Annotated in this window: 215 protein-coding genes, 8 tRNA genes and 2 pseudogenes (2 of these 225 cut by a window edge); 102 read left to right on the top strand and 123 right to left on the bottom strand. The window is 65.0% G+C overall.

Annotated features, from left to right (window positions below):
• Positions 1-1,541, bottom strand: partial view of an aconitate hydratase gene (locus E2481_RS08495; protein ID WP_136716704.1) — the 5' portion only. Its footprint begins 430 nt before the window's first position; 1,541 of the gene's 1,971 nt are visible here — the first part of the coding sequence; it begins with the start codon at positions 1,539-1,541; its stop codon lies off the left edge, out of view.
• A 232-nt stretch (positions 1,542-1,773) separates the two neighbouring features.
• Here E2481_RS08495 and E2481_RS08490 point away from each other — a divergent pair, with 232 nt between their 5' ends.
• Positions 1,774-2,238, top strand: coding sequence for a deoxyuridine 5'-triphosphate nucleotidohydrolase (locus tag E2481_RS08490; protein WP_136716703.1), 465 nt, complete (start codon positions 1,774-1,776; stop codon positions 2,236-2,238).
• A gap of 64 nt (positions 2,239-2,302) precedes the next feature.
• Positions 2,303-4,654: a PAS domain S-box protein gene (locus E2481_RS08485; protein WP_136716702.1), complete on the top strand. Its 2,352-nt coding sequence runs from the start codon at positions 2,303-2,305 to the stop codon at positions 4,652-4,654.
• Between the two features lie 232 nt (positions 4,655-4,886).
• Here the strand turns inward: E2481_RS08485 and E2481_RS08480 are convergent, their stop codons facing one another.
• On the bottom strand, positions 4,887-7,316 hold the full coding sequence (locus E2481_RS08480; RefSeq protein WP_169302404.1) for a bacterio-opsin activator domain-containing protein: 2,430 nt from the start codon (positions 7,314-7,316) through the stop codon (positions 4,887-4,889).
• Between the two features lie 142 nt (positions 7,317-7,458).
• Between E2481_RS08480 and E2481_RS08475 the strand changes: the two genes are divergently transcribed.
• The 6 genes from E2481_RS08475 to E2481_RS08450 all read left to right on the top strand — a co-directional run bounded on the left by E2481_RS08475 (position 7,459) and on the right by E2481_RS08450 (position 15,093).
• The gene (locus E2481_RS08475; protein WP_136716700.1) at positions 7,459-7,830 is read left to right on the top strand and encodes a methylglyoxal synthase; all 372 of its coding nucleotides are present in this window, start codon (positions 7,459-7,461) and stop codon (positions 7,828-7,830) included.
• A gap of 131 nt (positions 7,831-7,961) precedes the next feature.
• Positions 7,962-9,707 (top strand): urocanate hydratase, encoded by a 1,746-nt coding sequence (gene hutU / locus E2481_RS08470; protein WP_136716699.1) that lies wholly within the window; start codon positions 7,962-7,964, stop codon positions 9,705-9,707.
• Entirely contained in the window at positions 9,704-10,675 is a 972-nt protein-coding gene (gene hutG, locus E2481_RS08465; RefSeq protein ID WP_136716698.1) for a formimidoylglutamase, read from the top strand. The genes hutU and hutG overlap by 4 nt, the downstream gene beginning before the upstream one ends.
• Positions 10,668-11,903 (top strand): imidazolonepropionase, encoded by a 1,236-nt coding sequence (gene hutI / locus E2481_RS08460; protein ID WP_136716697.1) that lies wholly within the window; start codon positions 10,668-10,670, stop codon positions 11,901-11,903. Before hutG ends, hutI begins: the two co-directional genes overlap by 8 nt.
• On the top strand, positions 11,900-13,519 hold the full coding sequence (gene hutH, locus E2481_RS08455; RefSeq protein ID WP_136716696.1) for a histidine ammonia-lyase: 1,620 nt from the start codon (positions 11,900-11,902) through the stop codon (positions 13,517-13,519). The genes hutI and hutH overlap by 4 nt, the downstream gene beginning before the upstream one ends.
• A 71-nt stretch (positions 13,520-13,590) precedes the next feature.
• Complete coding sequence (locus tag E2481_RS08450) at positions 13,591-15,093, top strand: DUF7282 domain-containing protein (protein WP_136716695.1); 1,503 nt, start codon at positions 13,591-13,593, stop codon at positions 15,091-15,093.
• A 5-nt stretch (positions 15,094-15,098) separates the two neighbouring features.
• Here the strand turns inward: E2481_RS08450 and msrA are convergent, their stop codons facing one another.
• The 5 genes from msrA to E2481_RS08425 all read right to left on the bottom strand — a co-directional run bounded on the left by msrA (position 15,099) and on the right by E2481_RS08425 (position 18,068).
• The gene (gene msrA / locus E2481_RS08445; RefSeq protein WP_136716694.1) at positions 15,099-15,647 is read right to left on the bottom strand and encodes a peptide-methionine (S)-S-oxide reductase MsrA; all 549 of its coding nucleotides are present in this window, start codon (positions 15,645-15,647) and stop codon (positions 15,099-15,101) included.
• A 45-nt stretch (positions 15,648-15,692) separates the two neighbouring features.
• Positions 15,693-16,199, bottom strand: a complete 507-nt coding sequence (locus E2481_RS08440; RefSeq protein ID WP_136716693.1) for a macro domain-containing protein — start codon at positions 16,197-16,199, stop codon at positions 15,693-15,695.
• 76 nt (positions 16,200-16,275) lie between these two features.
• On the bottom strand, positions 16,276-16,680 hold the full coding sequence (locus E2481_RS08435; protein ID WP_136716692.1) for a hypothetical protein: 405 nt from the start codon (positions 16,678-16,680) through the stop codon (positions 16,276-16,278).
• Between the two features lie 57 nt (positions 16,681-16,737).
• Positions 16,738-17,610 carry a TIGR01548 family HAD-type hydrolase gene (locus E2481_RS08430; protein ID WP_136716691.1) on the bottom strand — a complete coding sequence of 291 codons (873 nt, stop codon included), beginning with the start codon at positions 17,608-17,610 and terminating at the stop codon, positions 16,738-16,740.
• A gap of 56 nt (positions 17,611-17,666) precedes the next feature.
• Positions 17,667-18,068: a UPF0146 family protein gene (locus E2481_RS08425; protein WP_136716690.1), complete on the bottom strand. Its 402-nt coding sequence runs from the start codon at positions 18,066-18,068 to the stop codon at positions 17,667-17,669.
• A 39-nt stretch (positions 18,069-18,107) separates the two neighbouring features.
• On the opposite strand from E2481_RS08425, the gene E2481_RS08420 reads away from it, so the two are divergent.
• Positions 18,108-18,629 carry an archaemetzincin family Zn-dependent metalloprotease gene (locus tag E2481_RS08420; protein WP_136716689.1) on the top strand — a complete coding sequence of 174 codons (522 nt, stop codon included), beginning with the start codon at positions 18,108-18,110 and terminating at the stop codon, positions 18,627-18,629.
• 72 nt (positions 18,630-18,701) lie between these two features.
• Here the strand turns inward: E2481_RS08420 and E2481_RS08415 are convergent, their stop codons facing one another.
• Positions 18,702-18,968 (bottom strand): thioredoxin family protein, encoded by a 267-nt coding sequence (locus E2481_RS08415; protein WP_136716688.1) that lies wholly within the window; start codon positions 18,966-18,968, stop codon positions 18,702-18,704.
• Positions 18,969-19,086: 118 nt separating this feature from the next.
• Here E2481_RS08415 and E2481_RS08410 point away from each other — a divergent pair, with 118 nt between their 5' ends.
• The 3 genes from E2481_RS08410 to E2481_RS08400 are packed head-to-tail and all read left to right on the top strand — an operon-like array spanning position 19,087 to position 21,111.
• Positions 19,087-19,245: a preprotein translocase subunit Sec61beta gene (locus E2481_RS08410; protein ID WP_136716687.1), complete on the top strand. Its 159-nt coding sequence runs from the start codon at positions 19,087-19,089 to the stop codon at positions 19,243-19,245.
• 49 nt (positions 19,246-19,294) lie between these two features.
• Positions 19,295-19,669, top strand: a complete 375-nt coding sequence (locus E2481_RS08405) for a DUF7532 family protein (protein ID WP_136716686.1) — start codon at positions 19,295-19,297, stop codon at positions 19,667-19,669.
• On the top strand, positions 19,666-21,111 hold the full coding sequence (locus tag E2481_RS08400) for a DUF402 domain-containing protein (RefSeq protein ID WP_136716685.1): 1,446 nt from the start codon (positions 19,666-19,668) through the stop codon (positions 21,109-21,111). The genes E2481_RS08405 and E2481_RS08400 overlap by 4 nt, the downstream gene beginning before the upstream one ends.
• Before the next feature lie 103 nt (positions 21,112-21,214).
• On the opposite strand, the gene E2481_RS08395 is transcribed toward E2481_RS08400, so the two are convergent.
• Together E2481_RS08395 and E2481_RS08390 are read right to left on the bottom strand one after the other, a co-directional pair.
• Positions 21,215-21,928 carry a DUF502 domain-containing protein gene (locus E2481_RS08395; protein ID WP_169302403.1) on the bottom strand — a complete coding sequence of 238 codons (714 nt, stop codon included), beginning with the start codon at positions 21,926-21,928 and terminating at the stop codon, positions 21,215-21,217.
• 102 nt (positions 21,929-22,030) lie between these two features.
• Positions 22,031-23,512: an LVIVD repeat-containing protein gene (locus E2481_RS08390; protein ID WP_136716683.1), complete on the bottom strand. Its 1,482-nt coding sequence runs from the start codon at positions 23,510-23,512 to the stop codon at positions 22,031-22,033.
• Positions 23,513-23,625: 113 nt separating this feature from the next.
• Between E2481_RS08390 and E2481_RS08385 the strand changes: the two genes are divergently transcribed.
• Positions 23,626-24,024 carry a hypothetical protein gene (locus tag E2481_RS08385; protein WP_136716682.1) on the top strand — a complete coding sequence of 133 codons (399 nt, stop codon included), beginning with the start codon at positions 23,626-23,628 and terminating at the stop codon, positions 24,022-24,024.
• On the opposite strand, the gene E2481_RS08380 is transcribed toward E2481_RS08385, so the two are convergent.
• Positions 24,021-24,635: a TetR/AcrR family transcriptional regulator gene (locus tag E2481_RS08380; protein ID WP_250137764.1), complete on the bottom strand. Its 615-nt coding sequence runs from the start codon at positions 24,633-24,635 to the stop codon at positions 24,021-24,023. The two genes, E2481_RS08385 and E2481_RS08380, sit on opposite strands and share 4 nt — an antisense overlap.
• A gap of 132 nt (positions 24,636-24,767) precedes the next feature.
• Here E2481_RS08380 and E2481_RS08375 point away from each other — a divergent pair, with 132 nt between their 5' ends.
• The 5 genes from E2481_RS08375 (at position 24,768) to E2481_RS08355 (ending at position 33,853) form a co-directional block, all read left to right on the top strand.
• A complete protein-coding gene (locus E2481_RS08375) occupies positions 24,768-26,696 on the top strand; it encodes a COG1361 S-layer family protein (RefSeq protein WP_136716681.1) in 1,929 nt (642 codons plus the stop codon).
• Between the two features lie 18 nt (positions 26,697-26,714).
• On the top strand, positions 26,715-29,264 hold the full coding sequence (locus tag E2481_RS08370) for an efflux RND transporter permease subunit (RefSeq protein WP_136716680.1): 2,550 nt from the start codon (positions 26,715-26,717) through the stop codon (positions 29,262-29,264).
• A gap of 229 nt (positions 29,265-29,493) precedes the next feature.
• Positions 29,494-32,208 carry an aconitate hydratase AcnA gene (gene acnA / locus E2481_RS08365; protein ID WP_136716679.1) on the top strand — a complete coding sequence of 905 codons (2,715 nt, stop codon included), beginning with the start codon at positions 29,494-29,496 and terminating at the stop codon, positions 32,206-32,208.
• Between the two features lie 214 nt (positions 32,209-32,422).
• Positions 32,423-33,160, top strand: a complete 738-nt coding sequence (locus tag E2481_RS08360) for an SDR family NAD(P)-dependent oxidoreductase (protein ID WP_136716678.1) — start codon at positions 32,423-32,425, stop codon at positions 33,158-33,160.
• A 54-nt stretch (positions 33,161-33,214) separates the two neighbouring features.
• Positions 33,215-33,853: a hypothetical protein gene (locus E2481_RS08355; protein ID WP_136716677.1), complete on the top strand. Its 639-nt coding sequence runs from the start codon at positions 33,215-33,217 to the stop codon at positions 33,851-33,853.
• An 82-nt stretch (positions 33,854-33,935) separates the two neighbouring features.
• Here the strand turns inward: E2481_RS08355 and E2481_RS08350 are convergent, their stop codons facing one another.
• A complete protein-coding gene (locus E2481_RS08350; protein ID WP_136716676.1) occupies positions 33,936-34,934 on the bottom strand; it encodes an AAA family ATPase in 999 nt (332 codons plus the stop codon).
• Between the two features lie 322 nt (positions 34,935-35,256).
• Between E2481_RS08350 and uvrA the strand changes: the two genes are divergently transcribed.
• Positions 35,257-38,253, top strand: coding sequence for an excinuclease ABC subunit UvrA (gene uvrA / locus E2481_RS08345; RefSeq protein WP_136716675.1), 2,997 nt, complete (start codon positions 35,257-35,259; stop codon positions 38,251-38,253).
• Positions 38,254-38,269: 16 nt separating this feature from the next.
• Here uvrA and E2481_RS08340 read toward each other — a convergent pair whose 3' ends face one another.
• A complete protein-coding gene (locus E2481_RS08340) occupies positions 38,270-38,851 on the bottom strand; it encodes a DUF3368 domain-containing protein (RefSeq protein WP_136716674.1) in 582 nt (193 codons plus the stop codon).
• On the bottom strand, positions 38,848-39,144 hold the full coding sequence (locus E2481_RS08335; protein WP_136716673.1) for a UPF0175 family protein: 297 nt from the start codon (positions 39,142-39,144) through the stop codon (positions 38,848-38,850). The genes E2481_RS08340 and E2481_RS08335 overlap by 4 nt, the downstream gene beginning before the upstream one ends.
• 333 nt (positions 39,145-39,477) lie before the next feature.
• On the opposite strand from E2481_RS08335, the gene E2481_RS08330 reads away from it, so the two are divergent.
• On the top strand, positions 39,478-40,563 hold the full coding sequence (locus tag E2481_RS08330; protein WP_136716672.1) for a geranylgeranyl reductase family protein: 1,086 nt from the start codon (positions 39,478-39,480) through the stop codon (positions 40,561-40,563).
• Between the two features lie 42 nt (positions 40,564-40,605).
• Here E2481_RS08330 and E2481_RS08325 read toward each other — a convergent pair whose 3' ends face one another.
• From E2481_RS08325 to E2481_RS08315, 3 genes are all read right to left on the bottom strand, one after another.
• Positions 40,606-40,998 (bottom strand): PAS domain S-box protein, encoded by a 393-nt coding sequence (locus E2481_RS08325; protein WP_136716671.1) that lies wholly within the window; start codon positions 40,996-40,998, stop codon positions 40,606-40,608.
• Between the two features lie 83 nt (positions 40,999-41,081).
• Entirely contained in the window at positions 41,082-42,176 is a 1,095-nt protein-coding gene (gene ygfZ, locus E2481_RS08320) for a CAF17-like 4Fe-4S cluster assembly/insertion protein YgfZ (RefSeq protein ID WP_136716670.1), read from the bottom strand.
• A 52-nt stretch (positions 42,177-42,228) separates the two neighbouring features.
• On the bottom strand, positions 42,229-42,522 hold the full coding sequence (locus E2481_RS08315) for a DUF6432 family protein (RefSeq protein ID WP_136716669.1): 294 nt from the start codon (positions 42,520-42,522) through the stop codon (positions 42,229-42,231).
• A gap of 234 nt (positions 42,523-42,756) precedes the next feature.
• On the opposite strand from E2481_RS08315, the gene E2481_RS08310 reads away from it, so the two are divergent.
• Both E2481_RS08310 and E2481_RS08305 read left to right on the top strand, forming a co-directional pair.
• Entirely contained in the window at positions 42,757-43,680 is a 924-nt protein-coding gene (locus E2481_RS08310) for a DUF7093 family protein (protein ID WP_136716668.1), read from the top strand.
• Between the two features lie 26 nt (positions 43,681-43,706).
• Complete coding sequence (locus tag E2481_RS08305; RefSeq protein ID WP_136716862.1) at positions 43,707-44,099, top strand: DUF5611 family protein; 393 nt, start codon at positions 43,707-43,709, stop codon at positions 44,097-44,099.
• A gap of 344 nt (positions 44,100-44,443) precedes the next feature.
• Here the strand turns inward: E2481_RS08305 and E2481_RS08300 are convergent, their stop codons facing one another.
• From E2481_RS08300 to E2481_RS08285, 4 genes are all read right to left on the bottom strand, one after another.
• Positions 44,444-45,298, bottom strand: coding sequence for a methyltransferase domain-containing protein (locus E2481_RS08300; RefSeq protein WP_136716667.1), 855 nt, complete (start codon positions 45,296-45,298; stop codon positions 44,444-44,446).
• 294 nt (positions 45,299-45,592) lie between these two features.
• Positions 45,593-46,894 (bottom strand): RNB domain-containing ribonuclease, encoded by a 1,302-nt coding sequence (locus E2481_RS08295; RefSeq protein ID WP_136716666.1) that lies wholly within the window; start codon positions 46,892-46,894, stop codon positions 45,593-45,595.
• 50 nt (positions 46,895-46,944) lie between these two features.
• A complete protein-coding gene (locus E2481_RS08290; RefSeq protein WP_136716665.1) occupies positions 46,945-47,241 on the bottom strand; it encodes a DUF7562 family protein in 297 nt (98 codons plus the stop codon).
• A gap of 69 nt (positions 47,242-47,310) precedes the next feature.
• The gene (locus E2481_RS08285) at positions 47,311-47,511 is read right to left on the bottom strand and encodes a hypothetical protein (RefSeq protein WP_136716664.1); all 201 of its coding nucleotides are present in this window, start codon (positions 47,509-47,511) and stop codon (positions 47,311-47,313) included.
• Positions 47,512-47,737: 226 nt separating this feature from the next.
• Between E2481_RS08285 and E2481_RS08280 the strand changes: the two genes are divergently transcribed.
• Complete coding sequence (locus tag E2481_RS08280) at positions 47,738-48,217, top strand: RNA-binding protein (protein WP_136716663.1); 480 nt, start codon at positions 47,738-47,740, stop codon at positions 48,215-48,217.
• Between the two features lie 124 nt (positions 48,218-48,341).
• Entirely contained in the window at positions 48,342-48,695 is a 354-nt protein-coding gene (locus E2481_RS08275; protein ID WP_136716662.1) for a cell division protein SepF, read from the top strand.
• A gap of 41 nt (positions 48,696-48,736) precedes the next feature.
• On the opposite strand, the gene E2481_RS08270 is transcribed toward E2481_RS08275, so the two are convergent.
• The 3 genes from E2481_RS08270 to E2481_RS08260 are packed head-to-tail and all read right to left on the bottom strand — an operon-like array spanning position 48,737 to position 51,127.
• The gene (locus tag E2481_RS08270) at positions 48,737-49,153 is read right to left on the bottom strand and encodes a DUF6114 domain-containing protein (protein ID WP_136716661.1); all 417 of its coding nucleotides are present in this window, start codon (positions 49,151-49,153) and stop codon (positions 48,737-48,739) included.
• Between the two features lie 44 nt (positions 49,154-49,197).
• Entirely contained in the window at positions 49,198-50,469 is a 1,272-nt protein-coding gene (locus E2481_RS08265) for a hypothetical protein (protein ID WP_136716660.1), read from the bottom strand.
• A complete protein-coding gene (locus E2481_RS08260; RefSeq protein WP_136716659.1) occupies positions 50,459-51,127 on the bottom strand; it encodes a hypothetical protein in 669 nt (222 codons plus the stop codon). Before E2481_RS08260 ends, E2481_RS08265 begins: the two co-directional genes overlap by 11 nt.
• 374 nt (positions 51,128-51,501) lie before the next feature.
• Between E2481_RS08260 and E2481_RS08255 the strand changes: the two genes are divergently transcribed.
• The 3 genes from E2481_RS08255 (at position 51,502) to E2481_RS08245 (ending at position 53,943) form a co-directional block, all read left to right on the top strand.
• Positions 51,502-52,434, top strand: coding sequence for an ABC transporter ATP-binding protein (locus E2481_RS08255; protein WP_136716658.1), 933 nt, complete (start codon positions 51,502-51,504; stop codon positions 52,432-52,434).
• Positions 52,435-52,520: 86 nt separating this feature from the next.
• Positions 52,521-53,282 (top strand): ABC transporter permease, encoded by a 762-nt coding sequence (locus E2481_RS08250; protein ID WP_136716861.1) that lies wholly within the window; start codon positions 52,521-52,523, stop codon positions 53,280-53,282.
• Positions 53,283-53,631: 349 nt separating this feature from the next.
• Complete coding sequence (locus E2481_RS08245; RefSeq protein ID WP_136716657.1) at positions 53,632-53,943, top strand: ASCH domain-containing protein; 312 nt, start codon at positions 53,632-53,634, stop codon at positions 53,941-53,943.
• A gap of 4 nt (positions 53,944-53,947) precedes the next feature.
• On the opposite strand, the gene E2481_RS08240 is transcribed toward E2481_RS08245, so the two are convergent.
• The 11 genes from E2481_RS08240 to E2481_RS08190 form a co-directional block, all read right to left on the bottom strand.
• On the bottom strand, positions 53,948-55,393 hold the full coding sequence (locus tag E2481_RS08240; RefSeq protein ID WP_136716656.1) for a cytochrome P450: 1,446 nt from the start codon (positions 55,391-55,393) through the stop codon (positions 53,948-53,950).
• A 72-nt stretch (positions 55,394-55,465) separates the two neighbouring features.
• The gene (locus tag E2481_RS08235; RefSeq protein WP_136716655.1) at positions 55,466-56,332 is read right to left on the bottom strand and encodes a hypothetical protein; all 867 of its coding nucleotides are present in this window, start codon (positions 56,330-56,332) and stop codon (positions 55,466-55,468) included.
• Between the two features lie 559 nt (positions 56,333-56,891).
• Positions 56,892-56,963, bottom strand: a tRNA-Ala gene (locus E2481_RS08230).
• Between the two features lie 132 nt (positions 56,964-57,095).
• A complete protein-coding gene (rpsJ, locus tag E2481_RS08225; protein WP_136716654.1) occupies positions 57,096-57,404 on the bottom strand; it encodes a 30S ribosomal protein S10 in 309 nt (102 codons plus the stop codon).
• A gap of 3 nt (positions 57,405-57,407) precedes the next feature.
• Entirely contained in the window at positions 57,408-58,676 is a 1,269-nt protein-coding gene (gene tuf / locus E2481_RS08220; RefSeq protein ID WP_136716653.1) for a translation elongation factor EF-1 subunit alpha, read from the bottom strand.
• Positions 58,677-58,859: 183 nt separating this feature from the next.
• Positions 58,860-59,813: a homoserine dehydrogenase gene (locus E2481_RS08215; protein WP_136716652.1), complete on the bottom strand. Its 954-nt coding sequence runs from the start codon at positions 59,811-59,813 to the stop codon at positions 58,860-58,862.
• Positions 59,810-60,343 (bottom strand): amino acid-binding protein, encoded by a 534-nt coding sequence (locus tag E2481_RS08210; protein WP_136716651.1) that lies wholly within the window; start codon positions 60,341-60,343, stop codon positions 59,810-59,812. The genes E2481_RS08215 and E2481_RS08210 overlap by 4 nt, the downstream gene beginning before the upstream one ends.
• 166 nt (positions 60,344-60,509) lie before the next feature.
• The gene (locus E2481_RS08205) at positions 60,510-60,737 is read right to left on the bottom strand and encodes a hypothetical protein (RefSeq protein WP_136716650.1); all 228 of its coding nucleotides are present in this window, start codon (positions 60,735-60,737) and stop codon (positions 60,510-60,512) included.
• Positions 60,738-60,777: 40 nt separating this feature from the next.
• On the bottom strand, positions 60,778-61,254 hold the full coding sequence (locus E2481_RS08200; RefSeq protein WP_136716649.1) for a cupin domain-containing protein: 477 nt from the start codon (positions 61,252-61,254) through the stop codon (positions 60,778-60,780).
• A 247-nt stretch (positions 61,255-61,501) separates the two neighbouring features.
• Positions 61,502-63,688 (bottom strand): elongation factor EF-2, encoded by a 2,187-nt coding sequence (locus E2481_RS08195; protein WP_136716648.1) that lies wholly within the window; start codon positions 63,686-63,688, stop codon positions 61,502-61,504.
• 176 nt (positions 63,689-63,864) lie between these two features.
• Positions 63,865-64,443: a hypothetical protein gene (locus E2481_RS08190; protein ID WP_136716647.1), complete on the bottom strand. Its 579-nt coding sequence runs from the start codon at positions 64,441-64,443 to the stop codon at positions 63,865-63,867.
• A 239-nt stretch (positions 64,444-64,682) separates the two neighbouring features.
• Between E2481_RS08190 and E2481_RS08185 the strand changes: the two genes are divergently transcribed.
• Positions 64,683-65,432: a DUF5781 family protein gene (locus E2481_RS08185; protein ID WP_136716646.1), complete on the top strand. Its 750-nt coding sequence runs from the start codon at positions 64,683-64,685 to the stop codon at positions 65,430-65,432.
• A gap of 2 nt (positions 65,433-65,434) precedes the next feature.
• On the opposite strand, the gene E2481_RS08180 is transcribed toward E2481_RS08185, so the two are convergent.
• The 15 genes from E2481_RS08180 to E2481_RS08110 all read right to left on the bottom strand — a co-directional run bounded on the left by E2481_RS08180 (position 65,435) and on the right by E2481_RS08110 (position 82,576).
• Complete coding sequence (locus E2481_RS08180; protein WP_136716645.1) at positions 65,435-65,866, bottom strand: DUF6114 domain-containing protein; 432 nt, start codon at positions 65,864-65,866, stop codon at positions 65,435-65,437.
• Positions 65,863-66,468 (bottom strand): DUF6114 domain-containing protein, encoded by a 606-nt coding sequence (locus E2481_RS08175; RefSeq protein WP_256867888.1) that lies wholly within the window; start codon positions 66,466-66,468, stop codon positions 65,863-65,865. The genes E2481_RS08180 and E2481_RS08175 overlap by 4 nt, the downstream gene beginning before the upstream one ends.
• Before the next feature lie 76 nt (positions 66,469-66,544).
• Positions 66,545-68,497: a PKD domain-containing protein gene (locus E2481_RS08170; RefSeq protein ID WP_136716643.1), complete on the bottom strand. Its 1,953-nt coding sequence runs from the start codon at positions 68,495-68,497 to the stop codon at positions 66,545-66,547.
• 325 nt (positions 68,498-68,822) lie between these two features.
• Complete coding sequence (locus E2481_RS08165; protein ID WP_169302402.1) at positions 68,823-70,562, bottom strand: PKD domain-containing protein; 1,740 nt, start codon at positions 70,560-70,562, stop codon at positions 68,823-68,825.
• A 259-nt stretch (positions 70,563-70,821) separates the two neighbouring features.
• On the bottom strand, positions 70,822-71,313 hold the full coding sequence (locus E2481_RS08160; protein ID WP_136716641.1) for a DUF6114 domain-containing protein: 492 nt from the start codon (positions 71,311-71,313) through the stop codon (positions 70,822-70,824).
• Between the two features lie 57 nt (positions 71,314-71,370).
• Positions 71,371-72,042: a DUF6230 family protein gene (locus E2481_RS08155; RefSeq protein WP_136716640.1), complete on the bottom strand. Its 672-nt coding sequence runs from the start codon at positions 72,040-72,042 to the stop codon at positions 71,371-71,373.
• Positions 72,043-72,475: 433 nt separating this feature from the next.
• Complete coding sequence (locus E2481_RS08150) at positions 72,476-73,087, bottom strand: 30S ribosomal protein S7 (RefSeq protein WP_136716639.1); 612 nt, start codon at positions 73,085-73,087, stop codon at positions 72,476-72,478.
• Positions 73,088-73,089: 2 nt separating this feature from the next.
• Positions 73,090-73,518 (bottom strand): 30S ribosomal protein S12, encoded by a 429-nt coding sequence (locus E2481_RS08145; RefSeq protein ID WP_136716638.1) that lies wholly within the window; start codon positions 73,516-73,518, stop codon positions 73,090-73,092.
• Positions 73,519-73,652: 134 nt separating this feature from the next.
• Positions 73,653-74,102 carry a pyridoxamine 5'-phosphate oxidase family protein gene (locus E2481_RS08140; protein WP_136716637.1) on the bottom strand — a complete coding sequence of 150 codons (450 nt, stop codon included), beginning with the start codon at positions 74,100-74,102 and terminating at the stop codon, positions 73,653-73,655.
• Positions 74,103-74,368: 266 nt separating this feature from the next.
• The gene (locus E2481_RS08135; protein ID WP_136716636.1) at positions 74,369-74,794 is read right to left on the bottom strand and encodes a NusA-like transcription termination signal-binding factor; all 426 of its coding nucleotides are present in this window, start codon (positions 74,792-74,794) and stop codon (positions 74,369-74,371) included.
• A 6-nt stretch (positions 74,795-74,800) separates the two neighbouring features.
• Positions 74,801-76,024, bottom strand: a complete 1,224-nt coding sequence (rpoA2, locus tag E2481_RS08130; protein ID WP_136716635.1) for a DNA-directed RNA polymerase subunit A'' — start codon at positions 76,022-76,024, stop codon at positions 74,801-74,803.
• Positions 76,025-76,027: 3 nt separating this feature from the next.
• Positions 76,028-78,946, bottom strand: coding sequence for a DNA-directed RNA polymerase subunit A' (locus E2481_RS08125; protein ID WP_136716634.1), 2,919 nt, complete (start codon positions 78,944-78,946; stop codon positions 76,028-76,030).
• Entirely contained in the window at positions 78,947-80,779 is a 1,833-nt protein-coding gene (gene rpoB, locus E2481_RS08120; RefSeq protein ID WP_136716633.1) for a DNA-directed RNA polymerase subunit B, read from the bottom strand.
• A gap of 3 nt (positions 80,780-80,782) precedes the next feature.
• Complete coding sequence (locus E2481_RS08115) at positions 80,783-82,348, bottom strand: DNA-directed RNA polymerase subunit B'' (RefSeq protein ID WP_136716632.1); 1,566 nt, start codon at positions 82,346-82,348, stop codon at positions 80,783-80,785.
• On the bottom strand, positions 82,349-82,576 hold the full coding sequence (locus E2481_RS08110; protein ID WP_136716631.1) for a DNA-directed RNA polymerase subunit H: 228 nt from the start codon (positions 82,574-82,576) through the stop codon (positions 82,349-82,351).
• 356 nt (positions 82,577-82,932) lie between these two features.
• On the opposite strand from E2481_RS08110, the gene E2481_RS08105 reads away from it, so the two are divergent.
• The 5 genes from E2481_RS08105 (at position 82,933) to E2481_RS08085 (ending at position 85,852) form a co-directional block, all read left to right on the top strand.
• Positions 82,933-83,005 (top strand) — tRNA-Asp (locus E2481_RS08105).
• A 251-nt stretch (positions 83,006-83,256) separates the two neighbouring features.
• On the top strand, positions 83,257-83,682 hold the full coding sequence (locus E2481_RS08100; RefSeq protein WP_370628397.1) for a group I intron-associated PD-(D/E)XK endonuclease: 426 nt from the start codon (positions 83,257-83,259) through the stop codon (positions 83,680-83,682).
• 87 nt (positions 83,683-83,769) lie between these two features.
• Positions 83,770-84,426, top strand: coding sequence for a hypothetical protein (locus E2481_RS08095; protein ID WP_136716630.1), 657 nt, complete (start codon positions 83,770-83,772; stop codon positions 84,424-84,426).
• Positions 84,427-84,510: 84 nt separating this feature from the next.
• Positions 84,511-84,810 (top strand): winged helix-turn-helix transcriptional regulator, encoded by a 300-nt coding sequence (locus E2481_RS08090; RefSeq protein WP_136716629.1) that lies wholly within the window; start codon positions 84,511-84,513, stop codon positions 84,808-84,810.
• Between the two features lie 88 nt (positions 84,811-84,898).
• Positions 84,899-85,852: an AAA family ATPase gene (locus E2481_RS08085; protein WP_136716628.1), complete on the top strand. Its 954-nt coding sequence runs from the start codon at positions 84,899-84,901 to the stop codon at positions 85,850-85,852.
• A 6-nt stretch (positions 85,853-85,858) separates the two neighbouring features.
• Here E2481_RS08085 and E2481_RS08080 read toward each other — a convergent pair whose 3' ends face one another.
• The 9 genes from E2481_RS08080 to E2481_RS08040 all read right to left on the bottom strand — a co-directional run bounded on the left by E2481_RS08080 (position 85,859) and on the right by E2481_RS08040 (position 96,898).
• Complete coding sequence (locus tag E2481_RS08080) at positions 85,859-87,568, bottom strand: DUF7519 family protein (RefSeq protein ID WP_136716627.1); 1,710 nt, start codon at positions 87,566-87,568, stop codon at positions 85,859-85,861.
• Entirely contained in the window at positions 87,565-88,911 is a 1,347-nt protein-coding gene (locus E2481_RS08075) for a DUF58 domain-containing protein (RefSeq protein WP_136716626.1), read from the bottom strand. Before E2481_RS08075 ends, E2481_RS08080 begins: the two co-directional genes overlap by 4 nt.
• Positions 88,911-89,618 carry a DUF7269 family protein gene (locus E2481_RS08070; RefSeq protein WP_136716625.1) on the bottom strand — a complete coding sequence of 236 codons (708 nt, stop codon included), beginning with the start codon at positions 89,616-89,618 and terminating at the stop codon, positions 88,911-88,913. Before E2481_RS08070 ends, E2481_RS08075 begins: the two co-directional genes overlap by 1 nt.
• On the bottom strand, positions 89,615-92,722 hold the full coding sequence (locus E2481_RS08065) for a transglutaminase domain-containing protein (protein WP_136716624.1): 3,108 nt from the start codon (positions 92,720-92,722) through the stop codon (positions 89,615-89,617). The genes E2481_RS08070 and E2481_RS08065 overlap by 4 nt, the downstream gene beginning before the upstream one ends.
• Before the next feature lie 126 nt (positions 92,723-92,848).
• Positions 92,849-93,952, bottom strand: coding sequence for an aminotransferase class V-fold PLP-dependent enzyme (locus tag E2481_RS08060; protein ID WP_136716623.1), 1,104 nt, complete (start codon positions 93,950-93,952; stop codon positions 92,849-92,851).
• A 66-nt stretch (positions 93,953-94,018) separates the two neighbouring features.
• A complete protein-coding gene (locus tag E2481_RS08055) occupies positions 94,019-94,996 on the bottom strand; it encodes a fumarylacetoacetate hydrolase family protein (protein WP_136716622.1) in 978 nt (325 codons plus the stop codon).
• 42 nt (positions 94,997-95,038) lie between these two features.
• Positions 95,039-95,389 (bottom strand): fluoride efflux transporter CrcB, encoded by a 351-nt coding sequence (crcB, locus tag E2481_RS08050; protein WP_136716621.1) that lies wholly within the window; start codon positions 95,387-95,389, stop codon positions 95,039-95,041.
• Positions 95,389-95,802 (bottom strand): fluoride efflux transporter FluC, encoded by a 414-nt coding sequence (locus E2481_RS08045; RefSeq protein ID WP_136716620.1) that lies wholly within the window; start codon positions 95,800-95,802, stop codon positions 95,389-95,391. The genes crcB and E2481_RS08045 overlap by 1 nt, the downstream gene beginning before the upstream one ends.
• Before the next feature lie 58 nt (positions 95,803-95,860).
• Positions 95,861-96,898: an ATP-binding protein gene (locus E2481_RS08040; RefSeq protein ID WP_136716619.1), complete on the bottom strand. Its 1,038-nt coding sequence runs from the start codon at positions 96,896-96,898 to the stop codon at positions 95,861-95,863.
• 76 nt (positions 96,899-96,974) lie between these two features.
• On the opposite strand from E2481_RS08040, the gene E2481_RS08035 reads away from it, so the two are divergent.
• On the top strand, positions 96,975-97,418 hold the full coding sequence (locus E2481_RS08035) for a DUF7382 domain-containing protein (protein ID WP_136716618.1): 444 nt from the start codon (positions 96,975-96,977) through the stop codon (positions 97,416-97,418).
• On the opposite strand, the gene E2481_RS08030 is transcribed toward E2481_RS08035, so the two are convergent.
• The 5 genes from E2481_RS08030 to E2481_RS08010 form a co-directional block, all read right to left on the bottom strand.
• Positions 97,415-98,155, bottom strand: coding sequence for a protein-L-isoaspartate O-methyltransferase family protein (locus E2481_RS08030; protein ID WP_136716617.1), 741 nt, complete (start codon positions 98,153-98,155; stop codon positions 97,415-97,417). The genes E2481_RS08035 and E2481_RS08030 overlap by 4 nt on opposite strands.
• 71 nt (positions 98,156-98,226) lie before the next feature.
• Positions 98,227-98,853: a protein-L-isoaspartate(D-aspartate) O-methyltransferase gene (locus tag E2481_RS08025; RefSeq protein ID WP_136716616.1), complete on the bottom strand. Its 627-nt coding sequence runs from the start codon at positions 98,851-98,853 to the stop codon at positions 98,227-98,229.
• Positions 98,854-98,855: 2 nt separating this feature from the next.
• Positions 98,856-99,527 (bottom strand): HVO_0476 family zinc finger protein, encoded by a 672-nt coding sequence (locus E2481_RS08020; RefSeq protein ID WP_136716615.1) that lies wholly within the window; start codon positions 99,525-99,527, stop codon positions 98,856-98,858.
• A gap of 131 nt (positions 99,528-99,658) precedes the next feature.
• Positions 99,659-100,519, bottom strand: coding sequence for a sensor histidine kinase (locus E2481_RS08015; protein ID WP_136716614.1), 861 nt, complete (start codon positions 100,517-100,519; stop codon positions 99,659-99,661).
• A 183-nt stretch (positions 100,520-100,702) separates the two neighbouring features.
• Complete coding sequence (locus E2481_RS08010) at positions 100,703-101,659, bottom strand: aminopeptidase (RefSeq protein ID WP_136716613.1); 957 nt, start codon at positions 101,657-101,659, stop codon at positions 100,703-100,705.
• 92 nt (positions 101,660-101,751) lie between these two features.
• On the opposite strand from E2481_RS08010, the gene E2481_RS08005 reads away from it, so the two are divergent.
• Both E2481_RS08005 and E2481_RS08000 read left to right on the top strand, forming a co-directional pair.
• The gene (locus E2481_RS08005) at positions 101,752-102,771 is read left to right on the top strand and encodes a type II glyceraldehyde-3-phosphate dehydrogenase (RefSeq protein ID WP_136716612.1); all 1,020 of its coding nucleotides are present in this window, start codon (positions 101,752-101,754) and stop codon (positions 102,769-102,771) included.
• A gap of 102 nt (positions 102,772-102,873) precedes the next feature.
• Positions 102,874-103,260: an Hsp20/alpha crystallin family protein gene (locus E2481_RS08000; RefSeq protein ID WP_136716611.1), complete on the top strand. Its 387-nt coding sequence runs from the start codon at positions 102,874-102,876 to the stop codon at positions 103,258-103,260.
• Positions 103,261-103,402: 142 nt separating this feature from the next.
• On the opposite strand, the gene E2481_RS07995 is transcribed toward E2481_RS08000, so the two are convergent.
• Both E2481_RS07995 and E2481_RS07990 read right to left on the bottom strand, forming a co-directional pair.
• A complete protein-coding gene (locus E2481_RS07995) occupies positions 103,403-103,771 on the bottom strand; it encodes a hypothetical protein (RefSeq protein WP_136716610.1) in 369 nt (122 codons plus the stop codon).
• A gap of 343 nt (positions 103,772-104,114) precedes the next feature.
• Positions 104,115-104,978, bottom strand: a complete 864-nt coding sequence (locus E2481_RS07990) for an ATP-grasp domain-containing protein (protein ID WP_136716609.1) — start codon at positions 104,976-104,978, stop codon at positions 104,115-104,117.
• Between the two features lie 188 nt (positions 104,979-105,166).
• Here E2481_RS07990 and E2481_RS07985 point away from each other — a divergent pair, with 188 nt between their 5' ends.
• Positions 105,167-105,598, top strand: a complete 432-nt coding sequence (locus E2481_RS07985; protein WP_136716608.1) for a universal stress protein — start codon at positions 105,167-105,169, stop codon at positions 105,596-105,598.
• A gap of 167 nt (positions 105,599-105,765) precedes the next feature.
• Here the strand turns inward: E2481_RS07985 and E2481_RS07980 are convergent, their stop codons facing one another.
• Positions 105,766-106,296, bottom strand: a complete 531-nt coding sequence (locus tag E2481_RS07980) for a 50S ribosomal protein L16 (protein ID WP_136716607.1) — start codon at positions 106,294-106,296, stop codon at positions 105,766-105,768.
• A gap of 215 nt (positions 106,297-106,511) precedes the next feature.
• Here E2481_RS07980 and E2481_RS07975 point away from each other — a divergent pair, with 215 nt between their 5' ends.
• Positions 106,512-107,510 (top strand): glutathione S-transferase family protein, encoded by a 999-nt coding sequence (locus E2481_RS07975; RefSeq protein WP_136716606.1) that lies wholly within the window; start codon positions 106,512-106,514, stop codon positions 107,508-107,510.
• Here E2481_RS07975 and E2481_RS07970 read toward each other — a convergent pair.
• Complete coding sequence (locus tag E2481_RS07970; RefSeq protein WP_136716605.1) at positions 107,507-109,567, bottom strand: Eco57I restriction-modification methylase domain-containing protein; 2,061 nt, start codon at positions 109,565-109,567, stop codon at positions 107,507-107,509. The two genes, E2481_RS07975 and E2481_RS07970, sit on opposite strands and share 4 nt — an antisense overlap.
• Before the next feature lie 163 nt (positions 109,568-109,730).
• On the opposite strand from E2481_RS07970, the gene E2481_RS07965 reads away from it, so the two are divergent.
• The 5 genes from E2481_RS07965 to E2481_RS18655 all read left to right on the top strand — a co-directional run bounded on the left by E2481_RS07965 (position 109,731) and on the right by E2481_RS18655 (position 112,239).
• A complete protein-coding gene (locus tag E2481_RS07965) occupies positions 109,731-110,240 on the top strand; it encodes a hypothetical protein (RefSeq protein ID WP_136716604.1) in 510 nt (169 codons plus the stop codon).
• A 70-nt stretch (positions 110,241-110,310) separates the two neighbouring features.
• Complete coding sequence (locus E2481_RS18660; protein WP_169302401.1) at positions 110,311-110,487, top strand: hypothetical protein; 177 nt, start codon at positions 110,311-110,313, stop codon at positions 110,485-110,487.
• A 50-nt stretch (positions 110,488-110,537) separates the two neighbouring features.
• Complete coding sequence (locus tag E2481_RS07960) at positions 110,538-111,095, top strand: hypothetical protein (protein ID WP_136716603.1); 558 nt, start codon at positions 110,538-110,540, stop codon at positions 111,093-111,095.
• A gap of 62 nt (positions 111,096-111,157) precedes the next feature.
• The gene (locus E2481_RS07955; protein WP_136716602.1) at positions 111,158-112,000 is read left to right on the top strand and encodes an aldo/keto reductase; all 843 of its coding nucleotides are present in this window, start codon (positions 111,158-111,160) and stop codon (positions 111,998-112,000) included.
• Positions 112,001-112,065: 65 nt separating this feature from the next.
• Positions 112,066-112,239: a hypothetical protein gene (locus tag E2481_RS18655; protein WP_169302400.1), complete on the top strand. Its 174-nt coding sequence runs from the start codon at positions 112,066-112,068 to the stop codon at positions 112,237-112,239.
• Positions 112,240-112,321: 82 nt separating this feature from the next.
• On the opposite strand, the gene E2481_RS07950 is transcribed toward E2481_RS18655, so the two are convergent.
• Positions 112,322-112,675 (bottom strand): cupin domain-containing protein, encoded by a 354-nt coding sequence (locus E2481_RS07950; protein WP_136716601.1) that lies wholly within the window; start codon positions 112,673-112,675, stop codon positions 112,322-112,324.
• A gap of 114 nt (positions 112,676-112,789) precedes the next feature.
• Between E2481_RS07950 and E2481_RS07945 the strand changes: the two genes are divergently transcribed.
• Complete coding sequence (locus tag E2481_RS07945; RefSeq protein WP_136716600.1) at positions 112,790-113,536, top strand: DUF429 domain-containing protein; 747 nt, start codon at positions 112,790-112,792, stop codon at positions 113,534-113,536.
• Between the two features lie 97 nt (positions 113,537-113,633).
• On the opposite strand, the gene E2481_RS07940 is transcribed toward E2481_RS07945, so the two are convergent.
• The 3 genes from E2481_RS07940 to E2481_RS07930 all read right to left on the bottom strand — a co-directional run bounded on the left by E2481_RS07940 (position 113,634) and on the right by E2481_RS07930 (position 114,925).
• Complete coding sequence (locus E2481_RS07940) at positions 113,634-113,828, bottom strand: cold-shock protein (RefSeq protein WP_136716599.1); 195 nt, start codon at positions 113,826-113,828, stop codon at positions 113,634-113,636.
• Between the two features lie 5 nt (positions 113,829-113,833).
• The gene (locus E2481_RS07935; RefSeq protein WP_136716598.1) at positions 113,834-114,028 is read right to left on the bottom strand and encodes a cold-shock protein; all 195 of its coding nucleotides are present in this window, start codon (positions 114,026-114,028) and stop codon (positions 113,834-113,836) included.
• 228 nt (positions 114,029-114,256) lie between these two features.
• Complete coding sequence (locus E2481_RS07930) at positions 114,257-114,925, bottom strand: hypothetical protein (RefSeq protein WP_136716597.1); 669 nt, start codon at positions 114,923-114,925, stop codon at positions 114,257-114,259.
• Positions 114,926-115,058: 133 nt separating this feature from the next.
• On the opposite strand from E2481_RS07930, the gene E2481_RS07925 reads away from it, so the two are divergent.
• Positions 115,059-115,778, top strand: a complete 720-nt coding sequence (locus E2481_RS07925) for an MBL fold metallo-hydrolase (protein ID WP_136716596.1) — start codon at positions 115,059-115,061, stop codon at positions 115,776-115,778.
• A 170-nt stretch (positions 115,779-115,948) separates the two neighbouring features.
• Here E2481_RS07925 and E2481_RS07920 read toward each other — a convergent pair.
• Positions 115,949-116,022 (bottom strand) — tRNA-Phe (locus E2481_RS07920).
• A gap of 183 nt (positions 116,023-116,205) precedes the next feature.
• Here E2481_RS07920 and E2481_RS07915 point away from each other — a divergent pair.
• Positions 116,206-116,520 (top strand): hypothetical protein, encoded by a 315-nt coding sequence (locus tag E2481_RS07915; RefSeq protein WP_136716595.1) that lies wholly within the window; start codon positions 116,206-116,208, stop codon positions 116,518-116,520.
• Positions 116,521-116,604: 84 nt separating this feature from the next.
• Here the strand turns inward: E2481_RS07915 and E2481_RS07910 are convergent, their stop codons facing one another.
• Both E2481_RS07910 and E2481_RS07905 read right to left on the bottom strand, forming a co-directional pair.
• Positions 116,605-116,955, bottom strand: a complete 351-nt coding sequence (locus tag E2481_RS07910; protein WP_136716594.1) for a DUF7344 domain-containing protein — start codon at positions 116,953-116,955, stop codon at positions 116,605-116,607.
• A 345-nt stretch (positions 116,956-117,300) separates the two neighbouring features.
• Positions 117,301-117,374, bottom strand: a tRNA-Val gene (locus tag E2481_RS07905).
• An 84-nt stretch (positions 117,375-117,458) separates the two neighbouring features.
• On the opposite strand from E2481_RS07905, the gene E2481_RS18965 reads away from it, so the two are divergent.
• Genes E2481_RS18965 through E2481_RS07895 form a run of 3 tightly spaced genes read left to right on the top strand, consistent with a single transcriptional unit; the run spans position 117,459 to position 120,533 of the window.
• The gene (locus tag E2481_RS18965; protein ID WP_250137762.1) at positions 117,459-117,962 is read left to right on the top strand and encodes a DUF192 domain-containing protein; all 504 of its coding nucleotides are present in this window, start codon (positions 117,459-117,461) and stop codon (positions 117,960-117,962) included.
• A 42-nt stretch (positions 117,963-118,004) separates the two neighbouring features.
• Positions 118,005-118,535: a DUF192 domain-containing protein gene (locus E2481_RS18960; protein ID WP_250137761.1), complete on the top strand. Its 531-nt coding sequence runs from the start codon at positions 118,005-118,007 to the stop codon at positions 118,533-118,535.
• Positions 118,536-118,595: 60 nt separating this feature from the next.
• Entirely contained in the window at positions 118,596-120,533 is a 1,938-nt protein-coding gene (locus E2481_RS07895) for an ABC transporter ATP-binding protein (protein ID WP_136716593.1), read from the top strand.
• Here E2481_RS07895 and E2481_RS07890 read toward each other — a convergent pair whose 3' ends face one another.
• Positions 120,534-120,740, bottom strand: coding sequence for a DUF7511 domain-containing protein (locus E2481_RS07890; RefSeq protein WP_136716592.1), 207 nt, complete (start codon positions 120,738-120,740; stop codon positions 120,534-120,536).
• Positions 120,741-120,907: 167 nt separating this feature from the next.
• Between E2481_RS07890 and E2481_RS07885 the strand changes: the two genes are divergently transcribed.
• Positions 120,908-121,657, top strand: coding sequence for a creatininase family protein (locus tag E2481_RS07885; RefSeq protein ID WP_136716591.1), 750 nt, complete (start codon positions 120,908-120,910; stop codon positions 121,655-121,657).
• Here the strand turns inward: E2481_RS07885 and E2481_RS07880 are convergent.
• The 3 genes from E2481_RS07880 to E2481_RS07870 form a co-directional block, all read right to left on the bottom strand.
• On the bottom strand, positions 121,654-122,112 hold the full coding sequence (locus E2481_RS07880; RefSeq protein ID WP_136716590.1) for a DUF5790 family protein: 459 nt from the start codon (positions 122,110-122,112) through the stop codon (positions 121,654-121,656). The two genes, E2481_RS07885 and E2481_RS07880, sit on opposite strands and share 4 nt — an antisense overlap.
• Before the next feature lie 121 nt (positions 122,113-122,233).
• Positions 122,234-123,274: a DUF7544 domain-containing protein gene (locus E2481_RS07875; RefSeq protein ID WP_136716589.1), complete on the bottom strand. Its 1,041-nt coding sequence runs from the start codon at positions 123,272-123,274 to the stop codon at positions 122,234-122,236.
• 67 nt (positions 123,275-123,341) lie between these two features.
• Positions 123,342-123,689, bottom strand: a complete 348-nt coding sequence (locus E2481_RS07870) for a dihydroneopterin aldolase family protein (RefSeq protein WP_136716588.1) — start codon at positions 123,687-123,689, stop codon at positions 123,342-123,344.
• 560 nt (positions 123,690-124,249) lie between these two features.
• Here E2481_RS07870 and E2481_RS07865 point away from each other — a divergent pair.
• From E2481_RS07865 to E2481_RS07850, 4 genes and pseudogenes are all read left to right on the top strand, one after another.
• Positions 124,250-125,742 (top strand): annotated as a pseudogene (locus E2481_RS07865) (RNA-guided endonuclease InsQ/TnpB family protein).
• Between the two features lie 93 nt (positions 125,743-125,835).
• Positions 125,836-126,453 carry a translation initiation factor IF-2 subunit beta gene (locus E2481_RS07860; protein ID WP_136716587.1) on the top strand — a complete coding sequence of 206 codons (618 nt, stop codon included), beginning with the start codon at positions 125,836-125,838 and terminating at the stop codon, positions 126,451-126,453.
• 66 nt (positions 126,454-126,519) lie between these two features.
• Positions 126,520-127,284 (top strand): NAD-dependent glucose-6-phosphate dehydrogenase Azf, encoded by a 765-nt coding sequence (gene azf, locus E2481_RS07855; RefSeq protein WP_136716586.1) that lies wholly within the window; start codon positions 126,520-126,522, stop codon positions 127,282-127,284.
• Positions 127,285-127,477: 193 nt separating this feature from the next.
• Entirely contained in the window at positions 127,478-128,338 is an 861-nt protein-coding gene (locus E2481_RS07850; RefSeq protein ID WP_136716585.1) for a DUF726 domain-containing protein, read from the top strand.
• Here E2481_RS07850 and E2481_RS07845 read toward each other — a convergent pair.
• From E2481_RS07845 to E2481_RS07835, 3 genes are all read right to left on the bottom strand, one after another.
• The gene (locus tag E2481_RS07845; protein ID WP_136716584.1) at positions 128,335-128,952 is read right to left on the bottom strand and encodes a DUF309 domain-containing protein; all 618 of its coding nucleotides are present in this window, start codon (positions 128,950-128,952) and stop codon (positions 128,335-128,337) included. The two genes, E2481_RS07850 and E2481_RS07845, sit on opposite strands and share 4 nt — an antisense overlap.
• A gap of 74 nt (positions 128,953-129,026) precedes the next feature.
• Positions 129,027-129,686: a hypothetical protein gene (locus E2481_RS07840; protein ID WP_136716583.1), complete on the bottom strand. Its 660-nt coding sequence runs from the start codon at positions 129,684-129,686 to the stop codon at positions 129,027-129,029.
• 86 nt (positions 129,687-129,772) lie between these two features.
• Positions 129,773-130,414, bottom strand: a complete 642-nt coding sequence (locus tag E2481_RS07835; protein ID WP_136716582.1) for a DUF7504 family protein — start codon at positions 130,412-130,414, stop codon at positions 129,773-129,775.
• 150 nt (positions 130,415-130,564) lie between these two features.
• On the opposite strand from E2481_RS07835, the gene E2481_RS07830 reads away from it, so the two are divergent.
• The 4 genes from E2481_RS07830 (at position 130,565) to E2481_RS07815 (ending at position 134,069) form a co-directional block, all read left to right on the top strand.
• Positions 130,565-130,637, top strand: a tRNA-Arg gene (locus E2481_RS07830).
• 464 nt (positions 130,638-131,101) lie between these two features.
• On the top strand, positions 131,102-132,559 hold the full coding sequence (locus tag E2481_RS07825) for a single-stranded DNA binding protein (protein WP_136716859.1): 1,458 nt from the start codon (positions 131,102-131,104) through the stop codon (positions 132,557-132,559).
• Between the two features lie 62 nt (positions 132,560-132,621).
• Entirely contained in the window at positions 132,622-133,062 is a 441-nt protein-coding gene (locus E2481_RS19130) for a histone family protein (protein WP_136716581.1), read from the top strand.
• Positions 133,059-134,069, top strand: a complete 1,011-nt coding sequence (locus E2481_RS07815) for a histone deacetylase family protein (protein ID WP_136716580.1) — start codon at positions 133,059-133,061, stop codon at positions 134,067-134,069. The genes E2481_RS19130 and E2481_RS07815 overlap by 4 nt, the downstream gene beginning before the upstream one ends.
• Here E2481_RS07815 and cca read toward each other — a convergent pair.
• Complete coding sequence (cca, locus tag E2481_RS07810; protein WP_136716579.1) at positions 134,048-135,412, bottom strand: CCA tRNA nucleotidyltransferase; 1,365 nt, start codon at positions 135,410-135,412, stop codon at positions 134,048-134,050. The genes E2481_RS07815 and cca overlap by 22 nt on opposite strands.
• 100 nt (positions 135,413-135,512) lie before the next feature.
• Here cca and E2481_RS07805 point away from each other — a divergent pair.
• The 3 genes from E2481_RS07805 (at position 135,513) to E2481_RS07795 (ending at position 136,698) form a co-directional block, all read left to right on the top strand.
• Positions 135,513-135,617: transfer RNA gene (locus tag E2481_RS07805), tRNA-Asn, on the top strand.
• A 163-nt stretch (positions 135,618-135,780) separates the two neighbouring features.
• On the top strand, positions 135,781-136,248 hold the full coding sequence (locus tag E2481_RS07800; protein ID WP_136716578.1) for a homing endonuclease associated repeat-containing protein: 468 nt from the start codon (positions 135,781-135,783) through the stop codon (positions 136,246-136,248).
• Positions 136,249-136,591: 343 nt separating this feature from the next.
• Positions 136,592-136,698, top strand: a tRNA-Ile gene (locus E2481_RS07795).
• A 252-nt stretch (positions 136,699-136,950) separates the two neighbouring features.
• Here the strand turns inward: E2481_RS07795 and E2481_RS07790 are convergent.
• The 3 genes from E2481_RS07790 to E2481_RS07780 all read right to left on the bottom strand — a co-directional run bounded on the left by E2481_RS07790 (position 136,951) and on the right by E2481_RS07780 (position 138,085).
• A complete protein-coding gene (locus E2481_RS07790) occupies positions 136,951-137,175 on the bottom strand; it encodes a type II toxin-antitoxin system RelE family toxin (RefSeq protein WP_136716577.1) in 225 nt (74 codons plus the stop codon).
• Complete coding sequence (locus E2481_RS07785) at positions 137,168-137,440, bottom strand: ribbon-helix-helix domain-containing protein (protein WP_136716576.1); 273 nt, start codon at positions 137,438-137,440, stop codon at positions 137,168-137,170. Before E2481_RS07785 ends, E2481_RS07790 begins: the two co-directional genes overlap by 8 nt.
• A gap of 315 nt (positions 137,441-137,755) precedes the next feature.
• On the bottom strand, positions 137,756-138,085 hold the full coding sequence (locus E2481_RS07780; RefSeq protein ID WP_136716575.1) for a hypothetical protein: 330 nt from the start codon (positions 138,083-138,085) through the stop codon (positions 137,756-137,758).
• Positions 138,086-139,330: 1,245 nt separating this feature from the next.
• On the opposite strand from E2481_RS07780, the gene E2481_RS07775 reads away from it, so the two are divergent.
• Entirely contained in the window at positions 139,331-140,089 is a 759-nt protein-coding gene (locus tag E2481_RS07775; protein ID WP_136716574.1) for an IclR family transcriptional regulator, read from the top strand.
• On the opposite strand, the gene E2481_RS07770 is transcribed toward E2481_RS07775, so the two are convergent.
• Genes E2481_RS07770 through E2481_RS07755 form a run of 4 tightly spaced genes read right to left on the bottom strand, consistent with a single transcriptional unit; the run spans position 140,080 to position 143,338 of the window.
• Complete coding sequence (locus tag E2481_RS07770; RefSeq protein WP_136716573.1) at positions 140,080-140,541, bottom strand: nuclear transport factor 2 family protein; 462 nt, start codon at positions 140,539-140,541, stop codon at positions 140,080-140,082. The genes E2481_RS07775 and E2481_RS07770 overlap by 10 nt on opposite strands.
• A complete protein-coding gene (locus E2481_RS07765; protein ID WP_136716572.1) occupies positions 140,538-141,515 on the bottom strand; it encodes an alpha-ketoacid dehydrogenase subunit beta in 978 nt (325 codons plus the stop codon). Before E2481_RS07765 ends, E2481_RS07770 begins: the two co-directional genes overlap by 4 nt.
• Positions 141,516-141,517: 2 nt before the next feature.
• Positions 141,518-142,498: a thiamine pyrophosphate-dependent dehydrogenase E1 component subunit alpha gene (locus tag E2481_RS07760; RefSeq protein WP_136716571.1), complete on the bottom strand. Its 981-nt coding sequence runs from the start codon at positions 142,496-142,498 to the stop codon at positions 141,518-141,520.
• A 60-nt stretch (positions 142,499-142,558) separates the two neighbouring features.
• Positions 142,559-143,338, bottom strand: a complete 780-nt coding sequence (locus tag E2481_RS07755; RefSeq protein WP_136716570.1) for an enoyl-CoA hydratase/isomerase family protein — start codon at positions 143,336-143,338, stop codon at positions 142,559-142,561.
• Positions 143,339-143,495: 157 nt separating this feature from the next.
• On the opposite strand from E2481_RS07755, the gene E2481_RS07750 reads away from it, so the two are divergent.
• Entirely contained in the window at positions 143,496-143,762 is a 267-nt protein-coding gene (locus E2481_RS07750) for a HalOD1 output domain-containing protein (protein ID WP_169302398.1), read from the top strand.
• A gap of 64 nt (positions 143,763-143,826) precedes the next feature.
• Here the strand turns inward: E2481_RS07750 and E2481_RS07745 are convergent, their stop codons facing one another.
• The 3 genes from E2481_RS07745 to E2481_RS07735 all read right to left on the bottom strand — a co-directional run bounded on the left by E2481_RS07745 (position 143,827) and on the right by E2481_RS07735 (position 147,939).
• Positions 143,827-144,837, bottom strand: a complete 1,011-nt coding sequence (locus tag E2481_RS07745) for an alcohol dehydrogenase catalytic domain-containing protein (RefSeq protein ID WP_136716569.1) — start codon at positions 144,835-144,837, stop codon at positions 143,827-143,829.
• 165 nt (positions 144,838-145,002) lie between these two features.
• On the bottom strand, positions 145,003-146,166 hold the full coding sequence (locus E2481_RS07740) for an acyl-CoA dehydrogenase family protein (protein WP_136716568.1): 1,164 nt from the start codon (positions 146,164-146,166) through the stop codon (positions 145,003-145,005).
• A 69-nt stretch (positions 146,167-146,235) separates the two neighbouring features.
• Positions 146,236-147,939 (bottom strand): 2-oxo acid dehydrogenase subunit E2, encoded by a 1,704-nt coding sequence (locus tag E2481_RS07735; protein WP_136716567.1) that lies wholly within the window; start codon positions 147,937-147,939, stop codon positions 146,236-146,238.
• A gap of 87 nt (positions 147,940-148,026) precedes the next feature.
• On the opposite strand from E2481_RS07735, the gene E2481_RS07730 reads away from it, so the two are divergent.
• Together E2481_RS07730 and E2481_RS07725 are read left to right on the top strand one after the other, a co-directional pair.
• The gene (locus tag E2481_RS07730) at positions 148,027-148,491 is read left to right on the top strand and encodes a VOC family protein (RefSeq protein WP_256867887.1); all 465 of its coding nucleotides are present in this window, start codon (positions 148,027-148,029) and stop codon (positions 148,489-148,491) included.
• A 49-nt stretch (positions 148,492-148,540) separates the two neighbouring features.
• The gene (locus tag E2481_RS07725; protein ID WP_136716565.1) at positions 148,541-150,076 is read left to right on the top strand and encodes an acyl-CoA synthetase; all 1,536 of its coding nucleotides are present in this window, start codon (positions 148,541-148,543) and stop codon (positions 150,074-150,076) included.
• Positions 150,077-150,085: 9 nt separating this feature from the next.
• Here E2481_RS07725 and E2481_RS07720 read toward each other — a convergent pair whose 3' ends face one another.
• The gene (locus E2481_RS07720) at positions 150,086-151,057 is read right to left on the bottom strand and encodes an aldo/keto reductase (RefSeq protein ID WP_136716564.1); all 972 of its coding nucleotides are present in this window, start codon (positions 151,055-151,057) and stop codon (positions 150,086-150,088) included.
• Positions 151,058-151,212: 155 nt separating this feature from the next.
• On the opposite strand from E2481_RS07720, the gene E2481_RS07715 reads away from it, so the two are divergent.
• The 3 genes from E2481_RS07715 to E2481_RS07705 are packed head-to-tail and all read left to right on the top strand — an operon-like array spanning position 151,213 to position 154,433.
• Positions 151,213-152,475 (top strand): ABC transporter substrate-binding protein, encoded by a 1,263-nt coding sequence (locus E2481_RS07715; RefSeq protein WP_136716563.1) that lies wholly within the window; start codon positions 151,213-151,215, stop codon positions 152,473-152,475.
• Between the two features lie 9 nt (positions 152,476-152,484).
• Positions 152,485-153,423, top strand: a complete 939-nt coding sequence (locus E2481_RS07710) for a branched-chain amino acid ABC transporter permease (protein WP_136716562.1) — start codon at positions 152,485-152,487, stop codon at positions 153,421-153,423.
• On the top strand, positions 153,420-154,433 hold the full coding sequence (locus E2481_RS07705; protein ID WP_136716561.1) for a branched-chain amino acid ABC transporter permease: 1,014 nt from the start codon (positions 153,420-153,422) through the stop codon (positions 154,431-154,433). The genes E2481_RS07710 and E2481_RS07705 overlap by 4 nt, the downstream gene beginning before the upstream one ends.
• 124 nt (positions 154,434-154,557) lie before the next feature.
• Here the strand turns inward: E2481_RS07705 and E2481_RS07700 are convergent, their stop codons facing one another.
• Positions 154,558-155,274 (bottom strand): ABC transporter ATP-binding protein, encoded by a 717-nt coding sequence (locus tag E2481_RS07700; protein ID WP_136716560.1) that lies wholly within the window; start codon positions 155,272-155,274, stop codon positions 154,558-154,560.
• The gene (locus tag E2481_RS07695; RefSeq protein WP_250137759.1) at positions 155,271-155,990 is read right to left on the bottom strand and encodes an ABC transporter ATP-binding protein; all 720 of its coding nucleotides are present in this window, start codon (positions 155,988-155,990) and stop codon (positions 155,271-155,273) included. Before E2481_RS07695 ends, E2481_RS07700 begins: the two co-directional genes overlap by 4 nt.
• Positions 155,991-156,213: 223 nt before the next feature.
• Between E2481_RS07695 and E2481_RS07690 the strand changes: the two genes are divergently transcribed.
• Positions 156,214-157,836: an acyl-CoA synthetase gene (locus tag E2481_RS07690; protein ID WP_169302397.1), complete on the top strand. Its 1,623-nt coding sequence runs from the start codon at positions 156,214-156,216 to the stop codon at positions 157,834-157,836.
• A gap of 18 nt (positions 157,837-157,854) precedes the next feature.
• Here the strand turns inward: E2481_RS07690 and E2481_RS07685 are convergent, their stop codons facing one another.
• Both E2481_RS07685 and lpdA read right to left on the bottom strand, forming a co-directional pair.
• Positions 157,855-158,295 (bottom strand): MaoC/PaaZ C-terminal domain-containing protein, encoded by a 441-nt coding sequence (locus E2481_RS07685; RefSeq protein ID WP_136716557.1) that lies wholly within the window; start codon positions 158,293-158,295, stop codon positions 157,855-157,857.
• 65 nt (positions 158,296-158,360) lie between these two features.
• The gene (lpdA, locus tag E2481_RS07680; protein WP_370628395.1) at positions 158,361-159,779 is read right to left on the bottom strand and encodes a dihydrolipoyl dehydrogenase; all 1,419 of its coding nucleotides are present in this window, start codon (positions 159,777-159,779) and stop codon (positions 158,361-158,363) included.
• A 238-nt stretch (positions 159,780-160,017) separates the two neighbouring features.
• Between lpdA and E2481_RS07675 the strand changes: the two genes are divergently transcribed.
• On the top strand, positions 160,018-160,785 hold the full coding sequence (locus E2481_RS07675) for an SDR family NAD(P)-dependent oxidoreductase (RefSeq protein WP_136716555.1): 768 nt from the start codon (positions 160,018-160,020) through the stop codon (positions 160,783-160,785).
• Positions 160,786-161,043: 258 nt separating this feature from the next.
• On the top strand, positions 161,044-162,234 hold the full coding sequence (locus tag E2481_RS07670; RefSeq protein ID WP_169302396.1) for an MFS transporter: 1,191 nt from the start codon (positions 161,044-161,046) through the stop codon (positions 162,232-162,234).
• Positions 162,235-162,240: 6 nt separating this feature from the next.
• Here E2481_RS07670 and E2481_RS07665 read toward each other — a convergent pair whose 3' ends face one another.
• Positions 162,241-162,702: a MaoC/PaaZ C-terminal domain-containing protein gene (locus E2481_RS07665; protein WP_136716553.1), complete on the bottom strand. Its 462-nt coding sequence runs from the start codon at positions 162,700-162,702 to the stop codon at positions 162,241-162,243.
• Positions 162,703-162,746: 44 nt separating this feature from the next.
• Complete coding sequence (locus E2481_RS07660; protein WP_136716552.1) at positions 162,747-163,949, bottom strand: iron-containing alcohol dehydrogenase family protein; 1,203 nt, start codon at positions 163,947-163,949, stop codon at positions 162,747-162,749.
• A 146-nt stretch (positions 163,950-164,095) separates the two neighbouring features.
• On the opposite strand from E2481_RS07660, the gene E2481_RS07655 reads away from it, so the two are divergent.
• Positions 164,096-164,491, top strand: coding sequence for a universal stress protein (locus tag E2481_RS07655; protein ID WP_250137757.1), 396 nt, complete (start codon positions 164,096-164,098; stop codon positions 164,489-164,491).
• A gap of 452 nt (positions 164,492-164,943) precedes the next feature.
• Positions 164,944-165,369, top strand: coding sequence for a DUF7548 family protein (locus E2481_RS07650; RefSeq protein ID WP_136716551.1), 426 nt, complete (start codon positions 164,944-164,946; stop codon positions 165,367-165,369).
• A gap of 8 nt (positions 165,370-165,377) precedes the next feature.
• On the opposite strand, the gene E2481_RS07645 is transcribed toward E2481_RS07650, so the two are convergent.
• Positions 165,378-166,220, bottom strand: coding sequence for a winged helix-turn-helix domain-containing protein (locus E2481_RS07645; RefSeq protein WP_136716550.1), 843 nt, complete (start codon positions 166,218-166,220; stop codon positions 165,378-165,380).
• 161 nt (positions 166,221-166,381) lie between these two features.
• Between E2481_RS07645 and E2481_RS07640 the strand changes: the two genes are divergently transcribed.
• From E2481_RS07640 to E2481_RS07620, 5 genes are all read left to right on the top strand, one after another.
• Positions 166,382-167,323 (top strand): ABC transporter ATP-binding protein, encoded by a 942-nt coding sequence (locus E2481_RS07640; protein WP_136716549.1) that lies wholly within the window; start codon positions 166,382-166,384, stop codon positions 167,321-167,323.
• Positions 167,320-168,156 (top strand): ABC transporter permease subunit, encoded by an 837-nt coding sequence (locus E2481_RS07635; protein ID WP_136716548.1) that lies wholly within the window; start codon positions 167,320-167,322, stop codon positions 168,154-168,156. Before E2481_RS07640 ends, E2481_RS07635 begins: the two co-directional genes overlap by 4 nt.
• Positions 168,157-168,227: 71 nt before the next feature.
• Positions 168,228-169,718 (top strand): carotenoid oxygenase family protein, encoded by a 1,491-nt coding sequence (locus tag E2481_RS07630; RefSeq protein ID WP_136716547.1) that lies wholly within the window; start codon positions 168,228-168,230, stop codon positions 169,716-169,718.
• A gap of 121 nt (positions 169,719-169,839) precedes the next feature.
• Positions 169,840-170,568, top strand: a complete 729-nt coding sequence (locus E2481_RS07625; protein ID WP_136716546.1) for a cupin domain-containing protein — start codon at positions 169,840-169,842, stop codon at positions 170,566-170,568.
• A gap of 163 nt (positions 170,569-170,731) precedes the next feature.
• Positions 170,732-171,994 (top strand): saccharopine dehydrogenase family protein, encoded by a 1,263-nt coding sequence (locus tag E2481_RS07620; protein ID WP_136716545.1) that lies wholly within the window; start codon positions 170,732-170,734, stop codon positions 171,992-171,994.
• Positions 171,995-172,025: 31 nt separating this feature from the next.
• Here E2481_RS07620 and E2481_RS07615 read toward each other — a convergent pair whose 3' ends face one another.
• The 3 genes from E2481_RS07615 to E2481_RS07605 all read right to left on the bottom strand — a co-directional run bounded on the left by E2481_RS07615 (position 172,026) and on the right by E2481_RS07605 (position 174,614).
• Positions 172,026-173,243: a PQQ-dependent sugar dehydrogenase gene (locus E2481_RS07615; protein ID WP_136716544.1), complete on the bottom strand. Its 1,218-nt coding sequence runs from the start codon at positions 173,241-173,243 to the stop codon at positions 172,026-172,028.
• A 415-nt stretch (positions 173,244-173,658) separates the two neighbouring features.
• Entirely contained in the window at positions 173,659-174,090 is a 432-nt protein-coding gene (locus E2481_RS07610; protein ID WP_250137756.1) for a hypothetical protein, read from the bottom strand.
• A gap of 2 nt (positions 174,091-174,092) precedes the next feature.
• Positions 174,093-174,614, bottom strand: a complete 522-nt coding sequence (locus tag E2481_RS07605; protein ID WP_136716543.1) for a DUF7342 family protein — start codon at positions 174,612-174,614, stop codon at positions 174,093-174,095.
• 183 nt (positions 174,615-174,797) lie between these two features.
• On the opposite strand from E2481_RS07605, the gene E2481_RS07600 reads away from it, so the two are divergent.
• A complete protein-coding gene (locus tag E2481_RS07600) occupies positions 174,798-176,162 on the top strand; it encodes a CapA family protein (RefSeq protein WP_136716542.1) in 1,365 nt (454 codons plus the stop codon).
• A gap of 145 nt (positions 176,163-176,307) precedes the next feature.
• Here E2481_RS07600 and E2481_RS07595 read toward each other — a convergent pair whose 3' ends face one another.
• Positions 176,308-176,994, bottom strand: coding sequence for a helix-turn-helix domain-containing protein (locus tag E2481_RS07595; protein WP_136716541.1), 687 nt, complete (start codon positions 176,992-176,994; stop codon positions 176,308-176,310).
• Positions 176,995-177,224: 230 nt separating this feature from the next.
• On the opposite strand from E2481_RS07595, the gene E2481_RS07590 reads away from it, so the two are divergent.
• A complete protein-coding gene (locus E2481_RS07590; RefSeq protein WP_136716540.1) occupies positions 177,225-178,016 on the top strand; it encodes an alpha/beta fold hydrolase in 792 nt (263 codons plus the stop codon).
• A gap of 338 nt (positions 178,017-178,354) precedes the next feature.
• Entirely contained in the window at positions 178,355-179,488 is a 1,134-nt protein-coding gene (locus E2481_RS07585; protein WP_136716539.1) for a hypothetical protein, read from the top strand.
• Positions 179,489-179,752: 264 nt separating this feature from the next.
• Here E2481_RS07585 and E2481_RS07580 read toward each other — a convergent pair whose 3' ends face one another.
• Positions 179,753-180,691 (bottom strand): hypothetical protein, encoded by a 939-nt coding sequence (locus E2481_RS07580; RefSeq protein ID WP_256867886.1) that lies wholly within the window; start codon positions 180,689-180,691, stop codon positions 179,753-179,755.
• A gap of 278 nt (positions 180,692-180,969) precedes the next feature.
• Between E2481_RS07580 and E2481_RS07575 the strand changes: the two genes are divergently transcribed.
• Positions 180,970-182,256, top strand: coding sequence for an RNA-guided endonuclease InsQ/TnpB family protein (locus E2481_RS07575; protein WP_136716537.1), 1,287 nt, complete (start codon positions 180,970-180,972; stop codon positions 182,254-182,256).
• A gap of 292 nt (positions 182,257-182,548) precedes the next feature.
• On the opposite strand, the gene E2481_RS07570 is transcribed toward E2481_RS07575, so the two are convergent.
• Positions 182,549-182,983 (bottom strand): pyridoxamine 5'-phosphate oxidase family protein, encoded by a 435-nt coding sequence (locus E2481_RS07570; protein ID WP_250137755.1) that lies wholly within the window; start codon positions 182,981-182,983, stop codon positions 182,549-182,551.
• A gap of 216 nt (positions 182,984-183,199) precedes the next feature.
• Between E2481_RS07570 and E2481_RS19195 the strand changes: the two are divergent.
• Both E2481_RS19195 and E2481_RS07560 read left to right on the top strand, forming a co-directional pair.
• A pseudogene (locus E2481_RS19195) lies at positions 183,200-183,328 on the top strand (universal stress protein); the annotation flags it as partial.
• 86 nt (positions 183,329-183,414) lie between these two features.
• On the top strand, positions 183,415-186,153 hold the full coding sequence (locus tag E2481_RS07560) for a cation-translocating P-type ATPase (RefSeq protein ID WP_136716535.1): 2,739 nt from the start codon (positions 183,415-183,417) through the stop codon (positions 186,151-186,153).
• A 352-nt stretch (positions 186,154-186,505) separates the two neighbouring features.
• Here E2481_RS07560 and E2481_RS07555 read toward each other — a convergent pair whose 3' ends face one another.
• The 4 genes from E2481_RS07555 to E2481_RS07540 all read right to left on the bottom strand — a co-directional run bounded on the left by E2481_RS07555 (position 186,506) and on the right by E2481_RS07540 (position 191,455).
• Positions 186,506-187,774: a hypothetical protein gene (locus E2481_RS07555; protein WP_136716534.1), complete on the bottom strand. Its 1,269-nt coding sequence runs from the start codon at positions 187,772-187,774 to the stop codon at positions 186,506-186,508.
• Between the two features lie 84 nt (positions 187,775-187,858).
• Positions 187,859-187,932 (bottom strand) — tRNA-Gln (locus E2481_RS07550).
• 179 nt (positions 187,933-188,111) lie between these two features.
• The gene (locus tag E2481_RS07545; RefSeq protein ID WP_136716533.1) at positions 188,112-190,145 is read right to left on the bottom strand and encodes a vWA domain-containing protein; all 2,034 of its coding nucleotides are present in this window, start codon (positions 190,143-190,145) and stop codon (positions 188,112-188,114) included.
• A gap of 2 nt (positions 190,146-190,147) precedes the next feature.
• A complete protein-coding gene (locus E2481_RS07540) occupies positions 190,148-191,455 on the bottom strand; it encodes an AAA family ATPase (protein WP_136716532.1) in 1,308 nt (435 codons plus the stop codon).
• A gap of 282 nt (positions 191,456-191,737) precedes the next feature.
• Here E2481_RS07540 and E2481_RS07535 point away from each other — a divergent pair, with 282 nt between their 5' ends.
• The 6 genes from E2481_RS07535 to E2481_RS07510 all read left to right on the top strand — a co-directional run bounded on the left by E2481_RS07535 (position 191,738) and on the right by E2481_RS07510 (position 197,214).
• Complete coding sequence (locus E2481_RS07535) at positions 191,738-193,102, top strand: restriction endonuclease (RefSeq protein WP_136716531.1); 1,365 nt, start codon at positions 191,738-191,740, stop codon at positions 193,100-193,102.
• A 92-nt stretch (positions 193,103-193,194) separates the two neighbouring features.
• Positions 193,195-193,674 (top strand): hypothetical protein, encoded by a 480-nt coding sequence (locus tag E2481_RS07530; protein WP_136716530.1) that lies wholly within the window; start codon positions 193,195-193,197, stop codon positions 193,672-193,674.
• 236 nt (positions 193,675-193,910) lie between these two features.
• Positions 193,911-195,290 (top strand): dihydroorotase, encoded by a 1,380-nt coding sequence (locus E2481_RS07525; protein WP_136716529.1) that lies wholly within the window; start codon positions 193,911-193,913, stop codon positions 195,288-195,290.
• A 101-nt stretch (positions 195,291-195,391) separates the two neighbouring features.
• The gene (gene npdG / locus E2481_RS07520; protein WP_136716528.1) at positions 195,392-196,060 is read left to right on the top strand and encodes an NADPH-dependent F420 reductase; all 669 of its coding nucleotides are present in this window, start codon (positions 195,392-195,394) and stop codon (positions 196,058-196,060) included.
• Between the two features lie 150 nt (positions 196,061-196,210).
• A complete protein-coding gene (locus E2481_RS07515) occupies positions 196,211-196,750 on the top strand; it encodes a hypothetical protein (protein WP_136716527.1) in 540 nt (179 codons plus the stop codon).
• Positions 196,751-196,815: 65 nt separating this feature from the next.
• Positions 196,816-197,214, top strand: coding sequence for a transcriptional regulator (locus E2481_RS07510; protein WP_136716526.1), 399 nt, complete (start codon positions 196,816-196,818; stop codon positions 197,212-197,214).
• A 13-nt stretch (positions 197,215-197,227) separates the two neighbouring features.
• Here E2481_RS07510 and E2481_RS07505 read toward each other — a convergent pair whose 3' ends face one another.
• A complete protein-coding gene (locus E2481_RS07505; protein ID WP_136716525.1) occupies positions 197,228-198,001 on the bottom strand; it encodes a PHP domain-containing protein in 774 nt (257 codons plus the stop codon).
• Between the two features lie 134 nt (positions 198,002-198,135).
• On the opposite strand from E2481_RS07505, the gene E2481_RS07500 reads away from it, so the two are divergent.
• Both E2481_RS07500 and E2481_RS07495 read left to right on the top strand, forming a co-directional pair.
• Positions 198,136-199,200, top strand: coding sequence for a CNNM domain-containing protein (locus E2481_RS07500; RefSeq protein WP_136716524.1), 1,065 nt, complete (start codon positions 198,136-198,138; stop codon positions 199,198-199,200).
• A 207-nt stretch (positions 199,201-199,407) separates the two neighbouring features.
• Positions 199,408-200,229, top strand: coding sequence for a creatininase family protein (locus E2481_RS07495; protein WP_136716523.1), 822 nt, complete (start codon positions 199,408-199,410; stop codon positions 200,227-200,229).
• 36 nt (positions 200,230-200,265) lie between these two features.
• Here E2481_RS07495 and E2481_RS07490 read toward each other — a convergent pair whose 3' ends face one another.
• Positions 200,266-202,095, bottom strand: a complete 1,830-nt coding sequence (locus E2481_RS07490) for a ribosome biogenesis/translation initiation ATPase RLI (RefSeq protein ID WP_136716522.1) — start codon at positions 202,093-202,095, stop codon at positions 200,266-200,268.
• A 1-nt stretch (position 202,096) separates the two neighbouring features.
• On the bottom strand, positions 202,097-202,405 hold the full coding sequence (locus E2481_RS07485; protein WP_136716521.1) for an EMC6-like membrane protein: 309 nt from the start codon (positions 202,403-202,405) through the stop codon (positions 202,097-202,099).
• A 335-nt stretch (positions 202,406-202,740) separates the two neighbouring features.
• Between E2481_RS07485 and E2481_RS07480 the strand changes: the two genes are divergently transcribed.
• On the top strand, positions 202,741-203,016 hold the full coding sequence (locus E2481_RS07480; RefSeq protein WP_136716520.1) for a MarR family transcriptional regulator: 276 nt from the start codon (positions 202,741-202,743) through the stop codon (positions 203,014-203,016).
• Positions 203,017-203,093: 77 nt separating this feature from the next.
• Here the strand turns inward: E2481_RS07480 and E2481_RS07475 are convergent, their stop codons facing one another.
• Positions 203,094-203,315: a hypothetical protein gene (locus E2481_RS07475; protein WP_136716519.1), complete on the bottom strand. Its 222-nt coding sequence runs from the start codon at positions 203,313-203,315 to the stop codon at positions 203,094-203,096.
• Positions 203,316-203,479: 164 nt separating this feature from the next.
• Positions 203,480-205,360 (bottom strand): PINc/VapC family ATPase, encoded by a 1,881-nt coding sequence (locus tag E2481_RS07470; RefSeq protein ID WP_136716518.1) that lies wholly within the window; start codon positions 205,358-205,360, stop codon positions 203,480-203,482.
• A gap of 89 nt (positions 205,361-205,449) precedes the next feature.
• On the opposite strand from E2481_RS07470, the gene E2481_RS07465 reads away from it, so the two are divergent.
• On the top strand, positions 205,450-205,773 hold the full coding sequence (locus tag E2481_RS07465; RefSeq protein WP_250137754.1) for a hypothetical protein: 324 nt from the start codon (positions 205,450-205,452) through the stop codon (positions 205,771-205,773).
• Between the two features lie 144 nt (positions 205,774-205,917).
• Here E2481_RS07465 and E2481_RS07460 read toward each other — a convergent pair whose 3' ends face one another.
• The 5 genes from E2481_RS07460 to E2481_RS07440 are packed head-to-tail and all read right to left on the bottom strand — an operon-like array spanning position 205,918 to position 213,980.
• On the bottom strand, positions 205,918-207,000 hold the full coding sequence (locus tag E2481_RS07460) for a hybrid sensor histidine kinase/response regulator (protein ID WP_136716517.1): 1,083 nt from the start codon (positions 206,998-207,000) through the stop codon (positions 205,918-205,920).
• Positions 206,993-207,448 (bottom strand): response regulator, encoded by a 456-nt coding sequence (locus E2481_RS07455; protein ID WP_136716516.1) that lies wholly within the window; start codon positions 207,446-207,448, stop codon positions 206,993-206,995. Before E2481_RS07455 ends, E2481_RS07460 begins: the two co-directional genes overlap by 8 nt.
• The gene (locus E2481_RS07450) at positions 207,441-212,612 is read right to left on the bottom strand and encodes a PAS domain S-box protein (protein ID WP_136716515.1); all 5,172 of its coding nucleotides are present in this window, start codon (positions 212,610-212,612) and stop codon (positions 207,441-207,443) included. Before E2481_RS07450 ends, E2481_RS07455 begins: the two co-directional genes overlap by 8 nt.
• Positions 212,609-213,502: a winged helix-turn-helix transcriptional regulator gene (locus E2481_RS07445; RefSeq protein ID WP_136716514.1), complete on the bottom strand. Its 894-nt coding sequence runs from the start codon at positions 213,500-213,502 to the stop codon at positions 212,609-212,611. The genes E2481_RS07450 and E2481_RS07445 overlap by 4 nt, the downstream gene beginning before the upstream one ends.
• Positions 213,495-213,980 carry a response regulator gene (locus E2481_RS07440; protein ID WP_136716513.1) on the bottom strand — a complete coding sequence of 162 codons (486 nt, stop codon included), beginning with the start codon at positions 213,978-213,980 and terminating at the stop codon, positions 213,495-213,497. Before E2481_RS07440 ends, E2481_RS07445 begins: the two co-directional genes overlap by 8 nt.
• Positions 213,981-214,210: 230 nt before the next feature.
• On the opposite strand from E2481_RS07440, the gene E2481_RS07435 reads away from it, so the two are divergent.
• The 6 genes from E2481_RS07435 (at position 214,211) to E2481_RS07410 (ending at position 220,097) form a co-directional block, all read left to right on the top strand.
• Positions 214,211-214,822, top strand: a complete 612-nt coding sequence (locus E2481_RS07435) for a hypothetical protein (RefSeq protein WP_136716512.1) — start codon at positions 214,211-214,213, stop codon at positions 214,820-214,822.
• 67 nt (positions 214,823-214,889) lie between these two features.
• Positions 214,890-215,960, top strand: a complete 1,071-nt coding sequence (locus tag E2481_RS07430) for a signal peptidase I (RefSeq protein WP_136716511.1) — start codon at positions 214,890-214,892, stop codon at positions 215,958-215,960.
• On the top strand, positions 215,957-216,919 hold the full coding sequence (locus E2481_RS07425) for a hypothetical protein (protein WP_136716510.1): 963 nt from the start codon (positions 215,957-215,959) through the stop codon (positions 216,917-216,919). Before E2481_RS07430 ends, E2481_RS07425 begins: the two co-directional genes overlap by 4 nt.
• A gap of 127 nt (positions 216,920-217,046) precedes the next feature.
• Positions 217,047-218,216 carry a DUF5305 family protein gene (locus E2481_RS07420; protein WP_136716509.1) on the top strand — a complete coding sequence of 390 codons (1,170 nt, stop codon included), beginning with the start codon at positions 217,047-217,049 and terminating at the stop codon, positions 218,214-218,216.
• A gap of 203 nt (positions 218,217-218,419) precedes the next feature.
• The gene (locus tag E2481_RS07415; RefSeq protein WP_136716508.1) at positions 218,420-219,520 is read left to right on the top strand and encodes a M20 family metallopeptidase; all 1,101 of its coding nucleotides are present in this window, start codon (positions 218,420-218,422) and stop codon (positions 219,518-219,520) included.
• Between the two features lie 37 nt (positions 219,521-219,557).
• The gene (locus tag E2481_RS07410; RefSeq protein ID WP_136716507.1) at positions 219,558-220,097 is read left to right on the top strand and encodes a hypothetical protein; all 540 of its coding nucleotides are present in this window, start codon (positions 219,558-219,560) and stop codon (positions 220,095-220,097) included.
• 36 nt (positions 220,098-220,133) lie between these two features.
• Here E2481_RS07410 and E2481_RS18650 read toward each other — a convergent pair whose 3' ends face one another.
• Complete coding sequence (locus E2481_RS18650) at positions 220,134-221,660, bottom strand: chemotaxis protein CheC (protein WP_169302395.1); 1,527 nt, start codon at positions 221,658-221,660, stop codon at positions 220,134-220,136.
• 276 nt (positions 221,661-221,936) lie between these two features.
• Here E2481_RS18650 and E2481_RS07400 point away from each other — a divergent pair, with 276 nt between their 5' ends.
• Together E2481_RS07400 and ubaA are read left to right on the top strand one after the other, a co-directional pair.
• The gene (locus E2481_RS07400) at positions 221,937-223,442 is read left to right on the top strand and encodes a carboxypeptidase M32 (protein WP_136716506.1); all 1,506 of its coding nucleotides are present in this window, start codon (positions 221,937-221,939) and stop codon (positions 223,440-223,442) included.
• A gap of 60 nt (positions 223,443-223,502) precedes the next feature.
• Complete coding sequence (ubaA, locus tag E2481_RS07395; RefSeq protein ID WP_136716505.1) at positions 223,503-224,345, top strand: SAMP-activating enzyme E1; 843 nt, start codon at positions 223,503-223,505, stop codon at positions 224,343-224,345.
• Between the two features lie 4 nt (positions 224,346-224,349).
• On the opposite strand, the gene E2481_RS07390 is transcribed toward ubaA, so the two are convergent.
• Positions 224,350-224,797: the final stretch of a spermidine synthase gene (locus E2481_RS07390; protein WP_136716504.1), read on the bottom strand. The gene runs 1,118 nt beyond the window's last position; the window shows 448 of its 1,566 coding nt (coding positions 1,119-1,566); its start codon lies beyond the right edge, outside the window; the stop codon is at positions 224,350-224,352.

Below are 224,797 nucleotides of genomic sequence, written 5' to 3'. Positions count from 1 at the left end.
TCGTCGACACGCGAGAGCGTGAACTCGGAGAGCTTCGGGATGTTCGACCGGTACATCAGGATGTCCTGCGTTGCAGGGATGATGTGGTCGGTCGTGATGTTGTCCGGCATCTTGAGGAGCGTCGGCCCTTCGAGATGGGCGTCGAGCTCGTCTTTCAGCGGGACGTCGCCGATGTTCGGCCCCTTGACGAGTTCGTCGTCGACGGGGTCGTCCGGCGTGATGATGTCGTTCTCCGCGCCCTCGTAGGCGTCGGGGAGCTCGAAGCCTGGGTCCTCCAGGTCGCCGAGTTCGTCGGCCAGGTCACGCGGGTCGACGATCTCGCCTTTGATGGCCGCGGCGGTCGCGACCTCGGGCGAACAGAGGTAGACGTTGTCGTCCTCGATCCCGGAGCGACCCTCGAAGTTGCGGTTGAAGGTCCGCAGGGAGACGGAGTCGCTGGAGGGGACGTGGCCGATGCCGATACAGGCACCACACGTCGCCTCGGAGTAGTTGACGCCGGCGGCCATCATCTCGGCCGTCCAGCCTTCACGGGCGAGCATCTCGCTGGCCTTCTTCGAGCCGGGTGCGACGATCATCTCGGTGTCGGGCTCGATGCTGCGGCCTTCGAGCATCTTCGCGCTCGGGAGGATGTCCTCGTAGCCGCCGTTCGTACAGGAACCGATCATGACCTGGTCGACGTCCTGCCCCGCGACTTCGCGGACCGGGACGACCTTGTCGGGCATCGACGGCTCGGCGATGAGCGGCTCCAGATCCGAGAGGTCGATGACGATCTGGTCGTCGTAGTCGGCGTCCTCGTCGGGGCCGATGTCGACGAACTCGTCCTCGCGACCCTGACGGGCGAGGTAGTCCTCGGTCTGCTCGTCGGTCGGGAACACGGAGGACGTGGCACCGAGCTCGGTCCCCATGTTGGTGATGGTCGTCCGCTCGGGCACCGAGAGGCTCTCGACGCCCGGGCCGGTGTACTCGAAGATCTTGCCGACGCCGCCTTTGACCGAGAGGCGACGGAGCATCTCCAAGATGACGTCCTTGGCGGTCGCCCACGCGGGCAGTTCGCCTTCGAGTCGGACGTTGACGACTTCGGGCATCTCGATGTAGTACGGGCCGCCACCCATCGCGACGGCGACGTCCAGGCCACCGGACCCGATGGCGAGCTGACCGAGGCCGCCGGGGGTCGGGGTGTGGGAGTCCGAACCCAGGAGCGTCTTGCCGGGGGCGGCGAAGTTCTCCTTGTGGACGTTGTGACAGATACCGTTGCCGGGCCGGGAGAAGTACGCACCGAAGGTGCCGGCCGCCGAGCGCAGGAAGCGGTGGTCGTCCGTGTTCTTGAAGTCGAACTGGTAGGTCTGGTGGTCGCAGTACTGCGCGGCGAGTTCGGTCTGGACTTCGTCCAGGCCGAGCGCCTCGAACTGCAGCCATACGAGCGTCCCAGTCGTGTCCTGTGTGAGGACCTGATCGATCTCGATACCGATCTCCTCACCGGTCTCGAGTTCTCCCTCGACGAGGTGGTCGTCGAGAATCTTTTCCGTAAGCGTCTGTCCCATAACGTCTGTGCGTGGACGGTCCGTGGACATAAATCATGCGAGTTAATCCAATTAGTGTATTCCGGCGAATCCCCCAGTACTAGTATCCCTTAGACGCCTTTCGTCCCCTTCACGAACAGCTTTTTACCGAGGTATGTGCTACATTCTCCCTTCGAACCCACGAAACGCCCGGCGTCGGCGGCGGGCGGCCCGGACCGGCACGTTTTTGCCCGCGCTCGTTGCTCGACCAGCCATGTTCAGGAGTGGCGCGTTCCTGGCCGACCAGCTCGGCGAGCTTCGGGACTCACAGGTTCAGCCCAACGGCGTCGACCTCACGCTCGGGGCCGTCTTCGAACAGACGAGTCCGGGGCGTCTCGAACGTGACGGCAAAACCATCGGCGACCGACGGGAACTCGACCCCGACGAGGACGGCGTCTACCGGCTCCCGCCCGGCGGCTACATCGTCCGGTACGGGGAGACGATCACCATCCCCGAGGAACACGTCGGCTTCCTCTATCCCCGGTCGTCACTGTTGCGCAACTCCTGCATGCTGGATACGGCCGTCTGGGACGCGGGATACGAGGGGCGCGGTGAGGGACTCCTCGAAGTCCACTACGACATCGAACTCGAACGCGGGGCACGGATCGCTCAACTGGTCCTTGCGGGTGCCGACCACGAGGGGACCTACGACGGTTCCTATCAGGGCGAACACCTCTAGGGCGGGATATCGAGCTGTCGAATCGGGAACACAATTATACACCGACCCGCCATAGATGCGCTCAATGAGCGACGGGGCGGACGACCGGGTCGACCGGGAATCGGTGGTTTCGTCGGGCCCGACGCGGATCCGCGTGCTACACGTCGACGACGAACCGAGCCTCGGCGAGACGGCGGCGCTGTGGCTGGAGAAGACCTCGGAGCACCTCTCGGTCGTCACCGAGACCAGTGCGCCCGAGGCGCTCGACCGACTGGCCGAGGAACCGATCGACTGCATCGTCAGCGACTACGACATGCCCGGGATGAACGGCCTCGAGTTCCTCGAAGCCGTCCGGGAGTCCGACCCCGATCTCCCCTTCATCCTCTTTACCGGGAAAGGCAGCGAGGAGATCGCCAGCGAGGCCATCTCGGCCGGCGTCACGGACTACCTCCAGAAGGAAGTCGGCACCGACCAGTACACCGTCCTCGCGAACCGCATCGAGCGAGCCGTCGGGGAACAGCGCACGGCCGACGCGCTGGAAGAGAGCGAGCGCGTGCTCTCGACGCTGATGAGCAACCTCCCGGGGATGGTCTACCGGTGTCGGAACGAGCCCGACTGGCCCATGGAGTTCGTCAGCGACGGGTCGCTCGACATATCGGGGTATTCGAAGGAAGCACTCACGGCCGGTGCGATCACCTACGCCGAAGACGTCATCCATCCCGACGACCGCCAGGAGGTCTGGGACGCGGTCCAGGCCGCGATCGAGGAGGGCGTTCCGTACAAACTGGAGTACCGCATCGAGACCAAGCAGGGCGATATTCGGTGGGTCTGGGAACAGGGGCGGGCCGTCGACACGGCCGACGACGGGACTGCCGTTCTCGAGGGGGTCGTTACCGACATCACGGAGCAAAAGGAACGCGAGGGACAGCTCCGCCAGGCCAAACAGCGCTATCGCCGCGTCGTCGAACAGGACCTCTTTGGCATCTACATCATCCGGAACGGCGTCATCGAGTACATAAACCCGAAAGCCGCCAGCATCTTCGGGTACACGCCCGAGGAGCTCACCGACGGGATGACTGCCTTCGACATCGTCGCCGAGGCAGACCACGACAGACTGCGCGAGAACATCCGTCGCCGCGAGCAGGGCGACGTGGGCCAGTTGCAGTACGAACTGACCGGCGTCCGGAAGGACGGCAGCCGCTTCGACTTCGAGGTTCACAGTGGCGTCATCGAGTACGAGGGTGAACCAGCGCTGCTCGGTGCGCTGGTCGACATCACGGACCGCAAGGAGCGCGAGCGCGAACTCGAACAGTACGAGACGATGATCGAGACGGTCGGGGACGGCGTCTACGTCGCCGACGAGGACCTCGAGTTCGTCACCGTCAACGACGCGATGACGGACCTGACCGGCTACGACCGCGACCGCCTGGTCGGCTCGTCGGCGACGCTCGTCCTCTCCGACGCGGACGTCGAACACGCCCTGGCGGTCCGTGACGAGTTGCGGACGACCGACCGCGACGTGGGCTCGCTCGACATCAACCTGCAGACGGCCGATGGCGAGTCCCGTCCCTGCGAGGTCCGGTTCCGCATCCTCACTGACGACGACGGCACTTACCGCGGGACCGCCGGCGTCGTTCGCGATATCACCGAACGCCGACAGTACGAACGGGAACTGGAACGCCAGAACGAACGACTCGACGAGTTCGCGAGCGTCGTCTCTCACGACCTCCGCGGGCCGCTCACCGTCGCCCGGGAACGGACCGAACTGCTCCACGAGACCGGTGAAGACCTCCACTACCGGAAGGCCCGGTCGGCCTTCGACCGCATGGACGACCTCATCGAGGACGTGCTCGAACTCGCCCGCCAGGGGCGCGTGGTCGAGGAGACCGAACCCGTGGCGATCGAGTCGGTCGCACGGGAGGTCTGGTCGACGATCCGGACCGGCGAGTCCACGCTCTCGGTGTCGACCGACGCCAGCGTCGTCGCCGACCGGAACCGGCTCTACTCGCTGTTCGAGAACCTCCTTCGCAACGCAGTCGAGCATGGCTCCACGAGCCCTGACTCGCAGGCTCGTCAGGACGCAGTCGAGCACGGTGCTACCGGGAGCGAAAACTCGGAGAGCTCCGGCGACGGCGTGACCGTCACCGTCGGCCTGACGACCGGGAGCCGGCCGTCGACGCCGGACGGTGCGAAAGCCGACCCGGCCGGGTTCTACGTCGCTGACGACGGCCCCGGCATCCCACCGGACGAGCGAGACCGGGTGTTCGAGGCGAGCTACTCCACTACTGAGGAGGGAACCGGGTTCGGTCTCGACATCGTCGAGACGATCGCGGACGCGCACGGCTGGTCCGTCTCCGTGTCCGAAAGCGACGGCGGCGGTGCTCGGTTCACGGTGAGCGGCGTCGACATCGTTGCTCCCGACGAAACCGACGGCTGATCCGTCGGGAATCGGAGAGAGAGGGAGAGACACCTGCGCCGACCGTCCGGCACGCGGTTACAGGAGCCGTGTGGTGATTTGGGTTGCGGGATGTGCCGTGACGGTGGCCTGGCGTCGGTGCGGCTACCGACCCGGAACGTGTGGAGCCTTCGGGTGTTCCCGAATCGGCAGGTACCGCACTCTCAGTGACGACGCGTAATGATAAACCGATTGTACCCAACTCGTTAGGCGCTCACTCGGGGTCGAACAGTTCCTCGAACACCTTTCGCTCGGCGGCCCGGAGGTGCTGGTGGAAGGTGGGCCGGGAGATGTCCATGGACTCGGCGAGTTCGTCCCCGGAGACCGGGCGGGGCCACTCGAAGAAGCCGCTGAGATACGACGACTGGAGCGCGGTCTGCTGGCGGTCGGTCAGCCGGTCTTCGAGCGCGGCGCGGAACTCCTGGCGGGTCTCGACCGGGCGGTTGTGTTCGTGGTAGCCGACGAGGTCGGTATCGTCGTACCGGTCGGCCACGAACTCGAAGAACTCGCGAGCACTGGCTTTCGCCGGCAGTTCGACGGTCACGTGCGCCTGCCCGTTCTCGCTGTCGAGCGTCTGCATCACCGCCCCGCGGTCGGCGATGGTCTCGACGAACGCGTCCCTGACGACGAACTCGAACAGCTGTTGGTCCTCGTCTGCGAGACAGGCCGCCGTCTCCACGCCGGCGTCCTCGGCCGCCGAAAGCACCGCGTCGGCGGCGGCCCCCGTCGTTTCCGCGAACAGTCGCAGGGAGCCGTCGGGCTGGTACACCGAGCCCGCGTAGGACAGTTCACAGTCCACGGCGGTCGCGATGCGGTTGAACAGCAGGGCGTCGTCGCCGACGGTGAACTGCAGCTCGATGACCTGGTCGGTCCCGAGGATGCGCCCGGTCTCGATGGCGTTGTACGCGTTGGCGATCGCCCGCCCGAGCGCCGAGAGCACGGCCTGTTCGTGTGCGTTGAAGGTATCGGGATCGGTCGTGTAGACGCTCATCACGCCGTACTGGGTGTCCTTGTACGCGAGCGGGACCGCGATGGCCGTCCGGAACCCCTGTGCCGGTTCGCCGCCGAACTCCCCGATCGGCTCCCCGGCGGCGAACTCGCGATGCTGGGTAGTGCCCTCCCGAAGCGCTCGCACGCTCGGTCCCGGGTCGTCGGCGTCGAGAGGGAGCGACAGGTCCCCGATGTCGACGTCGGCATCGCCGGCCCACGCGGTCGGCGTGAGCGCGTTCCCGTCGACGTCGACGTCGCCGATCCACGCGAGGTCGTACCCCTCGACCCCCGCGAGGAGGTCGCAGGCGCGCTCGTTGATCTCCTCCCGGGTCGAGGACTCGACGAGCACCTCGATGACGTCCCGGATGAGGCCGTTGATGCGGGCGAGCAACTGGCGGAGCTCCCCCTCGCGCTGGCGGCGTGCGAGTTCGTAGCTGACCCACTGGGTGAGCAACTCGACGAACTGGCGCTCGCTCTCGGTGAAGGGCTCCTCGCGGGGCTGGCGCGCGGCGAAACAGAGCGTTCCGTACAGCTCCCCGTCGACGGTCACGGTCCCGCCGAGGTAACACCCCAGCCCGTACCGCTCGTAGGCGGGGTCGTCCGCCCAGCCCTCCGCTCGGGCGTCACTGACCGCCAGCGGCCCCTGGGCGTCGATGGTCTTCCGACAGTACGTCTCCGACAGCGGCTGGTCGGTCCGCTCGGCGAACTGCTCGTCGTTGCCGTCGTCGACGACGACCCGAAACCCGCCGGTCTCGGGATCGGCCTTCGGGTCGATGACCGCCAGGAACGCCGACTCCAGTCCGACGCGTTCCCGCCCGATATCGAGGACGTGCTGGACCTTCTCCTCGAAGGGCAGGTCCGAACGCGCGGAGACCGCCGAGAGTTCACGCAGTGCGAGTTCGCTCTCCCGGAGCTGGCGTTCCAGTTCCTTGCGCTCGGAGATGTCCCGGCTGATGCCGACGGCGGCCCCGTCGCTCCCGGTCCGGTCGATCCGGCTGAGTCGCGTCTCCGCCGTGACTCGTCCGTCGGTCGTCGGCAGGTCCATCTCGATTTCCAGCTGTTCGCTGTCGCTGTCGCCCGACAGCACCGCGTCCCGGCGCTGCTGGTACTGCGTGAGCGCCCCATCGTCGATGATTCCCTCCTCGGCGTAGCTCTCGGCCGTCGCGTCGAGCAACTCCGCTTTCGACCGGTCGAACAGGTCGGCCGTCCGCTCGTCGACGAAGACCCGTTTCCCGTCTTCGTCCAGGACGAACGCCCCTTCATCCATCGTCTCGACGATGGTCTCGTAGGTCTCCAGTCGCGCCTCGCGGCCGGCCGTCTCCAGCGCCCGCTCGACGCGCCGTCGGAGCAGTCCCTCCCAGTCGCCGGTCCGCTGGACCACCTCGTGTATCCCGGCGTCCAGCAGGTCGGTCGCGCTCGCTGCCACGTCCGCGTCGAGCACTGCGACCACCGGGACGGTCCCGTGACTCGCCCGTACCGTTTCGAGCACTGCGAGTCCGTCGGGACCGTCTGCCGTGTGTTCCGTCACGACACAGGCGTTCTCGTCGTCGAGTTCGTCGCCGACCGCGTCGGCCGAGACAGTCTCGACTGTCACTCCGTCGAGCGATTCGACTGCCGCTGCGATCCGCCGGTCCGTCCCGCTATTCGGGTCCACCACGAGAACCCGCTGGCTCCGTCCCATGCGTCAGATATCGGAGCAACGACCCCCCCTGAGATAAATCTCGCGGCGAGGTTTCAGGATTTGATTCCGGCGCTCGGGGGGAACGGCTACGTGCCCGGACTCGCATCTAGAGCCCATGGCGCGCGTCGCACTCATCGCCCACGACGAGAAGAAACCCGACATCATCGACCTGGTTAGCGAGTACGAGGCCACACTCGCCGACTGGGACCTGCTGGGCACCGGCACGACCGGCCAGCGCATCACCGAGGAGACCGACCTGACCGTCGAACGCAAGGCTTCCGGCCCGCTCGGGGGCGACGTGCAGATCGCCAGCGAAGTCGCCGACGGTGCCGTCGACGGTATCGTCTTCCTCCGTGATTCCCTGACCGCACAGCCCCACGAACCCGACATCTCCGCGCTCCTGCGCGTCTGTGACGTTCACGACGTGCCGCTGGCGACCACCGAAACCGGCGCGCGATACCTCCTCGACGGCCTCGGCGCCGAGTGAGGCTGGGTCGCCGTCCGCTGGTCCGCGGTGGCGGATGTCGTCGGTTTTCCGTCCCCTGTTTCTCCACGACTATCGTCGCCGCATCGTTCGGTCGCCCAACAGTTACGTCGAACCGTTCCCTATGTGGTGGCATGGCACAGCACACAGAGGGGTCGGGCCACGGCGTCGGCGAGCCCTCGGCGCAGTGGCGCGAGTACCGGGGTGCGCCGACCGGGACCGACATCGAGTGCCGGGGCTGGCGACAGGAGGCGGCCCTCCGCATGCTCAACAACAACCTGGACCCGGAGGTCGCCGAAAAGCCCGAAAATCTGGTCGTCTACGGTGGGACCGGCCGCGCAGCCCGGTCCTGGGACGCCTACGACGCCATCCTCGCCGAGTTGCGCGACCTGGGCGACGCCGAAACCCTCCTGGTCCAGTCGGGCAAGCCGGTGGGCCGATTCGAGACCCACGAGCGCGCCCCGCGGGTCCTCATCGCCAACTCCAACCTCGTCGGGAAGTGGGACACCTGGGAACAGTTCCACGAACTCGAAGCGAAGGGCCTGATCATGTACGGCCAGATGACCGCCGGGTCGTGGGCCTACATCGGTACCCAGGGCATCATCCAGGGCACCTTCGAGACGCTGGCGGAACTTGCTCGCCAGGAGTTCGGGGACGATTCGCTCGAAGGCAAGATCGTGGCGACGGGCGGCCTCGGCGGGATGGGCGGCGCGCAACCGCTGGCGGTGACGATGAACCGGGGGGTCTGCATTGCCGCGGAGGTCGACGAGGCCCGCATCGACCGCCGCATCGAGACGGGCTACCTCGAGGCCAAGACCGACGACCTCGACGCGGCCATCCGACAGGCCCGCGAACACGCCGACCGGGGGGAGCCGTACAGCATCGGGGTCCACACGAACGCCGCGGACTTCCTGGAGAGACTCATCGAGCGCGAGGTGATCCCCGACGTGGTCACCGACCAGACCAGTGCCCACGACGAGTTAGAGGGATACTACCCGTCGGGCTACTCCGTGGCGGAGGCCGACGAGTTGCGCGAGCGGGACCCCGACACCTACCGCGAGGACGCCCTCGACACCATGGAACGCCACGTCGAAGCCATCCTCGACCTGCAGGAGCGGGGTGCGGTGGCCTTCGAGTACGGCAACAACATCCGCGGGCAGGTCACCGAGCACCGCGGGATGGACCGTGCATTCGACTATCCGGGCTTCGTCCCGGCGTACATCCGGCCCCTGTTCTGCCAGGGAAAGGGCCCCTTCCGGTGGGTGGCCCTCTCGGGCGACCCCGCGGACATCCACCGGACCGACGAGGCCGTCAAGGACCTGTTCCCCGAGAAAGACGCCCTGCATCGCTGGATCGACCTCGCACAGGAGCAAGTCGCGTTTCAGGGCCTGCCCTCGCGAGTCTGCTGGCTGGGCTACCGGTCCGAAGACGATCCCGAGGGGCTCACCGAGCGCGCTCGCTTCGCCCTTCGCATCAACGAGCTGGTGGCCGACGGGGCGATCTCGGCACCCATCGTCGTCACGCGCGACCACCTCGACGCGGGCAGCGTCGCCTCGCCCAACCGCGAGACCGAGGCGATGCAAGACGGCTCGGACGCCGTCGCCGATTGGCCGATCCTGAACGCCCTGTTGAACTGTGCGGCCGGCGCGGACATCGTCAGTGTCCACGACGGGGGCGGCGTCGGCATCGGGAACGCGCTGCACGCGAACAACCACGTCGTCCTCGACGGCACCGAGTTGGCCGCCGAGAAGGCCCGACGGGTCTTCACGACTGACCCCGGGATGGGCGTGGTCAGGCACGCTGACGCCGGCTACGAGGACGCGATCGCGGAGGCCGAGGCGTCGGGCGTGTCGATCCCGATGCGGGAGGAGGACTCATGAGCGGGCGCGACCACCCGTTCACGCAACCGCCCGCGTGGGACGGTGACTCCTCGGATCCGAACGACGAGCAGTTCGGCGACGTGATATTCCCCGCGACGCTTGAAACCGCCGCCGAGGAGCGGGCGGTCCTGGTCGGCGAACCGTACGACGGCGCGGTGCTGGGCCGCCCTGGAGCGAGCGAGGGGCCCGCTGCCCTCCGTCGGGAGCTGGCGGCGACCAAGACCCACCACTTCGACGCGGGACCGGTCAGGTCGGTCGGCGACCTCGGCGATATCGCGGCCATCGCCGGCGAGTGGACCACCATGCGCTCCAGCGAGGTCCAGGCCACCGTTCGAGACGTGGCCGCCAGCATCTACGACCGTGGGGCGCTCCCGGTCTTCCTCGGGGGTGACAACTCGTTGACCTACGCCAACGTCGCGCCGCTGGTCGAGCGCGGGTCGGTCGGCGTCGTGAGTTTCGACGCCCACCTCGACTGCCGGGAGGTCCGCGGGGAACCCACGAGCGGGACGCCCTATCGACAACTCCACGAGGCAGGCCTGGACGCCTTCGCCGTCGCCGGCGCGCGCCACTTCGAGACGAGTACCGAGTACGCCGAGTACGTCACGGGCCGCGGGGGGACCATCGTCACCGCCGACGAGGTGGGGATGGACACCGTAACCGCGGCCGACCGCCTGCGCGAGGCGATGGCGTCCGTCGACACCGTCTATCTGAGCCTCGATATGGACGTGCTGGACGCTACGGCCGCCCCCGGCGTGAGCGCGCCGACGCCCGGCGGCCTCACCACGCGGGAACTGTATCGGCTGGTTCGACTCCTGGCGACCGACGACCGGGTCGCCGGGTTCGAGGTCGTCGAGTGTGCCCCGCCGCTGGACGAGAGCGACCGAACCGTGAGGGCGGGCGCACGCGCGGTGGCTCACTTCCTGTCGGCGCTCACCGCCCGTGCCGACTGGGAGGCGAGCGATGGCTGACCTGGATGCCGTACTCCACGACGCGAGCGAGGTCCTGACCGCCCCCGCACCCACAGCCCCCGGGATCCGCGAGGACGCCGCCATCGCCGTGGTCGACGGCCGGATCGCGGCCGTCGGCCCGACCGACGACGTGACTCGCGAGTACCCGCCCGAGAACGCCGCACGGGCTATCGACGCCAACGGTCGCGCGGTCGTCCCGGGATTCGTCGACGCCCACACCCACGCGCTGTTCGCCGGCGACCGGGCCGACGAGTTCGCCGCGAAACTCCGAGGGAAGACCTACCAGGAGATACTCGCCGAGGGCGGCGGCATCCTCCGGACGGTCCGGGCGGTCCGAGCGGCCAGCGACGAGACGCTGCTCTCGAACCTGCTCGACCACCTCGACACGATGCTCGCACACGGGACGACGACCGTCGAGGTGAAATCGGGGTACGGGCTGGACCGCGAGACGGAGTTGCGGATGCTCGCGGTCATCGACCGCGCCGACGACGCCCACCCGGTCGACGTGGTGCCGACGTTCATGGGTGCCCACGCCGTCCCCGAGGACCGGGACGCCGACGACTACGTCGACGAGGTGATCGACGAGCAGCTCCCGGCGGTCGCCGACCAGGGCGTCGCCGAGTTCTGCGACGCCTTCTGCGAGGCGGACGTCTTCACCGTCGAGCAGTCCCGGCGTGTACTCGAAGCAGGTCGGGACCACGGCCTGACGCCGAAAGTCCACGCCGAGGAGTTCACCAGACTGGGGGGTGCAGCGCTGGCCGCCGACCTCGGGGCTGCCAGCGCCGACCACCTCCTGCACGCGACCGAGGCGGACGCTCAAGCGCTGGCCGACGCGGGCGTGACGCCGGTGCTTCTGCCCGGGACGGCGTTCTCGCTGGGGGCCGACTACGCCGACCCCGACACGTTCGCGGCGGCCGGCGCGCCGCCCGCGCTCGCGACCGACTTCAACCCGAACTGCTACTCCCAGAGCATGCAGTTCGCAGTGGCGCTGGGCTGTACCGCGATGGGGATGACCCCCGCCGACGCGATGGTCGCGGCGACGAACCGGGGGGCGGCCGCCCTGAACCGCGACGACGGGACCGGGACGCTCGCCGAGGGCGCACCCGCTGATTTGCTCGTCCTCGACGCACCGTCACACGTCCACGTCCCGTACAATTTCGGCGTGAACACTGTCGAGCGGGTCTTGAAAGACGGCCGGGTCGTTCACCGGCGAGAGGGTGCGGCGTGACCGACACGCCGTCCCCCGGATCGCTCCCGGATCGAGTCGCGATCGATGGCGAGACGCTGACCGTCGAGGACGTGGTCGCCGTCGCCCGCGAGGACGCACCCGTCGAGATCACGGACGACGGGCGCGACGCCGTCCGCGCCGCCCGCGAGCGCGTCACGGAACTCCTCGACACCGACGAGGCGGTCTACGGCGTCGACACCGGCTTCGGCGAGCTGGTGACCGAGCGCATCTCCCGCGACAAACTCGCCGACCTCCAGGTCAACCTCGTCCGCAGCCACGCCGCGGGTGTCGGCCGGGAACTGTCCCGCGCGGAGGTCCGCGCGATGATGACCACCCGACTGAACACGCTCGTCAAGGGATACTCCGGCGTTCGAGAGATCGTGGTCGACCACCTCCAGACCATGCTCAACGAGGGCGTCCATCCTGTCGTCCCCTCGCGGGGGAGCCTCGGAGCCAGCGGCGACCTCGCGCCGCTGGCGCACATGGCGCTGGTCCTGATCGGCGAGGGCGAGGCCGACGTTCGACGGGCCGACGACGCCGACCCCGAACGACTCCCCGGCGACGACGCCCTCGACGCCGCCGGCCTCGACCCGCTCGAACTCGCCCCCAAGGAGGGGCTGGCACTCATCAACGGGACGCAACTCACCTGCGGCGTCGGGGCCTTGCTGGTCCACGACGCCGCCCGGGCGGTCCGGATGGCCGACCTCGCGGGCGCGCTCACGACGGAGGTGACGATGGGATCGACCGCCGCCGCCGACGCCGCGATCTCGGCGGTGCGACCCCACGACGGCCAGGCCGCCAGCGCCCGCAACGTCAAGCGGCTCACGGCCGACTCCGAAATCGTCGAGTCACACCGCAACTGCGACCGGGTGCAGGACGCCTACTCGATCCGGTGTCTCCCGCAGGTCCACGGCGCGGCCAGGGGTGCCGTCGCCCACCTCCGCGAGGCCATCGAGACCGAGTGCAACAGCGCCACGGACAACCCGCTGGTCTACCCGCGCGAGGACGTCAACGACTACGCCACCGGCAGCGAGGACGTGGCGGTCCTCTCGGGCGGGAACTTCCACGGCGCAGTGCTGGCCCATCGACTCGACTACCTCGCCGGCGCGATGGCCGACCTCGGGGCCATCTGTGAGCGCCGCGTCGACCGCCTGCTGAACCCCAACGTTCAGGAGTCACATCTGCCGCCCTTCCTCGCGGCCGACAGCGGCGTGCGCTCGGGGTACATGCTCGCCCAGTACGCCGCCGCGGCGCTCGTCGACGAAGCCAGGTCCACGGGTCGCCCTGCCGTCGACAACGTTCCCGTCAGCGGCAACCAGGAGGACCACGTCAGCATGAGCGCCCAGTCGGCTTTCGAGGCCGAGACCGCCGTCGAGAACGCGCGGACCGTCGTCGCCATCGAACTGCTCTGTGCGACCGAGGCCGCCGAGTACGTCGACGATGCGCTCTCTCACGGCGTCGGGACCGGCGCGGCCGTCGCGGCGGTCCGCGAGGTTGTCGACCCCCTGACCGCTGACCGGCCGCCCAGTCCCGACATCGAGCGCGTGGACGCACTGGTCGCAAGCGGCCTGCTCGAATCCCGAGTGATCGACGTGCTGGAGGGGCCGCTGGAGTGATAGTGGACTGACCTCTCGGGAGACTGTTCGTACCCCAGCACTCATATGTTCGCTCACGGAACGGTAGGTAGATGCAGCGCGTTCGGACGATGGCTGTCGCGGTCGCGCTCGTCGCCATTGCCCTGTCGCTGGGCGTCGGCGTCGCGGCTGGATCACCGACGGCCGAGGGGGGAACCGAGCAGGCAGCCGACGAGGAGGCGAACCTGACCGTCTTCGTCGCGCCGGGGAGCGACCTGGCGTCGATGCAGGGTGCCGAGACGACCGACGAGTACGGGGACGTGAACCTCACGGCGCGGTCACACACGACGCTTTCGGACACGCTCGTCGTCGAAGTGAGCGCCCCCGGCCTCGAAACCGCGGTCGAGTCACAGCCGGGGAACGGGACGACGGCGAAGTTCCACTCGCTGCTCGAAAGCGACCGCGCGTCGCTGACCGCCGTCGAGGGGTACACCGCCGATAACGACACGCGAAAGGTCTTCTCCCTGAACGATCCGGAGGCGGTCTCGGTCGCGCGGGCCGGCGACGGGGCGTACCACCTGGTCGTCGACCTCTCGGCGGTCGAGACGACGCTCGACGCGAACGGGAACGAGCGCCCCGACGACGAGGAGACGCGACCGGTCGAGTCCGGCGACGGCTACCAGCTCGAGTTCGACTTCGACGACCACGCGGCGAACGGGAGCCTCCTCGTCTTCCCGGTCGCCGTCGAGTTCGACGTCGGCGAGCGCGGCAACAGCCCAGTCCTGTACCCGATGCCCGACCAGCGGGTCCGCGCCCAGACGACGCTCGCACCCGGGACGGAACTTCGGGTCGAACTCACCGGAACCGGGCCCGAACCGTTCCAGCGGAGCCGGACGGTCCGCGTGACGGGTCGCTCCCAGCCCGAGTTCACCGCGTCGTTCGACCTGGTCGACGTGTCCGGCGGGGTGCCACTGATCGTCGTCGTCAGGAACGGCGACCGGAACGTGGGCAAAGCCGAGGGACGCATTCCGAACCTCACCGCGGAACTGACCGTCCCTGCCCGGATCGAGACCAAAGACAGGATCCGCGTCGACCGCACCAACCTCTCACAGAACGGGTTCCTGATCGTCCGGGCCGGCGGTCCCGACGGCCCCATCGTGGGGAACCGCTACCTCGAACGCGGCACGTACACCGATCTGACCGTCCAGTTCACGCAACCCGTCAAGGCCGACACGCTCCACGTGAGCGCGTACGTCGACATCGACGGCGACCAGGTCTTCGATCGGAACGGGCTCGACCGCCCGTATCGGGCCGACGGCGAGCCCGTCTCGGCGGTCGTCGACGTGACCGGGACGACCGGAACGCCGGCCGTGACGACCCGACCACCGTCGACGTCGACCACCGAACCGACCGACGACACCACGACCACTGTCGAGACGACGCGAACCGGATCCGAGACGGACGGACGGAGTACGGCTCCGACGACCGCCGACGCTACCGGGACCGGTAGCTTCACTCCCTACACGATCACGGCCGCGAACGGGCCGGGCTTCACCGCTGGCGTCGCCGTCGCTGCGATCCTCTCGCTGTTCGGACTGCTCGCACGGCGGCGCTAACGATCCTACTTCGTCGCCGCGCCGGCGAACTGGTCTCGGACCTTCTCGACTTTCGGCCGGACGTTGGCCGCACAGTAGGGTTTGTTCGGGTTCTTCTCGAAGTAGTCCTGGTGATAGGCCTCGGCCTCCCAGAACCGCTCCAGGGGTTCGACTTCCGTCACGATGGGGTCGTCGTAGACCCCTTCGGCTTCGAGATCCGCGATGAATTGCTCGACGGTCTCGCGCTGGGCCTCGTCGTGATAGTACACCGCGGATCGGTACTGGCTGCCCACGTCCGGGCCCTCGCGGTCTTTCGTCGTCGGGGTGTGGACGCTGAAAAACACCTCGAGCAGGTCCGCGTACTCGATCTCTCCGGGGTCGTAGGTCACCTGGACCGCTTCGGCGTGGCCGGTTTCCTCGCGACAGACCGCCTCGTAAGTCGGGTCGTCGACGTGACCCCCGGCGTAGCCCGACACGGCCGAGACGACGCCGTCGAGTTCCTTCATCGCCGCCTCGATACACCAGAAACAGCCGCCCGCGAGCGTCGCTCGCTCGGAGCCGTCGGTCTCGCTCATGTCCCGCCCTAGGGACCCGACCGCGTTAAGTCCCGCGGCGGCCGACTAGCCCTGGAGGTCGGCCGCGATCTCCCGGAGTTGTTCGACTTCACTGTCGCCGTACCCGATGACGCGGACGTCCGTGAGCGTTCCCGGGTCGTAGTCGTCGACTGCCTCACAGACCAGCCGGGCACCGCGCTCGAACTCGAACCCGGCGGCCCCCGTGCCCAGGACCGGGAGTACGACGGACTCACAGCCCAGGTCGTCGGCCCGTTCGAGCGCGTTCGCGGTCGCCTGTCGAATGCTCTCGGGGGTCGCGCGACCGTCGCCGTAGTGTGGCATCGCCGCCGCGTGGATCACGTGTTCGGCGTCCAGATCGTAGGCGTCCGTGACGGCGACTTCGCCCAGATCGACCGGCCCCTTCGACATGGCTTCCTCGTTGATCGGTCCGTTCGCGCCGCGCCTGAGTGCGCCGGCGACGCCGCTGCCCATCCTGAGGCTCGTCCCCGCGGCGTTGACCAGCGCGTCCGCGCGCTGTGCTGCGATGTCTCCCTGTACGACGCTGAAATCCATGCGTGTCACTGCGGCCTCGCGCGTTGTGAAATTTGCTCCAGTCCGCTCGCCGCGGTCCGGGCTCCGGGTGCGTGGCTCACTCCGTCGACAGGGCCGTCTCGTCGGTATCGAGACTGTACTGGATGGCGAGCCACGAGACGGCTCCGAAGGAGAGCAGGAACGCCAGGCCGCGGCCGACGATGGCCGAGAGCCCGGTTTCGGGAAGCGGCACCAGGATCGACGCGAGCACGCTCGTCAGCGTGACGACGACCAGATACGGGAGCGGGACCCGCGATTTCTCGTCGTGACGGGCCACGTCGTCCGCGTCGAGGACGAGATAGATCACGGGTACGACGACGACGAGGAGCGGACCCGCGACGAACAGTTGGGTGACCGGGTCCGGTGGGCCGATGGCCGACGCGCCGGCGAACGCGAGAAAGACGCCGAACCCGAGCGCCCAGGCCAGGACGGCCGGTTTGATGACCACCGGGTCGTCGTTCATGCGTGACACACGGGCCGCGCCCGAAGAATCAGTTTCGGTACCCCTCCCCGTCGAAACTCAGGTCGATTCGAGGACGCCGGGCAGATCGTTGACCGAATCGAGCACCAGGTCCGCGCCCGCCCGCTCGTACTTCCGCCGGCCCGACTCCCCGGTGAGCCCGCCCGTCAGCACGCCGATGCCGTGGTACGTACGGTCCGGGTCGGCCTCGGCGGCGTTGACCGCCGTCCGAACGTCGTCCAACGTATCGCCGGTGAACGTCACCGTCTCGGCGTCGAGTCGGTCGGCGAGCGTCGTCAGCGCCCGCGGGTGTGGTTTCCCCTCCTCCCAGTCGTCCATCGTGAACCGATGGCCGTCGGGCACGTCCAGCCCGACCCGCTCCAGGGCGATGTCGGCCTCGGCGGCGGGGCGACCGGTGAGCACACCGACCGCGAACTCGTTCGTGAGCCGGTTGATCGCCTCGGGGTCGATCAACACCGGCTCGTCGTGTATGAATCCCGTCGCGTCGAGGTCCGGGTCGCCGCCTTCGAGCTCCCGGTACAGGTCGGTACCGAGGTAGCGCTGCTGGAACACGTCCCGGAGTCGCGCCTTGTCCCAGGCGTCGTAGATGCGTTCGCGCTCGGCCGGCCCCACGGCGTCGACGATCACCGTCTCGGCCGCCGAGAGGCCGCCGCCGGTCGCGGCGATCATGTCGGTGAACCCCTCGACGTCCCGGTCGAAGCCGTACTGGCGAGCCAGGACGTACAGCGCGGCCGCGTACGTCAGTTCCCAGTCGTTGTTGAACCCACCGGCGTCTTTGAACGCCTGGATGTCCTCGCGTTCGATGGTGTCGCTGTACACCGTCTCGACCGATTCGACGATGGCTCGGCGGTACGAGTCGGCGACGTCGACGAGCACGCCGTCGATGTCGAGCACGACCGCATCTGCCTGCATGGCAGAGGCAAGGACCCGGGGGTTCAAAATCGCTTCCGGTTCTTCGAGCGGTGAGGTCAGGCCGGGCGGTCGCCGTCGGCCACGAACAGCGTCCCCTCGACGACTGTCTCCCGGTGAACGGGAACCAGCGGTTGCTCGCCGCCGAGCGTGGTGAAACAGAACGCCGCGTCGTGCCGGCGAGCGACCTCTCGCGTCGGCCGGTGGAGCTCCGGCGGGAGGTTGCGCGCGTAGACGGCGTCGGCGTCGGCGTAGACGGACTCGTCGGGGTCGGTCACGTCGTCGCGGACGAACCGGACGCCGTCGGGGACCGGCCGGTCGTAGATGTCGGTGGCGACGACGGTACAGCCGCGATCGGCGAGGGCCTCGGCCACGTCGGGACGGTTGCCGACGCCGACCTCGACGAGCGCGTCGAAGGCGGCCAGGTAGTCGACGAGGGTATCGCGGCGAGATAGGGGCACGGCGGGATGTTTATGGGTAGGCCCGTCATAGGCGTTGGCATGCACGTCGACATCGTGCCGGTCGGCGAGGTCCCCGCGATGGTCAAGCGGGAGGGCTCGGCCGGGCTGCGGACCGTCTACGACTGCGACGTAACGGTCCACGACGAACAGCCCGTCCCCGACGGGTCGTACGATGCCAATCGCGACCAGTTCCGCGCAGAGGAGTTCATCGAACTCGCCAGCCGGACCGGCTCGGGCGAAAAGAACATCGCCATCACTCCGAAGGATCTGTTCTACCGCCGGCGTAACTACGTCTTCGGCCTGGCCTATCTCGACGGGAACGGGAGCGTCATCTCCACGTACCGCTTACAGACCTCCTCGGACGGCGGCTTCTCCAACCGGTCGGCCGAGGACATCTTCTCCGATCGGGTTCGGAAGGAAGTCGTCCACGAGATCGGCCACACGCTCGGGCTCGAACACTGCGACAACAAACGCTGCGTGATGAACTTCTCGCCGACGGTGCGAGAGGTCGACGTCAAAGAGGAGACGCTCTGTGGCTCGTGTAACCGGGAAGTACTCTGAGCCGCCGGCCGGACTCGACCGCGTGGATGGTTCTCGACAGTGGTGTGAGGAAACGAAAAACGGGATCGCCGGTTAGGCGCTGGCTTTCTCGAGTGCGTCCTCGATGTCGTCGGCCTGCGTGACGCCGACGAACCGGTCGACGATGCCGTCGTCGTTCTCGACGATGAGGGTCGGTAGCGAGCGGACCTGGTACTCGTTGGCCACGTCCTGTTCCTCGTCGACGTTGACCTTCTCGAACTCGACTGCCTCCCACTCGGTTTCCAGTTCCTCCAAGATGGGGTCCTGCGTCTTGCACGGACCACACCAGTCAGCGTAGAAATCCTTGAGCGTGACTGTCATCGGTCTGTTCGAATCGTAACCCAGCGGCCCGGATAAGCGTTTCCACTGGGCGTATCGACCGGCGGAGGGGTGCCCTCGATGCGAAAAGCTTAGGCGGCGTCACCCGAGAGTGAGGAGTATGAGTAGCAATGATGGCGGGGGGCTGATGTCCAGTGCCGGCCTCGTCCGGTATTTCGACGCCGAGGACAACAACGCGATTCGCATCGACCCGCGGACGGTGTTCGCGACCGGTGCCTTCCTGGGCTTCGGCATCCTGATCCTGAACCTCCTGGTGTAGGCCGCCCGTTTTCGCGACGTTTTCAAGCCCGCCGTTCGTAGCCCATCGTATGCACTTCGACCAGCGCACGCAGGGGGCACTCCGCGAGGCCGGCCTCGACACCGACGAGATCGCCGCGGTCTCGGAGTCGGTCGTCGAGGCGACCCGGGAGACCGCCGGGGAACTCGAAGCGTTCTTCGATGGACTCGACACCGTCCACTCGGACATGGACATCGCCCACAGTAGCAGCGAAATCGTCGAACACACCGTCGAGTACATCGACCTCTACACCCACGCCGACGACCTGCGGGGCTATCTCAAGTTCGACGGCTGGGGAGTCTACGTCGAGGGCGGCCGCGTCCTCACCGACGACACCGTCGAGCTGACGCTTGGCCCGACGGTCCACGACCGCGTGAAGTTCAGCACGGACCCCGACGCCCTATGAACGTCCGCGTCCGCGGCATCTACAGCACTGCGCTGACCGCGCTGCTTTCCGACCGCGAGGACTGCTCGGTGGTGCAGGCCTCCGACGCCATCGCCGACCGCTTCGAGACCGAGTTCCCGCTCGTCCCGGCCGACGCCGGCGTCGAGACCACCGCCGACCGACAGGGCGTGGGCGTCGTCGGGCGCGAGGCGTCCGTCACGGCGATCGCGGAGCTGCTGGCCGACGTGGGGCTTGACGCGTTCGTCTGGGCGGACCCGACGCCACGGGACGCGGTGTTCGACGGCGTGGTGCGGGAGACGCTGGGCAGCGGTGCCGTCGTGGATCTGGGCGACGGCGTCGAGCCGGCCGCGGAGTTGGGAGCCGTCGCCGCCAGCGGTGGCGAGGGGTTCCTGCCGTTCGACAACTCCGCGGACCACGTCACGGAAGGCGACCGCCTGCGGGTTCAGGTCCGCGAACCGGCCGCGCCGTGGGAATCGGACCGGCCGCTGCTGGACACGGATCTGAAACTCCCCGGGCCGCTGGCCAGACTCGTCCGCGGGCGAACGGGGCGCTCGGGGACGGGCGCGGCGGACATCGTCGACCTCATCTCGTCGGACCCGCTCGATGGCTGGGGCGTCCGCTGGGGCCACCTGGCCGACGATGCGGCCTTCGACGCGCTCGACGACGCGCTGGCCGCGACGAACGCCCGGGCCGAGGCCATCGAGGACGCACTCGCGAGCGCAGCCGACCCGGACGACGCGGCACCCGCGACGGTCTGGGCGGGGTCGGCGACGCTGTGGTGCTGGTTCGGCCGCGAGTCCCGCTTCGAACTCGACGAAAAGCGATCAGAGACCGTATCGACGATGCCGGGCCACCACCGCATCAAGGCCGGCGACGACCGGGCCAGCGCGGCCGTCGACTTCGCCGAGGCGCTCTGCGGCGGGGCCGCCGGCGACGGCGACGCCGACTTCCCGTTCGGCGTGGTGACCCGACAGTTCGGCCCCCGGGACGGTGACAGCGTCGAGATCGGCCACGGCAAGCCCGACGGGCGATACATCAGTCTCGGCCGGGGCGAGGTCGCCGAGTTCGATTCGGGAGGCACGCTCACGCTCCGGCGCGAACTCACGCCGGGTGGAACCCTCGACGCGCTGGGGGTCGACATCGAGGCCGGCGACGTGGCGGTGACGAAGTTCAAGGAGGGCCGCTGGTGGTACGCGACGGTGTACCGGGACGCCGACAACGAGCGCAAGGGGACCTACGTCAACGTCTGCACGCCGGTCGAGGTGTTCCCCGACACCGTGCGGTACGTCGACCTCCACGTCGACGTGGTCAAACACGGCGACGGGGCCGTCGAACGGGTCGACGACGCGGAACTCGACGCGGCCGTCGCCGCCGGATCCGTCTCCGAGGACCTGGCCGAGAAGGCTCGCGGCGTCGCCGCGGCCGTCGAGAACGCGCTCTAGCGCGTGGATCTTATCGAGGACAGCGAAACAACGGCATCTGTTTCAGAGTTGGCACATAGATCCGTGCAGGACTCAGAAGATAGACACCCCCTTTTACAACTCCTTATGCGTCGTCTTTTGTCACTTTATCCAGGTCGATGGGGACATCAGGCGGATGGTCGTCGATCTCGACTGCGACGCCGAAGGAAATGATCGACGAAACCCCCTCCTCGACGGAGAGGTCAAGCGGATAGACTTCGTCCTCGGACATGTGGAGAATAAATCCACCCATGAATGGGTTCGGACCCATCGGTAGGAAAACAGTGAGCATATCGTCCTCCTCCGTTGTTTGTTCGATCATCTCTGGAGGGGTTGATGTCTGGAATGCAACCGAATACGATCCCTCTTTCGGATACTCCACGAGGAGCACGTCCTGGAAATTCTGGGTATCACCTTCGAGCAACATCGTACTGATCTGATCCAGCGGGCTGTAGATAGATCGAATACCAGGAATCTGTGCCATAGTGGCGTCCAAGTTCCGTTTCAGTCGGTCACCACCGACACGAGATTCGGTAAATGCGCCGACAAAAAAGATGATGCCGAACAGCACGACAATCGCTATGAGTTTTGATACAAAAGGGGATGTATCCCCTGGCCCCTCCTGAATCGGGATAACCAGTGGATTCAACAGCTGTGAGAGAAAATTGACAATAAATAAAAACAATACGGCAGTTATCAAAACAGGAAGAACAATAGCGGTTCCGGTGATGACCGATTTGCGAAGATAGTCCCGGATGCTTAGCCTCAGGTTTCCGTACGTTTCACTATCTTGTTCCACAAGAGAGATATCAGCGGTGGTACCCAAAAACTTACGCAGAGCTACTGCCCCTTCAAATATCAGTTTCTAGAATAAATATGGGAGTTCAGATCTGAAGCCCCACTAGCGCTTTCTGTAGCCGTTCCAGGCACCGACCCCGACTCCCGCGAGCGCGGCGAGGACGCCGAACCCGGGACCGCTGGCGTCCGACGTCGTCGTTTCGGCCGTTTCGTTTGCCGCCGATTCCGTGCGGTCGGTCGGACTCGCCTCTGTCTCACCGTCCGTGTTCGTGTCCGCCCCTTTGGCCGTCCCCGTGTCGGTTCTGGTCCCTGTCCCCAGTGCCGGCGTCTCGGTCGGCACGTCGACGTCGGCTCCAGGGACCGGGAACGTGACGAGTCGGTCGGGGATGGTGGTCTCCTGGTTGCGGTCGATGCCGCTCGACGCCACGACGGCGTCGCCCGCCACCTGCGCGGTCCAGAAACTCGTCGTCTCGGAGTCGCGCCACGCGGCGATCTCCGTGGGTGAGTCAGGATCGCTCACGTCGAACACCTTGACGCCGCCCCGGTACCACGAGGTGTAGAGGCGGTCGTCGACGAACTCGAAGTTGTGCGAGGTGGTCCACTCGCCCCGATAGTTCGGGTTCGACGTCGGCGGCGGGTCGATGGTCGAGCGCCGACTGGGGTTGTTCGGGTCCGAGATGTCCCAGAGTTCGATGCCGCTCGGGCCACCCTGGTTTCTGTACGCCCACGACTCCATGCCGATCCCCAGTACCGACGCGTCGTCGTCGACGGCGACGTAGTGGTCGTTGCCCGGGGGTCTGATGGATTCGAGCGCGCCCTGCGTCCGGCCGTACGACGCGAGTTCATCGGCCGATCGGCCGCGAACCCGAGAGACGAGCGTCGGAGACGACGGTTGGGACACGTCGACGATCCAGGTCCCGGCGTCCCAGTGAGCGAGATACGCGCGGCCGTCCTGGACGTAGACGTCGTGGAGGGTTCGCAGGCCGGGATACACGTCCGCCCATCGCTCGTTGTGATCGACGATGGACCAGGAGCCGACCGAGCGCGGGTCGCTGGGATCGGCGATCAGCTCCAGGTCGTTTCGGGCCCGACGATTGCCGGTCAGATAGGCGATGCCGTCCGCGAAGTCGCAGTTGTGGATGGGGTAGTCCGTCTCGTAGACGCCCAGCTGCTGTGGCGCGGCGGGGTCGGAGACGTCGTAGAACACGGCCGCGTTGAGCGCGTCCTGTTTCGGGTTGGCCGGCCCGACGACTACCAGTCGGTCGCCGTCGACTTTGACGTCGTAGATCTGCTGAATGGGGCCGTTCTCGCGGTCGGCGAGCAGGCCGCTACGCTCGGCGAGTAGGGTCGGGTTCGCCGGGTCGGAGACGTCGAGGGTGGCGAACCCGTCGCTGACGGCGGCGTAGACGGTGGTCCCGTCGGGGTCGACGACGGCTTCCTTGATGCCGTCGACGGCGACCGTCCCGACCGGTTCGAAGGGGACATCGCCGGATTGCTGTCGAGCGCGGCTGGCGGGGGCACCGAGGGCGACCCCAGCGGAGAGCGATAGGCCGGCGGTCGCGGACAGGAACTGGCGGCGTCGCATACGTTCCGTTCCGTCGTCGCGCACCTATGGGTTGTGGTTCCCCCGACTCCGACGGCCCGGGCTGCCGGCGTGGCCGCGCCAGGTTCAAGCCTCGTGGAACGCTAGCATAACTCATGTCCAGCGACGAGGAGACAGCCATAAGCGAGGGTGAACGCGAGGCGCTCCACCAGGTCGAACTCGGCCTGGAGTGGTTGCACCGCGCCCACGGCCACCTGGTCGAGTTCCACCACAACACCGGCCACGCCATGGATCACCTGGCCGAGGCCGAGGGCCTGCTCCGGGACTGTGGCTTCGACGACCTGGCGGACGCGCTCCGGGACGAGTACCTGCCGCGGGGCGTCATCGACGACGACCGCTGGTCCTACGACGTGCTGGAGAGTTTCCAGGCGGAGTTCCTGGACGACATCAGGGCCTTCGAGGCAGAAACGCGCGAGCGGGTCGCCGACGGGCAGCGCCACGTCGCCGAGCGCGCTCAGGAAGGGGCGTGGAAACGCCGGGCCAGACGGGACTAAACGTCGGCCTCGTCGGTCAGCAGTCGGAGTCGGGCGTAGTTGACCAACTCGTCACGAATCAGATCGATGTCGATGTCGTCGATGGTCGCCTGGCGAAGCACGGCCCCGTCGATGAGCGTCAGAATCAACTCGGCGGTTCGGGCGGGGTCGACCTCGCGGAAGGTCCCTTCCTCGATGCCGGCCCGGATGATGTCGGCGAGCCTGGCTCTGATGTACGCCTCGTTGTCGCTGAACTCCTGGCGGTAGGTCTCGTCGGTGGCGGCCTGGGTCCGCAGTTCCAGCAGCGCGCGCAAGAAGTCGGGTTCGGCGAACAACTCGTCGAAGACCTGGTCGAACACCAACACGAGCTGTTCGTAGGCGTTTTCCTGCTGTTCGATGGGGATGGTGTCCTCGATCCGTTCGAGCATGAACCCCATGAAATCCACGAGCAGCGCGTCCTTGCTCTCGTAGTGGTGGTAGAGCAGCGACTTGCTCTTGTCGAACTCGTCGCTGATGCGCTGGATCGTCAGGTCCGCGTACCCGTGTTTCGCGAGCGCCGCGTACGTCGCCTGCATGATGGCCTCGCGAGTACTCCCTGGCTCCTCGTCGAACAACTCCATCGGAGAGGCCATGTTGACTGAATATTCAATCACCATTAAATAAGTCTTCGTATCGGCCCTGACCCTGTCGGCAAGTGGAAAGCTTTTAGTGTTGAATGAACATTCAATCAGAACAAGCGGCTGAATGAATATTCAATCAGAATCATGAGGGGTACACAGATCGCCGTCCTGTTGGTCGTTGCATCGCTGCTCGTTCCGACGCCAGTGCTGGCGTCGGTAAACGGGAGTCCGGACATCGACGCGTCCGTTCCGAACGACAGGCTGACGCCGGGGGAGGACACTGAGCTAACTGTCAAACTGACGAACACCGGGAACCTCGAATCGGGCTCGTCGACGAACCCGAGCCTGAACAGCGAGGTCACGACCGCACGCGGGGTCGAGGTGGAACTTGAGTCCGACGGCGCGCCGATCTCGGTCCGCAGTGGCTCCCAGACCACCGGCCAGCTCCCGCAGGGACAGTCGGCACCCTTCGGATTCGACATCTCCGTCGACGAGGACGCCGAGCCGGGCACCTACGAGATGGAGGCCGTCGTCGAGTACAAGTACACGTCCTCGATCAGCGAGACGGAGGGCACGAGAAACGAGAAGACCGAAACAGAGCGCTACGACGTGGAAGTCGTCGTCGACGACAGGGCGAACTTCGAGGTCGTCGACACCGAGACCGACGTGCGAGTCGGCGCCTCGGGGACGGCCGAGGTGACCATGGAGAACACCGGGACCGAGGCGGCCAGCGACACGACGGTCGAACTCGCCTCCCCGAACGGCGACCTCACCTTCGGCAACGGCGCGACCACGTCGACGCGCTACGTCGGCAACTGGGAACCCGGCGAGACCAGAACGGTCGAGTACCAGGTCCTCGCCTCGAGCAGCGCGAAAGAACAGAGCTACGCCTTCACGGCGACCGCGAACTTCGAGGACAGCGACGGCGTGGGATACGAATCGAACCCTCTCACGCTCGGTGTGACGCCGCTGACCGAACAGCGCTTCAGCGTGCTTGAGACCGAGAGCGACGTGGCGGTGGGCGACACCGGCACCGTCGCGGTGACGATGCGTAACGACGGGGCTATCGACGTCAACGACGCGACGGTCAACTTGGAAAGCAGAAGCTCCGACATCGTCTTCGGCGAGTCCAGTTCGGCCAGCCGGTTCGTCGGCGACTGGGCGGCCGGCGAGACCAGAACCGTCGAGTTCGACGCCACGGCCACGGAGGGCGCGGACACGCGCAGTTACGCCCTGGAATCCAGCGTCGCCTTCGACGACGAAAACGACGACTCGGGAACCTCCCGGCCCGTCTCGCTGGGCGTGACGCCGCTCCCCGAGATGGAGTTCTCGCTCAGTAACGTCTCGAGCGACCTCCGCGTGGGCGAGGAACGGACGCTGCGCGGGACGATCACCAACGACGGCGAGACGACCGCCCGCGACGTCGTCGTGCGCTTCGCGACCGAGAACGAGAACGTCAACCCCACCGAGCGGGAGTATTCGGTTGGGACCCTCCAGCCCGGTGAGTCCGCCGACTTCGACTTCGCCGTCGAGATCAGCGACGGTGCGGCGTCCGGGCCGCGACAGTTCTCCTTTACCACCGAGTACCGCAACACCGAGGACGAGACCCGCCAGGGCGACTCGCTCGTGACCCGCCAGCAGGTCGGCGATAAGTCCAGCACCTTCGACGTGGACGTACGGAAGGGCAATCTCACGAACGGCGGGAGCACCGACCTCGAAGTCGCGGTGACGAACACGGCCAACGAGACGCTGACGGACATCTCGGCGAAGCTGTTCGCCGACAGCCCGATCTCGGCCAGCGACTCCGACGCCTTCATCGCCGAGCTAGAGCCCGGTGAAACCAAGAACATCAGCTTCACCGTCTCGGCCAGCGGCGCGAGCCCGAAGGCCTACCCCGTGTCGATGGACTTCCAGTACGACGACGAGGACGGTGACACGCTCGTCTCGGACTCCTACCGGGTGCCGGTGACCGTCACCGAGAAGGAGGGCAGTGGCGGCGGCTTCCCGCTGATACTGGTCGGACTCGGTGTCGCGGCAGTCGTCGGCATCGGCGGCTACATGCGGTTCCGGTAACCCCGAATTTCCCCATCTATGGATTACCAGCGCATCATCGACCGCGTCGACGAGACCATCGTCGAGCGACCGGGCCGGATCATCCTCGCGTTCCTCGTCCTGACCGTCGTCTTCGGGATGGGATTGGGGAGCGTCGGCACCTCTGCCGGGACCTCCCAGTTCACGACCGGACTCCCCGCGGAGGAGGCCTTTTCCGCCGTCAACGACGACTTCGAGGACCCGTTCGCGACCGACAGCGGGAACACGCAGCTCATTCAGTCTGACCAGAACGTCCTCTCGAAGCCGTCCCTGTTGCGGATGCTTCGGACCCAGGAACAGCTCGAAGACCAGAACGGACTGCGCGTCTCCTCGACGTCGAGCGCCGCGGGCATCGTCGCCCGGCAGCTGGATCCGACCGCGACGACGACCGACGCGCAGATCGACGCCGTCGAGGGAGCGACCCCGTCACAGATCGAAGCGGCAGTGTCTCGCGCGGCCGAGGAGAACCCGCGGTTTTCGACGCTCGTGAGTACCGATTTCAACCGTCGGTCGGCCTCCGCGACGGCGACGATCGGGTTGGTCACCCACGACGTGCCGGCCGGCATCTCCCAGAGCTCCGGGCAGGGCGGCTCCAGTCCGCTGACACCGCTCCAGGAGCAGTCCCAGTTCATCGTCGAGTCCTCCGATAGCGGGAACGGCATCGACGTCTTCGGCTCGGGGATCATCGCCAGCGAGTTCACGAACGTCATCACCGACTCGCTGTTGATCGTCGTTCCCGCGGCGGTGATCTTCATCACCTTCTTCCTGGTGATCGCCTACCGGGACCTCGTCGACCTGTTGCTCGGCGTCGTCTCGCTGGCGATGGGGATTATCTGGACCTTCGGGTTCATGGGTCTGGCCGGCATCCCGTTCAGCCAGATGCTCATCGCGGTGCCGCCGCTGTTGCTGGCGGTCGGCATCGACTTCGGTATCCACGCCATCAACCGCTACCGCGAGGAGCGGGTCCTGGGGAAAGACGTCGAGACCTCGATGCGGATCACGACCGACCAGTTGCTGGTGGCCTTTTTCATCGTCACCGGGACGACCGTCATCGGCTTCGCCGCAAACCTCACGAGCCAGCTCGGGCCGATCAAGGACTTCGGCGTGGTCGCCTCGATCGGGATCGTCTTCACGTTCCTCATCTTCGGCGTCTTCCTGCCCGCGGCGAAGGTGTACATCGACCGGTTGCGCGAGCGCTACCCGATCCCGCAGATGAGCGAGACGCCGCTGGGCTCGGAGGGGTCGGCGTTCAGCCGCGTCCTCAGGGGTGGCGTCATCGTCGCTGACCGAGCCCCGGCGATCTTCCTCGTCCTCGTGCTGGTCGGCAGTGTCGGGGCCGGCTACTACGCGACCGGCGTCAGCACCTCCTTCGAGCAGGAGGACTTCCTGCCGCCCGAGGAGAACCCCGACTGGATGATGGAGTTGCCCGAACCGTTCAAACCACACGAGTACAGCGTCACCTCCCAGACGAACTTCCTCGAGGACAAGTTCGCCTCGACCCAGAGCGACTCCGCCACCGTCTACGTCGAGGGGGCGATGACGAAGGACACGGCCCTAGAACAGATCCACTCGGCCGGGAAGAACCCGCCCGACAGCTTCGTCACCGACGAGGGGCGGCGGGCCGACAGCACGAGCATCGTCACGGTTATTCAGGACCACGCCGAGCGCGACGAGGAGTTCGCCGCGCTCGTCGACCGCAACGACCGCGACGACGACGGCGTCCCCGACGACAACCTGGGTGAAGTCTACGACACCCTGCTCTCCTCGTCGGCCCGGGACCAGGCGCTGCAGTACATGACCGAGGACCGGCGGAGCGCCCGCGTCGTCTACACGGTCGAGTCCGACGCGACCCAGCAGGAGGTCACCGACGACACGCGCGCGGTGGCGGACCGCTTCCGGTATACGGCCATCGCGACCGGCGAGATCGTCGTCTTCCAGGCGGTCTCGGGCGTGATCTTCGAGTCGGCGATCACGAGCCTCGCGGTCGCCCTGGCGGGCGCGACGCTGTTCCTCCTGTTCATCTACTGGGTGCTGGAGGGCGAGGCGACGCTGGGCATCGCGAACGTCATCCCCATCGTGGTGACGGTGACCCTGCTGGCCGCGACCATGCGGTTCCTGAGCATCCCCTTCAACTCCATCACCGCGACGATGCTGGCGATCACCATCGGCCTGGGGATCGACTACTCCGTCCACGTCGTCCACCGCTTCGCCGACGAGCGCAAGGAGCGGCCACTGATCCCCGCGCTCGACCGCACGGTCCGCGGGACCGGCGGCGCGCTGATGGGCAGCATGTTCACCACCGTCTTCGGCATCGGCGTCCTCGCGCTGGCGCTGTTCCCCGCCATCGGTCAGTTCGGCATTCTGACCGCCATCAGCATCGTCTACGCGTTCCTCACGTCGGTGTTCGTCCTCCCCGCCGTGCTGGCGCTCTGGGACCGATGGGCGCCCCACAGCATCGGACAGCGCCGACACACCGGTTCGCCCGAACTGGGGCCCGAACCCGCGACCTCGGTGCCCGGCCCCGAACCGGACGCTGACGGCGACGACTGACCACCTTTTTCGCCGGGGTCACTCACTCCCGTCACCCGCCACACCTGGCACGATCGGCGCTGCAAACCCTTCGTGAGTGTGCACGCCGGCAGGGAGCGAACCGGTCGAGGGAAACACCTGCTGCTAACTCCCAAACGGGCTGGAGAACCTCCGAAAAAGCGATTATTGCCATATCTCAGTATCTGGGAAGAATAAGACGATTAATAATCGGGAGGGTGGTAGCTCTAGTATGGTTTCGAACGATCCGTTCGACGCGATTCGCGAATTCGAACACGGTGGCGACACCTACAAGATGGCGGACCTCACCGCCCTGGAAGAGGAAGGGCTCTGTGAACTCGACAAGCTCCCGGTGAGCATCCGCGTGCTGCTGGAATCGGTCGTCCGAAATATCGACGGCGAGAACGTCACCGAACAGGACGTGCGCAACGCCGCCTCCTGGGCACCGGACGTGCCGGACGTCGAACTGCCCTTCCAGCCGTCTCGCGTCGTCCTGCAGGACCTGACCGGCGTGCCGGCCGTCGTCGACCTGGCGGCGCTGCGCTCGGCCGTCGATCGCAAGGACCGCGACCCGGCGCTCGTCGAACCCGAGATTCCCTGCGACCTCGTGATCGACCACAGCGTCCAGGTCGACTACTTCGGCGACGAGGACGCTTACGAGAAGAACGTCGAACTCGAGTACGAGCGCAACGAGGAACGCTACCGCTCCATCAAGTGGGCACAACAGGCCTTCGACAACTTCGAGGTCGTCCCGCCGGGAACGGGGATCGTCCACCAGGTCAACTTAGAACACCTGGGACGGGTCGTCCACGAGCGAGAGGAAGACGGCGAGCAGTGGCTTATCCCCGACACGCTCGTCGGCACTGACAGCCACACGCCCATGATCGGCGGCATCGGCGTCGTCGGCTGGGGTGTCGGCGGGATCGAGGCCGAGGCCGCGATGCTCGGCCAGCCCATCACCATGGGCCTGCCGGAAGTCGTCGGCGTCCGGCTGGAGGGTGACCTCCCCGAGGGCGCGACCGCGACCGACCTCGTGCTCCACCTGACCGAGAAGCTCCGCCAGGTCGGCGTCGTCGACCGCTTCGTCGAGTTCTACGGCCCCGGCGTCGAGAACCTCACCGTCGCCGACCGCGCGACCATCGCCAACATGGCACCCGAGCAGGGGTCGACCATCAGCATGTTCCCGGTCGACGACAAGACCCTCGAGTACCTCGAACTCACGGGTCGCGACGAGGACCACATCGAACTCGTCGAGGAGTACCTCGACGCACAGGGCCTGTTCGGCGAGCAGGACCCCGAGTTCACCGAGACCGTCGATTTCGACCTTAGTACTGTGGAGCCGTCCCTGGCCGGCCACAAGAAGCCCCACTCGCGCATCCCGATGGGCGACCTCGACGAACACTTCCCGAACCTGCTCGAAGAGCAGGGCGTCGTCCAGGCCGACGGCGCGGCAGAGGTCAAACACGACCTCGAACTCGGCGAGACGGTCCCGGTCACGCTCGACGACGGCACCGAAGTCGAGATCGGCCACGGCAGCGTCCTGGTCAGCGCCATCACCTCGTGTACGAACACCTCGAACCCCTCGGTGATGCTCGCGGCCGGCCTGCTGGCTCGCAACGCCGTCGAGAAAGGCCTCGACGTGCCCGATTACGTGAAGACGAGCCTCGCACCCGGGAGCCGCGTCGTCACGGCCTACCTCGAAGAGTCCGGGCTGATGGACTACATGGAGGAACTGGGCTACGACGTCGTCGGCTACGGCTGTACGACCTGTATCGGGAACTCCGGCCCGCTCCAGGACCCCATCGAGGACGCCATCGACGAGCACGACCTCTGGGCGACGAGCGTCCTCTCGGGCAACCGGAACTTCGAGGCGCGCATCCACCCGAAGATCGCAGCGAACTACCTCGGCAGCCCGCCGCTGGTCGTCGCCTATGGTTTGGCCGGGAAGATGGACATCGACCTCGAGGAGGAACCGCTCGGCCACGACGACGACGGCGAGCCGGTCTTCCTCGAGGACATCTGGCCGGACACCGAGGAGATCCACGACGCGGTCCACAACAGCGTCTCCCCGGAGATGTTCGAGGAGAAGTACGCCTCCGTCTACGAGGGCGACGAGCGCTGGGAAGCACTCGACGCGCCGACCGGCGAGGTCTACGACTGGGACGACGAGTCCACATACATCCGCGAACCCCCGTTCTTCCAGGACTTCCCGCTCGAAGAGCCTGGCGTCGAGGACATCGCGAACGCCCGCTGTCTCATGACGCTTGGCGACACGGTCACCACCGACCACATCAGCCCCGCCGGGCCGTTCGGTGAGGACCTGCCTGCCGGTCAGTGGCTCAAGGAGCGCGGCGTCGAACCGTACGAGTTCAACACGTACGGCTCGCGCCGTGGCAACCACGAGGTCATGATGCGCGGCACGTTCGCGAACGTCCGCATCGAAAACGAGATGCTCGACGGGAAGACGGGTGGCTACGCCAAGCACCTGCCGACCGGCGAGGAGACCACCGTCTTCGAGGCCAGCGAGCGCTACCGCGACGACGACACGCCGCTGATCGTCATGTCCGGCGAGGAGTTCGGGACCGGGTCCAGCCGTGACTGGGCCGCCAAGGGGACCGACCTGCTGGGCATCCGCGCGACCATCGCCAAGAGCTACGAGCGCATCTACCGCGACAACCTGCTGGGCATGGGCGTCCTGCCCCTGCAGTTCGCCGAGGGCGAGGGCTGGGAGGAACTCGGCCTCGACGGCACCGAAGTGTTCTCCATCGAGGGCCTCGACGACGGCCTGGAGATGAACGACGAACTCACCGTGGTCGCCGAAGCCGACGACGGCGAGACGACGGAGTTCGAGGTCACCGCACAGGTGTCGACGCCGGCAGCCGTCAAGTATATCGAGAACGGCGGCGTCCTCCATCTCGTGCTCCGCCGCCTCCTCACGCAGGAGTAAGCGCGGCACGAACCCATAACACCCGTCGCGCTCGCCGTGCCGACGGCGCGCACGACGTGCGGACGTGCTGTCCCATATTCTCGTGACGGCTGCCACCGGGGCGGCCGGCTCCGAACTCGACGTGTCTCCGTCCAGTGCCCCCTGTGGCTGGCTCCGTCAGGTGTGCGGGGCACTGGACACCCCCGATTAAACCGGTTCGACCCGAAGCAAGCGTATGCTCGCACCCGACCTTGCCGGACGGACCGCACTCGTGACTGGGAGCGCAAAGGGCCTCGGCCGGGAGTACCTCCTCGCGCTGGCGGCCTGTGGGGCCGACGTGGCCGTCCACTACCGGTCGAGCGACGACGCCGCCGAGGAAGTCGCGGATGCCGCTCGCGCGGCCGACGTCGACGTGACGACGGCCCAGGCGGACGTGACCGACCCCGACGCGGTCGACGCGCTGTTCGACGCCGTCGAGGCCGACCTCGGGGCCGTCGACGTGCTGGTCAACAACGTCGGCGCGTTCGCGCCCGAACACTGGGAGTCGATGGCCTTCGAGACCTGGCAGACGGTCGTCGAGACGAACCTCAACGGGACCTATCTCTGCTCGAAGCGGGCGCTCCCGGGGATGCGCGAGCAGGGAGACGGCCGCATCGTCAACGTGGGCTACGCCAGCGCCGACCGGGCTCTGGCGAACCCGAAGAACTTCCCCTACTTCGTCGCGAAGACGGGCGTGTTGATGTTCACGCGGATGCTCGCGGCCGACACCGCCGACGACGGTATCACTGTCAACGCCGTCTCGCCGTACGTCGTCGAGAACTCCGACGAGTTCCCCGAGGACCTGCCGCGCGGCCGACCCGCGAGTTACGAGGACATGATACAGCCCCTACTCTTTTTCCTCGCGCCGGACAGCGACTACGTCAGCGGTGCCAACGTGGAAGTTTCGGGCGGGTGGCTCCCCGAGCGCGTATGACAGATCTCGAACAGGCCCCGGAACGCTTTTTTTATACCCGGTCGGCTTCCCGGTGTGGCAGTAACAGACGCGGACGACAGTGACGGAGGCATCGCCGAGAGAGCCGTCGACGTGCTCGTAGAGCGGATTCTCCCGTTCTCGTGGGCCGGGGGCTTCCTCGCCGGGGTTGGTGCGTTCGTGGCCGGGTTTCTCGGTATCGGCGGGTATCTGGTCTATCGGGGCGCGCTCGCGGGTTCGGTGACGGAGAAGCTCATCACCGTCGGACACATCTTCTATAACTCGCAGATGGTCCCGATCGTCTGGGGCTCGGTCGATATGATCAACCCCCGCCCGAACCCAGTCGCGGGCGCGGGTATTCCGGGGATCTACTACGCGATCCCGGTCATCGCGATAGTCGGAGCCAGTATCGTCTTCACGTACGCGAGACGGCCCGACGAACAGAGCGCGGGCTACGCCGTGCTGACGGCATTTTCGATGACGATCGGCTACCTATTGTTGGCGCTGCTGGGGACCTTCGTCTTCACGCAGCCACAGGTGATCGAACCGCCGACCGGCGGCGAACTGACGGCGATCGTTCGTCCCGACCGCCTGGGGACGCTCACCTACGGGCTCCTCTACCCGCTGGTGGTCGGACTGATCGGGAGCATTCCGGCACAGGCGGCGCTGGTGAACGATAACGCGGAAAACGAGTAGTCCGGCGCAGTCGGGTGCCCGACGGTCGGTCCGTGTGTCGCTGGTCAGGTGGTGACGTGCGAATTCTGGACGGTCGCGCGTTTCAGCTCCCCTGCCCGCTGATTGCGTTGACGAACCGGTGGATCGTGCCGTCCTTCTTGGATTCGCTTTCGACCGGGATGGCCTCGTCGTCCTCGTCATCACTGTCGCCGGTCGCCGCGGACTCGGCCGACGCCGGTTCGGCGTCCTCGTCGGCCGTTCGCTCGCTTTCATCCGGTGAGTCCGCGTTTACGTCGTCGACGGTGGGGACGTCTTCGGGTGCGTCGCCGCCAGCAGCGCTCTCGGGGACCGGTTCGAGCGTGCTGGTGATCCGCGGCGTCTCGCCCTCGTCGATGTCGAGGACGTTCGCCGGATCGGTGGCCACGTCCCGGCCGATGAGCAGTCGAACGACGAGCGTGCGGTAGGGCCGAAGCGGGTCGACGCCGGGGGCGTCGAGGTCGGGAATGGTCGCGAGGCGGTCGACGCCGACCTGCTCGACGATCTCTTCGTCGTCGAGGCCGGGGGCGTGACGGGACACCACGAGCCCGCCGACGGTCCCGCCGACGCTCTCGACGAACTCGACCGTCTTTGCTGCGTCCAGAACCGAAGCCCGGAGTGGCGTGGTCATCACGATGGTCTCGTCGGCCGCCGCGATCGGGATCGCGGTTTCGCGAGTGATTCCGCTGGCCGTATCGAGGATGACGGTGTCGTACCGGTCGGCGAGGTCCTCGACGATCCCGGTGAGCGCCTCCGGCTCGGCGGTGGCAAACGCGTCGAGTTCGGTTGCGCCCGGCAACACGTCGAGTTTCCCCGGCGTGTCAAGCACGTCCTCGGACTCCTCGATGATGGCGTCCTGCACGGAACACTCCCCGGCGAGGACGTCGTGAATCGTCGCCTCGCCCGTCAGCCCGATCACGTCCTTGAGGTTGGACATGGCGAGGTCCGTGTCCACGAGCACGACCGACCGCCCTGTCGCCCGCAGCGTGGCCGCCAGGTTCGCTGCCGTCGTCGTCTTGCCGACACCACCCTTGCTGCCGGCGACCGCATACACTGTTCCAGGCATCGTTTCTGATAGCGCCCGCACACACAATAAATAGCCATCACCGTTCGCCGGCTACAGTTACTGATTCTGGCCGTTAACCGGAATAAGATGGGGTTTTCACCGATGATACCGACCGGTAGAACAGCACTCCTGCCGGTTTCCGTTATCGCTGCTGAAAACGACCGTTCGGACGCTCGGGGTGGTCGATGCGGACTACGAGTGGCCGGGTCCGTGCCGTCTCGGATACAGACTGCGCTCCACGCACCTCATATCTGACAGGTATCCCGACGGATCCGAGGGGAACCGACAGGGTTTCACAGGTCCCGCCCTTGACCGCGCATAGATGACCAGAGAGTACATCGAGGTCCGCGGGGCGGAGGAACACAACCTCAAGGACGTCGACGTGACGGTGCCCCGCGAGGAGTTGACCGTCGTGACGGGGCTGTCGGGGTCGGGGAAGTCCTCGCTCGCGTTCGAGACCATCTACGCCGAGGGCCAGCGCCGCTACATCGAGTCGCTGTCGGCCTACGCCCGGAACTTCCTGGGCCAGATGGACAAACCGCAGGTCGAGAACGTCGAAGGGCTCTCGCCCGCGATCAGTATCGACCAGAAAAACGCCGCGAACAACCCCCGATCGACGGTCGGGACGGTGACGGAACTCCACGACTACCTGCGACTGCTCTACGCGCGCGTCGGGACGCCCCACTGTCCCGAGTGTGGCCGCGAGGTCGGCGAGCAGAGCGCCCAGAACATGGTCCGGCGCGTGCTGGACCTCCCCGAGGGGACGAAAGCGAAACTCGCCGCGCCGGTCGTTCGTGACCAGAAGGGCGCGTTCGAGGACCTCTTCGACGACCTCGTGAGCGAAGGGTACGGCCGCGTCGAGGTCGACGGCGAGTCCTACGACCTGACGATGGACCGGCCCGACTTAGACGAGAACTACGACCACACGATCGACGTGGTCGTCGACCGCGTCAAAGTCAGCGAGGACGCCCGCTCGCGCATCACTGACTCCGTCGAGACCGCTCTGGAGCGAGGCGAGGGGGTCCTGAAAGTCATTCTGCCGAACCCGCCCGAAGACCTGGAACTGGGTGGAGCGACCGCCCGGGCGACCGGCGACTTGGCGGATGCGGAGGACGGCGAGGCGGCGGCCGACGACCGGTTGATCGTCGAGTTCTCCGAGGAGTTGGCGTGTACCCACTGCGGTATCGACATCTCCGAGATCGAGACGCGCAGTTTCTCCTTCAACTCTCCCCACGGTGCCTGTCCCGAGTGTGAGGGGATCGGCTCGACCCAGGAGGTCAGCGAGGACCTCGTGATCGAGGACCCCTCGAAGCCGCTGAAACACGTCTTCGAGCCCTGGAGCTACAACCGCACGTACTACTCGCGGCAACTGGACAACGTCGCCGACCACTTCGGGGTCGACCTCGATACGCCCTTCGAGGACCTGGACGAGGAGATTCGACGGCAGTTCCTCTGGGGTACCGACGATGTGGTCCACTTCGAGTGGACGACGAAGAACGGCACCCGCGAGAAGACTGAAGCGTTCGAGGGCGTCATCGAGAACCTCGAACGCCGGTACGTCGAGACCGACAGCGACCGGGCCCGGGACCACATCGAGGAGTACATGGCCGTCACCACCTGTCCCGCCTGTGAGGGCACCCGCCTCAAAGCCGAGTCCCGGGCCGTCCTGGTGGACGGGACCTCGATCACCGAGGTCAACGAACTGTCCATCGGCGACGCCTTAGAGCACTTCGAGGGGATGGAAGACCATCTCGACGAGCGCGACACGAAGATCGCCGAGGAGATCCTGAAGGAGATCCGCGCACGCCTGGGCTTCATGTGCGAGGTCGGCCTGGAGTATCTCACCCTCGATCGGGAAGCGTCGACGCTCTCCGGGGGGGAGAGCCAGCGCATCCGCCTGGCCACCCAGATCGGCTCCGGCCTCGTGGGGGTGCTCTACGTGCTCGACGAGCCCTCCATCGGGCTCCACCAGCGGGACAACGATCGCCTGCTCAATACGCTGGAGGAACTCCGCGACATCGGAAACACCCTCATCGTCGTCGAACACGACACGGAGACGATGCGCCGGGCCGATACCATCATCGACATGGGGCCCGGGCCGGGCAAGCGCGGCGGCGAGGTCGTCGTCAACGGCGACTTCGACGAGGTGATCGACTGCGAGGAGAGCGTCACCGGTGATTACCTCTCCGGCGAGAAGGTGATTCCCGTGCCCGAAACCCGTCGGGAACCCAACGGCACGATCACCATTACGGGTGCGCGCCAGCACAACCTCAAGGACCTCGACGTGGACCTGCCGGTGGGCGCGTTCACGGCCATCACGGGCGTCTCGGGCTCGGGGAAGTCAACGCTGATGCACGACATCCTCTACAAGGGACTGGCCCGGGGGATGAACGACAACACCTCCGTCGACCCCGGTGACCACGACACGATCGAGGGGCTCGACCAGATCGAGACGGTCCGACTCATCGACCAGTCGCCCATCGGCCGCACGCCCCGGTCGAACCCCGCGACCTACACCGACGTCTTCGACCACATCCGGGAGCTGTTCGCCGAGACCAGCCTCGCGAAACAGCGCGGCTACGAGAAGGGTCGGTTCTCCTTCAACGTCAAGGGCGGCCGGTGTGAGGGCTGTGGCGGCCAGGGCACTGTCAAGATCGACATGAACTTCCTCTCGGACGTGCAGGTCCCCTGCGAGGACTGTGGCGGCGCGCGGTACAACGACGAGACGCTCGACGTGACGTTCAAGGGCGAGACCATCGCGGACGTCCTCGACATGAGCGTCGACGAGGCCTACGACTTCTTCGAGAGCCACGGCCAGATCCGACGCCGCCTGAAGCTCCTGAAAGACGTCGGCCTGGGCTACATGCGCCTGGGCCAGCCCTCGACGACGCTGTCGGGCGGGGAAGCCCAGCGGGTCAAACTCGCCGAGGAACTCGGGAAGAAAGACTCCGGGGAGACGCTGTACCTGCTCGACGAGCCGACGACTGGGCTCCACCCCGAGGACGAGCGCAAACTCATCGACGTGCTACACCGGCTGACCGACGACGGCAACACGGTGGTCGTCATCGAACACGAACTCGACCTCGTGAAGAACGCCGACCACGTCGTCGACCTCGGTCCCGAGGGCGGCGAGAACGGCGGCGAGGTCGTCGCGACGGGGACGCCCGAGGAAGTCGCCCGGACTGACGGCTCCTACACCGGAGAGTACCTGCGCGACCTGCTCCCGGCCGTCGAACTGGAGGGGCCGCGCAGCGACCGGGAACTCGCGGCCGCCGTGTCCGATGCGGAGACGGAAGCCACCGGCGCGGACGACGACTGACCCTTTCACACCGGGCCTAGGAGTCACCCAGCGCGTCGTCCGAAGGGGCCTCGTCGACCGGGGGCGTCTCTGCGGCCTCGGCGATCAGACGTTCCGCGTCCCTGAGTACCGACGCACTGAGCCGCGGGCCGACCTTGTCCATCGCGAACAGCGTGGCCGTCGCCCGTGCGGGCCCGAGCGTTCCGCGTTCGACGGCCCGTACCAGAACCGCGACCGACCCGGCGACGGGGATCGAGAGCCGCCGACAACACCGCCGAAGCGGTTTGTCGTCGGTGACGACGGTCGTTCCGGGGACGGCCAGTGCCTGTGCGAGCAGGAAGATGTCGCCGTTGTACGTCACACGTTCGACGTCGCGGCCGAGATGTAGCGCCGCGTGTTGTACGTACTGGTCGGGCGGCGGCGCCGCGATTCCGAGCCAGCCGGCATCGATAGCGCTTGCGAGTTCGGTCGCGGCCGGCCGAGAGACGATCTCCTGGTCGACTGGGACCGGCATCCACAGCGTCCCCTGCACGGACCGCAGGACATCCACGGCACCGACTCTCGCGAACGTGATGAACACGTCGGCGTCGACGAGTACCGTCCGGTCTGCCCGACTCATCGCAAGGCCTGGACGTCCCGTTCGAGAGTCCCTTCGTCGGCGTTCGAGAGGACGTTCCGGTCGTTGGCCGCTGCCATCGTCTCACCGATGGTGCAGCCGGCGATCTCGGCCGCACCCCGCAGTCCGACTTCTCCCGTTCGATAGCGTTCCAGGGCGATCTCGACCAGTTCGTCGCGGACGAAGGTGGAGACTGCCTCGCGGACGACCTCGTTTCGACTGCTCCCGCGAATCTCGACGAGTCTGTCCAGGAGGGTCACCTCACCCTCGTCCAGTCGAGTCGCAACGGGTTCCATGAGCACAGGAGCGGTCCGTGGCGGCAAAGTGCCTCTGACGGGGTGGTTGCGGACTACTCACGAACAGTCGTGGTAGCTACTGGACGTGTCGTGGCCGGACCGCGTTCCCGATCAGATCTGCCGCGGATCGGCAGTCGTCGCGTAGCGAACAGGCGACACAGCGGGGGTCGGCGTGCGGCGTGTCGCGCTCCCGCGGACCGCACGCCGGCGATGGGTCAGGGCATGGGTCGGACTGGCCCCCTTCTGCCATTTGAACCTTCGCCGGGGCGAGGAGGCACGGGGAAGAGTCGCCGGAAACGAAGCTATTAGTCGACCGAGACGAACCCCAGAGACATGTACGACTTCGTCGTGGTGGGGGCCGGTCCAGCGGGGTCGCGGTTCGCCCGTCGGGCCGCCGAGCGGGGACACGACGTCCTCGCCTTCGAGCAAGGAACGGTGGGGGAGCCGCTGGCCTGCTCGGGCCACGTGAGTACGGACGTCTGGGAGTTCACGCCGCCAGGCGCGCGCGAGGACCTCCTCCAGAACGAGGTCTCCGGTGCCCGGTTTCACAGAGGCGGGCCGGACAGCGAGGCCCACCCCTTCTACAAGGACGAGGTGATCTCGAACGTCATCGATCGGGTCGGCCTCGACCGGACGCTCGCCGAGGCGGCCCGCGACGCCGGCGTGGACCTCCGGGAGAAACACACCGTGCTCTCGGTCGCCGAGCGCCGCGATCACGTCGAAGTGACCGTCCGGGGACCGGACGGAACCGATACGTATCGGGCACGGATGGTCGCGGGCTGTGACGGTCCCCAATCCCGCGTCCGGTCGGAACTCGGCCTGCCCGAACCCGGCGAGTTGTTACACGGCGTGTTGGGATTCACCGACGACCCCGACCACGACGATTTCGTCGACGTGCACCTGACCGTTCCGCGCTTTTTCGCCTGGCGCATCCCTCGCGGGGACGCCGGCGTCGAATACGGGCTAGCGACGCCGCCGGGCGACGACGTACGGGCCACGTTCGAGGCTTTCACCGACGCCTACGGTGTCGAGACGACCCGGCGCTGTTCGGGTCTCATCCCCATTGGCCCACCGAAGCGCGTCACCGGTCGGCGCGCGTTCCTGATCGGGGACGCCGCCGCACAGACGAAACCGTTCACCGGCGGCGGCATCCTCTACGGGATGACGGCCGCGGACCACGCGGCCCGGGAGATCGCTCCCACCGACCCGGGGACGCTCGGCGACTACGAGCGGGCCTGGCGCGACGACCTGCGCTCGGAGATCAGACTCGGGCACCTCGTCAGGGCCGGGTACTCCTTCCCGGGGCCAGTGCAGGAAGCGGGAATGCGGGCGCTCTCGGGGGAGATCGGCGTCCACATGGACCGGCCGAGCACGGTCTTCTCGACCGAGCAGTTGAAGGCGCTGCTGTCGCGGTCCTGACTCGAACGGGGTCCGCTGCAGTTCCGGTCCGGAGCGGGAGTCCTACTCGGAGCCCTCCGGCGAGAGGTCACGAACGACGCCGACGGTGCCCCGAAAGCCGCTGTCGAGTGGCAACAGCGAGATGGACAGATCGGCGGTCAGTCGCCGGTCGGACGCGCTTCGAGCGCTGACGGCGATCTCACAGGTCTTCCGCCCCGTTTCGAGCAACTCGCGAATCGCCCGGCGACAGCGCTCGACGTCGTCCTCACAGAGGAGCACTGAGACGTGTTCACCGACGAGCGACGACCGGTCGTAGCCGGCCGCCGTCGTCAGCGCGGTGTTCACGTACGTGAACTGGCCGTCGCTGTCGAGCGTGTAGATCGGGACGCCCGCGACGTCGACGACCGTCTGGAAGCTCTCGACCGTCCGTCCGACGTCCGAGGGAGTGGAATCCATTGGGAGAACTCTCCGAACCGCGATTATAGACTTTTTCCTCCGCTACAGCCCAGAACGTTCCACGGATACGTCCGAACCGCGACTCACTCGGCGGACTCGTAGGCGGGGAGTCGCGCCGACCGGTCCGATCCCTCGACGAAGGGGAGTTCGACGAGTTCGGCGGCGACGTCCTGACCGTCGACGCGGACGGTGAGGTCCTCGCTGTCGGCCTCGAACTCCACGAAGGCCAGCGCGATGGGTTCCTCGCGGTCGGGGCTCTCGATCCCGCGTGTCACCTCGCCGACGGCGCTGTCGCCGGCGAAGACCGCAGCGCCGGCGTCGGGCACGGCCTCGGCCGTGAGCCCGACGAGGCGTTTGCTCGGTCGGCCGCGGTTCTCGACGCGGGAGACGACTTCCTGGCCGACGTAACACCCTTTCTCGAAGTCCAGGGCGTTGCGGATGCCGGCGACGTTGGGGATCCGCCCCTCCAGTTCGGACTCGAACAGGGGCGTTCCGGCCTCCAGCGTGAGGGAGTTCCAGACCCGGTAGCCGAAGGGCGCGGCGTTCATGCCGCGGTTGACGAGCGTGTCGAAGACGTGCTCGGCGGACTCGGCGGCACAGATCACCTCGAACCCCTCCTCGCCGGCGAGGCCGTCGGCCCGGACGACGGTGACGCCGATGTCCCGCATCGAGCCGCGGACGAAGGAGAGGGGCGCTTCCGGCGAGGCGGCGTTGTTGAGGACGCTCGCGATCTTCTCGGTCGCTTTCGGGCCGTGGACGCCGAAGACGGCGAAGTCGTCGGTGGCGACGCGGATCTCGACGTCCTGGATGAACGTCTTGTCGCCCCAGTCCTCGGCGACGGCCTCGGTCCGGGAGGGCGGCAGGAAAACGAGCAACCGCTCGCCGGCGTTGTAGACGTACATGTCCGTCGTTATCTTCCCCTGCGGGTCGAGCAAGAGCGCGTAACAGCCCTGGCCGTCGGCCGCGGGAACGCGGTTGGAGACGGCGTTGTCGACGAACTCGACGCGGTCGTCGCCGGTGACGACGAGCACGCCGTAGCCGAACTCGCAGACGCCGACGACGTTCCGGACCGCGCGGTGGGTTCGGTCCGGGCGGCCGTAGCTGTCGACGACGCGGCGGTCGCCACGCTCGGTGAACGTCGCCCCGTGGTCCTCGTGGACGTCCTGGAGGACAGTCATCACTGGTGAGAGGACTGTCGACAGGGTTAAAGCTCCGGTTCGGGGTCGCCGCCTATCGACCGAGCCACGAGCGAAGGCGGTCGAGCAGCGACTCCTCCTCCTCGGGGTCGTACTGTCCGATCGCGTGGTCCTCAGGGACGATGACGGTCCGTTCGTCCTCGTCGGTGGCCTCGATGAGGCCGTCGGCTTTCAGGTCCGCCAGCGCGTCCTCCAGTTCGTCGATGTCGGCGTCGACGCGGGAGCGCAACTCGAAGACGGTCATGCCCTCGTCCCGTCGGCCGGCGAGAGCGTCGAGTACCGCGACCTGCGTCTCGCTGCGGTCACGGTACTCCCGCTTTGCCCTCATACGCCCTCGTTCGGCCGGGTGGGTCTTACAGTTGTCCCTCGGAAACCGACCGGAACACCCCACAGGACCCGGCCACCGGGTCACCGGGCCGGTGGCGGACCGACTGCGCCCTCATCGATCGCCGTTCTCGAACGTATCGGGGCCGGGTCCCGCTCGCGGGACGTCGTCGGATCCGACAGCTGTTAGTTCAACAAGCAGTACGCTTATATCCCGCACGGCGGCAATATCGTGTCAATGGGTATCAAGTGTTCGCTACTCGGGCACAGTTTCAGTGACTCGAAAGTCGAAGAGGAGCGCGAAGAACAGGGTAGCGAAGTCCTGACGACGATCAAGGAAGTCGAGATCTGTGAGCGCTGTGGCACCGAGCGCGTGGTCTCGGAGAACAAAGAGGTCACTTCGCTGGAGAGTTCCGACGAGGACGACACGGCGGCCGATTCGGCAGCGGCCGACAGCGTGGCCGACGAGCCGGCCGAGGAGACGGTGACCGAGCCGGCAGCGAGTTCGGCGACGCCGGACATCGACGCGGCCGAGGACGACGCCGAACTGATCGGCGAGGCCGAATCCGACGGGGCTGACGGTTCCGACGACGAGCCCGACCCGGTGACCGACCAGTCGACGGAGCCGGTCACGACCGCGGCCGACGAGACGGACCAGTCGGTCGAGACGGACGACGACGGCGCGGTCATCCTCGACGACGACGAGGAACCCGACAGGGAGCCCGGTGAGTGGCCCGACGACGAGGAGCCCGATCTACAGGGTGCGGGCGAGGAGTCGTCCGCGGAGACGGTCGACGAGACGGTCGAGGAACCCGGGGACGCGGACGGCGGGGAGACGGAGCCGGTCGCCGACGAGTGGCCCGACGAGTACGGCCACGACGAGCCGACCAAGACCGCGCCCGAGGTCGAGTGGCCCGAGGAGGACGACTCGCGGGGCGAGGACTGGGACCCGTCGGGGAGTCTGACCGAACAGATCGACGGGGCCGAGGTCGAACCGGCGGGCGCCGCGACGGTTACGGTTCCCGACGGGGAGTTCGAGTGTCCCGAATGCGGCTTCAGGACCCCTGTCGAGGAGTCCTCGCTCCGTGCGGGCGACTTCTGTCCGGAGTGTCACCGTGGGTCGCTCGAACACCACGCGGAAGACGAGACGCGAAAAGAGTAAAACGGCTCCTGTGTATACGTCCGTTCATGCGGGAGTACAAGATGCGTCGGGGCGAGCACCTAGAAGAGCGCGTACCAGATATGAAGGCCAAGATCGAAGACGAGTTCGGACCGATCTCCGGCACCGAGGAGTACAAGGGAAGCGACCTGTACGTCGTCGAGGACCCGGAGAACCCGGTCTTCGAGCGAATCACGGCGGGGACCGTCGAATACAGCGGCAAGAAGGACAAACTCGCCGTCGACTTCGAGGAGCGACCGGCCGAAGAGGTCATCGCCGCGGGCGAGGCCGACGCCGCCGCCGACGCCGTCGACGCGAAAAACGACTTCCTACTCGACTGCACCGGGCGCGACGCGAAGAGTCGCCGTGACTCCATGAAACGCGCCGTCGAGGACGACGCGGACAAGCCCGACAACGTCTAACACCGTCGCCGAACTGAGTTTTCACCTGTCGAGCGCTGGACAGCAACGCAGCACGCCTAAATAGCTGGGTGCCATAAGTTACCATACGCCTTGGCTGGAGGCGAACGGAAGTATCCGGCCGACGAGCTCGCCTCGTGTTCCCCGTGGCCACCGACTCCGTGGGTAGGGTGGTGATCACGGATGGTTTGGTTCCGCCCTGCCGGGGGCGGTACACTGCCGGTCGTCTCGGGAGACGACCGCCAGTACAGTATCCGGCTTTCGTGCCGTTCACATGCGTTTCTGAAAGTATCGACCGGGCGAGAGCGACTGGCAAAAACGACGGCGACGACCGTTCGTCTCCCGAGTCAGCGCTCCGCGGCGACGACCCCGTACGTCCAGAGTCCGGCCGACAGCGTCTCGTACTGATACCGCGCCGCTTTGCGGTTTTTCGCCTGGGTCTCGGTTCGCAGTCCCGTCTTCAGCATCACCTTCTCGATGGGCGCGGCCAGCCGGCTGACCCAGTAGAGCCGCTTCGAGGAGGGCATGACGTTCTCGGTCGCGTCCTCGAACCGGACGTTCTCGAAGCCGTGCTCGGTGAGCCCCTCGCGGAAGGCCTCGGCGGTCGCGAGGTTCGGCACCGCCCACCCGTCGAGCCAGTGGTCCATCGACTCCCGTTCGTACGGCGTCATCGCCTCGACGGCGCGGAACCCGTCCGAGCAGACGAGCCGACCTCCGTCGTCGAGCAGTCGCGCGGCCTCCGCGATGAACTCCCCTTTGTCCTCGGCGTGACAGATGGCCTCGATACCCCAGATCACGTCGAAGGAATCGTCGGGGAACGCGGTGTTCGTGAAGTCCTGTCGGGAGAAGGAGACGCGGTCGGCGACGCCGCGCTCGGCCGCGAGGTCCCGGGCTTTCTCCAACTGCATCGGAACGAGGTCGATGCCCTCGACGGTCGCGCCGCGGTGGTCGCCGAGCCAGACCGAACTCCCGCCGACGCCACAGCCGCAGTCGAGGACGCGGTCGTCGGCCCCGATGTCGACCGCGTCCGCCAGCACGCGGTTCATGTTCTCGACGGCCGCGCCGTGGGTCGAGTGGTCCTCGTCGTGATAGCCGGCGTGGAGCCCGTGGCTGACCGGCAGTTGCCAGACGAGCTGGTAATCGATGTGACTCTCGGTGTAGTACTCCGTAATCGCCTCCGTGTCCATCCCTTGAACCCCCATACTGTTATCTACAACACGTACTGGCAATGTAAACAACTTCCGGACGGGAGTAAAAAACTCCTCAGCGGGGAAAACGGCGGAACGCGTGTGACGGACTGCGGTCCCCCTACTCGTCGGTGGACTCCTGGACGCCGCCGGTCAATCGTCGTCGACGACATCGCGAGACTGGTCTCGCGAGCAGTCGACTCGGCTAGGCCTCGTCGACGACACCGATAGACTCCGTCTATCGAGCGATCGAGTCCTACTCGGACTCTCCGTCGACGAGATCGCGGTTCGGACCGTCGTCCTCGCCGGTCACTCGTCGTCGACGACCTCGATCCCGCGGTTGTTCACCGCGGAGGGGTCCAGACCGACTTCGTTGAGGAAGGTCTTGTACTCGCGTTCGCACTGTTCGGCGTCCTTCTGTTTCTCGGAGGCGTGGTCACAGAGGTCCGCGAGCTCGGCGGGCACGTCGTCGGTGTAGACGATCCAGTGGTTGACCAGATCGGAGAGTCGGCGGATGGGGCTGGTGAAGTGGCCGTAGATCTCGAAGTTCAGCGCGTGGTGGCCGCCGAAGGGATCGGACATGTACTTCGCCCGGGGCATTACCTTCATCACGGCGCGCTGGATCTGGTGGAGCTGCCGGTCCGGGGCGTCCTCCAGCGTCTCGTTGACGGCGATGCGCGGGTCGTCGGCGGTCGCCGAGACGGAGACGCCGTCCAAGTCCTGGATCTCCTGGAGGGCCTCGTTCCACTGGTCGGGCGTGGGCTGTGGGTGGACCCGGTACATCGCTTCGAGGCCGCGGGACCACTGGAGCTCGTGCGTGACGGCCTTGTTGGCCTTGAGCATGCACTCCTCGATGATGGTGTGTGCGCGGTCCCGGGCGGGGTTGAGGACGAGCGACCCGTCTTCCTTGCGCTGTTCGTGGAGGCGGTCGGCCAGTTCCCAGACCTGCTCGCACTTCCTTGCGAGATCGACGTCGGCGTCCTCCAGCAGGTCGTCGGCGCTGTCGGGGTCGTCGAGCAGTCGCTCGGCCTGCGAGTAGGTCAGCCGGGCGTCGCTGCGGACGACCGACTTGTAGATCTCGATGGTCTCGTAGGAGAGCGTCTCCGGGTCGAGGTGCATCTCGACGGTGTGGGCGAGTCGGTCCTCGTGTGGGACCAGCGAGCAGACGGTTTCCGCGAGGGTCGGCGGCAGCATGTGGATGGTGTAGCCGGGCAGGTAGACGGTGTTGGCGCGGTCGAGCGCCTCGGCCCACATCTCGCTGTCGGGGTGGACGTAGTGGGTCACGTCGGCGATGTGGACCCAGAGGACGATCTCGTCGTCGCGGACGTCGATGGAGATGGCGTCGTCGAAGTCCTGGGCGTCGACCGGGTCGGTCGTCCAGGTGGTCATCCCCCGGAGGTCCGTCCGGTCGTCGATTTCGCCTTCGATCTCTTCCTGGACGTTTTCGGTCCGTTCGGCAGCTTCGTCGAGTACAGCCTGTGGGAACTCGTCGCGGATGTCGAGCTTCTCGAACAGTTCCTCGCGCTTGTTGGCGAGGTGGCGGGCCATCTCCTCGTCGATCTCGACGGGGCCCTGGCCCTCCGCAGTCCCGGCTTCGGCCTGGTCGCTCATGCCAGCGGGTACGGTCACCCCACAATTAGGCCTGTCGACCGGACTGCCGGTCAGGATTCGGGCGGCGAGTCACGTCGGTCGGAGACGAGTTCGTGATACTTGGCGAGAAAGGCGTCCCGGTCGCGTTCGCCGGCGCTGCTCTCGATGAGTAACGACTCCAGTCCCTGGCGGGGCTGATGACAGAGGCCCCGATGACACCCCTTACAGAGGAACTCGAACTCCTTGTCCTCGCGCTCCCAGCGGTCGCCGTGTTTGTCGTACTCGCGGGCGTCACTGCGGGCGATGGAACTCCCACAGGCGATACAGGTGACCTGCGAACCGTCCCGGGTTCGCCGGGAACCCCACATACCCAGGCGTTCGCGTGGCGACTACTTAGCCCTTTTCGAGTCGCCAGTGAACTGCCCCTGCGGCGCGACTCAGCACACGTCCGAAAGCGAGACGGCGTGGTCGCGGTCGACGGTAAGCCAGGCCGTATACAGGCTGTCCGCTTCGTCCGTCGAAAAGATCGTTACCTCCGACGGGTCGTCCCAGTCGTCGTACATGCACTCCAACTCGAACGACGGTAGCTGGTCGAACGGAACCTCCACGTCCTGCGCTGACCGATCTACGACACTCATTCCTGACTCACCTTGATTGTGCGGACACCCGGCCGACGGCCCGCCCTACCGCTAACCGACGACTCGACTCGTACCTCGACCGTTCGCGACGACCTGGGTGTCATCCAGTTTCATCTCCGAGAGTTCAAAACAAAAGGATTTGGTACATGGTATCATGCATGATATCGGGGTCGATCACGCGACGCGGAGCGGTCGATTTATGCGGCGAGCGGGCGCATGGTCGGGTATGCAGGTCAAGTCCCGACACCATCTTCGGGCGGACGCCGTGTCCGAGCTGGAGACGGCGCTCGCTGAGCAACTCGGCGTCGATATGGACGCCGACACCTACGAGAAAGTCGAACTCGACGGTTCCGAGTTCGATATCGTCCTGGTCGACGACGAACCGGCGGTCGTCTATATCAATGGAGCACCATTCCTGACGGTTCGCGGGGCGAACGACTACCCGCCCGAACGCCGCATCGTCACCGTCGACGCCGGGGCCATCTCCTTCGTCAGCGACGGGGCGGACGTGATGCGCCCCGGCATCACCGAGGCGACCGACGACATCGCCGAGGGTGACCTGGTCGCCATCGCCGAGGAGAACCACGGGAAGGTACTGGCCATCGGACGCGCTCGTACCAGCGGCGACGACATGGCCGGCGAGGAGGGCAAGGTCGTCGACTCCATCCACCACGTCGGCGACGAACTGTACGAGTTCTCCGTCTAGAACTCCCGACCGGCAGCCCAGTCTCCACCCGACCGACACTCACGCGGTTCGCTCCCCCTTCGTGTATGCACAGTTATATATGTCTGACGAAAAACCTATACTTTTCCCGGACCGTCCGATGGGTATGGGCTTCATGAACAAACTCATCGGGGACGCCGGAGCGTCACGGCGAACGGACGACTACGTGGACCTCGATGGGGTCAACGCGCCGGAACCGGAAGCGGATACCCAGGTACACATCGCTCGGATCAACGAGAAACAGGACATCATCGACATCAAAGACACCGTCTACGCCGGTGACATCGTCATCGCGGACATCACGCGTCACACGACGCAGGACCGCACGATGGAGCAGATCACCGACGAACTCCAGCAGGTCGCCCGCGGTGTCGGCGGCGACATCGTCCAGAAAGACGAAGACCAGATCATCATCACGCCCCGCGGTGTCAAGGTCAGCCGCGAGAAACTCGGCCGGTAACGGCGCCCGCCGACCCGGTGACTCGCGAAGCCACTTTTTGGTTACTCAGTACCTGCCAGCGGCAGCGACTCCCCGGACGGTCGCCAGGCGAAACAGAGGATTCCGCCGGCGCTGGCGACGAACATCCCGACGAGCAGGCCGCCGAACGCGACGACGAACGAGGCCGTCGCCAGGATCAGTCCGGCCAGACCGATCACCGTCGAGTGTTCGGGTCGCAGCAACGCGGCGACGCCCAGGAAGACGATCAGCGCGCCGACGATTACCCCCAGGCTGACGACTGACTGGTGCTGGAGCATGCTCGCCTGCAGCAGGAACTGTACCGAGGGCCAGGCGATGACGAGCCCGCCGACGATGAGCGCCAGTCCGCCGTAGAACGGCCGCGCCGCTCGCCACTCCGCGAAGGTGATCGTCTCCTCCGTCGAACTCCCTGTCGTTCCGGGGGTGTCGGCATCAGTCACGGTTCCATCTCCACGCTCGGTGGCCGCAAGCGAAGGCACCTTCATCAATCCGTAATCGTCCCCTCCAGACAGTTCGACGGCGGGTCAGTGGGATCGGCGTCGGCGACGGGCCGGTCGCGCTTGCCCGGCCTGACCTTCAGTTTGAAGTTCGTCAGCGTCGTCTGGGTGCTGCCCAGTTGGTGCGCGAGTAGCGTCGCGTCCTTACCCCCGGTCAGCGTCGGGTCCGAGTCGATCCCGAACCGGATGTCGTTGATGCTGCCTTGCCCGGACTCGTTCTGCGGGGTGCAGGTCCAGTAATTGACGTTGTCGACTTTGATCCCGGGGTCCTCGATGAGCGGGATGTCGACGAGGTTCAGCCGGGCTTCGTTGTTCTCGGCGCGGTACTCGGAGATGTACACCGACACCGCTCGGGGGTCCTCGCCGTCGTCGGTCTCGGCGATGGCCTGCGTCGCCGAGAGTTCGACGTGCTCGAACTTGTCCTGATCGGGATTGTAGAAGTTCTTGAAGATGAGGAAGTCGTCGATGAGCACCTTCTTTCCCAGCGCGCTGTCGAGTTGCTGGCGTGCGACCCGGTCGATGGAGCCCGACGCCCGCTCGCTCGAATCGACGGTGGCGTCCAGACACGGCTCGTCCTCGCCCAGCGTGATCAGCGGGTCCTTGGGTTTCGGGCAGCTGGCCTGATAGCTGTAAAAGCCCGCGGCGAGCGTCCCCTGATCGAGGACCAGCCCGCCGAGTGCGCCCTGCTGTTGGGGCACCTTCTCCTGGGCCGTCACGGCCGGGGCACCGTTTAACGCCAGCAGGACCACCAGCCCGACGACCAGCAGCGACCGACCGTGGCTGAACACATCATCGATCCGACCGAACTCGACGGTCGGGCCACCGGCTCGCCAGCCGACACAGAGCACGCCACCGATGCCCGCGACGAGCAACGCGGACACGACCAGTTGCGGATACTCGATCGGCGTCGGTGCGTACATCATCCCGACGACGTCCAGGAGGACGATACTCCCCCCGACCAGTCCGGCGACGGTCGAGTAGTCCGGACGGCCGAGCGCGAACAGCGCGACGACGACAGCGAATACGGGCGCTGCCACGCCAGCAACCCCTGCCAGCGTGACGGTACCCCCGGGAACGCTCGCCAGCAGGCTCACCGCCTGCCAGGCGAGCACCGAACTGCCGAGCGCGAGCAGGGCCGCCCCCGCTGCCGGTCGCGTCGCGATCCACTCGCTGAATCGGCTGCGGACTGGCCGCCCAGCGCGCTCGTCCGTGTCCGTTCCGTCGTGCCCGGTCGGAGTCGTGTCGTCGTTACGTGCCATACTCGTAGGTTCCGTCGCCGTCGGGGTCGTACTGCACGCGCAGGTCGAGGTTCGACAGCGTGACCTGATCGGCAGTCAGACTCGACATCTCGATTCGCGTGTTGTACAACTGGAAGCCGGGCTCCTCGCTCTTTTTCACCGCACCCGGCGTACTTCCGCCCACCTCCATCTCGTCGTCCGTGTTGGGCGCCTCCTCGGGGTTCGGGCCCGCGTAGGAGTAGAACTGGTCGAACCGCGACTCCTCGTTTCGCTCGTCGAGGACGAACCCGCGCCAGCGCGCCGTACTCGCCGTGAGGTCGTTCGTCCTGAACGTCACGCCCTGTAGCGTGGCCGTATCGCTCTGTATCAGTAACCTGATCTGCCCGTTGAGGCCGGGTACGGTGCTCACGTCCAGCGTCTTCATCAGCTTCAGGTACTCGGCGTAACTCTTCGTGACCTCGAACTTCGCCGCGGGCACACCCGTCGTCTCAGTCGTCGACGCCGTCGATACCGATTCCTCCGCACCCAGGTAATTCGCCTCGACGACGAATCCTCCGGACGGAGACAACGGTGCCGAGACAGCGAGCCCCACCCCGGAACTCATCACCAGTAGCCCAACGAGCGCCCACAGCGTGAGTAACACGCCAACGCCGCTGGCTAATCGTTTGTTGTCGTACATGCTTCGGTCCTCATGGACCTGGCGCGAGTCCCACCGACCGTCGACCGGTCGCCGGCGCCGACCCGCCGGGCACAGTGGTGGCGTCCACTGGTAGATACCCGGCTACCGTTCTTCGATACAGGTCGCCGCGACGATCTGTCGTCCGTCCCCCCGGTAGTCAGCTCGGTCACGGTCACCCACAGACCGGTCGGAGCCGACTCGCGTTCGGTCTCTTGGTCCTGTCATTGATACCAACTCATATCAATGTTCCGACCGCGAAGGAAAGTTCGAATGCGGGAAGTTCTTGAATTAGTTGCATCAGCAGCCCGAAACCAACTGGGTCAATCGGTATGGAGTTCGTACGGCTTAACCGCTCGCGGCCACTGCGGTTGGACATGTCGCCCGCTATCCGGGCCCGCGATCTCGTGAAGGATTACGACGACGTTCGAGCCCTGGACGGGCTCGACCTGACCGTCGAATCCGGCGAGTTCTTCGGCCTGCTCGGGCCGAACGGTGCCGGCAAGACGACGTTCATCAACGTCCTCGTCGGCCTGGTCCACAGCACCGGCGGTGACGTGTCCGTGTTCGGCCACGACGTCGAACGCGAGTACCAGCAGGCCCGCGACGCCATCGGCCTGGCCCCCCAGGAGTTCAACGTCGACCGATTCTTCCCCATCAAGGAAGTCCTCGAACATAAGGCGGGCTATCACGGCATCCCTCACGACGAAGCCAGCCGGCGCGCCGAGGAGGCGCTCAAGACTGTCGGGATCTACGAGAAACGCGACACCCGCTTCGACTGGCTCTCGGGCGGGATGAAACGCCGGTTCGTGCTCGCACGCGCGCTCGTCTCGAACCCGGACCTGCTCATCCTGGACGAACCGACGGCGGGCGTCGACGTCGAACTCCGGCGGGACCTCTGGGACCTCATCACCGATCTGAACGACGACGGGACGACCATCCTGCTGACGACCCACTACATCGAGGAGGCCGAACGGCTCTGTGACCGGGTCGCCATCATGGACGAGGGCCGCAAAGTCGAGGTCGCCAGCCCCGACGAACTGATGAACCGCGGCACCGACCGGGTCACCATCGGGTTCCGGAACCCGCCGACGAGCGCGCCGTCCCTCGACATTCCGGACGTACGGGACAGCGAACTCACGGACGGCCGACTCGTCGTCACCGCCGCCCGCGGGACGGCCATCATTCCCGACGTGTTACGCGAGCTGGAGTCGCAGGGCTACGAGGTGAGCGACCTCGACATCAAGCGCGCCTCGCTCGAAGAGGTGTTCGTCGACATGACCCGCAAGGAGAGTGCCATCGAAGTGTGAGCCGGGACACTGGCGACTCCCTTCCGGGGAACGGTGCGAACGCCCACGGACCCGACAGCGACGCCGACCGCGGATTCCTCGACCGTCTGTTCCCCACGGGGTTCCGGACGCTGTTCCGACGTGAAGTCCTGCGGTTCGTCCGCCGGCCGCGCAACACGTTCCTGCCGCCGGCCATCACGAACGTCCTCTATTTTTCGGTGTTCGGCGTCATCCTCGGCGGCCGTATCGACCAGATCGCCGGCTTCTCCTACATCGTCTTCATCCTGCCCGGCCTCATCGTGCTGGGTGCGATCTCGAACTCCTTCGAGAACGCCTCCTTCTCGATCTTCCACGGCCGCTGGAACGAGTACATCCACGAGATACTGACCTCGCCGCTGCCCTATACGTCGATGGTGCTAGCTTACATCCTCTCGTCGGCACTCCGGGGCGTGCTGGTCGGCATCATCATCGGTATCGTGGGCCTCGGATTCACCTCGGTCAGCGTCGCCCAACCGGTGTATCTGGTGGCGTTCATGCTCGTCATCTGCCTGCTGTTCGCCGGCTTCGGCGTCATCGGCGGCCTCTGGGCGCGTGACTTCGATTACCTGACCGTGATGAACCAGTTCATCGTCCGGCCGCTGACGTTCTTCGGCGGCGTCTTCTACTCGCTGGACATCCTGCCGCCGCTGTACCGGACCCTGTCGCTGCTCAATCCGATGGTGTACATGGTCAACGGCGTCCGCTATGGCTTCCTCGGGTACTCCGACGTCGACCCCAACGCCTCGCTGGTCGTTCTCTCGGGACTGACCCTAGCTGTCGTCCTCGTCGACATCGCGCTGTTCAAGCGAGGGTACGGACTGGTCGACTGACTCCCGATCGCATTGTGATACGCACGCGCAGGACGGACCCATGAGTACGGTGCCGGGCATCGACTGTCGGAACCCGACCCCGCTTCCGTCGCACGCTCTTTGGGAATCTATCTCACACCCACATCGAGTCGTGAGGGCTTTGTACCCCTGGTAGGAACTCCCTACTGTCACGGGGCGGCAACGGAACCACCCCACATTCCCCCACCCACACTGACGTCTCGTGACACTATCTGGCTCTTCACTCGGGCCGGTTACCACACCACCTCTCTCTTTCGACGACGCCGGGCAGTTACTGCTTCCTCGTCTGCCACGGGCAACTGTTTTGGACGCGTGGGCCCGAGTTGTCGGCATGAGTGAGATCGATCCGGACACGCTGCTCCCGAGCGGGCGCATGCGCGAGCAGGCACTCGACGGCGACGTGACCCAGATACACCGCGGACAGCAGTACGCGGACGTCGGCGATACCTTCACTATCGAGGGGACGACCTTCGAGGTCGTCGACGTGAGCGAGCGGACGCTCGGCGACATGACCGACGACGACGCACGAGCGGAGGGGGCCAGGGACCTGGACCACTACAAGCAGATCCTCGAACGCGCCCACGACAACTTCGAGTGGGACGACGACAGCGAGATCATTCGCCACCGGTTCGAGCCGCAGTGAGATCTCAGCGTTCGGTGACGAGGAACTCCTCGCCCTCGGGCATTCGCGTCGTGATCTGAGGGTCGACGGGCGGTTCGCCGTCCTCGTTTTCCCCGAGCCAGTAAAGATCGTACTCCCGGCCGATCGTGGCCAGGACGAGCTGTGCCTCTAGCAGCGCGAACTCGCGTCCGATACAGATCCGTGGGCCACCGCCAAAGGGTGCGTAAGCGAAATCCGGGAGTTCGCCCCGGAGGTCGCCGTCCCAGCGCGAGGGGCGGAACGTCTCCGGGTCGTCGAAGAACCGTTCGTCGCGCTGGATCTCTCGAATCGCGAGGTTGACGACTTCGTCTTCGGGGATCCGGTAGCCGTCGAACGCGACGTCGGTGGTCGTCTCCCGCGGGAGCATGTAGACGGGCGGGAACAGCCGGAGCGTCTCGGTCACGACCCGCTCGGTCACGTCGAGGGCCGCCACGTCGTCGACCGTCGGCGGGCCGTCGAGCGCATCGACCTCCGCGTGAAACCGCTCGCGCACGTCAGGGTTGTTGGCCAGCGCCCAGAACGCGAACGTCAGCGTCGTCGCGGAGGTGTCGTGGCCGGCGAAGATGATCGTCACCATCTGGTCGCGGAGCCGTTCGTCCGAGAGCATCGCACTGTCGGTCACGCCAGCCTCCCGAAGCCCGACCAGCAGCGAGAGGAGGTCGTCGGCCTCCGTGGGGTCCGTCGGCGTGTCCCCGCTTCGCTCCGCGAGCAACCGATCCGCTTCCGCTCGAATCCGTTTTTTCCCTCGTTTGAATCGCCAGCGGGCCGGCGTGGGCAACCACTGGGGCAGGACGTACGAGGTCGGCCGGAACCACTCGTTCAGCGATTCCGCAGCCTCCCGAATCCGCTCGTCGCCGTCGAGTTCGAGTTCGCGACCGAGGACCGTCGCGAACAGCACGTCCAGCGCCATGTCCCTGAACGCCTGCTGGAGCACGAGCTGCTCACCGTCCTGCCATCGCTGTGTGCGACGCCGGATCTGGTCGACCATCCCGTCGGCGTAGCCCATCACGCTCTCGCGAGTGAACAGCGGCTGGAGGACGTCGCGTTGTTGTTGCCATTCGTCGCCCTCGACCGTGAGGAGTCCCTCGCCGAAGGCAATGCGGAAGTCCTCGCTCTTGCGGAACTTCTCGCGCTCGGTCAGCAGCACCCGTTTCACGTGATCCGGGTGGCCGAGCCCGTAGATATCGCCCTGGCTGGGCATCCGGACTCGGATCACGTCCTGCCGTTCGGCGGCGCGTTCGATGAACCCGAAGGGGTCGCGCATCTGGCGCAGGAAGTGCAACTGCGGCGGTCCGAGGTTCGGCGGATACGGCGGCAGCGGCAGCTCTTCGACGTTCCGTCTCCGCTCCCGCTCACTGCTCTCTCCGCCGCCGACATCAACCGTCGCCGTCCCGTCACCGTCTCCGGTCCGCTGCCCGGAATCCGAAACCATAGGTTCCCAGTTGTACTGCGAGGAAAATAAGCCTCGGGGCGCGGCCAACTGGCCGTCGCTCCTCGGAACTGCTCAGTCGGTCGCGCTGTCGTAGTTGGCTCCGTCGTTGCCCCGCCAGGTCGTCGGGTCGTACAGCCGACTCACCTCGCCGCCCTGCTGGCGGATGGCCACCGCAGTCGCGAAGAGGAACGCGGCCGCGAGGACGCGCCCGACCATGACGAGACTGGTCGCCACGACATCGCTTCCGAGGCCGTAGAAACTGGCCTGTTCGGCCACGACGACGACTGCGAACGCGACGAGCGCCGGCGTGAACTGTCTCGTGACTGCGGCGATACTGGTCCCTTCCTGGGCGCGAACGGTCGCGACCGCGTAAGCGAGCGTGTACGCCACCGCCCCGGCGAGCCCGACCGTTTCGACGGCTCCGACCACGACCGAGGGGCCGAACAGGTACGCGGCCCACCAGGTGACGACGAACCCCGCGAGCACGCTCGGCAACACCCAGTTCGGGAGTTCACGCTTCGTTACCAGTCCGTGGCCGCCGGTCGCCGTCCGATACATCGCCCGGACGCCGACAGCGGCGAACAGGAAGAAAAACAGCGTGGCTCCCAACCGGAACGTGCGCGCGCCGGCCACGAGGTCCGCGTTCGTCCCGACCGTCTCGACGAGCCCCGACACCGCGTAGACCGCCGCCGCACCGACGCCGACTGCGAGATATCGCCAGCGCTCCTGGTACGGTTTGGCCAGCACCTGATTCCGGTACTGGAAGAGGTAGACTAGCAACACGGCCGTCGCGGCCAACACCGCACCGAACCCGAGGCCCCGCACCAGCGCCAGCGTCGCCGCCGACTCCGAGGCCCCGCTCGTTGCCAGTGGCCCGACCCCTCGGGGGAGTCCTCCGGACGACACGAACCCGACCTGAGACAGAAGCGTCGCTCCCATTGTACCCGAACCTACCCCCCGACGATACTTGGGTTGGGAGCGGATTCCCAGCCGATGAGAAACCGGCGCATCGGCGTGGTAGGAAGTCCGTCACCCTGGCCGTGGGTGGTTCCGGGTCGCAGCGCCCGAGTTTCCTCGCCGTGTCCGTGAGTGAGCAACTAGGCCGATCGACGAGTGAGGACGCGGGGAACAGATCAGATCGCCGTGCTGCGAGCGCGGTTCACCGAGTGCCAGCAAAGCGAGCACTCGGCACTTTTTCGCCCACGTTTTTACGATGAGAGGTTGCGCGCCGGCGGCGCGCAACCCGACGAAATAAAAAGGTGGAGTGGACTCGCCGGAAGACTCGCTCCGCTCGTCTTCCGAGCCCTCGCTCGCAAACTCGCGAGGACGCGGGGATTCGAACCCCGCTCGAACATACTGACGGTGCGACTTACACTATCGAGCACACGCTACGCGGTGCTCGTCGGATTGTTCGTCGCAAAATGTGATGGACTCGCGGGGGTCCCGCGAGTGCAGCGAGTGGGACCTCGCGAGGGAACGACCGAGTGAAACGAGGGAGTGGACTCGCGGGGATTTGAACCCCGGGCCTCTTCCTTGCGAAGGAAGCGATCTACCGCTGATCTACGAGCCCGCACGACTCGGTTGTGTATCGACGCCGTTATACTTTCCGTTCGGTCCTCGAAAGCGCGCGCGATAGCCCCGCGCGTGAGACCGTGGGTCCGCCGCTGGACCCACTTGTAACCCGTCGGCCGTCCGACGGTGATCAGTCCTCGAGGACGATCTCGATGGAGACGTCGTTGGGCACCTGGATGCGCATCAGCTGGCGCAGCGCCCGTTCGTCGGCGTCGATGTCGATGAGCCGCTTGTGAACGCGCATCTCCCAGTGTTCCCACGTGGCGGTCCCCTCACCGTCGGGGGACTTCCGGGCGGGAACTTCCAGCGTCTTCGTCGGGAGCGGCACCGGGCCGCTCAGTTTGACGCCTGTCTTGTCCGCGATCTCGCGGACGTCGCCGCAGATGTCGTCTAGGTCCTCGGGACTCGTGCCTGCGAGCCTGACGCGAGCCTGCTGCATGCGTTAGTTAGGCTCCTCGACGCTCAGGACCTTCCCGGCGGCGATGGTCTGGCCCATGTCGCGGATGGCGAAGGAACCGAGTTCCTCGATCTCCGAGGACGGCTCGATGCTGAGTGGCTTCTGCGGGCGCACGGTGACGACCGCAGCGTCGCCGGACTGGATGAAGTCCGGGTTCTCCTCTGCCGTCTCGCCGGTCGATGGGTCGATCTTCTTGTCGATGGACTCGACCGTACAGGCGACCTGTGCGGTGTGTGCGTGGAAGACCGGCGTGTAGCCCGCGGTGATGACCGAGGGGTGCTGCATCACGACGATCTGGGCCTGGAACGTCTCGGCGACGCTCGGCGGGTCGTCGGCGGGACCACAGACGTCACCGCGGCGGATGTCGTCCTTGCCGACGCCACGGACGTTGAACCCGACGTTGTCACCGGGCTCTGCCTTGGGCACCTCTTCGTGGTGCATCTCGATGGTCTTGACCTCGCCAGCGATGTCCGAGGGCTGGAACGAGACGTTGTCGCCCGTGTTCAGGATACCGGTCTCGACACGTCCGACCGGGACGGTCCCGATACCGGAAATCGTGTAGACGTCCTGAATCGGCAGGCGCAGGTCGGCGTCCGTCGGCGGCGACGGCTCCGGCAGGTCGTTGAGTGCCTCCAGGAGGATCTCGTCGTCGTACCAGTCCATGTTGTCCGAGCGGTCGGCGACGTTGTCGCCCTCGAACGCCGAGATCGGGATGAAACTCGCGTCGTCCGTCGGGAACTGGACCTGCTTGAGGAGCTGTTTGACCTCTTCGACGGTCTCCTTGTAGTCTCCCTCGGCGTAGTCGACGAGGTCCATCTTGTTGACGCCGATGATGAGCTCGTCGATACCCAGCGTGCGCGCCAGGAAGACGTGCTCGCGGGTCTGCGGCTGGACGCCGTCGTCGGCGGCGACCACGAGCACGGCGTTGTCGGCCTGGCTCGCGCCCGTGATCATGTTCTTCACGAAGTCGCGGTGACCGGGACAGTCGACGATGGTGAAGTCGTAGGTGTCCGTGCTGAACTCCTGGTGGGCGATGTCGATGGTGACACCACGCTCTCGCTCCTCGGCGAGGTTGTCCATCACGTAGGCGAACTCGAAGCCGCCCTTGCCCTTCTCTTCTGCTTCTTCCTTGTGCTGTTCGATGACGTGCTCGGGTACGCTCCCCGTCTCGTAGAGGAGTCGCCCGACCAGCGTACTCTTTCCGTGGTCAACGTGGCCGATGATGGCCAAGTTCTGGTGACGTGTATCGCTCATTGGTTTATCTCACGCGCAGAGGCGCTATATCGGAGTCTTTTGGTTGAGGCAGTTAAAACGATTTCGATAGGCCGTCGGCACCGTCCCGTCGCCGTCTGGCGTTTTGGCACACCGTCACATGGATTCGGGGCGAGTGGTCCAAGAGCGGACCGCAAACGAGCGTCGAAGAGCGGGGCGTGAACGCTACAGGTCGGGCAGTCGTCCCACGTCCGAGAGGACGGCCGTCGCGGTCTCGGGACCGCCCGCACCGCGGCCGCTCAGGTTCAGCCGTCCGGCGTTTTCCGTCTCGAGCTGGACGATGTTCGTCGTCCCGCCGACCGCCAGGTCGCCCTGCTCGGGGACGAGCCGCGGACCGACCCGGACCGCATCGCCGGTGATCTCGCCGACGAGTCGAATCGTCCGCCCGTCCTCGTGTGCGAGGTCCAGCGCGCTGCCCGGCACGTCGGTGATGCCCTCGACCTCGGCGTCGTCGAGGTGGTACGTCCGCTCGCCTTCTGCGAGGACGTTCGCGAGGATGACACACTTCAGCGCCGCGTCGATGCCCTCGACGTCGAAGGTCGGGTCGGCCTCGGCGACGCCCATGTCCTGGGCCTCCGCGAGGACGTGCTCGTAGCCCAGTCCCTCGGCGGCCATCCGCGTGAGGATGAAGTTGGCCGTCCCGTTGAGGATGCCTCGGGCCGCGTTGATGTGGCCCGGCCCGTAGTCCTCGACCGTCGAGAGGACCGGAATCGCGCCCGCGACGGTCGCCTCGAACCGGACGGACCCCTCACTGGCCGCTTCCAGTTCTCGGAGTTCATCGTAGCGCTCAGCGACCGGCCCCTTGTTCGCCAACACTGCGTGGCGGTCCCGTTCGAGCGCCGTCCGGACGTGGCCAAAGCCCGGCTGGGCGTCCTCTAGCGTGGTTGGCGTCGCCTCGACGAGCACGTCGTACGCCCCGTCGAGTGCGGCGTCGGGCGCGGCGGTCCCGACCTGTCCCTCCTCGTGCTTCCGGTCGAGTGCGGCCGCCACGTCGATCCCGTCCGGGTCGGCGACGGCACTCGACGAGTCCGCGAGCGCGGTGACGGTGTGGCCGTACTCGCCCGCGAGTTCCGCGACCGAGCGGCCCACGTCGCCGGCACCGAGGACGGCGACTCTCATGCCTCACCTCCCGCAGCGAGCGGTTCGATGGCACGCAGGTCCTTTTCGGCTGCGACCTCGCGAACGGAGTCGAGCACGGCGTCGGCTTCCCCGCTCTGGATGGCCAACCGGAGGCGAGCGCTCGATCCGTTCTCGGTTCCCTCGGGGGCCGACAGCGACACGTCGGTCACGGAGGCGTCGGTCCCCTCCTGAATCCGCGAGAGCGTGTTCGAGAGGTCGGTCTGGACCAGGTCCCCCACGAGCAGGACCGTCACTTCCTCGCTGTAGCGCTCCGCGCCGGCCTGGATGACGTTGACGCCGGCGTCTCGGAGGGCCTCGACGATGGTGTCGAACCGCTCGGGCGTCGCTTCCAGGTCGACCTCGACGGGAATGTGGCCCCGCGGCGTCAGGTTCCCCCGCTCGTGGAAGATCGAGAGGAGGTTGCCCCCGTTGTCGGCGATTGGGTGGAGCGCCCGCAGCAGTTCGCCCGGCTCGTCGACCAGTTCCAGCCGAATCGTGTAGGCGTGGACCTCGTCGCGCCCCTCGCTCATGACGGACGCACCTCCCCGCTGTCGATGCCAGCCCGCCGGGCTGACGGGGGTCGCCACGTGGTCGATACGCCAGGGACGGCTCGGTCTTCGGTCATGCCTGCATCTCGCGCACCGCCCGGTATAACTTTTTACTTCGTTGAATATCACCGGCCACCGTCGCGACTCCCTAGGGGAGTATCCGGTCGTACAGTGCGTCGATGCGCTCGTTGATCTCGACCGCCTGCTCCCTGTTCGTTCCCCAGGGGTTCCGCGAGAAGTAGAACATACTGGCGAGGATGACGCCGACGGTCACCGCGAGTTGCTGGTCGGCGACGACGGCGCTGAGCGCAAAGGTCGTCAGCCCTGCGAGGAGTCCGCCGAGTATTACGTCCAGGAGCTGTGAGAGGAACGACATACCCGAGAGTACGCCCCACACGAGGGTAAAAATCCCGACCTCAGTCGTCCCAGTACTCGACGTCCGCGTCGATGGGGAAGTACCCCTCGAAGGTCCGTTCGTCTCGGCCGCCCGGCGGCGACCCGGCGTAGACGCCGAACTTCTCTATTTCGGGGTAGATCGTCACGTCCGGTTCCTCCATGGTCGACATCGCCAGATACCGGAGCGTCTCGTCGCCGTCGTTGACGACCTGATGCCCCCCGGACTCGTCGGCCGGCATCGCCACGTAGTCGCCGACTTCCAGCGGTCGTTCCTCCCCGTCCAACCGAACCATTCTCGATCCGGACAGGACGTACAGCCCCTCTTCGTTGGCGGTGTGGTAGTGATACGGCCAGGACCGTTTGCCGGGGTCGAGTTCGTAGAGACTACAGCCCAGTTTCTCGGCGTCGGTCGCGTTCGCGAGTTCCTTCCGACGGAAGGCGTTCTCACCCTCGTCGTAGTCCTTCCAGTCGAGGTCCGCTTCGTTGGTTTTGGACATGCTCCGAGAATCAACTGGCAGTCAAATGAACGTTTTGCGGTGGCGGTCGCTGGGCTGTGTGGTGCGGTCGACACTAGATCAGTCACTTCACGCGAGGCTCGCAGAGCCGAGCGTGAAGGTAGTTTTTAGCGTAGATTTTTGCGAGTCGGGCGGGACCGAAGGTCCCGCTGACCATGCGAACGGGCCTTCGGCCCGTGAGCAGAGAGTGGTTCGCGCGAAGCGCGAACCCGACGAAGTAAAAAGGTACTTAGAAGTAGTTGATCGCTTCGGGCAGTTCGGTCTTCATGCCCTTGCGCTCGCGGATCTCGGTGATCGTCTCCGGCTGAAGGTTGTCGGCCATGACCTGGAAGCCTGCGTTCTCGGTGTTCCAGGAGGCACGACCCTCGGTCGCGGAGCGGATGTCCGAGGAGAACCCGATCATCTCGTCGACGGGCGCGACGCCCTCGACGACCATCAGGTCGCCTTCCTGGTACATGTCGTCGACGCGGCCACGGCGACCCTGGATCTCGCCGGAGGCGGCACCCATGTGGTCGTTGGGCACGTCGATGCGGACTTCCTGGATCGGCTCCAGGAGCTTGATCTTCGCGTCGACCAAGGCGTTGTGGACGGCCTCCCGAACGGCGGGGATGACCTGTGCCGGACCGCGGTGGATGGCGTCCTCGTGGAGGCGCGCGTCGTGGAGACGGATGAGCGAACCTTCGACTGGTTCGGCGGCGAGCGGGCCGTCGTCCAGCGCTTCCTCGAGGCCTTCGACGACGAGTTCCATCGTCTCGTTGAGGTGCTGGATCCCCTTCGTGTCGTCGATGAGGATGTTGGTCCCGTGCATCGTCTCGACTTCCTGGGCGGCGTCCTTGTCGAGACCGGCCTCCATCAGGGCTTCACGGCGTTCGAGTTCCGGCATGTCCATCGACGCCTCGCCCATCTTGATGGTGTCGATGACTTCCTGATCGAGCGGCTCGATGGAGATGTAGAAGCGGTTGTGGCGGTTCGGCGAGATGCCTTCGACTTCGCGGGACTCCTGCTGAGGCGCCTCGCGGAAGACGACGATCGGCTCACCGGTGTTGACCGGGATGCCCTGGTTGCGCTCGATGCGCTGGGTGATGACTTCGAGGTGAAGCTCACCCTGCCCGGAGATGAGGTGTTCGCCGGTGTCCTCGTTGATCTCGATCTGGATCGTCGGGTCCTCCTTGGAGACCTGCTGGAGCGTCTCGATGAGCTTGGGCAGGTCGTCCATGTTCTGTGCCTCGACGGATTTCGTGATGACCGGCTCGGAGATGTGCTCGATGGACTCGAAGGGCGTCATCTCCACGGACGAAACCGTGGAACCCGCGATGGCGTCCTTGAGGCCCGTGACGGCAGCGATGTTCCCGGCGGGAACGCGGTCGACTTCCTCGCGCTCGCCACCCATGTAGATCCCGACGCTCTGGATGCGGTTCTTGCCCGCAGTGCCCGAGACGTAGAGTTCCTGGCCTTTCTCGATGGTACCCGAGAACACACGACCGGCAGCAATCTCGCCGGCGTGGGGGTCGACACCGATGTCGGTGACCATCAGGACGACTTCGCCGTCCTCGTCGACGAGACGCATCGTGTCGGCGAGTTCCGAGTCGGCGTCGCCACGCCAGACGCGCGGGATGCGCATCGGCTGGGCGTCGATGGGGTTCGGGAAGTGCTCACAGACCATGTCCAGCACGACGTCGGCCAGGGGCGTCCGGTTGTGGAGTTCCTGGCGCTTGTCGGCCTGTTCGAGGTCGATGATGTCCCCGAAGTCCATGCCGGTCCGCTGCATCGAGGGCATGGAGACGCCCCACTTGTAGAGCGCGGACCCGAAGCCGACCGTGCCGTCCTCGACGGAGACGGTCCAGTCGTCGATGTCGTCCATCTCCTCGGTCATCCCGCGGATGAGGTCGTTCACGTCGCGGATGACCGCGGTGAGTCGCTCCTGCATCTCCTGGGGCCCTTCCTCGAGCTCGGAGATGAGACGGTCGACCTTGTTGATGAACAGTGCGGGCTTGACACCCTCGCGGAGCGCCTGCCGCAGGACCGTTTCGGTCTGGGGCATGGCACCCTCGACGGCGTCGACGACCACGAGCGCGCCGTCGACGGCGCGCATCGCGCGGGTCACGTCGCCCCCGAAGTCGACGTGGCCCGGCGTGTCGATGAGGTTGATGAGGTGGTTGGTGTCCTCGTACTCGTGGGTCATCGAAACGTTCGCCGCGTCGATGGTGATCCCACGTTCCTGCTCGTCCTCCTCGGTGTCCATCGCGAGCTGCTCACCGGCAGTCTCGTCGGAAATCATGCCTGCCCCGGCGAGCAGGTTGTCTGTCAGCGTCGTCTTCCCGTGGTCGACGTGGGCGGCGATGGCGATGTTCCGGATGTTCTCCGGCTCGTCCATCAGCCGCTCACACTCCTGTACGATCTTTTTACGTCGGCCCATTATACTGCGTCATATCGGAAGCAGGGTCAAAAGTGAAGTGGTTTGGCGCGCACCTTTTTTCCGCTCAGGTGCGCTCACTTCATTCGCGAACTTTGTAAGCCAACATTCTGTTCGTTTTTAATGTCGATTTGGGTGTGTTTATCTACCAGTCCAGTCACAAATGCTTCAGTCGTATCTCATCCTGAGTGGTCTTGACTGTTCTTCGGTACGTAGAATACCGACCCACTTCCAACGGGTGTCACAGCTATTGCATACCAGACTCCGATAACAGCGAGTAGCAATGGCCAGGCTGGTGAGAGGAGTGTATTGAGAAAACCGGCGCTGACAATACCACAACTCAGGCCGATGGCAAGCGTGAGTGACGGCCTGTTAGGAAGTACTGACAACAAATACACCGAGCCAACCGTTGCCAAGGCTAGTAGTGGCAGAGCGATTCCGATCTGTCCCCACCGTCCAAGAAACAGCGCTGGAAGCCCGGATAGCAGTACTCCAATGGCTCCACCAAACATCAAAAACACCCCTATCCCCGCTCGCAAGATACCACCGTCACCTGTAGTATTCGAGAGAATCAAAAAGTACGGCCAGAACACCACACCGACTGCCCAAACCGAAATCCGCCCAAGAATAGAGGAGCCTACAAGCGTGACGAACTGAAAGACGGCAACCGCCACCGAAATTGCTATCACGGCATTCCCAAGGGCCTGTGCCGGCCACGTTGTACGGAACCAAGCAATCCACGTCGCCACCTGTTTCATCTGTCACAGGAACATGCTGAAGACTGTGGTAAGTATCTTGTCTGTACTGACCATCAAAAATTCACACAGCATCCGCGCGAGCGAAGCGAGCGCGGTTCACTGAACGCGAGGCGAAGCCGAGCGTTCAGCCTTTTTCGCCCACGTTTTTGCGAGGAGCGGTTCGCCGAAGGCGAACCCGACGAGGAAAAAGGTGGTGGGGCGTCAAAGTAATTCCCTTCCAGCCCCTGGCATAGGTATACATGGACGTACGCGTGCAGTCAGTCGGCCCGACCGAGCCGTTTCGTAGTGCCCGGGACCTGTTCGAGACCGAATACGACCTGGATCGCCCCGTCGAGGTTCACGTCCGCGAGGATCCCGACGAGCGCACCTGGACCAACCACGAGGACGACCACCACAACCTCTTCATCTCGCGGCAGGCCGCCACGAGCGCGATGGCCCGCGAACTCGCCCTCCACGAGTACGCGCACATGCACCGCAACGAACAGGGCCACCCCTCACACACCCAGTCGACCGAGGAAGTCCTCTACCTCGCGCTCTCGGGCCGGAGCGTCGAGCGGCGCAAACTGGCCCACTGTTACCAGATCGCAAACCACATGAAAGACATCTACGCGGACGACATCACGCTCTCGGTCGCGCCCGCGGACAAACTTATTTCCTTCCTCGAATCGGGGTTGGCGGCCGCGCTCGCCGACCAGCCCGTCGACCGCACTGGCGGGACCCGCTGGACGTCCGCGGCCGATCCCGAGATCACCGCGGTCAACGCCGCCTTCGCGCTGGCGCTGGTCGAGCGCCACGACCTCATCGGGCGGGAGCACCGGCTCTACGACCTGGCGCACGCGGCCGCGGCGGACGCCCCGGCGATCAGCCTCGACACCTTCAAACACTACTTCCGCTCGCTCGCGCGCGACCCCGGCGAGAGCGAGTACCGCAAGACGCTCGTCGACGTGACTCGCGAGTACGCCATCGACACCGGCCAGGCCGCGGACTGACCTCACTCCGGGCCCGAATCGGCCGCGTCGTCCTCCCAACTGAACCGCCGAGTCTCGTCAGGTGGTGTCCAGGCGAAACTGAGGACGCCGCCGAGGCCACCGAGCACCGTCCCGACGAGGAACCCACCGAGCGCGCCCAATAGCGCCAGCGTCGAGAGCAGCATTCCAAGGAAGCCGACGAGACCGGACGCCGCGGGGAAGGTAAGCACCGTGACTCCACAGAGCAAGAGCAACACGGCAAACAGGACGGCGGTCGTCGTGAACGACCCGGTCGGAAAGAAGAGGAACCGGTCGTACGCGGCCGGCAGGTAGCCCGTGAAAAGCGCCGAGAGGACGAGCAACGTCCCGCCCCAGAACGGCCTGCGACGGCGCCACCGGCTGAATCCCTGCCACCACAGGCGGACCGCCTCGACCCCGTCGCGACCGCCGCTCATAGCTTGTACTTGTCTTCGAGGGACAACTCGTCGTCGTCCGCCGACCCCGTCGAATCGGCATCGGCGTCGGTGTCAGTGGTCGCCGCGTCGGTGTCGGTCTCGTCGTCGGTCTGCCAGATGAACCCCTGGGAACTCTGCCAGATGAACCCGCCGGTCTCCTGCCAGATGAACCCCGAGGCCTCGGCCAGGGTGGTTTCTTCGTACTCGTGGCCCTCCGGTGGTTCCCAGGCGTAACAGAGGATTCCGCCCATCGTGCCCACCATCATGCCGACGAACAACCCGCCGAGCGCGCCGAACAGCGACAGCGTCGAGAGCGCGATCCCGAGCACGCCGAAGATCGACGACAGTTCGGGTTTCGCCAGCGCCGACAGGCCACAGAACATCACCAGCACGGCGAACATCATTCCGAGGATGGTGAAGGCCCCGCCGATGAGCATCAGCTCCGAAGTGAACTGGACCGGAACGTACCCGATCAACAGGCCACCGAGAACCAGCAGCGAACTGCCGAGCATCGGCCGGGGTTGCCGCCACCGCCGAAACTCCCCCCGCGGGTCGGTTGCCCACTCCCCCAGCGTCGAACCCCCTCCTGACAACGGTCCCATTCCTCCGAACGTGGAACCTCAATCCGCTTTTGTCTTTCGACAAGCACGACGAGGGAGCTCCCGACGCGGTCGCCAACTACTCGATGGTGATCTCGACGGCGTCGGTCGCGGTCGCGCCGTCGTCGTCGGTCACCGTCAGCGTCACCGTGTAGTTGCCGGTCGCGTCGAACGCGTGGGTGGGGTCGACCCCCGTCGCGGTGGTTCCGTCGTCGAACGTCCACTCGTAGGACGCGATGGTACCGTCCGAGTCAGATGACCCGGACCCGTCGAACGCGATAGTCTCGTTGACCGCGGCTGTGGTCCGGTTCGCCGTCGCGTTCGCGGTCGGGGCCGTGTTCGACTCGACGGTGATGTCGACGGTGTCGGTCGCGGTTGCGCCCTTGTCGTCGGTTACCGTCAGCGTCGCGGTGTAGTTGCCAGTCGAATCGTAGGCGTGTGTCGGCGTTGCCCCTGTTGCGGTCGTGTTGTCGCCGAAGTCCCACTCGTAGGACTCGATGGTGCCGTCCGAGTCCGACGACCCCGTCCCGTCGAACGCGACTGAGTCACCGGTCAGCACCGAGGTCCGGTTCGCAGTCGCGGACGCAGTCGGTGCCGAATTGGTGTCGACCGTAATCTCGACGGTGTCGGTTGCGGTTGCGCCCTTGTCGTCGGTCACCGTCAGCGTGGCAGTGTAGTTGCCAGTCGAATCGTAGGCGTGTGTCGGCGTCGGCCCCGTTGCGGTCGTGTTATCGTCGAAGTCCCACTCGTAGGACTCGATGGTGCCGTCCGAGTCCGACGACCCTGTCCCGTCGAACGCGATCGGATCGCCGGCGATCACCGACGTCCTGTTGGCCGTCGCGTTCGCGGTCGGGGCCGTGTTCGAGTCGACAGTGACGGTGAGTGTGCCCCTGTCCCTGATGCCGTCGTCGTCGTGGACGGTCAGGTTCACCGTGTACTCGCCCGGTGAATCGTACGCGTGCGTGGCCGTTGCGCCGGTAGCGTTCCGTCCGTCGCCGAACTCCCACTCGTAGGAGACGATTTCCCCGTCCGGGTCCGAGGAGTTCGTCCCGTCGAACGCGATCGAATCCTCGGTGATCACCGACGTCCGGTTGGCGTCCGGCCTCGCGGTCGGGTCCTTGCTCTCGACGACGACGGTGACCGTCTCCGTCGCGGTCGCCCCGTCGTCGTCGGTCACGGTCAGGTCGACCGTGTAGTTCGCGGGCTCGGTGTACGTGCGTTCGGTCGTCACGCTGGTCGTGGTCGTCCCGCCGTCGAACGTCCACTCGTAGGACTCGACCGAGCCGTCGGGGTCGTACGACGACGACCCGTCGAAGCTCACGGTCTCGTTCACCACGATCGGGTTCGGTGCCGCGTCCGCGACCGGCGTCGGTGCCTCGTTGTCGCTCATGTCGGGATTGCTCCCCCAGTTCGGCGGCGTGCTCATACACGATCCGTACTCGTAGTCGCTGTCGTCGTCCGGATCGTAACAGACCCCGAGTTTGAGGTTCGAGACCGAAATCGAGTTCGTCGCCAGGTAGTGCGCCCGAATCTTCACCGGTTCGCTCCCGGACCCGCCCAGCGTCACCGGGCCGCCCGACTCGATCTCGAACTGCCCGAACGTGTCCGAGGAGTTCAGCTCTCTGATCTCGAACTGCTCGAAGGCGGCCCCTTCGGAGCGTAATACGCTCGATTTCAAGACGACGGACGTTCCAGTCGTCTGCCCCTGCGACACGAGATCCATACGGAGATTCCCGGACAACCCGGGCGTCGAATTCAGGTCTATCGTCTTCGTTACGGCCAGATCCACCAGATCCGTGTTCTGTAACTCCGAGATCGTCTGTGGATAGGCGTCCCGCTCGCTGGTATCACCTACTCCCGGATAGAGAAGGAGACTGTCCGCCGTGACCTCCTCGGCGGTGATCGTGAACCCGCCGATGCCAGCCAGTGGCAGTGCGTATGCGACCCCCGTCGAGATGACGATCCACCCGACGAGTGCCCACACCGCAACGGCGGCCCCTGTACCCCTCGCTACGCGTGTCCGATTGTACATGTTTGTCGCTCCCTGCGGGATTCCCAGGCCCGCAACTCGTTTCCGTGACCTGATTTCCCACAATACTGGTTTAATATATCCCCGGATACTGACGGTCTATTATATTATTTCAGCCGTGAAGATTTGAGAACAACTCTATACGTCCTCGGATGACCGGTGACTCGACCTCACCCGGTGGGACATCCGGCAGCGGCCACCACCGTCGACCTGGTCTGAGATAGACACTTCGAAACACGGGCAGCGTACCCGGTGGGCCAGTGGCTCAGTGCGTCAATACAGGACAACAGGCGAAAACTGGCGAGCAGGTGGCCCTGTCTCGAAGCCGTCAGCAGATGTCGAGGTAACAGTTGTCGACGTCGACCGATTTCGTCACCGAATCAGTCGCGCCGTTGTCGTCGGTGACCGTCAGCGTGACGTCGAACGTCTTGGTGCTTTCGATGTCGACGACTTCGAACTGCTTCTCGATGACCTCACCGCTGGCAGTCGCGCTGTTGTCGAACCAGTCGTCTTCCTCGAGACTCCACTCGTAGGAGACGATGGAGCCGTCGGGGTCGGACGATCCGGACGCGTTGAACGTGAACGTGGTGTCCTCGTTACCCGATGTCGGGTTCCTCGTGAAGCTCGCCGTCGGTACCTCGTTCACGTCGACCGTCACCGTCTCCGTCTCGGTCAGGCCGCCCGAGTCAGTCACCGTCACCGTGGCCTCGTAGGTTCCCGGTGAACTGTAGGCGTGTGTCGGTGTATCGCCGGTCGCGGTGGTTCCGTCGCCGAACTCCCACTCGTAGGACGTGATCCGGCCGGTGTCGTCCGACGACTCGGAGGCGTCGAACGTGACCGTCTCGCCGGGGTTCGGTTCCGCGTCGTCGACGGACGCGCTGGCCGTCGGCGGTTCGTTCTGGACGACGTCGATATCGATGGTGTCCGTGTCCGAAATCCCGAGGTCGTCGCTCACGTTCAGCGTCGCCGTGTACGTCCCCGTCGAATCGTACGAGTGGGTTCGACTCTCGCCCACCGCGGTCGTCCCATCACCGAAGTCCCACTCGTAGGACTCGATACTGCCGTCGGGATCGCTGGACCCTGACCCGTCGAACGTGACCGTCTCGTCGGGGATGACCGTCGTCTTGTCAGCCGACGCGTCGGCCGTCGGTGCCTGGTTCCCCACAGTGACGGTGACGGTGTCCGAGCCGGATTTGCCGTCGTCGTCGGTCACCGTTAGCGTCACCTCGTAGTCACCGGTGGAACTGTACGAGCGCGTCGCAGTCTTCCCGTTCGTCGTCGTTCCGTCGGAGAAGCTCCACTCGTAGGACTCGACAGAGCCGTCGGGATCGTACGACGACGAGGCGTCGAAGGTAATCGTTTCGCCCATTTCCGCCGGAATCGGCTCCGCGAACGCAACGGCCTTGGGCGCCTGGTTCTCGCCCATGTCGGGATTGCTCCCCCAGTCCGGCAGCGAGCCGTCGCAGGACCCGTACTCGTACTCGTCGTCGTTGTCCGGGTCGTAACAGACCCTGAGGCCGAGGTTCGGCGTGGACACGGAGTTGAGCGCCACGTAGTGTGCGCGAATCCGAACGGGGTACTGACCGGTCCCGCCGAGCGTTACCGGTCCGTTCGATTCGAGCTCGAACCGGCCCCGCGGGTCGTCCGAGGCCATCTCTTCGATCGAGAAATTAGTGAACTCGGCACTGCTGGACTGCAGTGCACTCGATTTCAACAGCAGTGCGGACCCGTCGCTTTCCCCCTGTGAGACGATACTGACGCGGAACTTCCCGGACAGTCCCGGCGTCGAATCCAGACCGATCGTCTTCGACGCCGTCAGGTCCGTGATCGTCGTCCCCTCCAGCTCTGCGATGGTCTGGGGGTAGGCGTCCCGCTCGCTCGTGTCCCCGACACCGGGATACAGGAGCAGATTGTCGGCTTGCACCTCGTCAGCCGTGATGGTAAACCCCCCGACCCCGGCCAGCGGTAATGCGTAGGCGACCCCCGTCGAGACGATAAACAACCCCAGAAGTGCCCAGACCGCGATAGCAGTGCCTGCTCCTCGTGCAACGCGTTTACGATTATACATAGTTCGTGTTTGGCCACACCCCACCCCGGGCGCTCTTCCCATGCCCGTCCAAAGGCGTGACTGTCTACCGTAGATAATTACCTAATTCCCACTCAAGATTACGCCGGTCATGAACGGCCACTTATATTCTTTCCAGCTTGGTCGCTGGCCGTGACACGTCGAACCAGGATCGAAACGGAAAACCGCCGAAAATCAGCACGTGGCGGCGATGGTGCGGGCGAAAACGGAGCGCCACTACGCCGACGTGACGCCTGCCGGCTTACTGTTCGCCCTGCCAACTGAACTGCACGTCCTCGTTCGCACTCGCGGAGCTACTGGTACTCGTACTGGTGCTGGTCGTCGTCCCGGGGTTGGGATCCTGCCAGGCGATACAGAGGTTCCCGCCAGCGATCCCGAGCAACATTCCGACGAACAGGCCGCCCAGTGCCCCGACGAGCGACAGGATCGACAGCGCGATCCCGAGGACGCCGAAGATGGTAGACATCTCCGGCCGAGCGAGGACGAACGCCCCGGTCAGGAACACCAGCACGGCGAATACGAGCCCGATGACGGTGAACGCACCGCCGATGACGGCGAGCTCCGTCGCGAACTGGATCGGGACCCAGCCGATGATCAACCCCCCGAGCATGAGCAACACCCCTCCCCAGAAGGGGCGCGGCTCACGCCAGTCGTTGAACTTGGCGATGCGGTCGTCGAGTCGTCGCTGAACCGGTGTCGGAAGCGCGTGCCACAGTGCTGATTTTACGGACATTGTGTTTGTCTGTATGCGGTTGTTGTACTAAAAAAATTCGCGGTTAGTGGAACGACGTTACGCGTACTCGTACGTGCCGTCGTTGTTCGGGTCGAACTGAACTTCCAGACCGAGGTCCGGCAGCGTGATCTCGTTGGTCGCGAGGTAGGTCGCACGGATGTTCGCGCCCTGGAGAACGAGGCCGGGGTTCCCGTCACCGCCGTCGAGGGTAACCTGGCGCGGGCCACCTGCGACGTCGCCCTGCGTCGGGGCCTCGGGTGCGCGCAGCGTGATCACTTGCTTGATGCCCGCCTTGCTCTCGTTCGCGTTGGCCTCGTCGATCGTCAGGCCGTTGAACGCGGCGGAGTCAGCTTCCAGTTCGGGCGTCTTCAGGAGCAGCTGCCCGGACGTGACGTCAGTGCTCGTACCGGCGGTAATGACGAGGCGCGCGTTGCCCGTCATCCCGTACTGATCGAGGTTGAAGCGCTTGATCAGCGTGAGGTCCGTGATCGTGACGCTGTTCAGCTCGACGATACCCTGCGGGTACTGGGAGATGTTCTCCGCGTCACCAGAGCCGGGATACAGGATGAAGTCGTCACCCTGGATCTCTTCGGCCTGAATCTTGAATCCGCCGATACCCGAAATCGGTGCGGCGAACGCCGTGCCGGTGCTCAAAAAGAGCATGCCGACGACGGCGACCACACCGAGCGATGCGCCAGTACTCTTGGCGAGGATCGATTTATCGTACATGTGTTCTCACTCTCGTAGTTGGCTGCGTATCTGCACGCGTGGTATACAACACGTCATCACTGATCGCCCCCCGGAACAGTCGGCGCGTTTCTGCGTGCCGACCCCCAACACCACGGGAATCACGCCGGCCGCGGCCTCTCCCCACGAGGCCACACCCGGCGAGGCTGTGGACGAACCACAGCGGGAGGTTTCCCCTCATATCGTCTGTCGTCACCACGACACCCTATGCAAACACCCTGTTCACCCTGACTGTTTCCCCGGATATGGACGGGCATTTATTACAGTACGGTCTGGCACGGGCCAAAGTCCATCACGAAAAATAACGGAAACCGTATGACGGGAACTGAGTAGCGTACGATAGCGATTTGCAGAGCTATCGAACGTCAATCGTGAGAAATCGAATCCGACCCGCAAGCAAAACCGTGGCGTCGGGTTACCGTGCAGCGGCCGCGACGCGCTCGTTTTCTTCTTTCTGGTTGACCGCGTAGGTCTGGACGTCGTTGTTCGCCGCGCCGATGAGCTGGCTCGCGAGCGCCTCCTCGGCGCTGGTCGGCGTCTTGAAGGAGTCCTTGTAGACGCCCTCGGCCAGGAACTTCAGCGCCTGGTCGACCCGGCGCTGGGGTGCGACGTCGACGGCCTTCGGGACGGAGATGCCACCGTATTTCAGGCGAACAGTCTCCTCGCGGGGAGCACTGTTCTCGACCGCGTGTACGAGGACCTGTACCGGGTTCTCCTCGGTCCGATCGTGGATGAGCTCGAAGGCCTCGCGGACGATGCGCGTGGCCTGCTGTTTCTTCCCGGTGTTCTCGTCGGTCTGCATCAGGCGGTTGATCAGTCGCTCGACGATGGAGATCTCGCTTTTCTTGAACTGCTTGCCCGCGTGGCGACCCATCGTGTGTGCGATGGGCGTGACCGTGATGTACCGCTCGGTACTCGGGTCGTTGTACTCGATCTCGGTGATGTCCCACGCCTCGAACAGCTGTGCGACCGCGTCCTCGTCGTCGGTGCCGGCAGGTGTGTCCGGCTCGGGTGCGTCGCTCGACATGGTTATCGCACCGGTTTCTCCGCGTTCCCGCGAACCAGTTCGATGAGCGAGACGCCGTTGACCTTCTCGACCTTGTAGTTGACACCCGAGAGGTCGCCCATCGCGCGACCCTTCGCCCCACCGATCCCGGCGATGGTGACCTCGTCGTGTTCGTCGATAAAGGAGATCGCGCCGTCACCCGGACAGAAGGCAGTCACCTGCTTCCCGTTCTTGATGAGCTGGACGCGCACGCATTTGCGCACTGCGGAGTTGGGCTGTTTCGCCTCGACCGCCGTCTTCTCTAGCACGATACCTCGACCCTGAGGAGCACCCTCGAGTGGGTCGGACTTCTCGCGAAGTCCCCGCTCTCGGCGCGCGTACTTCGAGTCGGACCAGCGACGCTGCTGCCGGTCCTTCTTGAGCTTCCGCGCGGCGTATTTGCCGTTCGCCATAGTACCGTCGAATATCCAACGGAGCTACTTAAGTACAGTCTTTCGGAGCCAGGAACCGGTCCTGTTGGCGCATCACACACGCGGTCGCGTGACCGACAACCGCGCCGTCCACTTACCGGAACGCCGAGACGCCGTCACGGCTCGGTCTGGACCTCCTTTCGGCTGGTCAACGTGTCGGAATCCAGATGAAAGTTCCGGAAATCGATCTCCTCGCGAGGGCGCTCGAAGATGTCGATTTCCGGAATCTGGATTCCCCACATTCCCTGGACAGTGCTCGAATCGTACGGCATGTCGGTCACCTCTTCTAACGTCCCGGTCGCGACGACGCTGCGCCACCCAGCAGCCGTCTTCGAGTGCGTGGCGAACGCCACGGGGTTGTCGATTACGTCCGGTTTCCCGGTCTCTTGCGGGAACGAGAGGCTGAAGTAGAAACTGCTCGAGTGCTTGTCGTACCCGTACGACACCGGAAGCAGCGACGGGGGTTCGTCGGGCGGCGTCGAGAACGACAGCACACCGGTGCCCCCGTCGCCGAGGAACTCGTTTCGTTCCTCCGGACTCATCCGAATCCAGCGGAGCCCTTGCATACTCGACCGAACGCCACGGAGGGTGATAACGGCTTGCACGATCCCGTTGCCTGCCCCGACATTTCGACGAGCGCACCTGTCGGAGGACCCTTTCCGTGCCCCTGCTTCGGGACGAACGACTCGATCCGACCTCAGGTGGTCCGAGGCGGATAGCAACCAGCACGCGGGACCTGTTCGGACGTATACGACAACGGGTGATTTCCGTCCGCCCACTGCCTGTCGTCGCCGACGTTACGAACCCCGACGACGGCTCGAAACCGTGAGAATCAGGTTAGCTGAATGTCGTCCACGCCGAAGTGGCGGTCGGCCAGATGTCGCGCGGCCTCGATGTTTTTGCCGTCTTTCCCGATGGCGACGCCGGTGTCGTCGTGATCGACCTCGGCGTACGCCACGGTGTCGTCGTTCTCGCTGATGGTGACGTTGTACACCGCGGCTGGGGCCAACGCATTGGCCACGAAGTCGGCGGCGGTGTCGGCGTCCTCGACGAGTTCGACCGATCGGCCCAGTTGCTCCTCGATCCCCTCGACGTGTCGGCCCCCTGGACCGATCGCATCGCTCATGTCGCCGGCCTTCACGACGAACAGCACGCGGTCGCGGTCCTCGTCGACCACGCAGTCGCGGATCGTCACGTCGACCTCGTCCTCGAAGAGGGCGATGTACCGGCGCTCGCGGTCCGAGAGGGTGACGGTCATCGCCGCTTAGTCGGCCCCTTCACCGTCGCCGCGGGCCGGGGACGAGCCCATCCGCAGGTTCACGTCACCGGTCCCGAGCTTGATGGGCTTGCCGACGATCACGTTCTCCGTTACGCCGTTGAGATCGTCGACCTCGCCGTGGATCGCGGCGTCGAGCAGGTGGTTGACCGTCACCTCGAACGCTGCGCGCGCGAGCACGGAGTCCTTGTTCCCGGAGATACCGTGGCGACCGATCGACTCGATGGTCCCTCGATTCGTCATGATGTCCGAGACCAGCATCAGGTGGCGGATGTTCACGTCGTCGAGCCCCTGCTCTTCGAGCGTGTTCATCGTCTCCTCGATGATCGCCTCGCGGGCGGCCTCGATCCCGAGGTTGCGGTTGATCTCGTGGATGTTGTTACAGGTCGACCGGCTGGCGTCGACGCCCTCGATGCCGAGCACGTCGCCCAGTGCCGAACCCTCGGTGTAGAGGACGAACTCGCCGTCCTCGGACTGTTCGGTCTCCTCGCGGCGGATGACGACGCGGTCGATCTCCTCGATGCCCTTGAAGACGATCTCCCGGAGGTCCTCGACGAGCTGGAGCAGCTCTCGGTAGCTGGGCTGGTCCGGCCCGAACTCGATGACCGTCTCGTCCAGCTGGACGACCTCGACGCCGAGCTTGGACTCGATGGTCTCGGAGATCTCGGCGACGATGTCGCCCAGGTGGTCGACGGTCGGCCAGCGCTCCTGGAGCGTGTCGGGGTTGAGGTTGACGCGGACGAGCATGTCCGCGACGTCCGTCGAGATGTCACCCAGCGCGAGGATGCGCGTGGCTTCGATCTTCCAGACGACCTCGTGGGCGCGCTCGCGGTCCTCGGCGAACTCGTCTTCGAGGTGGACCGTCATCATCGGCGTGTCGGGCGTCTTCCGCGCGTCGACCAGTTCGATGAGTCGCGGCAGTCCCTGCGTCACGTCGATCTCGGCGACGCCCGCGTAGTGGAACGTGTTCATCGTCATCTGGGTCCCCGGCTCACCGATGGACTGGGCGCTGACGGTGCCGACCGGGTCGAGCGGGTCGACGCGCGTCTCGAGATAGCGGCTCTCGACGGCCCTGGCGATGTCGTCGGCCTGTTCTGTGGTGACCCCGCCGCGGTCCTCGATGGTACTGTACACCTCGTCTTTCAGCCGTCGCGGGAGGTCCGTGTCCTCGACGACGACCTCGATGTCGTCTGTTACGTCGTAGTCTGTCATGATTCAGTCGTCACTCTGGGCCATCCACCAGTCGTCGGCGTGTTCGGAGATGTTCGTCGGGGACGGTTCCGTCCCGAGGAACTCCTCTTTCTCGGTGTCGTCGGCGAACTCCGCGTCGATGACCCGGTCCGCGATGTTGTCCACGTCGATGTCGTTGTCCTCGCTCGAGGAGACCTTCACCGGACTCGTGCCGTCCTCGCCGAACTCGAACTGGACGATGGTGTCGCTCGTGTCCCGAACGGTGCCGTCGTACTGCGTTTCGAGTTCCGAAAGGGCGTTGATGAGCCGGCGCTGCAGGTAGCCGGACTTGGAGGTCCGGACCGCCGTGTCGACCAGGCCCTCGCGGCCACCCATCGCGTGGAAGAAGAACTCCCGCGGTTCGAGACCGCCCCGATACGAGTGCTCGACGAAGCCGTGTGCCTCCGAAGAGAGGTCGTCGGGCTTGTAGTGGGACAGGGTGCGGTCCTCGTAGCCACGATTGATCCGCTCGCCCCGGACTGCCTGCTGTCCGACACAGCCGGCCATCTGGGTCAGGTTCAGCATCGACCCACGCGCGCCGGACTCGGCCATCACGACCGCGGGGTTGTCGTCGTCGAAGTGCTCCTCGGCGATGTCGCCGGCGGAGTCACGCGCCTTCCCGAGCGTCTGCATGATCTTCATCTCCAGGGTCTCGTCGACTGTGCGACCCGGCAGCGATTCGAGTTCGCCCCGGTCGTAGGTCTCGATGAGTTCCTGGACCCGCTCGTAGGCGTTGCCGATCGCCTCGTCGATCTGGTCTTCGGCCGCCCGGGAGATGGACTCGTCGTCGATCCCGATGGAGAAGCCGAAGTGCATGATCGAGCGCATCGCCAGCGAGGCGACCTCGTTGACGAAGATACGCGCCCGCGTCTTCGAGTACACCTTGGCGATGGTGTCGACGATCTCCCCGCCGAAGGCACCGACTCCGTCCTCGTCGATGGTTCCGTCGATCATCTGGCCGTCCTCGATGACGACCGTGTCGCCGGCAGAGGAGGTGAACTCGAGATTGAGGTCGTCGGGCAGCAGTTCCGAGAACAGCGACCGGCCCGTCCAGTAGGGCTTGCCGTCCTCGTCTTCGCCGTCGGCTTCCGGCAGTTCGTCGATCCGCGTCGCCCGAAGCATGTCCAGGGCCTGCGTCTCGTTGAACTGCGGGTTGGTGTGTGTCAGCAGGTAGAGCCCGCTGATGTGGTCCTGGATGGCCCCGATGATGTTCTCACCGAAGCGCGGCGAGAGAATCTGCTCCTGAACGCGCATCAGCACGCGGGCCTCGGCGCGGGCCTCCTCGTTTTGCAGCGCGTGCATGTTCATCTCGTCGCCGTCGAAGTCGGCGTTGTACGGCGGACAGACCGTCGTGTTCAGCCGGAACGTCTTGTACGGCATCACGACCACTTCGTGGGCCATGATGGACATCCGGTGGAGCGACGGCTGCCGGTTGAAGATGATGATGTCCCCGTCGATGAGGTGTCGGGAGACTTCCCAGCCGGCCTGGACCTTCTCGGCCAGTTCCTCGCAGTTCTTCTCGGTGACCTTCAGGCGGCGGCCGTCGGGTCGCTGGACGTAGTTCGCGCCCGGATGGCCTTCCGGCCCGTTCGAGACGTAGCGCCGGGCCTCATCTAAGTTGCGCTCGTTGACGTTCATCGTCTGGGTCATCTCCTTTGCGACCCGGTCCGGGACCCCGACCTCGTTCAGTGAGAGGGTCGGGTCCGGCGAGATGACGGTACGAGCCGAGAAGTTGACACGCTTCCCGGACAGCGAGCCACGGAAGCGCCCCTCTTTGCCTTTCAGGCGCTGGGAGAGGGTCTTCAGGGGTCGACCCGAGCGGTGTCGGGCCGGCGGCGTCCCCGAGATCTCGTTGTCCATGAAGGTGGTGACGTGGTACTGCAGGAGTTCCCAGAGGTCCTCGATGATCAGCTGGGGGGCACCCGCCTCACGGTTCTCCATGAACCGCTGGTTGATGCGGATGATGTCGACCAGCTTGTGCGTGAGGTCGTCCTCGGACCGCTGGCCGTTGTCCAGCGTGATCGACGGGCGCGCCGTGACCGGCGGCACCGGGAGGACGGTGAGAATCATCCACTCGGGCCGTGAGCGCTCGGGGTTGATGCCGAGCACTTCCATGTCCCCGTCCGGGATGTCCTCGAACCAGTCCCGAATGTCGCTGGGCATCAGCTTGTTCATGTCCTCCTCGGTCAGGTCCACGTCGAGCGCGCGCTCGATGGCCTTCCGGTCCTCTTCGCGCGGGCGGAACTCGCCCGAGAGGATGTCCTGGACGCGACCCTGGTCGATGCCGGTCTCGTCGGAGAGTTCGACCGGGGACACGCCACGGTCGTCCTCGTCGTCGGGGTCGGGCTCCATCGCCTCGGCGATGAGGTCCGGGTACTCCGAGGACAGAACCTGCTGGACCTCGTAGTACGTGGTCGGCTTCTCGTGGTTGATGTCGTACTGCTGGCCGCCACAGAACGGACAGTGGTCCTTCTTGCGGGCCTGCCGGATGGCGGCTTTGGTCACGTCGTTCAGGTCGTCGCGGAGTTCCCGCGCACGGGTGAGGCGGCTGGCGAACTCCTCGCGCTCCTCGTCGTTGAGACAGAGCCGCGAACAGTCGCGGCAGGTCCCGCGCAGGAGTCGGCGGATGAGTTTCGCGAAGCCGACGTGGATGACCGGTGCGGCCAGTTCGATGTGGCCGAAGTGGCCGTTACACGACCCCGAATGCTTCCCGCACGTCTTGCATTCGAGTCCCGGGTCGATGACGCCCAGGCGCGGGTCCATCAGGCCCATGTCGATGGGGAACCCGTCGTCGTCGTAGGTGTCGGCCGTGATGACCTTGGTGGCGCTCATGTCCCGATACTCCTCGGGGTCCATCAGCCCGAAGCTGAGTTCGCCGATCTCCTTGGGTGCGTGTTGACTCATTTAGACTGCGTCCTCCAGTTCGATACGCGGGGCGATCCCCAGCGCTTTCATCTCGTCTAACAGGAGCTTGAACGCGTAGGACATCTCGATCTCGTGGATGTCCGTCTCCTCGTCGCAGTTCGGACAGTAGACGCGCCGTTGCTCGACGTTCTCGACGGCGGCCATGCCACAGTTCGCACAGATGTAGATCCACTCGCGGTCGGACTCGTCTAAGAGTCGTTCCTTGAGCGTCATAGCCGCACCGTGGCCGATGAACACGTCCCGTTCCATCTCCCCGATACGGAGCCCACCTTCGCGTGCGCGACCCTCGGTGGGCTGGCGGGTCAGCACCTGCACCGGCCCGCGCGAACGGGCGTGCAGCTTGTTCGAGACCATGTGGTAGAGCTTCTGGTAGAAAATCGTCCCGACGAAGATCTCCGCGTCGATCTTCTCGCCGGTGACGCCCGAGTACATGACCTCCTTTCCGCTGGACTTGAAGCCCTTCTCCTCGAGTCCGCCGCGGAGTTCGTCCTCGTCCTCGCCGGTGAAGGCGGTCCCGTCGACCCGGCGACCTTCCAGTGCGCCGACCTTCCCGCCGAGCATCTCCAGCACGTGGCCCACCGTCATCCGGGACGGCAGTGCGTGGGGATTCATCACGAGGTCGGGCACGACGCCCTCCTCAGTGAACGGCATGTCTTCCTGGGGCGCGATGTGGCCCACGACCCCCTTCTGTCCGTGTCGCGACGCGAACTTGTCTCCGAGTTCGGGGATCCGCTCGTCACGAACTGAGACCTTGGAGAGCTTCGAGCCGTCCTCGCCCTCCATCAGGGTCACGGTGTCGACGACCCCGGACTCGCCGGAGCGCATCGTCACCGACGTTTCGCGGCGCTTCTGGGGCGAAAGTCCGCCCATGTCGTCCGGTTCTTCGAGGAACCGGGGCGGGGAGGTCTTCCCGAGCAGCACGTCGTTCTCGCCGACCTGCGTCTCGGGGTTGACCAGTCCGTCCTCGTCCAGATGCGTGTACGCTTCCTCGCCGCGAGCCCCGCGAACGTCGTCGTCGGGGATCTCGAAGTGGTCCTCCTGTCCGCCGGGGTAGCGTCGTTCCTCGCCCTCGTAGGTCCGGAAGAAGTGCGACCGGGCGAGCGCCCGGTCCACGGACCCGCCGTTGAGCACGAGCGCGTCCTCGATGTTGAACCCCTCGTAGCTCATGACGGCGACGACGAAGTTCTGGGCCGCCGGGCGGTCGTCGTACCCGATCTGTTCGGTCGTCTGGGTCTTGACCATCGACAGCTGCGGGTAGTGCAGCAGGTGCTGGCGCGTGTCCGGCCGGATGCGGTAGTTGGCCGATGGCAGCCCCAGCGACTGCTTGATCATCCCCGACCCCATCGTAATGCGCGGTGAGGCGTTGTGTTCGGGGTAGGGAACCATCCCGGCACCGATCCCGAAGATGAGCTGCGGGTCGACTTCCAGGTGGGTGTGGTCCTCGGTGAGGTCGTCTTCCTCGACGGCCACGAGGATGTCCTCCTCTTCCTCGGCGTCGATGAACTCGACGTAGCCCCGATCGACGAAGTCCTCGAACTGGAGTTCGCCGGCTTTCAGCGCCGCGACCTCCTCGTCGGAGACCAGCGGTTCGCCGTCCTCGATGATGAGCAGCGGGCGACGCGCGCGGCCGGCGTCGGCGTTGACGATGACCTCGTCGGTGCGGTCCTTGACCGAGACGTTGACCATCTCGCTGACGTCGCCCCGTCGGCGCGCCTGTCGGATGTCCGCTGCGAGCTTGTGTGGTTCGGGATGGGTCCCGACCAGACTTCCGTTGACGTATACTTTCGCTTCTCGTCCTTGTCCTTGACTCATGATTTAATCGTCCGCTGGTGTCTGCTCGATGGATTCGATTCCGGGAATGCCCGAGACGCCCATCGACGCGAGTTCCTGTTTGAGTTCCTGAGAGTCCTCGATGTCCTGCGAGAGCTCCATCGCCTGTGCGAAGTTCTTCACCAGCCCACAGTTCGGGCCTTCGGGGGTCTCGGAGGGACAGATACGCCCCCACTGGGTCGCGTGCAAGTCGCGCGCCTCGAAGTGTGGCTGGCTGCGACTGAGTGGCGAGCGAAGCCGGCGCAGGTGGGAGAGCACACCCATGTAGTCGGTGCGGTCCACCAGTTGGCTCACGCCCGAACGGCCGCCCACCCAGTTCCCCGTCGCGATGGGGTGTTCGAGCCGCTCGGTCAGCACGTCCGAGCGAACGACCGTCGAAACCGACAACTGCCGGTTACGCATGTTCGCGCGTTCGAGCTGGTACTTCACGTCCCGCGCCAGCTTGTTCAGCGCCGTCCGGAACAGGTCCTTCATCAGGTCGCCCGAGACTTTGAGGCGCTTGTTGGCGTAGTGGTCCTTGTCGTCGGATTCGCGCCGTCCGAGCGCCAGCTCGAAGCAGGCTTCGGCCATCCGACAGAGGTAGTAGGCCTTGTTGATGCGGACTTCCTCGTCCTCGACGCCTTCCTCGTGGAGGTGCGGGAGGAGATACCGGTCGATGACGTAGTTGGCGCGCTTGAGCTGGTAGTTCTTGCCCTGACCCGAGGCGACGCGTTTCCCGAGCGTCTCGATGGCCTCGTTCGTGGTCTGAACGTCGGCGGCCTCCAGGTTCTCGAGCATGAACTTCACGATCTCCGGGTCGTCGGAGACGCGATGGACGATCTCCTCGTCGGATTCGAGTCCGAGCGCGCGCACGAGGGTCACGAAGTTGATCGATCCCGAAACCGATGGGAACGACACTTCGAGCAGGCCCTCGCGGTTGCGCTCACAGAGGACGAGGGCACGATACCCTCGGCGCTGACTGAACGTCTTTGCGACCTGGATCTCGTCGCCGTACTTCGTGTCGTACTCGGCGAGGATCTTGTTCGGTGCGAGGTCCTCGGAGGTCATCAGCACCCGCTCGGAGCCGTTGACACAGAAGTAGCCACCGGGGTCGGCGGGGTCCTCGCCGATGTCGATGAGCTCTTTGTCGGAGAACCCGGAGATGTTACATTTCCGGGAGCCGACCATGATCGGCATCCGACCGATCTTCGTCTCGGTCTGGTCGACGACGTGTTCTTCCTCCTCGATGCCGCCCTTGATGATGGCCATCTCCATGAAGACCGGGGCGGCGTACGTGATGTTGCGCAGCCGGGCCTCCTGGGGATAGAGGAGTTCTTCGGACCCGTCGGCCTCGCGGACGCGCGGGGTGACGACCCGCACGTCGCCGAGTTCGACGAAGACGGGTTCCTCGCCTTCCTTGTCGCCGATGTCGGTCTCGATGGTCTCTTTCTCGTCGACGACCTGTTGCATTCCCCGGTCGAGGAACGCGTTGAACGACCGGAAATGGTGTTCTGCGAGCCGTTCTCTCGAAAAGTACTCACGCGAGATCTCGCGTCGGTCTTGAATGTTCATTTATTCCACCACGAGCCGGTATACGGTCGCCTGATCAGTCGTACGGGAGTTCCGGGAGATCTCGATGACGTCGCCCACCTCGGCATCATCGGGGAGCGCCGGGTCCGCCCGTTTTATTTTCGGCAGGTCTGTTCGCTTGATATCATACTCTTCGAGGACCCCCTCGAGGATGTCCTCGTCGAGTACACTGTGCTCGGGAACGAGTTCGTGGTCGCTTACGTCTACCATGTGTTGTGGCTTGACTTGCTGGAGAAGGTTGCTGTCACGAGATACTACAGCGTCCTTGCGCTGGAGACCATTTAAGACTTGTCAAACACGTCGGGCGGCGCTATCCGACCCGACCACGACCCGACACGGACCGAGGTGGAACGAGTGTGCTTGCCCCCATAGACGGGAACTGCGCACATATGTATTTGGGTTACCTAGCGTAACCCGGTGCGGGGCGATATCGTGGCGGGGATGACGCCGTTGGGGGTGAGCAGCGGCGGCGGAAACGGTGTACCCACGAGTCGTGGGAACGCGTGACGCCGCGGCTCCGTTTGGAAAGCCTTAATACTGCCACCCGGAAAGGAATGAATGCGTTCGCCCGGATGGTGTAGTGGCCCATCATACGACCCTGTCACGGTCGTGACGCGGGTTCAAATCCCGCTCCGGGCGCTTCTCTAATTTCACCCCGACGCGGAGTCTCGTCTCCGCGTCCATACTGAAAATCAGTGTACGACTGAAAGGGATTTGAACCAGGGAGCAACTTTGCTACGACTGAGGTTCAAATCCCGACCGACTCCGTCGGTCGGCGTGCAGGGTTACCGACCCTGTACTCCCGCTCCGGGTTTGCGGCTACCGATGGTCGATCAGTTTTGCTGGCCGCGGAGATTCAAACCCCATCGCGCGGTGAACACTATGTTGGGGTGTCTACAGTGCCCAATACGAAAGATACGGGGGATAAGACGGAAGCGAGGGTCATCCACGCGCTGATCGCACGCGGATACAGCGTTTCGATACCGTTCGGCGACAACGACAGGTACGATCTGATCGTCGATACGGGAACGGAACTGCTGCGCGTCCAGTGTAAGACCGGATGGAGAGAGGACGACTGTGTACGGTTCAAGACGGCCAGCAAAACGACGGTGGACGGAACGACTGAGATGCGGGATTACGAGGACGAAATCGATGCGTTCGCCGTTCGAAGCAAGGACGACGGTGAACTGTACTGGGTTCCCGAGAAAGACGCTGGACGAAAGAGCACGTACCTCCGCATTGTGGAGCCACAGATCGACCACCCCGGAGTGAATCTGGCCGCAGAATACGTGTTCGACAGTAACCTCCCGGAGTGATCAAAGGAGGGTCGAGTGGTGTCCAACATGTCTTAAAACATATATTTCGGACCAAAGCGTATAGTGCCGGGAAGCTAAACGGGGGGTATGAGCAGCCGAGACAAAGCGCCGCGGGAGATGCCCAAGGCGCTGGTGGAGGACTTCCTCGAACAGGAAGCGGGCACGCGGGCGTTCCTGGACGAGTTACAGAAACTCGCTGCCGAGGGGCGACACGACGAGGTGCGCGAGCGGCTGCGCGAGTTCGCGGAGCACTCGCAGGGAGCCTTCTTCACGGTGGCGCTGAGCCTGGGCGGCACCGCGCAGTTCTTCGCCGACGTCGAGGCACAGATGGACGCCGAGACGGGCGAGTTGCTCCGGGAGTTGCCGGAAACGTACGGCACGCTCGCCGAGGAGTTCAGCATCGTCCGGACCGAGCAGACCCAGGACAGGAAGAACCCGGTGACGAGCATGAGCGCGTCGACGACCTATCGGGACGACGAGGAGGTGCCGCTGATCGAGTACGCGCCGCTGTCGGGGGACATGCAGTTGACCGAGTGCCGGGAGTCGCCCGAGGAGGTGCTGCAGGTGGCACACTTCCTGGTCCAGTCGACGACGGACGCACTGGAGGTCGCCCTGGAGGAAGACCAGGCGGTCAACACCGAGGAGCTGAGTTCGCTCATCGACCGTCGGGAAGAGCTGGAACTGGAACTCGGGACGCTGCGCGACCAGATCGACGAGCTACGGCGGACGCCGGTCGACGAGTGACCTGACGGCGCAGTGGTTGGCCGGCGCCGAGTGAGTTACAAGAGTTATATGGCGTGGGGCAAAATCCCAGGCAGAACGAACAGCATGGTCGAGAGGCTTCAAAACCAGGTCGAGAAAGAGGAACGCGACGTACGAATTCTGCGGGCAGTCATCGCGGACGGACCGATCGGGATCGTCAAACTGGCCGAGAGAACCGGGCTTCCCGAACACAAGGTCCGATACTCGCTGCGGATGCTCGAAAACGACGAGTTCGTCGAGCCGACGCCGGACGGCGCGATTCCGGCCGACGACATCGAGGACCGACTGGCGACGGTCAACGAGGGGCTGACCGGACTCATCGAACGGCTCGAACAGGTGCGCGACGCGGAAGCGCCGACGATCTAGCCCGATCCGCGATCGATTTCCTGCTGCGGGTGTCACGCGACCGAGACGAGGCGGGGACTTATGTCGGTCCGAGTTCGCACGTGAAATAATGGCCGTCACCGACGCTGCAGCCGAGTGTACGGCGGTACTGGACGAAGTAGAGTCGGCCGTCATCACCGACAGGCGATTTCTCAGGCAGGTCCTGACTGGGATTCTGGGACGGGGGCACGTGCTCCTGGAGGACGTACCGGGGGTCGGGAAGACGCTGACGGCCCGGAGCATCGCGACGGCGCTCGGACTCGACTTTTCGCGCGTGCAGTTCACGCCGGACCTTCTCCCTGCCGACGTGACGGGGACGAACATCTACGACGAACGCGACGGGGTCTTCGAGTTCGCGGAGGGGCCGATCTTCGCGAACGTCGTGCTGGCCGACGAGATCAACCGTGCGCCGCCCAAGACCCAGGCCGCGCTGCTGGAAGCCATGGAGGAGGGCCAGGTCACCGTCGACGGCGAGACCCATCCGCTCCCGGAGCCGTTTTTCGTGATGGCGACGCAGAACCCGGTCGAACAGGAGGGGACCTTCTCGCTGCCGGAGGCCCAGCTCGACCGCTTCATGATCAAGAGCAACATGGGGTATCCCGACCGCGACGGGGAGCTCGAACTGCTCGACCGGCGCGCGGACCGGACAGCACAGGCACCGGGCGTCAGTCCGGTGCTGGACCACCAGCGGGTGACGACGCTGCAGGAGGTCCCCGAGACGGTGACGGTCGAGCGGCCGGTCCGGGAGTACGTCGTCGACCTGGGCCGGGCGACGCGCAACGACGAGCGGGTGCAGGTCGGCGTCTCGCCGCGGGGCATCCAGCGGTTGTTCGAGGCGGCTCGGGCCTACGCCGTCATCGACGGGCGGGATTACGTCGTCCCGGACGACGTCAAGTCGATCGCGCCGGCGGTGTTGGGTCATCGGCTCGTGCTCACCGCCGAGTCGAGCGTCCGGTCGGTGTCGAAGCGGGCCGTCCTGAACGAGGTCCTCGACCGCGTCCCGGTGCCGACGATCGACGACTGAGCGCGGCTATTCCCTGAGAGCGGAGACCAGCAGGACGACCGTTCCGAACGCCAGTGTCAGCGCGCCTGCGGCCAGCGCCGTCTCGGTGACGGCGGGGACGACGAACTGGCCGTCGATGAGGACTTCGAGGACGAACGCGACGAGGGCGGCGAGCAGGCCGACGGCGAGCGTCCCGCCGACGTGGACGAACTCGCCGCGAGCGGTCGACGCGTCGAGCGGCAGTTCCTCGCGCAGTCCGGTCGCGAACTCGCCGGTGTCCCAGACGACCAGCGCGAGCGCCGCGGTCAGGAAGGCGAGTGCCGGCGATCCGCCGAACAGGACGAAGAGGATTCCGAGCCCGAACACGGCCCCGCTGGCGAGCGCCGGGCCGAGCGCGCGCTCGGGGAGGAGCGGCGAACCGGCCACGATGGTCAGGAGGACGAACAGGACGCCGACGACGATGAGCGAGCCGAACGCGACCAGCAACGCGGCCGGGAGGACGCCGCTGCTCAGTACCGACTCGGCCCGCGGGCGGACGCTCGCGGGCACGCCCGCGAGAAGTTGCGTTTGCGTGACGAGCAGGCTGAGGATGCTTCCGACGACCAGCGCGGCCGAGATGGCACCGACGGCCGGGAGCGCCGGGCGCAGGAGGTCGGCCTCGGAACGCCGGCGTGCCCGACGGCGGAGCCGTTCCCCCACGATGATCGCGACCGAGACCCCGATGGCGAGCACGAGGAGGACGCGGAGGCCGACGCTCGTCAGCAGCCAGACGGCGACGCCCGACAGCGGCGGGTCTAGCAGGGCCGCGACCCCCTCGGGGGAGGTGGCACCGACGAGCGCGGCCCCGACGTAGAGCGCGACGGCGGCGACCCCGCCGATGGAGACGAGCCGGCCGAGTCGGCCGCTCGTCTCGTCGATCCGGTCGGTGACCGACGGCCGTTGGCGCGGCGGGAACAGCTTCCCGAGCGGGACGGCCTGCAGGACGACTCGGAGCATGAACAACAGGAGGAGGGGATAGAAAAGCAGCGTCAACAGCGCGAAACCGCCATCGGGGGCCAGCAGGGTCTTGGCGACGGAAAGCAGCGGTTCGGGGCTATCGACGACGAGGCGAGCGAGAAAGAGGATCGTCGACTCCCAGGTAACGACGGCGACCACGAGCAACTGGGCGACCGTCAGCGGGACGAGCATTCCGACGAAGCGCACGAACGACCCGGCCAACACCTCGCTCTCGCCGAGCGGGACGGCCGTCAGTACGGCTGCGAAACTCCCGAACACGAGCAACAGGACGGTCACCTCCGCCAAGTGGCCAACGGGGGTCGTCGTCCCGACTGCGAAGGAGACGCCAACCGCGAGCGTCGCCGCCAGCATGACCGACGCCGGGGTCAGCACGACACCGGACGCCAGCAATACCCACAACCGGTCGCTGTTGAGGGCGTAGAGCCCGACCGCGAGCAGCGCGCCGGACGTGAGCCCGAGCGCAGTGAGCGTGACGCCGACCAGTTGACTGCCGAGCAGCAGCGCCGCCGTCACCGCCGCCAGCGCGCTGACGGCGGCCGTCACCTGTACCGACGAGAGTGTCTCGCCGATTCGGCCGAGCACGCTCGGTCCCGACGCCAGCGCCGAGAGCGATGCGCCGGCCGGCGAGTCCTGACTCCCGGCGGCATCGGTCCGCGGTCCCGATCCGTCCACGCGCCCGCCGTCCGGTTCGAGCCGGTCGACGTCGTCGGAGTCGGTCATCCCTGCCACCCGCCCGTGCGCCCATCGACGATTTCGGCCAGTGCGACCTGTAGCGGCGTCTCCGGATCCCAGTCGACGGCCGGGACCCCCAGTCGCTGGAGGTCGGTAAGCCGCGTCCGCCGCGAGAGGTCCATCACCGCCTGTCCTGGCGTCGGATCGGTCCCCGAGACGGTGACGTTCGGACTGAGGACGGTCACGTCGTGGTGGTTCGCCAGCAGCGTCTCCACGACGGGAATCGGCGTGTCGTCGGCCAGCGGCGTACAGAACACGACCTGTGCGTGCGAGGGGAGTCGCTCGATCAGATCCAGCCCGAGTGCCTCACCGTCGGCCTCGCCACCGTCGCCGCCGTCGGCCGCCACCGGACCGCGTTCGCTGCCTGCATCTGCGGCCGAATCCTCCCCGCTCTCACCGTCCCGGTCGTCCTGCAGGCGGTCGAAGAGGTCGGTCGCCGCGGCCTCGGTCACGTCGCCGCGGCCCGGCGGGACCCAGTTGCGGGCCTCGGTCGGGACGAGCGTCGTGACTCCGACCTGATGCCCCTCGTCGGTCAGCGCGACGAACCCCTGGGCCGCGGCGTAGACGGCGTAGTCCGTCGTCGAGGGGCCGCCCTGTGGGGGCTGGAACGCCACCGATGGCCGGGCGTCGATGACGAAGACGACGGCGGCGGCGCGTTCCTCGCGGTAGGTGATCGTGGCCAGCTCGCCAGTCCGGGCGAGCCGTCGCCAGTCGATGTGCGAGCGGGGGTCGCCCCGACGGTACTCCCGGACGGAGTGGAACTCGATGCCCTCGCCGCCCGTGTCCGTCGAGTGCTGGCCCGGGAACGGCGTCGTCCGGTCCTGGAGCGGGAACTCGTCGAGCAGCGTGTCGCAGGTGATCGTCGCCGTCCCGGTCGGTTCGAGCCTGGTCGTCCCGACGACGGTTCCCGCGAGGCTGCGACCGCGGACGGTCACGTCCCCGAACTCGTGGGTCCCGCGGGGCGGGAGGACCTCGTACTCGACGGTTGCGGTCTCGTCGGCGCGCAGCGCGACGCCCGCCGCCGGCGAGCCGTCGACGACCGCGACGTCGCCGGGAACGGTGTCGATGAGCCGCAGGTCCGGGATGGGCCGGTCGCCGGTGTTCCGGACGGTCAGCGTCACCGTGATCGGGTCGCCGGGATCGGTGTGATCGTCGCTTACCTCGCGCTCGACCTCCAGGGAGGGCGGCCCGAGCCCGGTGACGTGACCGTAGACGACGTAAGCGAGCGGGACGATGCCCACCAGCAGGAAGGTGTGGTTGCCGACGTACAGCCCGACCGCGCTCGCGAGGAGCGCGGCGACGAGCGCGCCGTGCCAGCGAGCAATCGCCATCACACCCGATCCCCTCCCGGACCGCCACGGACGGTCACGTCGTCGGGACTCGTTTCGGCCATCGGTCGCGTGCCGTCGTCGAACCCGCTGACTGCGACGTCGCCGGGGCCCTCGCGGAGCGCGTAGATCGCGCGGATGGTGCGGGTCGACTGGCGGTAGAACGCCCCGTCGTCGCTGATGACGTCGCGAAACCAGAGCCCCAGCGGCTGGTCGGGGGCGTCGGGACCGCCGACGAACGCCGCCGCACCCGGGTCGTCGGTCCAGGTCCCGTCCTCGACCGCGCGGGCGGCCGTCTCCCAGTCACAGCGGTGGACCTGCTGGTACACGTCGGTCGCGAGCCGCCGGAGGTCCTCTCGGACCACCGCTTCGGCCTCGGTGGTGCGCCCGCCGATGCGACCGGCCGCGTCGAGCCGCTGGTCGAACGCCTCGCCGACGACCGGTCCCGGTGACCGGGGCTCGGCTTCGTCCTCGACCGGCATCGCCGGCGGTGCCGACGGCGTCTTCGAGGACCACAGGCCCTGCACGACGGCGATCGCGCCGGCGACGAGCGCCATTCCGGTGATGCCGACGGTGTTGGCCAGCCCGTCCATCGCCGAGACGAGTCGCGACTGCGAGATCGGCAAGAGGCCAGGCGCAAGGACCACGAGCGCCGATAGACCCAGCACGGAGCCGCCGGCCACCGCCACGAGTCGCGTGCGCGAACTCATTCGTTCTCACCGCCGTCGGTCGCGTGTGGGGCTGACCGTGGGGCGTCGGTGGCCCCCGCCTCGCTGTCCTCCGGTCGCCCGTCGCTCCCGTCGAGTTCCCGTTCGGCCGCCGCCACGTCGTCGAGGTAGCCCTGCGGGTCGCGGCGACCGTACTCGATGGCCTGGACGGCGTCCCGGAGCGTGCCGACCGCACCACTCGGGAACCCCTCGTCGATCCCGATCCGAGCCAGTTCACCGGGCGTCTTCGTGCGGTGGTTCGCGACCGGGAGTCGACCGCGGAACTCGCGCCAGGCGCGTCGGACCTGTGCCCGGGCGTCGGGCGTCGCCCCGGCCGGGTCCTCGGCGACTGCGGCCGCGGTCTCGACGTCGTCCTCGCGCAGGCTCGGCGTCGACACGGACGACCGGGCGCTGGTCGCGAGGCCGCGCAGACCAGCCAGCAACCACGCGAGGAGCGCACGCGGTCCCGGAATCGCGCTGAAATCCTGTGCGCGGACGGCAGCCACCAGCGACTGCCAGACCCCGCGGAGCGCGCGAGCGACGCGTCGCGCGACGACCGGGAACTGCGAGAGCAGGGCCTCGCTCCGGACGGCAAGCCCCACGAGCGCGGCGACGAACGCGCCCGAGAGCCAGTACAGCGTCGCGACCAGTTGCTCACGGATCGAGAGTCCGGCCGCGGCGGCTCGCCTGTACAGGACGACCAGCGCGACGACGGTCACGAGTGCGAGGACCAGTGCCAGACCGGCGGTCAGGAACCGGTACTTCACGGGCTGGGACTCGGTGATCCCGCCAGCCGTCTCGACCTGAACGGTGGCCCCGGTGGCCACCGGGAGCGATACCTCGGCCGTCCCGTCCGCTCCCGTCGTGACCGTCTTCCCGCCGACGGAGACGGTCGCGTCCTCGACCGGGTCGCCCTGATCGGTGACCGAGACGGTGATCGAGAGCCCGGGCAGTGCGAACCCGGTCGTGTTCACGGAGACGTTCGCCAGCCGGAGCGTCCGGTTCCCGTAGGCTTCCCCGCGGTTCGCTTCGATTGTAACCGTCTCCTGGCCCGGGAGCGTCACGTCGAGTTCGCCGTCCCCGTCGGTTTCGCCGACCCCCGAGCCGTCGACCGACACCGTGGCACCCGAGACCGGGCGGTCGCTGATGTTCGTCGTGACGGTGATCGTCTCACCGGGGTCGGGTTCCCCTCGAACCCCGATCGAGATGTCAGTCGGCACGTCGAACGATCGGCTCGCGTTCGTCTCGTTTCCGGACTGGACCGCGCCGCCAGCGGCCGCGACGGCGTCCGTCCCTTCGGGTATCCGGACGGTCGCCCCGCCGCCGGGACCGAGCAGGCCCGTGCTTCCCGCCGGCCCGCCGGTTGCGTTGGTCCGCACGTCGACTCTGAGTCGAGCACTGAAGGGGACCTCGCCCCGGACCATCCCCGAGGCGTTGGTGCGGCCGACCCGCTCGCCGTTGAACGTGACCGCGACGCCCTCGGCGGGGTCGCCGTCGCGCTCGACGAGGACCGTTACGGGCTGGCCGGGGACCGCGTCGTCCTGCAGGGAGATGCGGTAACTCGGTCCCGACGACGGGTCGAAGGACTCGCCGGGGCTCCCCTCCTCGGTGTGGTTGTACGTCTCCGCAACGTCGCTGGCGTTCGCGTCGCTCCCGTTGGCCTCGCCGGGACTCCCGTCGCCGCCGGGTTGGCTGGTGTCCGGCGTCTCGCCGTCGTCGCTCGACTGTCCGCCGCTGGAACCGCCGGGGGAACCGCTGGTGCCGCCCCCGTCCAGGGACCCCTGTTCGGCCTGGTCGAGGAACCGTTCGGCCGCCTCGTCGGGGTTGCCGTTTTCGGCGGCCCGCTGGTAGGAGCGGAACTCGCTTTCCAGGCGGCTCTGGCCCGGCGTCGGATCGAACCGAACCCAGCCGGTGTCGGGGACGTACACCTCGACCCAGGCGTGGGCGTTCATCGCCCGCACGAGGTAGGTGTCGTTCCCCTGCGGCTGGCCGGTCGAGTACCCGACCGTGTAGCGGGCCGGGATGTCCTGGCTCCGGAGCATCGCGGTCATCGAGGTGGCGAAGTACTCGCAGTACCCCGCGTCCATCTCGAAGACGAACTGGTCGGCCACGTCGCCGCCGTCGTGGCTGGCGTTCAGCGAGTACTCCTTGTTCGCCTCCAGCCACGACTCGATGGCGACCGCCTTCTCGTATGGCGAGTCGGCCTCGGCTGTGATCTCGTCCGTGCGTTCGGTCAGCCGCTCGGGCGTGCTCGACGGGAGTTGCGTGTACGTCCGGTCGATCCGTTCGGGGTAGTCCCGCCCGGCCTGCCTGAGCCGCTCGGGGTTCCGCGGCGGTGCCCGACTCTCGACGGTGTAGGTGGTGTTGGCCGGCATCGGCGAGCGCGCCTTGATGGCTCCCTGTTGTGTGACCTGGAGTTCGTCGGCGAACTCGCTCTGTACGTCGGTCGGCTCCCAGACGCCCGGCAGCGCGCTCGCGGGTTTCAGCAGCCGGTACTCCTGGGTGACGGTCCGGCGGTCCTCGGGTGCCGTCGAGGGACGGCGCGGCCACTCAGCCTGGACGGGCAGGTCCGCGGCGTCCCAGCCGCTCCCGGTGTACGTATCGTACGCGCCCGTGCGCCAGTACCCCGGCTCGGAACTTTCCACGATGAAATGCGGCGTCGACGACTGATTGCGGAGGCTCCGACTCGTCAGGCTCTCTGCCGACCCGACGTCCGTCTGCGACCCGGGGTTCAGCGCGCCGAACGCGCTCTCCCCGCTCTGGCCCTGTCCCTGTTGGCCGCTCCCCTCACGATCTCCGTCGAGTTGTCCGGACGCTCCATCGTCGAGATTGCTGAGCAATCCCTTGACCATGGACTCTGACCCGCCGGCCCCCTGCAGGCCGGACCCGCTTCCGGCACCCTGTCCCCGGAGCGCTCGCTGGAGACTGCTCCCCTGGCTCCCGGACAGTCCCTCGCCGGTCGCGTTCTGTGGAACCAGCGACCGCCCCGGGGCCTCGCTGCCGACGATGGGCAACACTGCGGCGATGAGAACGAACCCCACGACGGTCAGGAGGGCGATGACGGTACGCGTCGTCTCGCGCGTCGTCGGCCCCGTGTCTGACGGCATAGTAGATGACCCCTACCGGCAGCCGCGGCGAACGCGACCGCCGAAAGCTCTACCTAATCCTGCCACAGGATTGATTTAAACGTTGCGCGGATATTATCACGTACGAATATCGCGGGAAAAAACGACCTAGAGCGCAGCCAGCAACCGGTCGATGTCCTCGGCCGTGTTGAAGGCGTGGACCGACGCGCGGACGGCGTCCGGGTCGGGAATCGACCGGACGACGATGCCCTCGCTCCCCAGTCGGTCGACGAGTTCGTCGGGGTTCTCGGCGGTGAACGTGACGAGCCCGGACTCGTACGCGTCCGGTGAGAGTAGCCGGTCGCCGAGACCGTCCTTGAGCCGGTCGGTCAATCGTTCGACGCGTGCCTGGATCGTATCGTAGCCGATGGCGTCGATCGTATCCATGGCGGTCGTCAGCGCGACGTGGGGAGCCAGCGACGTGGTCCCGATCTCCAGTTGCCGCGCGTCCGGATAGCGCTCGTAACTCTCGGCGTTCGAGTCCGAGACGCCGCGGTAGCTGAGCCGACGGGGTTCGAGTTCCTCGGCGAACGCCGGGGAGACGTGGAGGAAGCCGCTGCCCCACAGGCCGAGCAGCCACTTGTGGCCCGCCGCCGCGACGGCGTCGGCTCCCCATTCGTGGACGTCGATGGGGTGTTGGCCCGGCGACTGGACGGCGTCGATGACGACCCGCGTCCCGGCGTCGTGAGCGACGTCCACGACCTCACTGACCGGCAGCCGCGTCCCGTAGTTCCAGGAAAGAGAACTCAGACAGAGCACGCGCGCGTCCGCGACAGCCTCCTTGACCGCGTCCATGTCCAGCCGTCCCGCGTCGGTTTCGAGGACGCGAACCGACAGGTCGAACACGTCGGCGGCCCGCTCCCAGGGGAGGACACCGGCCGGGTGTTCGAGGTCGGTGTAGACGGCCGTATCACCAGGCTCCCAGTCGATGGCGGCCGCGATCCGTGAGATGCCGTCCGCGGTGCTGTGCGTGAGCGCCATCTCCGTGGGATTGGCCCCCACGAACGTGGCGACGCGTTCTCTGATGGTGTCGAGTTCGCCGAAGAAGAAATCGTAGGGGTTCCCGCGGGCGTGGCTCTCGAACTCGTGGCGTTCGAGGGCGTCGGTCGCGGCCTCGACGACGCGGCGCGGACTCGGGCCGCTCGCACCCGTGTTGAGATAGGTCGTCTCTTCGACGGCTGGAATGTCGGCGCGTAAATCCTCCGGGTCCATGGTGGCCGTTCGGACGGGACGGGTTTGAATCCCGGCCTCTCGCCGCTCGGCTCCTCGGCTCTCAGCTCAGGACTCGACGACGGTGTTCGTCAGCGTCCCCAGCCCCTCGACGGAGATGGAGACGGTGTCGCCGGGCTCCAGGAACGTCCCGAGTTCGAGTCCGCAACCGGTCCCGACGGTGCCGCTGCCGAGCACGTCGCCGGGATAGAGCGTCTCCTCCGCGGAGGTGTGTTCGACGATCTCGCCCCAGGAGTGCCCCATCTCGCCGACGGTCCCGGTCGACCACGTCTCGACCTCGCCCTCCGCGCTCTCGACTTCGATCTCGAAGTCGGCCGCGGGCAAGTCGAGTTCGTCGGGCGTCACGAGGTGCGGACCGAGCGCGTTCGCGAAGTCCTTCCCTCGCGCGGGGCCGAGTTTCCCCTGCATCTCCCGCAGTTGCTCGTCGCGGGCGGAGAAGTCGTTGAACAGCGTGAACCCGGCGATGTACTCCTCGGCCTCTGCCGCGTCGATGTCCGTCCCCCGCTTGCCGATGACCGCCCCGACCTCCAGTTCGATGTCGAGTTGATCCGTGTAGGCCGGCCAGGACACGTCGTCGCCGTGACCGACGATGGCGTCGGCGTTGCCCTTGTAGCAGACCGGAATTTCGTACCAGATATCGGGCACCTCTCCCATCGTGTTCTCGACGTGTTCCTCGAAGGCCATGTAGTCCCGCACGGAGTTCGGTCGCGGGAGCGGGCTCAGCAGGTCCACCTCGGCGGGGTCGTACGCCAGTTGCGCGCCGCTGGGGCCGGTGTCGGCATCCCCATCTGGAACCGTCTCGGCGACCTCCCTGGCCGCCTCCAGCGCACGGTCGCCCCGCTGGAGGAACGATCGCATGTCGGTCGGCGCGACGGTTTCGGCGACGGCGACCGGGTCGGCCTCGTCCCGCTGGTCGAGGACGTGGGCGTACCCCGCCGTTACGTCCAGCAGCGCACCCTCGCGTGCGATTCCCACCCGGCGAACCGGGCCGACGGCCGTCTCGACTGCGAAGCTAGCGAGTCGCATACCCCACAGGGTGGCGCGCTGACAGGTATAGCTTCCCCTGCCTCAGGCGAGCGTCGCGGCGACGAACCATCCGAGGCCGACGGCCGCGAGCGCACCGACTAGATTGACGACCCCGTTGAACACGGCCCGACGACGCTCGCCGCTCTCGTACAGGCGAACCGTCTCGAAAGCGAAGGTCGAGAAAGTGGTAAAGGCGCCGCAGAACCCGGTCCCGAACACGAGCAACACCGACTCGTCGACGGGAACGGACACCAGCACGCCGAGGACGAAGCTCCCGAGGACGTTGACGGCCAGCGTGTCCGCGGTTCGGGTGTCGATGCGCTCGCCGAGCAGGTGCCGCGCGAGCGCTCCGAGGACGCCGCCGGCACCGACCAACAGGGTAGGATCGACCATCAGGCGATCACCCGGGCGACCCATCGCCCGCAGAGGACGGCCGCGAAGCCGAGCGCGTAGTTCGCCGCCACGTTCGCGACCGCCAGCGGCGGCGCCAGCGTCGTCGTTTCGACTGCGAACGTGCTGTACGTGGTGAACGACGAGAGGAAGCCGGTACCGACCACTAGCCGCGTCTCCGCTGAGAGCGCGCCGGCCAGCCGGTTCTCGTACAGCAAGAGCCCGAGCGCGAAGCTCCCGAGGACGTTCGCCGCGAGCGTCCCCCACGGGAACGCCGCGGCCGGGAGCGCCACCGCGAGAGTGTGACGCAGCGCTGCCCCCACGAATCCCCCCACGGCGATCAGGAGCAGCGGTTCGACGCGTTCGAGCGCGTGGCTCGGGCCGTCGCTAGCCCCTCCCGCCGGTTCCGGTCCCATTGGTCCCGACAAACGGCCAACAGCACCACGATACTTTCGAAGCCGGCCCGCCCACACCTCACCTCCGGAATCCGTCGCTCACGGCCGGACTCCCGCCGCCGTGTGGCGTGTCTCGTTCGCGTATCTGGACGGTGTGGACCGATTCGGTCGCGTCGTCGATCACGACGGCCTCCCCCGGGTCGGTCGGCATCCGCTCGGCCAGCGTCTCGGACATGTAGGCGGGGCGAGTGGCGGCCAGCGCCTCGCGATCCGCTCGACTCGCCAGTCGGTGGACGACGAGCAAGTCGGTCTGTGAGATGGCGACATCGGGCAACGCGCTCGGGCGCTGTGTCGCCGTGACGAGGCTCACGCCGGGCTGGCGACCCCGCGTGAGTAGGGTCCGCAGCGCGGGCTCGGCGATTCCCCCGAAGAAGGCGTGGGCCTCGTCGACCAGCAGCCACGGGAGTCGGTCCGTCGACCCGGCGACGCGAGCGTCGTAGAGTGCTCGGGCGACGGCCGACAGCGCCGCGTTCATCGGTGCCCGACCCAGCCCCGAGAGATCGAGGACCGTGACGGCGTCGCCGGTCAGGTCCATCCCCTCGTCGTCCCCGTTCGCGCCGAACACGCCCCACGAGTCGGCCAGTCGGAGGTGGTTGGCCGCCGCCCGTCGGTTCGTCTCCGTCGCCTCGGCGTCCGTCACGAACGAGTGCATCCCGTCCAGCGTCTCGGCCAGTTCGGCGGCCTGCCAGACGAGTGTCCCTGCGCCCTCGGCGGGATCGAGGTCGAGTAGCCGACACCACGCGCCCGGGTCCAGCGCGCTCGCGGGCACCTGTGGATCGACCACGCGTGCGCGAACGTCACGTCCCCTCTCCGCCAGCGTTCCGAACACGCCCATCGGGTCGGCGACGACCGGCGCGATACCGTCCGTCCTGGCCAGTTCCTCAGCGAGGACGCCCATGGTGTAGGATTTCCCCGACCCGCGCTTGCCGACGATCGTCCCGACGTGGGGGCCGTCGAGGTCGACCGCAACGTTCTCACCCGGACTGCCGTCCCGCGCCCGGTACCACCCGAGACGCCCGCGCGGTCCGTCCGACGCTTCCCGGCCGATGACACGCATGGTCGGGGCTGGCCGCGGTTTCACCTTTCAACCTTCGGCCGGAGGTTTATGCCCGAAACCGCGACCAGCCCGGGCCATGTTCGACCGATTCAGTCGTGACGAACGAGCCATCGAGGGACTGCCGGTGCGACTCGTCATCGCACTGGTCGTCGGGGTCGCGAGCCTCAGCGTGATGATGAACACCATTTCGGGGCTCAGCACGCTCGGTGTGTCCGAACTGGACGTCCAGCCCGAACCGGAGGTCATCGAACCGGGACAACGATCGGTGACGGTCAGAGTCGTCGACGCCGACGGCGAACCCGTGACGAACGCGACGGTCGTCGCGAAAGGCGGGACGGCGAACCTGCGGGGGATTCGGACGACGAAAACCGGTCCGGACGGCCGCGGGACCCTCACGGTGAACGCGAGTCTGGGGCCGAATCAGGAGGAGGGCACAGTGCAGATGGACATCAAACCACCGGCCAGCGGACAGTATACGGACGAACGCGAGAACACCAAGATTCTGGTCGTATCGAACTAAACCTGGTCGTCCCAGTCGATCCAGTCCTGTTGCCAGCCCCGCCGGCGCTCGGCGTCCCGGCGGGCGTGTTCGCGGTCCTCGCGGCGGGTTCGGTTGCGCTCGACGGTGTCGGCCTGTTCGCCCTCGACGAGCATCGGCTGGAAGGCGACGCCGCCGAGTCGGTCGGCGATCTCGCCGCCCTCGACGGTGACGAGCGCCTGGTCGCTGGCACCCAGCGGCATGACCAGTCGACCGTCCTCGGCGAGCTGGTCGACCAACGCCTGGGGCGGATCGATCGCCGCCGCTTCGAGGAGGATCCTGTCGTAGGGCGCGTACTCGGGGAGGCCGTTGACGCCGTCCCGGCGGTCGACCAGAACGCCCTCGTAGCCCGCCTCCGCGAGGTTTTCGCGGGCGTCGTAGACGAGTCGGCGCGTGATGTCGATGGCCTGGACGTTGCACTCGCCGACGATTTCGGCGACGACCGCGGCGGTGTAGCCGACGCCCGCACCGACGATCAGGACGTTGTCGCCCGCTTCGGGCGCGAGCGCTTCCAGGAGGCGCGCGGCGGTGCTGGGCGCGAGGACGCGCGTCCCGAACCGCTCGAAGGGCCGGTCCGCGTAGGCGGCGCGGTCGTCTTCGACGAACGCGTGGCGCGGCACTGCGCGCATGGCGACGCTGACCGCGTCGCTGTGGACGCAGCCTTTGCTCTCGTGTTCCAGACTGTCGACCATGTCGTCGCGCAGTACCGCCGGTTCCATGTCTGGGGGTTCGTGTGGACGCTATTGAATGGCGCGCCTCTCAGCCGCCGTAACATGTCGAAAGCGGAGAACTACTGCATCCGGACGAACCGGACGCCCCCGTGGTCCTCGCGGTCGAGCGAGCCGTCGGCCCGGCGACGAGCGCGGACGAGCGTCTGGCTGTGCTTGCCGAGCGGGCCGACCAACAGCCCACCGGGGCGGACCTGCTCGACGACGGCCTCGGGAAAATCGGGGGCCGCACAGGTGAGATACGCCCGGTCGTAGGGCGCGTGCTCGGGCCAGCCGTCCGTTCCGTCACCGGTTCGGACGGACACGTCGCCGTAGCCGAGGCGGTCGAGACGGCGGCGAGCGTTCTCGGCCAGCGACGCGTGGTACTCCACGGAGAAGACGTTCCCGGGGCCGACGAGTTCAGCCGTGACGGCGGCGTGGTACCCGCAGCCGGTGCCGATTTCCAACACCGTATCGCTCTCTCGGAGGTCGAGCAGTTCGGCCATGATCCCGACCATGTGCGGCGCGCTGATGGTCTGGCCCTCGCCGATGGGGAGCGGCGCGTCCTCGTAGGCGGCGTCGCGTTTCCTCTCGGGGACGAACTCGTGACGCGGGACGGTTCGGAGGGCGGCGAGGGCGGTCTCGTCGGTAACCCGTCCCCTGGCTTCGAGGTCGTCGACGAGGTCCCCGCGTCGCGCCGCCCAGTCCATTGTCACCAGGCCGACCAGGCGGTCGAGGTTTCGTCCCGGACGTACAACCGCTTGACGTCCTTGGCGACGATGGTGTCGCCGTCGTGGTCGAGTTTGTCCATGAAGTAGCCCTCGGCGTCGTCGCGGACGTGGAAGCTCTCGACGGTGAACTCGTAGTCGCCGAGTTCCTCGGTCTCGCCGACGGTGAACTCGTAGTCGCCGGGGACCTGCAGTGTCAGGCTCTCGGTGTCCTCGCGGCGGCCGTCCTTGGGGTGTTTCGTCACGTTGACGGCGACGTTCTCGACCTCGCGGGTCCAGATGGTATCGACCTCGTCTGCCCCGGCGGACTCGACGCGGCTGTCGTCGTCCAGTTCGAGACTGGTGATGCGGACGGTCATGATCGCCGCGTCTGTCTCGGCGACGAACTCCTCGCCGACGGCCAGCTGTTCGTCCTCGGGCACGTCGACGCTCGTCGTGAACGATTCGCCGTCCTGGGAGACGACGACGCTGCGCTGGACGGTGTCGTCCTCGGGGAGTTGCTCCTTGTGAACGTGTTCGCACTCGGTACATCGAAGCGTCACGCGGCCGCCGCCGGTCGACAGCACCTCGTGGACCGTCTCCAGCGCCTGCGAGCAGGACGGACACGGAATGGCGACGCGATCGGGTAGTTCGGAATCGGACCCGGATTGGCTCATGAACTCCCCTATTCGATACAGACGTAAAAACACGCTGACCACCGCTCGCTGACTGTCACGACGCCAGCGACTGTGGGATCGTGAACCGTCGAAATAGTCCACCGGTCGGCCACACGAACCCTGGGGGCGTCTCAAACCTCGAACGTGAAGCGAGCGCCGCCAGACGTGCACTGCGAGTCCGTCGAGTCCCTGCTCGCGTCACTCGCGGGAACGCCGCCGCTCTCGGAGAGGTGCAGGGTCCACCCGTGCGCGTCGGCAATCGCCGCCACGATGCGGAGCCCGAAGCCAGTCCCCGACTCCGCCGTCGTGTAACCGTACTCGAAGACACGCTCGCGTTCCGCGGCGGGAATCCCCGGACCGTCGTCTTCGACGTAGAACCCTGTCTCGGTCGGGCCGACCCGTACCGTCACGTCGTCTGGCCCGTGCGTGACGGCGTTGTCGAACAGGTTCTCCAGCAGCTGCAACAGGCGCGTCCGGTCGGCCGGGACTGTCAGGGCGTCCGTATCGAGCGTCGCGCCCGGCGCGTCGATTTGCGCCCAGGCGTCGCTGGCAGCGTCGGCGAGTTCGACCGGTTCAACGTCCGAGACCACGTCGCCCTGCTGGGCAAGCACGAGCATGTCCTCGATGAGGGCGTCCATCCGCTCGTGGGCGGTCTCGACCTCCTCTAGCAGTTCCGAGTCCTGTTCGTGTTGTGCCATCTCGAGATGGCTCTGTGCCGACCGGAGCGGGTTGCGAAGGTCGTGTGAGAGCGCTGCCGCGAGCAGGGACAGGTTCTGTGTCCGCCGGGCGAGTTCTCGCTCGCCGACCGTTGAGGCCGGTTCCGTCCCGTCTTCAATTGGGATCGCGTTTTCACCAGGGGCTGGTTCGTCCGACTGTTCCGGCGTTCGGAACGCGTCGAAGGCCGCACGGTTCACCTCGACGACGCTGCTGAAGACGTACGCCGACGTCTGGGTCCACGTTTCCAACAGCGCGTTCCGAGGGGCGACGTCCATGACACCCGGAACTTGCCGACTCTGACAGTAAAATCTGACGAAGCCATTATTATTTGTGATATCGAACTCTGTCTGATTACGTATTGGGGTATTTTTGGGTATATCGTTACTGTATTTCTGCTGAGATTGGACGATTTCGCATTCGGGTTGTGCTGTTGAGCCGGTGTCTCCCGTGACGGTGATTCACACGCCCGACGGCAGGTCGATGCGCTCGCCGTCGACGGTGACGCGCGGATCTCGAATGACGCCGTCGAGATGGATCGGGGCGTCCGTGTCGCCGCCGATGGCGTGGTCGTCGCCGATGGCGATGTGTACGGTACCAGCGGCCTTCTCGTCCAACAGGACCGAGCCGACGAGTTCGGTGACGCCGACGTTCGTTCCGATGCCCAGTTCAGCCAGGTTGTAGGCGTCCTGTCCGACCTCCTCGGCGGCGGCCTCGATCTCCTCGCGGACGCCGTCGTCGCTGATCTCGGTGACGGAGCCGTCCTCGACCTCGAATTCGAGCGTGTGCCCCTCTTCGAGCAGGCCGTGGGGCATCATCGTCCCGTCGACGACGAAGGTGCCGTTTGCGGTTTCGGGACTGACGAACACCTCGCCGGCCGGGAGGTTCGACATCGCGCCGGCGTCGTGGACGATGCCGGTGTCCTGTCGCCACTCGCGGTCGCCCGGGCGGAAGACGATGTCCGTTCCCAGGTCGGTCTGGACGCGGACGTGTTCGGCCCCGGTGACCTGCTTGTAGATGTCCCGACAGTGCTCTTTGATGTCGCCGTAGTTCGCGTCCAGTCCGGTGACGAAGACCTCCTCGGTGATGCCGGGGAGCGTGGCCACCCGTGCGCCAGCCTCGGTCGCCTCCGACCGGGCACGGGTGTGGGTCAAACTCTTGGTCGTCGGTGCGAGCACGACGTCGGCGTTGCGCATGGCGGCCGCGACGGCTTCGGGCGGTTCCTCGCCGTGCTGGTCGCCCGGTGGGTAGCGAACGATCGAGGCGTCGTCGGTGCGTTCGTTCGCGACCTCGTAGAGCGATTCGCCGATCGGCTGGCGCTTGTGGTCGGTGACGATCAGACAGGACTCCGTCGACTGGAGGCGCATGCACTTTCGGATCGCGGTCTCGGACGGCGAGCGAAGACGCTTCGGTGGCATAGCAGCAGATGCGAACGGACGGGGAATAGGTGTTGTCCCCTGCGCCGCCGAACCTCGAAACGCTTACCCGGGTCGCTATGGCATTGCCGGGTATGATACAAGTCGGAATCAACGGCTACGGTACCATCGGGAAGCGGGTGGCGGACGCCGTCCGCGCACAGCCGGACATGGAAGTCGTGGGTGTCGCCAAGACCCGCCCGAACTTCGAGTCCGAGCAGGCAGTCACCAAAGGGTTCCCGCTGTACGCCGCCGTCGAGGAACGCATCGACCAGTTCGCGGAGGCGGGCATCGACCTCGCCGGCGAGGTCGAGGAACTCGTCGCGGAAAGCGACGTGGTCGTCGACACCACGCCCTCGGGCATCGGCGCGGAGAACAAGTCCATGTACGAGGAGTACGACACGCCCGCGCTCTATCAGGGCGGCGAGGACGCCGACCTCGTCGACGTGAGCTTCAACGCCCGCTCGAACTACGAGGAGGCCGCCGACGCCGACCACGTCCGCGTCGTCTCCTGTAACACGACCGGTCTCTCGCGGCTGGTCGCGCCCCTCGACGAGGAGTACGGCGTCGAGAAGGTCCGCGCGACGCTGGTCCGCCGCGGCGGCGACCCGGCCCAGTCCGGCCGCGGTCCCATCAACGACACCCTGCCGGACCCGATCACGGTTCCCTCCCACCACGGACCGGACGTCAACACCATCTTCCCGGACCTCGACATCGACACGGTCGGGATGAAGGTGCCGGCGACGCTGACCCACACCCACAGCATCAACATCGAACTCGGCAGTGACGCCGACACCGAGAGCGTCCGCGAACTGCTCGAAAACGAATCGCGCCTGTTCGTCATCCCCGAGCGCCTGGGCATCGACGGCTCCGGGAAACTCAAGGAGTTCGCCCTCGACGCGGGTCGGCCGCGGGGCGACGTCTGGGAGAACGCCATCTGGGGCGAGTCCATCACCGTCCAGGACGGGGAACTCTACCTGTTCCAGGCCATCCACCAGGAGTCCGACGTGGTCCCCGAGAACGTCGACGCCATCCGGGCCGTCACCGGGTCGGCCGACCGCGACGAGAGCATGGCGACAACCGAGGCGGCACTCGACCTCGGATTCGACCTCTGAGTCGCCGGTTCCCTCGTGAAAATTTTGGAGGAGCAGCGGGCTGCGATTCGAGTGTTGACAATGCCAGAAGGCTTTTCCGGGCTACAAACCTTACGGTCGCGTATGAAAGACGACCGCGACGACCACGACCCCATCGACGACATTCTGCGCGAGATAGAGCGGGTGATGAACGAGATGATGGGTGACGACGTCCACATCGACCGCGGTGGGTCGGCCGGCTTCGGCTCGGACCTCCATCTCGATGTTCACGAAACGGACGGCGAAATCCGAGTCGTCGCGGACCTGCCCGGCGTCGAGAAAGACGCTATCGACCTGAAGTGCGACGGGGAGGTACTGACCGTCTCGGCCGCCAGCGACCGTCGTGACTACGAAGAACGGGTTCGTCTCCCTACTCGCGTCGACGAACACTCCGCCGCCGCCACGTACAACAACGGCGTCCTCGAAGTCACGTTCGAACGCGCCGACGACTCCGCGGACATCGACCTCTAGGTGCTCGTCGTCGGGTTCGTTCGCAACTGCTGGTCGTTCTGTCTCCGGTACGCGATCCTCTCGATTTCGACAGATAGCGACGGTTCTCCCGGTTTCGTCTCCGCCTACCCTGACGGGACTGTCCGCGGGACGACCAGTGTGATCACGACGCCTGGCCGCGCTGGATGCGTTCGCTGCCGACCTTGTACAGCTGGTAGCAAAACGCCGCCAGCGCGGCGCTGAACAGCCCGAACGGCATGATCGGGCCGCGGATACCCAGGCGGTAGTGGACGAGCGCGAACAACATCAGGAACAGGGCGCTCACCAGTGCGCCGTATCTCGATTCCCTGATCGGACGGTAGCTGTACGCGAGCGAGAAGCCGATCAACAACCCACCGTAGGCCAGTGCCAACTTGCCGTCGATGCTGAACAGGTCCGGGTACAGGAAGTAATCGGCCGCGAGCACACCGGCGAGGGCAGACCCGAGCAACAGGAACGGCAGGCTCAGGTCGTCCCGCAGTGATGCGGGCATCTCTTTCGGCCCTTTATTGTGATCCGTAATATATGTTGGTGTCGTGTCGAACGGGCGTGTGACCGGCGTCTGACGCCCTTTCCCGCCCGTTCGGGGTCGGTCGCGTCGGCACGCCGCACCCGACCTACACGGTCCGCCGGATCAACCCTGCCACGTCGTCCCAGAACCCGGGTTCGTACTTCGTCTCGTCATCCCACCTTTTTCCGCTCGGGTGACGCGCTTCGTCGCCGGCGCGTCGCGCCGGCTTCCTGTGAGAGCGAAGCTCTCTCTTCGCTTGTCACCCTCGCGCAAAAACGTGGGCGAAAAAACCGGGCGCTCCCTGTGGTCGCGCCCGGACCTCACACTATGCCGTCTTTCGAATCAACGCCGCCACGTCGTCCCAGAACCCGGGTTCGTACTTCGTCTCCTCGTCGATGGTCGGCCGGGCGTTCGTCTCGTTGACCACGACCCGGTCGCCGGTCACGAGCAGGTCCACGCCCAGCCACGGGATGTCCAGCGTTTCGGCCGTCCGCTCGGCCACCGCACGCAACTCCTGGGGCAGGTCCACCCCGGTCGCCTCGGCACCGCGATGGACGTTGTGTTTCCACTGGCCGGCAGCGAGCGCGTCGGCGGGGAGTCGCCGCTCGACGGCCCCGACGTACTCCCCGTCGACCACCATCACGCGATAGTCCCGTGCATCCGGCAGGTACTCCTGGACGAGGAACGACTGGTCGCCGGTAGCCCGGTAGTCGTGGACCAGGTCGAGATAATCGACGATGCCCAGGAAGGAATCGAGGTCGGTAGCCTTCGCGACGCCGACCCCGCGGGTCGCCGAGTTGGGTTTGACGACCACCGGCGGATCGAACCGCTCGAAGGCATCGACGAGGTCGGCCTGGTCGACCGGGTTCGAGACCACGACGGTTTCGGGGACCGAAATTCCTTCCTGGGAAAGTTCGGCGATGACGCCCGCTTTGTTCCGGGACGTCAGGATCGCCTCGCGGTCGTTGACCCACGGCACGTCGAGCAGGGCGTCGGCGACCCCGCCCTCCATGAGACGAGAGGGATAGACGAACCCCGCGTCGAACCCGTCCCACTCCTCGCCGGGGTCGCCGAGTGGGACTGTCCGTTCGTCGGTCCTGACGTGCTCGGCGTCGATGTCCCGTTCGGCCAGGGGGGCCTGCATGCGCTCGTAGGTCTCGGCGTCGGTCGCGACCGCCAGCCGGAGCATGCCCGTGGATTGGGGCGAACCGACAAAAGACCGCCGACCCCGCTGGCACTCGAATTTTTGACGGGCGGCGGCGAATGCACACTCCGGTCGGAAAACGAGAGGTAGTACGGGTTATGATCCCGTACGACCGTTCCTACTGCCTGATAATCACGAGAACTGTTAATCAGTACTCGGGTGAAAGGCTAGCTGTGTACGACGAGATACTCTTCCCGACGGACGGGTCCGACGGTGCGGACGTGGCACTGGACCACGCGATCGAACTGGCTGAAACGCACGATGCAGGGATACACGTGCTGTTCGTCGTCGACACGACGTACCTCGGCAGCGGGGCAGCGGAGTCGACGACTGTCGAGTCGCTCTGGGACAGGGGCGAGGACGTCGTCGAGGAGACGGCCGACCGCGTCGCCGGCCGCGACATCGAGGTCACCACCGAGATCCGGGACGGCGACCCCTACAACGCGATCATCGACTACGCCGATACGGAACGCATCGACATGATCGTGATGGGAACGCACGGACGGCGCGGTCTGGACCGCTACCTCCTGGGAAGCGTCGCCGAGAAGGTCGTTCGAACGGCCGAGGCCCCTGTTCTCACCGTTCGGATGTCGAGCGACGACTGACGCTGTCGGAACTGGTCGCGAACACGACCGCAGTGGAACCGGATCTCACGCGATGAGCAGTTCTGCTCCTCGCTCTGCGACCGAGGAGAACAAGACGCTCGTCAGCTTACGCGATGAGCAGTTCTTCTCCTCGCTCTGCGACCGAGGAGAACAAGACGCTCGTCAGCTTACGCGATGAGCAGTTCTTCTCCTCGCTCGACCGTGATGCGGCAGGGCGGGGAGATCTTGTTGTAGGCGCGGCGGAACGCTTCCTTGACCTCTTCGGCCTGGTCGACCTCGCAGTAGGCGGTAAAGAGCCGTTCGCCCTTCTCGATACGGGCGGCGGTGCCGACGATCTTCCCGAAGGACTGGCGCATCCCGTCGGAGACACGGTCCGCACCCGCCCCGGTCGCCTGCTTGTTCTCCCGGATGACGTGGTGGGGGAACTTCCGCAGGACCATCTTGTAGTTACCTTCGCCGAACTCCTTGATGAGGTGGCGGTTGGCCGACAGGCGCGAGGCCTCCATCGAGCCGTGGCGCAGCTGGACCTCTTCCTCGACGATGAGGCTGATCTGAACGGGGTAGTCGTCGCCTTCGGTCTGTTTGTCCCCCATCTGGTGCTGTGCGATCTTCGAGCCGGGAATGCCAGTGATGTACTCGCGTCGCGTGTACGGTGGCTTGCTGATTTCCCGGTACATCGAGGCGGGCTTGTCGGACATAGATACTCTTGTGGAATCCGTGGCTAAGCGCGTAAATAAAGCCGTCGAACTACAGTTCCCCGGTGAGCGGGTTCCGAAACCGCTCCGTCGAGGGCGGTGGGGCCGGGCCAGGCGGGTCTCGACGGCGAGTAGTCGTCGATAAAATCGCCCGAATGCGGTCGGTTACACCGGTGTCACTGGGCTGTTTTTACGGATGGCGTTCCTATTCGGATAGCATGAACCACCTTGTCGACGGCGAGTGGCGGACCGGCGAGTACGAATCGACCAACGAGGACGGCGAGTTCGAGCGCCAGGAGACGACCTTCCACGACCGCATCGAAGACGATCCGGACGCCGAGTTCCCGGCCGAAGCTGGTCGGTACCACCTCTACGTCTCCTACGCGTGCCCGTGGGCACACCGGGCGCTGCTGGTTCGGGCGCTCAAAGGACTCGAAGACGCCATCACGGTCGACGTCGTCGACCCGTTCCGCGACGACGACGGTTGGCAGTTCACGCCCGAGAAGGCGGGCTGTACGCCCGACACCGTCAGCGGCTTCGACTACCTCCGGGAGGCATACGTCGAAGCCGACCCGGACGCGACCTGTCGGGTGACCGTCCCGGTCCTCTGGGACAAACAACAGGACACCATCGTCAACAACGAGTCCGCCGAGATCATCCGGATGCTCGACACGGAGATGGACAGTGTGTCGAGTCGGAACGTCGACCTCTACCCCGAAGGGTACCAGGACGAGGTCGACCGCATCATCGACGAGATCTACGAACCCATCAACAACGGCGTCTATCGGGCGGGCTTCGCCAAAAGTCAGGACGCCTACGACAGCGCCGTCTCGGAGCTGTTCGACGCGCTCGACCACTGGGACGAGGTCCTCGCGGACCAGCGCTACCTCGCGGGCGACCGACTGACCGAAGCGGACGTCTGCATGTTCACGACGCTGGTTCGCTTCGACCAGGTGTACCACACCCACTTCATGTGCAACAAGCAGCTGATCCAGCAGTACGACAACCTCTGGCCGTACCTGCGTGACCTCTATCAAACGCCAGGTGTGGCCGATACCGTGAACATGGACCACATCACGGAACACTACTACACGACCCACCCGGACGTGACGCCCTCGCGCATCGTTGCCGCCGGGCCGGACCTTGACTTCGAAGCCGATCACGACCGCGACGAACTGCCGGGCGGTCCGCCCGAAGACCTGCTCCCGCTGGCCTAACTCGCGTCCGACTCCTCCACCAGCGGTGGGACAGACTCTCGGCCGGTCCGAACCCGTCGGCGAACCATCTCCTCGCGAAGCCGTCGACAGTCCTCGACGGAGATATCCGTCTCGATGGCGTCGAGGACGAGTCGGTCGAGCCGACGGACTGCGTCCGAATCGCCGGCCAGCAGCGCGTCGGTCGTCGCTGCGATCGCCTCCTGTGTCGACGCATCGAACGTCCGGGGGTCGGGCACGGGGAGCGTCGACAGTTCGTAGGTCATGATCTGGAGCGCGCCGCCGCCCTCGGTGCGCCCCCAACACTCCAGGAGGGCCTTCGTGAGTGTGGTGTTGAGGACGCCGAGGAGAGTACGCTCGTCGACGCCCTCGTCGACCCCCAGGCAGTCGACGGCGTTGCCCGCCAGCAGGCCGTCGGGGTTGGCGACGACCACCACCCGTTCGTCGAAGAACTTCGGGACGAACACCGTTGGTGCCGTCAGGTCCCCGAGGTCGAACCACACCGGACGCGACGCACAGGAACTCCGTTCGTGGAACTCCTGATCCGTCCCCCACTCGACGTACTCCCGGAGGCCGTCGTACCCGTCGCGGGCCAGCGCGTCCACGACCGCTGTGGTGGTCGCATCGCCGACCCCGGTTTCGGCTCGAACGGACGCGACGTAGTCGTGAACGTCGAGGAGTTCGCGGTCGGTCTCGGCGGCGGTGACGACCCGGCCGTCGACGTCGCGGATGCTCTTGATCGCGGGCGTCCGGAACCGGGCTTCGACGGCCGCGCCGGGACCGGGTCCGTCGAGGAAGAAGAAGTCGTTCGCACCGGTCATGACGCCCCGGTGAACGGTCGTGAACGACCCGAGTGGGGCGAGCGTCTCCCCGGCGAGCAGCCGAATGAACGGGGCCGGCGCGTCGAGATACGGTGACTGTTTCCCCGTGTCCCCGTCGGCGAGGCTTCCCTGGTCGACGGTCACCGTTCGGACGTCGTCGGTGTTCCAGACTGCCATCGCCGCTTCGTCGTCTGGCGGTTCTGCTGACTCGACCGTCGAGAGGAGGCGCGAGACGGACACCTGGTCGTCGAGACGGGAAAAGCGGACGGGCGTCGATCGACGGGCAGCGGCGTTCTCGCGGCGCTCCGCGAGGAGGAGGACGGTGTCGACCAGCGCGTCGTCGAACGCGCGAGCACCGAACCCGACGACGCTTTCGACGCGGTAGTGGTCGAAGAGGAACCGCTGGAACGACTCGCCGTACCGGGTCACCAGCCACTTCGCCGGAATGACGACGCCGAGACGGCCACCCTCGCGGAGGAACTGCGTCGCGTGCGTGACGAAGTAGACGTAGGCGTCGCTCCGTCGACTCAGCGCTCGCTCGCCGTCGAGATACGGCGTCTCGCCGTCCGGTCCGAATGCCGCGAGGTGCTCGCGGGCGCGGTCGATATCGGTCGTCTCCTGCCGGACGTACGGCGGGTTGCCTACGACGGCATCGAACTCGCCGGCCCGGACGCCGTCTGCGGTCACGGTACAGGTCCGCTCGGGGCCGGGACTCACCTCGAAGAAGTCTGCCTCGTACAGTTCCAGCGGGGCGGTCTCGGGCCGCGCGTTCGCGAGCAGCTGATGGCCGGTCAGCGCCAGCGCGACCGGGTCCACGTCGACGCCGACGACGCGTTCGAGTCGGTCCGTGGGCGACTGATTCGGCGCGACGGCGGCCAGGCGGTCGTGGGCGGCAAGCGTGAACACGCCACTTCCCGTCGCGGGGTCGAGCACGCGCGGGGGTCGTCCGTCGGCCCGTGGCTGGACGGCCCAGCGGCAAAGCGCCGATGCGACCGTCGGGTCGGTGGCGAAGTGTCCGCTCGCGGTCCGCGTCGCGTCCGAGAGCGTGTCCTGGTAGGCGGCCGCAGGTGTCTCGGAACCCTCCCCGAGCAGGGCGGCCAGGTCGTCGAGGCGCTCGCGGACCGCCGGCTCGCTCGCCGCGGTCGCCAGCCAGTCCGCCCGTGTCGCCCCGCCCGCGGCCGCGACGATGGCCTCGAACCGCGTCGCCAGTTGCGACTCCCCCGAGGGCCGATCCGACATCTCACTGGAAACTGAACGGCCAGCAGTAAATACGCCGGGGTGCCCCGTCGTGTACCCTGAGAGGGACAACGGGTAGCGGCGGCCCGACCCGGTTGTGTCACTGCACACGACGGTACCGTGTAGCCGGAAAGTCTTTTACTACCGATGTAAGTTGGTTGTATATATGCGGCGACGTACATTCCTCGCTGTCATGGGGGCGGGGGCACTGACAGGTTGCAATGCACTGGGTGGGAACAACTTCAATCGGAAAGAGGACGCCTTCTCGAACGTCCAGAACGCGACCGGCCTGGGTCCGGGGGAGGTGGGTCAGAGCGCTCGCGTCACGCTCGCGGCGGGCGAGTACGCGAACTTCCCGTTCACGATCCGAGAGGAGTCCGAGATGAACATCACGGGGCAGGTCACGAAAAACGGACCGATCGATGTCTACATCATGACCGCCGACCAGTTCAACCAGTACCAGCGACAGCCGAACCTGGTTCCGTCCGAATCGGAGGCCGAGAGCATCAAGACCATCGACCTGACCCAGCAGTTCCAGTCGGGCGAGTACCTCTTCGTCTTCGACAACACGAACCTCGGCGACGCCGAACCGTCCGGCGAGGTCGAAATCGAGTTCGAGTTCGTCCTGACGGGGACCGGTGAGGGCGGGAACACCACGACGACCCAGACGCCCTGACACCGACGCGTCGGCGACCGCTGCCGGCACGCACCATCGATTTTTATCGACACCGCCGCTAGGGAGATCGATGACCGGTATCACCGACAGCGGTCCGCTCACCTGCGACGCCTGCGGCGAGACTGTCGATCCCGCGGACGCGATCAGGCGTGAAACCATGGGCGACCTCGATCCGACGACCTGGCAGACGCTGTGCTGTCCGACCTGTGGCGGCCGGCTCAAGACGGTGTACGTCGGCGATGAATAGAGTTGTTGGAAACCCAATCGCTTTGACGGTGCGTGAGCCAAGGTCGTCCTATGCAACGGCGAGCGCTGCTCGCGGCGGTCGCGACCGGGATTTCGGGTGGGTGTATCGAACGCGGCCGGTCCGGTGACAGGGCGAGCGGTGGCGACGAGTCCCCGGACGCCGGGGAGACGCCCGAACGGACGAACACTCGAACGCCGTCACAGCGGTTCCGGCGGGCCGAACAGGCCGACGCGTTCTCGAACAGACGGAACGCGACGGGGCTGGCAGACGGGGCGGTCGGCAAGAGCGCGCGCGTCGAAATCGACACGGGCCAGTACACAAACTTCCCGTTTGCCCTCGACGAACCGTCCCGGATGACGGTCACCGGACAGGTGATACGGAACGGGCCGATCGATTGCTACGTCATGACCGTCGATCAGTTCAACGACTACCAGCGCGAACCCGAGACCGTCGGCGCCGAATCGACGTTCTCGGCCGTCGAATCGCTCGATTTCACGACCCGGTTTCCTGAGGGCGACTACCTGTTCGTCTTCGACAACACCTATCTCGGTGAGGCCGGCCCGTCCGGCGAGGCCGAACTCGAGTTCGAGTTCGTATTGAGCCCCTGAACGGCGAGGGACGAACCGGCCGGGAGGCCAACATCTAACCGACTCCCACCCGCAGTGCGGACATGGCAATCACGAACGAGAGCGACACGTTCGACATCGGCGGCGACCTGACGGTCCACCGGCTCGGCTTCGGTGCGATGCGGCTATGCGGGCCCGACATCGTCGGCCCGCCCGACGACGAGGCCGAGGCCCGGACGGTGCTCCAGCGCGCCGTGGAGTTGGGCGTCGACTTCATCGACACGGCCGATTCGTACGGCCCCGGCGTGAGCGAGCGACTCATCCGCGAGGCCGGTGTCGCCGATGACGCCGTCGTCGCGACGAAAGCCGGCCTCCTCCGGAACACCGACGGCGACTGGATCGCTCACGGCGACCCGGACTACATCCGCAACCAGGTGCTCGCGAGTCGGGATCGACTCGGCGTCGAGACCATCGACCTCTACCAGTTCCACCGCCCGGACCCCGACACGCCCTTCGCCGAGTCCGTCGAGGCGTTCGCCGAACTGAAAGACGAGGGACTGATCGAGCACGTCGGGCTGAGCAACGTCAGCGTCGACCAACTGGAGACGGCCCGCGAGGTCGTCGAGATCGCGACCGTCCAGAACCAGTACAACCCCGGCGACCGCGAAGAGGCCGCAGTCCTGGAGGCCTGCGAGGAGTACGGCATCGGCTTCATCCCGTGGTTCCCGCTGGGTGCCGGCGACCTCGGGGAGAAAGAGGCCGTCATGGACGAGATCGCCGAGACCCACGACGCGACGCGGATGCAGATCGCGCTCGCCTGGCACCTCCAGCACTCGCCGGTGACGCTGCCCATCCCCGGTACGTCCAGCCTGGACCATCTCGAAGAGAACGTCGCCGCCGCGAGTATCGACCTCTCCGAGGCCGAGATCGGGCGGCTCAGCGAGTGACGGGGCGGCCGGACCCGGCGGTCGGCCGAAAGAGATAACCTCGGACGTGCGATACTCCTCCCAGTATGGAAGACGAGGCGTGGGAGTCCGTCGACATCATCAAGAACAAGAAAGGAGAGCCACACGTCCTCCAGCAGAAGGTGAAGGTGTTCACGAGCGGTATGACAGAGGAGTCCTCGGGGTACACGAAGCCGACGCTCGAACATCGGCTGGTCCCCCTGGACAAGGTCACGAAGTAGCCTCCTGGGGTTCCCGTCGAACAGGACCGGATCGACCGCGCGACGCGTGCGGTCGTCTCGGTCCCGGCGACAGCGGTCCGCCTCAGTCGTCGGTGTCGCGGTCGGTCCAGAAGTCGAAGGAGCGTCCGGGTGTGAACACGTCCAGCCCCACCGCGGTGGTGTCGCCGGTGTTTTCGACGCGGTGGGACTCCCAGGGGTCGAGCCACACCGAATCGTACTGCCGGAGCCGCGCCTCGTCATCCTCGGTGTAGATCGTGAGTTCCCCGTCGAGGACGAGACACACCTGTCCGTTCTCGTGGTCGTGCATCGGCGAGGAGTGGCCCGGCGGTTTCTCGAACCACTCCAGGCTCACGTCGTCGCTTCCGGCGAGTGCGGCCCGCTGCCACCCCGCGTCCGGTTCGTAGGTCTCGGCGTCCTCGAAGCCGATCCGGTCCATGCGTCACCGACCGTCGCCGACCCTCTCGGTTCTGTCGGTTCGGGACAGCGAGCGCGGACGACCACGAGCACCGTCGCCCCGCCCTTTTTGCGTATCCGACCGTATGCTTCGGTGATGACCGACGACCCGCTGTTCGTGGGCGTGACCTATGGCGGCGAGCACTGGCTGGCTGCCGTCTTCGACGCCGACGGGTTCGATCACGCCGACGTGTTCGCGGGCGTCGGCGAGGTCTGGGCCCGCTACGAGGAGATCGCCGAACTGATCCTGGTCGACGTTCCCATCGGGCTCGTCGAGAGCGGGACGACGCCGCGGCCGTGCGAGGACGCGGCCCGTGCTGTCCTGGGGCCCCGAGCCGCGGCCGTCACGGACGCACCCGTTCGCGAAGCCGCGCGAAAACGCCGCTATCCGGCCGCGAACCGGGCGAACGAGCGGAAGACGGGTGATCGCCTCTCGGAGGATGCCTTCGCCATCAGCGACGGCATCGTCGCCGTCGACGAACTGCTCAAGGAAGTGAGCGAGGCCCGCCCCGTGTTCGCCGAGACCCATCCAGAGGTCTGTTACCGCGCCTTCGCGGGGACGACTCTCGAACGCGACCCCGAGACCGCCGGCGGCTACGCCGAGCGGATGCGCGCGCTGGCGACGTTCGACCGCGACGCCCCGCCCGTCGTCCAGGAGTGTGCGGAGGCGACCGCCGGCCACGACGTGACCGTCCACGACGTGCTCGACGCCGTCGCGCTCGGGTACACGGCCTGCCCCGGACCAGGGTCACTCCGGTCGCTTCCCGAGGACCCGCCGACGGACGCGACTGGGCTCCCGATGCGGATGGTCTACCGAGCGGAGACGCCGGTCGAACCTGTCTGAACCGTGAGTGCTGCCGCTCGCCAGTACGGAGCGATCGCCGGGAGCGCCGCGGCTGGTCGGTGAGTGAAAGAATGAAAAGGCGCAGTGTTGCGCTAGTTTACAGGCGGGTGACGTTGGTCGCGCGCGGACCTTTGTCGGCCTGTTCGATGTCGAATTCGATCTCCTGGCCTTCCTCGAGGTCCGGGCCGCCGACGTCTTCCATGTGGAAGAACACGTCTTCGTCAGCGTCGTCAGTCTCGATGAATCCGTAGCCGCCGGTGTCGTTGAAGAAGTCGACTTTGCCTTGTGCCATGGAAATTACTCCCGAGTGACGTTGGTCGCTCGCGGACCCTTGTCAGCCTGTTCGATGTCGAATTCGATTTCCTGTCCCTCTTCGAGGTCCGGGCCGCCAACGTCTTCCATGTGGAAGAAAACGTCCTCGTCCGCATCCTCTGTCTCGATAAACCCGTAGCCGCCTGTGTCGTTGAAGAAATCAACCGTACCGTTTGCCATTGCTTCTAAAGAGAGCGCCGGGAGGGTATTAACACTTGCGCGACACGAGGTACCACGACTCGCCCGAAATTCGGCGAACGGGTCGGATCTCGCCACGAGAACCGGTCTCACGGCAACTCGACACTCGGCGAGGCGCGTCGTCTCGTCACTCGGTCGGCCACGCTAGAGGACTGCCACTCTTCCCTGTCGGTCGCTTCGATGACGCGGTCGCCGGGCGGACGAGATGCGTCACTGCACGTGTGGTGTGATCTCCTCGTGCAGGTAGTCCAGGTAACGCCCGGAATCGAACGCAGTGGGTCGGTACACCTCCACGTACCCGCTCCGGGCGGCCGTCATCTTCACGTCGGCCCCGTCGTACGGGTAGCGGAGTCCGACCTGGTTCAGACTCGAATCGCGCAGGATGTCGTCGAGGTCGTGCGTGGTCCGGAGGTCCTCGCCGTGGAAGACGCCGTTGACGGCGTTCGCTCCCGTCCCGCTGAATCCGGTTTTCCAGGGCGTGGCCGACGCGTGACCCTCGAAGAACGCGTCGAGATCGATCGACGCGCGTTCGATCGTCGTGTCCGTCGCCGCTGCAACGAGGTCGAAGGCGAACGTCCCGTCCCCGCTGTCGACGGCCATGAACTCACCTGGGACACCGACGAACTCGGTATACGCCGTGACGGTCCGGGTGCTTTCGATGCGTTCGATATCGCCGCCGTCGATTCTCGCCGTCTCTCGGTCGACGAGGGTTTCGGCCGCAGCGCGGCCCTCGAACGCCATCTCGCCGGCTGGCGTCGAGAACACCCGGTCGATCTGCAGACTCCGTTCGAGGTCCTGTCCGTCCGCCGTGACGGTTTCCGTGACGGAATCGACTGCCGAAAACGTCCCGTCGACGATCCCGAGCACACCTGCCTTCATGTACCGCCTCCATCAGACGCAGGTAGTATAATGATTGACATTGTGTCTGTGTCCCACCCGTGCCTGAACACGGGGACGCGGCCGTACCCTCCGGAAGCCGTATCCTTACGGTCGACGGTGCCCGTGTGACTGTATGGCAACCATTCAGCTCGTTCGCCACGCGACCCTGCTCGTCTCCCTCGACGGAACGACGCTCCTGGTCGACCCGATGCTCGGTGCGCCGGGCGACATCCCACCCATCCCGAACTCGCCGAACGACCGGGAGAACCCGCTGGTCCCGCTCCCCGACGTGGACATCTCACACGATGCGGTGCTCGTCTCCCATCGGCACCGCGACCACTTCGACGACGCCGCGACCGACCGACTGGACGAGGACGTTTCGCTACTCTGTCAGCCAGAGGAGGCCGATGCCTTCCGCGAGGACGGATTCACCGATGTGCGTCCAGTCGAGGATTCGGTGACCATCGACGGCATCGAGGTTACCCGGACGCCGGCCCGCCACGGCCACGGCGACCTGGCCGAGCAGATGGGCCCCGTCTCCGGGTTCGTCCTCGATGGCGACCGAACGATCTATCTCGCCGGCGATACCGTCTGGTACGATCCAGTGGCCGAGACCATCGACCGCCACGACCCCGACGCGATCGTGGTCAACGCCGGCGCGGCGCGGTTCGTCGAGGGCGACCCCATCACGATGGACGCGGACGACGTCGCGTCGACCGCCGACGCCGCCGACTGTCCCGTCGCGGCAGTACACATGGACGCGATCAACCACTGCCTGCTGACCCGCGACGACCTGCGGGACGCTGTCACGGACGTTCTCGTCCCCGAGGACGGCGAACTGCTCACGGTTTGAGGTGTCACCAGTCGAATGTGGGGTTCGATATACCGTTGTGAGACAGGACGCCGCCCCCGGATTGTGAACCACGCCCGGAAATGCTCGCTTCGCTGCACCTTTCCGGTCTGGTTCAGAATCCGCTCGGCGTCGTTTCTGCGTCTCCTCACTTCGTTCGTCGCCGCAGAATATGCCGCCTCCCGGATTTGAACCGGGGACAGCCCGATCTTCAGTCGAGTGCTCTCCCAGTCTGAGCTAAGGCGGCCCGCGTCTGTCGCATCTCGAACGATGACGGTGGTAGAAAAAAGGATTTCGAAAGTCGCGTCACGACGAGACCTGGCCCGCGCCCACCGAAAACCGCCCGACGACAGCCCATTTGCACTCGGACGTCGAGACACGGCGGCCGAGAGAACGCAGAGCCTACGGGAACCGAGCCCGATTACGTCGTATGGGCACCGAGGGCGGGCCACCGTCGAGCGATCCATCCGAGATGAACGTGCGGGCGCTGACTGCCGGGATACACGAGCATCTCGAAGCGACCGAGCAGTTACCGCTCGACGCCAGGACGAACCGCTGGCTCGGCGAGGCCCAGGCGGTGGCGGCCGACATCGCGACCAGTGACGTCTCGACGACGGTCGCGATCGACCGCGCCGAAACAGTCGTCGACCTGCTCGAACGCGCCGGCGATATCGACGATCCCGTCGCCAGGGACCACGTCGCCACCAGTCTCACGCTCGCACGCGAACTCGTCGAGCGCGGGTAAGGCCGGACGGTTCCATCTGAAACGCCAGCGGGGACCGCTCGAAAATCGGGTGTCCCTCTCTGGGAGTCGGTCAGGGCGGCCGACTCACTGCTCTTCCTTGACGTCGAGGAACTCGAGGTACGATCGCAGTTCCGCGATGGAATCGTCGGGTTCGACGACGTTCTCCGCCGAATCGTAGGTGACCAGCCCCAACTCGTCGAGTCGCGGCAGGTGGTTGTGATGGAGTGCGGTCGCGAACTGCTCCTTGCTAGCGACGGAGTCGCATCCCCTACTCGCTTCCCGTGCCAGCTCTCGAACCCCGAACGTGCCGCAATCGGCAGTGAGCACTCGGAGCGCGGCACGCCGCTGTTCGTTACTGAGGGCGTCGAGAACGTCACCTATCGGGACCGCCTCGCGATCGGTCGTTTCTCGGGAGAGTTGGTGGGACACACTCACAGTGTACTTCCCCACCGTCTATAGTATTAAGCCGCGAATGTCGATCAGAAACTGATCCTCGATCAGTTAGTGAGGCGAACGATCCTGTATCGAGCGACAGGATAGTGGATTCGGGCGGATTCGAACCACGTGAAACTCGCTCGCTATCGCTCACTCGTTTCGCTACTCCGAATCCGCTACTCACGCTTCACGCGGCACTCACGAGTTGTTCGCGTCGCGTAGCAGTGGGTTCGGGCGGATTCGAACCGAAGGCAGACGTGCTCACTTCGTTGCGCGCGACTGCCAGGGTCCGAATCGCCCTCACTTCATCTATGCGCCGCTCGCGGAGTGCGAGCGGCAGGATAATGGGTTCGGGCGGATTCGAACCACCGACCTCGGCCTTGTAAAGGCCGCGTCATAACCGACTAGACCACGAACCCTACATCGGTAGATACCGACGCCCAAGAATAACACTTTCTCTCTCGGTCGACAGCCTTACCCTCACACCGTTCGACCGGTCGCGTATGCGTCCGAAGGTGATCACCGCACTCGTGGGCGTGTTGGTCCTCGTCCTCGCAGCCGTCGTCATCGTCCAGAGCGGTATTCTCGCCCCACCACTGGATGAGGGCGACTACGAGACCGGAAACGTCACCCTTGCGGACGCCAACGGGACGACGCTTGCTACCGTCTCGGTCCGCATCGCCGACACGCAACAGAAGCGCCGTGTCGGTCTGAGCCGGACTGCGTCCCTCGATGCCGACGAGGGAATGCTGTTCGTTCACGACCGCGAGGCGCGCCACACCTACGTGATGCGGAACATGTCGTTCCCGCTCGACATCGTCTTCGTCGCCGGAAACGGGACGATCACGCGCATCCACCACGCCGAAACCGAACCGGGGGAGCGGGGCGACGACCTCACCGGCTACACCGGTCGCGGCAAGTACGTGCTCGAAGTCCAGCGGGGGTACACCAACAGGACGGGCGTCGACGTCGGCGACACCGTCGCGGTGCCCGAGTCCGCGACCTGACCGTCCCGAACGCATTTTTCGCTCGCGGTCGCACGTGCAGTCGTGCCGTCCACTCACTCGATCCGTCTCGTCGCCCTCCTGGCTATCGCCCTCAGTGCCGGGTGCGTCGGCATCCCCGGCTCTACGTCGGCCGAGCAGTCACCCACGACTGACGCGACCGCCACGTGCCAGACACCCGACGACAACGCCACCGTGCAGCTCTGTGATCGGAACGGGACCGCGCTCGGTTCCGTCGAGGTCGACATCGCGGCCACGAACCAGGAACGCTACACCGGCCTCAGCGAAACCGAGTCGCTGGCTGCCGACGAAGGGATGTTGTTCGTCTACGAGCGCGAAGGCACGCACGACTACGTGATGCGGAACATGTCGTTCCCGCTCGATATCGTCTTCGTCGCCGCCAACGGGACGATCACGCGCATCCACCACGCCGAAACCGAACCGAACGTCTCGGGTGCCGACCTCACTCGCTATCGAGGGACCGGGCAGTACGTGCTCGAAGTCAACCGTGGCTACACGAACGAGACGGGCGTCGAAGTCGGGGACACCGTTGCGCTCTCCGACGACGTGGACTGAGGGGAACAGCAATCGGACGGAGGCGACGCGCTTTTGCGAGGTCAGGCCCTGTTACAGGTGATGGATATCGGTGCCGCGGATACCGACGACGACCCGTTCGAGGCGGCCCGCGAGCGGGCGGACAACCCGATGAAGCGGTTGTTCGCCGAGTACGGCCGTGAGAACGACCGTGCCTTCGCCGTCGGCGTGTTCGGCAGCATCGTCGCCCGGATGCTCGACCTCCTCCCGCCGGTGTTGCTCGGGCTCGCCGTCGACGCGATCCTCCGCAACGACAAGGCGTTCGGGCTGGCGCTGGTGCCCGACGGCTGGCTGCCGACGACACAGACCGGCCAACTCCTCCTGACAGTGGGCCTGATCGCCGGGGCCTTCCTCGGCGGGGCCGCGTTCCACTGGGTGCGAAACTGGGGCTGGAACGCTTTCGCCCAGCACATCCAGCACGCCATCCGGACCGACACCTACGACAAGATGCAGCGGCTCAACATGGATTTCTTCGCCGACAAGCAGACCGGCGAGATGATGTCGATCCTCTCGAACGACGTCAACCGGCTGGAGAACTTCCTCAACGACGGGATGAACTCCGCGTTCCGCCTGTCGGTCATGGTGCTGGGCATCGCTGGCATCCTCCTGTGGATCAACTGGCAACTCGCCGTCGTCGCCCTGGTTCCGGTGCCGCTCATCGCCTACTTCACCGTTCGGTTCATCAAGACCATCCAGCCCAAGTACGCCGAGGTCCGGGCCTCGGTCGGCAAAGTCAATTCCCGACTGGAGAACAATCTGGGGGGCATTCAGGTCATCAAGAGCGCCAACACCGAACGCTACGAGTCCGACCGCGTCGAGGACGTCTCCCGGGACTACTTCGATGCCAACTGGGACGCCATCGGGACCCGCATCAAGTTCTTCCCCGGCCTGCGCGTCATCGCCGGCATCGGCTTCGTCCTCACCTTCGCCGTCGGCGGCTACTGGGTGCTGATATTCGAGCAGACCGGCAGTGCGCCCTGGATCTTCACCGAACCGCTCTACACCGGCGAGTTCGTCACGTTCATCCTCCTGACCCAGCGGTTCATCTGGCCGATGGCCCAGTTCGGGCAGATCATCAACATGTACCAGCGCGCCCGCGCGTCGGCCGAGCGCATCTTCGGCCTGATGGACACGCCCGCCCGCATCGCGGAGAACCCCGACGCCGAACCACTCGACGTCGAAGACGGCCGCGTCGAGTACGAAGACGTCTCTTTCGGCTACGACGACGAGCCCATCCTGGAAGACGTCTCGTTTACCGTCGAGGGCGGCGAGACGTTCGCGCTCGTCGGTCCCACAGGTGCCGGGAAATCCACAGTTCTCAAACTGCTGCTTCGGATGTACGATGTCGACGAGGGGGAGATCCGGGTCGACGGCCAGGACCTGCGGGACGCGACGATTCGGAGTCTCCGCCAGACCATCGGCTACGTCAGCCAGGAGACGTTCCTCTTCTACGGCACCGTCGCCGAGAACATCGCCTACGGCACCTTCGACGCGACCCGTGAGGAGATCGTCGAGGCCGCGAAACTGGCGGAGGCCCACGAGTTCATCGAGACGCTCCCCGATGGCTACGACACGGAGGTCGGCGAGCGCGGGGTCAAACTCTCGGGCGGCCAGCGCCAGCGCATCGCCATCGCCCGCGCCATCCTCAAAGACCCCGAGATCCTCATCCTCGACGAAGCCACGAGCGACGTCGACACCGAGACGGAGATGCTCATCCAGCGCTCGCTCGACCGCCTGAGCGAGGACCGCACCACCTTCGCCATCGCCCACCGGCTCTCGACGGTCAAGGACGCAGACCAGATCGTCGTCCTCGAAGACGGGGCGATCGCCGAACGGGGTACCCACGAGGAACTGCTCGGCGAAAACGGTCTCTACGCAAACCTCTGGGCCGTCCAGGCCGGCGAGATCGACGAACTCCCCCAGGAGTTCATCGAGCGCGCGACCCAGCGGCGCGCCCAGACCGACGCCGACGACGACTGATCACCGCCAGTCGTCGAGCGAGACGTAGGCGCCCTCCTGGGCGGTCATCCAGGTCGTCACGATCCGCTCGTCGGATGCGTCGGCCGGATACAGTGTCAGTTCGTCCGGCCCGTCCGCGTGGGGGACCAGGACGCTTTCGAGACGGTGGTCGCCGGCCCCGTGTTCGTCCGGTTCCTGCCTCCTGTCGTGGGCTCCGGAGTGCGACATTGTTCTCTCACCTCGACTACGCCACACGCGGTGACGTCTCAGTTCGGGCTTCCGCCGGACCACACAAAATACCGGCAACCGATTCCCACCACACTGGAACGACCGCAAGCTGTTCTCAGGGAGTGGGAACCGCGGACTGTTATGGCAATCGCCCCCGAGACGCCAGTATGCACCTCGCCGAGGCCACCTGGACCGACGCCGCCGACGTGGACACGGACCTGGCGGTCCTCCCGGTCGGCAGCACCGAACAGCACGGTCCCCACGCGCCCCTGGGGACCGACTTCCTCACCGCCGACGCCATCGCCGGGGCCGGAGCCGACGAACACGAATCCCGGACAGACCAGCCGGTCGTCGTCGCGCCACCGATCACGATCGGTATCGCCGAGGAACACCGGCAGTTCACCGGGACGCTGTGGGTGAGCGAGGACACCTTCCGGGACTACGTCCGTGAAACGATCGAAAGCCTGGCCAGCCACGGCTGGCATAAGATTGTAGTCGTCAACGGCCACGGTGGGAACACCGCTGCGCTCCGCGAACTCTGTGGCCAGGTCACTCGTCATACCGACGCCTACGCCGTCTCGTTCACCTGGTTCGATGCGGTGGACCCCGACGACATCGACATGGGCCACGGCGGCCCGCTCGAAACGAGCGTCCTCCAGCATCTCCATCCCGACCTCGTCGACGAGGACCGACTCGACGAGGCGGGCGAAGGCGCTGCCGAGGGCTGGGGCGAGTTCCAGAGCGGGACGAACCTCGCCTACGACTCGGCGGAGTTCAGCGAGAACGGTGCCGTCGGCGATCCGAGCGACGGAAGCAAAGCGCTGGGGGAGACGATATTCGACGAGGCGGTTGGGGCACTGGCTGCGCTACTCGACCGCGTCGCAGCCCGCGATCGCGGCCTGCCTGAGCACCGCTAGTCGGCCGCCTCTGCTTCTTCTGCTTCGGCGTCCGCGTCGGCCTCGGCATCGCTCTCCGCGGCGGCCTCGTGTGCGTCGTCGAGTGCACCGCGGAGTTCCGGAATCGTGCTCGCCAGATCGCTGACCTGCTCGTGGGCGTCCTCGATGTCCTCGAAGACGGCGTCGAGGGACTCGATCTGTGCTTTCAGGTCCTCGGCGTCCTCGAAGGCGTCGGCGCGTTCGCCCATCGTGTACCACTTCTTGGCGTCGGTCAGGTGGTCCGCGGCGTCCTCGGTGTCCAGCGCCGAGCGGAGGCCGTTGAGCACGCCCAGGGTGTTGTCCGCGTCGACGTCCCAGATGGTGTCGCCCTCCGGGAGGGACTCGCGGGCCGCTGCCAGCGATTCCTCGACGTCTTCGCGCATTTCCGATGCCGCCTCGTCGAACAGGTCGTCGTCGTCCAGTGTCGTCTGACCCATGCCCGACGCTTCAACGCGTGAGGGTATAAATACCTGCCCGAAAGTGAAAGTGTAATCGACGGCGGGCGAGGGGGTGGTTATTTACCCCGTACTCGAACCGAGGGGTTTCGGCACTTGCCGGTCAGTCCCGGATGTCGGCCCGGAGATCGCCGATCACGTCGAAGGCCTCGTTGCTGTCGCCGAGGACCAGCAGCGAGTACAGGCGCAGGAACGTCTGGAGCGGGACCTGAATCAGGGCCAGGAGCGCGACGACGAGCAGGACGTACAGGACGACGAGGGCGGCGAGAGCGACACCGACTGCCAGCGACAGGTGTCCGCTGACAGCGACGACGATGCCACCGACGATGAGGAAGGGGATCGCCAGCGCGATGGCACCCGCGCCCATCGCAGTCGCGGTAAGGATACCGACGGCGATGGTGAGGATGAATGCCATGAGGACGTACACCCCGTACTGTTTCAACTGGCCGCGGAGGGTGGGCCAGAACCGCCGCCAGCTGTCGATGACCGAACGGTCCTCTGCCAGCATGATCGGGACCACGAAGGCGGTGGTGAGCCCGTTGACCAGCGAGACGAGCGCGAAGGTAATCAGCATGACAGGGACCAAGACGACGATCGCGCCGACGATCTGGGCGGCTCCCGGGTCGGTCGGGATCCCACCGAACGCGGCGAGGGCGACGGCGGCCCCCACGAGCGCGACGACGAGGAGGCCGAGGACGGAGACGCCCAATCGGAAGCCAAACAGTCGCAGCCCCGACCGCCAGTAGCGGCCGAAGTAGCGCCTGACGTGGACCGCATCACGGTGGAGCGACTCGACGAAGACGAACTCCATGACGGCCCCGATGAACCCCAGTAGTAGGGAAAGCAGGATCGCCACGGCGACGAGCGCGCCCACGAGCAGCCAGACGTTTTCAGCGGTAATCGGTCCCGGTAGCTCGGACGGGAGCGTACTCGGGTCGAAGTCGCCCTCGGTGGCGGGGGCGTCGCCACCACCGAAATCGACTGACCCGGTACCGAAGTTCGCGGGGAACTGCATCCCGAGTCCGCCGCCGACGAACAGGACCACGAGCGCGAGTCGGAGCCAGCGCGAGCGGTCGACCGGCAGGAGGTACTCCTTCGTCGCTTCGATGGCGTCGCCGATGTCGTCGACGGCGTAGAGGGTCATGTTCGACGGTTCAGGAGCGAGACATATATACACCCACTCGGAGTTTCACGTTCGGAAGTCGAGGCTGTCAGGCGTCCACGTCCGCGACACGCATCATGGGATAGCCGTCCTCCATCTCCATCCGGGCCAGCACGTCGACGTCATCGTAGTCGATTCGGATCTCGACGTCGAGGAACTGGCCGGTGAGTTCGGTGTACTCGGCCGCGCCGTCGTCGATGGCGGCCGCGAGTTCGTCGGTCAGTATCTCGACGGAGACCGACTCACAGTGTGGCTGGTTCTCGATGGACTCCTCGATGGCGCGGGCGAGCGAGTCGGCGCTGTCGGGACTGACGGGCGTGCCCGCGAACTGGTGATAGAGCGAGCCGAACTTGATGCCGGCCTCGAAGCAGGCGGTCTGGGCGTCGGTCGGATCCATGACACGAGAATGTGGCCGGGGCGAAAAGTCCCTTGGGGATGGGCGTGAAATACCTTGGCGTGGCGGATTCCTACCTGTGACTGCGAGAGAGTTTCCCATTCCCGTGAGGGCCAAGTGTTCTGACGCTCTGTCGGAATCGAGGGCCGAAGTGGCGTTGACGAGAGCGAAGCTCTCATTCGCATCTCTCAGGAGCTGCCGCTCCTGCGGACTTCTTGAAAAGTGAAGTTTTTCAATGGGCAGGGAATCTACACATTCCCTTCGACGTCAGAAATCCCCGGTTTCCGAGACACCAGTAATCGGAGATTTCTGGGGACGTTGACGAGACGCGAAGCGTCTCGTTCGCACACCAGAACGCGGAGCGTTCTGGGGACGTTCCCAGAATCCGCCGGATTCTGGCTGCCCGACAGACGCAGTCTGGCGAACGGGTGTGGATCGCGTCCGCTCCAGTGAAAACCCCCCCGTTACTGCTGGTCGTGAGTTTCTACCACTCGCCGCGAGTTCTACTTTCACTGTGGTTAGCTGTACTTTATTACAAGACGGATTGGATGTAACAGTGGGCCATGAAGCGTACCAACACGTTCGCCGTGCGACCACTCTCAAATACCGGAGAGCAACTGCTACGGGACCTGTTGGACGCTTCTGCCGCGCTCTGGAACCAAGTCACGTACCAGCGCCTCATGCGGTACTGAGCGGAGCAAAGCTCCGCGATGTACGCAAATCTACGATTTGCTTGACAACGACGAGGACGGCTTTGAGGGTGAGGACGTGTGGGACACCGATACAGGCCGACTCGAAGGCAAGTACAAGGGCGTGCTTGGTGCGTCCACTGCCCAACAGGTGATACGCAAAAACAGTGAAGCGTGGCGCGGGTTCTTCCGCCTGAAGGACCAGTACCACGATGAGTCGAATACGTCAGTCACGGAACATCCGGAACCGCCGGGCTTCCGTGGTCTTGGAAATCTCCGATTTCCAATGGTCGGCGAATCGTAGATTCGCCTCGACAACAAAGACGATGGACGCCAACTCAAAGGCGTCATTCGCAACGACGCATACACCGTCGAATGGGGCGAGCGCTCCCGGCTTGAGATACTGATCGGGAGCGAGTTGAAAGATAGATACGACCACACCGGGCGTCTCCGGCTTGAAATCGCTGGCGACCCGAACTGGCCCAACTACGAGAAGCAGGGCCGGTTGGACCTGTGGTACGACGAGACTGATAGCACGTTCAGGGCTTCGCAACCCGTGACTGTTCCTGATAATGCACGGGGCACTCCACTGGCCGCAGAGACGGCCGTCACCAGAAATCGGAGATTTCTGGTTGCCCATCAGACGCAGTCTGATGACCGCTCTGGACATTGGTGCGAACACTCTCGTCGCCTGTACCACCACGACCGGCGAGCAATACCTGTACGAAGGTCGGGACCTGTTCAACCGTTTCCGTGAGACGACACGAGAAATCGCCAGGTTACAGTCGAAACTCGAAGACTGGCGATACAGTAGCGAACGTATCCGGCGATTATATCGGAAACGGACCCGACGCCGCGACCACGCCCAAGAGGCACTGTGTCGTGACCTGCTGGAAAGACTGTACGAGGACGGCGTGGATACAGTGTATATTGGCGGCTTGATCGACGTGTTGGACACGCACTGGTCGGTCGAAACCAACGCCAAGACCCACAATTTCTGGTCATTCAGGAAATTCACCGAGCGCCTGGTTTGTACCGCCGAGGAATACGGTATCTCGGTGGAAGTCCGGTCGGAAGCATGGACCAGCCAGGAGTGCCCGCAATGTGGTTCGAGAGACCGAACGACCCGGCATCAGGACACACTCACCTGTCCGTGTGGGTTCGAGGGAAATGCCGACCTCACAGCCTCAGAAACGTTCCTCAAACGGCACACAGAACAGGCAGTCAGGCCGATGGCACGGCCAGTGCGGTTCGAGTGGGACGACCACGACTGGTCGGAGTCACCACACTCTCACCGTCCCAAAGAACAGCGCACAGACCCGAGTACCGTCCACCACAACGGGAATGTTGCCTTCGGGGACTCGTAGACCGGCTGAGACTCCCACGGAGGAAACCGCGCTCTTTAGGGCGCGGAGGATGTCGTACGGAAGCCCTATACGGGCTGACCGACTCCTGACGGTATGGACTACGAAGCCACACTCGACCGAGCGTACGAGGAACTCCCCGAACGCTCGGCCAGCCAGAAACGGCTCCAGATCCCGGACCCGGCCGTCCAGGAGGACGGTGCGTTTACGCGCCTGACGAACCTCAAGGCTATCGCCGACGCGCTCTCGCGCGAGGCCGAACACGTCCACCGGTTCGTCCAGCGGGAGTTCGGGACCAACGGCTCGTTCGACGACGACCGCAGCCGCTACAACGGTTCCTTCGACGAGGGCGATTTCGAGGCGGCCCTCGACCACTACGCCGAGGAGTACGTCGTCTGTTCGGAATGTGGCCTGCCGGACACGAAACTCACCACCGAGGACCGCACGCAGATGCTGCGCTGTGAGGCCTGTGGTGCCTTCCGCCCGGTCGAGAAACGCGCCGGCAGCAGTAGCAAGTCATCGTCGACGACGGCCACGCTCGAAGAGGGCGAGACCTACCAGGTCAAGATCACCGGCATGGGCCGGAAAGGCGACGGCGTCGCCGAGAAAGGCAAGTACCGCATCTTCGTCCCCGGCACCAGCGAGGGCGACGAACTCCAGGTCTACATCGACAACATCAGCGGCACGCTGGCCTTTGCACGACCGGTCCAGTAGTATTACCACGCCGACAGGACGCGAATCGTATCTTACTTACTGACGCCGCGGTTCAGAGTTACCTGAATGGACGACCCGGTTTTGCTCACGGGGGCGGGCGGTAACGTCGGCGAGGCCATCCTCGGTGGCATCGGCGAGCGGTACGACTGGCGGCTCATGTTTCACAGCCCACCGCAGGAGGAACCCGACCACGAGTACCTCGTCGGCGACGTCACCGACGACGAGAAAGTCCAGGCGGCAGTCGACGGCGTCGGGGCCGTCATCCACCTGGCTGGCGACCCGCGCCCCTCCGCACCGTGGAAGAGCGTGCTCTCGAACAACATCGACGGCACCCAGAAGATGTACGAGGCGGCCATCGAGAACGGCGTCGAGAAGTTCGTCTACGCCTCCTCGAACCACGCCGTCGGTGCCTACGAGACCGACGAGCGCACCCCCGAGATGTACCGCCAGCACGACGAATACCGCCTCGACGGGACGGAACTCCCGCGCCCCGGCAACCTCTACGGCGTCTCGAAGGCCACCGGCGAAGTTCTCGGCCGGTACTACCACGACGAACACGGCATCTCCGTCTGTAACGTTCGCATCGGCAACCTGACCCAGGGACACCCGCCGATCGACTACGAACGCGGCCAGGCGATGTGGCTCTCCTACCGGGACTGCGCCCACCTCCACGCGCGCACGATCGAAGCCGACTACGACTTCGAGATCGTCTACGGAATCTCAGACAACGACCGCAAGTACTACTCCATCGAGCGGGCCAAGGAGGCCCTGGGGTACGAACCGATGGACAACTCCGCCGAATGGGACGGCGACGAGAAGGTCGACGACTGAAACCTGCCTCGTCCGACGACCGTCGTTTCTGCCACCGGCTCCGAGACGACGTACCGACGGTATTTGTCGGTTTCAGACTATATTTCTCTATACCTATTACTTAATATAATGGTGTTCTTTACTTATAATTATATATAAATGGCCGCCTATTACCGGCATAATAAGTCTACATGCGGGTTGGATACACGAGAGTATGTCTCGCAAGGGGAATGCAGGCGACAGTGGAGACGGGGAGCGAACGGTCGACCGACGTGACGTACTGCAGGGGGCGGCCACTGGGGCAGTCGCGCTGACGGGCGTCACGGCCTTCAGCGGGAGCGCCTCGGCGGGGACCTGTCTGAAGCTGAACGCGAGCGACGCGCCGGACGGGTTCCCGATGATCGAGGACGGGTCGACGAGCGGGGACTTCCCGTGGGGGACGGACGAACTCCTGGTCTTCGTCCACGGTTGGCAGGAGGAACTGAGTGGCGACGCGACGGGGCAGGCCTACACGTGCAAGATGGCGCTCGACGAGACGAGCTACGGCGGCGACGTGGTGGGCTTCAAATATCCGTCAAACAACCCCTGGTGGTGGTCGGCCAAGGACACCGCCGAGGAACACGGGCGGGAACTGGCCGACTGGCTCCGGGACTACATGAGCGACCATCCAGGGACGACCGTCCGCCTGGTCTGTCACTCGCTGGGCGCGCGGGCGTCGCTGGCCTGTCTCGACGAACTCCAATCGACGGGCGACAGCGTCACCTCGCTCTCGCTGCTCGGGGCGGCCGTCGACGGCGACTCGATCACCGAGGGCTGGTGGAGCGACGGCGAGTTCTACGACGCCGTCGCGAACGGCGCCGAGCAGGTCGACAACTTCCACAGCGGGAGCGACGCCGTTCTGGAGTACATCTACAGCATCGGCGAGTTCGGCTCTCAGGCGCTCGGTGACGACGGTGCCGACGGGACGGCACCGGGTGACTACGACGACGTCGACGTGACTGATTCGGTGGCCGACCACTGCGAGTACTTCCAGCCCGGCAACGGCTGTATGGATCAGGTCGTCGATCAGTTCTAGTCGAACAACCCATCGACGTCCGCTTCTCGCTGTGCTCGCCGGTCGACGTGTTCGGCAAGCCGCTGGAAGACGATTCCTCGATTCTCGGCGTCCCTGGCGAAGTCGAGCACGAAAGTAACGAACTCGCTCGTCCCCCGGCCGGCGTCGAGATCGGCCCTCGCGTATCGCACCGCACGTTCGACGACCGTTTCGTCGTAGCCACGCGCTTCGGCGTACACTTCGGCGGCGACGGCCGCCGCCTCGAAGGACAGATCTGACAGCCCGACTATTGTTCCCTCGTGTGAAACAGGCGGCGGCGACCGACGCTCGATCACCTCTGGGTCGGCGTCGAGCAGCGCTAGGTACGACCGAACGGGGGTGAGGTCGACACCGCGATACTCGTCGCCGAGGCCCTCGAGGTAGCCGAGCGCGCTGTCGGTCAGCCCGGTCGCGCCCGTCCAGTTCCGGTCGGTGGCGTGGTGGACGGCCGCGGTGAACTGGATGAGCCCGTGCAGGAACCGCTCGTCGTCGGTGCCACGCTCCAGGTCGAGCCAGCGGTCCTCCCAGGCGTCGTGTGCGGCGTGGAAATCGCCCGCGTTGTAGATCGCCAGGCCGGCCCGGAGGTGTGGCTCCATACCCCGTCGCTTTGCCTGCCGTCGCCAAAGGGGTTGTGTCGGCCAGTGGTCGACCGTCCCCGGGCCTCGGTGGACTAGTCGGCCGTTTCGGTAACCTGTTTGCTGGTGCTGGCGCTGGCGGAGGAACCCCCGTGGGCGGCGCTGGCACCGAAACCGCTGCCGTGACTCACCGACGCTTCGGACGGCACCTCGTCCTCGAAGGTGAAGGTGGCTTCGTACTCGATGTCGACCTGACACTGGCCTGCGGACATGTCGCTGTCCTCGCAGTCCTCCCGGTCGACGGCTTCGACAGTCGCCGTCAGCTTGTCCTCGTCTTCATCGTGTTCGACCGACGTCAGTTGGGCGCGTTTACAGAGATCGCTCCCGCTGATGATGCCATCGAGGACGATCTCCCCGGCGTCGTCGTCGAAGGAGATGTCGACGTCGTCTTCGCCCTCGCCGCACTCGGGACTGCGAGAGCTAAAGGAGAAGTCGACGCCGTTCATGCGACCGCCGCTACTCCAGCCGACCTCGCTTTCGGCTCCTTCGCTGCCGGTCGAACCGTCGGCGATGTCGGTTGCCTCAGTTCCCTGCGAGTCGGTGCCGTTGGTCCCCGGTTGGCTCCCGGGATCGTCTGTGTCTGTTTGCGAATCGGTCGGTTCCTCGGTCCCGCGCTCACCGGTCTGGGTACAGCCGGCGAACGCCGAGAGGGCGGTTGCGGAGGCGGTGACTTTCAGGAGTCTGCGTCGTCGCATGGGTACACCATCGTCCCCGTATAAAAAGGAACTACCGTAGAGTCAAACGAGCCTTTGAGCCTGCGAACTCGCCGCGACGGTCGCCGTCAGCGCGTCTCGACGGACCACTCGCCGGTCTCGTCGACGTCGACGACGGCGTCGAACAGCCCCTTGATCGTCGCCAGCGTCTGCTCGTCGTGGGCCTCCGGGTCGATGTGGTAGTGTCCGATACCGTTGGCGGACTTGACCCTGCCCGTGACGACGTGGAGGAACCGGAAGGCGCGTTTGAGGTCGGCGTACTGCAGGAGCGCGGTCAGCGAGTCGAAACAGAGCCGCGGGCGGTCGACTGCGTCGGTCTCGTGGGCCTGTTCGAGGAACTTACTGAGTTCGATCCCCAGCCCGGTCAGGTCCGACGCGTTCTCGATGCTCTCGACGGTCCAGCGGTCCGCGGTCTCGGGCGCTGACTCGGACGCCGCGTCGAGGTCGCTCAGGTCGCCGACACCGATGACCATCCCGTGTGCGGGCGCGGTCCCGGTCGCGTCTTCCCACCCACCGATCCACTCGGCGGGTGACTGCCTGTAGGTAATGCCGAGTACCGTTGCACTCGGTGGGTCCTCGCCGGCCAGGAGATCCGTACAGACGCCGCTCGTGGACCGCCCGAACGACGGCTCCAGGACGAGGATGTTCGCCGCCCCGCGCAATCGCTCCGATGGAGGGGTCGTATCGCGATTTGCGACCGGCTCGGCCATACGTCTGATCCGTCTCGACCTGATATAATAATGCTGATTTCGACAAGAAATTAACCAATAGTCGGCAACCGAACCTGGGTATCGGTACGTACCCACACGCGGTCGCCGAATCGTAACCCCTTTATCTGCAACCGCGAAACGAAGAGATGAGTCCTGATAGGGTAGTGGACTATCCTCTTGGCTTGCGGAGCCAGGGACCGGAGTTCAAATCTCCGTCAGGACGTTTCTGCCGCGAACAACTCGGCGAGCGACGCGTTTGTCGCTCGCCTCCGTGAGCGGCGAAACGGTCACGGAGATTTGAGCAGGGAACGGGAGCGACTGAGTTCAAATCTCCGGCAGAGCTTGGTCTACCGTGCCACCGCTCGTTTCACTCGCGGGGACTCCGTCAGGACGCTTCTGCCGCGAACCGCTCCCAACTCAGCCACAGCAATCCACACACCTCCCCAACCGACTGCGCTTCTGGCTCTCTCACGTTGTTCGCTCGCTCCGATGCTCATCTCTCGCACGTGCTCGTCGCGCGACAGCGCGCGCCTCGCAGAAACGTCCGGGCCGTATATTTAAATCAGAGAGCGCATCAGCCTCGGGTATGACCGACGGGCGACGAGCGGCGGAATCGACGGACGGCGGCGGGTCCAAGGAGCGACGGCAACGCTTAAGCGGAGCGCAACCTTCCACATGCACAGACAGATGGGTGCGATAGAGGACATCTACGCGGACGTGGAGGCCGACGTTTCCGAGGAGGAGTTCCGCGAGGCCGTCGAGCAGAAGGTAGAGCAGATGGGCGGGCTCGCCGACACGGAGACGGCGGCGATGCTCATCGCACACGAACTCTCCGAGGGCGAGGTCAACGCGATCGCCGACATCGAGCCGGGCATGGAAGAGGTCAAGTTCATCGGGAAGGTGATGAGCGTCGGCGAACTCCGGACCTTCGAGCGCGACGGTGAGGACGAGGACGGCCGGGTCATCAACGTCGACGTCGCCGACGAGACGGCGTCGATCACCCTCTCATTCTGGGACGAACAGGCCGTGAGCATCGACGAGGGACAACTCGAAGTCGGCCAGGTGCTCCGCATCGCGGGCCGACCCAAAGACGGCTACAACGGGCTGGAGGTCAGCGTCGACAAGGCCGAACCCGACGACGAGGAGGAGATCGACGTCCAGCCGGGGGGGACGACGGCCATCGAGAGCCTCACGCTGGGTCAGTCCGACGTGAACGTCAGGGGACTCGTCCTCGATACCGAGGGTGTCCGGACGTTCGACCGCGACGACGGCTCCGAGGGGAAGGTCGCGAACCTCGCCATCGGCGACGAAACCGGCCGGATTCGAGTGACGCTGTGGGACGAACGCACGGCGCGGGCCGAGGAACTGGACCCCGGCGTCGCCGTGGAAGTCGTCGACGGCTACGTCCGCGAACGCGAGGGCGATCTGGAACTGCACGTGGGCGACCGCGGTGCCGTCGACGAGGTCGAGGACACCGTCGAGTTCACGCCCGAAACCGCGCCCATCGACGCGATCGAGATCGGCCAGTCGGTCGATATCGGCGGCGTGATTCGGTCGACGGACCCGAAACGGACGTTCGACCGCGACGACGGCTCCGAGGGGCAGGTCCGGAACGTCCGCGTCCAGGACGAAACCGGCGACATCCGCGTCGCGCTGTGGGGCGACAAGGCCGACAAGGACGTTCAACCGGGCGACGAGGTGTTCCTGGCTGACGTCGAGATCGAGGACGGCTGGCAGGACGACCTGGAGGCCTCCGCGAACTGGCGGTCGACGGTCGTCGTGCTCGAGGACGGTGCGACGGACACTGCCGGTGCTGGTGGGGCAACCGGCGACAGCGACGGGACAGCGACGGGAGAGCAGGCGGACACGGGACTCGACGCCTTCGCCGACGGTGACGGTGGGAGTGCCGGTGGAGCCGACGGTAGCGGGGCAACGGCAGCGGCGGCGGCGACACAGACGGACTCGGCGGAGGCCGAAGTCGTCGAGTTCACGGGGACGGTCGTCCAGACGGGCCAGCCCGTCGTACTGGACGACGGGGAGGAGACGATGAGCGTCGAGACCGACGCCACCCTGCAGTTAGGGCAGGAAGTCACGGCACGCGGGCCGGTTGCGGACGGGCGGCTTGACGCCGACGACGTCTTCTAGGCGGAGCGGTCGCCTACGGACTCACGGAAAGTCTTAAGAGCGCGACCGCCCCGGTATGGCGTATGAGCGTCGAGCTGCCGGTCGCCCCGGTCGACACGGTCATTCGACGGAACGCTGGGTCCCTTCGGGTGAGTGCTGAAGCCGCCGAGGAGTTGGCTCGCCGGATCCAATCTCGGGGCGCGAGCCTCGCCATCGACGCCGCCGAGGCGGCGACGGCGGACGGCCGGAAGACGCTGATGGCGTCGGATTTCGGCGTGCCAGCGACCCCGGACAAGAACACGCTCGAACTTCCCATCGCACCCATCGACCGCATCGCTCGACTCGACATCGACGACAGCTATCGCGTGTCCATGGACGCGCGCATCGCGCTCGCGGACATTCTGGAGGACTACGCGGACGACATCGCGGCGGCCGCGGCCAGGCTCGCCCACCACGCCGGACGACGGACGATCAAAGCCGAGGACATCGAGGCGTACTTCGAGCTCGCCCAATACTTCGAATGAAATTCGGCTATCACGAGGACTGTCTCGAACACACGACGGGGTATCGACACCCCGAAAGTGCCGACAGGCTGCGAGCGATCCGTCAGGCCCTGACGAAGAAACACGGCGTCGAGTACGTCGCGGCCGATCCGGCCTCGGACGCCGCCGTCCGAAGCGTTCACACGGACGAGTACGTCGACTCCGTCAAGGAGTTCTGTGCTGACGGGGGCGGCGACTGGGACTCCGACACCGTCGCTGTCGAGGCGACGTGGGACGCCGCGCTAGCCGCCGCCGGCCAGGCGATCTGGACGGCCGAACGTGCCCTCGCCGGTGACGACGGCCGACAGACGCCCTTCTCGATCGGCCGCCCGCCGGGCCATCACGCAGTGGCCGACGACGCCATGGGCTTTTGTTTCATCAACAACGCGGCGGTCGCCGCACGCCAGGCTATCGACGACGCATCGGCCGACCGCGTCGCGATCTTCGACTGGGACGTCCACCACGGCAACGGGATTCAGGACATCTTCTACACCGACGCCGACGTGTTCTACGCCTCCATCCACGAGGAAGGGCTCTATCCCGGCAGCGGCGACGTCGAAGAGACCGGCGAGGGTGACGCCGAGGGAACGACGCTGAACCTTCCCCTGCCCGCGGGCTGTGGCGACGCGGAGTACCTGGCGGCCATCGACGACCTCATCGCACCGGCGTTCCGTGAGTTCGGTCCGGACCTGGTCCTCGTGAGTGCGGGCTTCGACGCCCACCGACACGACCCCATCTCACGGATGCGCGTCTCGACGGAGGGGTACGGGGCGATGACCGACCGGTTCCGCACGCTCGCCGACGACATCGACGCCGGTCTGGGCTTCGTCCTTGAGGGCGGCTACGGGCTCGACACCCTGGCCGAGAGCGTCAGCATGGTCCACGACGTGTTCGACGGACGCGAGCCGATGGAACCCGACGACGAACCACAGGACCGAGCGACCGAGGTGTTCGACGCGTTGGAAGATCAGGGCTTCGGCGAGACGTAACGCGCGAGTTCGCCCCCGAACGCGGGGCAGAGTGCCGTGATATCGTCACCGACCAGTACCTCGTACCCGTCGCCGAGCGCCGTCTCGACGTGTGCGCCCAGTGCCACGTCGAAGAGCGCGTCGCTTTCGAGGAATTCTCGGGCGGTCGTGAACGCCCGCTCGCGCTCGACGACGTAGCGGTCGCCGTCGACGAACGGCCCGTAGGCCTCCGTATCGGCGTACTTCTCGAAAAAGCCGGTCGCGTGGTCGCGGACGTGAACCGGCGGTCCCTCGTGGCGTTCGACCCGCGGTCGCTCGGTGACGGCGAGTTCGGCGAACAGCACGGCCTCGTCGGCCGACTCGATGTCGGCGAACGCCTCCGCGCGGAACACGTCGAACCCACGTCGGTCGAGTTCGCCCGTGACGCCGTCGAGGGACTTTTCAAGTTGGGGCCACAGCTGGTCTTCGACGATGTCGGGCGTCTCGAACCGGATCGCGACCGGCGTCGTCCCCCTGTCCTGCAGGGCCGTGCGGACCCCGTCGGGGGACAACGGATCGGGGTCGTCGGGTTCGAACAGGTCTTCCCGAGGGTCGGCCAGCAGATCCCGGGCGTAGTGTTGGAGTCGGGCCACGTTGGCCGGCGAGAGCGCGGCGGCGACGTTGCGTTCGGGGTCCGTCGGGTCGATGACGACCAGCGGGTCCGAAAAGGACTGGACCCCGTGGTCTTCCGGGTCGAGTTCGACCGGTGGGTGCCAGTCCGCGGCGGCGTCGACGAACGCACGGAAGCCACCGTATTCGAGGACGAGCAACTCGGTGAGATAGCCCGAGAACCCGCGTGTTTTCAGGTCACTCCCGTAGACGCCGATCCCTTTCAGGAACGCCTTGCAGACGCGGACCTCGCCGGCGACGTCGTCGGTTAGCCGCGTTTCGAGGTACTCGGTGTGGAACGGCGTGCGGTCGACGGCTGACTGGATCGCTGTCGCGTCCTCGACGTCGTAGCAGGGAACCAGATCGACGGCGAACCCCTCGAACTCTCCCACCGTGTAGGGGTGTTCGGCGTACTCCTGGTGCCCCTCGGGCAGGACCTCGCGGCCGATGTCGAGGCCGTACGTCTCCAGTTGCTCGCGGTCGAGGTCGGCGGGAAACCGGACGAACATGTCGACGTCGCGGTCGCCGGCCAGCCAGGTCCCGCGGGCGGTACTGCCGACCAGAAGCACGTCGCCGTCGACGGGGAGAGCATCGACTGCGGTCTCGGTGCGCTCGACGAGTCGGTCGGTCGCCTCGCGGAGTCTCGCTCGTTCCTCGTCGTCGGGCGTGACGCGCTCGCGGACGCGATCGACGACGGCTGCGAACTCGTCGCTCATACGCGTCGGTTTCCGGTGACCGCGTGAAAGCGTGTCGATGCGCGTCGAAAACGAAAGCCCTTTCAAATCACCTGAGCTATCGTGGAATGCAGACAAACGGGCCGCCGTAGCTCAGTTGGTAGAGCACCACGCTGTTACGGTGAATAGGAATCCCCTGTTCGCCGCAGATACGTGGTTGTCCCAGGTTCGAACCCTGGCGGTGGCGTGACTTTTACTGAGAAACTTTCGGCTATGGTTTGTTCTATCATTTGACCATATCTAATCAATCGGTAGCTGATAGCATAGGGTATTCACGTAAGCCTGCAGATCACACTGTCAATGGGGCTACTGTTCCGAGGTTTAAACGAGATAGCCAGGGTAACTGGACTATGGGCGAGTTTCACGGTAATCAGCATACGGGATACGATCTCGGAGACTACACCTACTCAGATCTAATTGCTGACACACAAGCCCTTGCTGAAAAACTCGAAAAATCTCCGACAACACGTGAGGCTCAACAAGCGGACAGCCTCCCGTCCTTGGCGACCCTATATTCAATGGCTGGTGATGACGGTTGGCTTGGAGTTCTGGAGGACGCGGGTCTGAGCGAGGGGAAATTGCAAGTCCACAAGTACGGCCCCGAAGATAAACCAGAAATTTGCAGGGATATGCGTCGTGTCGTCAACAAACTACCATCTGACCGTCTTACAACCCGTGCGTATAGAAGGCACGGCGAGTATGCAACAAGCACGGTGAAGGTACTATTCGATTCGTGGAAACAGGCATGTAACGCTGCCGGGATCAGCCCCGGAAAGAAACATGGACACGATTGTGAAGGCCCAACTGGAGAGAATTAGATAGCAAACTCGAACTGAAGGTTGCTCGGTTTCTGTATGACCACAATATAAACTATACGGTCCATCCAGAAATAGAGGGAACGCCTTGGACGAGCGATTTCCTATTGTCTGACATCCCCCTCTGGATAGAGGTAGATGGGTATCTTCCAGGCTCACGTCCAAACGCAAAAAATTTCGAAGAGAAGCTGGAATATATAGATAAACAAAATATGGACTTCCTGGTAATCAGCGATACTGACGAACTTCAAAGTGAATTGAGATCTAGCGGTTTGCTATAGAAAATTTGGGAGATGAGTGCAATCCCGATAGCCTAAAGAACCCAGATAATAGATCCGGTAAATAAGGGCCCTTAGCTTAGTCTGGTGAGAGCACCCGGCTCATATCAACTGCTGACTCGCGTCAGTGTTGTGGGACACCGGGCGGTCGGTGGTTCAAATCCGCCAGGGCCCATGGAAGAACATTCATATTTTCAAATCGCCAGCTAGCGACGTTGCCAGCATATTTCTTTTCCATCTCTTGATGGTATCCTGGCTTGTCCAGAGTTCATCCAGCGCGTGGATGCGAGTCGCTGCCTTCGTGCCTTCACTGGTAACCGACACAGCGCGTGTATGAAAACTATCGCCGATTGCTACCGGTTTCCTGTCAGTCGTCGTCTGCCTTGTACGCGCCTCTACGATGCTCAATACTATAGATATCCAGTATCTACTCGGCGTGATTGCAGTCGGCAGCGAGTCGGAACTGCCCGATACGGAGTTTCGAGTGTGGCGCACCGGTCAGCGGTTCGAGGTAGTCACCAGGGTCTCGCCACTGGTCGTTTACGATCTCATCCAGCTTGTCAGTGATTCGGTCTTGGGCGTGGTCGTCGAGATCGTCGTAGGTCTGCTTGGCGGGCTTGCGGAACTGCCAGGTCCACTCGTCGTCACTCATCGTCGCCGAGAATTTCCTCGCGGGAGAACGTCTCGCTCTCGCCCGTCCGTCGCGCGTGCTCGACGGCTGCGATTTCTTTCCAGCTCTCGCGGGTCAGGTCCGGGTGCCGAACCGCGTCACGCAAGGCTTCCCGTATGAACTCGCTGCGGCTGTTGTAGCCTTCGTCTTGCCACGTCGCGTCGATGTCTTCGAGGAACGTCTCCGTCAGGCGGATATTGATATTCGTTTTCTCCGGATCGCCGCTAGATGTATCCGTATTCGACATACGCTTGTATTACAGACTGGTGGCAAAGAGTGTTTGCCTTCGTTCAGTCGAAACACTCTTATCAGATTTGTATCAGTTACGATGAAGAAACGTCCTCATCTCGGAGGGTTCGCAGATATCGATATGTGGATCTCTCTAGAATACCGGCTCAAAAGCAGCGGTATTAACGCGTCAAGCACCACTCAACAACTGGCTGACAGTCGTAAAAACTCTGGATGTCCCCGCCAGGGCCCATACACTGCGCTGCATTGTGCGCGTGTGGGACGAGCGACTCTCCTGAATCGTCGACAGTCGTCGTCCCATCCGGGGATTCGGCTACTCCTCTAGCTTCGGGCCCGGTTTCCAGGTATTCCCTTCGAGGACGACCAGGTCGTAGCGTTCGAGCACCTGTAGTGTATCGACGACCGCTTGGGCATCGTAGGAGGCGGCCATGTCCGAGGGCAACTGCTGGGCGATCGCGCTTCGCGTGCCACCGCCCATCTCGACGACCGTGTCCAAGAGGACCGCCAGATCATCGACGAAGGGCTCGATACCCGGCCGTCTGGACCCACCGGATTGCAACTTCGCTATTACGTCATCGTATTTGCCCGATATCTCCATTGATACGGCGACTGTGTCTTCGTCTGGCTCCGTTTTCTCTGTCATTGGGCGAATACTGGGTCTTATCTTCGCAAAAGCGTTTCCATATGGCTCGTTCTCTGATTCGAACTCCGGATTCGAAAACGAGTTCCGAACATCTGTGTTCTGGCGTGTTGCTGGTTGGCCGTGAAGATTCGAACTCGGATGACGATAGATAGAAGTAGATAACATAGCTTATAACTAAAATTTGCTAAATTACGTATACTGATGCGCTACTTGTGGCTATTATACTACTAATATCTTTATTTAGATCTACTTTTGGCTACTATCGGTGTTTATGAGCAATTTATAGAATCAAAAACCTATATTCTCTTCTAAAATACCTCTAGCGAAGGGCTGTCAGAACAGATTGCCGACAGAATAACGATGGTATTTGTGTTATTCTAGTCGTCTCGGGAAGCTTCTCCAAACACTATCACGAGCGGGTACGGAGATCGCGACTTGTACTGTGGCTGATCTCAGTGTTCCGTGCAGGGTAAATTTCGAGGGCGATGGGGGCAGTTCGGGTGGAAGGCGGACCGAGGTCGCCGGCCTCGCAGACGAATCCGACCTGAATCCGATCGGATCGGGGATGGAGCAGCGGTGGCCGACGTCCGGGGACGATCACGTGAGCCCCCGTTCACCGCCTACAAGTTCGATCGTCAGGGACTCGCAGCGGCCACGGCCAGGGCGGACTGCGACCGCTGTCGAGTGAGGTCGACGGTATCTTCTCGTCGCACTCCTCCCCGAGGACGCCGCGGCCCTGGCCGACGAGTACGACCGGGTGACCGAGATCTGACGAACGGCTCCCTCCGATCTCTCTAACAAACGTACTGGTGTTATTTTGGTGCGCTGTACGCGAGTAGATCGCTGTCCGGTAATGCCGCCCCTGAAATATCAGAAGTCAGAATATAGGATATCGGCGTGAAACTACGTGAGATGCAATTTTTGGGTAGATAATGGAATATTATACTGAGATATGATATGTACTTTTCCCAGTGCATTCTGACGAGAACCCGGGTAAACGCCGAAACTGGCCGATATAGGCTTCCAGTGCCGTATCGGTCTGCGTTTGGTACTGCCGGATGGCTGCTCTTTAGATGGTGTGTGTCAACATGTACCGAGACTGTGTCCTGCTAACGATGTTTGCAGAAATAAACGGATATTCTTCGAATCTCTGTTTACTTTCGTCCTCTGGCGGTATCTCCGGAACTTCGAGGGTGTGTCCGGTGATGCCGGAAACTTTTCGTTCCTGGAGATTCATGTTCACGTATGTCACGTGACCTACCCATCAACTCCCTGCGGACGTCCTTCGAGATCATCGAGACGATCGCGGATCGGGATGGAGCGGGGGTCTCTGAGCTGACTGCCGCGATGGATCGGCCGAAGAGCACGGTGTACGATCATGTGGTGACCCTGTACGAACTCGGGTATCTGGTGCAGCGAGGCGAGAAATACCACATCAGTTCGGACTTCCTCCGGATGGGGGACATCAACCGTCGTAACACGGAGATATACCAGGCTGCGAGCGACGAACTCGAACGGCTGGCGGCCGAAACGGGCGAACACGCCAGCCTCACGGTCGAGGAACACGGGAAAGCAGTGATCATCGCCACCGAGGAAGGGACGGAAGCCATCCCGGTCAACATCTACAACGGGATCGTGATGCACATGCACACTGCGGCACCGGGGAAGGCGATACTCGCGTACCTCGACGACGACAGGGTGTCCGACATCATCGACAAGCACGGGCTGGTCGAGCGGACCGAGAACACGATCACCGACCGCGACGAACTGGCCGACGAACTGGAGTGGATCCGCGAACACAACTACGCGCTCGACGACGAGGAGCGACTGACGGGCATGCGATCGATCGCCGCCCCGGTGATCGACCGCAAGGAACGTATCCGGGGGTCGCTGGCGATTTACGGGCCGACGAACCGCATCGACGACGAACGGTTCCGCGAGGAGTTTCCGGAGTTGCTCATGCGCTCGGGCAACATCGTCGAAGTGTTGATGAACTACGACTGATCGTCACCGACGATTTCGGCCCAGCCCTCGTCGTACTCGGCGAAGTAGTTGAAATCGGCGACGACCTCGGCGAACAGCCACTCGCCGTCGACCAGTTCGTACTCGTCGTCGTAGACGCCCTGGATCCATCCCGCCGAGCCGTTCGCGAACGTACAGGGGACCTCGAAGTACCAGTTCCCGGTGGCCGTCGTTCCCTCGATGTCGATGATCGGGTTGTGGACCATGTGCGCCAGGAACGGGTGTTCCTCCCCGACGACGTTCTCGGCAAAGTCTCGGACCGCGTCCCGTCCGTCGAAGGTGCCGATGGGACCGAAATCGAGGTGTGCGTCCTCGGTGAAAAGCGCCGCGTAGCCGTCCCAGTCTCGGGAGTCGATGCAGTAGCAGTACGCCGCGCGCAGTTCGGTGATCGCCTCTCGGTGCTCCAGTCGCGTGATTCGGTCTTCCAGGCTCATAGTCGGGGCATTCCTCGGATCGCGGTTTCGATGTCCGATGCGTCGGGGACGACGGCCTCGGTCAGCGGCGGCGAGAACGGGATCGGCGTGTCGTCGACGCCGACGACCTCGACCGGCGCTTCGAGGTGATAGAACGCCTCTTCCTCGATGCGTCTGGCAATGTAGGACGCCGGCCCGTTCTGGATGACGGACTCGTCGGCGACGACGACGCGACCGGTCTTTTTCGCGCTCTCGACGAGCGTCTCGACGTCCAGCGGTTTCAGCGTCCGCGGGTTGATGACCTCGACGCTGATGTCGTCGGCCACCGACGACGCCACGTCGAGCGCGTAGTGGAGCATCTTCTGGGTGGCGACGACCGTCACGTCCGCACCCTCGCGTTCGACCGCCGCTTCACCGAGGGGCAGCGTGTAGGACTTCTCGGGGACCTCTCCCTCGCGGTTGTACAGCTCCATGTGCTCGAAAAAGACCACCGGGTCGTCGCTCCGGATGGCGCTTTTGAGCAGGCCTTTGGCGTCGTACGCGGTGTTCGCGAGCACGACCCGGACGCCGGGCATGTGCATGAACAGGCCGTGCAGGCTCTTCGAGTGCTGGGCGGCGGCGTTCGACCCGGGGCCGCCGTTGACGGTCCGGATCGTCAGGGGAACGGTCACGTCGCCGCCGAACATGTACTTGAAGAGGCCGGCCTGGTTCATCACCTGGTCGGCTGCCAGTCCCATGAAGTCGGCGTACATGATCTCCGCGATGGGACGGGAGCCGGTCAGCCCCGCACCGGCGCTGCTCCCGACGATCGCCGCCTCGCTGATCGGGGTGTCGATGACCCGGTCGCCGCCGAACTCGTCGTGGAGTCCCCTGGTGACGGCGAAACTGCCACCCGCCTTCCCGATGTCCTCGCCGATGAGGTACGCCGAGTCGTCGCGGGCGAGTTCTTCCGACAGTGCGTCGTTGATCGCGTGTCGCATCGATTTCTCCGGCATCGTCAGATCTCCTCCGTGTAGACGCCCTCGAAGGCCGCTTCCTCGTCGGGATAGTCGCTGTCCCTGGCGAACTGGACCGCCTCGTCGATGCGGTCGCGCGCCGCCGCGCGCATCTCCTCGATCTCGTCCTCGTCTATATGGCCGCCCTCGACGAGCGACGCTTCGAGGGTGTCGATCGGATCTCGCTCCCGCCACTGTTCGACTTCTTCGTCGGTTCGATAGGTCGTCGGATCGCCCTCGTAGTGGCCGTGATACCGGTACGTCTCACAGATGAGCAGCGAGGGGCCGCCGCCGTCCCGAGCGCGCTCGACCGCCTCGGCCGTCGCCTCGTACACGTCCTGGACCGACATGCCGTCGACGGTCTCGGCGGGCATGTCGTAGACCTCGCCGCGAGCCTCGAACCCGTCGACGTTGTGCTGGTCTTCCGCGGGCGTCATCTCCCCGTACTGGTTGTTCTCGCAGACGAACACCACGGGGAGGTCCTGGACGCCCGCGAGGTTCATCGACTCGTGGACGACGCCCTCGGCCATCGAGCCCTCGCCGAAAAACGACAGACAGACGCGGTCCTCGTCGGACTGCTCGATGGACAGCCCCGCCCCGGCCGCCAGCGACGGGCCGGCACCGACGATCCCGTTTGCACCGAGCATCCCCTGGTCGACGTCGGCGATGTGCATACTCCCGCTTTTCCCGCCGCAGTACCCGGTCTCCTTGCCGAACAGTTCGGCCATCATCCGGTCCGGTTCGAGTCCCTTGGCGATGGAGTGGCCGTGCCCGCGGTGCGTGCTCGTGATGTAATCGTCGTCGTCGATGGCCCAGCAGGCACCGGTTGCCACCGCCTCCTGCCCGAGACAGAGGTGGACGAACCCCGGCAGTTCGTTGTCCTCGAACAGTGAACTCACCCGGGTCTCGAACTCCCGTATCAGGATCATCTCCTGGAGTTGGTCGGCCAACTGTTCCGCGTGCGCTGCTACCTCGTCTGGCATGGACTGATATGACGATGGGGGCCACAAAAAACTATGTACCGGTGTCAGGCGACTGCCATGCTACTCGCCGAAGGATGGATCGCGTTTCTCGACGAACGCCGCCAGACCCTCCTCTTTGTCCTCGGTCTCGAAGAGCAGTCCGGCCAGGGCCGCCTCCAGTTCCAGTCCGGAGTCCAGTTGCGCCCTGGTCTCGTTGATGGACTTCTTGGCGAACCACTGCGCGACCGGCGGGCCGTCCGCGAGCTCCGCGGCCAGGTCGTCGATGCGCGCCTCGAACTCCTCGTCGTCGACAACTTCGTTGGCGAGGCCGATGTCGGCGGCCTCGCTCGCCGAGATGTGTTTGCCGGTCAGAATCAGCTCTTTGGCCTTCAGATAGCCCACGAGGTGGGCGAGACGCTGTGTGCCGCCCGCGCCCGGGATGATTCCCAGTCCGATCTCCGGGAGGCCGAACCTGGCGCTTTCCGTTGCGACGATGAGGTCACACATGAGCGCGATCTCGGTGCCGCCACCGAGTGCGACCCCGTTGACCGCCGCGACGACGGGCACGTGACTGCCCTCGATCGCGTCTTCGAGGTCGCCCATCGCCTCCCGGAACTCGCTGCGGAACCAGATCCCCGACCGGTCCTGGAACTCCTTGATGTCGCCACCACCGATGAAGGCGTCGTCGCCCTCGCCGGTGAGGACGACCGTTTGAACCTCCTCGGAGAGGGCGTCGATCGCGTCGGCGAGTTCGATCAACACCTGCGTGTTGACCGCGTTCATCGCGTCCGGCCGCGCCACGCGAACTGTCCCGATAGATCCGTCTCGCTCGACTGCAACTGTCTGGTACTCTGCTGACATCCCTCGACTCTTCGCGGTGTCCGCTCATAATAGTTGTCCACCCTGCGGATAGCGGACCCGGAACCGCGATGCGATCTCCCAGTCCCGTCAGATGCACAGTAGCGGTGTGTACGTGGTAGTAACATTCTTACAAGTCCGAACTGAGAATCACGTACGGATGCTACCTAATCGTAGCCCGAGAGGGAACGACGAGCCGCCGGACGACCCCGTGTCGACGAAAATCGTCAGGCAGGTCGCGGCAGAGACGGGCCGAGACGTGCTGAATCTGTCACCACTACAAGAGACGATCGATCCAGACGCGCTGGACGCCGTCGTGGAATCATCCACGCCGGACACGACCCTCGGAATTCGATTCACGTACGAGGGATATATCGTGACGGTCGACGGGTCCGGGACCGTAACCCTCTCGTCTGACAACAAGTAGCGACACGTCGTCCCGCCTCGACAGCCACGGACGGTACGTTTCCCTCGCTTCAGTGAGCTACAGCTCAGGGCGTGATGACGAGGTTCCCGACGACGGTCCGGTCTCGCATGTCGGCGAACGCCTGCCCGGCGCGGTCGAGCCCATACGTCTCGTGAACGGGCGGCTCGACGGCTCCGTCCTCGTAGAAGTCGACGACGCGTTCGAGGTCGGCCTGGGTCCCCATCGTGCTCCCGATCACCCGCTTGTGTTCGAGGAACAGCTCCTGCGTGTCGATCTCGGAGAACTGCCCGGCCGTCCGACCGCAGATGACCATCCGGCCGCCCCGGCCGAGCGCGGACAGGCACGCGTCCGTGAACTCTCCGCTCAGGTGATTGATGACGGCGTCGACGGGCTCGACGTCGGCCAGTTGCTCGCCCAGTTCCGTCACGTCCGTCGCCTGGATCAATTGGTCGGCACCGAACGCCGGCAGTCGGTCGAGTTTCGCTTCCGACGAGGAGGTACAGATCGACCGGACTCCCATCGCGTCCGCCAGTTGCGTGGCCGCGACGCCGACGCCCCCTGTCGCGCCGGGAATCAGCACGGTATCGCCGGCGTCGACCTCGGCGCGCCGGAGCATGTGCCAGGCGGTCATGTACGCGACCGGCAGGGCGGCCGCTGCCACCAGATCCACGTCCTCGGAGACGGGGACGAGTCGGTCGGCGTCCACGACCGCCTGCTCGGCGAAGCCGCCGTGGAAGAGGCTGTACTCCCGACAGAGGTTCTCCGGCCCGTCCCGGCAGAACCGACACGACCCGCAGGTCAGCATGGGATTCAACACGACCGGGTCGCCCGGCTGGAGGTCGTCGACGCCGTCGCCGGTCTCCCGAACCGTGCCCGCCACGTCGACGCCGGAGACGAACGGGAGGTGCTCCTCCTTTAATCTGAAGTCGCCTTCGAGGTAGAGGAGGTCGTGTCTGTTCACCGATGCGCCTGCGACGTCGACGATCGCCTGGTCGGCGTCCGCAGTCGGCGCTTCGACGTCGATCGCTTCGACTCCCGACGGGCCACCAAGGGCCGTAAAGGCTGCTGCACGCATGCTCTCTCCTTTCGGACCCTCACGATTATACTTTCCTGCTAGTCCCCGACTGGGAACGTCGTCGTCGGAGCGCAAGGATGTGGGTCGAAGAAACCGAAATCCGTGGTATCTGATCTGTGACGCCTCTTGTCGGGTCCGTCGGGACCCTGTCCGACCGGCAATCCTTCAGTACGACCGCGGGAGATCGAGGACGCTCGTGCTGACGAACGACTTGACCAGTTCGTCGCTGACCGGCGCGACGCGTGCGAGGCGAACGTCGCGGAAGAGACGCTCGACGTGGTACTCGTCGGCAAAGCCCATGCCGCCGTGGGTCTGGATCGCCTGGTCACAGGCGTTGAACCCGGCGCGGGCACCCATGAACTTCGCGGCGTTGGCCTCCATCGAGCAGTCCTCGCCCTTGTCGTACAGCGAGGCGGCGTTGTAGATCATGAGCTTTGCCGTCTCCAGTTCCATCTTCGACTCGGCCAGCGGGAACTGGACGCCCTGGTTTTTCCCGATCGGACGCTCGAAGGCCTCGCGTTCCTTCGCGTAGTCGACCGCCAGGTCCAGCGCCAGCTCGCCGGCCGCCAGCGGGATCGCCGCCCAGATGATCCGCTCGGTGTTGAGCGTCCCGAGGACGTGGTAGAACCCCTTGTCCTCCTCGCCCAGCAGGTTCGCCTCGGAGACGCGCACGTCGTCGAGGACGACCTCGCAGGAGCCCAGACAGCGCATGCTGAGCTTGTCGATCTTGTTGACGGTGATGCCGTCGGCGTCGGAGGGCACGACGAAAAGCGAGATGCCGCCGTGGCGGGAATCCTCATCCATCGGCGACGTCCGCGCGAGGGTGACGATGTAATCGGAGACGTGTGCCCCCGTCGTCCAGACCTTCGTCCCGTTGAGCACGTACTCGTCGCCGTCCTTCTCGGCGGTCGTCTTGATGCCGGCCGTGTCGAGGCCGGCGTCCGGTTCCGTGAGCCCGAGCGACACGATGGCCCCGTCGGCGATCTCGGGGAGCCAGCGTTCCTTCTGGTCCTCGTTGGCGTGTTCGTTGAGCGAGATGCCGCCGAACACCGGGCCGAGCGTGAGCAGGTTCGGGCCACTGACGCCCCCGCCGTTCCGTCCGAGAGCCAACCCCACCGCGGCGACCTCTTCCATGCCGAGTCCCTCGCCACCGTACTCCTGGGGCACGGTCAGTCCCGTGAACCCGGCCTCCGTCAGGTCGTCCCAGATCTCGTGTGGGAACTCCTCGGCCTCGTCTTTCTCCCGCCAGTAGTCGAGCGGGTAGTCCGAACAGATATCTTTCGTCAACCGTTGCATCATCTGCTGCTCCTGGGAGAGAGCGAAATCCATCACTGGAATATTCCGGTCACATGTCTTAGTGTTTTTGTTAGGCTACCTGCACGTCGCGACCGGTCGCCCTCAGACCCCCACGATCTCCGGGTCCCTGAGGCCGCTTATCGTGTCCGCGTACGCCGACTCCCGGCACGCGGCGTAGAGGAGCCGTTTCGTCGTCGCCGGCGTCGCGCCGTTGGGCGACCCGATCGCGATCGACGGCCGACCGCCGTCGAGGGCCACCTCGAAATCGGGGACCGGCCAGTCGTGACTCGCGGCGATCTCGTCCGCCTGCGCCGCGACGTCGCGCGTGACGACCGTCGCGATGTCGGCGTCGCCCGTGGCGGATTCGTCATGTGTTTCGCCACCGGTCCCCGTCCGAGCGCCCGAGCGGTCCGCGACGACCAGCGACGGCGACTCGACGCCCTCGGTGAGGGTATCCAGGAACCGGGCGGCGTCCGCACCGTCAACCACACGGTGATCGAAGGACAGCGAGAGCGTACAGGTGCGCCCGTCGCCGTCCTCGCGGACCCGACCGACCCCCAGGATGGCGACCTGCGGCGGGTTGATGATCGGATCGAACGAATCGACGCCGAACATCCCGAGGTTGGTGATGGTGAAGGTCCCGCCCTGGAGGTCGTCCATCGTGTGTTGGCCGTCGAGGACGACCTCGGTGAGCCGTCGCCGCTCGGCGGCGATCCCGGCCAGCGACCGCTCCCCCGCCGACCGGATCACCGGGGTCAGCAGGCCCCTGTCCGTGTCCACGGCCACCGCGACGTTGCGCTCGGCGACGTATCTGATCGTCTCGTCCTCGAACCAGGCGTTGAACACGGGATACGCCGCGAGCGCGCGGACAGACGCCCCGACCAGGAGGTCGGTGAACCCGATACTCGCGTCCCGCTGGTTCGACAGTTCCTCGGCCGTCTCGAACGCCCGTTCGACGTCGATCTCGCGGTTGAGCGTGACGTGGGGCGCCTGCCGTGCTGACTGGGACATCCGGTCGGCGATCGTCCCGCGCATCCCCGAGAGTGGTTCTTCCTCCGTGATCGTGACGCCCGAGTGGTCGACGGTCGTGGTGGTACCGCTCGACGCCGCCGACTCCGTGGTTGCCGGTCGCTCGGCCTGCCCGGCGGCGGCGCGAACGTCGGACTCGGTGATGCGCCCACCGATCCCCTGGCCCTCGACCTCGTCGAGGGAGACGCCGAGTTCCCGCGCCAATCGCCGCGTGCTCGGACTCGAGAAGTCGTGTCCGGACGAACCCGTCGCCACCGCGTCACCGTCGGCCTCCTGCGCATCGAGGACCGCCTCCACGTCGCTCCGGAGGACCGCTCCCTCGGGGCCGTTGCCGTCGATCGCTGCGAGATCGACGTCGTGTTCCCGTGCGAGTTTGCGCGCGCCCGGGGCCGCCCGTTCGCCGTCGTCGCTCTCGCCCGCGGTCTCCTCGGCCGCGGACTCCTCGGCCCCTGTCTCCTCGGGTGTCGCTTCCGAGTCGCCCGCGTCGTCTTCGTCGTCGACGCGACTGCGGGGCTCGGGCGCGTCCGCGAGGCTCTCGTCGGGGCCGAGTACGACCCCGAGGACCGTTCCCGGCGGCACCGACTCCCCGGCGTCGACGTCGACTCGCGCGAGCGTCCCGTCCTGATCGGCGGTGACCTCCGCGGACGCCTTCTCGGACTCGACCTCCCCGAGGACCGTCCCGTCCGTTACTTCGTCCCCTTCGTCGACGTGCCACTCGACGAGGAGGCCGGTTTCCATCGTGTTACCCATCATCGGCATCCTGACTGCCTGTACCATTGCTCGTCCAACTATCCAAACCGGAGGACCAAAACAGTAGCGTCGGCGGTGAGTTTCAAGACCCCGCCCGCCGATAGCTTCGACGCCATGCACGTAGTCGGCATCGACAGAATCGTGATCGCCACCGACGACCTCGACCGCACGTCCGGGACGCTCTCGGACCGCCTCGACATCGGGTTCGGCGAGTTACTCTCGCTGACGACCGAGACCTCGGCCGGGAGTCACGACCTCCAGAGCGTCATCGACGACAGCGGGGTCGGCATCGATATCGTCTCGTCGGACTCGGCCGACGGCGACGACGCGGTGGGGCAGTTCGTCGACGAACACGGCACCGGCCTGTACGCGCTGGCGCTTCAGGTCGCCGACCTCGACGCGGCCCGTGCGGACCTGGCGGCCGACGGCGTCGATCCCGTCGGCGAGATCGCGGCCGGCGAGTTCACCGAGTACCTCTATCACCCACGCGACTTCGACGGCCTGTTCGTGTTCCTCGCCGAGTTCCCCCACGCCTACGAGTCGAACTACCGCCTGGCAGCGTTGCGCGACCAGTCGTGACAAAAAATATACAAAATCACTAAGCGTCGGACACACGGAGGGGTTTGATATGCGACAAGCGAACTTCGGTTACATCGTCCGAAAGAAGTCGTACTACCACCCCGACGACGTGGCCATCGTCGAACAGACCACGCGCGAGGAACACACCTACGCCGAGCTCGAACGGCGCTCGAACAGTATCGCCGCAGAGCTCCGGGCCCGCGGCGTCGGCGAGGGCGACCGTATCAGTGGGCTCTTCCGCAACTCCGCGGAGTTCTTCGAGCTGTTTTTCGCGACGTGTAAACTCGGTGCCGTCGTCGTGCCGTTCAACTACCGGCTGTCGCCCGCCGAACTCGAATACCTGAACGACGACGCCGACCCCGAACTGTTCGTCTACGAGGGCGTCTTCGAGGAGACGGCCGCAGCACTGCCCCTCGACGGGGTGCCGGCGGTCCGCATCGGAGACGCTGACGGCGAGGAGCGAGTGACGGCCGACGACTGGGACTCGTTCTACGACCGCGACCCCGGCGAGGTCGAGGTGGCCGACGTGTTCGAGGACCCGGCCGTGCTGTTGTACACCAGCGGCTCGACCGGGCGGCCCAAGGGCGTCCCCATCTCTCACAAGAACCTGTTTTTCTCGTCGGTGAGCTACGTCGTCGACACCGAACTCGACAGCGACGACGTGACCGTGACCTCGGCCCCGATCTTCCACGTCGGCGGGCTCAACATCTTCACGCTCCCCCTGCTCCACGCGGGCGGGACGGTGATCCTCCAGCAGGAGTTCGAACCCGCCGAGACCTGGGAGATCATGGCCGACTACGACGTGACCAAGACCTTCGCCGTCCCGACGATGCTCAACTCGATGATTTCCGTCGAGGGCTGGCAGGAGTACGACCTGGACGCTCTGGAACTGGTCGTCGGTGGCGGCGAACCGGTCCCGACCGAACTCAAGGAGGCCTTCGCGGCGATCGACGTTCCCTGTGTCGCGGCCTACGGCCTGACCGAGACGACCGACGGGTCGCTGTTCCTCCGCCCCGAGGACGCCATGGACAAACCGCCCAAGTGCAACGGGAAGACGTTCACGCACGTCGACGCGAAGGTCGTCGACGAGGGCGGCGAGGAGTGCCCGCCGGGCGAGGCGGGGGAACTCCTCCACCGCGGGCCGACCGTCGCCGACGGCTACCTGGAACTCCCCGAGAAGACCGCCGAGGACTTCGACGAGGACGGCTGGTTCCACACCGGCGACATCGCCGAGGTCGACGAGGACGGCTTCTATCACATCCACGGCCGCATGGACAACATGATCATCACCGGCGGGGAGAACGTCTACCCTTCCGAGGTCGAGGAAGCGCTGTACTCCCACGACCGGGTCGACGAGGTCGTCGTCATCGGCGTCGACGACGAGAAGTGGGGCGAGATCGTCAAGGCCGTGATCGCGACGACGGACGGCGAACCGATCGGAGACGAGGAACTCGACGAGTTCCTCGGCGACCGTCTCGCGCGGTTCAAACACCCGAAAGAAGTCACGTTCGTCGACTCGCTCCCGAAAAGCGGCACCGGGAAGATCGAACGCCAGGCCGTCTTCGACCGCCACGCCGACCAGTAGGCCGCGCCGTTACCAGCGGGCGGGTTCGACCGGTTCGTACGGCTCTTCGAGGTAGTCCAGATCGCTATCGGACAGCGAGATGTCGAGCGCCTCGACGGCCTCCCGGAGGTGTTCGACGCTCGTCGTGCCGATGATGGGGGTGGTGACGACGTCCTTGTGGAGCAGCCAGGCCAGCGCGATCTGTGCCATGCTGGCCCCCTCGTCGGCTGCGACCTGCTGCACTCGCTCGTTGATCTCGCGTCCGCCGCCGACGTGATAGGGGTTGTCGAGGACCCAGGGGTCGGCGTCGGGACGGTCGCTCGCCTTCCACTCCTCGTGAGGGCGAGTCAGGTACCCACGGGCCAGCGGCGACCACGGCATCACGGCGACGTTCTCCTGTTCACAGAGTGGCAGTAACTCCCGCTCCTGTTCGCGGTAACAGAGGTTGTAGTGTGGCTGCATCGAGACGAACCGGCTGAGTCCGTGCACGTCGCTCGTACGTAGGGCGGTCCCGAACTGATACCCCCACATCGAACTCGCGCCGACGTAGCGGGTCTTCCCGCGGCGGACGGCGTCGTCGAGTGTCCGGACCGTCTCCTCGATGGGCGTGTTCTCGTCCCAGCGATGGATCTGGTAGAGGTCGACGGTGTCCATGCCGAGTCGCTCGAGGCTGGCGTCGAGTTCCTGCTCGATGGTCTTCCGCGAGAGCCCGCCCGAGTTCGGGTCGTCCTCGCGCATCTGGAAGTACACCTTCGTCGCAACGACGCTCTCCTCGCGGCGGCCCTCCAGGGCGTTCCCGAGAATGCGCTCGGACTCACCCGTCGAGTACATGTTGGCGGTGTCGAAGAAGTTGATCCCCAGATCGATCGCCTCCTCGATGATCTCGGTCGCTGCTTCGTCTTCGAGGACCCACTCCCGCCAGTCCGTCGATCCGAAACTCATACAGCCCAGACACAGTCGGCTGACCGTGGTTCCCGTCGGTCCGAACGTCGTGTACTCCATAGGTAAAACTCGTAACACAGCCGCAAAGACCTTTGGGGGCCGGTAACACGATCGTCCTCACTGGCCGACGTAGTGACCTCTCACCGACATATTAATGTAATAATTCCTAATACTTCCACAATATATAAGTAACCGCTCGGTTAACTCGGCTACGTATGCCAAAAGATGCCAATAACTCGGGTACGTCCAGGCGTCAGTACCTCAAATACGCCTCAGCAGGGTCCGCAGTCGCACTGGCCGGGTGTCTGACCGGCGACAGCGGCAGTGGCTCGGAGAGCATCATGATCGGTGCGACGATTCCGGAGAGCGGTCCGTACGGGAACATCGGGAAAAACCAGGTGAAGGGCGTCGAACTGGCAGTCAAGCACGCCAACGAGGACGGGGACGTAAGCGACACCGAAGTCGAGGTGGCGTTCCGCGACACCAAGACCGACACGCAGGAGGCGACCCAGGTCGCCCGCGAACTGCTCCGTCAGGAGAACGCGGACTTCCTCGCGGGGAACTTCTCCAGCAGCGTCGCGCTGGCGATCGGCGAGCTGGCACAGCGCGAGGACGTCATCTACACGTGCGTGGGCGGCAGTAACGCCATCACCGGGAGCGACTGCCGGTCGAACGTCTTCAACGCCGGGAACAGTGCGGTTCAACAGACCAGCGGTGGACTCAAGTACGCCCTCGACGAGGGGCTCGGCGAGAGCGTCTACGAGATCTCGGCCGACTACTCCTGGGGCCAGTCGATCCAGGCGTGGAACGAGAACCAGATCGTGTCGTCCTACGACGACGTGGAGTACCTCGGCAACAGCTTCGTCGAGTTCGGGGCGACGGACTACTCGCAGGCGATCACCGACGCGCGCAGCTCCGGGGCCGACATCATCAGCTTCAACCTGTTCGCGTCGAACCACGTCCAGAGCGCCCGTCAGGCCGACGAGTACGACCTCTTCGACGACTTCGTCTGCGTCTGGCCGGCGACGGGTATCATCGAGGCCGAACAGATCGGTTCGGACATCCTGAGCAGGGACAACTTCTACGCGAGCGCGCCGTGGTACTGGCAACACGAAGCGGAGGGCGCACAGGCGTTCTCCGAGGCCTTCCAGAGCGAGTACGGCGAACGCCCGCTCGGGTTCTCCGCGAGCATGTACGCGGGCGTCCGCACGACGCTCAAGGCGATCGACGCCGCCGGCGGCACGGAAACCGCGGACATCAGGGACCAGATGGAAGACCGCGAGCTGTTCCCGCAACTGTGGGGCGTCGGTGAGAAGTTCCGGGCCTGCGACCACCGCGCGAGCATCTCGACCATGACCGTGCAGGGTCGGGACCCGTCCGACGTGGACGGGCAGAACTTCTTCGAGGTCATCAACGTTCCCCAGAACCCAGAGGAGACGCAGATGCGGACCTGCGACCAGACGGGCTGCTCGTTCTAGACTCTACCCATGGCCTCATCTATACTTCTCAACGCACTCCCGGGAGTGGCCGATACGCTGTTCGTCCCGCTCCAGGTCGAGTACTACACGGCCCAGCTGTTCAACGGGCTGGTACTCGGGATGATCCTCGTGCTCATCTCGCTGGGACTGACCATCATCTTCGGGCTCCTGGGTGTGATCAACTTCGCCCACGGCGACCTGCTGCTCGTCGGGACCTACGTCTCCTGGACGGTGATGGACGCGACCGGGAGCTTCCTGCTGAGCATCGGTGCGGCGCTGGTCGCGACCCTGGTGCTCGGAATGATCTTAGAGCGGACGTTACTCAGATACACCTACGGTCGCCACGGCGCACTGCTCCAGCTGCTGCTGACGTTCGGTATCGCCGAGCTCATCCGCGGGTTGGTCATCCTCGTCTGGGGCCGGACGGGGAAGAACTTCGCCACGCCCTCGTGGGGGAGCAGTTCCATCGACCTCGTGTTGTTCACGTACCCGGTCTACCGGGTGTTCGTCATCGTCGCGGCCGCCGCGCTCATCGTCGCCGTCTACCTGTTCCTCAACCGGACGGACCTGGGGCTGCTCATCCGGGCCGGGACCCAGGACCGTGAGATGGTCGACATGCTCGGCATCGACGTCTCGCGCCTCTACATGCTGGTGTTCGGTATCGGCGTCGCACTGGCCGGGACGGCCGGTGCGCTCATCGGCCCGGTGCGAGGCGCGTTCCCGACGCTCGGCATCGAGTTACTGATCCCCGCGTTCGTCGTCGTCGTCGTCGGCGGGCTCGGCAGTTTCCGCGGCAGCGTCGTCGCGGGAATCCTCATCGGCGAACTCCAGGTGATGACCGGCGTGTTCTACTCGGAGGCGTCGCAGGCGATCGTCTTCGTGTTCATGGCGCTGGTGTTGCTGGTGCGCCCGCGCGGACTGTTCGGACAGGAGGGGGTCGTCGAATGATCGCGGCCATCGCCACTCGCGTCCAGTCCGTCTACGACCGGGTCGGGGAGCGAAACCTCTCCTATCTCGGCGTCCTGGCGCTGCTTGCCATCTTGCCGGACCTGATGGGCGCGTTCATCGCCTCGCACATCATCGTCATGGCGATCTTCGTGATGGGCTACAACATCATCCTCGGGTTCGGCGGTGAACTGTCGTTCGGCCACGCCGCCTACTTCGGGCTGGGTGCCTACGGCGTCATCCTGACCTTAGAGCACCTCGTGTCGAGCCTCTACCTTGCGATTCCCATCACCGTCGTCGCGGTGACGCTCCTGAGCGTCGTCTTCGGCTACCTGAGCCTCCGACGCCGGGGCATCTACTTCGCGATGATCACGCTGGCGCTGGCACAGCTCGTCTACGCCATCGTCTTCCAGATGAACGAGCTGACCGGCGGGTCGAACGGGATCGCCATCCCGGCCACCGAGGCACCGCTCGGCCCACTGACTCCAATGAGCAACGAGCTCCACTTCTACGCGTTGGCCTGTGCGTTGTTCCTGCTCTCGTTCGTGGCGATCGCCCGGATCGTCAACTCCCCGTTCGGCCGCGTGCTGAAGGCGATCCGCGAGAGCGAGGAGCGCGCGCTCCACCTCGGCTACGACGTCAACTCGTACCTGTGGCTGGCCTTCGCCATGTCCGGGGCACTCTCCGCACTGGCGGGCGCACTCTACGCCGTGCTGTTCGTGTTCATCTCCCCGTCGCTCCTGTTCTGGCAGCTCTCCGGTGAGGTCGTCCTGATGACGATCATCGGCGGCGTCGGAACGCTCACGGGACCGCTCGTCGGGGCCATCGTGTTCATCTTCTTCTCGAACACGCTGACCAGCATCACCGAGCACTGGGAGATCTTCTTCGGGGCCGTCATCATCGGCATCGTGTTGCTGGCTCCGGAAGGCCTGATCGGCCTGCTCCGCAAAGCCGTGCTGGACGACGAGAAAGTGTTCGACCTCAAGCGGCTGATCGAACGACTCCGCCCCTGAGCGGGCCGTCCGTTTCTCTCGACTGCGTTCGGTTCGGTGATCGCGACTCAAACCGCGAGCGACGACGCTGTTCGAACTGAGAACGAAAGACAGCAAAAGGGGCGCCGGCTCCGTGATCCTGCGGTTACCCGAGCGCGAGGTAGCGGTCCTTGATGTCGGAATCCTCTTTGAGCGTCTCGCTCGGTCCGTCCACCTTGTTCTCGCCCTCGTCGATGACGTAGGCGTAGTCGCTGATGTCGAAGGCGAGCTCGGCGTTTTGCTCGACCAGGAGGATCGTGATGCCCTCGTCGTTGATCCGTGCGAAGATGTCCCGAAGCTTCTCGACCAGTGTGGGCATCAGTCCCTCGGTCGGCTCGTCGATGAGCAGCAGGTCCGGGTCCGACAGCAGCCCGCGGGCGATGGCGAGCATCTGTTGTTCGCCGCCGCTCATCTGTCCGGCCTGCTGGCTCAGCCGCTCTTCGAGCCGCGGGAAGTACTCGAACACCTGGTCGGTCAGCTCCGACACCCTGGCGTCCGAGATGTCCTGGCCCATGTGGCCCAGGCGGAGGTTCTCCTCGACAGTCAGCTCCGGGAACATGCGTCGGTGTTCCGGGATGAGCGAGATGCCGAGTTGGGAGGTCTCGTGTGGTTCGTTGTTCGTGATGTCGGTCCCGTTGAACGTGATCGACCCCGACTTGGGGTTCTGGCTGCCGATGATCGAGCGCAGCGTCGTCGTCTTGCCGGCGCCGTTGCGCCCGATGAGCGTACAGAGCGATCCCTCCTCGACAGTCATCGAGAGGTCGTGGAGGATGTGGCTCTGTCCGTAGTACGTATTGATGTCGTCGATTTCGAGAATGCTCATGTCGAACCCTCCAGGTAGACGCGCCGCACTTCCTCGTTGTCCTGCACCACCGACGGGACGTCGTCGGCGATCTTTTCGCCGTTGTACAGTACCATGATCTTGTCGGCCACTTCGTTGACGACGTTCATCTTGTGTTCGATGAGGACGACCGGGAAGTCACCCTGTAACTGGTGGATGAGTTCGATCACTTCCGTCGTTTCCTCGGGACTCATGCCGCTCGTCGGTTCGTCGAGCAGGAGCATCTCCGGCTCCGTCCCCAGCGCGACGGCGATCTCGAGGGTCCGTTGCTCGCCGTGACTCAGGTCCGACGCGAGGCTGTCGGCCTTGTTGGCGAGTCCCACTCGTTCGAGGATCTCGTACGCGCGGTCGCCGATCGCCGGGTCAGTCGGCCGCCAGAAGTTGTAGGACATCGAGTCCGACTGAACAGCGATGGACACGTTCTCGAGGACGGTCAGTCCCTCGAACAGCTTCGTCACCTGGTAGGACCGGATGATGCCGCGGCGTGCGATCCCGCTGGGTCCCACGTCAGTGATGTCCTCGCCGTCGAAGTGGATGCGGCCACTCGTCGGCGTCAGTGCACCGGTAAGAAGGTTGAAAAAGGTCGTCTTGCCCGCGCCGTTCGGTCCGATAATGGCGTGGAGCTCCTCGTCTAAGAACTCGACGCTCACGTCGTTGACGGCGGTGAGCCCATCGAACTTCTTCGTGAGACCCTCCACTTGTAAAACTGCATCTCCTTGAGCCATCGGTGTGGTCATACTGATACTCCCCGTATATTAGTAGTTCCGCTCAATTCGGTGTGCAGTCGGAACCGACGACGTCTGCTGAGGCGCCGACCGTCTCGCCCGTCGGACGCCTCGTCGCCGACCGGTCGATTTCGTATCCGATTCGTGATGGGTCGCATCCAGTACAATGATTATGGAGGCTGTACTTGGGAGGAATATGGAGATCGACCTGAGTCAGTACGACACGTACGACGAGGCCTACGAGCGGTTCGAGTGGGACGTTCCGGAGACGTTCAACATGGCCGACGCCATCTGCGGTCGCTGGGCGAGCGAGGACGACGGCAAGCGCCGCGTCGCACTCTTCTACGAGGACGAGGACGGCACCCGGGAGACGTACACCTTCTGGCAGGTCCAGCGGATCGCCAACAGGGTGTCGAACATGCTCGGTGACGCCGGCGTCGAGCGGGGCTCGCGCGTCGGTATCGTCCTCCCCCAGCGCCCGGAGACGCTGTTCGCCAACATCGGAATTCTTCAGCGCGGGGCGGTCTCGGTGCCGCTCTCGGTGCTGTACGGGCGCGAAGGGCTCCGGTACCGCCTCGACCACTCCGAGACGGAGGTCGCGATCGTCGACGAGGAACGTGCGGAACTCCTGGACTCGCTCCGGGACGAACTCGACCACCTGGAGACGGTCATCACCATCGACGACCCCGAGGCGATCGACGGCCAGTCCTGGGCGGACGGTCTCGCCGACGCCTCTCCGGACTTCGAGACGGTCGCGACCGATCCGGAGGACTCGGCCTACATCATCTACACCAGCGGGACGACGGGCAAACCGAAGGGCGCACACCACGCCCACCGGAAGCTGCTGGGATACATCCCCGGCTGGCAGATGATCAACGACCTCCCCGGCGAGGAGGCGGTTCACTACACGCCCTCTGGCTGGTCGTGGGTCGGCGGCCTTTTCGCCGTCGTCTGGGGCGCGTGGTATCACGGCCAACCCGTCGTCGGCTACGGCGGGCAGTTCGACGCCGAGTCGGTCTACGAGATCCTCGAACGCTACGGCGTCACCAACGCGCTGCTGACCGCGACGATGATCCGCATGCTCAAGGAGGTTGACCACAGCCAGTACGACATAGACGTCGACGTCGTGCCCAGCGGCGGCGAGAAGGTGACCACCGACATCTACGACTACGTCGAAGACGAGTGGGACGCGGTCGTCAACGAGATCTACGGCCAGACGGAGTGTAACTTCCTGGTCGGCACCAACACGCAGCTGATGGACGAGAACCGGGAGGCCTCCGGGAAGCCGTGTCCCGGCCACACGGTCGCGATCATCGATGAGAAAACCGGTGAACGGAAAGAGCCTGGCGAGATCGGGCACATCGCTGTCCAGAAGCCGGACCAATCGATGTTGCTCGACTACTGGAACCAGCCGGACCTGACGGCCGACCTGTTCGTCGACGACTGGATGAAGACCGGCGACGCCGGCTCCTACGACGAGGACGGGTACATCTACTACGAGGGGCGCGCCGACGACGTCATCATCACCAGCGGCTACCGGGTGAGCCCCCTGGAAGTCGAGGAGTGTCTGCGGGAACACGACGCCGTCAACGACGTCGTGGTCGTGGGCGTCGACGACGCCGAACGCGGGACGGTCGTCAAGGCGTTCGTCAAACCGGAACCCGACGCCGATCCGTCGGACACGCTCGTCTCGGAGCTCCAGACGTTCGTCAAGGAGCGTGAGGCCGCCTACAAGTACCCGCGAGAGGTGGAGTTCGTCGACGAGTTCCCGACGACCGTCTCCGGGAAGATCCAGCGGCACAAACTGACCGACGACTGATCCCGGTCGCGACCGCCCTCACGCGTCGGGCCGACGCCCGAGAATACTGACGTACGTGGCCGACAGCACCGGCGCCCCGTCCGGTGTCGTCATCGTCAACTCGAAGGTGACGTCGCCGCGCTCCGGGTGCGTCGCGGTCGTTTCGAGGACGTCGAGACGGCCCGTGAGCGTGTCCTCGGGCTCGACCGGTCGGTGGAAACTGATGTCGGTGATCCCCTTTCCGCCCATGTTGGCGCTCTCGTTCATCACTTCCGTGATCATCGTGCGGGATCCGAGACAGAGGGTGTGGAGCCCGCTCGCGACCAGGCCGTCGAAGACGGCGTCTTTCCCGTGGTCCTCGCCGAGGTGGAACGGTTGGGGGTCCCACTGCTCGGCGAACTCGACGATTTCCGCACGCGTCAACGTCTGCGACGACAACTCGAAGGTCTCGCCTTCGCTGAAGTCCTCGAAATACAGCATGTCTCCGGGTACCCGGCGCGACTATATATAGTTCAGCCGTCCCCGCTGTCAGCGAGTCCGCTCTCTCAGCGGTTGAAGATGTGAACTGCTTCCCCGCGCGCGTCGGCGGTCGCTTCCATGACCGCTTCCGAGAGCGTGGGGTGCGTGTGGATGGTCGAGACGACGTCCTCGATCCGGGCACCGACCTCGACGGCCAGCGCGAGTTCGCCGATCAGTTCCGACGCCTCGGGCCCGACGATCTGTCCGCCGAGGATGCGTTCGGTTGCCGCGTCGGCGACGACGCGGACGAACCCGGTGGACTCGTCGAGGGTGAGCGCCCGCCCGCTGGCGTCGAGCGGGAACGTGCCGACGAGCGGCTCGAACCCCTCGTCCTCGGCTTCGGCCGCCGTGAGCCCGACCGTTCCGACTTCCGGGTCGGTGAACACGGCCGCGGGCACGGCGCGGTAGTCGTACGCCGCCGGTTCGCCCGCGAGCACGTCCGCGACGACTTCGCCCTGTCTCGACGCCTTGTGAGCGAGCATCGGCTCGCCCGCGACATCACCGATCGCGTGGATGTTCTCCTGGCTCGTCCGGCCCTGCCGGTCGGTCGCGATGAACCCGTCGTCGGTCAGTTCGACGCCGGCCGCGTCCAGATCGAGCGTGTCCGTCACCGGCTCCCGTCCGACCGCGACCAGCACGTGATCGGCCTCGAACTCTGATTCCTCGTCGTCCGAGGTCGTCGTCACGGCGACGCCGTCGTCGGTCCGGGTGCAGTCGCTGGCCGCCTCGTTCGTGCGGATATCGATGCCGAGTGCTTCGGCCTCCTCGTGGACGATGTCGGCGATGTCGGCCTCGTAGGGTGCGAGGATGCGGTCCAGCATTTCGATGACCGTCACGTCGGTCCCGAGTTTCGCGAACACCGTCGACAGTTCCATCCCGATGTAGCCGCCGCCGACGACCACCAGGCTGTCCGGGAGTTCCGGCAGCGAGAACACGTCGGCCGACGTGAGCACCGACTCGCCGTCGGGCTCGAAGCCGGGGACCTCTATCGGCCGACTGCCGGTCGCGATCACCGCTGACTCGAAGCTGATTCGATCCGGGCTCTCGGCCGATCCGTCGTGGATCGCGACTTCACCGGGGGACTCGAACGTCGCCGTTCCCTCGACGAGCGTGACGCCGTTGGCCGTACAGAGCTGTTCGACGCCGCCGGTCAACTGATCGACGACGTCGGCCTGCCAGGAGCGGAGTTGGGGGAAATCCACTTCGACCGTGGCGTCGACGCCCATGTGTTCGGCGGTGCGGCTCCGGTGGACGAGGTCCGCGACGGTCACGAACGCTTTCGAGGGGATGCAGCCGCGGTTGAGACAGACGCCGCCGTACGCGTCGCGCTCGACGAGCGTCACGTCTTTGCCGTGCTGGCCCGCCCGGATCGCGCTGACGTAGCCGCCGGGTCCGCCCCCGATCACCAGTATCTCGGTCGACATAGTCTGGTCTGCGCACATCACCGAATCCGTTCTCGGCGGTCCCTCAAAACAGTGCGGGTCCGCACTCGAAAAATCGCCAGCGGGTCGCTCTGACGCGGCTGGCAGCCCGTGGACGACGGTGTGGCTCGATGGTCAGACCTGTGTGGTGTACCATCGCCCTGGGCGTGTCATATTCACACAGGATTCGATATATGTCTTTGGTAGTCCCGCGCGCGTTCGCAGCACAACGTTCATAATCGCAACTCGTGATTCCTCACACATGGTATTGGACGAATTCTCGTTGTCGGATCGCGTCGCAGTGGTAACGGGCGGTAGCCGCGGTATCGGCGAGGAAATCGCCGTCGCGATGGCGGAGGCGGGGGCCGACGTGGCCCCGGTCGCCCGCTCGGAGGACGCCCTCGAAGCCACGGCCGAACGCATCGAGGACGCGGGCGGGACCGCACACCCTCGGCCGCTCGACGTGACCGACGAGGCAGCCGTGACGGCGATGTTCGAGGAGGTCGAGGACTCGCTCGGCGACGTGGACGTGCTGGTGAACAACGCCGGCGTCAACCCCTTCTTCGGGAACGCGCGGGACCTCGACGGGGAGACGTGGCGTCACATCCTGGAGGTCAACGTCACCGGATCGTTCTACTGCGCCAGGGAGTTCGGCCAGCGCGTCCACGAGCGCGAGGGTACGGGATCGCTGATCAACCTCGCCAGCGTCGGCGGGGTCGTCGCACTCCCCTACCAGGCACCGTACACGGCCTCGAAACACGCGATGGTCGGGCTGACGAAATCCCTCGCCGTCGAGTGGGCACCGGCGATTCGCGTCAACGCGCTCGCGCCCGGCTACGTCAAGACCGACTTCACGAAGGGCGTCCGGGAGAACGAGGAGATCCGTGCGGACCTCCTCGATACGATCCCGCTCGACCGCTTCGCCGAACCCGACGAGGTCGCGGCCAGCGCGGTGTATCTGGCCAGCGACGCCGCCGGCTACGTCACCGGCGAGGTCCACGTCGCCGACGGCGGCATCGCGGCCCAGTAGTCCGGCCACGGCGCATCGGCCTCGCAGTGCCGATACCGGTCCGCCGACGGCCGATGCCCGGTGAGTATTAAGTGGGTGCGCTGTCACCCCTCGAACAACCGTGATCGCAGGCGCTCCAGACGACGAACTGTCCGACCGAGTCGTCGGCTCGGTCGGATCGAGAGCAGCCGAGCACTGTGCGGTGGTGGACCAGCGCGAACCCGGTTCCGTGCCGGTGGCGGGGTCGTCCGTCTCGGCTCATAAACGACCATGTCGGCCATGAGCGGCGGGACTCGGCTGGGCGACTCGCGCTCGGGCGTGTTCGTCGGCTGTTTCCTCGTCTCGGTGGCCGCCAACGGGTATTTCATCGCCCCCGCGAGCGTGCTCCCGTTGCTCGTCGGGGAGTTCGCGGTGACCAAGACGGTGGCCGGGCTGGCGATCAGCGCGGCGATCTTCGGGACGGTGCTCTCCCAGATCCCGAGCGGGTTCCTCATGGACCGATACGACAATCGACGCCTGATGGCCGCGGCGACTGCCGTGTTCCTCCCGGCGAGCGTCGTCGGCGTCGCCTCGGCGTCGTACCCGCTGTTTCTCGCCAGTCGGTTCGTCGCGGGGGTCGCTGGCGGCGTCTTGTTCGTGCTCGGAACGAACGTGGTGAGTCAGTTGTTCGCCGGCCCGAAGCAGGGGTTCGTGATGACGGTCTTCATCGCGAGCGCCCCCGTTGGGTTCGCGTTCGGTCAGTTCAGCGGCCCGCCCGTCGCGGCGGCCTTCGGGTGGGAGGCGGCGTTTCTCACGTATCCACTGGTGGCGGTCGCGGGCTTCGCACTCTTCCGCCTCTCGTGGTCGACGCCGATACAGTCGGGCGATCCCATCTCGATCGCGCAGTTCGGGCAGGCGCTCCGGAACCGTTCCGTGCTGGTGGTGTCGGTCTCGGCGTTTTGCTCGTACATGCTGTACATCTTCTTCAACTCCTGGATGCCGACCTACGCGACGGAGGTCCTCCCGCTGACGCTCGGGCAAGCGGGCGCGGTGACCTCGCTTCTCCCGGCGGTCGGCGTCGTCGCCCGGCCGGTCGGCGGGTGGGTGTCCGACGCCCTGGGCCACCGTCGGCGGGTCGTCGTCGCGGCCTCGTTGCTGTTCGCGCTCCCCGGCCTGTACGTCATCGCGGCCGGCGTCTCGCCGACGGCCTTCGCCGTGACGATGCTCTGTGTCGGCTTCTCGATCCAGTTCGGCTCCGGCGTCTACTACGTGTACGCCCGCGAACTCGCCACGGAGAACTCCGGGGGGACGACCCTCGCGCTGTTTACGACCATCGCCTTTACCGGGACGCTCGTGTCGCCGACCGTCGGCGGGTGGCTCATCAGTGCGGTCTCGTGGCCGGCGACGTTCGCCGTCTACGTCGGCATCGGGCTCTTCGGCGCGGGGATCCTCCTCCTGACGAGAGACTCCCGGCCGGACGCCGTCGCCTAGACGACCTCAGGCGGCATCGTTGTCGGCCGTCGCGACGAGTAGCCTGTGAACGTCGAGGACCGCCGTCTCACCCTCGGCGGTGACCAGTTCCACCCGCGCTGTCACGAGTCCCCACGCCTCGTTCCGGCGCTCCGTGTCGACGATCTCGATCTCGGCGTGGACCGTCTCGCCCGGCGACACCGATTCGAGGTAGCGGACCTCGTCGTGGCCGTAGTTCATCGCCAGCGCGGCGTCGCTCGCGACCGCGTCGACCAGGAACCCGTCGGCGATCCCAAGCAGGAGCGTCCCCTGGAGCACGACGTCGTCGACGAGCGGATGCGCGTCGGCGTACTCTCGGTCGACGTGGATGGGGTCCGTCGATCCCGATGCGCCGACGAACTGCCTGATGTCCGAATCGGTCACCGTCCGGCCGTCGGTCTCGTACTGCTCTCCGGTCTCGAAGTCCTCGAACTGTCTGCGCTCGACCATCGACTGCACCGACGTCGGGGAGGGGTTAGAAGGTTCTGGCGCGGTCACCAGGCGTCCCGGAGCGTCGCCTCGATGTCGTCGACGGTCGGATCGAACTCGGGCGGGCCGACCTCCAGGAACGCGTCCTCGGCGGTGTGTTGTGCGACCGCCCGGAGTTCGCTCTCATCGGTGCCCTGGATGTCCCGGAGTCGCGACGGCAAGCCCAGTCCGTCTCGAACGGCTCGGACGGCCTCGACGACGGCCGCCTCGGTCGTGTCCGCGTCTTCCTCCCCGGTGACGAGTCCCTCGGCGAGTACGTCCGGTCGGCCGCCCCCTTCGGCGAAGATGAGTTCGAGGGCGTGGGGAACGATGACGCCGTGGGCAGTGCCCTGCTGGATGCCGAACTGGTTGCGGAGCGCGTGCCCGAAGGCGTGGACGACGTTGATCTTGTACTGGTCGGGCATCGAGACGCCGTACTGGACCAGCAGCGTGCCCGCTACGGCCCGTTCCATGACGTCCGGGTCCGTGGACTCACGGAGTTGCGGGAGCGACGACCGGAGGTAACGGAGCCCGCGAACGGCCGTCGCGTCGGTCACGGGCGTGGCGAACCGCGAGTAGATGGCCTCGACGCCCTTGTCGAACCCGTTGATCGCCGAGGCCGCGAGGATATCCATCGGCGTCGTCTCGAACAGGTCGGGGTCGTACACCAGCGCCGTCGGCATCAGCCGAGTATCGACCGGGATCGCCTCGACGGGGCCCGCCTCGGTCTCGGCGACGAGGCCGGCTGCGACCGAGAAGTCCGCGCCCGCCATCGTCGTCGGGACGGTCAGGACGGGTACAAACGCGTCGTCGTCCGCCGGCAGCGTCAACTCGCCCGATTCGAGGACCTCCGAGCGGGCGTCCGCCAGGGTCCGGTCCGCTCGTGCGAGCCCACTGATGCCCCGGGCCACGTCGAGACTGCTCCCGCCGCCCACCGCGACGATGGCGTCCGCGTCCACAGCTTGGAGGCGCTCGATCCCGTCGAACACGGTCGACAGCGTCTTTGCAGGGGTCGTCTCGTCGAACACGCCGGCGAACCGGTCGCCGAGTCCGGCTTTCACCGGGCCCATCACGGCATCGGTGGCACCGACGGTTCGGCCGCACACGACCAGCGCACGTTCGAGTCCTTTCTCGGCCAGCGTCTCATCGAGCCCATCGATGCATCCTCGTCCGAACTGGATGGTACCTGGTTTGAAATCAAACGAAAAATTCGGCGTATCGAGTGCCATGATGTAGTGGCTTGATACCATCTCGCATAAATATACCCTTTCCTTCGTTCGGGACGCTCTCGGACCGGGGGAATCGAGGACAGAACCGTTCCGAAAACCAACAATATGCGGAGGAGTTTTATTTCTCGCGAGAAACGAGTCCCCTGATGAAGTACCTGCTCGCGACCGACTCCACTGACCTGAGTGAGACGCTCTGTGCAGCCGTCCGAGACCAGTTGGACGACGGCGACACCGTTCACGCCGTCAACTCGCTCCACGGCGAAGACGAGACGACGACCGACGAGATCGAGGCGGGAAGGGACGCGCTCGAACGGGTGTCGGCCGAACTCGGGAGCTCCGTCTCGGTCGATACCCATCAGTTCATTCGTGGTAACGATCCGACGAGGGACGTTCTCGCGTACGCCGACGACCACGACGTCGACCAGATCGTGATCGGCATCCGGAAACGTTCGCCGACCGGGAAAGCGGTGTTCGGGAGCAACGCCCAGGACATCCTCCTGAACGCGACGCGTCCCGTGCTCGCGGTCCCACGGACCGACTGAATCGTACGGGGACGGTCACCGGCCGAACCCAACAGGGATACCGAACTGTCTCAACCGTCGTATCCACGACTGCGTGCTCGCTCGCGACTGCGGCGACCAGTGTCATGTACGAATATCCTGTCTTCAATCGCATATCTGGCCAATATATTTCCATAGCTGGTGATTACTATCTGTTTTTGCGTGTGTCTGCGGATATATTGGCGAATATAGATTTATGGGGCACAAATTAAGAAATCTATCGGTGAAAAGCCGCTGTATTTTTCTATATAGCTTACTTTTGTATTCATACTCTCTGAGATGGTGGAATATGGTCGCAATTTGGAATTAAAATTCACAACTTGGGGATCAGAACTCACTACTCGGGGTCGTATGACGGGCCAGTGCTGGAACTTCTGACACTGCATTGCGGGTCCCTGCCAAAGGCCTATCCTCGACGATAGCGAACACTGGCCATGGAGCGATCCATCGGGATGGCGCTCAGCACCATCGCGAGCGCCGCTTTCATCGTGATACTTCTCGCGGCGTTTCTCGTCGAGTCGGTTCGCGATGTCCTGCTGTACTACGGCTTCGGAACGGTCAGTCCGATCTTCGCGGGCATCCTGGCGATGGTGGTCATCCTGGCCTGTGTCGCGGTTCGCTATGGCTCTCTCTCGGAGACGACCGGGACCGCGATCGCCCTCGGCCTCGGACTCACCATCCTCCTCGTCGTGACGGTCTGGGCAGTCACCGGTCGCGTCGACGTGTTCCAGGCATCCGGCTGGGCGTTCCCTGCACAGCGATGGGTGCTCGTCGCCGTCGCCGTCCTGATCGTCCTCGGTGCCGGCCTGCACGCCTGGCGCGTCGGCCTGTTCTCCGGGAGCGAATCAGGGACTCGGTAGCTGTCTTCTCACTCTGGTTGCTCGAACGAGCGGACAGCCCCCTGCCCATCGACCGTTACTCGGGCGGTGTCGCCCGCGACGACGAGTTCGAATCCGGTCTGGGGCCCCCCGTCGATGACCCACGTCTCGCCGTAGGTGTCGTACAGTTCCCACGGCGGCGTCTCGTGGAGTTCGATGCCGCGCTCGCGATAGAACGCCGCCACAGTGGCGTCGCGAAACACCGTCTGTTGGGGTCGCAAGCGGAGTTCCGTCCCGCACTGTTGGCAGGGGTAGTGATACTGGATCGGATACGGGTCGTCGTCGCTACGGAGTTCGTAACCGAGTGGGCCGTGGCAGAGCGGGCAGAACCCGTCGACGATTTTCTCGATGTGGTGGCGCAGTAGGAGGCTCACCCGGTCGAGGAACTCGTCGGTGGACAGCGACTCGATCCAACTGGGATGGACGTAAATCTCGACGATGACGTGCTCCCCGCACCCGATCGCCAGAAACCCCTCCTCGTAGGTCGCCTTCAGGTCCCGGGTACACAGCGGACACGACTGGTCGAGGGGTAGCGATTCGCGTTCGGAATCAGGCGCGTACGTCGTGGCCTGCAGTGAGCTGAACAGCTGGACGCCACCGTGCGTGAGCTGGTAGTACTCGCCGTCTTTGGTCACGAGACGGCCGAGCAGTCGCTTCAGATGGTAGTTGAAGTTCCCCGAGTCGTCGGTGTCGACTGCGGCGAACAGTTCGGAGAACGTCATCCCGGTCGCGTCCGTCGCAGTGAACCGCTGGGTCGCCAGCGCGCGCAGGATGTCGAACCGCGTCTCGTTCGAGAGGAGGCCCAGCGCGGCGTCGATTCCGGTTCGAGACATCGGTGCGTAGGATACCGATGGACACCGGTACGGATGGGTTTTATGTCAGATATGTCACTGTAACCGGCTACTGATATCATTTACGTCCCCTGCTGGTCAGGACAGGATATGAACAGAACGCGCAACTCGCCGGTGGTTCGACCGTTGGGAAGTGACTGACGATGCCCGCCATCCAGACCGATGGCCTCACCAAGCGGTACGGTCACGACGTCTACGCCATCGACGACCTCTCGTTGACCGTCGACGAGGGTGAGGTGTTCGGCTTCCTCGGCCCGAACGGGGCCGGGAAATCGACGGCCATCGACGTATTGCTGGACTACATCCGCCCGACGGCCGGGTCCGCGACGGTACTGGGCTACGACGCCCAGCGGGACGCCGAGGCCATCCACCAGCGGGTTGGTATCCTCCCCGACGGCTACAGCCTGTACGACCGGCTCAGCGGCCGTGATCACGTGCAGTTCGCCATCGATCTCAAGGACGCGAGCGACGACCCCGACGCGATTCTCGACCGGGTCGGACTCGACTCGACGGCTGCGGCCCGCCCCGCAGGCGCGTACTCGAAAGGGATGAGCCAGCGCCTCGCGCTCGGGATGGCGCTCGTCGGCGACCCGGACCTCCTGATACTGGACGAACCGTCGAGCGGTCTGGACCCCGACGGCATCCGCGACATCCGTGAGATCACCCGCGAACACGCGGCCGACGGCGGGACCGTCTTCTTCTCCTCGCACGTCCTCAGCCAGGTCGAAGCGGTCTGTGACCGGGTCGGCATCCTCAAGAACGGGCGGTTGGTCGCCGTCGACACCATCGACGGCCTCCGCGAGGCAGTCGGCACCGGGTCGACCATCTCGCTGACCGTCGACGCCCCGCCGACCGGCCTCACCGCCGCGGACTTCGACGGCGTGACCGACCTGGTCGTCGGGGACGACGTGGTGCGGGCGACCTGTACCGAGTCGACCGCGAAGGTGGCGGTCATCGACGCCGTTCGGGCGGCGGGGAGTGCCGTTCTCGACGTCGAAACACACGAGATGTCGCTTGAGGACCTCTTCTCCGAGTACACGCACGCGGATGAACCCACACTCGCCAGGGCGGAGGTCGACGGATGAGTTGGCGGGTCATCGCCCGGCGCGAGTTCACCGACGCCGTCCAGTCGCGGGTGCTGTGGGGCCTCGTCGCATTCGTCGCGGTCATGATCGCCATGACCGCCTCGGTCCCCGTGTTGATACCCGCGATGGACGCCTCGGCGCTGCTGGGACTCGGCGCGGCCAGCGAGTTCGCCGCCATGCTCGTGCCGATCGTCGCGCTCGTGGCCGCCTACCTCGCCATCGCCGGCGAGCGCGAGTCCGGCAGTCTGCGGCTCCTCCTCGGGCTGGAACCGAACCGCCGAACCGTCGTGGTCGGGAAGTTCGCCGGCCGGAGCGCCGTCGCCGTCGTCGGCCTCGGCCTGGGCTTCCTGCTTGCCAGCGCCGTCACGTGGCTCGTCTACGGAACCTTGCCACTGCTGGCGTACCTGGCCGTGCTCGTCCTCACTGTCGGCCTGGGCGTCGTCTTCGTCGGGATCGCCGTCGGCATCTCCGCCGCGACGGCGACGCGGTCGCGAGCCATGACGCTGGGCATCGCCAGCTATCTCGGCCTGGCCCTGCTCTGGGACCTGATTCCTCAGGGTGCACACCTCGCCGTCGTGGGCGGCCCACCGAGTGGCACGGTCCCCGCGTGGTTCCTCCTGCTGGAAGGGCTCAGCCCGTCGGGCGCCTACAGCGCGCTCGTGACGCGCGCACTCGGTGCGACGGGGGCCGCCATCCCCAGCACGGCCGCCCGGCTTGGGGGCGACGTCCCCCTGTACCTCGCCTCGTGGGTGTTCGTCGCCATCCTGCTGGTCTGGACTCTCGTCCCGCTCCTCGCCGGCTACTGGGCCTTCGAGCGGGCAGACCTGAACTGAACGTACCTGCAGCGTTTCACTCGGTTGTTCGACGCTGCATTTTTTTCCCGCTCGCGCGCTAATTGCTACCTATGAGTCCGCATCCTGGCTTCCACTCGCTACACGAGGAGACGGCAGCCACGCTCTCCGTCGAGGGGACGCTTCCCGACTGGCTGACTGGAAGTCTCGTCAGGAACGGCCCCGGTGCGTTTTCGTTCCCCGATGGAAGCACTGTCGAGCACTGGTTCGACGGGCTCGCGATGCTCCACCGCTTCACGTTCGACCCCGATACCCGGAGCCACCGAGCGGGTGGGGCTGGGAAAGACGAACTCCACTATCGGAATCGCTTTCTCGACACCGACGCGTACCGGGCCGCACTCGCAGGGGACTTCGAGGGCGGGTTCGCGACCGGCGAGACCACCCTCCGCTCGCGACTCTCTACCTTCCTCACCGACCCGTACGACAACACGAACATCATCGTCGAGCGGATCGGTGAGACGTACCTCGCGCTCACGGAGTCACCGCGGTGGGTTGCCGTCGATCCGAACACGCTCGCCACCGACCGGCACGTCGAATACGACGGGAGTGCTCCGAGTGGCCATCTGGCCTGTGCGCATCTAAAGCGCGATCCAGTGACGGGGACGCTCGTGAACGTCGAGACCGAATTCGGCCGGACCAACCAGTACCACGTCCACGCGATGAGCGAGCCGGGAGTGCGACACCACATCGGGAGCGTCGAGACGGACGAACCGGCATACATGCACAGCTTCGCGCTCACGCCGCGATTCGTCGTTCTGACGGAGTTTCCCCTGCGAGTGAACCCGCTCCGGTTCCTCCGACCTGGCCGACAGGCGCCGTTCATCGAGCAGTTCGAGTGGCAACCCGACCGCGGGACCAGAGTTATCGTCATCGACCGCACCACTGGCGAGGTACTCGCAGACCCGGTCACCGACTCCGTCTTCGGCTTCCACCACGTCAACGCGTTCGAGCGCGACGGCGGACGGGAGATCGTATTCGACCTCGAGACCGTTCCAGATGCGACCACCATCGACTCACTGTCCATCGACTCGCTTCGGGAGGGTGAACTCGAGACACTCGCCGGCCGACTCGACCGATTTACCGTCGACCTCGGCGGCGCGACGGGGTCGAACCGCTATGGCGCGGACGATGTGTCCGTCGATCGGTCGAGGCTCTACGCGGACGGAACCGCCCTCCCAACTGCGTCGCCAGCACGGTGGTCTCGCGAGCATCGGTATATCTACGCGATGAGCATGGATCAGCCACCTACCGAATGGGCACACGGGATACTGAAGCTCGATACCCGGACCGGTGACGTCACGGAGTTCTCCCGAGGCGGCGACTACTTCGGCGAACCGATCTTCGTCCCTGCGCCGGACGGCGACCGTGAGGATGCCGGCGTCGTCCTGACGGTCGCTCTCGACGCCGGCGAGAACCGCTCACGGCTGCTCGTGGTAGACGGCGACACCTTCGAGGAGAACGCGCGTGTGACACTCCCGCATCCGATTCCCTTCGACTTCCACGGGCGGTACTTTCCGGAGCTGAAGGCAAAGACACCGGGCTGAACGACAGTCCCGGCGGCGTCGTAGCCGGACCTCGTGTTTGGGAGTGGCGACGGTCGAACGATCGACTCGCTCGGTACCACCCGTCACAGCAGTAATGCGGCTCCGAGCCCACGACGAGGATATGGACGGGGACATCCGAATCGTCGATCCGGCGGAGACGGATCGGACCGAACCGGTGCCTGGCCTCGTCGAGCAGACGCTGTTTCAGGTCGGCGAGTATCGGCTCGTGCTGTGCCAGATCGATAGGAGTTCGGCGTGGCACGTCAGAGAGGGTGCCGTCTACGGGTGGGTTCGTGCGGGCCAGGGACGCGTCGCGTACAGCGAGGACCAATCGACTGACCTGGCGGCGGGCGATCTCCTTCAGGTGCCTCCGGCGACCAGCCACAAATTCGTCGCCGGTGATACCCGACTGGAGGTTCTGGCGGTCGTTACCGGCGACTCCGACGGTCCGGAGCGCGATGCACCCGCTCCACCGAAGTCGGACGCCGAGCCGGCGGTCGTCGGTCCCGACGACCTCGTTCCGACGGTCGACAGTCCGAATCTGACGCGAGAGACGCCATTCCCCGACGCTTCCGTGCTCCTGATGCGCGTCGAGGCGGCCGGCGGGGCCGCCGCTGGCTGGCACCACCACGGAGAAAACGTCTATTTCGGCTATGCCGTCGACGGACCGAGCGAGACCGAGTACGGGCCGGCCGGCGAGAAGACCGCCCGAATCGACATCGGCGAGTGTTTCCACGTCCCGCCGAAGCTGGTCCACCGTGACACCAACCCGACCGAGACCGCCCACACTGGAATTATCTGGCTCTGCGGTGGCGAACCGTGGGTGGTGAACGTGGAGGGCCCGACGTAACGCCGTCACCGCTTGGGTGTGGGGTTCTGAGCAGGCTGATCGGGTTGCAGTTCCACGTCAAATTCCCGAGCGTGGACTCGATACTCGCCGTATCGTGCGTTTGTTCCGTTCGAAAAATCCATTCAATATTTGGGTCAGGACACCGAATCGACAGTCCACACACGTGTCACAGACCGACCGACAATACGATCTCGTCGTGTGGGGTGCGACCGGCTTCGCCGGACGCCTCGTGGCCGAGTACCTCACCGAACAGTACACACCGGACGATCTGTCGCTGGCTCTCGGTGGCCGCGACGCTGATCGCCTGGGCGCCCTCGGGACCGACCTCGTCGACGGGAGCGACGAGTGGGACGACCTCCCGATCGTGATCGGGGACGCGACCGAACCGGAGACGCTCAGAGAGATGGCTCGCGAGACGCGCGTCGTCTGTACGACCGTCGGCCCCTATACGAAGTACGGGACGCCGCTGGTCGAGGCGTGTATCGAGGCCGAAACCGAGTACTGCGATCTGACCGGTGAAGTGAACTGGACCCGGGAGATCGTCGACCAGTACCACGATGCGGCCGTCGATGCCGACACGCGCATCGTCCACAGCTGTGGCTTCGACTCCGTCCCTGCCGACCTGGGTACCCTCCTCGCACAATCGTTCGCGACCGAGGAGTTCGGGGCACCCTGTACCCAGGTTCGGATCTACGTCGAAAACACCAGCGGGGGCGTGAGTGGCGGCACGCTCGCCAGTGCGGCCGAACTGTTCGAGGCCGCGTCGAAGGACCCCGAAGTCAGGAAGGTGCTCGGGAACCCCTACTCGCTGGCACCGCCCGGCGAACGGGAGGGCGTCGATCCGGGCGAGCAACGCCTCCCCCGAAAGGACCCACTGCGGTCGTCCTGGACGGCCCCGTCCCCGATGGCAGCGGTGAACGAGCGCGTGATTCGACGGAGCAACGCGCTGCTGGACTACCCCTGGGGCCGTGACTTCCGCTGTACGGAAGTCATTCCGACTGGCCGCGGCCTCCGTGGTGCAGCCACCGCGGGCCTGGTCACCGGTGGACTCGGCTTGCTCACGCTCGGGCTGTCCATCGGCCCGACGCGCTCGGCGCTCAAGCGGTTCGTGTTCCCCGACCCCGGCGAGGGGCCCAGCGAGGAGCAGATGGAGAAGGGCCACTTCAGGGTTCGCACGCGCGGTCGCGGGGTCAACGAAGACGGCCCCTTCACCGTGGACGCCGTGATCGGTGCCGACTGGGACCCCGGCTACGGCGGCACCGCCCGGATGCTCGGCGAGTCCGCGATGTGTCTCGTGGAGGACGACACCGACTCACCGCTGGACGGTGGCGTCCTGACCCCCGCCTCTGCGATCGGGACACCGCTCGCCGAGCGACTCCGCGGGGTCGGGTTCACTGCGAGCGCCAGCGTGGCGAGCGACGACTGAAGCACTGGTACGCCTTCATGGCTTATGACGCTCAGACCGGCCGGAGCCGAACGATCGGCGCGTCTGTATCGTCGACCGCCACGTAGAGGTGGCCGCTTTCGGGGGCCGGCACCACGTCGCGGATGCGCCAGCCACGGTCGGCGAGCAACGGCTCGGCCTCGGTCACGCTGCGGCCGTCCACGGTCAAGCGGGCGAGATACTGCGAGGCCAGGCCGCCGACGAACAGGTCTCCCTGCCAGGACGGGAATGCAGCGCCGGTGTAGAAGGTCATCCCGCTCGGCGGGAACCCGCCACTGCCGCAGGGCCAGGAGTACACCGGTGCGACCACGTCCTCGCGCTCGCTGTGTGAGACGCCGACCGGATCGTCAGTCCCGTACCGACAGCCCTCGTCGGCGACCGGCCAGCCGTAGTTCGCGCCCGCTTCGACGATGTTCAGTTCGTCACCGGCTTTTTCGCCGAACTCGCTTTCCCAGAGAGCTCCGGTGTCGGGGTGGACCGTCAGCCCCTGGGCGTTCCGGTGGCCGTAACTGTATATCGCGTCGCGTGCGCCAGCCCGGTCGACGAAGGGGTTGTCGTCGGGCACGGAGCCGTCCGGCGCGAGCCGCAGCGTCACGCCGTGCTCCGTCGAGAGGTCCTGTGCGGTGTGGTCCGGGCCGAAGTCCTTGAACTGACGATCCCCGACGGTCTGGTAGACGAACCCGTCGGGGCCGAAGGCGACCCGCGAGCCGAAGTGCCCGCTCGACTCGACGAACGGTTCGGCGACGTGCAACTGCTCGAAGTCCTGGAGGGACTCGCCGTCCTGACCCAGCCGTCCCCGGCCGAGGTGTGTTGCGGATCGTCCGTTCCCGTCGCTCGCCGAGTACGTGAGATACACCCAGCGAGCGTCCGGAAACGAGGGATGGAGCGCGATGTCCAGCAGGCCACCCTGCCCCTGGGCGTACACTGACGGCGTGCCCGTGACAGTCTGTATCGTGCCGTCGGCGACGTCGATCACGCGCAACCGGCCGCCGCGTTCGGTGACCAGTAGTCGGGTCCCGTCCGGGAGCGGCGCGAGACTCCACGGTTCGGCGACCGGTTCGACGACCGTCTCGACCGCCACCGTGACGTCGCCGCTGGTACTGGTCGGCGACTCGTTTCCCGAAAACGGCCCGGTCGCACACCCGGCGACCGCTCCGAGCGCACCAGCCGTCGCCGCGAGGGCTGCCCGACGGGTCACCGGCCGAACCGAGGACTCGTCGTCACCAGTCATGTGTCTCGATTGCCCGTGGCGCTCTGCCCACACCCGTCAGCCGCCACCGTTGGACGTCCCAGGTGCCGTTGCAGCCGGCCGTTTTCCTCGCAGGCGGCCAGCGCTGGGCGGCCGCTGTCTGTGTGAGCGGGTCGATGCACATACATCAGATTACGGCCCGACGGGCATGAATGTCCCTACGGAGGGCCACCGACCGAACGAGCCGAGTCCGATACCGTCGTCGCTGCTGTGTCCTTCTGGGGCCCCATCGCCAGGGAGTGACTGCTGGCGTGAGTCTGTATCACTCGCAACCTGGACCAGCTCGGCCGACGACGGGAGTGAGTGCTCGCGGGGCAACGTACGAAGGGAACATCCGGAGCGATCTGTTACCCCGGCGTTCGCGTTCAGGTCACCGATCGACTCTTCGAGACGCGACTCACGTCGGTTCGAGCCTGGACGTGAGATGAGACATGACCTCCCAGACGACTCGTGTCGGGTTCTTTGAGGAAAACGTGTGTGGGTCGTACGTGTAGGCATCGGACGCGCCTGTCCGTTCTTGAAAGTGGCCCCAGCCATCGACGTGCGGATTCGGTTCGTGATGCCAGCCGAAGTCATGTGTGCCATCGCTGTAGTGAAACGAGAACTCGGGCGGAGCGTCGGCCGTTTCACCCGCGAACCAGCGCACCGTGAGCGAGGCGTCGGGACCGTCGATACGCAGCCGCTCTTTGGCTACGTCCGCAACGACCTGGGTGAACTCGCCCGACGGGAAGCCACGGACTGAAGAGATCACAGGATGGCGCTCGAGTTCCTGCTGAATCCCACGCAGCGCCCGGTGGGACGCTTCGGCCGGGTCGTATGCACCGTCCATCGCTAGGCCGAGGCCCGAGGGTCACGGCTGTACGTGCCGTAGTTCTCGATGGCATCTTCGACGATACTGAGGCGATATCGCACGAGTTCCCAGTCGTTGGCTGCCTCCTGAACCTCGCGGGTCTCCGTCGCCGCATCCGTCTCCGCGGCGCGTTCACGGAGTTGCGAGGGGGACTCGACGCCGTACTGGTCACGCCACGTTTCAATCTGCTCCTGCAGGTCGGCCTTCAGCCGGACGAGTCCGTCGTGGTCGTGCGTATCGAGGAGGTCTCGGAGGGTTTGCAGGCGCGTATGGAGCGGGTCCGGCGCGTACATGGCCGTCCCCTCGTGGTCGTCCGCCAGGAGGACGTTCATGTCGACGAGCCGTTCGAGGTGGTCGCGGGCTGTGTTCTCCGCGACGTGTGCTTCGGCCGCAATAGACGATGCTGGGCGGGGCTGGGAGACGGTGCTCGCGACCGAGCGCACGCGATCAAATGCGCTCGTCTGTTCCTTCCACGCGTCAACGCCGGGCGCATCGTCGGGCATACCGATTACTACGCTTCGAAACGCAATAAATCTATGCTGAGATAAGATAGCCTATCTGAACTCGTTTCGGGTAGCACCTCAAGAGTCGACGCTGAAGACGACCTCACGGAACACAATCACCGACGGCAGCGCGAGTATCTGTCACTCAGAAACGGTAAAACCTCACGTGCTGCATGAGGGACCATGGGGCCTGATTCGTGTACCCTGGCTGCCACGGGCGACGCGATCATCGCCCATCCCGTGTCCCAGTTCCAGGGGAACGACGAGCAGTTCGACGCGCTCCTCGACGTCCTCCAGGGAGCGGACGCGGCAGTGACCCAACTCGAACCCGTGTTCGTCGACGGAAGCCTTCGCCACGCCTCCCTCTCCCAGGTGCGTGACCAGTACCAGTATCTCGCACCGTTTCCGGGCGCTCTCATCGGAACCGACCCCGAACTCGTGGACGAATTGACGGCGATGGGGCTGAACCTGTTCACCCTCGCCTCGAATCACGCACTCGACTTCGGCGACGACGGCTTGGAGACCACGCTGGCCGCGCTACGCGACCACGGGCTCACCTTCGCCGGCATCGGCGACGACCGAGCGGATGCCAGAGCGCCAGCATACCTGGAGACAGACGCCGGCCGCGTCGCCCTCGTCGATGCCTCGACCAGCGTCCCGCCAGGTGGGGCGGCCGGCGTCTCGACCGCGCGATTCGACGGCGCTCCCGGGATCAATCCCCTCCACGTCGAGTGGACCTATCGCGTCACGCCCGAACATCTGGAGCAACTGCGCGAGATCGCCCAGCAGACCGGCATCGAGGCGGTCAAAAGCGAGTGGCTTCGGCGAGAGAATCCGGACTGGACCGACGACGACGCGTTCTACTTCATGGGGATGCGGTTCGTCCCGGCGACCGAGCAACGGCCGCCCGGCATCTACCAGTCGCTCCGGCAGCAGGATCGCGAGGCGATCCTTGCCCAGGTCGGCGACGCAGCCGCGAACGCCGACTGGGTGGTGATGGGGCTGCACTCCCACCAGTCCCGGGATGGCAACCGCAACACGAGCGAGGTCCCGTCGTTCCTGCAGCGGTTCGCCCACGACTGCGTGGACGCCGGTGCCGATGCAGTCGTCGTGACCGGCCCGCACACCCTCCGCGGGATCGAAGTGTATCAGAATAACCTTGTCTGTTACTCCCTCGGGAACCTCTTCTTCCAGGACGACGCGTTCTACCGGATTCCGGACACTATCAGTGAGACGACTGACTCGGCCGTGCCGGACGTGCGCGGCGACACCGTATCCGACGACGCGGCGTCGGACGTCGATCACGATGTGGACAACTGGCAGTCCGTCGTCCCGGAGTGTACGTTCGACGCCGAGGGCGGACTCGACCGCGTCACGCTCTATCCGTGTACTCTCCAGCCGGATGCAACCCGGCCGCGGCGTGGGATGCCGGTGCTCGCGACCGGTGAGCGAGCGGCGTCGATCCTACAAACGGTCGCCCGCCGCTCGGTCCCGTTCGGAACGACCGTCAGGATCGAAGACGACGTCGGAATCGTCGAGTGGTCGTGAGGCCACCACACGTCTCAGCGGACGGACACCGGATTTCCGGTGTACGAATCAACATGTTTGGCATCGGGTCCTGGACAGAATGTTGCGAGTCACCGACCTGGGCAAGACACTGGATATACTCCTGGGGATGGCGAGTGCGTGGCCGTCAGTCGGGGAGTGGCGGCCACGTCGTCGCTACCGTCTCCTCGATGAGTTGGGTCTGAGCGCGACGCAGTCGCTCGGACACCGAGGAGGCGGAGATCCCCAGCTCCGCCGCGACCGCTTCCAGCGATGCCCGACGCGGGATGTCGAAATACCCCCGTTCGTAGGCGATTCGGAGCGCCTCGCGTTGGCGGTCAGTCAACCCCTCGCCCGGCGGTTCGGAGTCGCCATCACGTGTGAGGCGGAGCAACCGGAACCCGGCGTTTCGCTGCCAGAACGACGAGAACTGCGTGAACGCGTCCCGATCGGCGAACCAGCCCGTCTGTCGCCACCCGTCCGGCGTCACCTCGATCCGTTCGATAATGGCGTCTGCCGTGGCGAGGGCTTCGAGCCCCGTGAGATCGTCCAGGGCGTCGCCGAGTTGCTCCTCGAAACTGAGCGCTGGGCGTGCCTGATAGCGACGCGTGTCGCCGGCCGCCCCGACCAGCGTCCAGTTAGCGACGTCGTAGGCATCCGAAAGGGCGTCCTCGATCGCCGTCTGTGACCCACCAGTCACAGTGATGAGAAACATGGGCCGACGCCCGTGGTTGAACTGGAGGGCGAGACGGAGCGTCGCATCGGACACCGCTGTCGCGACCCCGACGAGTGGGAGCGCTTTGCAATCGATCTCGAATTCGGCGACGAGCCCCATAGGATAGCGTGTCAATCGGCCCTAATGGGAGTGGCGAAGGTCGCACTCTCTGGAGGGCTCTCTCCTGGGGCCGACTGGCCGTTTCCCGAGGCCCACCGACACCAGTCCCGCTCTGCGCTTTCCCGCTCTGTGCTGTCCGTATCAGTATCGCCGTCCATCCGCTATCCCGTATAAAAGCCCCAATCACTGAGAGAGCGACTTAGCCAACTCGCCCTCGAAGGCAGCAGTGCATGGTGCCGACACACGCTGCAGATGGTCTCGATATCGCCTACGAACAGCACGGGAACGGCCAGCCACTCGTCTTATTGCACGGCGGGATGGCTCCCCGAGAGCACTGGACCCCGGTGATCCCTCACTTCGAGGAGTACGCCGCGATCGTCCCCCAGCGCCCCGGGTTCGGCACGTGTCTGGACACGCCAGCGGAGACGAGCGCCGACGAGGTACTTGAGCGCGAAGCCAGGTACGTCCGAGCGCTCGTCGACGCCGTCGATGGGACGCCGATTCTGTTCGGACACTCCTACGGGGCGCTCACCGCGATCGAGGCTGCCACGGACGCAGCCGTCGAGGCGGTCGTCGCCTACGAACCGGCAGTGCTCCCCGAAGACTTCCGAAAAGAGGCCGATCTCGCCGCTCGCATGGACGCGCTCATCGACGCCGGGGACCGCCAGGAGGCTGTGAAACGCTACGTCGAACAGGTCCTCCACCCCGAGGGAATCGACGACCTCGACGCCTGGCTAATGGAGTGGCCGGTCTGGCCCGACTGCGTCGAACTCGCCGAGGAGGTCGTGCGCATGAACCGCGCCGTCGAGCAGTACCGGCTCCCGAACCGGCTCGATGTCGATGCGCCCGTGCTCGTCCTGTCCGGCACCAGTGGTCCTGACTTCCTCCGCGAGAGCGCTCGCGCTGTCCACGACGCGCTTCCCCGGAGCCGCTTCGTCGAGTTCGACGGCGTCAGCCACAACGGCCCCAGCGAAGCGCCAGCTCTGGTTTCCGCGGAGGTCGACGCGTTCCGCAGTAGCTGAGCGGCTGTGAATACGCCGGCCCTGGGCAGCATCGTGTGGGCCGTTTTCGGAGTGTGGTCGTGATGCCCGCCGAAGTCCTGTCAGTGGCGCAGGCGAGTCTCGGAGCTAAACTGGTACTGCCCACACTCGGTCTCGTGACTGGCACGGACCTCGGTGCAGTGTCGGACGCCCTCGTATACCAGTAGCCGTGCCCTCGCGAACGCTTGGCCCACTGGCTGTATAGTCGGTCGGTAGTCACCGGCTCGATCAGCAAGCGGATATAAGCATTACGCCGCCGTTTCCGACAGAGAACCACTGCGGGCATTTATATGTGGCCTGTCACCGAACGATTGGTCAGCATGGCGCCCCGCAGAACCAGGCGACGGTATCTCGGCGGCCTCGCGACGATCAGTTTCACGTCACTGGCCGGCTGTATCGATTCGCTCGACGGCCAGAACAGCACGCCCGCAGCGAACGACACGCAAACGACGACGAACGCAACCTCGACGCCCGACAGCGACGCGACGCCAGGAGAGAAGTCCAGTGACGGCGACTCGATCACCGGGTCACCGAAGCAGGTCGTCCGCGCGTACTTCGAAGCCAGGTACGAGAACCCGACCGCGGCTCGACAGCACTTCCACTCGCTCCATCCCTTCCACCCGGACAACCTCTCGGAGGAGAAGGCGACGACACTCCTCTCGTCTGAGGGAGCGATCTCCGATATCGACTTCGATACACGCGACGTGGACGTCACGCTCGAGATGGTGCAGTCAGCACCGCTGTTGCGGACGGCCGAGGTCGAGCAGGAGACGCTCACCGATGCGCTCGCCGGCGAACGAACGGCCGTCGTCGAAACGGTCGTCACGACGGCCGACGGGAAGCGAAACGTTTCCCGGATCGCTACCGTAACCAGCGACGGTGAGTGGGCCATCCTCGCGCTGCGAATCGACCCGAAAATCACCCAGTCAGCCCAGTTCGAAGGGCGCGTCGTCAGCGAGGTCAGCGTCGATACCGACGAGGACCGCGTCCGACTCTACTTCGACGGCTCACCGACCGCAGAGGAGCTCACCGGGAAGACGAAGAACGCGCGCTCGTCGCGGTCCTCGTCGACGCCCGGATCGATCTCGTACTTCGACCTCTACCCCGATGGTGCGGGCGACGAACTGATCGTGACCGCCACGGTCGACGGCGACACCCGAACGATCCACAGAGAACAGTACCCGCCCAGCGAACGTGTCGTCGAGGACGTCACGTACGACGAGGATCCCGAGAGCGACGAGTTCGACGCGGCGGCCACCGTGTCGTTCGCGGACGACCGCAACGGTGAACGGTACGTCGTCGAGTCCACGATCCACGGCGGAAGCGTCGATGTCGGCCCGGACGACTCCGCCACGGCCGTCGTCGGCGTTGCTCCCGAGGCCGACGAAATCGTCGTGACCCGCACCACCGGCGATGCGTCCGACGTGGTGCACCGCGAACGCCATCGCTTCTAGCTGGCATCGAACAAATACGGAAGCGAGTATTATCGCTGCCTCCGCGTTTCAGGGCCACTCAGCACTGGCTGTTTTTGCGTGTCTGTTTCGTACATTGATTCACGCCACGGGTCGAGTCGTCGATCCGATCCAGGGCACAGTCGAGAGAAACGGCGGTGCGGTGGCTCCTCGGCCTCGACGGACTGGTTCTCGTCGGGTGACGGTCCCTCAGCGACCTCCGGTTCTGGTGGACGACAGCGATCAGTGGGCCAGACAGCGACGTGTTCACATCCCGGTCGGGACGTACTTCGACAGGTCGAGGCGGCGAAGCCCGTACTCTATTCCGGCCACGATCAGCAGAATTGCCAGATACAGGAACCACGCTCCGAAGTAAAGCGCGTGGGGACCCTCTACGCCTGCAGAGAACTCCGCCCAGACATTGAGCATGATGAACAGCGTCAACAGCGCCGACGGCACGATCAATCGGTGGCGAAACAGAAGGTAGAGTGGAATCGCAGCGAGCAGCCACATTCCACCAGCGCCGAAAAGAACGAAGAGCCACGCATACCCGCCGGAAAGCGTCACTCCAAGGCGAGCAGCAAACCACACCATGACAGCGGCGTGGAGCACTCCACCCACGGCAGCGATAGCGGTCGCCCGTCGTCGTGAGGCAGGAACTGCTAGTCCCGGGACTGAGTCCGTTACTGACGGGAGGTACGTCGACGTATTGCGAACGACGTACTCGACGAGTCCGAGGAACAGGAATCCGACCGTCCAGACGGAGGCATTGAGCATATAGCGGACAATATACAGTCCGTTCTCGACGACCGTGATACCGGTTGGCTCAGCCAGCCCTTCGAGCTCGGCGACGTCACGAAACGTTGGGCCAGGCGGCGTGAGTTCCATTCCAACGACATACCCCGTCGTGAGGACCAACCCGGCGACAGGCAGGATGACGTGGTATCGAATCGCGAGATACACTGGAAGCGCTGCCACGACGACCAACCCACCGTAGCGCCACCCGAGTCCAAGAGCCGAATAGTTCGATGGGCCGATATCGTACCCGAGGCTGCTGGCGACGATGAGAAGCCCGACTGCATGGACAAAACCGAGAACAAGAGCGAGACTGCTGGCCACCGCTCGTCTGGAGGGCATACCTGTACCGTCGAATGCATGTGGCTTCTTTGTTTGCCCGGACCCCCTGACGTTGTACGGAATCGCCACTGGATGGGTACAAACGACTCGCGGAATACAGCGCAGGTAGCGATTTCTGGGGGTGCGTTCACAGCACTGCGAGGGGATTCAGCAGTCCTCGAGTTGGTGTCTCAGTGACGAACGAGTGGCGCGAGTAGAATACAACGCCATTCTCACAGATTAGCAGTTCGGGCGAGAAGCCCCACCCTCACGGAGCGAACGTAGTGAGCGAGTAGGGTGGGGATGAATCGCCCTGCGAGGGATGCATACATTTAATTTTCTGCATCTGGATAATCGAGGGACGGCGCATGGATTACGCGCTCAAGTACCGGTTGTTTCCGACCGAGGTGCAGCGGGAGCAGTTGGACTGGGTGCGCGACACCGTGCGACAACTCTACAACCACGCCCTCCACCAATTCAACCGGATTCCCGAATCGGCAGGCACCGTCAAACAACGGGTGCGGAAGGTTCGTGGCGAGATTCCGGAGTTGAAAGACTGGTGGACCGACCTGAACGATGTGTACTCGACGGTGTTGCAACAGGCCGTCGAGCAAATCGCCACCAACGTCGAGAATCTCGGCAAGCTCAAACGGGCCGGGTACGACGTCGGGTCGTTGAACTGGAAGGCACCGGAAGAGTACAGGAGTTTCACGTATCGCCAGCGGGGCTTCGAACTCGATGAGAAGAGTGGTCCCAATGGTCGTGGGACGCTAACACTCAAGAAAGTCAACGGCGAAACCTTGGACGTACCGATCCGGCTGCACCGCCCCAGCCCAGACGACACCGACGTGAAACACGCCACCGTCAAAAAAGACAAGACTGGCGCGTGGTACGCGTGTTTGAACATCGAACGGGACGCTCCCGAGAAACCCAATCCCGGTGACATCGATGTCGAAGACACGGTTGGAATTGATTTGGGTATCCTGTCGTTCGTCCACGATTCCGATAACCGGGCGATCGGCCGTCTCGACCTCTCCGATGATCGCGAGCGTTTGGAACGCGAGCAACGGAACCTTTCGCGGAAGGAACACGGATCTTCGAACTGGGAGAAACAACGCTTGGTGGTCGCGGAAGTCCAGAAGGAGATGCGGAACAAGAGGCGTGACTTCAAGCACAAACTCGCCTATGCCTACACCACGGTGTACGACGCCGTGTTCGTCGAAAACCTCGACGTGAAACCCATGTTAGAAGGTGATCGGAACGGGCGGAACATCCACGAGGTCGGGTGGCGCGACTTCATCACCATCCTCAAACACCACGGCCGCAAACACGGGTGTCACGTCGTGGAAGTGGATCCAGCGGATACGACGAAGGCGTGTAACCGGTGCGGCGTGAAAACGAAGAAACCGCTGTGGGTCCGAGAACACAGCTGTCCCTCGTGTGGCTACACCACCGATCGCGACCACAACGCTGCACTAAACGTTTGGGAGCGCGGTCTGTCGAAGCTAGGAGTGGTTCACTCCGAATCTACGCCCGCGGAGACTGGCACCGCTGTGGACGCCGATGACTTCCGAGAGGTGTCTGCAAGTGCCGTCGTCGAAACGGGAAGCCCCTGCCTCAAGGAGCCACCGAAGGCGGCGAATAGGCAGGGGTAGTTCACTGAAACAGAACAAACATCGCGACGGATCGATCCGCTGTCTCTCTCACACGCTATTTCTATCAACTATGCTGTCACGAAATGGGTAACAGTCACTGGGCGCCTTCTCCCCCGCAGTTCGACGGTGAATCTGCTGGATTGTATGGGCCTGCGTTATTTTGGGACACTGGTGCCGATTGCAGGCCAGTGTGCCCTTCACTTCTGCGGTCGTAGTCTCGTTTTCCATCGTACGCAGCAGGGCCGGGCGATCCGGCTGTCACAGGGCACGGAAACGGCGGAAGCGGCGCAGGTCACTCGTACAGCGCCACCCCGGAAATCTCGTCGGCCCTGAGTTCGTACCACTCGAGTTCTACGTCCCCCTCCGGTATCTCGATGTCCTTCGCGACCTCGTAATACCATCCCCGGGTCTCATCGGCAACGTCGGTGTCGTCTACGCGCGTCAGCACGCCCGTCACGATGACGCTCCGCCAGTTCGTGGGGCTCTCCCAGTCGTAGACGGTCAAACAGACTTCTTCGGTCGTCTCGATGAACCGCCGCTTTTTGCTGTCGTCGGCGAATCCGAGGTCCATGATCGCCCGTCCGTCCGCATCGTCAAACGCAAACGAGACCGGAATGCCATACGCGCGGCCGTCGTTCGAGAGGGAGAGCACGCCGGTTGCCTGCTCGTTCAGAAACTCCTCGATCTCGTGTTGCCCCATCGTCTTACCGTACCAGGGTTCTTGCATTCGAATCGTCCGGATACAAAATCGACTCCGTGCAGAATATACTCTTTTACGAATGTTCTGATATCTACGCGAATAAATAAATGAATATGTATGGTATTGCTCCCATTTTTGTGCATTCGCCTCCTTATTGGCATTATGTTCGCTCAGGTTTGCTTTGCAACAGATGGGAGTGACCTGTACCCGGACGGCATCACCGATACCGAAACACGTGGGCTTGATTTCGTCGTCGGCACCCACAGGCGAACTGATTTCGTTCGATACGTGCTGGGGAGCGTTACTGACTCTCTCGTTCGGACGTCGCCGATTCCGGTGTGGAGGGCCCGAGTACCCGACCCAGACACGTAGAATACACTTGGGGGCCGGAGTCGCACAAGCCCGGAGAGAGAACGGAGCCGTATGCAGTGGCGCCCTAACAGGAAGGTTTCGACAGTATGACTGATTCAGATGTAGACCGGACTCGCGCGGAACCCTGGCACGCGACGCCGATTGACGACGTCTTCTCGGCAGTAGCGACCGACCCGAAGGGACTCTCGTCTGACCAAGCGGATCGCCGGCTTTCGGAGTACGGTGCGAATGACATCCACGACGCTGCACGAACGTCGGTTCTGGACCTGCTCGTCTCACAGTTCCGTGACCCGCTCATCTATCTCCTCGTCGTGGCCGCGCTCCTGTCACTCGGTGTCGGGTTCGTTCCTGGCGGCCACCCCAATTACACCGAGGCGGCGTTCATCACCCTCATCATCGGTGCCAACGGGTTGTTCGGATTCGTCCAGGATTACCAGGCCTCCCGGTCCATCGAAGCACTTCGTCAACTCACCAGTCCGGACGCGACCGTGCTCCGTGACGGACGAAAACAGGTCATCGATGCCGAACAGGTCGTCCCCGGAGACGTCGTCTACCTCGAACAGGGAGATGCGGTTCCGGCGGATGCCCGAGTGCTGGAGGCTGACGAATTGCGGACGAACGAGTCCCCACTCACCGGCGAGAGTGCGCCCGTCAGGAAGGAACCCGGGACCGTAGACGAAGACACGCCACTGGCCGAGCGCCACAACGTGGTTTACAAGAACACGACTGTTGTGAAGGGCCGGGGCAGAGCGATCGTCGTCGAGACCGGCATGGAGACGGCGGTCGGTGGGATCGCCACCCAGCTGGAGGAGGCTGACGACCGGCAAACGCCGTTCCAGTCCGAGGTCGAGCAGCTCGGAACGCAGATTGGGGGACTCGTCGTTTCGTTGATCGTCCTGGTCGTCGCTGTGCAGTTCCTGTTCACGGCGACAGAACCAGTTGTGATTCTTCTCGTCGGGATCACCCTCGCCGTCGCGGGTGTCCCGGAGGGATTGCCCGCAGTCGTGACGTTCACACTGGCGCTGGGCGCACGGGAGATGGTCGACCGGAATGCGCTGGTCAGGCGGCTTCCCGTCGTCGAGAGTCTCGGATCGGTCGACGTTATCGTCAGCGACAAGACTGGCACTGTCACGGAAAACCGGATGACAGTGACGCGGCTCTACGCCTCGGGGTCCGTCGTTGACCTGTCTGAGCCGCCCTCGAACGCAGCGAACGGCAGCGGTGCTGCCCCGCAGCTTGTTGCTGACGGCAATCAGGCGGACGGACCAGACCTCGCCCCGCTGTTGCGATGTGGGGCCCGCTGCAACAACGTGGAGCGAACGGACGACGACGAGTATCGCGGCGAGCCGACTGAAATCGCCCTCCAGCGAGTCGCGGACGACGCGGGTGTCGACTCGACCGGCGAGCGGGTCCGAGAGATCCAGTTCTCCTCGGAGCGAAAGCGGATGACCGTCGTCGTCGACGACGGCCAGTCGACGGCCTACATGAAGGGCGCACCGGAAACCGTTCTGGACCGATGCGACGCTGTCCTCGAGGATGGCGACAGACGGGAACTCACCGACGACAAGCGGCGGGAAATCCTCGACCACACGCACTCGTTCGCAGCGGACGCGCTCCGAGTACTGGGGTTCGCGTCGAAGCCCGTCGGGGACCCCTCGGCTGACGCGGAGCAGATAGAGGACGAGATGGTGTTTCTCGGGCTGCAAGGAATGTTCGACCCACCCCGAGCGGAAGTCGAAGACGCAATCGCCGACTGCCGGTCGGCTGGCGTTCGAACCGTCTTAGCGACTGGGGACAATCTCACGACGGCCCAGGCCGTCGGCGAAGAGATCGGGCTCGACCCCGACGGTGCACGCACCGGGAGTGACGTCACCGAACACTCCGCCGACGAGCTGCGGCACACGATCGAAGATGTCGACGTGTTCGCCCGAGTGACGCCGGAGCACAAGGTCCGCATCCTGAACGCGCTCCAGGATAACGGACACACCGTCGTGATGACGGGCGATGGCGTCAACGACGCCCCCGCACTCACGCAGGCCGACGTCGGCGTGGCAATGGGAGAGCGCGGCACCGACGTTGCCCGCCAGGCGTCCGATATGATTCTGCAGGACGACAACTTCGCCACGATTCGTGACGCGATCCAGGAGGGGCGGGGCATCTTCGAGAACGTCCGCAAGTTCGTCAACTACCTCGTCTCGACCAACACCGGGGAGGTACTGGTGGTGTTTCTCGGTGTGTTGCTCGGGAGTCTCCTCTTCCCAGCACAGTTCTCGGGGACGTCACAAGCGTTGATTTTGACGCCGATACTGATCCTCTGGATCAATCTCGTCGCGGACACGCTGCCCGCGCTCGCGCTGGGAGCCGACCCACACGCAGCTGGACTCATGGATCGCCCCCCGCGACCCACCGACGAAGGGGTGATCAACACCCGCGTGCTCGTGTCGATACTGACGATCGCGCTCCTGTTAGCAGTGACTGGCCTGGGTCTGTTCTTTTACGCTCTCGACCGCACAGGGTCGCTCCTCCGCGCGCAGTCGCTCCTGTTTACGTTTATCGTCGTCGTCGAGTTGATCCGCATCCAGGTCATCCGTTCACGGTACGACCAGCCGCTTCGCTCGAATCTATGGCTCGTCGGTGCGATCGGCGTGTCGCTGCTCGTCCACCTGGCCGTCCTCTACACGCCGCTTCACGACTTCTTCGAGGTCGTTCCCCTCACTCTCGTCGAGTGGGGATGGATCGCCATCGGATTCGTCGTGTTCCTCCTGCTCAACGTGGTCATAGCCGCGCTGAATACCCGGCTCTTCGAATCACGGAACGCGAAGTGAGACAAAAATATGCAAGCCACATCAGACTCGGCTGTACTGTCTGTGTTCTCACCCGATGGTTGTCTGGTCACCGACCACGATGACCTCGGTGTCGACGCCCGTCTGGGCTCGAATCTGATTCACCACGCAGTATTCCGTCAGTGCGATCACCGGCGTGACCGAGCCCGGTAAAGAGTTCGTCGCCGAGACGGTGACTGATCGTACTGCTAGGCAGGCGTTCAGCCGGTGTCGCGGCCGCACTTCGTGCCGGCGGCGTGGCTGACGGTGCCACTCACTCGAGTTGCTCGAATGAGCGGAGAACTCCCTGTCCATCGACGATTAGGCGAGTGGGGTCGGATGGAACCTCCCACCGCTAATCGGTCGGAGAGGTCACGGAATCGAGCGGTTCTCGGAGGGCCCACTCGTCCTCACACGGGTCGAGGTTCGCCGGTTCGGTTCCGGTGGTGGTCAGGACGCCGGCGTGATAGAGCATCGTCTTCAGCTGGAACACCGTCGGTGAGTGATAGACGTCACCGTCCTCGAGCGTCGGTGTTCGCAATTCACCGTCGGCATCGAGGACCCGTTGGCGGACGTCGTCGGTTCCCCGGACGAACAACTCGATCGTGAACGTCGGATGCTGTCTGTGGAGATACTCGACGAGGTCGACGATGGTCGGTTCCACGATTCCGTCGTCGTGCATCGTCTGGAGTTCTTCGACCAGCAACTGCGTGGCGGGATACTCGTAGACGACCCGGCGGGCCAGTTGTCCCCACAACGGAGCCAGGTCACAGAACCGTTTCCGCGACCGTTTCCAGTCCTCGAAGGCGTCGAGTGCCGCATCGACCGACCCGTACTCCCGGAGCGCGAACCGGACGACTTCGCGACCGAGTGGCCGTAACCGAACCCCGTCTGGCTCCACGCTAATCAGGTCGAGAAACGCCGCGCCAGTCCGTGCGGCGTCCGTCGCCTTCACCACTCGCTCTGCGAGGAGGTCCACTGTCGTGGCATCGTGGTACACCGCGAGCGGATACGCGAGGTAGTTCTTCGGGTGGTTGAGGCCGAAGTTCTTGTCCGCGACACCCTGGGCACTGGCCTGGAACCGTATCGCCGAGGCCTCGGTCGACGTCCGGTTGCCCACGACTCGCGGTTCCAACTCGGTGGCGACTGTCCCACGACTGTCGACGGCCAGAATGCCGACGTTGAGTTCCCGAGCGAGCGTTCGGGCGCCTTGCGTGAGTGACTGTGCCGGAGCGGCGAGGAAGGCGACGTTCGCTTCGTCGAGCCGATCGTAGGCCTGGACGATGCCTCGTTCGACGTCCGGGCGCTGGGTGCCGGTGTACCCCTTCGCCTCGATAGCAATCAGCGGTGGTTCCTCGCCAACCCGATCGACGGCGAGGACGTCGTTGTCGAGTGGCCGAACGCCGACGAGGTCGGGATACCCCGAACCGAGTCGAACGTGATTGAACGGAGCCAGCTGGTCCTGAACCCGGTCGTCGATCTCCCGAGCGTCGATCCAGTTGTCCTGGGCGAACTGCGTGTCGACGACCGCATACGTGTTCTCGGCGTCGTCGTCCGGGAAGAGCCGCTGCTTCGTGTGGGCGAGGACGTGCGGTTCCGTCAACCGAGCGGCCGCACTGGTCATGGTCGACTCTCTCAGTGCATGCCTATGAAAGTAGGTATCTACCCCGTGACAGCAAAGCTACGAGCGCGAGATTTGGCGGAAGAATAGTCCATCCTGGATTCGAACCAGGGTCGTTGCCCCCAGAAGGCAACAGGATTGGCCAGCTACCCCAATGGACTTGATATGTTCGCGCTCGGACACACGTCGACCGACTGTGTCTGCGAGGCAATCTTGGGTATGCGACTGCTCGTAATATGTGTTGCGGAGTCAGTCCATTATGGTAACCCGGGACACAGTCCGAGGGACTTCTCACCCACGGCGGACGACGCATCGACTGTCGGGGCGTCTCTAGCTGACTTCAACCGACGTGGTTGACGAAGTCGTAACACAACTCCCGACACCGGTCGTCGATCGTCTCCGGTGTCGCGTACCGAACCGAGTCGAAGTACTTGTCGTGGTCGCCGTGGCGGTCCGTGGATTCGTCGATGTAGACGCCGTACACCGGGACCGAGAGCGAGGCGACGCACTCCCGATAGGCTTCTTCGTGGTCGGGATAGCCGTCGGTTACGACGAGGATCAGGTGGTTGTCGAACTCCCCGTCGAGCAGTTCGGACTGGGCGAAGGCGAGACAGTGTGATAGCGGGGTCCCTCCCCGCGTCTTTGCCGAAAACAGCCGGTTCCGATGCGTGGAGATGTCTGCCCCGAACGGGACCTCGAGGTGCGGGATGTTCCGGTACACCGAAAGCAACGAGACGTCGACACCGACGGTAGAGAGCCCCAGTCCCAGCTGGTACACTGCGCGCTGGGCGTGTTTGATCGCACTCCCACGCATCGAGATCGAGCGATCGAGGACGAACTGGACCGAGTACGCTTTCTCGTCGCTATCCTGCATCTCCGAGCGGACGTTCCTGCGACCCGTCACGGCGTAGGGGAGCTGGGAGGATTCGAGTCGACCCCGCTCCGTGCCGTAGCGGCGACTGCTGGTTCGCTCCTGCTGGAGTGTCGCCCGAAGAATACGGGCGATCGACTGGGCCTGTCGCTCACACTCGTTGATCTCGTTGATCGTGATATCAGTCCGCGACCAGTCGGTCGGGACCGTGATCCCATCGTCGAGGCCGGAAAACGAGTGGGTGACCTGCTTTTCGCCCGTCGCGTCGTCGCCGCGGTTCCGATCCCGCCTGGTCGCCTGACGGTGCTCTTCGAGCGTGTCCTCGTACTCGTCGGTGTCGACCGACGTGTACGTCTCGAACGTGACCGGATCGTGGTCGGGCGCGGTGTCTCGGTCGGTCCTGTCGTCGTCCGGCGCCCGCTCCTGTTCGTCCGTCTCACCATCCGGTGTCCGCTCTGGTTCGTCCGTGTCGCCGTCGGACCCGTCACACAGGTCTTCGAGGAGTTCCGTGGCATCCCGGTCCTCGTCGCCGGCGTCGCGGTCGCCCGAACGCTCGGTCTCTCCTCGCCCGTCTGGTGAGTCGGTCCCACTGGACCGCCCTGTCGACCGGGCCGCGTTCGGGGTCGCCTGCTGGCCGATCCCGACCGAGAAATCGCTCCTGATGCCGGTCTCGGGAACCTCGGCGTCCGAGAGCGACTCGTGGACGTGCTGGGCGAACTCGAAGAACAGTTCGGCCCGTTCGGTGCCGTCCGGTTCGGTCACCGCCTCGGCCATGAGGCTCTCGATCCGGTCGTCGAACCGCCCGACGGACGCGTCGCTGGCGACGACGCCGCCGACGAACGCCGAGAGCCGCCCGGCGTCGGGCTCGGGCACCCGGTCGACGACCCCGATATCGCCGTCGAGTACCGACTGCCAGACCCCCGAGTCGTAGAAGCCGTGGTCCAGCAGGCCGAACCCGATGGCCTCGACCGCGTTGAGACAGTGGCGCTCCCGGACGGGCGCGACCAGGTTCTCGTAACTCAGTATCAGTTCGTCGCGCAGGTCGAACTCGCTGTCGAGGAACGCGTCGATACAGGCGTCCTCGCCCGCGTTGAACAGGAACCGGTAGAGCGCGGCGAGGTCGGGACCGGACGCCGCCGTCTCGCGGTCGATCGCCAGACACTGTTCGCTGTAGCGCCGGTAGGCGTCGAAGTCCGTCCACCTGAGGTGCCCGATGCCGTGGAAGGTCAGCGTCTCCTGTTCGACGAGGTGCCACACCGGCGGCGAGAGATCCGAGACCGACTGCTCGATCGGATCGGACGGCACGTCGATGCGGTGGCCGTCCTGCAGCCGTCTGTTCCGCGTGTGGTCACCGAGACGGACCTGAATTGACGTGCTGGTGCTGATCTTCGCCAGCCTGTCGAGGTGGGCACGGCGGCGGTCGGCGCGTCGGGGTGGCTCCTCGAAGGGGACCGCCTGCTCCTCGCCCGTGGCGGACTCCTCGGAGTGAAACGGGGATGGCACGGTTATCCCCCGTAGGTTTCGATGGTCGTTTCGACGGAGCTCCGGTGGCCCGACTGTTCGGGGAACCGGTCGACGTAGGCCGTCTTCGCGGCCTCCTTCGGGCGCATGAAGCCGTCTTCTAAGAACTCCGCGGCCCGTATCATCGATCGTAACGTGATCGGCTTCGGCAACGCCCCGTCCAGATACGCGTCCCGGAGTTCTCGACCGATCTCGACGACCTGCCGGACGTCCACCCGCCTGGTCGAGGACAGATCGACTTCCTCCAGGACGATCTCGACTTCCTGATGCTGGTCCAGGTACTCGAACCGGAGACTATGGAGCCGGCTCTCGTAGGCCTTGTTGAGCTGGTTCGAGCCGGCGTAGTTGATGTTCCGTGTGCCGATAAACCGGAAGTCCTCGTGGACGGTGATCGTCTCGCCTTTCTCCGGTATCGTGACGACAGCGTCCCCTTTCTCGGTCGCGGAGTGCAGCAGCGAGGAGACGTCTCCGGAGATCATGTCGTGCTCGTCGGCGACGAACCAGCCGCCGTACCGCATGCACTTGGTGAGCACCCCGTCGACCCACTGCATCTCCGTCGCGCCGTCGTGACTGTACACCTCGTAATGGCCCAGGAGATACGACATCCGAACCTCTTCCGAGAAGTTCACCTGCTCGACGCCGACGTTCACCTGCTCGGCGAGATGCAGGATCGACTCGGATTTGCCCGTCCCCGTCTCTCCTTTCAGGTCGAGATGGTTCCCGTGTTTCAGGGCGTGGGCCATGACGTCGAGTTCTGTCTTGCCGGCACGGACCGGCCGCTCGTAGTAGGTCTCGTGGCCGGTCGGCACGGTCAGTTCGTCGGGGACCGTCGCCCGGACTGTGAGTCCCTTGTACGTGTCGGCCGTGGCGTCCGGTGGGGCCTCGATACGCTCGTCCGTCCCCGACTCCCGGACGGTCGCCACCGCACCGTGTTGCTGTACCCACTCGAGAAACTGCGTCGGGTCCAGTTCGGCGAGTTTGTCGGCAGCGTCATCGGATCGTTGCCACGTCGTGAGTAGCGACACGCCCATGCGTTGCAGTCCGCCATCGTCCGTGATCCAGCCACGGGAGACCCATCTCCCGAACGGGGCTGGGCGATCTCCCTCCGACTGCAGACGGCCGTGTGCCCCCTCCTCTGGGTAATAGGTCGACGCTTTTGCATAGTCGACGAACGCCAGGATATCCGACGTGAGTTGTGCAGCCCCAGCGTCCCCGCTGTCGTCCGTGTCGGGTTGTGACTCGCCAGCGCGTTCCTGGTCTGTCTCGGACTGTGAGGATGGGGGATCGGACATGTTACCGTCTAGATACTGGTGCTGGCCTGGATGGTGGACCACGTTGATCGGTGCCTGCCCTGGAAGGTTCCACTGGCCGACACCGGGAGTCGTCCTCGCGGGCGCCTCCTGGCTGCCTGGAGCGACGAGCGATCATCGGCTCCCCCAGCGCGTGTGTGCATGTACTCGTTCGAGTGAGTTTTGGCCTTGGAAAGCATAAATCCCTTGACTATCGTACTTATTCTTGGCTAGAAATGGAATCGAGTCAATACATGGATACACTGTCACCTATGGCTGTCTCGTATGGCTGAGCTTCTCGATGATCTCTCCGGCTTCGAGTTCGAGGATCTCATGGAGGACGTGTTTCGGAACCTCGGCTACGAAAACGTACGCCAATCCGCCAAGACCAGTGACGAAGGGCGGGACATCCTCATGGAAGAGGTGGTCGATGGGACCCGCCAGGCCGTCGTCGTCGAGTGCAAACACACAGCCAGCGTTGGCCGCCCTGTCGTCCAGAAACTCCACTCGGCGGTCGCGACCTACTCGTTTCAGGGACCGAAGCGGGGAATGGTCGTAACGACCGGGACGTTCACCAACCCCGCCGAAGCGTACGCTACCCAGCTTCGTGCAAACGACGATCCGCACACGATCGAACTCCTCGATGGGACGGACCTCCGCCGCATCGGCGACGAGATCGGGCTCGATCTGTACAACGGACGGATCGAAATTCTCTGTGACGAAACCCTCCGGCCGTACGACCCCTCACGAGGGGTTCACGGCCCGGTCTGGGACGCGTTTCGGGACGTCGAGAACATCGGGATCGATACGGTTCCGGAGCCGACAGCTAGCGTGGATTTCCAGCCGGTGGTACAGATCACCGCCGACACCGACGCCACGTTCGAGACATCCGTCGGTGTGGTCCATCGCGAACGCGGGACAGACCGGTTCACGCTACAAGCTGACCGTGGCCAGCCGCGGGAAGCACAACCCACGATCAGCCAGCTCGTGGCCGACAACATGACACGGCGAGTCGAACTCGACCAGGAGCAGCTGGCCGAGACCTTCGACACGGTCGAGACACACCGCTTCGGTCAGACGGAAACCGAATACAAGGACTGGGCCGTCGATCGGATCCGACGGAAACGGACGACGACCGTCGAGTACACGGGTGATAACAACGTCACCTACACCAAGACGTGTGAGCCGAATCTCTCGGATATCTCGATACAGGCGATCGATCCGGTGTATCTGCCCCGGATCCGCCAGACCGTCACGCTTCACGACTACAGCTACTCCTACGAGTACTACAACGCCGGTCCATCGCGGACAACCATCGAGAACGGGATCCACCGGTGTGTCCAGTGTGACGACACGGCTGCCGACACGTACACGTACTGTGCGAACTGTGGGAGCATCAACTGTGGATCACACATCGAGACGGAGCGACTAGAGGGAACGCCCGTCTGTACGGGGTGTGCCAAAACGGAGCGGTTCATGCTCTCGAAAAAGTACTTCTACGATCACGAGAACCTCGGAGCGTTCCGGCAGGAGTACGAGCAGATGCCGCTCCAGTCGAAACTCATGGAGAACAAACCACTCGCTGGCGGTGTCGTACTGACGGCCGTACTCCTCCTGATCACGCTCTCCATATCGATGGGCGTTCTGTGAGTTGGCGTGACGTCTCCCTGAAGGGCGGGTTACCCCTTCTCCTTCTGTAAGCCCCACATAACCATTCGGCTGCCGCCGGAGCTAGTCCGAGAATGGACGGCCCGAATACCGACGATCGTGGAAAGCAGAGCGCGTCAACTGACCAGGGAGACGCCGAGCGGACGGACGATCGTCTGCTCACGACACCAACGGTCGATGACGCAGATGGACTGGGCCTCTCGATGACGCTCCTGACGGGCGTTTTGCTCGCGCTCGGCTACTATGGAATCCAAAGTGTGACCGAGACGGGGCTCGGACGGGCCGTCCCGACACCGTTCTACGCGCTGGCGCTGGCGCTGGTGTTCGTGGTCGAGATGACGCGTAGCCCATCGATAGACGCCCGCGGACTCGCCCGTGCTGTCGGCGTCACTGCCGTGTACGGAACCCTGGTCGTCCTCGCGATCGAGGGCGGCGCATATCTCTGGGTGTACCCGGAGGTTGCCCTGGAGGAATTCGCCGGCGTCGGGGTCCTTGCCGTCTCGCTTGTGGTGGCCGTCCTCGTCTACGTCGGATATCTCTCTCTCGTTCAGTGACCCCACGTCTGAGACGCCAAGAAACGTGGTTGTCTCCCCCTGAAACCGATCTCCTGCCGGCGATGCCGCAGTACGTCGTCCCCACTCCAACGGCGTGTCGAAATCCGGCTTTTTTCTTACCGCCTTCGCCCGTCTCGAGATGCGTTTTCGACCCGCTGTTGTAGAGCTGAGCCGACTGTGAATTTACCACTTGCTGAGAATAGAACTATTGAATTTGACCCACGATAGCAAATAGCATGACCGTGGATACGCTCATCACGGGGGGCCAGCTGGTGCAGCCGGAGGGGATACTCGAGACGAGCATCGCGATCGACGGCGAGGAGATCGCCGCCGTCGGGTCGGAATCGGACCTCCCCGAGGCAGACGAGGTCGTCGACGCCTCGGGGAAGCTCGTCCTCCCTGGCGCGGTCGACGTCCACGTCCACCTCGACGACCACTTCTCGAACGACACGTACGAGACGGCCTCGAAAGCGGCCGTGCTCGGCGGCACGACGACGATCGTGGATTTCGCCTGGCAAGCCTGGGTCGGTGACGTGAGTCTCTTCGACGAGGAGAGTACGCTCCTCGAAGGGGTCGACCGCAAACAGGCCAAGGCCGAAAACGCGCTCGTCGACTACAGTCTTCACGGGGCGATCACTCGCGAAGACTCTGCCGTCTTCGAGGAACTGCCCGAACTCGTCGACAGGGGCGTCACGTCGATCAAGATGTTCACCGCCTACGAGTTCGGCCTGTCCAACGGCTTCATCAACGAGGTGTTGCAACACGCGGCCGACCACGACCTCGTGGCCGTCTTCCACACCGAAGACTCGTCGATCTGTGAGGTCATCACCGAGCAGTTCAAGCGCGAAGACAAGGGCGACCCGGAGTACTACCCGAAGTCCCGCCCGGACCTGGCGGAGGCGATGGCCGCCGACAGCGCGATTCGGATGGCGATGGCGGCCGACTGTCGGTACTACGGGATCCATACGACCAGTCGGAAGGCCGCCGAGGTCATCGACGCCCACCGCAGGGACAACCACGACATGATCCGCGCCGAGACCTGCACCCAGTACACCGTCGCTGACGATTCCCTGTTCGAGGACGTCGGCCTGTTGCCGATGGCCGCACCGCCACTGCGGAAACCGGACGACAACGACGCGATGTTCGAGCATCTCGACCGCGGGACGATCGACGTCGTCTCCACCGACCACTGCGGATTCACCCGCGACCAGAAACAGGTCTACCCCTGGTGGGAGGGGACGTTCGGCATGAATTCACTCCAGCGGAGTCTCCCGGTGTTCCACGACGAGGCCGTCGCCGAGCGAGGGTTCAGGCTCCCCTTCCTCGTGCGGAAACTGGCCGCGAACCCGGCGCGCGTCTTCGGAATGCCCGAGAAGGGAACGCTCGAACCCGGGACCCACGCCGATATCGTCGTCTTCGATCCGGACGACACGTCTCCCATCGACCCCGAGGACAACGCCTCTATGTCGGACTTCTCCGTCTACGAGGGTCGCGAGGTCGGGTCGGTCGAGAAGACGTTCGTCCGCGGGGAACTCGTCGCTGACGACGGGGAGATCGTCGGCCCACCGGGTCACGGTGAGTTCGTCGAGCGCGAGATTCCGACCTGGCGGAACTGATCCGTCGTCTCGATCGACGACCTCACTCGACCGCCGGACGCGAACCCTGAAACACTGGCCGCTCGCGCAACGCTTAACGTCCAGTCGCCGAACTGTCCGGTATGGATATCGCACTGCTGGGTGGCACCGGTGACATCGGCGAGGGACTGGCGCTGCGCTGGGCCTACGACACCGACCACTCGGTCGTCATCGGATCTCGGGAGGCCGACCGCGCCGAAGCCAAAGCCGAGGAGTACGAGACCGAACTCGACAGCCGCGGCGTCGACGTAACCGTCGAGGGCGCGGCAAACAGCGAGGCCGCTGCCCGTGCGGACGTGGTCGTCCTCGCCGTGCCGGCGTACCACCTCTCCGATACCATCGAGGCGGTCGCCGACGACGTCGACAGCGACACCGTCCTCGTCTCCCCGGCCGTCGGGATGAAACGCGACGAGGACGGGTTCCACTACAACGAACCCGGGGTCGGCAGCGTCACCGAGCTCGCCGCCGGAGCGGCCCCCGACGACGTCCCCGTGGTCGGTGCGTTCCACAACCTCCCGGCCGCCAGACTGGCGAACCTGGATGCCGACCTGGGGATCGACACCGTCGTCGTCGGCGACGACGAGGACGCCGTCGATATCGTGACGGAGCTCGCCGAAGGCATCGAGGGACTCCGCGCCGTCGACGGCGGCCCGCTCGCCAACGCCGCCGAGATCGAGGCGATCACCCCGCTGCTCATCAACGTCGCCAAGCACAACGACGGGATGCACGACCTGGGCGTTCGCTTCGACTGAGGGGCCGTCGGGCCGCGTCGGCGTTCCGCTGTGCTACGAATACCTTCGTGGGTACAAAAATATAACATCCGTGTAGCACGACGTACCGGACGAGAACACGTCGCGGACCGCTCAGTACTCTCCGGCTGTACCCTGGTGATCGATTCACGCATGTCGATGCTCGATTTCGGGACTGATGCCGACGTTCGCCGGGAGCGCGCCGAGCCGGTCGTAACGCGATCGGTCGATGGCCGGCCGGTTACAGTCGTTCGGTCCCGGAGTGCCGTCTCGTCACAACTCGCGGACCCGCCATCGATTCTCGTCCTCGACGTCGGTGCCATCGACGCCTCGCCGTACCGCGTGGTCTCGTGGACGCTTCAGATGGCACGGGACAGTCGTGTTGTCGTCGTGATGGACGAGGCCGAACTACCGGTGTCGCCGCTCGCCGTCGATGCGGTGGCGTCCCGGCCGCTGACCGACCGGAAACTCCGCCGGATACTGGCGACGTTCGATCGCCGGGACCGGTACGTCGACCTGCTCGACGAGTACGAGCGGTGTGTCGCCGCCCTCGTCGACGCGACGACCGGCTCTGAGCGCCGAGAGTTACGGGATCGACGGCGCGACCTCGAAGCACGGCTGGCCGAGTTCGAGGCGTCGGTCGACGACACGACGTTCGGCCGGACGATGCGGGAAATCCTCCAGCGGACCTGAGCCAGCCACAATCGTTTTGTCCCGTCGACCGGAAGAGGTCCCACGTCCAAGGGAGTGTGTGATAGATGGTCAAATCGACGGTCCGGTTCTCGGAGACGGTCATGGAGCGCGTCGAGGAGATGGTATCCGAGGAGACGTTCTCCAACAAATCCGAGTTCCAGCGGTTTGCCGTCGAACTCGTCCTTTCGGAGATCGCCGATTACGACCCCGAAATGCTCGACTTCGATGATCTGCGCCAACAGGTGCTTCCGAACGAGGGACTCATCAAGGAGGCCGAAGCACCGTCCGACGCCGACGATCAGTTCTATCAGGTCGCGGCACGCGTCCGCCAGTTCGCGATTCGGGGCGACATCGAGACCGCCGAGGAGTACATCGACACGCACTACCCGTCGACCGATCCACGCTGTATGCTTCTCGACGACATTCTGGAGACGTACCGAAGCGACGACGCCGAAAGCGAGTGATCGTGCCGTTCCGTCACAACTCCAGTGTGACCGGCTGCCGATTCCGCCGGTCGAGATACCGCTCTATGTGGCGGACGCGATCGCCGACCTCGTCGGGTTTGTGCGAATCGGTCCCGACCGTGACCGGGACCTCGTACTCGGCTAAGACGTCCAGGAACCCCGGACTGGGGTGGAACTCGCCGTACTCTGAGAGTGCCCGCCCGGCGTTCAACTCGGGGACCGTCCGCGAGTCGGCGAAGGCTTCGGCGACGCGGCGGTACTGCTCTGTCGTCGCGTACCCTCGCAGCGCCGGATTGCGCTCGACGAGGTCGACGTGTGCCGCGATGTCGAACAGTTCCGACTCGACGAGGGCGACCAGCCGGTCGAAATACTCCGACACCAGTTCGTCCCTGTCACCCTCGGCCTTCTGCTCGAAGTACGGCTCGACGTGGACGTTGACGCCCTCCAGGTAGTGAACGCTCCCGATGGCGTACTGGAACCCCGCCTCGTCCAGAAAGGCTCGGATCCGGGCTTCGTCCTCGGGGTGGTAGTCCATCTCGACCCCGTCGTAGATGGCGATGCTCGCCTCCTCGCGGAGTCGTTCGATGGCTTCCCGACGGCGCTCGTAGGTCTCGTCGAGGTTGAACCCCAGCAGGTGTTTCTGCTCCTGGATCTCGTCGCGGTCCGAGACGCTACAGTGGTCCGCGATGCCGACGCCCTCCAGACCCGCCTCGGCCGCCGCCCGCACCATCTGAAAGAGAAAGCGGCCGTCGGAGTACGTCGAATGGACGTGGTAATCCCGGTCCATCTCGTGTGTCAGTCCTTGTCTCTCGGACCGGATAACTGGTTGTTGCGTTTCGGATTTCGATGTGTGCTGGGTCCGTTCCCGGTCTCTGAAACAGATCACTACACATTTCCGTTCGCTGGCACGATCCTCCGCGTATGAACGCCCTGGAACTCTGGCTCAGGTTGGGTGCCGGGATACTCCTGATCCTGGCCAACGGTTTCTTCGTCGCGATCGAGTTCGCGCTGACGCGCGTCCGGCAGTACCCGGAGGCGGAGTTCGACGAACCCGGATTGCGCCGCGCCTGGGAGATGACCCAGGACCTGGAGATCTACCTCACGAGCTGCCAGGTCGGCATCTCGGCGACGTCCATCGCGGTCGGTATCGTCGCGGAACCGGCGCTGGCCGCCATCTTCGAGCCGTACCTCCAGAACAGTTTCCTGGCATCGGTGGGTGCCGGCGGTATCATCGCCTTCATCATCATCAACCTCCTGCACCTGACTCACGGCGAACAGACGCCGACCTACCTCGGCGTCGAGCGGACGAAGTTCGTCGCCCGGTACGCTGCGACGCCGCTGTACTGGTTCGCGACAGTCATCAAGCCGGTCATCATGCTCGGCGACGGCGTCGCCAAGTGGACGCTCAAACTGTTCGGCATCGAGATGACCGGCGCGTGGCTCGAAACCGAAGAGGAGATCATCGAGACTCGCGCCGACCTCCGCAACCGCCTCGATACCCTCCTCGTGCAGGGCGATATCCCCGAGGAGCGCCGCGAGGAGATCAGCAACGCGTTCATCATCGGCGAGGAGCCGATCAGCGACGTCATGACCGACGTCGAGGACGTCACCTTCCTTTCGACTGCGGCCGCCGTCGAGACGAACCTCGACCGTATCGGGTCGAGCCCCCACACTCGCTTCCCGCTGATCGGCGAGGACTACGAGGACTTCCGCGGCATCGTCTACGTCCCGAAGGTCGTCGACGAACTCGACGCGCTCCGCGCCGGCGACACCTCCTTCGAGGACCTGTCTGCCCCGCCGATGACCATGGCCGCCGACACGACCATCAGCGACGCCGTCGACCAGTTCCAGGCCGAACGCCAGGAACTCGCCCTGGTCCTGGCCGATGGCGAGGTCGTCGGCCTGCTCACCGCGACCGACGCGCTCGAAGCCGTCATGGGCGACATCGAAGACCCGCTGGACGTGGAGTACGGACTGGAAGGGTAAGTTCTCGCGCTGTCCCCGTTCCTGCCCGGGAGCACCACCTTTCCCTCACAGTTCGACGTCCGCGATGGCGGGCCGCGCCACCCACTCGGCTTCCGCGACTGCGAAAGACAACCTGAGAGACACACCGCGTGAAAAAACACGTCTCCTGACGAAAACTGGAACGCGTCTGGCAAGGAAACTCTTGGTTCGATTCGTGGTAGTGTGTGTATGTCAATCCCACGCAGGATGGACGAGATGCGTCACCCGGAAGTGAAAGCGTACCTCGAGGACGCGGAGGTTCCGACGGCGTTGATCCCGGTGGGGACGACCGAACAACACGGCGAGCACCTCGCGATGGGGACCGACGCGTTCATTCCGACGGAGATCTGTGAGCGCATCGCCGAGGACGTCGACGCGTTGGTCGGCCCGCCGATCACCTATGGGGCCTCGGACATGCACGCCGGATACGAGGGGATCACGTATCTCAACTACCGGACGCTGGCGACGGTGGTGCGCGATCTGGCGTACTCGCTGGCCGAGAGCGGCTTCACCGACGCCGTGTTCATCTCGGGCCACCTGACCAACGACTGGGCGGCCAAGGTCGGTGCCAATCAGGCCACACACGACCTGCCGGAGGAACACTACGTGTACGCGTTCCCCTACTGGGACGCCCTGAGCGGGGAGGACATGGCGGAGTACCTCTCCTTCGACGCTGGCTGGCACGCCAACATCGGCGAGACGGCCGCGGTGATGGCCATCGACGAGGGGCTCGTGGACTTAGAGAGCACCTCCACCGACGACCCAGACCTCCCGGAGGACATCGAGAACCCCGCCGCGCTGCTCGACCACCTGCTCGTCGGCAAGGGGTCGTACTACCGCGTCAGCGAGACCGGTACCTGGGGCGATCCGAGCGAGGCGACGGCGGAACTCGGCGAGGAGTACTTCGAGACGATCACCCACGCCGTCGGCGAACTCATCAACACCTTCCAGGACGTTCGAGACGACATCTACAAGCGTGACCGGCCGGACCGGGCACAGGAACAGTGGTAGCGCTGCCAGAAATCTGCCCGAGTAGTACTCCCCTTTCTACGGTGAGTAGTAGTACTCGCCTTCCTTCTTCTGCTCGCGGTCGAGTTGACTCCCCGGCTTGTTCACCCGGGGGCGCTTGGTCCGCTCGTCGCGGCGGAACGTGATGTCGAGATTGCCGAGGAACTCGTTCATCCCCTCGCGCATGCTGGTGGGCGTCGAGGCCTGCCCGTGTTCGGCTGGCTCGCCGTCGAAGACGAGCAACCGGTCGGACAGCAGGTCGATCATGTAGATGTCGTGGTCGATGACCAGGGCCGTGGCGTCGTGGTTCTCCGCATAGCGGCGGATCGCCGAGGTCGCCATGACCCGCTGTTCGACGTCGAGGTGCGCCGAGGGCTCGTCGAGCAGGTAGAGGTCGGCGTCCTTCGAGAGGCAGGCCGCGATGGCGACCCGCTGGCGCTCCCCGCCGGAGAGGTCGTTGAGGTTCTGCTCCATGACCCGCTCTAACTGGAGCGGCTGGGCGATCTCGGTGTTCCAGTAGGACGTGCCGAAGTCGTCGGTGATCGACCGCAGGAACGCGTCGACCCGCATGTGCTGGTCGATGTCGATGTACTGCGGTTTGTAGGAGATGTCCAGCTGTGAGTCCATCTCGCCCTCGTCGGGTTCGAGCCGACCAGCGAGCAACTTCGCGAACGTCGACTTCCCGATCCCGTTCGGGCCGACGACGCCCAGCACCTCGCTCTGGTGGATCGTGCCGCCCTCGACCTCCAGCGAGAACTCGCCGTCGCCGTAGGACTTTTTCAGATCCGGGTACTCCACGACCGCGTCGGCTTTCGTCGCAGTCCGGGGCGCGTGTTCCTCGAACGTGATCGCCTCCTCCCGGATCCGCATGTTCTCGTTGTCGAGATAGCCCGAGAGGTACTCGTTGATGCCGTTCCTGACCGATTTGGGCGGCGTGATGATCCCGAACGCGCTCGGCCGACCGTACGCCAGGTGAACGCCGTCGGCCAGCAGGTCCAGGATGGCCAGGTCGTGTTCGACGACCAGCATCGAGCGGTCCTCTTCCTCGGCGAGTTCGCGGATGATCCGGGCCGCGGTCACGCGCTGGCCGATGTCCAGGTACGGCGTGATCTCGTCTAAGAAGTAGAAATCGGCGTCCCGGGCGAGCGTGGCCGTCATCGCGACGCGCTGGAGCTCACCGCCGGAGATCGAGTCGATGTCCTGATCCAGAACGGCCTCGATGCCGAACCGTTCGACCAGGTCGTCGAGCGCCCCGCGCTCGTCGGTGTGTTCGAGCAGGTCCCGGGTCTTCCCGTCGAACTGGTCGGGGATCTGATCGACGTACTGGGGCTTGCGCGCGACGGTCACGTCGCCGTCCCGGAGTTCCTCCAGGTAATCCTGGAGTTCCGTCCCGCGATACTCCTCTAACACTCGCTCCCAGCTGGGTTCGGTGTTGAACTCGCCGAGGTTGGGCATCATCTCGTCGGCGAGCAGGTGCACGGCGGTGGTCTTCCCGATCCCGTTGGGACCGAGGATGCCGGTGACCTGTCCCTCCTCGGGCGCGGGCAGGCCGTACAGCGCGAAGGCGTTCTCGCCGTAGCGGTGCACCGGTTCCTCGTCGAGTTCCTGCGGGAGGTTGATGATCTCGATGGCGTCGAACGGGCATTTGTCGACGCAGATCCCGCAGGACTCGCCCAGGCAGATCTCCTCGCTGATGCTGATCTGGTCCGGGCCGCCCTCGTAGAGGTCGTCCTCCTCGTAGCGCTCCTCGCGGGTGACGATGCACTCTTTGCCCGTCCGGTTGGGCGGACAGAAGTTCGCACACTCGTAGTTACACCGGTCGGGCTGACACTTGTCCAGGTCGACGACGGCGATGCTGTCTTCGGCCATGTTAGAAACTGATTGCTGTGTTCGCTGTCAACAGGACTCCCCAGGCGACGAACCAGAGCGAGAACGTCATGAACCCGATGTAGAGGTAATCTTTCGCCGAGAAGTCGTCGACGTCGATACCGAGTACCTTCAGGATCGGGAACTGGACGACGATGGACCCGAGGAGGATGTACAGCGCGACGTTGTCCGTGGCCGACCCGGCAATCGCCTGGGAGGCGAGTGCTGCCACGACGCCCGCCAGCGACGCGAGCGTCGTGACCGTCAGCCCCCGCACGTGGGCTGCCCGCCGGTCGACCGTATCCGTTGCCATACCTCCCCGTCCGCCATCCGTCCTCAAAAGCGGTTCGTTCCCGCCCGCCGCTCGTCCATGTGATTCGATACCACTGCCAACTGCTGACGCCGATCCCGCTCCTGTCACCGGAACCGCTCCGTCGTGTTACGGTCTTGACAGGGATTCGACGGTCCCGGAATCGTGTCCTGTCTCGTGGTCGGGGTCGGTATCGTCAGGTCCCAGTGGTCGATACATATGTCAATTGATCTGATCGGGGAGGGGTCGTGGCCGCTCGATTCCGGAATCCCCCAATTTCGCGGGCTCGCGGACCTGTCCATCAATCTTTATGGAGCAGGCGTGCCACCGTTAACTCGATGGCAGAATCCGATGGGGAGACTATCGCGGACCTTCCGCCGAGTGCAAAGCTCGTTTACAAAGTACTCGAGTACAACGGCCCGCTCACCCAGAAAGGCATCGTCGAGGAGTCGATGCTCTCCGCTCGCACCGTCCGCTACGCCCTGGAACGCCTCGAAGACGTCGGTGCCGTCGACGAAGACGTCTACTTCGCCGACGCCCGACAGAACCTCTACGAGATCGACGACGACGGGGACCAGGCCACAGAACAGACCGAATCCGCCGTCTCGGACTGACTCTCGCGTCTGTTGACTCCCGATTCATCTGGTGGGGGACCGCCGGCGAGCGGGACTGCCTGACCGCTCGCGTCGCATTACGTGACTCGGTCGCTCGCCTTCTCCCCGCGTTCCTTGACCTGTTCGACGACCACGCCGACGTCGAGCCGTCGCTCACCGTACGTCGCGCCGACGAGCGCACCCATCGCAGCCCCCGTACTCGCGGCGTTCCGGCTGACCAACCCGCCCAGTGCACCGCCGACGGCACCGCCCATCGCCGCGTATCGGGCACGGCTCAGTGCGCGTTTGATTCGACTCATACCTCTAAACAAGGTGCCCGCACCCGATAACGTTGTGGCTCCACGGGACGCCGACATGTCGCACGTCGAGCACTCACGCCGCGGCCGATTCGACGACGGCACGACGGTGATCGTCTAAAACAGCCGCTCGCTCCCGATGGTCGCTCGCGGTCCAACGCCTGTGTTTACGACGGAACCACAGTAATCGTCTTGCCGCGATCGATCGCCTGCTCTAGCTCCTCGGCGATCGCGCTGCCTCGTGACACCTGAATCTCGCCGCCGCGGGAGACGGTTGCGGTGAAGAGGTACTCGCCGTCGGCCTGGACCTCGACGGTCTCGCCGGCGTGGCCGTCCATCGGGACGATGACGTGTCGGGAGGTCACCTCGGGCGTGATGATCTGGCCGGGCTTGCCACCACCGCCACCACCATCGCCGCCGGCCGCCGCGCCGTTGCTCGACCCCTTCCCGCCGGGGCGCTCGCTGAACGTCCGCACGTCGATGTCGATGCCGAGCCGATTCTCCACGTCGGTGATGCGGCCGCCGCCCTTGCCGATGACCTGGGAGATGTCGTCGTCCTCGACCCACACGACGGCGGTGTCCCGCCCTCGCAACTCGACCTCGACGTGGCCGCGGGCGATCGAGCGGATCTCCCGTTCGACCTCCTGTTTGGCGATGCGGTCGACGCCACTCTCGCGGCCCTCGCCGTCCTCGTCGGCCCCGATGGGCACGGTGACGACCTGCCGGTTGAACGTGTAGATCTCGTATTCGGGCTGGCCGGTCTCGAAGTCCTTGATCATGATGACCGGGCGAGCGAGGTCCTCCTCCATCAGCCCCTCCGGGACTTTGACTTCGGTCGTCACGTCGTAGACCTTCGCGACCTCCCCGGCCTCGATGTAGACGACGGTGTCGACGACCTGGGGGATCATGCCGAGTTCGACGCGGCCGACCAACCGCTGGAGCGCGTCGATGGCCCGGGTGGCGTGGACGACGCCGATCATCCCCACACCGGCCAGGCGCATGTCGGCGAAGACCTCGAAGTCGTCGGTCTTCCTGACCTCGTCGTAGATGGTGTAGTCCGGCCGGACCATCAGCAGCGAGTCCGCCGTTTTGGACATCTCGCCGCCCAGTTCCGTGTACTGGGTGATGTTCGGTCCGACCTGGAGGTCCCGCGGTTTCTCCATGGTCTTGACCGCGAAGTCCGAATCCGAGAGGAACTCCCCGACGGCCTGGGCGAAGGTGGACTTCCCGGCTCCGGGCGCACCGGAGATGAGGACGCCGCGCTGGTGGTCGGTCAGCCGGTCCCTGAGTTCGTCGGCGAACTCGTAGTCGTCCAGGTCCGTCTTGGCGATGGGGCGAACGGCCGTGATCTCGTAACCGTCGGCGAAGGGCGGGCTGGCCATCGCGATCCGGAGGTCCCGGAACTGAACGATGGTCATCCCCGGTTCGGAGAGTTCGATGAAGCCGTCGGGGCTGGCGCGGGCACTGTTCTCGATCTCCTGGGTCCACTCCTTGAGCTGGCCCTCGGTCGAGACCTCGTCGCGGATCTCCTCGTAGTGCATGTCCGCGAGTTCGCCCCGCTTTGCCATCGGGCGCACGCCGGTTTTGAGGTGGACGCTCATCGTCGTCTCGTCGAAGAAGTCCTCGATGGACAGCGACTCGACGGTGGTGTCCTCGGTCTCCGGCTCGACGTATTTGACCTCGATGCCTTTGGCCGTCGCGACCTCGCTCTGGACGATGTCGGAGGTAAACAGCGTCGCCTCGTACTCGGCGGCGGTGTCGCGGATGAGCGCGTCGATTTTCCCCTCACCGGCGTCGCGCTTCTCGACGGCCTCGGGGCGGCGACCGACGTACTCCAGCGAGATCTCCCCGTCGTCGGCGAGCGTGGCGAGCGCCTGCAACTCCGAGAGGCCGTCCCACCCGCTGTCGCGGCCCTCGTTGGCCTGCGATTCCAGTTCTCCGACGACCGCTTCCGGCACGTATATCGTCGCGTCGGCGAAGTCGCCGGACTCGACGTGTTCGGACACGCGACCGTCGATGACGACGCTCGTGTCCGGGACGATGTTCATACCCGTGATAGGGACCCGTCGCCTGATAAGGGTCTTGATGCACACGCCAGTGACCGGTTTTAAGCCCTGACCGGTCGAACTGAACTGACATGTCCCCAAACGAAGACCTCCCGCCCGACCAGTCCGCCGGCGAGCCGGCCGATCGACCCCGTCCCGCGGCTCTACCACCGGCACACGACATCAGGACGTACGTAGAAGACGGTGCCCGAATCGCCGGAATCCTCGGCGTCTGGGGCATTATCGCGGCCTTCTGTGCGTTCGGCATCGGCAACGTCGGGCGCCCGGGGAGTCTGTTTCACGCCATCGGGCCCGCCCTGGGAAGCCTGTTTGCAGCCGTCGGGGTCCTGAACGCACTCTTGTTTTTGATCTACCGGGGGATCGACTACTGGCACGCCTGCTACTCCCGGCTATAAGTACGTCAACAGATTCGGCACGGGGATGGGGAAATCGTTCACGAAGTTATAGCCAGCAGTATGAGGCTGCAGGCGACCTGCACCTACACGGTACTGAAGATCGGGGCTGTCGTGGATCGGTGTCGTCGCTTTGCGGAACCTCTCTCACCATTGGGATAGTGTAACAGTAAATACACTTCCCTCTGGGTCGTTATCCGACAACGTGACCGACCCGTCGTACATCTCCGCGAGCGTGTCGACGAGGTACAGACCGATTCCCGTCCCGGGACTTTCCAGCCCCATCTCGCCGCGGCCGAACACTTCCTGCTTCTGACTGTCGGGAACACCCGGCCCGTTGTCGGCAACGTGGAACTGGACTGTCTCGTCGTGCACGTCGACGCTGACTGTGATCTCCGGGGTTTCCTTGTCGTTGTGGGTGACAGCGTTGTTCAGGAGATTCCGGAAGAGTGACGACACGAGTTCCGTGGCGGCCACACGAAGCCCGGATGGAATCTCATCTGCCAGCCTGACGGTGACCGAATCGTGAGCAGACCGCGCTTTCTCGATCTCGTTCGTCAGTACTCGCTCGATATCGATCGGGCGCAGGTCGGGGTCGCTGTTCCCCTCCAGTACGTCGAGGAAATCACCGACCGTCTCCGCGATGTCCGTGATGTGGTTACCTGCACTCATAATGTGTTCGAGGTACTCTTCGCCCGTGGGATCGACGTGGTCCTCGAGACCCTCTCCCCATCCCAGGATGATGGCGACGTCGTTTTTGATGTCGTGGCGGACGATCTGGTTGAGCAGTGCCAGTTCTTCGTTCCGCTGGGACAGCTGTCGCTGCTGGCGCTCTCTCTCGATGGCATATCTGAGGGTTCGCTGGAGGAGGTTCGGTGTAATATCGTCTTTGACGAGATAATCCTGGGCACCGTGTTCGACGGCATCGATACCGACACGCTCGTCGTCGAGGCCGGTCAGCACGACAACCGGGACCGCACTGGCACCTTCGACCATCGTATCGAGTGTCTCCAGACCGGAACTGTCCGGTAATCCCAGATCGAGCAACACGATGTCGACAGTGTCGTCACAGGCATCGACTGCGGCCGACAACCGCTCGACGTGCGTAATCTCCGGTTCGCTCTCCTCGATTTCGGGCCATGTCTGCTCTTTGAAATACTCTGCGATAAGACGGGCGTCGCTCGGGTTGTCCTCGACAAGCAGGACGTGAGTTGGGTCTGTGTTAGTCATTGGTGGGTGAGACGTTTACGTTCGCGATCCAGAAGTCGACTGCTGCGACGATCATCTGAATGTACTCGTCCGGGTCCGCTGGTTTGGTGACGTACGCGTTGGCTGCCGATTCGTAGATGCGTTCTATATCATCTGGGTTCTCGGAACTGGACACGACGACGATGGGGACGTTCTGGAACGAGGACTCCGTTCGGACAACCTCGAGAACGTCGAATCCGGAGGCTCCGGGCAAATTCAGATCCAGGAGCAGTAAATCCGGCCGGCTGCTGGCGTCCTCGCTCCCAGCTGTGGTGAACCGCTCGATGGCCTGGCTCCCGTTCTGAATCACGTCCAGTTCGAGATCGATCCCGGCCGCCGAAATCCCCTCCTCGATGAGTCGAACGTCGCCAGGGTTGTCCTCGACGGCGACCACTCTGGGGATCGACTTCCCGGCTGTCTCTTCACGCATCGACGTCACCACCGACTGGAAGTGTCACCGAGAACGTCGAGCCGACACCGGGCTCTGACTCGGCGTGAATCTCGCCGTTGTGTCGGTCGACGATCTTCCGACAGAGAGCGAGGCCGATGCCTGTTCCGTCGTACTCCTCGCGCGTATGGAGTCGCTGAAAGACCTCGAAGATCTCGTCGAGCTGATCCGGTTCCATCCCGATTCCGTCGTCGGCGACCAGCACTGTCAGTTCGTCCCCGTGATGCTCGATCGAGATATCGACGTATGGCTCACCGTCACTGTACTTGATGGCGTTCTCGACGAGGTTCTGGAACAGTTGTACGAGCTGATGGCTGTCTCCCAGGACGGTCGTGTCCGACGCCGGCGTCTCGACGGTCGCTGACGTTTCCGCGATCGTCAGTTCGAGGTTCCGGGTGACCTCCTCGAAGATGGTCGAGAGGGGCGTCGGCTCGAACTCCTGCCCGCGTGTGTCGACACGGGAGTAGGTGAGTAGTGCCTGGATCATCTCGCGCATCCGGTCGGCGCCGTCGACCGCGAAGTCGATGAACTCCAGAGCGTCCTCGTCCAGATCGTCACCGTACCGACGCTCGAGGAGCGTGAGATAGCTCGACACCGTCCGGAGCGGTTCCTGCAGGTCGTGGGAGGCCGCGTAGGCGAACTGTTCGAGTTCCTCGTTGGATTGTTCGAGCTGGCGTCGCGTCTCGCGTAACTCCTGTTCCCGTTCCGCCCGGTTCAGTGCCGCTTCGAGTGTCGCCGCGAGCACCTCCAGCAGGTTCACTCGTTTCTCCGAAAACGCTCGCTGCTCGACTGCACCGGAGATCAGGACTCCGTGGTCACCGAGGGGCACGATAGCTTCCGACTGCAGGGGTGTCTCGTCGTTGTGGATTCGTGGGGCCGCATCTAGATCGTCGTAGACACGGAGTTCGTCGGCTGTGAACGCGTCCCAGGCGAGGGAGTCGCCCGTCCCGAACGTCGGTTGCTGGTCGAACAGATCGGCGGCTTCGTCGGTCATCAGCTCCGGAACGAGCGTCTCGGTCTCGTCGTCGTACCACCATATCCCGGTCATCGGCATATCGAGTACCGATTTCGCGCTCTCGGCTCCGATGGCGGCGATGTCCGTTGGCGAGGGTGCCGTCATGAGTTGCTGGGCGGTGTCGTTGAGTTCCTGAAGCTTCGACTCGAAGTCCTCACTGGCGAGTTCGTAGCTGATCCACTGGACGAGCAGTTCGACGAAGGCCCGCTCCGTCTGCTCGAACTCGTGGTCACGGCTGGTCCGATCCGCAAAGCAGAGCGTGCCGTATAGCTCTCCATTGATGACGACTTTCGCACCGATGTAACAGCCCAGATCGAACCGCTCGTATGCCGGGTCGTCTTCCCAACCATTCGCAACTGCGTCCTCGACGTCGAACACACCATCCTGTTCGATCGTCTTCCGACAGTACGCCTCCGACAGCGGAGTCGTTTGGTCAGCCTGAAGCAGGGGATGCTCGCCGACGGCTTCGACGACGTGCTGTGTCCCCTGTTCGATCCGGGTCAGGAACCCGAACGGAATATCGAGCCGCTCGGTACCGAGTTCCAGGAGTGCCGTGAGTTTCTCCGCGAAGCTCTGGTCGGTGTCGGACCCGATTTCGGTGAGTTCCCGGAGCGACTGTTCGCTCTCGCGCAGCGACGCTTCGAGCTGTTTCTGCTCCGTGATGTCGATGAGATAGCCCAGATAGTGGGTAACCTCGCCGTCGGTCCGGATGATCTTGGTGTTGTCCGTGACCCACCGAACGTCGCCCGTGTCGGTGACGATCCGGTAGGGATCGTGACTGAACCGTTCCCTCGTCCCGTCGCTCTGTTCTGCGACTGTGGTCTGGACCGTGTCGACGTCGTCGTCGTGAATCAGGTTCATATACGGTACGGCGCCGGACTCGAGCTGTTCGGGCGTGTAGCCGAACGTCTCGGTGACGTTCTCGGAGACGTACTCGACGGGCCAGCCGTCGGCGTTCTCCCACTTGAACACGACCGCCGGCCCCTGGGCGAACATGTCCCGTTCCTCTTCTAGTTGCAGTTCGGACTCCTTCCGGTCGCTGATGTCGAGGTGGATGCCGACGGCACGCATCGGCGTCCCCTCGGCGTCGCGCTCGACGACCTTTCCGACGTCTTTGATCCACTTCCAGTCTCCTGAAGTAGTTTGCATCCGGTGTTCGCAATCGTACAGCGCTGCATCACCGCTCATGTGGTCGTCGAGTTTCTCCTCGACGTGGTCCATGTCTGCGGGGTGGACACGCTGTTCCCAGGTGTCGATATGGGGTTCGATCTCGTCGAGCGAGAGGCCGAGCATTTCGGCCCACTGTTCGTTGAACGTGACCGCGTCCGTCTCTATGTCCCAGTCCCAGATGCCGAGGTTCGCCCCCTCGACGGCCAGGTCGAGTCGCTCCTTGACTTCCCGGAGTTCCTGTTCGCGTTCCCTCCGGTCCGTGATGTCCTGGAAGATGCCCAGCGCGCCGACGACCTCACCGTCTTCGAACTGCGGGTCACCGACCGCTCGGACCCATCGGACCCGATCTTCGGCGGTGACGATCCGGAGTTCCAGATCGTAGGACTCACCTTCTGTCTGCAACCGATCGAACGCGTTTTCTATCGTCGGTCTATCGTCCGGATGGTAGAACTCGATCCCGTCTTCCAGACTCACGTCGGCGTCGATCGGCAGGTCGTGAATCCGATAGACTTCGTCAGTCCACCGGAGTGTCTCCGTCCGCAGGTCAATTTCCCAGCCGCCTATGGAGGCGCTCTCTTGGGCGCGTTCGATGAACTCCCGGCTGCGTTTCAGTTCCTGCTCGCGGGCTTTCCGCTCCGTAATATCACGGGAGAGGGCGATGAACCGCTCGTTGTCGTTCACGATCACCTTGTCGACCCACACTTCGACCGGGAAGATCTCGTCGTTCTGTCGTCGGTGCTCCCCTTCGACTTTGAGTACCTCTCCCTCGTCCATCTCATCCCAGATCGAAGTGAGTTCGGACTGACTGATTCCGACCTCGAAGTCGGCGACGTTCATCGAGAGCAGTGTCTCCCGGTCGTAGCCGAGCGTCTCGCATTCGGTTTCGTTCGCGTCGAGGACAGTCCCCTCGGCGTCGTGGACGATGACGCCGTCCGGTGACTTGTCGAACAGGGCACGGAGACGGATCCGCTGGCGCTCTAGTTCCCCCTCCTGCCGTTTGCGCTCGGTGATATCCCTGTTCGTACAGATGAGTTTCCCATCTTCTACCAGGGAGAGCGTGATCTCCTGATGGACGGGACTTCCGTCACGTTTCTGCCCGCGTGTTTCCCCACGCCACTCGCCGGCGGCTTCGAGTTCAGGAAACACCTCGCGTTCGAGTCGCTGGATCTCGGTGTCGCCGTACACTGCTCGCCACTCGCTCCCGAGGAGCTCCTCGGGGTCGTAGTCGAACACGTCGGCGTGGGCCTGGTTCATGTAGACGTACTCGCCGTCGTCGAGGATGGCGATGCCGTCCATCGATGCCTCCATCGCGGCCGACTGGAGTTCGAGTTCTCGCTCGCGTTCCTTGTACTCGGTAATGTCCGTCGCAACACCGAGCACCGCTTCGGTCTCGTGCTCGACGGGGTCGTAGGGAATCTTCGTCGTCTGGAAGACGAGCTCTTCGCCGTCGGCCGTCGTCAGTGGCTCCTCGGGTATCTCTTTGGGCTCACCGGAGTCGATTACCGCGATGTCGTCCTCCCGGAACTGTTTTGCCTCCGCTTCGGATTCGGCGAAGTCGGCGTCGGTTGCCCCTTCGAGTTCTTCGACAGTCGTCCCGTAGGCCTTGGCAATCGCCTGGTTGGCCAGCAGGAACTCGCCGTCTCTGTCCTTCGAGAACACCAGCTGGGGAAGCATGTCGATGATCTGGCGCAGACGGTTGCGGTTCGCGACCGCACGCTCCCTGTTTTGCTGGCGACTCAGCTCTTTGCCGACCCACTGGGCGAGCAGGCGCACGAACGTTCGCTCGCCGTCGGTGAACGGTTGCCCACGCGGCTCTCCGCTGGAGAAACTTAGCGTTCCGTACTGCTCGCCGTCGACGACGATCGGGACGCCGATATACGAGTCGAGTTGCTGCTCGCGGTAGGCCGGGCGGTTGGAAATGTCGTGCACTCCGGCATCGGTGATCGCAACCAGCTCGTTTCGTTCGACGACGAGATCACAGTACGTCTCCCCGAGCTCGTACTGTTCACCCTGCTCGACCGTGCCCTCCGGGGCGATGGCCTGTTCGACGGTGTACGTCTCAGTATCGATATCCGACAAGACCCCGACGTCGAGTCCGAGGTGTTCCGTTCCGAGTTCGAGCAGTTCCTCGACCTGTTCGTCGAACGAGTGCTCGTCGTCGGTCGCGATCTCGTGAAAGGTTCGGAGTGCGTCGTTGCGATCGTGGATTTCCTGCTCGTACTCGATACGAGCACTGACATCCCTGATCGACCCGAGAAACGCGAGTGTTTTGCCGTCTGGGTCTTTGAGCGACGTGCCCAGGGTTTCGCCCTCGAACGTCGTGCCATCAGCGCGCTCGTACTCCAGAACGTACGTCTCCTCACGCTCGGATGCGTCCTCGTTGAACCGTTGCTCGCCCTGGCGTTCGTAGTCGGACTGGTCTGCGTAGAGTATGCGGGCGTGCTTCCCGATCACGTCACTGGCGTCGTAGCCGAACAGCCGTTCAGCAGCCGGGTTGAAATCCGTGATCCGGTGGTCGGTGTCGGCGACGATCAATGCATCCTCCGTCTCCTCGAAGACCGTCTCGAACAGTCGTCGCTTCCGCTGTAAGTCGAGTCGTTCGCCACGCTCGTCGGTGATGTCGTAGAAACAGGCGGTTACGCCATCCTCCGAGGGGTAGATCCGTACTTTGAACCAGCGGTCGTCCGTGTCAGCGTAGGTCTCGAAGCGGACAGGGGACTGTGTTTCCACGGCTTCCCGGAGCTTTTCCCCGACACGATCGTCCCGTATCTCCGGAACGACCTCCCAGAGATCTTCACCGAGCAGGTCCTCGGGTGTGCGGTCTAACGCAGCCGCGGTCTCGTCGTTGACGAACGTGAACCGCCAGTCGGTGTCGAAGGCACACACTGCCTCACCGACCCGGTTTAACGCTCTAGTAGTCGAATCATCTTCTAACGAATGGACGGTGTGGTCTGTACTCATTGGGGCTCCGGTAGTGAGATGCGATCCAGTGTCTCCGGGGCGGCGTCAGCGATGTCGTCGCTGGTCGCATCGAGTGCGTCGAGTCGATTCAGCAGACGTTCGTACTCCTCTCTCGATTCGAGGTCCTCGATAGGGGTTTCCGCCTGGAGAACCGCTAGCTTCGACCTGAGCGCCAGATACTGCTGGAGTTGGTCGTCGTACTCGCTGCGTTCGACCAGGTCGGCGACGACGGCCCGGAGATCGTCTTTCACGACTGGTTTGGTAAGATACTCGTCGAACTCCATGTCCAGGAGGTCCAGGTCCGGATCCTCCGACGTGACCATCACGACCCGCGCATCGTACCGCTGTGACCGGAGCCAGTCGAGTACCTCGTCACCCGAGAGCCCCGGCATCCGCCGGTCGAGGACGAGCACGTCCACGTCCGTGTCGAGTTCACGCAGGGTCTCTTCCCCGTCGTGGGCCGTTCTGACGGTGTACTCGTCGTCCAGCCAGGTGGTGTGCATCGCCGAAATTCGTCTGTCGTCGTCGGCGATCAACACGACCGTCTCTGTCTGGTCGTCCTCCAGGTACGTCTCACCCCAGTCGGCCAGCGACTCGATTACCGTTTCGAGGTCCGTACCCCGGTCGGTTAGCGTGTATTCGACACGAAGCGGCCGCTGACTCACTTCCTTCCGGGCGATGATGTCATACTTCTGTAGTTCCTCGAGGGCGTCTGTCAGGACCTTCGCGGAAATCCCGTCGAGCCGTTGCTCGAGGTCGCTGAAACCGAGGCCGTCACCGTCTTCCAGACACCGAACGATCGCAGGATGCCACTTTTTCGACAGCAGAGACGCACTCTCGAGCAGCGACTCCGGTGTCCCCGTCGACCGCCCGGAATCGAACTCAGTCATACATGAACAATGACCTGTCAGTACATAACGGCTCCGACGGGAACTGTGCCCACTCGAACCAGAACCGTGCGGTGGATTCGACGACTGCCGCGTACTCGTCCGCGTCGTGAGGTTTCGTGACGTGGGCGTTTGCGCCCAGCTCGTACGCGGTCGCGACACTATCCTCATCATCCGTGAGAACGACGACTGGCACCGCCCCGAGGAGGGGACTCGACTTGATCGCGTCCAGCACTGTCGTTCCAGCGGGCGACTCGACCGCGAAATCCAGGAGAATCAGGTCCGGCACTCCCTCGTCAGTGTGATCGGCACTCCCGGCTGACAGCCGCTCGATCGCCTTCTGGCCGTCGGGGACGACGACCATCGAAACGGACTGATCCTCGAGCCCACACGACACGATGTCGGCGTCTGCTGTGGCATTCGCGACGACCATGACGCTCCGTTCGTCGTCGTGGTTCTCCCCCGGACTCGCTACCCCCATCTGTTCGTCCCTGCTCCTCTCTCTGTCGTGTCTTGGTCCATACGTAGTACGTGACAGAACGCACTCAAATACTATCGCTAACGATCGACTCAGCCACCGACTTACCGACCAGTAACCCCCTGTCGCGACCGCTTCCTCCGACTGACAGCCGTCTAACTAACTGGTAACCACCGCCCTAACAAATCAGTTAGCTTATACTTATACGCGTCTCCCGGCTTTATCCTGATGTAATGGCACGAATGACGAGGACGGTACTCGTGGCTGGCGTCATCATCGTTGCAGCGATGTCGGTCGGTGCGAGTGCGTTCACAGCGGCTTCGGTCGAACGGCAAGCAAACGCAGACGTCGTCGCGGACGAGAACGGGCTACTCGGCCTCACGGACGGGAACTCGGGCAATCTGGTGTACCAGGACGCCGGAACTGACCAGCTGGTGATCGACTTCGAGAACGGGACGGCACTCGGTGCGAACACCGACGCGCTGTTCGAGCTCGGTGACCCCGCGAACCCGGGGGCGTCGCAGGCGTTCTCGGTTGCGAACAACGACGACGAGGCCCACCAGATTAACGCCGCGTACACGCTCGACGCTGACGACGGCAACGCCGTCGCGAACCTCGAGTTCCGCGTGTACGACAACACTGGTGCCCTCGTGGGCACGGTCACTGAAGAGGGACAGACGGTCTCGATGGACGCTGCCGCCGCTGAAAGCTACGACGTCGTCGTCGTGGTCGACACCGGACACGGAGCCGCCGACACGGTGACTTCGACTGCCGATCTCTCGGGGACGCTCGCGTTCACGATCGACGACGTCGACGAGGGAGGAACGGCCTCTGACGGCTCGTAGCCGTCTCACGTAGCTGGCTGACCACGACACGCGCGCTGACTTCCCATCCCCCAATTTCAATACACTCATGATACAGAAGGCTGGTCTGGCTCTCCTCATCGTGTTCGCCCTCGCGCTCGTGGCGCCAGCCGCGTCACCGCTCCAGATTTCCTACGTGACCTCGGAGAGCATGTCGCCGACGATCGAAACGAACGATGGCTACGTTCTCGTCCCCGCCGGGGAGACCGAACCCGGCGACATCATCACCTTCTACTCCGAGCAGCGCGAGTCGTACGTCACGCACCGCGCGGTGTCGGTAACCGACGCCGGCATCGTGACGAAGGGTGACGCGAACCCTTCGACAGACCAGGTGTCGGGCTATCCGCCAGTCTCGCAGTCGGCGGTGACCGGAAAGGTGCTGCGCCTCGACGGGTCACCCCTCCTGATCCCACATCTCGGGACGGCACTGACGCTCGTCCAGACGTACTGGTACGTAGCACTCGCGCTCCTGGCTGGCTACCTGCTGTTCGGTGCGGCAAACGATGCCAGAGCGCGAAACCGAGACTCCGTACTCAGGAGTCGTGACATCGTGCTCCCGGTGACTGTTCTCGCCATCGTCGCTGGGATCGCCGTCGTCTCGCTGGGAGCAGTGCATCAGACACAGGTCTACTCCGTCACGGACGAAGCGACGACAGATTCAGCGACGCTGACGGTCGGCGAACCGCGGACCGAATCGCTCACAGTGAGCATGACGTCGACACCGCTGGCCCACGTCGTCACCGACACCGACGGGATGCGAATCGTCGAATCGAGTCCAGCGTCAGCCACGGCAAGCGGCGACGGATCGACGACCGAGCGGACTGGGTGGCTCCCCTGGCAGCCGGTCACGTCGTCTCGACAGAACGTGACCGTCGAGATTCCGCCACAGGAACAGACGGGACCACACGCGACGAGTATCCACATGTACCCCTATCCCGCAGTCCTGCCGGCCGACGTGATCGCCGGTCTTCACAGGGTTCACCCCGCCGTTGCGGCAGTGACGACAGTGCTCGCCAGTATCGTGCCGCTGTACCTCGTCTACTGGCTCGTGATCGATCCGACGACACCGCTTCGCGGGACGCGGCGTCGGCTGACACGGACCCTTGGTGGTCGACGATGAGGGCCACGCGTCGCTCACGCTCCCGGACGAACGGTAGCGGCCGACACTGGCAGGCATTACTTCTCGCCGGGCTCGTCCTCGTTGCTCTCGTCGGGCCGTTCGCTGCAGGCCCGACTGCGGCGTTCACCAGCGCGACGTTCGACCGGGGATCGACGGTCGGTGTCACGGACGACGCTGACGGCCTCCTGGGCCTCGACGTGGCTTCGAGCGTGACCGCGGGCGGGTCGAGTCGTCTCGTCACCGTCACCAATCGGCTCGACCGGACAGTGACGGTTGCAGTGTCGCTCGATACGACTGCAGGCTCGCTGTCGAACGCCGGAGCCACGCTCGCGCCCGGTGAGACGCTGACGACTTCGGTCTCTGTTTCCTGTGATGAGGCACCCGCGAGTCTCCCGTTCACCGTCGAGTCGAGTGCTGGATCACAGTTCACCGGGACGGCCAGTCGCTCGACGACGGTGGATACGGCCGACTGTTCCAGCGATAGCGCGCCTATCGAGTTCGTTCCGGGGTCGGCGACGCCCGGCAGCTTCAGTGGTCCGGGCGGGGGTTCGACGGGAAGTCTCGCTTTAACCGTCAAAAACACTGAATCGACTGCTCGGACGATCACAGGGTTCGAACTGCGCGAGGCTGGCAGTGCGACTGCCCTCTCGTTCGACGGACCACCGCCGGTGAACGTCGAGCCAGGCAAAGACGAGGTATACATCGACGCGACCGGCGGATCCACGGACAGCGAAGGCGCGGCCGAATCCAGTCGGGGAGATCCCGCCTACGACGTCGGGACCGGGACGATGTACCCGTTCGACCGGTCCGTCACGATCGACGCCGGCGAGACGGCACGGGTATCGCTGTATCAGTTCGTCTCGAACGGGCAGCCCTACGGGGTCACCAGCGGCGACCGTGTCGAACTGACGCTGTCCTTCCAGGACGGGTCGCAGACGACCGTCTCGTTTACTGTCTGAGAACTCCTCTGTTCGGGCTTACCTGGCCGTAAGTCCCCCACGAACTAACCGGTTAGCTTACACTTTTTGATATGTCGGTCGACTTCTCAGATATGACCGAAGACATCACTGCGGAGCCGGATATCGGATGAGTTCGGACTTGATCCTGAGAGTGAGGTACGTCTGTGGCCGATACGGGCGCGGGATAATTGCGGTACTGGTCGTCATCAGTGCCGTCGCCTTTGCCGGTGTCGCTGCTGGAGTCACAGCACCACCGGACACGCGACAGGAGACGGTCCAGGGTGACCAACAGACAGTCACCACTACGCTCACGACACAGGCTACCGTGACCGGTGAGACGCCACTGTACGCGTCAGACTCGACGCTGACCGACATGCCGGTGTATCTGCCGTCGGCGACGCCGAACCTGACGTTTATCGCGACGACCGACGTTCCGAGCGTGGAGACGGCCGTCACACAGCAGGTCGTCCTCGAACTGACTGCGACGCGGAACGGAGCGGTGTTCTGGCGGAACCAGACGACGCTGGCCGCGGAGACACAGCAGGTAACCGAGGGAGAGGCCCGGACGAGCGTCACGCTCGACGTCTGGCGACTTGCCCGTGAGCGACTGGCCGAAATCGACGCCGCGACCGGTGACGTCGGACAGGTACAGGCACGCGTCCACGTCGACGCGACCTACGATACAGGGAGCCACACTGGGCGCACGAACGCGAGTACACCCCTCACCATCACGGATCGCGCATACGAGCTCGACACCCCACAGACGGACCAGCAGCGCCACGCCACGGCAGTAACCCAGACGGTTCCCGTGTCCGGGGCGACTGTCGTCGTCCCTGGGACTGGCCTGTCTGTTCCAGGCAACACCGTCGGCTACGCCGGTATCGGCGTGGTCGCCATCGTCGGGGCGATTTCCGTCTTGCTGACCCGCCGGCAGATCGGGGATTTCGAGGCGTTTCAGCACCACTACGAAGGCGTTCGCTACGCGGAGTGGATCTCCCGGGGGAAAATACCCGATACGGGGTCGTACGTTCGTGTGCCAATCGAGACGTTGCTCGATCTCGTCGACATCGCGATCGACTCAGAAAAACGCGTCATCCACGACAACTCGCGCGAGGTGTACGCCGTCGTCGACGACAACATCATGTACGAGTTCCGTGACGAGGACACCGGCTCTGGCCGGATGTACGAGTTCGGGCTCGCACCGATCGACACGACGACACAAACACTGGAGCAGGAAATCTCGGAGGCAGAAGCCGCAGTACAGAACGGCGAAGATAGCGGCGCTCCCCAGTGGTAACTCGGTCTCGAGTCAGATCTGTCTGAGACGGTGGTGATAGATCCAGTTTCACGACGAACACGAATGGGTCCCCAGGCGCGGACTCGATATTCGGTACGACCTTCCGGAACACCCACACGACCTGCGTGCGGTCGATGGGGGCCGTTCGATAGCGGTCTGTCTGACCCACCACCTTCTCAAGCCGTCGCGTCCTTCCGACAGGCATGACCGACGTCCGCGAACTGACGCGCGAACTCGTCTCGATCCCCAGCCACGAATCCGAGGTCGCGGTCGGGGATTTCATCGAGCAGTGGCTTCGCGAGCACACCGATGCCGAGGTCACCCGGGACGACGCCGGGGCCGACGAGGCCCGGGGCGGCAATGTCATTGCCCACAAGGGAACAGGAGAGCCCTCACTCGCGCTCGTGGGGCACCACGACGTGGTACCGCCGGACGACTCACAGGTGACCGAGGACGGCGGCTACGTCCTCGAGGAACGGGATGGCCGCCTCTATGGCCGCGGGACGGCGGACATGAAGGGGGCTGTCGCGGCCGCGATGTGTGCGTTTCGGGCGGCTGAGCCGACCGGCGAACTCGTCTTCGCCTCCTTCGTCGGCGAGGAGGTCGGCGGCGTCGGCGCACGCCATGCGATCGACGACGGGTTCGCGCCGGACTACGCCATCGTCGGCGAGGGGTCGACTGGGTACTCGGGCAAGGGCGTCACCGACGTAGCTGTTGCCCACAAGGGCAGGCGAGGGAGTACCATCACGGCTCGCGGCGAGGCGGCCCACGCCAGCGAGGTCGAGCAGGGCGAGAACGCGATCTACCGCGCCACGGACGCCGTCGACGCGGTTCGGGACCTCGACTTTCCCGAAACCACGGTCCTGGGCCACGTCCTCGCGGGGAGCGTCGCCGTCACCGAGATCGAGGGCGGGAGCGCGTGGAACGTGATTCCCGAACGGTGTTCGGTGACCGTCGACGAGCGGACGGTCCCGGGCGAGCGGGCCGACCTGGAGCGCGTCGAAGCCATCGAGGGCGTCGAGTGGACCGTCGACCAGGACCTGCCGCCGATGGCCTGTGGCGACCCCGACTTCGCCGACGCAGTCCTCGACGCGGCGACCGCGGCACAGGATAGCCAACCCGAACACGTCGTCAAGCCCCACGCCACCGATGCCGGGTGGCTCTCCCAGGCGGGAACGGAGTGTGTCGTCTGTGGCGTAGCCGAGCCGGGCGAGGCACACACTTCGACGGAGAGCGCGTCGCTGGCCGTCATCGAGCGGTGTTACGAGATCTACCGGCAGGTCGCCGAGTCGTTCGGCGAATGAGAACACGGACGGTCGTCGAGTCCGTACCGACACGCGAATGGACTGCTCCCGTCGCCGCTTCCTCCGGACCGGTGCGCTCGTTGTCGGGAGCGGCGTGCTCGCCGGCTGTGCCGGGACCGCTGATAGGACCCCTGGCTCCGAGACGCGGGTGTTTCGGTCTCGCCGGGAACGCGGCGCTGCCGACGCAATTTCGGTTTCGGAGACGTTCGACGATCGGTACGCGTATCTCGACGCCTCGGACGCGGTCCGGCGGAACGGGACGGACGCGGACCCGATGCCGTTCCGACGGTGGGCTCGGCTGCAGTGTCTCACGCTCGGTGCCGGCCGCGTCCGCGAGCGGGTCGTATCCCGAACCGAGACCGGCCTGATGCTCGTGCACGGACCGCCCGAGGAATCGCTCGAACTGACCGTTCGGGTGATGCCGATGGTCGACGACGACGGAACGACGGACGCGACTCCCGGAACGGCGTTCGAGTCGATCGTGGCAGCCGCGCCCCGGTCGGTGACCGCGACCGTGTCACTGCAGGCACGGACGACGACCGAAACGATCCCGGTGTGGGTCGAAGCGACCGCCTAGAAACGGTGTTTCCGGTCGTGCCGACGGGACCGCCGATCAGAACAGGTCGTCGGGGTCGACGTCGGTCTCGTCGCGGCGCTCGACCATCAGCGAATCCAGCGCCTTCTCCAGTTCAGCCTCGTTGGGGAGGGCGTGGATCTTGCAGTTGAAATCGAGTTCGTCGGTGTGCATCGCCGATTCGATGCTGAAGGCGTGGGTCTGGAACTGGCCGAGCTGGTCGGTGAGGATCTCCATGAACGCCGCTTCCATCTCCTCGGCGAACTCCGGCGGGGTGTGGTCGACGCTCGTCTGCAGGACGTTCGCCCAGCCGTCGATGAAGCCGCTGGTCATGATGTTGCCCAGTTCCTCGATGGCGCTCTCGTGCATCTCCGTCAGCCCGTCCTCCTCGCCGGGGTCGACCGGCATCATCGCCTCGGCGATGTTCTTCGCCGAGCGCTCGTCGAACATGATGACCAGGTAGCCGCTCGGCGTCCCCTCGAACTCGCCGGTGGTGCCGACGTAGTCGCCGTCTTCTAAGTTCTCGGGGATGTCCTCGATGGGCGTGAAGGTGATGCCGGCGATTTCGGTGGTCGTCTCGATGCCGGTCATCGTCGTGACGCGCTCGGCCGCCGCTTCTGTCCCCTCCTTCGTCAGATCGGAAAACACCGAGAGCTTGTCCAGCGAGACCGAATCGGCCCCGTCGTCCTCCATCCCGAAGCCGAAGTCGTCGTCGCCGGCCCCGAAGTCCCCGCTTTCGCCGTCATCGCCGAAGGGTCCGTCGTCGTCATCGTCGTCAGGAACGCCGAAGGGACTCTCGCCTTCGTCGCCACCTCCGCCGAAGGGACTGTCTGCCTCGGTGGCCTCTTCGTCAGTATCGCCGCCGCTTCCGAATGGGCCGTCGTCGCCGTCGTCGGCCGCGAACGGTCCGTCCGACTCGCCGCTGCCCTGATTGAAGCCGAAGCCGCCCGCGTTCTCCGCGTCGCCGCCGCTCTCCGCGGCCCCCGTTTCTTCGGGCTCCTGTTCGGCCTCCAGCACCGTCTCGATGGACTCCCGATCCGGGATGAGATAGATGTCGACGCCGACCGTGTTGTCGCGCCAGGTGACGGTGCTGCCGAACGCGAGGACGCTGTTGGTGTCCGGCCCCAGCGACTCGACCTCGAAGGCGTCGAGTTCGGGGGCTTCGAGGTACGTCGGCGGCGAGGCGTCCAGACCCGTCTCCAGGTGGTCGCCCCACCCGGTCATGAACCCGCCCATCATGATGTTTGCCAGTTCCGTGACGCTACTCTGGGCCATGGACTCGCTCGCGCCCGCCCCGACGAGTAACTCCGTAACCGTCTCGATACAGTCCTCGTCGAACGTAAAGAGGAGCGTCCCGGAGAGTTTCCCGTCGATCTCGAAGCTCACGCCCTCCGTGGTGCCGCCCTGGATGTCGGCGGTGATGTCCGCCCGGTCCGCGACCATCAGCTTCGTGATGTCGATGACCGTCGGCGTGTCGACCATCTGTTCCAGCGCGTCGCTGGCCTCCTGGGCACCCTCTCGGGTGAGGAGGTTCAGCGTCTCCAGTGAGTCGATGTCTACGTCCATCGGTGCGTAGTCGTGGACCTCCCTCCCTCGGCGATACCTCGACGGTTGTAACGGTACAGCGACCGCGTCGGGACTGCCCGACCGACAGCGCCGAACGGACTCGATACCGCTGAAATCGACGTTCCGTACATGACGATGTTCCCCGCGAACCTCTCAGTAGATCAGCGTAGTTTTATCATATGTCTTTCCCCACTGTTATCAAAGATAGTACTGCTGCTGCCGGGGAGTCACCGCGCGGCGCGGTCCTTTTTTACGCTGGACCCCGACAATCCGACGATGAGTGAACACGCTGCCGCCGAAACCGCCGAGACATACGAGCAGTTCACCGAGCACGTCAGGCGGATGACCAACGTGGGCAACGCCGCAGGCATCCTGAACTGGGACCAGCAGGTGATGATGCCCGACGCGGGCACGCCCGCCCGGTCCCAGCAGACTGCCGCGCTCTCGACCGTCCACCACGACATGCTCACCTCGTCGGACCTGGCCGACTACCTCGACACGCTCGATGCGGCCGACCTCGACGACGACCAGCAGGCGGTCCTCAGGGAGGTCCGACGCGACCACGAGCGCGCGACCCGGGTCCCGGGCGACCTCGTCGAGGAGATCTCCGAGACCACCTCGAACGCCCTCCCGACCTGGAAGCAAGCCAAGGGGGACGACGATTTCGAGGCGTTTGCGCCCACCCTGGAGAAGATCGTCGAGCTGAAACGCGAGTACGCCGAGCACATCGACCCCGACCGGGACCCCTACGAGGTGCTGTTCGAGGAGTACGAGCCGTATCTCGGCCTCGACACCGCCGAACGGGTCCTCGAACGCCTCCGCGAGGAACTGGTCCCGCTCATCGACGAGATCGCCGACAGCGACGCCGAGCTTGCCGATCCCTTCGAAGGCACGTACGACGAGGACGCCCAGGAGGAACTGGTCCGGGAGGCACTGGACACGCTGGGCTACGACTGGGACCGGGGCCGGCTCGACACGGCACCGCACCCGTTCTCGATGGGGACCCAGTTCGATGCCCGCGTCACCACGCGGTTCAAGCCCGACGACCCGCTGGACGCGCTGGGCTCGACCATCCACGAGTTCGGCCACGCGACCTACACCCTGGGGCTGCCCCAGGACGAATACGGGAGCCCTCTGGGCCAGTCCCGTGACCTCTCGGTCCACGAGTCCCAGTCACGGCTCTGGGAGAACCACGTCGGCCGATCCCTGCCGTTCTGGGACCTCTTCGCCACCCGGGTCGACGACCATCTCGGCGTCGACGCCGCGCCCCGCGAGTTCTACGAGGCGGCCAACCGGATCTACCCGGACAACCTCATTCGCGTCGAGGCCGACGAGCTGACCTACCACATGCACATCATCCTCCGGTTCGAGATCGAGCGCGATCTGATCAGTGGCGACTTAGAGGTCTCGGAGGTCCCGCAGGTCTGGAACGACAAGATGGAGGAGTATCTCGGGGTTCGACCCGACAGCGATGCCGAGGGCTGTCTGCAGGACATCCACTGGACGCATGGCAACTTCGGCTACTTCCCGACGTACTCGCTCGGAAGCGTGCTGGCCGCCCAACTGTTCGCCGCCGCCGAGGACGACCTCGATGATCTGGAAGGTGATGTCGAGGAGGGGGACTTCGACGGCCTGCACGACTGGCTCACAGAGAACGTCCACCGCCACGGCTGCCGGTACACGACCGACGACCTGATCCGCGAGGCCACGGGCGAGTCGTTCACCGCCGACTACTTCATCGACTACGCCACCGAGAAGTTCGGCGACCTCTACGAACTGTAGGACGGCCAGGCCGGCGCACAGCACCCGTCCGTTTATTCGACCCCCCTCCCTACGAGGGGTATGAGCGGGCTCAATCTCGGACCGGAGCAACTCGACCGGTTCTCACGGCACATCATCATGGACGACGTCGGCCCAGACGGCCAGAAGGCGCTGCTCGACGCGAGCGTCCTGGTCGTCGGGGCCGGCGGGCTCGGCTCGCCGATCATCCAGTACCTCGCGGCCGCGGGCGTCGGCCGCCTCGGCATCGCCGACGACGACGAGGTCGAACGGAGCAACCTCCAGCGGCAGGTCGTCCACGCCGACGCCGACGTGGGCCGCCCGAAGGTCGACAGCGCCGCCGAGTACGTGACCGACCTCAACCCCGACTGCACCGTCGACCGCCACCAGACCCGAATCACGGCCGAGAACATCGGCGACCTCATCGACGACTACGACTTCGTCGTCGACGCCAGCGACAACTTCCCGACGCGGTACCTCGTCAACGACGCCTGCACGCTCGCGGGCCAGCCGTTCTCCCACGGCGCGATCTACCGCTTCGAGGGCCAGGTCACCACCTTCGCCCAGGACGAGGACTCGCCGTGCTATCGGTGTATGTTCCCCGAGGCACCGCCGGCGGGCACCGTCCCCGACTGTTCGGAGGCCGGGGTGCTGGGCGTGCTTCCTGGTACTGTGGGCTGCATCCAGGCCACCGAGGTCGTCAAGTGGATTCTGCGGGAGGCCGACCTCCTGCCGGAGAGCGAACTCCTCGACGGTCGGCTCCTCTTCTACGACGCCATGGACATGAGCTTCGAGGAAGTCCCCATCCAGCCCAACCCGGACTGTCCGGTCTGTGGCGACGAGCCCGCGGTCTCCTCAGTCGCGGAGGTCGAATACGTCGAAACCTGCGCCATCGGCGCGGAGTAACTCCCTACCCAGTCACGTTCGTCCCGTTCGTCTCCTGAATCACGTACTGCTGGCCGGCCATCGGGTCCAGCAGGCTGTCGACCGGTGCGCGGTCGTCCCGGAGCACCGGCACGTCCCCGGTTTTTTCCTCGTGGCGGTAGTTTTCGATCTCCGCACCCAGGTCGATGCCGATGTCCCGCGTGCGGTTGCGCTCGCGGAGCTGGGCCTGCGTGACCCGGTCCGGACTCTTGGTCGCGATGACTTCGACGTTCTGGACGACCGCGCCGCCGACGGTCGGGTAGCTGTACACCTGTGGGAACACCTGTTCCATCGTCTTGTATTCGGCCCGGTAGAACTCCGAGGCGGGGCCGCTCGGGGCTGAGATGAGGTTCGCGAAGAGGATCCCGTCCTCGCTCAGGCGGCTGTCGGCCAGCCGCATGAACTCCTCGGTGGTCAGGTGGAACGGGACCTTG

Origin of the sequence: Halorientalis salina, from assembly GCF_005049285.1 — an archaeon.
Lineage (GTDB): Archaea > Halobacteriota > Halobacteria > Halobacteriales > Haloarculaceae > Halorientalis > Halorientalis salina.
This window is presented reverse-complemented; position numbering and strand designations above follow the sequence as displayed.

What these genes read in the sequence shown, in the direction of transcription:
- E2481_RS07960 (WP_136716603.1), top strand. Translation starts at nt 110,538, where the DNA reads ATGCAACGGCGAGCGCTGCTCGCGGCGGTCGCGACCGGGATTTCGGGT.
- E2481_RS07965 (WP_136716604.1), top strand. Translation starts at nt 109,731, where the DNA reads ATGCGGCGACGTACATTCCTCGCTGTCATGGGGGCGGGGGCACTGACA.
- E2481_RS07420 (WP_136716509.1), top strand. Translation starts at nt 217,047, where the DNA reads ATGAGTTCGGACTTGATCCTGAGAGTGAGGTACGTCTGTGGCCGATAC.
- E2481_RS08060 (WP_136716623.1), bottom strand. Translation starts at nt 93,952, where the DNA reads ATGGACCCGGAGGATTTACGCGCCGACATTCCAGCCGTCGAAGAGACG.
- E2481_RS07995 (WP_136716610.1), bottom strand. Translation starts at nt 103,771, where the DNA reads ATGCCCGCATCACTGCGGGACGACCTGAGCCTGCCGTTCCTGTTGCTC.
- E2481_RS08185 (WP_136716646.1), top strand. Translation starts at nt 64,683, where the DNA reads ATGGACGTACGCGTGCAGTCAGTCGGCCCGACCGAGCCGTTTCGTAGT.
- E2481_RS08370 (WP_136716680.1), top strand. Translation starts at nt 26,715, where the DNA reads ATGGATTACCAGCGCATCATCGACCGCGTCGACGAGACCATCGTCGAG.
- E2481_RS08405 (WP_136716686.1), top strand. Translation starts at nt 19,295, where the DNA reads ATGCACTTCGACCAGCGCACGCAGGGGGCACTCCGCGAGGCCGGCCTC.
- E2481_RS07880 (WP_136716590.1), bottom strand. Translation starts at nt 122,112, where the DNA reads ATGGGTCAGACGACACTGGACGACGACGACCTGTTCGACGAGGCGGCA.
- E2481_RS18965 (WP_250137762.1), top strand. Translation starts at nt 117,459, where the DNA reads ATGCGTCCGAAGGTGATCACCGCACTCGTGGGCGTGTTGGTCCTCGTC.
- E2481_RS08110 (WP_136716631.1), bottom strand. Translation starts at nt 82,576, where the DNA reads ATGGTAGACGTAAGCGACCACGAACTCGTTCCCGAGCACAGTGTACTC.
- E2481_RS08075 (WP_136716626.1), bottom strand. Translation starts at nt 88,911, where the DNA reads ATGGCGATTGCTCGCTGGCACGGCGCGCTCGTCGCCGCGCTCCTCGCG.
- E2481_RS08080 (WP_136716627.1), bottom strand. Translation starts at nt 87,568, where the DNA reads ATGACCGACTCCGACGACGTCGACCGGCTCGAACCGGACGGCGGGCGC.
- E2481_RS07610 (WP_250137756.1), bottom strand. Translation starts at nt 174,090, where the DNA reads ATGGACGGTGCATACGACCCGGCCGAAGCGTCCCACCGGGCGCTGCGT.
- hutU (WP_136716699.1), top strand. Translation starts at nt 7,962, where the DNA reads ATGGCACAGCACACAGAGGGGTCGGGCCACGGCGTCGGCGAGCCCTCG.
- E2481_RS07715 (WP_136716563.1), top strand. Translation starts at nt 151,213, where the DNA reads ATGCCAAAAGATGCCAATAACTCGGGTACGTCCAGGCGTCAGTACCTC.
- E2481_RS08215 (WP_136716652.1), bottom strand. Translation starts at nt 59,813, where the DNA reads ATGAGAGTCGCCGTCCTCGGTGCCGGCGACGTGGGCCGCTCGGTCGCG.
- E2481_RS08140 (WP_136716637.1), bottom strand. Translation starts at nt 74,102, where the DNA reads ATGCAAGGGCTCCGCTGGATTCGGATGAGTCCGGAGGAACGAAACGAG.
- E2481_RS18650 (WP_169302395.1), bottom strand. Translation starts at nt 221,660, where the DNA reads ATGGACGTAGACATCGACTCACTGGAGACGCTGAACCTCCTCACCCGA.
- E2481_RS07650 (WP_136716551.1), top strand. Translation starts at nt 164,944, where the DNA reads ATGGAGCGATCCATCGGGATGGCGCTCAGCACCATCGCGAGCGCCGCT.
- npdG (WP_136716528.1), top strand. Translation starts at nt 195,392, where the DNA reads ATGGATATCGCACTGCTGGGTGGCACCGGTGACATCGGCGAGGGACTG.
- E2481_RS08490 (WP_136716703.1), top strand. Translation starts at nt 1,774, where the DNA reads ATGTTCAGGAGTGGCGCGTTCCTGGCCGACCAGCTCGGCGAGCTTCGG.
- E2481_RS07945 (WP_136716600.1), top strand. Translation starts at nt 112,790, where the DNA reads ATGACCGACGACCCGCTGTTCGTGGGCGTGACCTATGGCGGCGAGCAC.
- E2481_RS07930 (WP_136716597.1), bottom strand. Translation starts at nt 114,925, where the DNA reads ATGAAGGCAGGTGTGCTCGGGATCGTCGACGGGACGTTTTCGGCAGTC.
- E2481_RS08035 (WP_136716618.1), top strand. Translation starts at nt 96,975, where the DNA reads ATGTTCGACCGATTCAGTCGTGACGAACGAGCCATCGAGGGACTGCCG.
- E2481_RS08375 (WP_136716681.1), top strand. Translation starts at nt 24,768, where the DNA reads ATGAGGGGTACACAGATCGCCGTCCTGTTGGTCGTTGCATCGCTGCTC.
- E2481_RS08040 (WP_136716619.1), bottom strand. Translation starts at nt 96,898, where the DNA reads ATGCGTGTCATCGGCCGGGAAGCGTCGGACGGACCGCGCGGGCGTCTC.
- E2481_RS08420 (WP_136716689.1), top strand. Translation starts at nt 18,108, where the DNA reads ATGCACGTCGACATCGTGCCGGTCGGCGAGGTCCCCGCGATGGTCAAG.
- E2481_RS07890 (WP_136716592.1), bottom strand. Translation starts at nt 120,740, where the DNA reads ATGTCGCACTCCGGAGCCCACGACAGGAGGCAGGAACCGGACGAACAC.
- E2481_RS07655 (WP_250137757.1), top strand. Translation starts at nt 164,096, where the DNA reads ATGAAGTACCTGCTCGCGACCGACTCCACTGACCTGAGTGAGACGCTC.
- E2481_RS08310 (WP_136716668.1), top strand. Translation starts at nt 42,757, where the DNA reads ATGGGTATCAAGTGTTCGCTACTCGGGCACAGTTTCAGTGACTCGAAA.
- E2481_RS08285 (WP_136716664.1), bottom strand. Translation starts at nt 47,511, where the DNA reads ATGAGTGTCGTAGATCGGTCAGCGCAGGACGTGGAGGTTCCGTTCGAC.
- E2481_RS07725 (WP_136716565.1), top strand. Translation starts at nt 148,541, where the DNA reads ATGCGACAAGCGAACTTCGGTTACATCGTCCGAAAGAAGTCGTACTAC.
- ubaA (WP_136716505.1), top strand. Translation starts at nt 223,503, where the DNA reads ATGAGCGGGCTCAATCTCGGACCGGAGCAACTCGACCGGTTCTCACGG.
- E2481_RS07895 (WP_136716593.1), top strand. Translation starts at nt 118,596, where the DNA reads ATGGATATCGGTGCCGCGGATACCGACGACGACCCGTTCGAGGCGGCC.
- E2481_RS08205 (WP_136716650.1), bottom strand. Translation starts at nt 60,737, where the DNA reads ATGTCGTTCCTCTCACAGCTCCTGGACGTAATACTCGGCGGACTCCTC.
- E2481_RS08195 (WP_136716648.1), bottom strand. Translation starts at nt 63,688, where the DNA reads ATGGGCCGACGTAAAAAGATCGTACAGGAGTGTGAGCGGCTGATGGAC.
- E2481_RS07740 (WP_136716568.1), bottom strand. Translation starts at nt 146,166, where the DNA reads ATGGATTTCGCTCTCTCCCAGGAGCAGCAGATGATGCAACGGTTGACG.
- E2481_RS07850 (WP_136716585.1), top strand. Translation starts at nt 127,478, where the DNA reads ATGTCTCGCAAGGGGAATGCAGGCGACAGTGGAGACGGGGAGCGAACG.
- E2481_RS08065 (WP_136716624.1), bottom strand. Translation starts at nt 92,722, where the DNA reads ATGCCGTCAGACACGGGGCCGACGACGCGCGAGACGACGCGTACCGTC.
- E2481_RS08350 (WP_136716676.1), bottom strand. Translation starts at nt 34,934, where the DNA reads ATGCCTGGAACAGTGTATGCGGTCGCCGGCAGCAAGGGTGGTGTCGGC.
- E2481_RS08180 (WP_136716645.1), bottom strand. Translation starts at nt 65,866, where the DNA reads ATGAGCGGCGGTCGCGACGGGGTCGAGGCGGTCCGCCTGTGGTGGCAG.
- E2481_RS07605 (WP_136716543.1), bottom strand. Translation starts at nt 174,614, where the DNA reads ATGCCCGACGATGCGCCCGGCGTTGACGCGTGGAAGGAACAGACGAGC.
- E2481_RS08115 (WP_136716632.1), bottom strand. Translation starts at nt 82,348, where the DNA reads ATGAACATTCAAGACCGACGCGAGATCTCGCGTGAGTACTTTTCGAGA.
- E2481_RS07615 (WP_136716544.1), bottom strand. Translation starts at nt 173,243, where the DNA reads ATGACTGGTGACGACGAGTCCTCGGTTCGGCCGGTGACCCGTCGGGCA.
- E2481_RS08090 (WP_136716629.1), top strand. Translation starts at nt 84,511, where the DNA reads ATGGTCGAGAGGCTTCAAAACCAGGTCGAGAAAGAGGAACGCGACGTA.
- E2481_RS07705 (WP_136716561.1), top strand. Translation starts at nt 153,420, where the DNA reads ATGATCGCGGCCATCGCCACTCGCGTCCAGTCCGTCTACGACCGGGTC.
- E2481_RS08265 (WP_136716660.1), bottom strand. Translation starts at nt 50,469, where the DNA reads ATGGCACGTAACGACGACACGACTCCGACCGGGCACGACGGAACGGAC.
- ygfZ (WP_136716670.1), bottom strand. Translation starts at nt 42,176, where the DNA reads ATGACTGTCCTCCAGGACGTCCACGAGGACCACGGGGCGACGTTCACC.
- E2481_RS07765 (WP_136716572.1), bottom strand. Translation starts at nt 141,515, where the DNA reads ATGCCGGAGAAATCGATGCGACACGCGATCAACGACGCACTGTCGGAA.
- uvrA (WP_136716675.1), top strand. Translation starts at nt 35,257, where the DNA reads ATGACCAGAGAGTACATCGAGGTCCGCGGGGCGGAGGAACACAACCTC.
- E2481_RS07555 (WP_136716534.1), bottom strand. Translation starts at nt 187,774, where the DNA reads ATGACCAGTGCGGCCGCTCGGTTGACGGAACCGCACGTCCTCGCCCAC.
- rpoB (WP_136716633.1), bottom strand. Translation starts at nt 80,779, where the DNA reads ATGAGTCAAGGACAAGGACGAGAAGCGAAAGTATACGTCAACGGAAGT.
- E2481_RS08260 (WP_136716659.1), bottom strand. Translation starts at nt 51,127, where the DNA reads ATGTACGACAACAAACGATTAGCCAGCGGCGTTGGCGTGTTACTCACG.
- E2481_RS07885 (WP_136716591.1), top strand. Translation starts at nt 120,908, where the DNA reads ATGCACCTCGCCGAGGCCACCTGGACCGACGCCGCCGACGTGGACACG.
- E2481_RS08440 (WP_136716693.1), bottom strand. Translation starts at nt 16,199, where the DNA reads ATGGATTTCAGCGTCGTACAGGGAGACATCGCAGCACAGCGCGCGGAC.
- E2481_RS07590 (WP_136716540.1), top strand. Translation starts at nt 177,225, where the DNA reads ATGGTGCCGACACACGCTGCAGATGGTCTCGATATCGCCTACGAACAG.
- E2481_RS07480 (WP_136716520.1), top strand. Translation starts at nt 202,741, where the DNA reads ATGGCAGAATCCGATGGGGAGACTATCGCGGACCTTCCGCCGAGTGCA.
- E2481_RS07840 (WP_136716583.1), bottom strand. Translation starts at nt 129,686, where the DNA reads ATGCGACGACGCAGACTCCTGAAAGTCACCGCCTCCGCAACCGCCCTC.
- E2481_RS07665 (WP_136716553.1), bottom strand. Translation starts at nt 162,702, where the DNA reads ATGGTCGAGCGCAGACAGTTCGAGGACTTCGAGACCGGAGAGCAGTAC.
- E2481_RS07870 (WP_136716588.1), bottom strand. Translation starts at nt 123,689, where the DNA reads ATGGATCCGACCGACGCCCAGACCGCCTGCTTCGAGGCCGGCATCAAG.
- E2481_RS07575 (WP_136716537.1), top strand. Translation starts at nt 180,970, where the DNA reads ATGGATTACGCGCTCAAGTACCGGTTGTTTCCGACCGAGGTGCAGCGG.
- E2481_RS07460 (WP_136716517.1), bottom strand. Translation starts at nt 207,000, where the DNA reads ATGACTAACACAGACCCAACTCACGTCCTGCTTGTCGAGGACAACCCG.
- E2481_RS07510 (WP_136716526.1), top strand. Translation starts at nt 196,816, where the DNA reads ATGGTCAAATCGACGGTCCGGTTCTCGGAGACGGTCATGGAGCGCGTC.
- E2481_RS08255 (WP_136716658.1), top strand. Translation starts at nt 51,502, where the DNA reads ATGTCGCCCGCTATCCGGGCCCGCGATCTCGTGAAGGATTACGACGAC.
- E2481_RS07415 (WP_136716508.1), top strand. Translation starts at nt 218,420, where the DNA reads ATGACCGACGTCCGCGAACTGACGCGCGAACTCGTCTCGATCCCCAGC.
- rpoA2 (WP_136716635.1), bottom strand. Translation starts at nt 76,024, where the DNA reads ATGACAGACTACGACGTAACAGACGACATCGAGGTCGTCGTCGAGGAC.
- E2481_RS07525 (WP_136716529.1), top strand. Translation starts at nt 193,911, where the DNA reads ATGACCGTGGATACGCTCATCACGGGGGGCCAGCTGGTGCAGCCGGAG.
- E2481_RS07470 (WP_136716518.1), bottom strand. Translation starts at nt 205,360, where the DNA reads ATGAACATCGTCCCGGACACGAGCGTCGTCATCGACGGTCGCGTGTCC.
- E2481_RS18655 (WP_169302400.1), top strand. Translation starts at nt 112,066, where the DNA reads ATGGAAGACGAGGCGTGGGAGTCCGTCGACATCATCAAGAACAAGAAA.
- E2481_RS07625 (WP_136716546.1), top strand. Translation starts at nt 169,840, where the DNA reads ATGGACGGGGACATCCGAATCGTCGATCCGGCGGAGACGGATCGGACC.
- E2481_RS07700 (WP_136716560.1), bottom strand. Translation starts at nt 155,274, where the DNA reads ATGAGCATTCTCGAAATCGACGACATCAATACGTACTACGGACAGAGC.
- E2481_RS07600 (WP_136716542.1), top strand. Translation starts at nt 174,798, where the DNA reads ATGGGGCCTGATTCGTGTACCCTGGCTGCCACGGGCGACGCGATCATC.
- E2481_RS19130 (WP_136716581.1), top strand. Translation starts at nt 132,622, where the DNA reads ATGAGCGTCGAGCTGCCGGTCGCCCCGGTCGACACGGTCATTCGACGG.
- E2481_RS08150 (WP_136716639.1), bottom strand. Translation starts at nt 73,087, where the DNA reads ATGTCGAGCGACGCACCCGAGCCGGACACACCTGCCGGCACCGACGAC.
- E2481_RS08400 (WP_136716685.1), top strand. Translation starts at nt 19,666, where the DNA reads ATGAACGTCCGCGTCCGCGGCATCTACAGCACTGCGCTGACCGCGCTG.
- E2481_RS07975 (WP_136716606.1), top strand. Translation starts at nt 106,512, where the DNA reads ATGAACCACCTTGTCGACGGCGAGTGGCGGACCGGCGAGTACGAATCG.
- E2481_RS08325 (WP_136716671.1), bottom strand. Translation starts at nt 40,998, where the DNA reads ATGGATTCCACTCCCTCGGACGTCGGACGGACGGTCGAGAGCTTCCAG.
- E2481_RS07660 (WP_136716552.1), bottom strand. Translation starts at nt 163,949, where the DNA reads ATGGCACTCGATACGCCGAATTTTTCGTTTGATTTCAAACCAGGTACC.
- E2481_RS07760 (WP_136716571.1), bottom strand. Translation starts at nt 142,498, where the DNA reads ATGCCAGACGAGGTAGCAGCGCACGCGGAACAGTTGGCCGACCAACTC.
- E2481_RS08340 (WP_136716674.1), bottom strand. Translation starts at nt 38,851, where the DNA reads ATGAGTCGGGCAGACCGGACGGTACTCGTCGACGCCGACGTGTTCATC.
- E2481_RS08055 (WP_136716622.1), bottom strand. Translation starts at nt 94,996, where the DNA reads ATGCGACTCGCTAGCTTCGCAGTCGAGACGGCCGTCGGCCCGGTTCGC.
- E2481_RS08125 (WP_136716634.1), bottom strand. Translation starts at nt 78,946, where the DNA reads ATGAGTCAACACGCACCCAAGGAGATCGGCGAACTCAGCTTCGGGCTG.
- E2481_RS07645 (WP_136716550.1), bottom strand. Translation starts at nt 166,220, where the DNA reads ATGTCTCGAACCGGAATCGACGCCGCGCTGGGCCTCCTCTCGAACGAG.
- E2481_RS08135 (WP_136716636.1), bottom strand. Translation starts at nt 74,794, where the DNA reads ATGACCGTCACCCTCTCGGACCGCGAGCGCCGGTACATCGCCCTCTTC.
- E2481_RS07635 (WP_136716548.1), top strand. Translation starts at nt 167,320, where the DNA reads ATGAGTTGGCGGGTCATCGCCCGGCGCGAGTTCACCGACGCCGTCCAG.
- E2481_RS08435 (WP_136716692.1), bottom strand. Translation starts at nt 16,680, where the DNA reads ATGAACGACGACCCGGTGGTCATCAAACCGGCCGTCCTGGCCTGGGCG.
- E2481_RS07690 (WP_169302397.1), top strand. Translation starts at nt 156,214, where the DNA reads ATGGAGATCGACCTGAGTCAGTACGACACGTACGACGAGGCCTACGAG.
- E2481_RS08475 (WP_136716700.1), top strand. Translation starts at nt 7,459, where the DNA reads ATGGCGCGCGTCGCACTCATCGCCCACGACGAGAAGAAACCCGACATC.
- E2481_RS08000 (WP_136716611.1), top strand. Translation starts at nt 102,874, where the DNA reads ATGAAAGACGACCGCGACGACCACGACCCCATCGACGACATTCTGCGC.
- E2481_RS07925 (WP_136716596.1), top strand. Translation starts at nt 115,059, where the DNA reads ATGGCAACCATTCAGCTCGTTCGCCACGCGACCCTGCTCGTCTCCCTC.
- E2481_RS08210 (WP_136716651.1), bottom strand. Translation starts at nt 60,343, where the DNA reads ATGAGCGAGGGGCGCGACGAGGTCCACGCCTACACGATTCGGCTGGAA.
- E2481_RS07990 (WP_136716609.1), bottom strand. Translation starts at nt 104,978, where the DNA reads ATGCTCCGGCTGGCGGTCGCGACCGACGCCGAGACCTACGAGCGCATG.
- E2481_RS07860 (WP_136716587.1), top strand. Translation starts at nt 125,836, where the DNA reads ATGGACTACGAAGCCACACTCGACCGAGCGTACGAGGAACTCCCCGAA.
- E2481_RS08015 (WP_136716614.1), bottom strand. Translation starts at nt 100,519, where the DNA reads ATGGACGTCGCCCCTCGGAACGCGCTGTTGGAAACGTGGACCCAGACG.
- E2481_RS07815 (WP_136716580.1), top strand. Translation starts at nt 133,059, where the DNA reads ATGAAATTCGGCTATCACGAGGACTGTCTCGAACACACGACGGGGTAT.
- E2481_RS07500 (WP_136716524.1), top strand. Translation starts at nt 198,136, where the DNA reads ATGAACGCCCTGGAACTCTGGCTCAGGTTGGGTGCCGGGATACTCCTG.
- E2481_RS08335 (WP_136716673.1), bottom strand. Translation starts at nt 39,144, where the DNA reads ATGGAACCCGTTGCGACTCGACTGGACGAGGGTGAGGTGACCCTCCTG.
- E2481_RS08145 (WP_136716638.1), bottom strand. Translation starts at nt 73,518, where the DNA reads ATGGCGAACGGCAAATACGCCGCGCGGAAGCTCAAGAAGGACCGGCAG.
- E2481_RS08235 (WP_136716655.1), bottom strand. Translation starts at nt 56,332, where the DNA reads ATGGGAGCGACGCTTCTGTCTCAGGTCGGGTTCGTGTCGTCCGGAGGA.
- acnA (WP_136716679.1), top strand. Translation starts at nt 29,494, where the DNA reads ATGGTTTCGAACGATCCGTTCGACGCGATTCGCGAATTCGAACACGGT.
- E2481_RS07530 (WP_136716530.1), top strand. Translation starts at nt 193,195, where the DNA reads ATGGACGGCCCGAATACCGACGATCGTGGAAAGCAGAGCGCGTCAACT.
- E2481_RS07935 (WP_136716598.1), bottom strand. Translation starts at nt 114,028, where the DNA reads ATGGCAAACGGTACGGTTGATTTCTTCAACGACACAGGCGGCTACGGG.
- E2481_RS08160 (WP_136716641.1), bottom strand. Translation starts at nt 71,313, where the DNA reads ATGTCCGTAAAATCAGCACTGTGGCACGCGCTTCCGACACCGGTTCAG.
- E2481_RS08095 (WP_136716630.1), top strand. Translation starts at nt 83,770, where the DNA reads ATGAGCAGCCGAGACAAAGCGCCGCGGGAGATGCCCAAGGCGCTGGTG.
- E2481_RS07755 (WP_136716570.1), bottom strand. Translation starts at nt 143,338, where the DNA reads ATGTCAGCAGAGTACCAGACAGTTGCAGTCGAGCGAGACGGATCTATC.
- E2481_RS07790 (WP_136716577.1), bottom strand. Translation starts at nt 137,175, where the DNA reads ATGAGTGACGACGAGTGGACCTGGCAGTTCCGCAAGCCCGCCAAGCAG.
- E2481_RS08360 (WP_136716678.1), top strand. Translation starts at nt 32,423, where the DNA reads ATGCTCGCACCCGACCTTGCCGGACGGACCGCACTCGTGACTGGGAGC.
- E2481_RS07490 (WP_136716522.1), bottom strand. Translation starts at nt 202,095, where the DNA reads ATGGCCGAAGACAGCATCGCCGTCGTCGACCTGGACAAGTGTCAGCCC.
- E2481_RS08200 (WP_136716649.1), bottom strand. Translation starts at nt 61,254, where the DNA reads ATGTCCAAAACCAACGAAGCGGACCTCGACTGGAAGGACTACGACGAG.
- E2481_RS07675 (WP_136716555.1), top strand. Translation starts at nt 160,018, where the DNA reads ATGGTATTGGACGAATTCTCGTTGTCGGATCGCGTCGCAGTGGTAACG.
- E2481_RS07915 (WP_136716595.1), top strand. Translation starts at nt 116,206, where the DNA reads ATGGGCACCGAGGGCGGGCCACCGTCGAGCGATCCATCCGAGATGAAC.
- E2481_RS07445 (WP_136716514.1), bottom strand. Translation starts at nt 213,502, where the DNA reads ATGACTGAGTTCGATTCCGGGCGGTCGACGGGGACACCGGAGTCGCTG.
- E2481_RS07785 (WP_136716576.1), bottom strand. Translation starts at nt 137,440, where the DNA reads ATGTCGAATACGGATACATCTAGCGGCGATCCGGAGAAAACGAATATC.
- E2481_RS07770 (WP_136716573.1), bottom strand. Translation starts at nt 140,541, where the DNA reads ATGAGCCTGGAAGACCGAATCACGCGACTGGAGCACCGAGAGGCGATC.
- E2481_RS08390 (WP_136716683.1), bottom strand. Translation starts at nt 23,512, where the DNA reads ATGCGACGCCGCCAGTTCCTGTCCGCGACCGCCGGCCTATCGCTCTCC.
- E2481_RS08305 (WP_136716862.1), top strand. Translation starts at nt 43,707, where the DNA reads ATGCGGGAGTACAAGATGCGTCGGGGCGAGCACCTAGAAGAGCGCGTA.
- E2481_RS08165 (WP_169302402.1), bottom strand. Translation starts at nt 70,562, where the DNA reads ATGTATAATCGTAAACGCGTTGCACGAGGAGCAGGCACTGCTATCGCG.
- E2481_RS08430 (WP_136716691.1), bottom strand. Translation starts at nt 17,610, where the DNA reads ATGCAGGCAGATGCGGTCGTGCTCGACATCGACGGCGTGCTCGTCGAC.
- E2481_RS07640 (WP_136716549.1), top strand. Translation starts at nt 166,382, where the DNA reads ATGCCCGCCATCCAGACCGATGGCCTCACCAAGCGGTACGGTCACGAC.
- E2481_RS08280 (WP_136716663.1), top strand. Translation starts at nt 47,738, where the DNA reads ATGCAGGTCAAGTCCCGACACCATCTTCGGGCGGACGCCGTGTCCGAG.
- E2481_RS07400 (WP_136716506.1), top strand. Translation starts at nt 221,937, where the DNA reads ATGAGTGAACACGCTGCCGCCGAAACCGCCGAGACATACGAGCAGTTC.
- E2481_RS08155 (WP_136716640.1), bottom strand. Translation starts at nt 72,042, where the DNA reads ATGTACGATAAATCGATCCTCGCCAAGAGTACTGGCGCATCGCTCGGT.
- E2481_RS08240 (WP_136716656.1), bottom strand. Translation starts at nt 55,393, where the DNA reads ATGGTTTCGGATTCCGGGCAGCGGACCGGAGACGGTGACGGGACGGCG.
- E2481_RS08070 (WP_136716625.1), bottom strand. Translation starts at nt 89,618, where the DNA reads ATGAGTTCGCGCACGCGACTCGTGGCGGTGGCCGGCGGCTCCGTGCTG.
- E2481_RS07745 (WP_136716569.1), bottom strand. Translation starts at nt 144,837, where the DNA reads ATGCGTGCAGCAGCCTTTACGGCCCTTGGTGGCCCGTCGGGAGTCGAA.
- E2481_RS08275 (WP_136716662.1), top strand. Translation starts at nt 48,342, where the DNA reads ATGGGCTTCATGAACAAACTCATCGGGGACGCCGGAGCGTCACGGCGA.
- E2481_RS07475 (WP_136716519.1), bottom strand. Translation starts at nt 203,315, where the DNA reads ATGAGTCGAATCAAACGCGCACTGAGCCGTGCCCGATACGCGGCGATG.
- rpsJ (WP_136716654.1), bottom strand. Translation starts at nt 57,404, where the DNA reads ATGCAGCAGGCTCGCGTCAGGCTCGCAGGCACGAGTCCCGAGGACCTA.
- E2481_RS07720 (WP_136716564.1), bottom strand. Translation starts at nt 151,057, where the DNA reads ATGGAGTACACGACGTTCGGACCGACGGGAACCACGGTCAGCCGACTG.
- E2481_RS18660 (WP_169302401.1), top strand. Translation starts at nt 110,311, where the DNA reads ATGACCGGTATCACCGACAGCGGTCCGCTCACCTGCGACGCCTGCGGC.
- E2481_RS07440 (WP_136716513.1), bottom strand. Translation starts at nt 213,980, where the DNA reads ATGGGGGTAGCGAGTCCGGGGGAGAACCACGACGACGAACGGAGCGTC.
- E2481_RS07450 (WP_136716515.1), bottom strand. Translation starts at nt 212,612, where the DNA reads ATGAGTACAGACCACACCGTCCATTCGTTAGAAGATGATTCGACTACT.
- E2481_RS07750 (WP_169302398.1), top strand. Translation starts at nt 143,496, where the DNA reads ATGCTACCTAATCGTAGCCCGAGAGGGAACGACGAGCCGCCGGACGAC.
- E2481_RS07845 (WP_136716584.1), bottom strand. Translation starts at nt 128,952, where the DNA reads ATGGAGCCACACCTCCGGGCCGGCCTGGCGATCTACAACGCGGGCGAT.
- hutI (WP_136716697.1), top strand. Translation starts at nt 10,668, where the DNA reads ATGGCTGACCTGGATGCCGTACTCCACGACGCGAGCGAGGTCCTGACC.
- E2481_RS08385 (WP_136716682.1), top strand. Translation starts at nt 23,626, where the DNA reads ATGTCCAGCGACGAGGAGACAGCCATAAGCGAGGGTGAACGCGAGGCG.
- E2481_RS07735 (WP_136716567.1), bottom strand. Translation starts at nt 147,939, where the DNA reads ATGGTACAGGCAGTCAGGATGCCGATGATGGGTAACACGATGGAAACC.
- E2481_RS07835 (WP_136716582.1), bottom strand. Translation starts at nt 130,414, where the DNA reads ATGGCCGAGCCGGTCGCAAATCGCGATACGACCCCTCCATCGGAGCGA.
- azf (WP_136716586.1), top strand. Translation starts at nt 126,520, where the DNA reads ATGGACGACCCGGTTTTGCTCACGGGGGCGGGCGGTAACGTCGGCGAG.
- hutG (WP_136716698.1), top strand. Translation starts at nt 9,704, where the DNA reads ATGAGCGGGCGCGACCACCCGTTCACGCAACCGCCCGCGTGGGACGGT.
- E2481_RS08245 (WP_136716657.1), top strand. Translation starts at nt 53,632, where the DNA reads ATGAGTGAGATCGATCCGGACACGCTGCTCCCGAGCGGGCGCATGCGC.
- E2481_RS07775 (WP_136716574.1), top strand. Translation starts at nt 139,331, where the DNA reads ATGTCACGTGACCTACCCATCAACTCCCTGCGGACGTCCTTCGAGATC.
- E2481_RS08415 (WP_136716688.1), bottom strand. Translation starts at nt 18,968, where the DNA reads ATGACAGTCACGCTCAAGGATTTCTACGCTGACTGGTGTGGTCCGTGC.
- E2481_RS08315 (WP_136716669.1), bottom strand. Translation starts at nt 42,522, where the DNA reads ATGAGGGCAAAGCGGGAGTACCGTGACCGCAGCGAGACGCAGGTCGCG.
- E2481_RS07940 (WP_136716599.1), bottom strand. Translation starts at nt 113,828, where the DNA reads ATGGCACAAGGCAAAGTCGACTTCTTCAACGACACCGGCGGCTACGGA.
- E2481_RS07430 (WP_136716511.1), top strand. Translation starts at nt 214,890, where the DNA reads ATGATACAGAAGGCTGGTCTGGCTCTCCTCATCGTGTTCGCCCTCGCG.
- E2481_RS08190 (WP_136716647.1), bottom strand. Translation starts at nt 64,443, where the DNA reads ATGAAACAGGTGGCGACGTGGATTGCTTGGTTCCGTACAACGTGGCCG.
- cca (WP_136716579.1), bottom strand. Translation starts at nt 135,412, where the DNA reads ATGAGCGACGAGTTCGCAGCCGTCGTCGATCGCGTCCGCGAGCGCGTC.
- E2481_RS07485 (WP_136716521.1), bottom strand. Translation starts at nt 202,405, where the DNA reads ATGGCAACGGATACGGTCGACCGGCGGGCAGCCCACGTGCGGGGGCTG.
- E2481_RS08330 (WP_136716672.1), top strand. Translation starts at nt 39,478, where the DNA reads ATGTACGACTTCGTCGTGGTGGGGGCCGGTCCAGCGGGGTCGCGGTTC.
- E2481_RS07560 (WP_136716535.1), top strand. Translation starts at nt 183,415, where the DNA reads ATGACTGATTCAGATGTAGACCGGACTCGCGCGGAACCCTGGCACGCG.
- E2481_RS08005 (WP_136716612.1), top strand. Translation starts at nt 101,752, where the DNA reads ATGATACAAGTCGGAATCAACGGCTACGGTACCATCGGGAAGCGGGTG.
- E2481_RS07585 (WP_136716539.1), top strand. Translation starts at nt 178,355, where the DNA reads ATGGCGCCCCGCAGAACCAGGCGACGGTATCTCGGCGGCCTCGCGACG.
- E2481_RS07980 (WP_136716607.1), bottom strand. Translation starts at nt 106,296, where the DNA reads ATGTCCGACAAGCCCGCCTCGATGTACCGGGAAATCAGCAAGCCACCG.
- E2481_RS08290 (WP_136716665.1), bottom strand. Translation starts at nt 47,241, where the DNA reads ATGTGGGGTTCCCGGCGAACCCGGGACGGTTCGCAGGTCACCTGTATC.
- E2481_RS08300 (WP_136716667.1), bottom strand. Translation starts at nt 45,298, where the DNA reads ATGGGGGTTCAAGGGATGGACACGGAGGCGATTACGGAGTACTACACC.
- E2481_RS07570 (WP_250137755.1), bottom strand. Translation starts at nt 182,983, where the DNA reads ATGCAAGAACCCTGGTACGGTAAGACGATGGGGCAACACGAGATCGAG.
- E2481_RS08025 (WP_136716616.1), bottom strand. Translation starts at nt 98,853, where the DNA reads ATGGACTGGGCGGCGCGACGCGGGGACCTCGTCGACGACCTCGAAGCC.
- E2481_RS08170 (WP_136716643.1), bottom strand. Translation starts at nt 68,497, where the DNA reads ATGTACAATCGGACACGCGTAGCGAGGGGTACAGGGGCCGCCGTTGCG.
- E2481_RS08085 (WP_136716628.1), top strand. Translation starts at nt 84,899, where the DNA reads ATGGCCGTCACCGACGCTGCAGCCGAGTGTACGGCGGTACTGGACGAA.
- E2481_RS07410 (WP_136716507.1), top strand. Translation starts at nt 219,558, where the DNA reads ATGGACTGCTCCCGTCGCCGCTTCCTCCGGACCGGTGCGCTCGTTGTC.
- E2481_RS08380 (WP_250137764.1), bottom strand. Translation starts at nt 24,635, where the DNA reads ATGGCCTCTCCGATGGAGTTGTTCGACGAGGAGCCAGGGAGTACTCGC.
- E2481_RS07495 (WP_136716523.1), top strand. Translation starts at nt 199,408, where the DNA reads ATGTCAATCCCACGCAGGATGGACGAGATGCGTCACCCGGAAGTGAAA.
- E2481_RS07515 (WP_136716527.1), top strand. Translation starts at nt 196,211, where the DNA reads ATGTCGATGCTCGATTTCGGGACTGATGCCGACGTTCGCCGGGAGCGC.
- E2481_RS08030 (WP_136716617.1), bottom strand. Translation starts at nt 98,155, where the DNA reads ATGGAACCGGCGGTACTGCGCGACGACATGGTCGACAGTCTGGAACAC.
- E2481_RS07970 (WP_136716605.1), bottom strand. Translation starts at nt 109,567, where the DNA reads ATGTCGGATCGGCCCTCGGGGGAGTCGCAACTGGCGACGCGGTTCGAG.
- E2481_RS08410 (WP_136716687.1), top strand. Translation starts at nt 19,087, where the DNA reads ATGAGTAGCAATGATGGCGGGGGGCTGATGTCCAGTGCCGGCCTCGTC.
- E2481_RS08485 (WP_136716702.1), top strand. Translation starts at nt 2,303, where the DNA reads ATGAGCGACGGGGCGGACGACCGGGTCGACCGGGAATCGGTGGTTTCG.
- crcB (WP_136716621.1), bottom strand. Translation starts at nt 95,389, where the DNA reads ATGGTCGATCCTACCCTGTTGGTCGGTGCCGGCGGCGTCCTCGGAGCG.
- tuf (WP_136716653.1), bottom strand. Translation starts at nt 58,676, where the DNA reads ATGAGCGATACACGTCACCAGAACTTGGCCATCATCGGCCACGTTGAC.
- E2481_RS07455 (WP_136716516.1), bottom strand. Translation starts at nt 207,448, where the DNA reads ATGCGTGAAGAGACAGCCGGGAAGTCGATCCCCAGAGTGGTCGCCGTC.
- msrA (WP_136716694.1), bottom strand. Translation starts at nt 15,647, where the DNA reads ATGAGCGAGACCGACGGCTCCGAGCGAGCGACGCTCGCGGGCGGCTGT.
- E2481_RS07505 (WP_136716525.1), bottom strand. Translation starts at nt 198,001, where the DNA reads ATGGACCGGGATTACCACGTCCATTCGACGTACTCCGACGGCCGCTTT.
- E2481_RS07465 (WP_250137754.1), top strand. Translation starts at nt 205,450, where the DNA reads ATGTCCCCAAACGAAGACCTCCCGCCCGACCAGTCCGCCGGCGAGCCG.
- E2481_RS07710 (WP_136716562.1), top strand. Translation starts at nt 152,485, where the DNA reads ATGGCCTCATCTATACTTCTCAACGCACTCCCGGGAGTGGCCGATACG.
- E2481_RS07780 (WP_136716575.1), bottom strand. Translation starts at nt 138,085, where the DNA reads ATGACAGAGAAAACGGAGCCAGACGAAGACACAGTCGCCGTATCAATG.
- E2481_RS07630 (WP_136716547.1), top strand. Translation starts at nt 168,228, where the DNA reads ATGAGTCCGCATCCTGGCTTCCACTCGCTACACGAGGAGACGGCAGCC.
- E2481_RS08175 (WP_256867888.1), bottom strand. Translation starts at nt 66,468, where the DNA reads ATGGGACCGTTGTCAGGAGGGGGTTCGACGCTGGGGGAGTGGGCAACC.
- E2481_RS08010 (WP_136716613.1), bottom strand. Translation starts at nt 101,659, where the DNA reads ATGCCACCGAAGCGTCTTCGCTCGCCGTCCGAGACCGCGATCCGAAAG.
- E2481_RS07540 (WP_136716532.1), bottom strand. Translation starts at nt 191,455, where the DNA reads ATGTCCGATCCCCCATCCTCACAGTCCGAGACAGACCAGGAACGCGCT.
- E2481_RS07950 (WP_136716601.1), bottom strand. Translation starts at nt 112,675, where the DNA reads ATGGACCGGATCGGCTTCGAGGACGCCGAGACCTACGAACCGGACGCG.
- E2481_RS07730 (WP_256867887.1), top strand. Translation starts at nt 148,027, where the DNA reads ATGCACGTAGTCGGCATCGACAGAATCGTGATCGCCACCGACGACCTC.
- E2481_RS07955 (WP_136716602.1), top strand. Translation starts at nt 111,158, where the DNA reads ATGGCAATCACGAACGAGAGCGACACGTTCGACATCGGCGGCGACCTG.
- E2481_RS07825 (WP_136716859.1), top strand. Translation starts at nt 131,102, where the DNA reads ATGGGTGCGATAGAGGACATCTACGCGGACGTGGAGGCCGACGTTTCC.
- E2481_RS07435 (WP_136716512.1), top strand. Translation starts at nt 214,211, where the DNA reads ATGGCACGAATGACGAGGACGGTACTCGTGGCTGGCGTCATCATCGTT.
- E2481_RS08045 (WP_136716620.1), bottom strand. Translation starts at nt 95,802, where the DNA reads ATGGGACCGGAACCGGCGGGAGGGGCTAGCGACGGCCCGAGCCACGCG.
- E2481_RS07535 (WP_136716531.1), top strand. Translation starts at nt 191,738, where the DNA reads ATGGCTGAGCTTCTCGATGATCTCTCCGGCTTCGAGTTCGAGGATCTC.
- E2481_RS07670 (WP_169302396.1), top strand. Translation starts at nt 161,044, where the DNA reads ATGAGCGGCGGGACTCGGCTGGGCGACTCGCGCTCGGGCGTGTTCGTC.
- E2481_RS08450 (WP_136716695.1), top strand. Translation starts at nt 13,591, where the DNA reads ATGCAGCGCGTTCGGACGATGGCTGTCGCGGTCGCGCTCGTCGCCATT.
- E2481_RS07875 (WP_136716589.1), bottom strand. Translation starts at nt 123,274, where the DNA reads ATGACCCTCTACGCCGTCGACGACATCGGCGACGCCATCGAAGCGACG.
- E2481_RS07595 (WP_136716541.1), bottom strand. Translation starts at nt 176,994, where the DNA reads ATGGGGCTCGTCGCCGAATTCGAGATCGATTGCAAAGCGCTCCCACTC.
- E2481_RS08295 (WP_136716666.1), bottom strand. Translation starts at nt 46,894, where the DNA reads ATGAGCGACCAGGCCGAAGCCGGGACTGCGGAGGGCCAGGGCCCCGTC.
- E2481_RS07800 (WP_136716578.1), top strand. Translation starts at nt 135,781, where the DNA reads ATGGGCGAGTTTCACGGTAATCAGCATACGGGATACGATCTCGGAGAC.
- E2481_RS07685 (WP_136716557.1), bottom strand. Translation starts at nt 158,295, where the DNA reads ATGCTGTATTTCGAGGACTTCAGCGAAGGCGAGACCTTCGAGTTGTCG.
- E2481_RS07425 (WP_136716510.1), top strand. Translation starts at nt 215,957, where the DNA reads ATGAGGGCCACGCGTCGCTCACGCTCCCGGACGAACGGTAGCGGCCGA.
- E2481_RS08020 (WP_136716615.1), bottom strand. Translation starts at nt 99,527, where the DNA reads ATGAGCCAATCCGGGTCCGATTCCGAACTACCCGATCGCGTCGCCATT.